188 protein-coding genes, 1 tRNA gene, 1 pseudogene and 2 riboswitches (2 of these 192 only partly in view) are annotated in these 230686 nt (G+C 64.8%); of the genes and pseudogenes, 79 read left to right on the forward strand and 111 right to left on the reverse strand.

All coding sequences use genetic code 11. The features are described 5' to 3' along the window. The 12 genes from fabZ to rpsB all read right to left on the reverse strand — a co-directional run. On the reverse strand, nucleotides 1–413 hold the 5' portion of the coding sequence (gene fabZ / locus AC56LH_RS09510) for a 3-hydroxyacyl-ACP dehydratase FabZ (RefSeq protein WP_183552960.1). Its footprint begins 100 nt before the window's first position; only the first 413 of its 513 coding nucleotides appear in the window; it begins with the start codon at nucleotides 411–413; its stop codon lies off the left edge, out of view. Beyond that, nucleotides 410–1462 (reverse strand): UDP-3-O-(3-hydroxymyristoyl)glucosamine N-acyltransferase, encoded by a 1053-nt coding sequence (gene lpxD, locus AC56LH_RS09515; protein ID WP_499645720.1) that lies wholly within the window; start codon nucleotides 1460–1462, stop codon nucleotides 410–412. Before lpxD ends, fabZ begins: the two co-directional genes overlap by 4 nt. Before the next feature lie 56 nt (nucleotides 1463–1518). Then, a complete protein-coding gene (locus AC56LH_RS09520) occupies nucleotides 1519–2064 on the reverse strand; it encodes an OmpH/Skp family outer membrane protein (RefSeq protein ID WP_499556689.1) in 546 nt (181 codons plus the stop codon). A 40-nt stretch (nucleotides 2065–2104) separates the two neighbouring features. Then, the gene (gene bamA / locus AC56LH_RS09525; protein ID WP_499645721.1) at nucleotides 2105–4453 is read right to left on the reverse strand and encodes an outer membrane protein assembly factor BamA; all 2349 of its coding nucleotides are present in this window, start codon (nucleotides 4451–4453) and stop codon (nucleotides 2105–2107) included. 81 nt (nucleotides 4454–4534) lie between these two features. Continuing rightward, nucleotides 4535–5872 carry an RIP metalloprotease RseP gene (gene rseP, locus AC56LH_RS09530; RefSeq protein ID WP_499645722.1) on the reverse strand — a complete coding sequence of 446 codons (1338 nt, stop codon included), beginning with the start codon at nucleotides 5870–5872 and terminating at the stop codon, nucleotides 4535–4537. A gap of 17 nt (nucleotides 5873–5889) precedes the next feature. Then, entirely contained in the window at nucleotides 5890–7062 is a 1173-nt protein-coding gene (gene ispC, locus AC56LH_RS09535) for a 1-deoxy-D-xylulose-5-phosphate reductoisomerase (protein ID WP_499645723.1), read from the reverse strand. 12 nt (nucleotides 7063–7074) lie between these two features. Continuing rightward, nucleotides 7075–7905, reverse strand: a complete 831-nt coding sequence (locus tag AC56LH_RS09540; RefSeq protein WP_499645724.1) for a phosphatidate cytidylyltransferase — start codon at nucleotides 7903–7905, stop codon at nucleotides 7075–7077. Next, entirely contained in the window at nucleotides 7906–8658 is a 753-nt protein-coding gene (gene uppS, locus AC56LH_RS09545) for a polyprenyl diphosphate synthase (protein ID WP_499645725.1), read from the reverse strand. A 188-nt stretch (nucleotides 8659–8846) separates the two neighbouring features. After that, entirely contained in the window at nucleotides 8847–9407 is a 561-nt protein-coding gene (frr, locus tag AC56LH_RS09550; protein WP_183552974.1) for a ribosome recycling factor, read from the reverse strand. A gap of 25 nt (nucleotides 9408–9432) precedes the next feature. Continuing rightward, nucleotides 9433–10149: a UMP kinase gene (gene pyrH, locus AC56LH_RS09555; protein WP_183552976.1), complete on the reverse strand. Its 717-nt coding sequence runs from the start codon at nucleotides 10147–10149 to the stop codon at nucleotides 9433–9435. Nucleotides 10150–10519: 370 nt separating this feature from the next. Continuing rightward, nucleotides 10520–11428, reverse strand: coding sequence for a translation elongation factor Ts (tsf, locus tag AC56LH_RS09560; RefSeq protein ID WP_183552978.1), 909 nt, complete (start codon nucleotides 11426–11428; stop codon nucleotides 10520–10522). 139 nt (nucleotides 11429–11567) lie between these two features. Continuing rightward, nucleotides 11568–12320 carry a 30S ribosomal protein S2 gene (gene rpsB / locus AC56LH_RS09565; protein WP_183552980.1) on the reverse strand — a complete coding sequence of 251 codons (753 nt, stop codon included), beginning with the start codon at nucleotides 12318–12320 and terminating at the stop codon, nucleotides 11568–11570. A 295-nt stretch (nucleotides 12321–12615) separates the two neighbouring features. Between rpsB and map the strand changes: the two are divergent. The 3 genes and pseudogenes from map to AC56LH_RS09580 form a co-directional block, all read left to right on the forward strand. Beyond that, a pseudogene (gene map / locus AC56LH_RS09570) lies at nucleotides 12616–13506 on the forward strand (type I methionyl aminopeptidase); the annotation flags it as partial. Between the two features lie 10 nt (nucleotides 13507–13516). After that, complete coding sequence (locus tag AC56LH_RS09575) at nucleotides 13517–16099, forward strand: [protein-PII] uridylyltransferase (protein WP_499645726.1); 2583 nt, start codon at nucleotides 13517–13519, stop codon at nucleotides 16097–16099. A gap of 28 nt (nucleotides 16100–16127) precedes the next feature. Beyond that, nucleotides 16128–16874, forward strand: a complete 747-nt coding sequence (locus AC56LH_RS09580) for a pseudouridine synthase (RefSeq protein WP_258834513.1) — start codon at nucleotides 16128–16130, stop codon at nucleotides 16872–16874. A 364-nt stretch (nucleotides 16875–17238) separates the two neighbouring features. On the opposite strand, the gene AC56LH_RS09585 is transcribed toward AC56LH_RS09580, so the two are convergent. The 6 genes from AC56LH_RS09585 to AC56LH_RS09610 form a co-directional block, all read right to left on the reverse strand. Next, a complete protein-coding gene (locus AC56LH_RS09585) occupies nucleotides 17239–18219 on the reverse strand; it encodes an aldo/keto reductase (protein ID WP_499645727.1) in 981 nt (326 codons plus the stop codon). A gap of 69 nt (nucleotides 18220–18288) precedes the next feature. Beyond that, on the reverse strand, nucleotides 18289–19938 hold the full coding sequence (locus AC56LH_RS09590; protein WP_499645728.1) for a hybrid sensor histidine kinase/response regulator: 1650 nt from the start codon (nucleotides 19936–19938) through the stop codon (nucleotides 18289–18291). A 168-nt stretch (nucleotides 19939–20106) separates the two neighbouring features. After that, complete coding sequence (locus tag AC56LH_RS09595; protein ID WP_499645729.1) at nucleotides 20107–20835, reverse strand: amino acid ABC transporter ATP-binding protein; 729 nt, start codon at nucleotides 20833–20835, stop codon at nucleotides 20107–20109. A gap of 20 nt (nucleotides 20836–20855) precedes the next feature. After that, nucleotides 20856–21548: an amino acid ABC transporter permease gene (locus AC56LH_RS09600; RefSeq protein ID WP_499645730.1), complete on the reverse strand. Its 693-nt coding sequence runs from the start codon at nucleotides 21546–21548 to the stop codon at nucleotides 20856–20858. 16 nt (nucleotides 21549–21564) lie between these two features. Then, on the reverse strand, nucleotides 21565–22263 hold the full coding sequence (locus AC56LH_RS09605) for an amino acid ABC transporter permease (RefSeq protein WP_499645731.1): 699 nt from the start codon (nucleotides 22261–22263) through the stop codon (nucleotides 21565–21567). A 2-nt stretch (nucleotides 22264–22265) separates the two neighbouring features. Next, complete coding sequence (locus AC56LH_RS09610; protein WP_499645732.1) at nucleotides 22266–23096, reverse strand: ABC transporter substrate-binding protein; 831 nt, start codon at nucleotides 23094–23096, stop codon at nucleotides 22266–22268. 183 nt (nucleotides 23097–23279) lie between these two features. Here AC56LH_RS09610 and xth point away from each other — a divergent pair, with 183 nt between their 5' ends. The 3 genes from xth to AC56LH_RS09625 all read left to right on the forward strand — a co-directional run bounded on the left by xth (nucleotide 23280) and on the right by AC56LH_RS09625 (nucleotide 25419). Further along, nucleotides 23280–24074, forward strand: a complete 795-nt coding sequence (gene xth / locus AC56LH_RS09615; RefSeq protein WP_499645733.1) for an exodeoxyribonuclease III — start codon at nucleotides 23280–23282, stop codon at nucleotides 24072–24074. Between the two features lie 56 nt (nucleotides 24075–24130). Then, complete coding sequence (locus AC56LH_RS09620) at nucleotides 24131–24706, forward strand: MliC family protein (protein WP_499645734.1); 576 nt, start codon at nucleotides 24131–24133, stop codon at nucleotides 24704–24706. An 86-nt stretch (nucleotides 24707–24792) separates the two neighbouring features. After that, complete coding sequence (locus tag AC56LH_RS09625; protein ID WP_332533381.1) at nucleotides 24793–25419, forward strand: LysE family translocator; 627 nt, start codon at nucleotides 24793–24795, stop codon at nucleotides 25417–25419. An 11-nt stretch (nucleotides 25420–25430) separates the two neighbouring features. Here the strand turns inward: AC56LH_RS09625 and AC56LH_RS09630 are convergent, their stop codons facing one another. Further along, nucleotides 25431–26510 carry a catalase family protein gene (locus AC56LH_RS09630; protein ID WP_499645735.1) on the reverse strand — a complete coding sequence of 360 codons (1080 nt, stop codon included), beginning with the start codon at nucleotides 26508–26510 and terminating at the stop codon, nucleotides 25431–25433. Between the two features lie 85 nt (nucleotides 26511–26595). Further along, entirely contained in the window at nucleotides 26596–29016 is a 2421-nt protein-coding gene (locus tag AC56LH_RS09635; RefSeq protein WP_499645736.1) for a glycoside hydrolase family 31 protein, read from the reverse strand. Nucleotides 29017–29254: 238 nt separating this feature from the next. Here AC56LH_RS09635 and AC56LH_RS09640 point away from each other — a divergent pair, with 238 nt between their 5' ends. Together AC56LH_RS09640 and AC56LH_RS09645 are read left to right on the forward strand one after the other, a co-directional pair. Next, entirely contained in the window at nucleotides 29255–30757 is a 1503-nt protein-coding gene (locus AC56LH_RS09640; protein ID WP_499645737.1) for a peptide MFS transporter, read from the forward strand. A gap of 47 nt (nucleotides 30758–30804) precedes the next feature. Next, nucleotides 30805–32001, forward strand: a complete 1197-nt coding sequence (locus AC56LH_RS09645) for a pyridoxal phosphate-dependent aminotransferase (protein ID WP_499645738.1) — start codon at nucleotides 30805–30807, stop codon at nucleotides 31999–32001. A gap of 13 nt (nucleotides 32002–32014) precedes the next feature. Here AC56LH_RS09645 and AC56LH_RS09650 read toward each other — a convergent pair whose 3' ends face one another. Beyond that, nucleotides 32015–32932, reverse strand: coding sequence for a LysR family transcriptional regulator (locus AC56LH_RS09650; RefSeq protein WP_499645739.1), 918 nt, complete (start codon nucleotides 32930–32932; stop codon nucleotides 32015–32017). Between the two features lie 181 nt (nucleotides 32933–33113). Between AC56LH_RS09650 and AC56LH_RS09655 the strand changes: the two genes are divergently transcribed. Continuing rightward, a complete protein-coding gene (locus AC56LH_RS09655; RefSeq protein WP_499645740.1) occupies nucleotides 33114–33590 on the forward strand; it encodes a VOC family protein in 477 nt (158 codons plus the stop codon). 255 nt (nucleotides 33591–33845) lie between these two features. Further along, entirely contained in the window at nucleotides 33846–35219 is a 1374-nt protein-coding gene (locus AC56LH_RS09660; RefSeq protein ID WP_499645741.1) for a serine hydrolase domain-containing protein, read from the forward strand. A 55-nt stretch (nucleotides 35220–35274) separates the two neighbouring features. On the opposite strand, the gene AC56LH_RS09665 is transcribed toward AC56LH_RS09660, so the two are convergent. From AC56LH_RS09665 to AC56LH_RS09685, 5 genes are all read right to left on the reverse strand, one after another. Beyond that, nucleotides 35275–36438 carry an MFS transporter gene (locus AC56LH_RS09665; RefSeq protein ID WP_499645742.1) on the reverse strand — a complete coding sequence of 388 codons (1164 nt, stop codon included), beginning with the start codon at nucleotides 36436–36438 and terminating at the stop codon, nucleotides 35275–35277. Further along, nucleotides 36428–36979, reverse strand: a complete 552-nt coding sequence (locus AC56LH_RS09670; protein WP_499645743.1) for a TetR/AcrR family transcriptional regulator — start codon at nucleotides 36977–36979, stop codon at nucleotides 36428–36430. Before AC56LH_RS09670 ends, AC56LH_RS09665 begins: the two co-directional genes overlap by 11 nt. Before the next feature lie 87 nt (nucleotides 36980–37066). After that, nucleotides 37067–38362 carry a hybrid sensor histidine kinase/response regulator gene (locus AC56LH_RS09675; protein ID WP_499645744.1) on the reverse strand — a complete coding sequence of 432 codons (1296 nt, stop codon included), beginning with the start codon at nucleotides 38360–38362 and terminating at the stop codon, nucleotides 37067–37069. A gap of 9 nt (nucleotides 38363–38371) precedes the next feature. Then, nucleotides 38372–39838 carry an ATPase domain-containing protein gene (locus tag AC56LH_RS09680; protein WP_499645745.1) on the reverse strand — a complete coding sequence of 489 codons (1467 nt, stop codon included), beginning with the start codon at nucleotides 39836–39838 and terminating at the stop codon, nucleotides 38372–38374. Then, nucleotides 39838–40221: a hypothetical protein gene (locus AC56LH_RS09685; protein ID WP_499645746.1), complete on the reverse strand. Its 384-nt coding sequence runs from the start codon at nucleotides 40219–40221 to the stop codon at nucleotides 39838–39840. The genes AC56LH_RS09680 and AC56LH_RS09685 overlap by 1 nt, the downstream gene beginning before the upstream one ends. Before the next feature lie 302 nt (nucleotides 40222–40523). On the opposite strand from AC56LH_RS09685, the gene AC56LH_RS09690 reads away from it, so the two are divergent. Then, nucleotides 40524–42338: a DUF885 domain-containing protein gene (locus AC56LH_RS09690; protein WP_499645747.1), complete on the forward strand. Its 1815-nt coding sequence runs from the start codon at nucleotides 40524–40526 to the stop codon at nucleotides 42336–42338. A 249-nt stretch (nucleotides 42339–42587) separates the two neighbouring features. On the opposite strand, the gene AC56LH_RS09695 is transcribed toward AC56LH_RS09690, so the two are convergent. From AC56LH_RS09695 to AC56LH_RS09725, 7 genes are all read right to left on the reverse strand, one after another. Further along, complete coding sequence (locus AC56LH_RS09695) at nucleotides 42588–43073, reverse strand: hypothetical protein (RefSeq protein WP_499645748.1); 486 nt, start codon at nucleotides 43071–43073, stop codon at nucleotides 42588–42590. Beyond that, a complete protein-coding gene (gene def, locus AC56LH_RS09700) occupies nucleotides 43073–43609 on the reverse strand; it encodes a peptide deformylase (RefSeq protein WP_499645749.1) in 537 nt (178 codons plus the stop codon). The genes AC56LH_RS09695 and def overlap by 1 nt, the downstream gene beginning before the upstream one ends. After that, nucleotides 43606–44499, reverse strand: a complete 894-nt coding sequence (galU, locus tag AC56LH_RS09705; protein ID WP_499645750.1) for a UTP--glucose-1-phosphate uridylyltransferase GalU — start codon at nucleotides 44497–44499, stop codon at nucleotides 43606–43608. Before galU ends, def begins: the two co-directional genes overlap by 4 nt. A gap of 5 nt (nucleotides 44500–44504) precedes the next feature. After that, nucleotides 44505–46835 carry an NAD-dependent DNA ligase LigA gene (gene ligA, locus AC56LH_RS09710; protein WP_499648440.1) on the reverse strand — a complete coding sequence of 777 codons (2331 nt, stop codon included), beginning with the start codon at nucleotides 46833–46835 and terminating at the stop codon, nucleotides 44505–44507. A gap of 40 nt (nucleotides 46836–46875) precedes the next feature. Beyond that, nucleotides 46876–48285 (reverse strand): cell division protein ZipA C-terminal FtsZ-binding domain-containing protein, encoded by a 1410-nt coding sequence (locus tag AC56LH_RS09715; protein WP_499645751.1) that lies wholly within the window; start codon nucleotides 48283–48285, stop codon nucleotides 46876–46878. A gap of 207 nt (nucleotides 48286–48492) precedes the next feature. Then, nucleotides 48493–52005, reverse strand: a complete 3513-nt coding sequence (gene smc, locus AC56LH_RS09720) for a chromosome segregation protein SMC (protein WP_499645752.1) — start codon at nucleotides 52003–52005, stop codon at nucleotides 48493–48495. A 91-nt stretch (nucleotides 52006–52096) separates the two neighbouring features. Then, on the reverse strand, nucleotides 52097–54505 hold the full coding sequence (locus AC56LH_RS09725; RefSeq protein ID WP_499645753.1) for a DUF1631 family protein: 2409 nt from the start codon (nucleotides 54503–54505) through the stop codon (nucleotides 52097–52099). Nucleotides 54506–54791: 286 nt separating this feature from the next. Here AC56LH_RS09725 and AC56LH_RS09730 point away from each other — a divergent pair, with 286 nt between their 5' ends. Next, a complete protein-coding gene (locus tag AC56LH_RS09730) occupies nucleotides 54792–55091 on the forward strand; it encodes a hypothetical protein (RefSeq protein WP_499645754.1) in 300 nt (99 codons plus the stop codon). A gap of 51 nt (nucleotides 55092–55142) precedes the next feature. On the opposite strand, the gene AC56LH_RS09735 is transcribed toward AC56LH_RS09730, so the two are convergent. Beyond that, complete coding sequence (locus tag AC56LH_RS09735) at nucleotides 55143–55703, reverse strand: ATP-dependent Clp protease proteolytic subunit (RefSeq protein ID WP_499645755.1); 561 nt, start codon at nucleotides 55701–55703, stop codon at nucleotides 55143–55145. Nucleotides 55704–56110: 407 nt separating this feature from the next. Next, a riboswitch (glycine riboswitch) is annotated at nucleotides 56111–56195 on the forward strand. Nucleotides 56196–56212: 17 nt separating this feature from the next. Continuing rightward, nucleotides 56213–56309: riboswitch (glycine riboswitch) on the forward strand. 46 nt (nucleotides 56310–56355) lie between these two features. Between AC56LH_RS09735 and gcvT the strand changes: the two genes are divergently transcribed. The 3 genes from gcvT to gcvP all read left to right on the forward strand — a co-directional run bounded on the left by gcvT (nucleotide 56356) and on the right by gcvP (nucleotide 60891). Next, nucleotides 56356–57474, forward strand: a complete 1119-nt coding sequence (gene gcvT, locus AC56LH_RS09740) for a glycine cleavage system aminomethyltransferase GcvT (protein WP_499645756.1) — start codon at nucleotides 56356–56358, stop codon at nucleotides 57472–57474. A 58-nt stretch (nucleotides 57475–57532) separates the two neighbouring features. Further along, nucleotides 57533–57913: a glycine cleavage system protein GcvH gene (gene gcvH / locus AC56LH_RS09745; RefSeq protein WP_499578883.1), complete on the forward strand. Its 381-nt coding sequence runs from the start codon at nucleotides 57533–57535 to the stop codon at nucleotides 57911–57913. Between the two features lie 95 nt (nucleotides 57914–58008). Next, a complete protein-coding gene (gene gcvP, locus AC56LH_RS09750) occupies nucleotides 58009–60891 on the forward strand; it encodes an aminomethyl-transferring glycine dehydrogenase (RefSeq protein WP_499645757.1) in 2883 nt (960 codons plus the stop codon). 20 nt (nucleotides 60892–60911) lie between these two features. Here gcvP and AC56LH_RS09755 read toward each other — a convergent pair whose 3' ends face one another. Next, nucleotides 60912–62636, reverse strand: a complete 1725-nt coding sequence (locus tag AC56LH_RS09755) for a methyl-accepting chemotaxis protein (RefSeq protein WP_499645758.1) — start codon at nucleotides 62634–62636, stop codon at nucleotides 60912–60914. Nucleotides 62637–62893: 257 nt separating this feature from the next. Here AC56LH_RS09755 and AC56LH_RS09760 point away from each other — a divergent pair, with 257 nt between their 5' ends. Then, on the forward strand, nucleotides 62894–63877 hold the full coding sequence (locus AC56LH_RS09760; RefSeq protein WP_499645759.1) for a DUF3108 domain-containing protein: 984 nt from the start codon (nucleotides 62894–62896) through the stop codon (nucleotides 63875–63877). Between the two features lie 73 nt (nucleotides 63878–63950). On the opposite strand, the gene AC56LH_RS09765 is transcribed toward AC56LH_RS09760, so the two are convergent. The 9 genes from AC56LH_RS09765 to AC56LH_RS09805 form a co-directional block, all read right to left on the reverse strand. Continuing rightward, nucleotides 63951–65627, reverse strand: coding sequence for a peptide chain release factor 3 (locus AC56LH_RS09765; protein WP_499578898.1), 1677 nt, complete (start codon nucleotides 65625–65627; stop codon nucleotides 63951–63953). A gap of 120 nt (nucleotides 65628–65747) precedes the next feature. Further along, nucleotides 65748–70484 (reverse strand): pilus assembly protein, encoded by a 4737-nt coding sequence (locus AC56LH_RS09770; RefSeq protein ID WP_499645760.1) that lies wholly within the window; start codon nucleotides 70482–70484, stop codon nucleotides 65748–65750. Nucleotides 70485–70519: 35 nt separating this feature from the next. Then, nucleotides 70520–71122 carry a pilus assembly PilX family protein gene (locus tag AC56LH_RS09775; protein WP_499645761.1) on the reverse strand — a complete coding sequence of 201 codons (603 nt, stop codon included), beginning with the start codon at nucleotides 71120–71122 and terminating at the stop codon, nucleotides 70520–70522. Beyond that, entirely contained in the window at nucleotides 71119–72291 is a 1173-nt protein-coding gene (locus tag AC56LH_RS09780) for a PilW family protein (RefSeq protein WP_499645762.1), read from the reverse strand. Before AC56LH_RS09780 ends, AC56LH_RS09775 begins: the two co-directional genes overlap by 4 nt. Beyond that, nucleotides 72288–72752, reverse strand: a complete 465-nt coding sequence (locus tag AC56LH_RS09785) for a prepilin-type N-terminal cleavage/methylation domain-containing protein (RefSeq protein ID WP_499645763.1) — start codon at nucleotides 72750–72752, stop codon at nucleotides 72288–72290. Before AC56LH_RS09785 ends, AC56LH_RS09780 begins: the two co-directional genes overlap by 4 nt. Further along, nucleotides 72749–73372 carry a prepilin-type N-terminal cleavage/methylation domain-containing protein gene (locus AC56LH_RS09790; protein WP_499645764.1) on the reverse strand — a complete coding sequence of 208 codons (624 nt, stop codon included), beginning with the start codon at nucleotides 73370–73372 and terminating at the stop codon, nucleotides 72749–72751. Before AC56LH_RS09790 ends, AC56LH_RS09785 begins: the two co-directional genes overlap by 4 nt. Then, on the reverse strand, nucleotides 73369–73785 hold the full coding sequence (locus AC56LH_RS09795; protein ID WP_499645765.1) for a type IV pilin protein: 417 nt from the start codon (nucleotides 73783–73785) through the stop codon (nucleotides 73369–73371). Before AC56LH_RS09795 ends, AC56LH_RS09790 begins: the two co-directional genes overlap by 4 nt. 121 nt (nucleotides 73786–73906) lie before the next feature. Beyond that, nucleotides 73907–75238: a sensor histidine kinase gene (locus AC56LH_RS09800; RefSeq protein ID WP_499645766.1), complete on the reverse strand. Its 1332-nt coding sequence runs from the start codon at nucleotides 75236–75238 to the stop codon at nucleotides 73907–73909. A 13-nt stretch (nucleotides 75239–75251) separates the two neighbouring features. Then, nucleotides 75252–75995 carry a response regulator transcription factor gene (locus AC56LH_RS09805; protein WP_499645767.1) on the reverse strand — a complete coding sequence of 248 codons (744 nt, stop codon included), beginning with the start codon at nucleotides 75993–75995 and terminating at the stop codon, nucleotides 75252–75254. A 289-nt stretch (nucleotides 75996–76284) separates the two neighbouring features. On the opposite strand from AC56LH_RS09805, the gene AC56LH_RS09810 reads away from it, so the two are divergent. Continuing rightward, complete coding sequence (locus tag AC56LH_RS09810) at nucleotides 76285–77088, forward strand: Crp/Fnr family transcriptional regulator (RefSeq protein ID WP_499645768.1); 804 nt, start codon at nucleotides 76285–76287, stop codon at nucleotides 77086–77088. 16 nt (nucleotides 77089–77104) lie between these two features. Here AC56LH_RS09810 and AC56LH_RS09815 read toward each other — a convergent pair whose 3' ends face one another. From AC56LH_RS09815 to AC56LH_RS09865, 11 genes are all read right to left on the reverse strand, one after another. Further along, a complete protein-coding gene (locus AC56LH_RS09815) occupies nucleotides 77105–78595 on the reverse strand; it encodes a CHASE3 domain-containing protein (protein ID WP_499645769.1) in 1491 nt (496 codons plus the stop codon). A 197-nt stretch (nucleotides 78596–78792) separates the two neighbouring features. Continuing rightward, the gene (locus AC56LH_RS09820; protein ID WP_091873377.1) at nucleotides 78793–79425 is read right to left on the reverse strand and encodes a response regulator; all 633 of its coding nucleotides are present in this window, start codon (nucleotides 79423–79425) and stop codon (nucleotides 78793–78795) included. A 244-nt stretch (nucleotides 79426–79669) separates the two neighbouring features. Further along, nucleotides 79670–80077 carry a MerR family transcriptional regulator gene (locus AC56LH_RS09825; RefSeq protein WP_499645770.1) on the reverse strand — a complete coding sequence of 136 codons (408 nt, stop codon included), beginning with the start codon at nucleotides 80075–80077 and terminating at the stop codon, nucleotides 79670–79672. Between the two features lie 7 nt (nucleotides 80078–80084). After that, nucleotides 80085–80453: an integration host factor subunit alpha gene (locus AC56LH_RS09830; RefSeq protein WP_499582010.1), complete on the reverse strand. Its 369-nt coding sequence runs from the start codon at nucleotides 80451–80453 to the stop codon at nucleotides 80085–80087. A gap of 152 nt (nucleotides 80454–80605) precedes the next feature. Further along, complete coding sequence (gene pheT / locus AC56LH_RS09835) at nucleotides 80606–83032, reverse strand: phenylalanine--tRNA ligase subunit beta (RefSeq protein ID WP_499645771.1); 2427 nt, start codon at nucleotides 83030–83032, stop codon at nucleotides 80606–80608. Nucleotides 83033–83055: 23 nt separating this feature from the next. Beyond that, nucleotides 83056–84069: a phenylalanine--tRNA ligase subunit alpha gene (gene pheS, locus AC56LH_RS09840; protein ID WP_183553075.1), complete on the reverse strand. Its 1014-nt coding sequence runs from the start codon at nucleotides 84067–84069 to the stop codon at nucleotides 83056–83058. Between the two features lie 137 nt (nucleotides 84070–84206). Beyond that, complete coding sequence (gene rplT, locus AC56LH_RS09845) at nucleotides 84207–84566, reverse strand: 50S ribosomal protein L20 (protein WP_183553077.1); 360 nt, start codon at nucleotides 84564–84566, stop codon at nucleotides 84207–84209. A gap of 20 nt (nucleotides 84567–84586) precedes the next feature. Further along, nucleotides 84587–84784 carry a 50S ribosomal protein L35 gene (gene rpmI, locus AC56LH_RS09850; RefSeq protein ID WP_183553079.1) on the reverse strand — a complete coding sequence of 66 codons (198 nt, stop codon included), beginning with the start codon at nucleotides 84782–84784 and terminating at the stop codon, nucleotides 84587–84589. Between the two features lie 289 nt (nucleotides 84785–85073). Then, nucleotides 85074–85595, reverse strand: a complete 522-nt coding sequence (infC, locus tag AC56LH_RS09855; RefSeq protein WP_183553737.1) for a translation initiation factor IF-3 — start codon at nucleotides 85593–85595, stop codon at nucleotides 85074–85076. A gap of 36 nt (nucleotides 85596–85631) precedes the next feature. Continuing rightward, entirely contained in the window at nucleotides 85632–87542 is a 1911-nt protein-coding gene (gene thrS / locus AC56LH_RS09860; protein ID WP_499645772.1) for a threonine--tRNA ligase, read from the reverse strand. Nucleotides 87543–87749: 207 nt separating this feature from the next. Then, nucleotides 87750–87826, reverse strand: a tRNA-Val gene (locus tag AC56LH_RS09865). Between the two features lie 133 nt (nucleotides 87827–87959). Here AC56LH_RS09865 and AC56LH_RS09870 point away from each other — a divergent pair. Beyond that, complete coding sequence (locus tag AC56LH_RS09870; RefSeq protein WP_499648442.1) at nucleotides 87960–88883, forward strand: cation diffusion facilitator family transporter; 924 nt, start codon at nucleotides 87960–87962, stop codon at nucleotides 88881–88883. A gap of 107 nt (nucleotides 88884–88990) precedes the next feature. After that, nucleotides 88991–89920 (forward strand): NAD(P)/FAD-dependent oxidoreductase, encoded by a 930-nt coding sequence (locus tag AC56LH_RS09875; RefSeq protein ID WP_499645773.1) that lies wholly within the window; start codon nucleotides 88991–88993, stop codon nucleotides 89918–89920. A gap of 11 nt (nucleotides 89921–89931) precedes the next feature. Here the strand turns inward: AC56LH_RS09875 and AC56LH_RS09880 are convergent, their stop codons facing one another. The 6 genes from AC56LH_RS09880 to AC56LH_RS09905 form a co-directional block, all read right to left on the reverse strand. Continuing rightward, the gene (locus tag AC56LH_RS09880) at nucleotides 89932–90561 is read right to left on the reverse strand and encodes a hypothetical protein (RefSeq protein ID WP_499645774.1); all 630 of its coding nucleotides are present in this window, start codon (nucleotides 90559–90561) and stop codon (nucleotides 89932–89934) included. After that, nucleotides 90558–91505: an MlaD family protein gene (locus AC56LH_RS09885; protein ID WP_499645775.1), complete on the reverse strand. Its 948-nt coding sequence runs from the start codon at nucleotides 91503–91505 to the stop codon at nucleotides 90558–90560. The genes AC56LH_RS09880 and AC56LH_RS09885 overlap by 4 nt, the downstream gene beginning before the upstream one ends. Before the next feature lie 20 nt (nucleotides 91506–91525). Further along, nucleotides 91526–92332 carry an MlaE family ABC transporter permease gene (locus tag AC56LH_RS09890; RefSeq protein WP_499645776.1) on the reverse strand — a complete coding sequence of 269 codons (807 nt, stop codon included), beginning with the start codon at nucleotides 92330–92332 and terminating at the stop codon, nucleotides 91526–91528. An 84-nt stretch (nucleotides 92333–92416) separates the two neighbouring features. Continuing rightward, the gene (locus tag AC56LH_RS09895; protein WP_499645777.1) at nucleotides 92417–94657 is read right to left on the reverse strand and encodes a RelA/SpoT family protein; all 2241 of its coding nucleotides are present in this window, start codon (nucleotides 94655–94657) and stop codon (nucleotides 92417–92419) included. A gap of 4 nt (nucleotides 94658–94661) precedes the next feature. Next, nucleotides 94662–95012 carry a RidA family protein gene (locus tag AC56LH_RS09900; RefSeq protein WP_499645778.1) on the reverse strand — a complete coding sequence of 117 codons (351 nt, stop codon included), beginning with the start codon at nucleotides 95010–95012 and terminating at the stop codon, nucleotides 94662–94664. Nucleotides 95013–95053: 41 nt separating this feature from the next. Continuing rightward, the gene (locus AC56LH_RS09905; RefSeq protein ID WP_499645779.1) at nucleotides 95054–95941 is read right to left on the reverse strand and encodes an alpha/beta fold hydrolase; all 888 of its coding nucleotides are present in this window, start codon (nucleotides 95939–95941) and stop codon (nucleotides 95054–95056) included. A 149-nt stretch (nucleotides 95942–96090) separates the two neighbouring features. On the opposite strand from AC56LH_RS09905, the gene AC56LH_RS09910 reads away from it, so the two are divergent. The 7 genes from AC56LH_RS09910 (at nucleotide 96091) to AC56LH_RS09940 (ending at nucleotide 101524) form a co-directional block, all read left to right on the forward strand. Next, nucleotides 96091–96873, forward strand: a complete 783-nt coding sequence (locus AC56LH_RS09910; RefSeq protein ID WP_499645780.1) for a 3-hydroxybutyrate dehydrogenase — start codon at nucleotides 96091–96093, stop codon at nucleotides 96871–96873. Nucleotides 96874–97036: 163 nt separating this feature from the next. Then, a complete protein-coding gene (locus AC56LH_RS09915) occupies nucleotides 97037–98338 on the forward strand; it encodes a dicarboxylate/amino acid:cation symporter (protein ID WP_499645781.1) in 1302 nt (433 codons plus the stop codon). A 145-nt stretch (nucleotides 98339–98483) separates the two neighbouring features. Continuing rightward, a complete protein-coding gene (locus AC56LH_RS09920) occupies nucleotides 98484–98987 on the forward strand; it encodes a GAF domain-containing protein (RefSeq protein WP_499645782.1) in 504 nt (167 codons plus the stop codon). Next, a complete protein-coding gene (locus AC56LH_RS09925) occupies nucleotides 98980–99390 on the forward strand; it encodes a response regulator (protein WP_499645783.1) in 411 nt (136 codons plus the stop codon). The genes AC56LH_RS09920 and AC56LH_RS09925 overlap by 8 nt, the downstream gene beginning before the upstream one ends. An 89-nt stretch (nucleotides 99391–99479) precedes the next feature. After that, nucleotides 99480–99866 carry a BlaI/MecI/CopY family transcriptional regulator gene (locus AC56LH_RS09930; RefSeq protein WP_499645784.1) on the forward strand — a complete coding sequence of 129 codons (387 nt, stop codon included), beginning with the start codon at nucleotides 99480–99482 and terminating at the stop codon, nucleotides 99864–99866. Beyond that, nucleotides 99863–101134, forward strand: coding sequence for a M56 family metallopeptidase (locus tag AC56LH_RS09935; RefSeq protein WP_499645785.1), 1272 nt, complete (start codon nucleotides 99863–99865; stop codon nucleotides 101132–101134). Before AC56LH_RS09930 ends, AC56LH_RS09935 begins: the two co-directional genes overlap by 4 nt. A 9-nt stretch (nucleotides 101135–101143) precedes the next feature. Continuing rightward, nucleotides 101144–101524: an energy transducer TonB gene (locus AC56LH_RS09940; protein ID WP_499645786.1), complete on the forward strand. Its 381-nt coding sequence runs from the start codon at nucleotides 101144–101146 to the stop codon at nucleotides 101522–101524. Nucleotides 101525–101581: 57 nt separating this feature from the next. Here the strand turns inward: AC56LH_RS09940 and AC56LH_RS09945 are convergent, their stop codons facing one another. Together AC56LH_RS09945 and AC56LH_RS09950 are read right to left on the reverse strand one after the other, a co-directional pair. Continuing rightward, nucleotides 101582–102232 (reverse strand): 3-oxoacid CoA-transferase subunit B, encoded by a 651-nt coding sequence (locus AC56LH_RS09945; protein ID WP_499645787.1) that lies wholly within the window; start codon nucleotides 102230–102232, stop codon nucleotides 101582–101584. A 36-nt stretch (nucleotides 102233–102268) separates the two neighbouring features. After that, nucleotides 102269–102964 carry a CoA transferase subunit A gene (locus AC56LH_RS09950; RefSeq protein WP_499645788.1) on the reverse strand — a complete coding sequence of 232 codons (696 nt, stop codon included), beginning with the start codon at nucleotides 102962–102964 and terminating at the stop codon, nucleotides 102269–102271. Nucleotides 102965–103093: 129 nt separating this feature from the next. On the opposite strand from AC56LH_RS09950, the gene AC56LH_RS09955 reads away from it, so the two are divergent. Then, nucleotides 103094–103651 carry a PAS and helix-turn-helix domain-containing protein gene (locus tag AC56LH_RS09955; protein WP_258835094.1) on the forward strand — a complete coding sequence of 186 codons (558 nt, stop codon included), beginning with the start codon at nucleotides 103094–103096 and terminating at the stop codon, nucleotides 103649–103651. A gap of 34 nt (nucleotides 103652–103685) precedes the next feature. Here AC56LH_RS09955 and AC56LH_RS09960 read toward each other — a convergent pair whose 3' ends face one another. From AC56LH_RS09960 to AC56LH_RS09970, 3 genes are read right to left on the reverse strand one after another with little or no spacing between them, the layout of a single operon-like run. Continuing rightward, nucleotides 103686–105212: an HAL/PAL/TAL family ammonia-lyase gene (locus AC56LH_RS09960; RefSeq protein WP_499645789.1), complete on the reverse strand. Its 1527-nt coding sequence runs from the start codon at nucleotides 105210–105212 to the stop codon at nucleotides 103686–103688. A gap of 5 nt (nucleotides 105213–105217) precedes the next feature. Continuing rightward, the gene (locus AC56LH_RS09965) at nucleotides 105218–105649 is read right to left on the reverse strand and encodes an acyl-CoA thioesterase (RefSeq protein ID WP_499645790.1); all 432 of its coding nucleotides are present in this window, start codon (nucleotides 105647–105649) and stop codon (nucleotides 105218–105220) included. Nucleotides 105650–105665: 16 nt separating this feature from the next. Next, the gene (locus AC56LH_RS09970; RefSeq protein ID WP_499645791.1) at nucleotides 105666–106487 is read right to left on the reverse strand and encodes an SDR family oxidoreductase; all 822 of its coding nucleotides are present in this window, start codon (nucleotides 106485–106487) and stop codon (nucleotides 105666–105668) included. A 135-nt stretch (nucleotides 106488–106622) separates the two neighbouring features. On the opposite strand from AC56LH_RS09970, the gene AC56LH_RS09975 reads away from it, so the two are divergent. Together AC56LH_RS09975 and AC56LH_RS09980 are read left to right on the forward strand one after the other, a co-directional pair. Further along, a complete protein-coding gene (locus AC56LH_RS09975; protein ID WP_499645792.1) occupies nucleotides 106623–108299 on the forward strand; it encodes an electron transfer flavoprotein-ubiquinone oxidoreductase in 1677 nt (558 codons plus the stop codon). Nucleotides 108300–108431: 132 nt separating this feature from the next. After that, nucleotides 108432–108791: a hypothetical protein gene (locus AC56LH_RS09980; protein WP_499645793.1), complete on the forward strand. Its 360-nt coding sequence runs from the start codon at nucleotides 108432–108434 to the stop codon at nucleotides 108789–108791. A gap of 60 nt (nucleotides 108792–108851) precedes the next feature. On the opposite strand, the gene AC56LH_RS09985 is transcribed toward AC56LH_RS09980, so the two are convergent. Together AC56LH_RS09985 and AC56LH_RS09990 are read right to left on the reverse strand one after the other, a co-directional pair. Then, nucleotides 108852–109682, reverse strand: a complete 831-nt coding sequence (locus AC56LH_RS09985; protein WP_499645794.1) for a transporter substrate-binding domain-containing protein — start codon at nucleotides 109680–109682, stop codon at nucleotides 108852–108854. Between the two features lie 58 nt (nucleotides 109683–109740). After that, nucleotides 109741–110853, reverse strand: coding sequence for a Gfo/Idh/MocA family protein (locus AC56LH_RS09990; protein WP_499645796.1), 1113 nt, complete (start codon nucleotides 110851–110853; stop codon nucleotides 109741–109743). 126 nt (nucleotides 110854–110979) lie between these two features. Here AC56LH_RS09990 and AC56LH_RS09995 point away from each other — a divergent pair, with 126 nt between their 5' ends. After that, nucleotides 110980–111963 carry an SMP-30/gluconolactonase/LRE family protein gene (locus tag AC56LH_RS09995; protein WP_499645797.1) on the forward strand — a complete coding sequence of 328 codons (984 nt, stop codon included), beginning with the start codon at nucleotides 110980–110982 and terminating at the stop codon, nucleotides 111961–111963. 6 nt (nucleotides 111964–111969) lie between these two features. On the opposite strand, the gene AC56LH_RS10000 is transcribed toward AC56LH_RS09995, so the two are convergent. The 5 genes from AC56LH_RS10000 to AC56LH_RS10020 form a co-directional block, all read right to left on the reverse strand. Beyond that, nucleotides 111970–112374 (reverse strand): hypothetical protein, encoded by a 405-nt coding sequence (locus AC56LH_RS10000; RefSeq protein WP_499645798.1) that lies wholly within the window; start codon nucleotides 112372–112374, stop codon nucleotides 111970–111972. 88 nt (nucleotides 112375–112462) lie between these two features. Continuing rightward, complete coding sequence (locus AC56LH_RS10005; RefSeq protein ID WP_499648444.1) at nucleotides 112463–112924, reverse strand: metallophosphoesterase family protein; 462 nt, start codon at nucleotides 112922–112924, stop codon at nucleotides 112463–112465. A gap of 6 nt (nucleotides 112925–112930) precedes the next feature. After that, a complete protein-coding gene (locus AC56LH_RS10010; RefSeq protein WP_499645799.1) occupies nucleotides 112931–113221 on the reverse strand; it encodes a DUF378 domain-containing protein in 291 nt (96 codons plus the stop codon). A 143-nt stretch (nucleotides 113222–113364) separates the two neighbouring features. After that, on the reverse strand, nucleotides 113365–113982 hold the full coding sequence (locus tag AC56LH_RS10015; RefSeq protein ID WP_499645800.1) for a YcbK family protein: 618 nt from the start codon (nucleotides 113980–113982) through the stop codon (nucleotides 113365–113367). Nucleotides 113983–114102: 120 nt separating this feature from the next. Further along, on the reverse strand, nucleotides 114103–114627 hold the full coding sequence (locus tag AC56LH_RS10020; protein WP_499645801.1) for a GNAT family N-acetyltransferase: 525 nt from the start codon (nucleotides 114625–114627) through the stop codon (nucleotides 114103–114105). Between the two features lie 220 nt (nucleotides 114628–114847). On the opposite strand from AC56LH_RS10020, the gene AC56LH_RS10025 reads away from it, so the two are divergent. Together AC56LH_RS10025 and AC56LH_RS10030 are read left to right on the forward strand one after the other, a co-directional pair. Beyond that, on the forward strand, nucleotides 114848–115867 hold the full coding sequence (locus AC56LH_RS10025; protein WP_499645802.1) for a sulfate ABC transporter substrate-binding protein: 1020 nt from the start codon (nucleotides 114848–114850) through the stop codon (nucleotides 115865–115867). 289 nt (nucleotides 115868–116156) lie between these two features. Next, nucleotides 116157–117122, forward strand: coding sequence for a serine hydrolase (locus tag AC56LH_RS10030; protein WP_499645803.1), 966 nt, complete (start codon nucleotides 116157–116159; stop codon nucleotides 117120–117122). A gap of 49 nt (nucleotides 117123–117171) precedes the next feature. Here AC56LH_RS10030 and AC56LH_RS10035 read toward each other — a convergent pair whose 3' ends face one another. The 7 genes from AC56LH_RS10035 to AC56LH_RS10065 all read right to left on the reverse strand — a co-directional run bounded on the left by AC56LH_RS10035 (nucleotide 117172) and on the right by AC56LH_RS10065 (nucleotide 131362). After that, nucleotides 117172–117699, reverse strand: coding sequence for a GNAT family N-acetyltransferase (locus AC56LH_RS10035; RefSeq protein ID WP_499645804.1), 528 nt, complete (start codon nucleotides 117697–117699; stop codon nucleotides 117172–117174). A 60-nt stretch (nucleotides 117700–117759) separates the two neighbouring features. Further along, on the reverse strand, nucleotides 117760–118422 hold the full coding sequence (locus tag AC56LH_RS10040; RefSeq protein ID WP_499645805.1) for a thiol:disulfide interchange protein DsbA/DsbL: 663 nt from the start codon (nucleotides 118420–118422) through the stop codon (nucleotides 117760–117762). An 87-nt stretch (nucleotides 118423–118509) separates the two neighbouring features. Further along, nucleotides 118510–120435, reverse strand: a complete 1926-nt coding sequence (gene recD / locus AC56LH_RS10045; RefSeq protein WP_499645806.1) for an exodeoxyribonuclease V subunit alpha — start codon at nucleotides 120433–120435, stop codon at nucleotides 118510–118512. Next, nucleotides 120422–124069: an exodeoxyribonuclease V subunit beta gene (gene recB / locus AC56LH_RS10050; protein ID WP_499645807.1), complete on the reverse strand. Its 3648-nt coding sequence runs from the start codon at nucleotides 124067–124069 to the stop codon at nucleotides 120422–120424. Before recB ends, recD begins: the two co-directional genes overlap by 14 nt. Nucleotides 124070–124078: 9 nt before the next feature. After that, nucleotides 124079–127489, reverse strand: a complete 3411-nt coding sequence (recC, locus tag AC56LH_RS10055; protein WP_499645808.1) for an exodeoxyribonuclease V subunit gamma — start codon at nucleotides 127487–127489, stop codon at nucleotides 124079–124081. A gap of 72 nt (nucleotides 127490–127561) precedes the next feature. Beyond that, nucleotides 127562–130615, reverse strand: a complete 3054-nt coding sequence (locus AC56LH_RS10060; protein WP_499645809.1) for a CHASE domain-containing protein — start codon at nucleotides 130613–130615, stop codon at nucleotides 127562–127564. Nucleotides 130616–130780: 165 nt separating this feature from the next. Further along, nucleotides 130781–131362, reverse strand: coding sequence for an acyl-homoserine-lactone synthase (locus tag AC56LH_RS10065; protein WP_499645810.1), 582 nt, complete (start codon nucleotides 131360–131362; stop codon nucleotides 130781–130783). A gap of 236 nt (nucleotides 131363–131598) precedes the next feature. On the opposite strand from AC56LH_RS10065, the gene AC56LH_RS10070 reads away from it, so the two are divergent. Next, a complete protein-coding gene (locus tag AC56LH_RS10070) occupies nucleotides 131599–131814 on the forward strand; it encodes a helix-turn-helix domain-containing protein (protein ID WP_332530918.1) in 216 nt (71 codons plus the stop codon). Here the strand turns inward: AC56LH_RS10070 and AC56LH_RS10075 are convergent. After that, the gene (locus tag AC56LH_RS10075; protein ID WP_499645811.1) at nucleotides 131789–132541 is read right to left on the reverse strand and encodes a helix-turn-helix transcriptional regulator; all 753 of its coding nucleotides are present in this window, start codon (nucleotides 132539–132541) and stop codon (nucleotides 131789–131791) included. The genes AC56LH_RS10070 and AC56LH_RS10075 overlap by 26 nt on opposite strands. Before the next feature lie 507 nt (nucleotides 132542–133048). Between AC56LH_RS10075 and AC56LH_RS10080 the strand changes: the two genes are divergently transcribed. After that, the gene (locus tag AC56LH_RS10080; RefSeq protein ID WP_499645812.1) at nucleotides 133049–133681 is read left to right on the forward strand and encodes a phosphohydrolase; all 633 of its coding nucleotides are present in this window, start codon (nucleotides 133049–133051) and stop codon (nucleotides 133679–133681) included. Between the two features lie 24 nt (nucleotides 133682–133705). Here the strand turns inward: AC56LH_RS10080 and AC56LH_RS10085 are convergent, their stop codons facing one another. From AC56LH_RS10085 to AC56LH_RS10095, 3 genes are all read right to left on the reverse strand, one after another. Next, a complete protein-coding gene (locus AC56LH_RS10085) occupies nucleotides 133706–135139 on the reverse strand; it encodes a sugar porter family MFS transporter (protein WP_499645813.1) in 1434 nt (477 codons plus the stop codon). Nucleotides 135140–135665: 526 nt separating this feature from the next. Continuing rightward, on the reverse strand, nucleotides 135666–137759 hold the full coding sequence (locus tag AC56LH_RS10090) for an ATP-dependent helicase (protein ID WP_499645814.1): 2094 nt from the start codon (nucleotides 137757–137759) through the stop codon (nucleotides 135666–135668). Nucleotides 137760–138085: 326 nt separating this feature from the next. After that, the gene (locus AC56LH_RS10095; protein ID WP_499645815.1) at nucleotides 138086–138304 is read right to left on the reverse strand and encodes a hypothetical protein; all 219 of its coding nucleotides are present in this window, start codon (nucleotides 138302–138304) and stop codon (nucleotides 138086–138088) included. Nucleotides 138305–138446: 142 nt separating this feature from the next. On the opposite strand from AC56LH_RS10095, the gene AC56LH_RS10100 reads away from it, so the two are divergent. The 4 genes from AC56LH_RS10100 to AC56LH_RS10115 all read left to right on the forward strand — a co-directional run bounded on the left by AC56LH_RS10100 (nucleotide 138447) and on the right by AC56LH_RS10115 (nucleotide 142492). Continuing rightward, nucleotides 138447–139043, forward strand: a complete 597-nt coding sequence (locus AC56LH_RS10100; RefSeq protein ID WP_499645816.1) for a chromate transporter — start codon at nucleotides 138447–138449, stop codon at nucleotides 139041–139043. Next, on the forward strand, nucleotides 139040–139621 hold the full coding sequence (locus AC56LH_RS10105; RefSeq protein ID WP_499645817.1) for a chromate transporter: 582 nt from the start codon (nucleotides 139040–139042) through the stop codon (nucleotides 139619–139621). The genes AC56LH_RS10100 and AC56LH_RS10105 overlap by 4 nt, the downstream gene beginning before the upstream one ends. Before the next feature lie 61 nt (nucleotides 139622–139682). After that, on the forward strand, nucleotides 139683–140525 hold the full coding sequence (gene fghA, locus AC56LH_RS10110) for an S-formylglutathione hydrolase (RefSeq protein WP_499645818.1): 843 nt from the start codon (nucleotides 139683–139685) through the stop codon (nucleotides 140523–140525). A gap of 428 nt (nucleotides 140526–140953) precedes the next feature. Next, a complete protein-coding gene (locus tag AC56LH_RS10115) occupies nucleotides 140954–142492 on the forward strand; it encodes a methyl-accepting chemotaxis protein (protein ID WP_499645819.1) in 1539 nt (512 codons plus the stop codon). 65 nt (nucleotides 142493–142557) lie between these two features. Here the strand turns inward: AC56LH_RS10115 and AC56LH_RS10120 are convergent, their stop codons facing one another. Beyond that, nucleotides 142558–142899 carry a hypothetical protein gene (locus AC56LH_RS10120; RefSeq protein ID WP_499645820.1) on the reverse strand — a complete coding sequence of 114 codons (342 nt, stop codon included), beginning with the start codon at nucleotides 142897–142899 and terminating at the stop codon, nucleotides 142558–142560. A gap of 567 nt (nucleotides 142900–143466) precedes the next feature. On the opposite strand from AC56LH_RS10120, the gene AC56LH_RS10125 reads away from it, so the two are divergent. Then, on the forward strand, nucleotides 143467–144879 hold the full coding sequence (locus AC56LH_RS10125) for an SRPBCC family protein (RefSeq protein WP_499645821.1): 1413 nt from the start codon (nucleotides 143467–143469) through the stop codon (nucleotides 144877–144879). A 96-nt stretch (nucleotides 144880–144975) separates the two neighbouring features. Here AC56LH_RS10125 and AC56LH_RS10130 read toward each other — a convergent pair whose 3' ends face one another. The 4 genes from AC56LH_RS10130 to AC56LH_RS10145 are packed head-to-tail and all read right to left on the reverse strand — an operon-like array spanning nucleotide 144976 to nucleotide 149766. After that, nucleotides 144976–145368, reverse strand: coding sequence for a RidA family protein (locus AC56LH_RS10130; RefSeq protein WP_499645822.1), 393 nt, complete (start codon nucleotides 145366–145368; stop codon nucleotides 144976–144978). A 21-nt stretch (nucleotides 145369–145389) separates the two neighbouring features. Continuing rightward, nucleotides 145390–146556, reverse strand: coding sequence for an acyl-CoA dehydrogenase family protein (locus tag AC56LH_RS10135; protein ID WP_499645823.1), 1167 nt, complete (start codon nucleotides 146554–146556; stop codon nucleotides 145390–145392). Next, nucleotides 146556–147395: an enoyl-CoA hydratase family protein gene (locus AC56LH_RS10140; protein WP_499645824.1), complete on the reverse strand. Its 840-nt coding sequence runs from the start codon at nucleotides 147393–147395 to the stop codon at nucleotides 146556–146558. Before AC56LH_RS10140 ends, AC56LH_RS10135 begins: the two co-directional genes overlap by 1 nt. A gap of 40 nt (nucleotides 147396–147435) precedes the next feature. Further along, the gene (locus AC56LH_RS10145; RefSeq protein WP_499645825.1) at nucleotides 147436–149766 is read right to left on the reverse strand and encodes a bifunctional salicylyl-CoA 5-hydroxylase/oxidoreductase; all 2331 of its coding nucleotides are present in this window, start codon (nucleotides 149764–149766) and stop codon (nucleotides 147436–147438) included. A 250-nt stretch (nucleotides 149767–150016) separates the two neighbouring features. On the opposite strand from AC56LH_RS10145, the gene AC56LH_RS10150 reads away from it, so the two are divergent. From AC56LH_RS10150 to AC56LH_RS10165, 4 genes are all read left to right on the forward strand, one after another. Then, complete coding sequence (locus AC56LH_RS10150) at nucleotides 150017–152245, forward strand: hybrid sensor histidine kinase/response regulator (protein WP_499645826.1); 2229 nt, start codon at nucleotides 150017–150019, stop codon at nucleotides 152243–152245. A 166-nt stretch (nucleotides 152246–152411) separates the two neighbouring features. Continuing rightward, nucleotides 152412–154730, forward strand: coding sequence for a putative bifunctional diguanylate cyclase/phosphodiesterase (locus AC56LH_RS10155; RefSeq protein WP_499645827.1), 2319 nt, complete (start codon nucleotides 152412–152414; stop codon nucleotides 154728–154730). 63 nt (nucleotides 154731–154793) lie between these two features. Further along, a complete protein-coding gene (locus AC56LH_RS10160; RefSeq protein ID WP_499645828.1) occupies nucleotides 154794–156440 on the forward strand; it encodes a Na+/H+ antiporter in 1647 nt (548 codons plus the stop codon). 104 nt (nucleotides 156441–156544) lie between these two features. Beyond that, on the forward strand, nucleotides 156545–157795 hold the full coding sequence (locus tag AC56LH_RS10165) for a DNA topoisomerase IB (RefSeq protein WP_499645829.1): 1251 nt from the start codon (nucleotides 156545–156547) through the stop codon (nucleotides 157793–157795). Nucleotides 157796–157816: 21 nt separating this feature from the next. On the opposite strand, the gene pncB is transcribed toward AC56LH_RS10165, so the two are convergent. The 3 genes from pncB to AC56LH_RS10180 all read right to left on the reverse strand — a co-directional run bounded on the left by pncB (nucleotide 157817) and on the right by AC56LH_RS10180 (nucleotide 161363). After that, nucleotides 157817–159004, reverse strand: coding sequence for a nicotinate phosphoribosyltransferase (gene pncB, locus AC56LH_RS10170; protein WP_499645830.1), 1188 nt, complete (start codon nucleotides 159002–159004; stop codon nucleotides 157817–157819). Between the two features lie 61 nt (nucleotides 159005–159065). Then, nucleotides 159066–159596 carry an SET domain-containing protein gene (locus AC56LH_RS10175; protein WP_499645831.1) on the reverse strand — a complete coding sequence of 177 codons (531 nt, stop codon included), beginning with the start codon at nucleotides 159594–159596 and terminating at the stop codon, nucleotides 159066–159068. Between the two features lie 75 nt (nucleotides 159597–159671). Next, a complete protein-coding gene (locus AC56LH_RS10180) occupies nucleotides 159672–161363 on the reverse strand; it encodes an AMP-binding protein (protein WP_499645832.1) in 1692 nt (563 codons plus the stop codon). 159 nt (nucleotides 161364–161522) lie between these two features. On the opposite strand from AC56LH_RS10180, the gene AC56LH_RS10185 reads away from it, so the two are divergent. The 5 genes from AC56LH_RS10185 (at nucleotide 161523) to AC56LH_RS10205 (ending at nucleotide 166229) form a co-directional block, all read left to right on the forward strand. Next, on the forward strand, nucleotides 161523–161789 hold the full coding sequence (locus AC56LH_RS10185) for a hypothetical protein (RefSeq protein ID WP_499645833.1): 267 nt from the start codon (nucleotides 161523–161525) through the stop codon (nucleotides 161787–161789). Nucleotides 161790–161896: 107 nt separating this feature from the next. Then, entirely contained in the window at nucleotides 161897–162790 is an 894-nt protein-coding gene (locus AC56LH_RS10190) for an SPFH domain-containing protein (protein WP_499645834.1), read from the forward strand. A gap of 12 nt (nucleotides 162791–162802) precedes the next feature. After that, complete coding sequence (locus tag AC56LH_RS10195) at nucleotides 162803–162997, forward strand: type II toxin-antitoxin system antitoxin (RefSeq protein WP_499645835.1); 195 nt, start codon at nucleotides 162803–162805, stop codon at nucleotides 162995–162997. Nucleotides 162998–163040: 43 nt separating this feature from the next. Beyond that, the gene (fnr, locus tag AC56LH_RS10200) at nucleotides 163041–163802 is read left to right on the forward strand and encodes a fumarate/nitrate reduction transcriptional regulator Fnr (protein ID WP_499645836.1); all 762 of its coding nucleotides are present in this window, start codon (nucleotides 163041–163043) and stop codon (nucleotides 163800–163802) included. Between the two features lie 159 nt (nucleotides 163803–163961). Further along, complete coding sequence (locus tag AC56LH_RS10205) at nucleotides 163962–166229, forward strand: penicillin-binding protein 1A (RefSeq protein WP_499645837.1); 2268 nt, start codon at nucleotides 163962–163964, stop codon at nucleotides 166227–166229. On the opposite strand, the gene AC56LH_RS10210 is transcribed toward AC56LH_RS10205, so the two are convergent. Both AC56LH_RS10210 and AC56LH_RS10215 read right to left on the reverse strand, forming a co-directional pair. Beyond that, entirely contained in the window at nucleotides 166230–167066 is an 837-nt protein-coding gene (locus tag AC56LH_RS10210) for a metallophosphoesterase (RefSeq protein ID WP_499645838.1), read from the reverse strand. It lies immediately after the preceding gene. A gap of 51 nt (nucleotides 167067–167117) precedes the next feature. Continuing rightward, entirely contained in the window at nucleotides 167118–169385 is a 2268-nt protein-coding gene (locus AC56LH_RS10215; RefSeq protein ID WP_499645839.1) for a catecholate siderophore receptor Fiu, read from the reverse strand. 508 nt (nucleotides 169386–169893) lie between these two features. Between AC56LH_RS10215 and AC56LH_RS10220 the strand changes: the two genes are divergently transcribed. Beyond that, on the forward strand, nucleotides 169894–171111 hold the full coding sequence (locus AC56LH_RS10220; protein ID WP_499645840.1) for a hypothetical protein: 1218 nt from the start codon (nucleotides 169894–169896) through the stop codon (nucleotides 171109–171111). Nucleotides 171112–171610: 499 nt separating this feature from the next. Here the strand turns inward: AC56LH_RS10220 and AC56LH_RS10225 are convergent, their stop codons facing one another. Together AC56LH_RS10225 and AC56LH_RS10230 are read right to left on the reverse strand one after the other, a co-directional pair. Beyond that, complete coding sequence (locus AC56LH_RS10225) at nucleotides 171611–173323, reverse strand: methyl-accepting chemotaxis protein (protein ID WP_499645841.1); 1713 nt, start codon at nucleotides 173321–173323, stop codon at nucleotides 171611–171613. 94 nt (nucleotides 173324–173417) lie between these two features. Beyond that, entirely contained in the window at nucleotides 173418–174371 is a 954-nt protein-coding gene (locus tag AC56LH_RS10230) for a MerR family transcriptional regulator (RefSeq protein WP_499645842.1), read from the reverse strand. Nucleotides 174372–174819: 448 nt separating this feature from the next. On the opposite strand from AC56LH_RS10230, the gene AC56LH_RS10235 reads away from it, so the two are divergent. Next, a complete protein-coding gene (locus AC56LH_RS10235) occupies nucleotides 174820–175191 on the forward strand; it encodes a hypothetical protein (RefSeq protein ID WP_499645843.1) in 372 nt (123 codons plus the stop codon). An 88-nt stretch (nucleotides 175192–175279) separates the two neighbouring features. Here AC56LH_RS10235 and AC56LH_RS10240 read toward each other — a convergent pair whose 3' ends face one another. Then, nucleotides 175280–177112, reverse strand: coding sequence for a DUF885 domain-containing protein (locus tag AC56LH_RS10240; RefSeq protein WP_499645844.1), 1833 nt, complete (start codon nucleotides 177110–177112; stop codon nucleotides 175280–175282). A gap of 139 nt (nucleotides 177113–177251) precedes the next feature. Then, nucleotides 177252–177599, reverse strand: coding sequence for a hypothetical protein (locus AC56LH_RS10245; RefSeq protein WP_499645845.1), 348 nt, complete (start codon nucleotides 177597–177599; stop codon nucleotides 177252–177254). Nucleotides 177600–177687: 88 nt separating this feature from the next. Between AC56LH_RS10245 and AC56LH_RS10250 the strand changes: the two genes are divergently transcribed. Continuing rightward, nucleotides 177688–178653, forward strand: coding sequence for an arsenic resistance protein (locus AC56LH_RS10250; RefSeq protein WP_499645846.1), 966 nt, complete (start codon nucleotides 177688–177690; stop codon nucleotides 178651–178653). A gap of 115 nt (nucleotides 178654–178768) precedes the next feature. Continuing rightward, the gene (locus AC56LH_RS10255; RefSeq protein WP_499645847.1) at nucleotides 178769–179251 is read left to right on the forward strand and encodes a hypothetical protein; all 483 of its coding nucleotides are present in this window, start codon (nucleotides 178769–178771) and stop codon (nucleotides 179249–179251) included. An 8-nt stretch (nucleotides 179252–179259) separates the two neighbouring features. Here AC56LH_RS10255 and hemN read toward each other — a convergent pair whose 3' ends face one another. Continuing rightward, nucleotides 179260–180693, reverse strand: a complete 1434-nt coding sequence (hemN, locus tag AC56LH_RS10260; RefSeq protein ID WP_499645848.1) for an oxygen-independent coproporphyrinogen III oxidase — start codon at nucleotides 180691–180693, stop codon at nucleotides 179260–179262. A 79-nt stretch (nucleotides 180694–180772) separates the two neighbouring features. Next, nucleotides 180773–182407: a methyl-accepting chemotaxis protein gene (locus AC56LH_RS10265; protein WP_499645849.1), complete on the reverse strand. Its 1635-nt coding sequence runs from the start codon at nucleotides 182405–182407 to the stop codon at nucleotides 180773–180775. Nucleotides 182408–182567: 160 nt separating this feature from the next. On the opposite strand from AC56LH_RS10265, the gene AC56LH_RS10270 reads away from it, so the two are divergent. The 4 genes from AC56LH_RS10270 to AC56LH_RS10285 all read left to right on the forward strand — a co-directional run bounded on the left by AC56LH_RS10270 (nucleotide 182568) and on the right by AC56LH_RS10285 (nucleotide 185710). Continuing rightward, nucleotides 182568–183797, forward strand: a complete 1230-nt coding sequence (locus AC56LH_RS10270; protein ID WP_499645850.1) for a metal-dependent hydrolase — start codon at nucleotides 182568–182570, stop codon at nucleotides 183795–183797. Nucleotides 183798–183885: 88 nt separating this feature from the next. Next, entirely contained in the window at nucleotides 183886–184281 is a 396-nt protein-coding gene (locus tag AC56LH_RS10275) for an MAPEG family protein (protein WP_499645851.1), read from the forward strand. A 93-nt stretch (nucleotides 184282–184374) separates the two neighbouring features. Further along, nucleotides 184375–185208 (forward strand): universal stress protein, encoded by an 834-nt coding sequence (locus tag AC56LH_RS10280; RefSeq protein ID WP_499645852.1) that lies wholly within the window; start codon nucleotides 184375–184377, stop codon nucleotides 185206–185208. 40 nt (nucleotides 185209–185248) lie between these two features. Next, a complete protein-coding gene (locus AC56LH_RS10285) occupies nucleotides 185249–185710 on the forward strand; it encodes a hypothetical protein (protein WP_499645853.1) in 462 nt (153 codons plus the stop codon). Here the strand turns inward: AC56LH_RS10285 and AC56LH_RS10290 are convergent. Genes AC56LH_RS10290 through AC56LH_RS10300 form a run of 3 tightly spaced genes read right to left on the reverse strand, consistent with a single transcriptional unit; the run spans nucleotide 185689 to nucleotide 187839 of the window. Continuing rightward, nucleotides 185689–186231, reverse strand: coding sequence for a flavin reductase family protein (locus AC56LH_RS10290; RefSeq protein WP_499645854.1), 543 nt, complete (start codon nucleotides 186229–186231; stop codon nucleotides 185689–185691). The two genes, AC56LH_RS10285 and AC56LH_RS10290, sit on opposite strands and share 22 nt — an antisense overlap. Nucleotide 186232: 1 nt before the next feature. Continuing rightward, nucleotides 186233–187294 (reverse strand): NAD(P)H-dependent flavin oxidoreductase, encoded by a 1062-nt coding sequence (locus AC56LH_RS10295; RefSeq protein WP_499645855.1) that lies wholly within the window; start codon nucleotides 187292–187294, stop codon nucleotides 186233–186235. 59 nt (nucleotides 187295–187353) lie between these two features. Next, entirely contained in the window at nucleotides 187354–187839 is a 486-nt protein-coding gene (locus tag AC56LH_RS10300; RefSeq protein WP_499645856.1) for an Lrp/AsnC ligand binding domain-containing protein, read from the reverse strand. 112 nt (nucleotides 187840–187951) lie between these two features. Here AC56LH_RS10300 and AC56LH_RS10305 point away from each other — a divergent pair, with 112 nt between their 5' ends. From AC56LH_RS10305 to gudD, 6 genes are all read left to right on the forward strand, one after another. Continuing rightward, on the forward strand, nucleotides 187952–189235 hold the full coding sequence (locus tag AC56LH_RS10305) for a D-amino acid dehydrogenase (protein WP_499645857.1): 1284 nt from the start codon (nucleotides 187952–187954) through the stop codon (nucleotides 189233–189235). A 13-nt stretch (nucleotides 189236–189248) separates the two neighbouring features. After that, nucleotides 189249–190349: an alanine racemase gene (gene alr, locus AC56LH_RS10310; RefSeq protein WP_499645858.1), complete on the forward strand. Its 1101-nt coding sequence runs from the start codon at nucleotides 189249–189251 to the stop codon at nucleotides 190347–190349. Between the two features lie 92 nt (nucleotides 190350–190441). Continuing rightward, nucleotides 190442–191326: a LysR family transcriptional regulator gene (locus AC56LH_RS10315; RefSeq protein ID WP_499645859.1), complete on the forward strand. Its 885-nt coding sequence runs from the start codon at nucleotides 190442–190444 to the stop codon at nucleotides 191324–191326. A 156-nt stretch (nucleotides 191327–191482) separates the two neighbouring features. After that, entirely contained in the window at nucleotides 191483–192556 is a 1074-nt protein-coding gene (locus AC56LH_RS10320; RefSeq protein ID WP_499645860.1) for a porin, read from the forward strand. Nucleotides 192557–192586: 30 nt separating this feature from the next. Next, the gene (locus AC56LH_RS10325) at nucleotides 192587–193555 is read left to right on the forward strand and encodes a Bug family tripartite tricarboxylate transporter substrate binding protein (protein ID WP_499645861.1); all 969 of its coding nucleotides are present in this window, start codon (nucleotides 192587–192589) and stop codon (nucleotides 193553–193555) included. Nucleotides 193556–193594: 39 nt separating this feature from the next. Then, nucleotides 193595–194935, forward strand: coding sequence for a glucarate dehydratase (gene gudD / locus AC56LH_RS10330; RefSeq protein WP_499645862.1), 1341 nt, complete (start codon nucleotides 193595–193597; stop codon nucleotides 194933–194935). On the opposite strand, the gene AC56LH_RS10335 is transcribed toward gudD, so the two are convergent. Continuing rightward, entirely contained in the window at nucleotides 194936–195649 is a 714-nt protein-coding gene (locus AC56LH_RS10335) for an SOS response-associated peptidase family protein (RefSeq protein ID WP_499645863.1), read from the reverse strand. Between the two features lie 98 nt (nucleotides 195650–195747). Here AC56LH_RS10335 and AC56LH_RS10340 point away from each other — a divergent pair, with 98 nt between their 5' ends. Further along, nucleotides 195748–198948, forward strand: coding sequence for a hybrid sensor histidine kinase/response regulator (locus AC56LH_RS10340; RefSeq protein ID WP_499645864.1), 3201 nt, complete (start codon nucleotides 195748–195750; stop codon nucleotides 198946–198948). 55 nt (nucleotides 198949–199003) lie between these two features. On the opposite strand, the gene AC56LH_RS10345 is transcribed toward AC56LH_RS10340, so the two are convergent. Genes AC56LH_RS10345 through AC56LH_RS10360 form a run of 4 tightly spaced genes read right to left on the reverse strand, consistent with a single transcriptional unit; the run spans nucleotide 199004 to nucleotide 203623 of the window. Beyond that, on the reverse strand, nucleotides 199004–200584 hold the full coding sequence (locus AC56LH_RS10345; protein WP_499645865.1) for a chemotaxis protein CheW: 1581 nt from the start codon (nucleotides 200582–200584) through the stop codon (nucleotides 199004–199006). Between the two features lie 17 nt (nucleotides 200585–200601). Then, complete coding sequence (locus AC56LH_RS10350) at nucleotides 200602–201093, reverse strand: chemotaxis protein CheD (protein ID WP_499645866.1); 492 nt, start codon at nucleotides 201091–201093, stop codon at nucleotides 200602–200604. Continuing rightward, complete coding sequence (locus tag AC56LH_RS10355) at nucleotides 201090–201908, reverse strand: CheR family methyltransferase (RefSeq protein WP_499645867.1); 819 nt, start codon at nucleotides 201906–201908, stop codon at nucleotides 201090–201092. The genes AC56LH_RS10350 and AC56LH_RS10355 overlap by 4 nt, the downstream gene beginning before the upstream one ends. A gap of 17 nt (nucleotides 201909–201925) precedes the next feature. Next, a complete protein-coding gene (locus AC56LH_RS10360) occupies nucleotides 201926–203623 on the reverse strand; it encodes a methyl-accepting chemotaxis protein (protein WP_499645868.1) in 1698 nt (565 codons plus the stop codon). Between the two features lie 320 nt (nucleotides 203624–203943). On the opposite strand from AC56LH_RS10360, the gene AC56LH_RS10365 reads away from it, so the two are divergent. The 14 genes from AC56LH_RS10365 (at nucleotide 203944) to tssA (ending at nucleotide 226525) form a co-directional block, all read left to right on the forward strand. Beyond that, a complete protein-coding gene (locus AC56LH_RS10365; RefSeq protein ID WP_499645869.1) occupies nucleotides 203944–204495 on the forward strand; it encodes a hypothetical protein in 552 nt (183 codons plus the stop codon). Nucleotides 204496–204604: 109 nt separating this feature from the next. Then, on the forward strand, nucleotides 204605–205915 hold the full coding sequence (locus AC56LH_RS10370; RefSeq protein ID WP_499645870.1) for a hypothetical protein: 1311 nt from the start codon (nucleotides 204605–204607) through the stop codon (nucleotides 205913–205915). A 121-nt stretch (nucleotides 205916–206036) separates the two neighbouring features. Beyond that, nucleotides 206037–210824, forward strand: coding sequence for a hypothetical protein (locus AC56LH_RS10375; RefSeq protein ID WP_499645871.1), 4788 nt, complete (start codon nucleotides 206037–206039; stop codon nucleotides 210822–210824). Between the two features lie 14 nt (nucleotides 210825–210838). Further along, complete coding sequence (locus tag AC56LH_RS10380; RefSeq protein WP_499645872.1) at nucleotides 210839–212518, forward strand: hypothetical protein; 1680 nt, start codon at nucleotides 210839–210841, stop codon at nucleotides 212516–212518. Between the two features lie 228 nt (nucleotides 212519–212746). Continuing rightward, a complete protein-coding gene (locus AC56LH_RS10385) occupies nucleotides 212747–213406 on the forward strand; it encodes a response regulator (protein ID WP_499645873.1) in 660 nt (219 codons plus the stop codon). A gap of 13 nt (nucleotides 213407–213419) precedes the next feature. Further along, nucleotides 213420–215030: a sensor histidine kinase gene (locus AC56LH_RS10390; protein ID WP_499645874.1), complete on the forward strand. Its 1611-nt coding sequence runs from the start codon at nucleotides 213420–213422 to the stop codon at nucleotides 215028–215030. Nucleotides 215031–215302: 272 nt separating this feature from the next. Further along, a complete protein-coding gene (locus tag AC56LH_RS10395) occupies nucleotides 215303–216892 on the forward strand; it encodes a sensor histidine kinase (protein WP_499645875.1) in 1590 nt (529 codons plus the stop codon). 456 nt (nucleotides 216893–217348) lie between these two features. After that, a complete protein-coding gene (locus AC56LH_RS10400) occupies nucleotides 217349–217825 on the forward strand; it encodes a MarR family winged helix-turn-helix transcriptional regulator (RefSeq protein ID WP_499645876.1) in 477 nt (158 codons plus the stop codon). Then, a complete protein-coding gene (locus AC56LH_RS10405) occupies nucleotides 217822–218667 on the forward strand; it encodes a CPBP family intramembrane glutamic endopeptidase (RefSeq protein WP_499645877.1) in 846 nt (281 codons plus the stop codon). The genes AC56LH_RS10400 and AC56LH_RS10405 overlap by 4 nt, the downstream gene beginning before the upstream one ends. A 163-nt stretch (nucleotides 218668–218830) precedes the next feature. Further along, nucleotides 218831–220045, forward strand: coding sequence for an efflux RND transporter periplasmic adaptor subunit (locus AC56LH_RS10410; RefSeq protein WP_499645878.1), 1215 nt, complete (start codon nucleotides 218831–218833; stop codon nucleotides 220043–220045). 6 nt (nucleotides 220046–220051) lie between these two features. Continuing rightward, nucleotides 220052–223225, forward strand: coding sequence for an efflux RND transporter permease subunit (locus tag AC56LH_RS10415; protein ID WP_499645879.1), 3174 nt, complete (start codon nucleotides 220052–220054; stop codon nucleotides 223223–223225). A 7-nt stretch (nucleotides 223226–223232) separates the two neighbouring features. Further along, nucleotides 223233–223913: a response regulator transcription factor gene (locus AC56LH_RS10420; RefSeq protein ID WP_499645880.1), complete on the forward strand. Its 681-nt coding sequence runs from the start codon at nucleotides 223233–223235 to the stop codon at nucleotides 223911–223913. A gap of 14 nt (nucleotides 223914–223927) precedes the next feature. Continuing rightward, on the forward strand, nucleotides 223928–225364 hold the full coding sequence (locus AC56LH_RS10425; protein WP_499645881.1) for an ATP-binding protein: 1437 nt from the start codon (nucleotides 223928–223930) through the stop codon (nucleotides 225362–225364). Nucleotides 225365–225442: 78 nt separating this feature from the next. Then, nucleotides 225443–226525 carry a type VI secretion system protein TssA gene (gene tssA, locus AC56LH_RS10430; RefSeq protein WP_499645882.1) on the forward strand — a complete coding sequence of 361 codons (1083 nt, stop codon included), beginning with the start codon at nucleotides 225443–225445 and terminating at the stop codon, nucleotides 226523–226525. A 449-nt stretch (nucleotides 226526–226974) separates the two neighbouring features. Here the strand turns inward: tssA and AC56LH_RS10435 are convergent, their stop codons facing one another. Both AC56LH_RS10435 and AC56LH_RS10440 read right to left on the reverse strand, forming a co-directional pair. Continuing rightward, on the reverse strand, nucleotides 226975–227727 hold the full coding sequence (locus AC56LH_RS10435) for a YitT family protein (protein ID WP_499645883.1): 753 nt from the start codon (nucleotides 227725–227727) through the stop codon (nucleotides 226975–226977). 262 nt (nucleotides 227728–227989) lie between these two features. Beyond that, entirely contained in the window at nucleotides 227990–228931 is a 942-nt protein-coding gene (locus AC56LH_RS10440; RefSeq protein WP_499645884.1) for a LysR substrate-binding domain-containing protein, read from the reverse strand. A 94-nt stretch (nucleotides 228932–229025) separates the two neighbouring features. On the opposite strand from AC56LH_RS10440, the gene AC56LH_RS10445 reads away from it, so the two are divergent. Further along, nucleotides 229026–230108, forward strand: a complete 1083-nt coding sequence (locus AC56LH_RS10445) for a tartrate dehydrogenase (RefSeq protein ID WP_499645885.1) — start codon at nucleotides 229026–229028, stop codon at nucleotides 230106–230108. A gap of 63 nt (nucleotides 230109–230171) precedes the next feature. Next, nucleotides 230172–230654, forward strand: a complete 483-nt coding sequence (locus AC56LH_RS10450) for an RDD family protein (RefSeq protein ID WP_499645886.1) — start codon at nucleotides 230172–230174, stop codon at nucleotides 230652–230654. On the opposite strand, the gene AC56LH_RS10455 is transcribed toward AC56LH_RS10450, so the two are convergent. After that, a protein-coding gene (locus tag AC56LH_RS10455; protein ID WP_499645887.1) for a mandelate racemase/muconate lactonizing enzyme family protein crosses the window boundary here: on the reverse strand, nucleotides 230655–230686 show its final stretch. Its footprint extends 1135 nt past the window's final position; 32 of the gene's 1167 nt are visible here — the last part of the coding sequence; the start codon falls outside the window, past its right edge — the gene reads right to left on this strand; its stop codon occupies nucleotides 230655–230657.

Here is a 230686-nt window from a genome sequence, read left to right on the forward strand (position 1 = left end):
TTGCCGTCGACCGTGGCGACGGCCTTGTACTTCCAGATACCGCGCGAGACGCGCACGATTTCCACTTCCATGCGCAGCTGGTCGCCCGGCTCCACTGGGCGCTTGAAGCGTGCATTGTCGATGCCGACGAAGTACACGACCGAGTTTTCGTCGGGCTTGACGCCCATGGTCATGAACGACAGGATCGCCGCAGTCTGCGCCATCGCTTCGATCATCAACACGCCCGGCATCACCGGCTTGTGCGGGAAGTGGCCGTTGAAGAATTCTTCGTTGATCGTGACGTTCTTGATCGCGACGATGCGCTTGCCCAGTTCGACGTCCAGCACGCGGTCAACCAGCAGCAGCGGATAGCGGTGCGGCAGGTATTCCTTGATCTGGTTGATGTCGAGGGTGGTGAGTTCTGGCGTGGTCATTGTTGTTGTTCTGTGAGGGTTTTGATGGTTTTCTCGAGCGCGCGCAGTTTTTCGCGCATCGAGCCCAGGTTGCGCACGATCGCTGCGCTGCGTTCCCATTCGGCGTTCTTGGCCAGCGGGTAAAAGCCCGTGTACTGGCCCGGTTCGAGCACCGAGCGCGATACCATGCTACCCGATGAGATATGGACGTTATCGGCGATCTCGAGGTGGCCCAGCACCATGGCGGCGCCGCCGAAGGTGCAGCGGCTGCCGATCTTGGCGCTGCCGGCCACGCCCACGCAGCCGGCCATCGCGGTATGCGCGCCGATGCGGGTGTTGTGGCCGATCTGGATCTGGTTGTCGAGCTTGACGCCGTCCTCGATGATCGTGTCTTCGAGCGCGCCACGGTCGATCGTCGTGTTGGCGCCGATGTCGACGTCGTCGCCGATCAGCACGCGGCCCGTCTGCGGAATCTTGATGTACACGCCGCCTTCATTGGCAAAGCCGAAGCCGTCGGTGCCGATCACGGCGCCCGAATGCAGGATGCCCCGCTTGCCGATCTCGCAGCCGGCGTGGAACGTCACGTTCGCAAACAGGTGCGTACCTTCGCCGATGACGGCGTTGCGCCCGACATAGCAGCCGGCGTCGATGACGGCCTGCGCTTTGACCACGGCGCCTTCGTCGATCGTCACGTGCGGCCCGATATGGGCACTCGGATCGATCACGGCGGACTCCGCAACGACGGCGCTCGGATGCACGCCTGCCGGCGGCACATGATCGGTCAGCGAAGCGAAATACTGCGCCGCGCGGGCGAAGTATGCGTAAGGGTTGGTGGTGACGATGCGCGCGCCTTCATAGGTCGCGGCCACCGTCGGGTCGTCCAGCGGCGATAGGATCAGGGCCGCGGCCCCGCTTTGCGCCGCCAGTGCGCGCAGCTTGCTGTTGGAAAGGAAGCTGATGTGCGAAGCGCCGGCCGTGTCCAGGGGAGCAATCGCCGTAACCTCGAGGTTCGGGTCGCCCACCAGCTGTCCGCCGAAGCGCTCGACCAAATCGCCTAGTCGAATGCCCATCTCGGTCTTTCAGTGTGAGTCAAAATCGGTAAAGCAGAAAAACACTGCCAACAAGCTTACTTGTCGAGCAGCTTGAGGATCTTGTCGGTGATGTCCACGCGTGGATTCACCCACGCCGCTTCGACCAGCACCGCGTCGAGCTTTTCGGCTTCGGCATACTGCTCCACGAGCTTGTAGGCCTTCTGCGCGATCGCGGCGCGTTCTTCATTCTTGCGCTGCTGCAGGTCTTCCTGGAACTCGCGCTGCATGCGTTCGACGTCTTTCTGCATGTTGAACAGCTCGCGCGCACGGCGCGTGCGTTCCAGCTCGGCCAGACCGCTGCCTTCGGCATCGAACTTCTCGGACGCGCCCTTGAACTTGCCGACCATCTCTTCGACGGCCTTCTGACGCTTGGAGAACTCGGCCGCCAGCTTGGCGTCGGCCGCCTTGGCCATTTTGGAATCGGTCATCAGGCGCTCGGTGTAGACAAAGCCGATGCGGCCCGTCGCCACCTGTGCCTGCGCCTGTGCCAGCGGCGACGCGCACACCGCGGCCAGCAGCAACGCTGGCGCCACGGTGGGCTTGAAGCCGTCAGGCAGCGAGGCAATCAGATTTTTCAACATAAAGTCTCTCGCAATCGTTCTTCAGGACGCAGTGGGCCGGTCAGAAGCCGGTACCCATCTGGAACTGGAAGCGCTCCAGGCGGTCACCTGGCAGCGAATTCAGCGGCTTAGCATAACTCAACTTGAGCGGACCGACCGGGGAAATCCAGGACAGACCGATACCGGCCGAGTAGCGGAACTCGCCGACGCGGATCTTCGCATCTTCCTGGAACACCTGGCCGCCGTCGGCGAAGGTGAACCAGCGCAGGCTGCGGTCGGTGCCGCTGCCCGGGAACGGGAACTGCAGTTCGGCGTTGACGATGATGCGCTTCGAGCCGCCGATCGCATCGTAGTAACGCTGGTCGACCACGCCCAGCGACGAGCTTTCATAGCCGCGCACCGAACCGATGCCGCCGGCATAGAAGTTCTTGAAGACCGGGTAGGCGCTGCCGCCGATGCCCTTGCCGTAATCGAACTCGCCGCGCAGGGCCAGCGTCATCCAGCGCGTGACCGGCTTCCACCACTGGTGTTCGTACACAAGGCGGTAGTACTTGGCGTCGCCGATCGCATCGACTTCGAAGTTGGCGCGCTGGAAGCGGCCGCGGCTCGGGGTCACGGCGCTGTCGCGCGTGTCGCGGCCCCATGCCACCGTCAAGGGAATCGCGTTGGTGGTGGCCGAACCGACACCGCTGGCCGGACCGCCGTTCTGGCGCACGAACGTCTGGTAGATGCTCGGCGACGATTCGTCGGTTTCCAGTTCGGTGCGTTCCAGGCCCGCGCCGAAGTAGACGGTGTCGGACTCGGAGAACGGCACGCCGAAGGTCATGTTGCCGCCGGTCTGGCGCACCGTGTACGAACCGATGTTCAGTGCCGGTGGACGCGACGTACGCAGGTACAGCGAGAACGCGCGCGAGACGCCGTCATCGGTGAAGTACGGATTGGTCTGCGAGAACGCGATCGTCCGGTTGTACTTGCTGGTATTGAGTTCGATGCCGACCGTGTTGCCGCTGCCGGCGAAGTTGGCCTGCGAGATCGACGCGGTGAACGTGAACTTCTCGGACTGCGAGAAAGCGCCGCCGATCATGAAGTTACCGGTCGGTTTTTCTTCGACCGCGATGTTCACGTCGACCTGGTCGGACGTGCCTGGCGACTCGGGCGTTTCAACTTTCACGTCCTTGAAGTAGCCCAGACGATCGACGCGGTCACGCGAGAGCTTGACGCGGTTGGCGTCATACCACGAGCTCTCGAACTGGCGGAATTCGCGACGGATGACTTCATCGCGGGTGACCGTATTGCCGGAGATATTCATGTGACGCACATACGCGCGCTTGCCCGGATCGACGAAGAACGTGAAGGCCACTTCGCGCTTCTCGCGATTGAGTTCGGGGTTGGCCGTGACGTTGGCAAATGCATAGCCGAAGGTGCCCAGGCGATCGGAGATCAGCTTGTTGGTGCCTTCCTGCAGGTCGCCCACGTAGGTCTTGCCCGGCTGGAGCAGGATCAGCTGCTTGAGCTCTTCTTCGCGGCCGAACATTTCGCCTTCGAGCTTGACGCTCGAGACGGTGTACTGCTCGCCCTCGGTGACGTTGAGGGTCAAGTAAATGTCGCGTTTGTCCGGCGTGATCGACACTTGCGTCGATTCGACGTTGGCTTCGAGGTAACCGTGATTGAGGTACCACGACTTGATCTTTTCCAGGTCGCCGGTGAGCTTCTGCTTGGAGTACTGGTCGGCCTTCGAGTACCAGGTGAACCAGCCGGACGGGCGCAGCTCGAGCAACTGGCGCAGCTCTTTATCGCTGAACGCCTTGTTGCCGATGATGTTGATGCCCTTGATCTTGGCGACATCGCCTTCGTCCACGTTGAACATGATCGTCACGCGGTTGCGTTCGATCGGCGTCACGGTGGTGGTGATCTTGACGCCGTACAGGCCGTGCGACAGGTACTGGCGCTTGAGTTCCTGTTCGGCGCGGTCGACCGATGCCTTGTCGAAGATCTTGGTCTGGGCCACACCGATTTCGGACAGCGCCTTGACCAGCATGTCTTTTTCGAATTCCTTGGTGCCCGTGAAGTCGACCGACGAAATCGCCGGACGCTCTTCGACCAGCACGACCAGCACGCCGTTTTCTTCTTCGAGGCGGATGTCCTTGAAGAAGCCCGTTGCATACAGCGCCTTGATCGCGCTCGAGGCCTTGACGTCGTCGAAGGTCTCGCCCACGCGCACCGGCAGGTAGCTGAACACAGTGCCTGCCTCGGTACGCTGGATGCCCTCGACCCGGATGTCCTTGACGACGAACGGGTTGACGGCCATGGCATTATTTGCGTACAGCGTGGCGCACAGCGCCACGACGGCGGAGCCGATCAGGCTGCGGCGAATGAACGGCAAGGCGATACGATCTGGTTGTGATTTCATTGGCTGGATCAAAGGGTCACTCATTTGGACAACGATTGCTTGGTGATTTGACTGGGCTCTCGGGGAGCGAACCGCGGGCGGCTAGAGCAGCCGGCCCAGGTCGTTGAAGACGGCGAGCGCCATCAGCATGAACAGCAGGCCGATCCCGGCGCGCTGTGCGAACTCGACGACGCGCACAGAAACAGGACGCCCGGTCAAAACTTCCAGCGAATAATACAGTAAATGGCCACCATCCAGAACGGGAATTGGTAACAAATTCATGACGCCTAAGCTGATACTAATAAAGGCAATAAACTGTAAATAGCTGACGAGCCCAATGCGGGCGGTCTGTCCGGCATAATCGGCGATCGTGATCGGACCGGTCACATTTTTCAGTGACGCCTCGCCGGTAATCATCTTGCCGATCATTTTCAGCGTCATCGTGGACGTTTCCCAGGTGCGCTCGGCACCGCGCGCAATGGCATCGAACGGGCCTGATGAGACGGTCACCATCTCGGGCGCCTGCGCCACCATCGCCTTGATCACGCCGCGGCCATTGGCGTCCGCCTCGGGCGTGAGCGACAGCGTGACAGGCGCACCGGCGCGCTGCACCTCGACCTGCAGCGCACGCCCAGGGGCGGCGCGCACCGCGTCAATGAAGTCGATGCCATCGACGACCGGCGCGCCGTTCAGGCGCAGCACGAGGTCACCGGCCTGCAGGCCGGCGCGCTGCCCTGCCCCATCGGCGATCACCTTGTCGATGCGCGGCTGCGGGCGCCACAGGTCCAGGCCCAGCGTGGCCATCACGTCGCTGTCGACATCGAGCTTGCCGATGACGGACGCGGGCAGTACCACGGCGTAGGTACCACCGCCGGTGCTGCGCAGGTCCAGACGCGCATCGGTCTTGTCGACCGCCGCGTGCATGATCTGCCAGCGCAATTCGGACCACGAACGCACGGCGCTGCCATTGACGGCAACCACGGTCTCGCCGCCGCGCACGCCGGCGCGGTAGGCGTCCGTCAATTCGGCCACGGCGCGCAGGCGCGCCGACGGCTCGTCCACGCCATGCATGAAGAGTGCGGCCATCAGCGCGATCGCCAACGCGAAGTTCGACAGCGGGCCGGCGGCAACGATGGCGATGCGCTTCCAGACATTCTGGCGCGTGAATTCGCGCGACAGCTCGCTCGTGTCGATCGGGCCGGCGTCGGGATCGCGGCTGTCGAGGAACTTGACATAGCCGCCCAGCGGCAGCAGCGACACCGCCCACTCGGTCTGGTCGCGCCCGAAGCGGCGCGACCAGACGACGCGCCCCATGCCGATCGAAAAACGCAGCACCTTCACGCCGCAGGCGCGCGCCACCAGATAGTGACCCAGCTCGTGGATCACGATCAGGGGGCCGAGCGCCAGCGCGAACGCCAGCACGGTGTAAAGCAGGGTCATCGGGCAGTATCCGTCAATCAGTGCAGGCTGGCGACCGCATGCGCTGCGGCCTCGCGGGCACGCGCGTCCTGGGCCAGCACCGCCTCGATCGACGGCGCCGGGCCGTGCTCGACAGCGTCGAGCGCATGGCGGATGACGCGGTCGATGTCGCGAAAACCAATGCGGCGCTCGAGGAACGCATCCACCGCCACTTCATTGGCAGCATTGAGCAGCGCCGGGGCCGTGCCGCCGGCGCGCAGCGCGTCGAAGGCCAAAGCCAGGCACGGGAAGCGTGTGAAATCAGGCGGAAAGAACTGCAGCGCCGCCATCTGCGTCAGGTCGAGCTGGGCCACGCCCGAGGCGATCCGGTCCGGGTACGCCAATGCGTGCGCGATCGGCGTGCGCATGTCGGGGTTGCCCAGTTGCGCCAGCACCGAGCCGTCGACGTACGACACCATCGAGTGGATCACGCTTTGCGGGTGGATCACGACCTCGATCTGGTCGGCCGGCGCGCCGAACAGCCAGTGGGCTTCGATCACTTCGAGACCCTTGTTCATCATGGTCGCGGAATCCACCGAGATCTTGCGGCCCATGACCCAGTTCGGGTGCTTGCAGGCTTCGTCCGGGGTCACGTCGCCGAGCGTCTCGACGGCGCGGTTCAGGAACGGACCACCGGATGCGGTGAGCAGGATCTTGGCCACGCCGGCCGCTGCCGGCACGCGGCCAAAGCCGGCGGGCAGCGACTGGAAGATGGCATTGTGTTCGCTGTCGATCGGCAGCAGCGTGGCGTTGTGCTCGCGCACGGCGTCCATGAACAGCTGGCCGGACATGACCAGCGCTTCCTTGTTCGCCAGCAGAATCTTCTTGCCGGCGCGGGCCGCAGCCAGCGTCGGGGCCAGGCCGGCCGCGCCGACAATGGCGGCCATCACGGTATCGGTGTCGGCGTTCGACGCGATATCGCACAGCGCCTGCTCGCCGTATTCGACGCTGGTGGGCAGATCGGCGATCAGCGCCGCCAGGCGCGCGGCTGCGTCGGCGCTACCGACGACGGCACGTGCGGGGCGGCAGCTGCGGCAGGCGGCAGCCAGTTCTTCCACGCGCGTGTGCGCGCTCAGCGCGTACACCTGGTATTGCTCCGGGTGGCGCGCCAGCACGTCGAGGGTCGAGGCGCCGATCGAGCCGGTGGCGCCCAGGATGGTAATGCGTTGCATGTGAACTTCCTTCTAGAGCCAGGTGGCGATCAGCGCCGCCAGTGGCAGGACCGGCACGAGTGCGTCGATCCGGTCCAGCACGCCGCCATGGCCCGGCAGCAGGTTGCTGCTGTCCTTGGCGCCGGCGCGGCGTTTGAGCTGGGATTCGAACAGGTCGCCAACGACGCTGGCAACCACGATGAGGGCAATCACGGCGAACAGGCCCAACCAGCCCAAGCCGGCCTGGACGCGCACGGCGAACGTGCCGGAAAAGGCTTCGCCGCCAAAGACCACGGTGCAGGCGGCCAGCACCAGCGTGACGAGCCCGCCACCGATGGCACCCTCCCACGATTTGCCGGGCGAGATGCTCGGCGCCAGCTTGCGCTTGCCGAAGGTCTTGCCGCAGACATAGGCGAAGATGTCCGCCGCCCAGACGATGGCCAGCACCGACAGCAGCAGCACGGCCGAATAATTAAACAGGTAGACGATGGCCACGAAGCAGGCCACCAGCGAGATCGCGTACAGCAAGCTCAGCAAGGTGTTGGGCGTGCTAGACAGCGGCGGCAGGCCGAACTTGAGCGTAGGGGCAAAGCGCAGCGCCCACAGCAGCACGCCGATACCGAACCAGAAGGTCGGATTGCCCTGCTCGCGCACGAAGAACGCATAGGCAAAGGCCAGCGTCCAGGCTGCAGCGATCAGGAGCGCGCTACGGGCGCCCGGATTGAACAGGCGAAAACATTCCCAGATCGCGGCGCCGAAAAAGACGCAGGCCACCACCGCAAACGCCGTGTAATTGTTGGAGTACAGAACCGGCAGCAGGACTGCCAGCAGGACGAGTGCGGTGAGAATCCGGGTCTTGAGCATTTAGTTGGTCTTCTTCGCTACTTGGGCGCCGGTCTGGCCAAAGCGCCGTTCGCGCTCCTGGTAGGAGCCAATCGCCTCGTCCAGCGCCTTTGGCGTGAAGTCAGGCCAGAAGGTGTCGGTAAAGTGCAGCTCGGCATATGCCAGCTGCCACAACAGGAAATTCGAAATGCGCTCTTCGCCGCCGGTGCGGATAAACAGGTCGGGCTCAGGCGCATACGCCATCGCCAGGTGCGGCGCCAGCATCTCTTCACTGAACTCAGTGACGCCGGGGTTGGCTTTCACCATCTTGCCGGTTGCCTGCATGATATCCCAGCGCCCGCCATAGTTCGCGCACACGGTCACCGTCAGGCGCGTGTTGCCGGCCGTACGGCGCTCGGCATTGGCGATCATGTCCTGGAGCTTGGCGTCGAAGCGGCTCAGGTCACCGACCACTTTCAGGCGGATATTATTGGCGTGCATCTTGGCGACTTCGCGCTCGAGCGCCGTCACGAACAGGCGCATCAGCAGCGAGACTTCGTCGGCCGGACGGCGCCAGTTCTCGGACGAGAACGCGAAAAGCGTCAGGTATTCGACGCCACGCTCGACGCAGGCTTCGACCACACCGCGCACGGCTTCGACGCCCTTGACGTGGCCGGCCACGCGCGGCAGCAAGCGTTTGGTTGCCCAGCGGCCATTACCGTCCATGATGATGGCGATATGGCGTGGCACGGCGGACGTGGCGGGAACGGCAGTGGTCGAGCTTTTGAACATCATGTTTCCATAAAACTGCGCCATAAAACTGCGCCATAAAACTTCGCCAGAGAACTGCGCGAGAAAACTGCGCTACAGAATTGCACCTGGCATTGCGCAATTGACCAATCATAAGGCACGCGGACCGGCCGCGGCAAGTTGCCGGGGCCGGTCCGCAGGAAAGCCCGGGGGCTTGCCGATGAAATACCTGCTTACACCGTCAGGATTTCTTTTTCTTTCTCGCCCAGCAGCTTGTCGATGTCGGCCACGGCCTTGTCGGTCAGCTTCTGGATTTCGTCCGACGAACGGCGCTCGTCGTCTTCCGAGGCGGTCTTGTCCTTGACCATTTTCTTCAGCGCTTCGTTGGCGTCGCGACGGATATTGCGCACGGCAATTTTCGCGTCTTCACCTTCGGACTTGGTCAGCTTGACCATTTCCTTGCGGCGCTCTTCGGTCAGCGGCGGGGTCGGCACGCGGATCATTTCGCCCTGCGACGACGGGTTCAAGCCCAGGTCGGCATCGCGGATGGCTTTTTCGATGGCTGCCAGCATCTTCTTTTCGAATGGCTGGACGCCGATCGTGCGGGCATCGACCAGGGTCAGGTTGGCGACCATCGGCAGCGCCGTTGGCGAACCGTAGTAGTCGACCGTAACGTGATCCAGAATGCCGGTGTGGGCGCGGCCGGTACGGACCTTGGCCAGATCGGCGCGCAGGGTTTCGATGGACTTGACCATGCGGTCTTGTGCGTTTTTCTTGACGTCAGCTAAGGACATGCTGCTCTCCTGTTGTTCAGTTAATTTAGACGTGGACCAGTGTACCTTCGTCTTCGCCCATGATCACGCGCGTGAGCGCGCCAGGCTTGACGATGGAAAACACCTTGATCGGCAGTTTCTGGTCGCGGCACAGTGCGAACGCGGTGGCGTCCATCACTTGCAGGTGTTTCGAGATGGCTTCGTCGAACGTGATGCTCTCGTAGCGGGTCGCGGTTGGATCCTTGTTCGGATCGGCGCTGTAGACGCCGTCGACCTTGGTGGCTTTCAGGACGATCTCGGCCGAAATTTCGGCGCCGCGCAGGGCAGCAGCCGTATCGGTCGTGAAGAACGGGTTGCCGGTACCGGCGGCAAACACGACGACCTTGCCTTCTTCCAGATATTGCAGCGCTTTCGGGCGCACGTAGGGCTCGACGACCTGCTCGATGGCGATGGCCGACATGACGCGGGCGGTGATGCCGACGTGACGCATCGCGTCCGCCAGTGCCAGCGCATTCATGACGGTGGCCAGCATGCCCATGTAGTCGGCGGTCGCGCGGTCCATGCCCTGGGCGCCGGGAGCGACGCCGCGGAAGATGTTGCCACCGCCAATGACGACCGCAATCTGCACGCCCAGCTTGGCTACTTCGGCCACGTCGGCCACCATGCGTTCGATGGTGGCGCGGTTGATGCCGAACTGATCGTCGCCCATCAGTGCTTCGCCAGACAGTTTCAGAAGGACACGTTGGTAAGCTGGTTTTGTCATGATGAAGCGGCTCCTTTAAGATAGTGCTGTGGATCGAATTCGGGTCTGACCAGCGCCTCGTGGGCGGGTCTCATCCGTGCCGGGACGGATGGGATTGTAAAGCGGGTACGGCTTGGGGCGCGCTACGCATGGCGGACGCGACGATTGATGGCCGGGCATTCATCCGGAATGATAACGGAGACGCAATATTCATCCTGCAAAACTTACGTTCGGATACCAAACCAAACCGGCTCCGACCGCTGCCCCATCACCACGCCGCCACCTATCACCGCGTGGGCGGAATAGCCGCCTGCGCGGCCCGGCCTACGCGGCCCGGCCTACGCGGCCCGGCCCACCCTACAAAAACGGGCCTCACGGCCCGTTTGTTTGATTACTGCTTGTTGGCAGCCATCTGTGCTGCGACTTCAGCTGCGAAGTCGTCGACCTTCTTCTCGATGCCCTCGCCCACCACGTACATGGTGAAGCCCTTGACGGTGGTGTTTGCCGCCTTGATCATCTGTTCGATCGACTGCTTGTCGTTCTTGACGAACGCCTGGTTCAGCAGCGAGACTTCTTTCAGGTACTTCTGCACCGAACCGTCGACGCGCTTGGCGACGATGTCAGCCGATTGTGGCTGCTTGCCTTCGGCGACGGCCTTGTCGGCATCTTCCTTGGCTTTCAGTTCAGCAACCGAACGCTCTTTTTCGATCATTTCTGCTGGCACTTGCTCCGAAGACAGAGCGACTGGCTTCATGGCAGCGATGTGCATGGCCAGGTCCTTGCCGACTTGCTCGTCCGCACCTTCGAAATCGACGATGACGCCGATACGGGTGCCGTGCAGGTACGACGCCAGCTTGCCGGTGGTTTCGAAACGCTGGAAACGACGCACGGTCATGTTCTCGCCGATCTTGCCGATCAGGGCAGTACGGACGTCGTCGAAGGTACCGCCTTCGTGCGGCAGGGCTGCCAGTGCAGCGACGTCAGCCGGGTTGTTTTCGGCGACCAGGCGTGCTGCCAGGTTGACCATGGCCAGGAAATCGTCGTTCTTCGCGACGAAGTCGGTTTCGCTGTTGACTTCGACGAGCGCGCCGACGTTGCCCGAGATATAGGTAGCCACAACGCCTTCGGCGGTCACGCGTGCCGATGCCTTCGATGCCTTGCCGCCCAGCTTGACGCGCAGGATTTCTTCGGCACGACCCATGTCGCCGTCGGCTTCGGTCAGTGCTTTTTTGCATTCCATCATTGGTGCATCGGTCTTGGCGCGCAGTTCGCCAACCATTGCTGCAGTAATAGCTGCCATAGTGTGTTCTCCTAAATGTGTATCCAGGGGTGCAGTCCGCGAATGATGTGCGTCCTGCAAGTATTTAGCTTAAAAAAAGGGGGGCTCGACAGTACGGCGCCCCCTTCTATGTGGCAGCAGGCACATGGCCTGCCATCACTTATGCCTGCTCAGAAACTTCGACGAAGTCGTCGCCGCCGGCTGCCTTGACCATGTCAGCCACTTCGTTGGTCGCGCTGGCGCGGCCTTCGATGATCGCATCGGCAACGCCGCGTGCGTACAGGCTGATGGCTTTCGACGAGTCGTCGTTACCCGGGATGATGTGGGTGACGCCTTCTGGCGAGTGGTTGGTGTCGACGATGCCGATGACCGGGATGCCCAGCTTGCCGGCTTCGGTGATCGTACCTTTGTGGTAGCCGACGTCAACAACGAAGATCGCGTCTGGCACGCCGCCCAGATCCTTGATACCGCCGATCGACTTTTGCAGCTTGATCATTTCGCGCGAGAACATCAGCGCTTCTTTTTTCGACATCTTCTCGACCGAGCCGTCTTCGACCAGGACTTCCATTTCCTTCAGGCGCTTGATCGACGTCTTGATGGTCTTGAAGTTGGTCAGCATGCCGCCGAGCCAGCGCTGGTCGACGTATGGGACGCCGGCGCGTTGCGCTTCAGCTGCGATGATGTCGCGAGCTTGACGCTTGGTGCCGACCATCAGGATCGTGCCGCGGTTGGCGGAGATCTGCTTGATGGTTTTCATCGCATCCTGATACATCGCCATGGTTTTTTCCAGGTTGATGATGTGGATCTTGTTGCGATGACCGAAGATGAACGGTGCCATCTTTGGATTCCAGAAACGGGTCTGGTGGCCGAAGTGAATACCGGCTTCCAGCATTTCGCGCATAGTAACGGACATGTAATTCTCCAGGGTTGGGTCTTGAATGTGGCCAGTCACCAAGCAGGCACCCTTTTAGGGCCACATTCGCGATTTCTATCAATTAAAAAACTTTATTTTTACAACGTTGCACGATGTGAATCCGAGCAACCCGAGATTCTAGCGGAATTGTCAGCAATATTCAAGCGTGCAATCGCAGCCGGGCCAGGCGGCGCATTGCCCCAGGCTCTTCCCCTGCCTTACAGCAGTACCGCGACATCCCTTATAATGGCGGCCATACTGCCCCGACCATTGCCACCCCGGTCGCCGGGCGCTCACCCGATACCACGCAGGATACGACTCTCCTATGGCCACCATCATCAAGACCCTCGAAGAAATCGACGGCATGCGCGTCGCTTGCCGCCTCGGCTCGGAAGTGCTGGACTATATCACTCCGTTCATCAAGCCCGGCATCACCACCGGCGAGCTCGACCGCCTGGCGTACGAGTACATGGTCAACGTGCAAGGCACGATCCCGGCCACGCTCAATTACGCCCCGCCCGGCTACCCGCCGTTCCCGGGCTCGATCTGCGCGTCACTCAACGACGTCATCTGCCACGGCATCCCGGGCGACCGCGTGCTCAAGAGCGGCGATGCGCTGAACATTGACATCACGCCGATCACCAAGGAAGGCTTCCACGGCGATAACAGCCGTATGTACCTGGTCGGCGAGCCGTCGATCATGGCGCGCCGCCTGTCCGAGGTCACCTTCGAGTGCATGTGGCTGGGGATCGCCGCCGTCAAGCCGGGCAAGCACCTGGGCGACATCGGCTACGCGATCCAGCAGCATGCCGAAAAGAACGGCTACAGCGTGGTGCGCGAATTCTGCGGCCACGGCGTGGGTCGCTCGTTCCACGAAGAGCCGCAAGTGCTGCATTACGGCCGCCCGGGCACGCTCGAAGTCCTGCAACCCGGCATGATCTTCACGATCGAACCGATGATCAATGCCGGCAAGCGCGACATCAAGGAAATGCCGGACGGCTGGACCATCAAGACGAAAGACCGCAGCCTGTCGGCGCAGTGGGAACACACGGTGCTGGTCACCGAGACCGGCGTCGAAGTGCTGACGCTGTCGGATGGCAGCCCGCCGCCACCGGCGATCGCCTTGCCGCTGCTCGGGCCGGACTTTGTCTGGTCTGCGCCTGCTCCTGCCGCCGCAGCGGCATAAGGAGCCGGCCATGGGTCACGCCGAACACCTGGACACCGTCCGCACCACGCTGCGCCAGCGCCTCAAGAACGAGCGCCAGCTCGTGTTCCAGGCGTTCCAGGAAGACGGCATGCCCGAAAAACTGCTGCGCAACCTGCGCCAGGTCGTCGATGCGGTGCTGATCGATGCCTGGCAGGCAGCCGGCCTGCCCGCCGGCACCGCGCTGGTGGGCGTGGGCGGCTACGGGCGCGGCGAGCTGTTTCCGTATTCCGACGTCGACCTCCTGATCCTGCTGGCCGCTCCGCCGGACGCGATCACGCAAGCGCGCCTGGAAGGCCTGGTCCAGCTGCTGTGGGACCTGGGTCTGGAGATTGGCCACAGCATCCGCACGGTCGAGGAATGCCTGATCGAATCCGCGGCCGACATCACGGTACAAACGAGCTTGCTCGAAGCGCGTCTGGTCACCGGCAACGAGCCGCTGTTCGACACGCTGCAGCAGCGCTACCGTGAGGCGCTCGACCCACAGGCGTTTTTCCGGGCCAAGACGGCCGAGATGCGCCTGCGCCATGCCAAGCACGAATACACGGCGTTCGCGCTCGAACCGAACGTCAAGGAAAGCCCGGGCGCGCTGCGTGACCTGCAGGTGATCATGTGGGTGGCCAAGGCCGCGGGCCTGGCCGACAGCTGGGGGCAGCTGGCCACGCGCGAGCTGATCACGCGCATGGAAGCGCGCCAGCTGATGGAAAAGGAAAGCGCCTTCAAGGACATCCGGATCCGCCTGCACCTGCACACCAAGCGGCGCGAAGACCGCCTGGTGTTCGACGTCCAGACGGCGATCGCCAACACGCTCGGTCTGGTCGCCACCGATGATGGCCCGAACGTGCGCCGCCCAAGCGAACTGCTGATGCAGCGCTACTACTGGGCCGCCAAGACCGTCACACAGCTCAACACCATCCTGCTGCAGAATATCGAGGCCCAGCTGTTCCCGCAGCCGGCCGTTGCCTTCCCGATCAGCGCCCACTTTTTACAGATGGGGAACCTGATCGACATCGCGCAGGACGACACGTTCGAGCAGACGCCCACCGCGATCCTCGAACTGTTCGTCGTGATGACCGAGCGCCACGACATCAAGGGCATGACCGCGCGCGCCACCCGCGCGCTGTGGCACGCCCGCACCCAGATCGACGACGCGTATCGCGCCGATCCGGTCAACAAGGCGCTGTTCCTGCGCGTGCTGCAGGCACCGCGCGGCATGGTGCACGCGCTGCGCCGCATGAATGAATTCGGCATCCTGGGCCGCTACCTGCCGGCGTTTCGCAAGATCGTCGGCCAGATGCAGCACGACCTGTTCCACGCCTACACGGTCGACCAGCACATCATGATGGTGGTGCGTAACCTGCGCCGCTTCACGATGCCCGAACACGCGCACGAATACCCGTTCTGCAGCCAGCTGATTGCCGACTTCCGCGACCGCTGGGTGCTGTACGTGGCCGCGCTGTTCCACGATATTGCCAAGGGCCGTGGCGGGGACCACTCCAAACTCGGCATGGACGACGCGCGCCAGTTCTGCAGCAGCCATGGCATGACCGAGGCCGACACCGAACTGGTGGTATTCCTCGTCGAGCAGCACCTGACGATGTCGCAGGTCGCGCAAAAGCAGGACCTGTCCGATCCCGACGTGATCGCGGCGTTTGCCGCCGTGGTCAAGGACGAACGCCACCTGACCGCGCTGTATCTGCTCACCGTGGCCGACATTCGCGGCACCAGTCCGAAGGTCTGGAATGCGTGGAAGGCCAAGCTGCTGGAAGACCTGTACAAGACGACGCTGCGCGTGCTGGGGGGCGAGCCGCATTCGGCCGACCGCGAACTGCGCGCGCGCCAGAAAGAGGCGCTGGCCACGCTGCGCCTGTTTGGCCTGCCGGTCGATGCGCACGAGGCATTGTGGAAGCAGCTGGACGTCGCGTACTTTTTGCGCCACGACGCCTCCGACATCGCCTGGCAGACGCGCGCCCTGCACGACAAGGTCGACAGCGACAAGCCGATCGTGCGGGTGCGCCTGGCGCCGATCGGCGAAGGCCTGCAGGTGGCCGTGTACATCAAGGATCAACCCGACCTGTTCGCGCGCATCTGCAGCTACTTCGACCGCAAGGATTTCTCGATCCTCGACGCCAAGATCCACACGACGCGCCACGGCTATGCGCTCGACAGCTTCATGGTGGCCGACGAACATTTCGCCGGCAGCTACCGCGACATCATCAACCTGATCGAGCATGAACTGAGCGCCCTGCTCGTGTCGCAGGAACCGCTGCCGCCACCGTGCCGCGGACGCCTGTCGCGCATGTCGCGCACGTTCCCGATCACGCCAACCGTGGAAGTGCGGCCCGACGAACGGGGCCAGTTCCATGTGCTGTCGATCGCTGCAAACGATCGTATGGGCTTGCTGTATGCGGTATCGAGCGTGCTGACGCGCTACCGCATCAACCTGCACACCGCCAAGATCATGACGCTGGGCGAGCGCGTCGAAGACGTATTCCTCGTCGACGGCCCTGCCCTGAACAACCCGCGCATCCAGGTCCAGCTCGAAACGGACCTGCTCGACGCGCTCAAGATCTGATTTACTCCTTCACCGAAAAGCTTTGACAATGACCGAACCGCTCCGCCTCTCCAAACGAATGTCCGAACTGGGCCTGTGCTCGCGCCGCGAGGCCGATGAATGGATCGCGCGCGGCTGGGTGCGGGTGGATGGCCAGGTGGTATCGGAGCTGGGCAGCAAGGTGCTGCCGACGCAGCGCATCACGGTCGAGCGTCAGGCCGCCGCCGAGCAGTCCAAGCGCGTCACGGTGCTGATCCACAAACCGGTCGGCTACGTCAGCGGCCAGGCCGAAGACGGCTACACGCCGGCCGTCGCGCTGATCCGGCCCGAGAACCGCTGGGCCGACGATCCGTCGACGGAACAGTTCCACCCGACCCAGCTGCGCAGCCTCGTGCCCTGCGGGCGCCTGGACATCGACTCGGTGGGCCTGTTGGTGCTGTCGCAGGACGGCCGCATCGCCAAGCAGCTGATTGGCGAGACGACGTCCATTGAAAAGGAATACTTGGTGCGCGTGGAGTATACGAAGCCCGGCACGCTGCCGGACAGTGAACTCAAGAAGCTGAAACACGGTCTGTGGATGGATGGTAAACCGCTGCTGCCGGCCAAGGTGCGCTGGCAAAACGAAGACCAGCTGAGCTTCACGCTGAAGGAAGGCCGCAAGCGCCAGATCCGGCGCATGTGCGACATGGTCGGCCTGAAGGTGCTGGGCCTGAAGCGCGTACGGATCGGGCGCGTCAAGCTGGGCGACCTGCCGGTGGGCCAGTGGCGTTACCTGACACCGGAAGAAGGTTTCTAAGCCTTCAGACACAATGCTGGCCGATCTTACGCAACCAGATCACAGCCGGGGTCAGGTCTGACATTCGGACACGAACTCAGCCTTAGTCAAGCCCAATAGCACAGCCGGGGTCACAGCCGGGGTCAGGTCTGACATTCGGACACGAACTCAGCCATAGTCACGCCCGATAGTGTCATGACCAGCATTAGCATTGCAATGTGACAGCTACTCCCGACTAACCCGGCTACCTCACTGCCGAGGCCGTGTCCGAATGTCAGACCTGACCCCGGCTTTTTTGCTGCACGACTGCCGAGGTCATGTCCGAATGTCAGACCTGACCCCGGCTTTTTTTACTGTGACCCCGGCGTTTTTTGCTGCAGACAGGTTATGGCAGCGGCGCGTTTTCGGCCACCAGGCCCTCGGTACGTAGCGCTTCCCAGAACGCTTTCGGGATCGCCATCTCCATCAACACCGCATTGCGCCGCAGGTGCTCGGGGCTGCTTGCGCCCGGGATCGTCGCGGCGACCACCGGGTGTGCCAGGCCGAACTGCAGCGCGGCTGCAGCCAGGTCGACGCCGTGGTCGACCGCTACTTTACGCAAGCGTTCACGTTGTGCGAGCTTGTCCGCATCGGCCGGGCCGTAATCGTAATTCGGCCCGCCGGCCAGAAAGCCCGAATTGAATGGGCCGCCGATGACGACTTTTGCACCGCGCTCGGCGCACAGCGGGAACAATTCGGCCAGCGGCGTCGTTTCCATCAGCGTGTAGCGCCCGGCCAGCAGGAAGATATCAGGGTCGGCGTCGCGCAGCGCGCGCAGGCAGGGTTCGACCGTGTTGACGCCCAGACCCCACGCCTTGATGACGCCCTCCTCACGCAGCTTCGTCAAGCCCTCGAAGGCGCCGCCTGGCCCGGACGCGATCCGGTAGTAGTGGTCGAACTGGTCGCCGAACATGTCGGGCGACAGGTCGTGCACGTAGACGATGTCGATCGATGCCAGCGCCATGCGCTGCAGGCTGTCCTCCACCGAACGGCGCGCGCCATCGGCCGTGTAGTCGATCACCCGTTTGAATGGCAAGGCGCCGACGAACGGCGCGGCGATCTCTCCCGGGCTGGAGGGAGCCAGCAGGCGGCCGACCTTGGTCGATAGCGTGTACTCATCGCGCGGGCGGCGGCGCAGCGCGTGGCCGAAGCGGTGTTCGGACAGGCCGGCGCCGTAGTGCGGCGCGGTGTCAAAGTAGCGGATGCCGGCGTCCCACGCGGCATCGGCGGTGGCCTGGGCTGCTTCGTCACTGGTGGCGTGGTACATGTCGCCAAAGCCGGTGCCGCCCAGGCCCAGGCGCGTGATGGGTTGGTAGCGCTGTGTCATTGGGTGTCCCTTGTGCGTGAATCAGGGACAAATTCTGCCTGACGCGCGCCGACCCCGTCGCACAGCAGACTAGCGGGGGCGCCGTTCGATCTGCACCAGCGCCGCGCCCAGCATCTCCAGATCGACCGGTTTGGCAAACAGGTCGTGAAAGCCGGCGGCGCGTGCTTCGATGCGGTCTTTCTCCTGCGCGTAGCCGGTCACTGCGATCAGGATCGCATGGTCGGTCCCGGGTTTGGCGCGCAGTGCCCGCGCCAGTTCGAAGCCATTCATCTCGGGCAGGCCGATATCGAGCAGGCACACGTCCGGCTCGAACAGCGGCAGCGACGCCAGCGCGTCGCGCGCCGAATGGGCAACCGACACCGTGTGGCCCAGCGTCTCGAGCAGCAACGCCAGCGTCACGGCGGCGTCTTCGTTGTCGTCCACGACGCCGATGCGCAGCGCGGCCGGATTGCCCTGCGGCGCGTCCGTCCCCATAGCCGGCGCGGCAACGCCCGCGCGCGCCGACAGCGGCAGCGTCACCCGGAACGTGCTGCCGCAACCCGGCCCGTCGCTGGCAGCGGTCACTTCGCCGCCATGCAGCTTGAGCAGGCTGCGCACGAGCGCCAGGCCGATGCCCAGGCCACCCTGGCTGCGATCCAGCCCGCGCGTGCCCTGCGAGAACAGATCGAACGCGCTGGCAATCAGCTCGGGCGACATGCCGATGCCGTCGTCGCGGATCGCCACGTCGATCAGCGCGCCGCGCGTCGACAAGCGCACCTCGATGCGCCCGCCCTCGAGCGTGTACTTGGCCGCGTTGCTGAGCAAATTGGTCATGACCTGCACCAGGCGCTTGCGGTCGCCCACCACCAGCAGCGGCGCGGGCATCGATTCCAGCACCAGACGGTGGTCGTGCTTTTCGATCAGCGGTCGTACCTGTTCGATGGCGTCGGCCAGGACATCCTTCAGATCGAGTTCGACGAACTCGAGCTCCACCTTGCCGCGCGTGACGCGCGACACGTCGAGCAGGTCGTCGATGAGGGACGTCATATGGCCGGCCTGACGCGCGATGATGTCGGCGGCGCGCTGCACCATGCTTGGCTGGAGCTCGAAATTGGACAGCATCGTGGCCGCCGAGACGATCGGCGCCAGCGGATTGCGCAGCTCATGTGCCAGCATCGCGAGGAATTCGTCCTTGCGCTGGTCGGCGCGGCGCAGCGCCTCGTTCAGGGATTCCTGTTCGGCCAGCGCCTGGCGCAGTTCGATCTGGCTCATGACCTGGTGCGCCATCGTCGTCAGCATGAACTGCTGCTGCTCGGTCAACCCTTCCGGGCGGGGCTTCTTGTCGAGCACGCACAGGGTGCCAAGGGGAACGCCGTCGCGCGTGCGCAGCACGGCGCCGGCGTAGAAGCGCAGGCCGCCCTCGGCCGTGACGAGCGGATTGCAGCTGAAGCGGGGATCGTCCTGAGTATCCGGCACGACCATTTGTTCCTGCTGCAGCAGCGCGTGCCGGCAGATCGAATTCTCGAGCGGCATTTCACGTGTGCCCAGACCGATCTCCGACTTGAACCACTGCCGGTCGCGCGCGATCAGGTTGACGGCGGCAATCGGCGCGTCGAGCAGCTGGCCAACCATGCGCACCACGTCATCGAACGAGCGCTCCGGCGGCGTATCAAGGATACCGAACGAATCGAGGACGGCGAGGCGTGCATCTTCATCGAAGTGAGCGGAATTGGACGTCATCGCGGGAAAGCTTCAAGTGGCACGGTAAAAGGAAGCCGGTATCGGCATCGTGGAAAAGCATGATCGGCAGGCCCACACCTGCCTTTTGGCTACCCATTATAAATACCAAACCGCTGTCCTGCATGTGCATGGCGTCCACGAAACTGTGCATGCCTGCGTGACAGGCCGCTAGTTGCGGTTGCGATCGGCGAGGAACTGGATGGCGCGGGGATGCTGCGGGTTGGCGAAGAAGTCGCCGGGCGCGCCCTTCTCGAGGATTTTGCCTTCGGCCATGAACCAGATGCGGTCGGCCACGTCGCGCGCGAACCCCATCTCGTGGGTCACGCAGACCATCGTCATGCCTTGTTTTGCCAGCGTGCGCATCACCTGCAGCACCTCGCCCACCATCTCCGGATCGAGCGCGCTGGTGGGCTCGTCGAACAGCATGATCGACGGCCGCATGGCCAGCGCGCGGGCAATCGCGACGCGCTGCTGCTGGCCGCCCGACAGCGCGTCCGGATAGGCGTCGGCCTTGTGGGCCAGGCCCACCTGGTCGAGCAGCACCATCGCCTGTTCCCTGGCTTCGGCCTTGCTGGCGCGCTTCAGTTGCACCGGCGCGAGCATGCAGTTTTCGAGCGCCGTCAGGTGCGGGAACAGGTTGAATTGCTGGAACACGAAGCCGATGCCGGCGCGCAGCGCGTTGACGTCGACGCCTTTCGCGTGGATGTCCTGCCCGGCAATCGCAATCTGCCCGCCATCGATGTCTTCGAGCCGGTTAAGCGTGCGGATCAGCGTGGACTTGCCCGACCCCGATGGCCCGCACACGACCAGCACCTCATTTTTTTCGACGCGCTCGGTGATCCCCACCAGCGCGTGATAGTCGCCGTAATACTTGTTGACGTTATCGAGAACGATCATCGTTCGCTTCTTTCAAGAATTCAGTGCGCGCCGGCGGGCCGCCGCTGCAGGCGCCGTTCGAGCAGGAAGGCCAGGCGCGACAGGCCAAAGCACAGGACGAAATAGGTCAGCGCCAGGATCAGGTACACCTCCACCGCGCGGGTGAACACGAGCGTGTTGATCTGCGTGGCGATGAACGAGACTTCCGACAGACCGATGATGTAGCCGAGCGAGGTCGCCTTGATCGTCGAGACCAGCTGATTGACGATCGACGGCAGGCCGTGGCGCAAGCTCTGTGGCAGCACGACGTGGCGCAGCGCCTGACCGTAGTCCAGGCCCAGCGAACGGGCGCTTTCCAACTGCCCTTTCGGCAGCGCGCGGATGCCCGCCGCCACGATCTCGGCCAGGTACACGCTGTCGAACACCACCAGCACGATCAGCATCGTCATCGCCTGCGAGGTCTTCACGCCGGTCACGGCGGGCAGGAAGAAGTACACCCAGAACAGCACCAGCAGCAGCGGTACGGCGCGCACGAGCTGCACGAACGCGCCGACCGGCAGGCTGATGGCGCGGCGACGGCTCACGCGCGCAATGCCCAGCACCAGGCCAAGCGGCATGGCCAGCACCAGCGCCGCGCCGGACAGCAGGATGGTCAGCACCAGGCCGCCCAGCGGGCCGTCCGGGTATTGGCCGACCAGGAAGTACACCCAGTAGGTATCGATCAGTTCCAGCATCGGGACGCTTTCATGGTCAGGCCGCCGTGCGCACCGGATAGCGGCGCTGGAACAGGTGCGCCGCCGCCGAAATGACCAGCGAAACGGTCAGGTAAGCCAGCGTGGCAAAGGTGAACGCCTCCAGACTGCGAAAGCTCGCCGTCTCGACGCGCGCGGCCTGGTACATCATCTCGGCCGCGCCGATCACGGTGGCCACACTGGTGTCCTTCCACAGATTGACGGTCTGCGACAACAGCGGCGGCACCGAGGCACGCAGCGCCTGCGGCAGCAGCACGAGGCGCACCGCCGCGGCCCGCCCCAGGCCCAGCGAACGGGCCGCTTCGAGCTGGGTCGCGGGTACCGCACGGATACCGCTGCGAATATCCTCGGCCATGTGCACGCCGCTGTAGAGCGTGAGGGCGATGACGGCGCATACCGCTTCGGGATTGTTCGCGTACAGGATCTCGCGCAGCCCCTCGGGCAGCAGCTCGGGGAACGCAAAGTACCAGAACAGCAGGTGCGCCAGCAGCGGCACGTTGCGGATCGATTCGACGACCGTAGCGCCGATCGCGCGTAGTGGCCTGGAGGTCGACGTGCGCATCACCGCCACCAGCGCGCCGAACGGCAGCGCGAAGGCGAAGCTGATCACGGTCAGCTGGATCGACAGGATAAAGCCCTGCACCAGCCAGTCGTGGTACTCGCCGGATTGCAGGATGGTCGGATCGAACAGCGCCAAGGTCAGATCTTGTCAGTGCTGATCTTGAAGGTGCGCTTGGCGATATTGGCGCGCGTTCCGGGGCCATACCACTTGACGAACAGGTCTTCGGCCGCGCCATTGGCTTCGAGCTCGCGCAGCGCCTGGTCGACGACCGTCTTGAGGCCCGCCTCACCCTTGCGCAGGCCCAGGGCAATCGGCTCGACGCCGATCGACTGCGGCAGGATCACGAAATCCTTGGCGGCCGGTCCCAGTTTGCCGTAGTCAGCCAGCAGCGACGACTCGTCGTTCACATACGCTGCGCCCTTGCCCTGGCGCAGTGCCTGGAACGCCTGCTGCGTGTTCTCGAACGTGACGATACTGGCCGTCGGCACGGCCTTTTTCATATTGGTTTCCTGGGTGCCGCCGCGGACCGTGACGACCTTCTTGCCCGCCAGTTGCGGCAGCGCCGTGATGCCGCTGTTCTTGCGCACCATGACCTTCGAGCCGGTGACGAAGTGGGTCAGCGCGAAATCGACCTGCGCTTCGCGCTCCTTGTTGTGCGTGAGCGTGGCGGCCAGGATGTCCACGTGGCCCTGCTGCAGCTCGGGGATGCGGGCCGATACGGCCAGCTGCTTGAACACCGGCTTGACGCCGATTTTCTTGGCCACGGCGGTGGCGATGTCGATCTCGTAGCCCACCAACTGGCGCGTCTTCGGGTCGATGAAGCTGTTCGGTTCATCGGTGCCGAGTACCCCGAACACGATCTGACCTTTCTTCTTGATGTCGGCCAGCTGGTCGGCATGGGCCATACCCATGGTGAGCGAACTACCCAGCGCAACGGCGCACAGGATGAGGGAACGGCGGTTGATCATGCAAAATCTCCAGCAACAATATTCGATGATCGTAGTATAGAACAAACACTTATATGAGAAAACGAACAATTCGCCATAAGATAATACTGTTTTGCGTATATGTACCGACGCGCGCCCGATGAGGCGTGCGACTCATTCCACGCAATATTGTCATAATTACCTACTACGAATGCGGAACACCCCATGCTGCTCGCCACCTACAACGTCAACAGTATCAACAGCAGGCTGGACGCCCTCTTGCACTATCTCGAGGAGCGCCAGCCCGACGTCGTGTGCCTGCAAGAGCTGAAGGCGCCGCAAGAGAAATTTCCGATCGCCGCGATCGAAGCGGCCGGCTACCATGCGCTGTGGCAGGGGCAGAAAAGCTGGAATGGCGTCGCGATCGTCACGCGCGAGCCGGCGCAGGAAGTGCAGCGCGGCCTGCCGGGCGACGACGCCGACGAACAGAGTCGCTACCTCGAGGTGGCGTACCAGGGCATCCTGATCGCCTGCCTGTACCTGCCAAACGGGAATCCGGCGCCCGGCCCCAAATATGATTACAAGCTGGCGTGGATGGAGCGCCTGCGCCTGCGCGGTCTGGAGCTGCTGGCCGCCGGCGTGCCGGCCGTACTGGCCGGCGACTTCAATGTGATCCCGACAGAACGCGATGTCTACAAGCCAGAACGCTGGGTCGAGGACGCGCTGTTTCGCGACGAGACCCGTGCTGCCTTCGGGCGCCTGATGGAACAGGGCTGGCTCGATTCGCTGCGCGCGCTGCATCCGGACGAGACGATCTACACGTTCTGGGATTACTTCCGCAACGCGTTCGGGCGAGACGCGGGCCTGCGCATCGACCACCTGCTGCTGAGCCCTGCGCTGGCACCGGCGCTCAAGGCGGCCGGCGTGGATAAATTCATGCGCGGGCGCGAAAAGCCCAGCGACCACACGCCGACCTGGATTGAGCTCGACCTGAGCAAGCTTCCGAACAAATCCGCCTGACCCAATTCACGACGGCGCCCATCAATGCGCCGCGACCACCACCATAAGGAATCCTCATGAAAAAACTTCTCGTTCTCGCCGCTTCCCTCGCCCTGCCGATCGGCGCGCAAGCTGTCTCGATGCCAGGCTTTTGCGCCAAGGGCATCGGCTCGGCCGAAGCCAAGGTTTGCGGCCATCCCGGCTCCGCCGAATCGGAAGGCCTGATCTACGCGATGTACCGCGCAGCGCTGGAAAAAATCGATGCCGGCGCCGGCAAAACGCTGCAGGAACAGCACACCAAGTGGTGGGACGGCGTCAAGCAATGCGCCGACGCCAAGGACATGACCACCTGCATCAACAATGCCTACGGCACCCGCGCGATGCAGCTGCAGACGGCCTACAAGGTCACCAAGGCCAAGGGCCCGGTGAAGTACACCTGCAGCGACAAGAGCAAGATCACCGCCTTCTTCTTGGAGACCACGCCAGCGTCGATGGTCGCAGCGCGCAACAATGAACACGTGCTGCTGCGCGGCGAGCCAAGCGATAACGGCGTCGCCTACGGCAACCGCGGCGAGCAATTCAAGGAACAGAATGGCAAAGTCACCATCAAGTGGGGCGAGAACGCTAAGGAACTGAGCTGCAAGAAGGCGTAATGACTGCTTGACCCCGCGCTGCGGGATGCTTGACGAAGGGCGAACATGCGCTATGCTGTTCGCCCTTTCTTCATCTCGCCGCCACCATGCTTTCGCCCGAACAGCTTTTCGGCTTTCTCGCCGCCGCCATCCTGATCACGCTCTCCCCCGGGCCCGACAACCTGATGGTGCTCAGCACCGGCATTGCCAAGGGGCGCCTGCGGGGCGTGGCCTTCGGGCTTGGCTGCGCGTTCGGCTGCCTGAGTCACACGCTGCTGGCCGTTATTGGCGTGAGCGCGCTGATCGCAGCGTCACCGACGGCATTCACGGCGCTCAAGGTCGCCGGCGGCCTGTACCTGATCTGGATGGGCTGGGGCGCGATTCGCAGCCGTGGCGGCGCGCGCGTCTCCGGCGAAGGATTGTCGAACGAACCGGCGCGGCGCCTGTTCGCCAAAGGCCTGGTGGCTGCAGCGATCAATCCGAAAGTGGTGCTGTTCTTTCTGTCGTTCCTGCCGCAATTCGTGGTCGCTGCGCGCGGCGACGCCAATCTGCAGATCGGGGTACTGGGGCTGGTCTTCACACTGCAGGCGGCCGTGATTTTCGGCCTGCTCGGCTACTTTTCGGGCACGATCGGCGGTTGGCTGAACCGCACCCCCACGGCCGGCATGTGGCTCGACCGGATCGCGGGGGCGGTGTTCATCGGACTGGGGCTGCGTTTGATCGTGGCCCGGTAGTCATTACATCGTTATGCCGACGGCTCGTGAATCGGGCAGCGGTTGAATTCCGAGCGGAACTCGCGCGACGTGGCCATCACCTGGCGCCGCGCGCGGTTCACCGACCCGAGCGGGCGGTGTTCGACGAGGCAGTTCCACTGGTCGTAGGCGATTTCGTCTTCCAGCTTTTCCAGCGACGCGTCCCAGCTCGTTTGCGGTTCGAGGCGCACGCGCGCCACGGCGATGAACGGGCTCAGTTCCTGTGGCCACTCGACGGAGGCATCCTCGATCGGCATCTTCTCGACATCGACGTTCAACTGCACGCGCAGTTCCCACTCGCCGCCTTGCGATGCGAAGTGCGAGCCAATTGCGTGACGCTGCGCGTCGTCTTCGGTCTTGATCGATGCGCCATCGAGCGCCAGCAGTTCAGGCGCGACGGGGGCCAGCGACAGCTTGGCCATGTACTGGCCGTACAGGTACGGGGTCTGGCTGAAATAGGTCTCGCCCAGCGGATGGTGCTGCGGTTCGCCGCCCAGTGCCTTGAGCATGCCGCTCTCGCCACCGACCGCCTCCAGCGCGTTTTCGGCAGTACGCAGCACGGCCGAGATGATTTTCTTGCCGGTTTCGGACGCATTGGTGGTCGCTGCCAGCATTTTCACGCTTTTCAGGAACCCCTGCGGATCGGGCGCCGAGAACACCGGGCCGTTCACCATCAGGAAGTCCTGCGAGTTGCCGCTCTTGGCCGTGTCGAAGCGCTCGCCCGGCACGTTCAGCACCTTCATCGCCACCGCGCGGTGGGTCGAGACGCCGTCCGGCAGCTGTTCTGCCGGTGGCGACGACCATCGCAGCAGCACGTCATAGGTGCCGGCCTTGCCAAACAGGCCCTGGGCCAGTTGCGGTGGCAGGTTGTCCAGCACGGTCAGCTTGCCGCGCACCAGGGCGTGGCCCTTGGCGTGCACGGCGCGGCTGGCGTGGCCCTCAAGGTCTGCCACCTTCTTGGCCATGTTGGCAAATACGGTCTGCAGCGCGTGGATGGTCTCGGATTCGTCGAGGCCGACGTGTTCGAACTCGCTGCGAAATACGAGGGGATTGGCTGGTGCGGTGGTCGTCATGGGTGGCTCCTGAAATGAAGGCTCCAATGTAGCGAACTTCGCCCATGCGCGATGTTCGCCAGACCACCATTCCGACCACGCGCCGTTACAGCGTGACGATTACCTGTGCCGCCTGACCAGCCTTCGCCGCAACCGGCACTTCCAGCAGGTGCTGCTGGGCGTTGAAGACGAAGCGCACGGCGCGCCCGTCGACGGTCACGGCCCGCGGTTTGGCCGCCACGTTGTGCACCTTCAGCGAAAAGCCCCGTGGGACAGCGGTCATGGCCTTGCCGGTTTCGGTGGCAAAGCCGATCTCGAGGCGCGCTTTGCCGTCTGCCTCGTCAAGCTTGCTGGTAAAGCGCACGATCTCGTACTTGCCCGCCGCGAAAGCGCCGGCCGTCTCGCCATCGTCGTCATACAGCTTGCCGCTGGAGGTCTTGACCGAGGCATCGTGGTAGTAGTGCAGGTCGATCTGACGGCCCGTGTAATCGCGCGTGGTCTGCACCACCTTCGCCATCGGCACGAACGCGCCGGCGCGCACGTAGACCGGGATATTGGCATCGACCGGCCGCACGGTTTCGAGAATGCCGCCCTTGTGCGTCTGGCCCGTATGGAAGTCGAACCACACGCTGCCCGTGGTCGGGAAGTACACCTCGGCGCGCGTGGCGCCCGGCTTGACGATCGGCGTGACGAGGAAATCCGGGCCCCACAGATAGGTCGACGAGCGCTCGATCGGCTGGGCCGGATCGGTTTCGACGAACATCAGGGGGCGCATCAACGGCATGCCGGTCTGCTGGTTGTCGAACGCGATCGTGTAGTTATACGGCAGCATCGCGTAGCGCAGCCACACCGCTTCGCGCGCCAGCACCTTGGTGCGCTCGGAGCGCAGCACCGGTTCGGACGCCACCGCCTCTTGCGCATGCGGGCGGAAGATCGGCTGGAACACGCCGTACTGCAGCCAGCGCACGTACAGTTCGTCGTCAAGCACCGCGCCGGCAAAGCCGCCCAGGTCCGAGTGCATGTACGCCAGGCCCTGCATGCCCATCTGCAGCGAGATTTCCATTTGCGACTGCAGACCGCCCCAGCTGCGGCTGACGTCACCCGACCACGGGATCATGCCGAAGCGCTGCGACCCCGAGTAACCGGCGCGCATCAGGATGAACGGCCGCTCGGCCGGGAATTCACGCCCGTAGCCTTCAGCGATCAGTCGCGCCCAGTCATGACCATAGACGTTGTGGACCTGGTCGGCCGTGCCGGTGCCATGCACCAGATTCGACGGATGCAGCTCCGGCTCGCCCAGATCGCCCCACCAGCCCGTGACGCCGCCCTTTTTCAGGTCGCGGTAGATGTTCCACCACCAGTCGCGCCCTTCCTTTTTGTACAGGTCGATCAGGCCCGTGTTCCCGAAGTAGAAGTCATACGTGGCAGGCTTGCCCGCGCCGTCCAGCGCCAGCACGTTCTTGTCGACCGCTTCCTGCCAGCGCCTGGACGTGGTCAGCACGAACGGCTCGGTGATGACGACGGTCTTGACGCCCTTGGCCTTGAAGTCGGCCATCATTTTTTCGGCGTGCGGGAACGTGTCGCGGTCCCAGTCCATATTGCCCATCGTGCCCTGCACCGTCTTGCCGAACCAGTACAGGTCGAGCACGACGGCGTCGAGCGGAATCTTCTCTTGCGCGAACTTGTCGACGATGGCGCGTGTCTCGGCCTCGGTCTTGTAGCCAAAGCGGCTGGCGAAGTTACCGAAGGCCCAGCGCGGCGGCAGCGGCTGGCGGCCCGTCAGGTCGGTGTAGCCAGTCATGACGGCGTCCCAGGTGTCGCCCGCGACGACCTGGTACGTCTTGCGCCCGCCGATGACTTCATAGCGCAGCGTACCATCCTTGCGGCTGTCGAAATCGAGCCAGCCGACCTGCGGATTGTCGAAGTGGATCGCGTATTTTTTCGACGACAGCGCCACGGGAATCGTGAAGTTGAGCAGCTCGGAACGTTCGGCGTAGCCGTAGTCGGCCTTGTTGTACAGGCGCAGGCGGTTGCCGCGCCGGTTCATGCCGAGCGCACGCGCCCCGCCGCCGTACAGTGCCTCGCCGTCATCAAGCCCGAATTCGATGGTGTCCATGCCGTCGATGCGGCCAAAGCCGCGCTTTTCGGCCACCAGCGGCTTGCCCTTGTACGAGTACCCGATGCGAAACGGCTTACGGTCGACCGTGACCGCGATGCCGTCAGTGGCGTACGTGATGCGCGCGCCGTCGTCCTTGAAGGTCGCCGGGGCCTGGACCGGGGCCAGGATCACCGCATGCGAGGCCGGCTCGAACTGTTCGCCGTTGGGGATGAAGGTGGTTTCGACGATCGCGCTCGAATACGGCTTGATCAGGTAACGCCCGTCGGCCGTCGCGATCTCGAGCGTGTTGCCGTTCTGCGCGACGCTCTTGAACTGGCGCTCGGCGTTCTGCGCGAACGCGAACGTGCTGGTGGCCAGTGGGAGTGCGGTGATGCACAGGGCAAGGCGGGCGATCGTGGCTGTTGTCATGGCGTGGTTGTCGTTATGTCAGGTTGTGCGGCTGCAGCCGAAGCATGACAGATTTCGACTGCCACCAACAGCCTCCCCCTACATGAAACCTGAAGACCGGTCGCTGCCTGGCTGGTCCCTCGCGGCGCCACGTGGCAGCAGCACGCATGCCACCCGATCTGCAAGCTTCATCCAGATGGCATAGAATCGTCGGATTTTGCGCGCCGGCCTGGCCAGGGCGCAGTCGCAGAGGACTTGTATGGACATCGCACACGGGCGCCCGGTCAGCCAGACCCGCTCATTCGCCACGATCGCGCTGATCGAGTTGTGGGAGCGCTTCGGCTACTACGGCATGCAGGCGCTGATCGTCTACTTCATGGTGCAGCGCCTGGGGTTCGACGACACCCGCGCCACGCTGGTGTGGGGCGCAGCCGCTGCCCTGATCTACGTCGCGCCGGCGATCGGCGGCTGGATCGGCGACAAGGTGCTCGGCACGCGCCGCTCGATGGTAATCGGCGCCATCATCCTGTCGCTCGGCTACGCGCTGATGGGCATCCCGACGACCAATACCTGGCTGACGTTTTCGGCGCTGGGCGTGATCGTCGTCGGCAATGGCCTGTTCAAGCCGAATACCGCCAACCTGGTGCGCAAGATCTACGAAGGCAACGACTCGAAGATCGACAGCGCCTTCACCATCTACTACATGGCGGTCAACGTCGGTTCGACGGTCTCGATGCTGGCCACGCCGGCGATCAAGGACCATGTCAACGCCAACTACGCCGGTGAACTGGGGTGGCACGTGGCGTTCGCATTCTGCAGCGTCGGCCTGTGGGTCGGTCTCATCACGGTGGGCCTGTTGCGCCGTTCGATCGGGCATATCGGTTCGCCCCCGGACAACTTGCCGCTCAACTGGGGCAAGCTCGCGCTGGTGCTGGGCGGTGGCGTGCTGGCCGTGATCGCATCGGCCTTCATCCTCGAATACGGCTGGCTCGCGCGCCTGTTCGTGTATCTGGCGGGCCTCGTCGTGCTGGGCATCTTCATCCATCTGATCCGCACCAGCCAGGCCAGCGAACGCTCGGGCCTCGTCGCCGCGCTCGTGCTGACGCTGCAGACGGTGTTCTTCTTCATCTTCTACCAGCAGATGTCGACGTCGCTGTCGCTGTTCGCGCTGCGCAACGTCGACCTGGACTTCAGCCTGTTCGGCAGCCATCTGTTCACCTGGTCGCCGGCGCAGTTCCAGGCGCTCAACGCCATCTGGATCATGCTGCTCAGCCCCGTGCTGGCCTGGGTCTATACGCGCGCCAGCAATGCAGGCCGCGACCTGTCGATCGCCGCCAAGTTCGCGCTGGGCTTTGCCGTTGTCGCGGCGGGCTTCTTCACGTACGGCTTCGCCGGCGCTTTCGCAGTCAATGGCCTGACCTCGTCGTGGATCATGATCGCGGGCTACGGCCTGTATTCGCTGGGCGAACTCCTGGTGAGTGGCCTGGGACTGGCGATGATCGCGCGCTACGTGCCGGCGCGGATGGGCGGCTTCATGATGGGCGCCTACTTCGTGGCAGTCGGCATTTCGCAATACCTGGGCGGCCTGGTGGCCACGATGGCCAGCGTGCCGCAAGGGATGACCGACCCGCTGCAAACGCTGCCGATCTACACAAGCCTGTTCAACAAGCTGGGCCTGGCCGCCATCGCCTGCACGCTGATCGCGCTGGCCGCACTGCCGCTGATGCGCCGCCTGACGGCCGAGCACCATACGCACCGGTAAGGCTTCTTGTAAGATGGCCGGATTGCTTCTTTTTCGATCCGGCCATCATGTCTTCCAATTCCCTCGACACTAACCTGCAGGTCGCACAGCGCGTGCACGCCATCGAACCGTTTCGCGTCATGGAGATGGTCAAGGCCGCCGCGCTGCTGCGGCGCGCGGGCCACGACATCATCAGCATGAGCGTCGGCGAGCCCGATTTCACGGCGCCCGACATCGTCGCCGATGCGGCCGTCGCCGCAATCCGCGGCGGCATCACCCAATACACCGAGTCGCTTGGCCTGCCCGAGCTGCGCGCTGCCATTTCTGGCCACTACGCCGCGACGCAGGGCCTGGACATCGATCCGCGCCGTATCGTCATCACCGCCGGCGCCTCGGCCGGCCTGCTGCTGGCCTGCGCCGCACTGGTCGGGCAGGGCGACGAGGTCCTGATGCCCGACCCGTCGTACCCGTGCAACCGCCATTTCGTGACCAGCTTCGGCGGCACGCCGATCCTGGTGCCGGCCTCGTTCGAGGACCGTTACCAGCTCGGCGCACGCCATGTGCACGAGCGCTGGACGGCGCGCACGCGCGGCGTGCTGGTGGCCTCGCCCTCCAACCCCACGGGCACGTCGATGACCCCGGCGCAGCTGCGCGACATGCTGGCCGCCGTGCGCACACATGGCGGCTTTGCCATCGTCGACGAGATCTACCAGGGACTGTCGTACGACCACGTGCCGGTCAGCGCGCTGGCGCTGGATCCGGATGTGATCACGGTGAACAGCTTCTCGAAATACTTCAACATGACCGGCTGGCGCCTGGGCTGGCTCGTGGTGCCCGACAGCCTGGTGCCGGTGTTCGAGAAGCTGGCGCAGAACCTGTTCATCTGCGCGCCGACGATCGCCCAGCATGCGGCGCTGGCCTGCTTCCGGCCCGAAGCGCTGGCGATTTTCGAAGCACGCCGCCAGGAATTCCAGCGCCGCCGCGACTATCTGGTGCCGGCATTGCGTGATCTCGGGTTCGGGGTGCCGGTGATGCCCGACGGCGCGTTCTACGTGTACGCCGACATCACCGCGCTCGATCATCCGCTGCGCGGCGACAGTGCGGCGCTGAGCATGGCGCTGCTCAATGACGCGCACGTGGCGATCGTACCGGGGGACGACTTCGGTGTGGCGGCGCCTGGGCAGCATGTGCGTTTTTCGTATGCGACCAAGTATGAGCGGATCGAGGAAGCCGTGGCGCGGCTGGCGCGGCAGCTGGGGCGCTGAAGGCCCGGCACCGTCAACCCTCGGCCGCGGGCGACTCTGCGACCAGGTCGATGAAGGCACGCAGCGGCGCCGGCATGCGCCGGCTCGGAAAATACAGCTTGGGGCCCTCGAAGCGTTGCCACCACGTTGGCAAGACAGGCTCCAGACTGCCGTTCCCGAAATATGGATCGAGCCAGTTTCTGAAAGTGCAGATCAATCCATGCCCGGCGCGCGCCAGTTCGATACCGGCAGCGGCTGCATCGACGCCGATGATCAACCGGCTCGCCGGATCGACGGTGATTTTTTCACCATCGCGCTCGAAGTCCCAGGCAGTGAGCGCGCCACTGGCAAAGCGCAGACGCACGCACTGATGCGCCATGACGTCGCGGGGATGCGCAGGGTAGCCATGCGCGCGCAGATACGATGGCGCCGCGGCCAGCGCCAGCTCCTGGTAGCGCGGGCCGATGGGCACCGCGATCATGTCCTTCGCAAGATGTTCGGGATAGCGGATGCCGGCAGCACAACCCTGCGCAATCGTATCGGTCAGCCGGTCGTCCACGACCAGTTCGACGCGCACTGCAGGGTGCGTGGCCAGAAAGCGATCGATCAACGGCGGCAAGATGTCGACCATGACCGAACCGGCCACATTCAGTTTCAGTAATCCGGTCACTGACGTGGACGCGGTGCTGATTTCTTGCAGGGCAGCGCGCGTCTGCGACAACAAGGGGCTCAGGCGGGCTTCCAGCTCGCGCCCTGCTTCGGTTGGCGTCACGCTGCGCGTGTTTCGTGTCAGGAGGGGCAGGCCAAGCTGCTTTTCCAGACGCGTGATGGTGTCGCTGACATTCGACGGCGCCAGTCCCAGCCGTTTCGCGGCGGCCCGGAATCCCTTCGCATCGCACACCGCAAGAAACACGGAAAGATCGTCCAGGGATGGCTCGCGATTGTTCTTCATGGCGATCAGTCTATTCTGAAACCGCCGTCTTATCAAACTGGCTGGCCTCTTCTACACTGGTTTGCGCCGGATACGACCGCTCGACAGGCGGCGTATCCAGGCGCCCGGTGATCGCTGGAGAGAACGCACAATAGTGCCGTTCGTCTGGCTGATGTGTTTGCGACCCTTTTGAAAGAATCCCATGCCAGCATCCAACGATGTCGTGTCGACGACGCCAACCAGCCCGTTCACCTCATGGCGAGGCGACCATGTCGGACTGCGCGTGCCGGACTTTGAGGCCGCTGCCGCCTGGTACACCGGCACGCTCGACTTCCGCTTGATCCGCACGATGGCACTGGGTGAAAAGACACTGGCTTTTCTCGCACCTTCTTCTGACGACAGCTTTCGCATCGAGTTGATTGCCGGTCCTGGCTGCGCACCGCGTCCTGAGTACAACCAGCTGATCGACACCCATGCGATCGCCGGATGGCACCATCTGTGCCTGCGCGTCGAGAATGTCGATGCCGCCATCAGTGAACTGCGACGTCGTGATGTGAGGATTGTCAGCGAACCGCGGGACGCGCCCGGCCTCGCGCTGCGGTTCGCGTTTTTCAGTGATCCATGGGGCAATCTGATCGAACTGACGCAGCCTCTATCGAACATTCATGCTGCCAATTAGCCTGAACAGCAAAATAGCCCGAAGTGCGCTGACCTCGCCGGCATATAAACAAACGACTGCAACAGCTGCTGTCGCGGCCATTAGTTGCGGCCATTAGTTGCCGCCAAGCGTGGCAATTACTCGAGGCCATCGCTGATAAGGTCTGCAGTCCCGCACGTGCATCCCGTATTATGCCATCTACAAAAGGCGGCCCATTGGCGTCATTCCATGCCGCTTGTAGTGCCAGCTGTTTCCACTCAGAGAGGCGAATGCACAATGCGCATACCGATTTCAGTTGTCCTGCTAGCCGCGTTCTCGGCTGGCACAGTCCATGCCGACGCCCTCGACGCCGCCATTGAACGCATGATGCTGGCCCGTCAGTTACCGGGTCTGGCGGTGGTCGTGGTCAAGGACGGCAAGATCGTGCGTGAACGGGGCTATGGCTTGGCCAACGTAGAGCACCGTGTGCCGGTCACGCCGGACACCGTTTTCCAGTCCGCTTCGACCGGTAAGACGTTCACGGCTGCATTGGTGCTGCTGCTCGAGAAAGACGGCAAGCTGACACTCGACGACCCGATCTCGCGCTACCTGGACAACACGCCGACCGCCTGGAAAGCCATCACGATCCGCCACCTGCTCACGCACACGTCCGGCCTCGGCGACCCCTACACGAAAATCGACCTGCGCAAGGATTACAGCGACGATGAACTGATCGCACTGGAGGCGTCCCTGCCCCTGTTATCTGCCCCCGGAGAGCGCTTCGCCTATAGCAATGCGGGCTACCACCTGCTCGGCTTCATTTGCAACCGGGTTGGCGGTCAATATTTCGGCGACCAGCTCAGGGAACGCATCTTTGCGCCGCTCGGCATGACGACAGCGCGCGTGATCAGCGAATCGGACATCATACCGGGCCGCGCCGCGGGCTACGAGCGGATCGACGGCAAGCTGCAGAATCAGCGCTGGGTGGCTCCCAGCCAGAACCGCACTGCCGACGGCACGATCCAGCTGAGCGCCCGCGACCTGGCGCGCTGGAGCATGGCGCTCGACGGCGATGCCGTTCTCGATGCCCATGCCAAGGCCGCCAGCTGGACGCCGGCGCGCCTGAACGATGGCAGCAGTGCTCCCTATGGCTTGGGTTGGTACGTGGGCAGCCAGCAGGGCCACCGTGTTGTCCAGCATGGCGGCGCCTGGCAAGGCTTCAAGGCTGCCCTCGCGCGCTACCCCGATGACCGCCTTACGGTGGTAGTACTGGCCAATTCGGCTGCTGCACGCCAGGGCAAGATCGCGGACATGATCGCCGCGCACTACGTGCCCGCACTGGCTGATCCGCGCCCGCCGGCCATTGCAGACCGCGCGCCTGCCGACACCGCCGGCGCGCGCAAGGTGATTGGCGAGCTGGCTGCAGGGCAGATTCCCGCAGGCCTGTCCGAAAGCGAACGCGGCCGATTCAATCAGCGATGGGTCACGCAGATTGCCACCGAGTTCCGTGATTACGGCCCATTACGCAACGTCGACGTGCTGGCACGCAGCAGCGAAGGAAACGGCAAACAGGCACGCTATCGTTTCCTGTTCGAGAACGAGACCGTGTTGGTAGCGCTGGATCAGGACCGCGACGGGCTGATCAGGCAACTGGGAGTTTCGCTGGAATAGCCTCCCGGCGCGAACAAAGCGCAGAACTGGCACACACCGGGTTTGGGAATGAACGTCAAGGCGCAACAAATGCCTTGTCCGCAGAGTGCCGTGGACGCATACAAGCCGACAGCAAAGCCGCCCCCGCAAAGACAGCCAACGCAATGCCCACGCCCCAATGGGTCAACAATGCGCCAAACAATGGCGATCCTGCGCTCTGCCCTGCTGCAAGAATCAAGAATGGCATACCGAGTCCCAGATCGGGGCGATCCGGAAGCAGCCGGATACCCTGGATCAGAAACGCGCCGGACGACGTGATATACGACGCCCCGAACAGCGCCACGCTGATAAAGGCGAATGCGACCGAGACCGATGTGAAGGACAGACCAATCATCCCCACCGCCATCCCGGCCAGGGAAACCCGATACACCCGCGCAAGGCCGAACCGCTGCACGAAGACGCCCGTCATCGCGCCGGCGACGCCAGCCAGACCAAGCGTTACCCAGATCCAGGCGATATCGGTTTGCGTGAAGTTGAATTCATCGCGTAGCAGGCTGCCGCCGAATGTCCAGATCGCGGTGCTAGACAAGCCCATCAAAAAGCTGCCCGTGCAGAGCGCCGGCATGCCGGGGCGCTTGAAGATGACGAATGAGATGGCGAGTGACATCGGCTCGCTCGCGGTGCGTTCGTGCCCCGTTGGCACGGCGTACAACACCCACGCCGCTACTGCGCCGCTGATGACAGAAAACAGGATATAGAGTTCGCGCCAGCCACCGAATGCGAGCAGGCTCGCGAGGCCTGACAATACGATGCCCGCTGCGGTGCCGGCATTGATGATGGCATTGGCCTTCGGCCGGTGAGTATCGTCAAACTGCAATGACACCGCCGTTGCCAGTGGTGGCGAAGTCAGGCCGGTACTCAGGCCGGCCAGTGCAACACCCAGCCCCAGGACTACCCCGGTGGTGGACAGCGTGATGATGACCATGCCGACGGTCGACGCCAGTCCCGCGGCAAAGGCAAGCGCCCGTGGCGGGCACGTACGGTTCAACGCGAAGGTGATGCACACACCAATGCAATACGCGACAAACGCGCTGCTGCCGATCCAGCTCGTGGTGCCGATATCGAGGGAGAGTTCAGTGCGTATCTGCGGCAGCAGCAGGCCGAAGGCAAAGCGCGCGAGTCCGTACGAGACGGCAGTGAGCGCGAAAGCCGCCGCCAACAGGTTGACGTTATGCTTCACTGTGCTTGCCTGCATGGGCCATCAGGGAGGCGGCGGCAGCCCTGGCAGCGCCGATGACCGCCGTGTTGTCCAGACTGGCGATGGCCGTGGCGCCTTCGAACAGAATCCAGATCTGCGAAGATAGCAGCGGATCGTCATGCCCCAGCGCGTGCTTGACGCGCCTTGCAATCTCCTTGAAAAACGCGGCTTTTTGCCCGCGCACCAGGGTCACGATGTCATCGTTGGCGCCCCGGTACTCATTGCCTGCCCGCAGCAGCAAACAACCCGAAGCACCGAACTCGTTCGACCATCGTTCGAGGGTATCGAACAGCGATTCGACAGTGCCGATCTCTGCATCGTCGTGCTGCAGGAGCGCCATGAACGCCGCATGCCGCGATTCGAGCGCCGCCATGACCAACCCGTCACGCGAACCGAAGTGCTTGTACAGCGTGCGGGTGGATGCGCCGACGGTGGCGCCGATGTGATCGACACCAATGCCACGCAAGCCTTCGCGCGCAAACAGCTGCGCTGCGGATGCCGCGATATCAGTTTTCTTGTCCATGGCCCAAGTGTACAACGATCGTTGTACATGTCAAGCGTGCGGCAGCGCGACGTGGATTGTCTTGTCAGGCAGGGAGGGGAACGCTCGTTACGCTGAGGCGGCCGACCCGCCGGCCAGCGCCTCGACCAGTGCAGCCGACGCCACCGGTTTGACGAGGTACCGATCGAACCCGGCGGCCAGCGCCCGCGCGCGGTCGCTCGGCTGGCCATAGCCTGACAAGGCCACCGTCAACGGCCGCGGGACCGGCTGCGCGGCGCGCAGGCGCATCATCAGCTCCAGGCCATCGATGCCGGGCAGGCCAATGTCGCAAACGATGGTGTCGAAGCAGCCTTCGAGCGCGAGCGCCAGGCCGGCATGGCCGTCGGCCGCGATCTCGACCTGGTGGCCCTCGAACTCGAGCAGCATGCGCAGCACGTCGGCGGCGTCGCCATTGTCTTCGACGACCAGGATGCGGCGCGCGGCGCTGGCCGTATGCGCCGGTGCAGCGGTGGGCACGTGCGGCGCGCCGGCCGACGAATGCGGCAGCTGCACGGTGAAGGTGCTGCCCTGCCCCGGGCCGTCGCTGCGGGCAGTCACGCTGCCGCCATGCATGCTCACCAGGTTGCGCACGACGTTCAGGCCCACGCCTAGTCCGCCCTCGGAGCGCGCCAGGGTGCGCGGTCCCTGCGTGAACAGTTCGAACGCACGCCCGATCGTCTCGCCCGACATGCCGGCGCCGTTGTCGGCGATCGTGACCGCGATGCCGTCGTCGCAACGCACGCTGACGGTGACCTGGCCGCCATCCTGCGTGTACTTCGAGGCATTGCTGAGCAGATTGGTAAAGACCTGGGTCAGGCGCACGCGATCGCCGTCGACGACGGGATCGCGCTCGTCGTGGGTGATTGTCAGGCTCTGGCCGCGCTCGCGCACGCGCGGCATGATCGTCTCGGCGGCGTGTTCGAGCAATTCGGCCAGGCGCAGCGGCTCGATCGTCAGCGTGATCTTGCCGCTGCTCAGGCGCGCGGCATCGAGCAAGTCGTCCAGCAGGTGCGCCATGTGTTCGACCTGGCGCTGGATCACGGCCGTGAGGCGCGCCAGCGGCAATGACGCGACCGGCCCGCGCTCGAGCAGGCCGGCCGACACGCTGATCGGCACCAGCGGGTTGCGCAGTTCGTGCGCCAGCATGGCCAGGAATTCGTTTTGGCGCCGGTTGGTGTCTTCCGCATCGTCGCGCGATGTTTGCGCGTCGACCGCGGCCAGAACCAGATGCTCGTTGGCTTCGCGCAGGCTCACGGCCAGCGTGGTGCTGGCGTCGAGTTCGCGCCGCAGCCGGGCGTTCTCGCGCTCAAGCTGCGCGAGGCGGCCGTCGGACGTGACTGACTCGTTACCAGGAAGCGCCGGCATGGACATCATTCAAGCCGCGCCGCGTGAGGTCGGCAGGCCGTGCAGCACACCCTCGTGCGCAGAGCTGATCGGATCAATGCGGATACCGACGTCGTCGATATGGAATTCGCGCAGGTCGTGACTGTGGCTGCTGCCGCGCACCTTGACCACCGAGACGAACCGGCGCAGCTGGCCCGCGCTCTCGCCAAAGCGCATGAGGACGACCGCATCGGTCAGGTAGGCGATTTCGGACTGGCTGAAGCGCAGGTGCGTGAAGTCGTCGTCCATCCCCATCGTCACCAGCACCGTGACGTTGCGCTTGGCCAGTGACGTGAGCATCTGGAACACGGTGGAGCGCAACTGGTTGCGCCCTTCCGGGGCCAGGTACAGCGACAGCTCTGACAGCGAATCGACCACCACCCGGCGTGCACCGGTACGGTCGATCGCTTCGTTCAGCGCCTCGAGCACCTCGTCGACCGTCAGGTCGATCATGCGGCTTTCCAGCACCACCACGTCGCCTGCGGCCACCATCGCGGCCAGTTCGGCATTGCGCAGGCGCGACGTGCCTTTTTCGAACGACAGGGCCACGCCCTTTTCACCCCGCCCCGCGCCCTCTTGCAGGAAACGCGTGGCCAGGATGGTCTTGCCGCAGCCGCTGGGACCGGTCACCAGCAGCGAATGCCCCTGCGGCAGGCCGCCATGCAGCAGAACATCGAGGTCGGGTGTGCCGGTGGGGATGCGCCGGGGCTCGCGGTCGGCCGGCGCGCCTTCATGATGATCCTGCGCGAGCGGCGGCAGCATGCGCGGATACACGCGGATGCCGTCGCTGGTGATGCGGAAAGTATGCGAGCCGTTCATGTGGGCCTGGCCGCGCATCTTCACCACGCGCATCTTGCGCACCACCGAATTGTCGTCATGCACGGGCGTCAGCGAGATCATGCCGTCCGCCACCGTCATGATCGGGCTGGCCTCGGCATCGCTGTTGGCGTACTCGCCGATCAGGAACGTGGTGGCCTGCCAGCTCGTCATGCGCGTGCCGAGATCCTGAATGAAGTGCTGCAGGTCGGCCACGCCCTCGTTGCCGCTGCGCGCCGTCTGCGCCACCGAGCGGAACGAATCGACGAACACGAGGCTCGGTGCGAAGTCTTCGACCTCTTTCATCATGCGCGCCAGCACGGTGCTGAAGTCGCCCGCGCGCAGGTCCTCGGCCAGGTTCACGTAGCGCACCGCAGTGCCGACTTTCTGCATGTCGAAGAAACTGTACTGCTGCTGGTAGCGCAGCATCTTCAGTGGTGGCTCACCCAATACGGTAAAGAACAGGGCGCGCCGCTCGGTCGTCGCGATCGAGAACATGATCTGGTGCGCGAGCGTGGTCTTGCCCGAACCCGGTGGCCCGGCGATCAGGTTGAACGAAAACTCGCTCAGCCCGCCTCCCAGCAGGACATCGAGCCCTTGCACTCCAGTGCTCAATTTCCCAAGTGATACTTTATCGCTCATTACTTGTGCTCCTGTACTTTCTTCTCTTCTCCGTCAACCGCCGCGGCATCGAGCAGGCGCCGCGCAAGTGCGTGCCCGATCAGCGACGCCAGCAGGTCGGTAAACGTCTGGAGCAGGGCCGCGTGGGCCACGTGTGCGAGGTCGGGTGCAACGCTGGCGAGCATGTCGTCCAGCGCGTCGATCTGGGCGGCGCGGGTCTTGCACGGCGCTGTTGTGGCCAGCCACGTGTAGTCGGGACCGACGAGCCGAAGGGCCCGGCCATACAGCGCGCAGAAACCACTGTCGCCGATGAGTGGGCCAAGTTGGTCAGCGAGGCGCCGCCATGACTGAATGAGTAAAAGGTGTTCTTCGGAGCGCCCGGGATCGCCCTTACTCGTGATCATGTGTAGATCGGAAAACAATTGCGGCCGTTGTCATCATGAATGGTCCATGCACGCTGCGGTGCGAATTTATCGTGCGCCCGCGTCGTGTTGTGTCCGGCGATAGGTTGGCAACATTATATCGTGGCTTTTCGCGGTTTCTTTTGAAAGCCCGTGCAAATCATAGGGACAAAATGCAGTGACGCACGACCCGCAGCACGTCAATACGCAGCCATGACGAGGCTCGCATGCAATAGGCATTCGCGGCATTCCCCGCTAAGATGGCTGGCGCCGGGCGCATATGCGCACGACCGTCACGCACCTTCATGGATTGGGATTCAATGGAAAAGAAGAAGCTGAGCGCCGTCATCTCGACGGCCTTCGTGGTAATGGGGTTGGCGATGGGGCCAGTCGTCACAGCTGCAACGCCGGCGCCGGCGGCAAGCAAGTCAGCCAAAGCGACGCCAGCCGATGCGCGCTTCAAGGCCATCTACACCAGGGAATGGCAATGGCGCGTTGCCGAAAAACTCGAGCGCGATGACGACGCCCCGGACGCCAGCCGCGGCTTTGCCCGGGTCGACGCGCCGGCGCAGGAAGCGCGCCGTGTGTATTGGGCCGGCATCCTGAAACAGCTCGATGCAATCAAGCCCGCCAGCCTGTCGCCGGCCGAGCGCATCAACTTCGCCGTGTACCGCGCGCAGATCGCCTCGCTTCACGACGCGCAGGTGTACCGCGAGTTCGAACAACCGGTCAATGCCGACAGCGCATTCTGGACCGGCGTCACCTACGGCGCGCGCCGCCCGCTCACCACCACGCAGGCCTACCGCAATTACCTGGACCAGCTCGAAGGTATCCCGGCCTACTTCGACGAAGAGATCGGCAACATGCGCGCTGGCCTGGCGCGCGGCTTCACGCCGCCGAAGGTCACCCTGGCCGGCCGCGAAAGCACGCTGCTGTCGGTGACCGGGGCCAAAACGCCGCAGGACACCGTGTTCTACGGCCCGTTCAAAGAGATGCCGTCGACCATGCCCGCGGCCGAGCAGGAAGCGCTGCGCCGCCAGGCCGTGGCGATCATCGCCGACAAGGTGCAGCCGGCGCACGCCAAGACCCTCGCCTTCTTCCGCGACGAATACGTGCCGAAGGCGCGCACCACGCTGGCTGCCCAGGACATGCCGGGCGGGAAGGATTACTACCAGTCGAAGATCGTCGAATTCACGACGACCAACCTGACGGCCGACCAGATCCATGCGATCGGCCTGGCCGAGATGGCCAAGATCCGCGCCGAGATGCACGCCATCATGCAGCAGGTCGGCTTCAAGGGCGACCTGCAGGCCTTCCTGCAATTTTTGCGCACCGATCCGCAGTTCTACGCCAAGACACCGGTCGAACTGCTCAAGAGCGCGGCGTGGACGGCCAAGCGCTTCGACGCCAAGGCCGACCAGTATTTCGGCCACCTGCCGCGCCGGCGCTTTGCGATCGTGCCGGTGCCGGACGACCAGGCGCCGTTCTGGACGGCGGGCCGCGGCGGCCCGGGCATGTATTGGGTGAACACGTATAACCTGCCGGCGCGCCCGCTGTACAGCCTGCCGGCCTTGACGCTGCACGAATCGGCGCCCGGCCACGCCTTCCAGATTCCGCTGGCGCAGGAACAGAAAGGTGTGCCGCCGTTCCGGCGTGCGTACATCTCAGCCTACGGCGAAGGCTGGGCACTGTACACCGAGCGCCTGGGCGCCGAAATGGGGATCTACGAGACGCCGTATGAAGTCTTCGGGATGCTCAGCTACCAGGCCTGGCGCGCATCGCGCCTCGTCGTCGACACGGGCGTGCATGCCAAGGGCTGGACGCGCGAACAGGCGCAGGCTTACCTGATGGAGAACACGGCGTTGTCGAAGCACGAAGTCGAGACTGAAGTCGATCGCTACATCTCGTGGCCGGGCCAGGCGCTGTCGTACTACCTGGGCCAGATGGCGATTCAGGAAGCACGCGCGCGGGCCGAAAAGGCGCTGGGACCGAAGTTCGATATCCGTAACTTCCACGACACCGTACTGAACATGGGATCAGTACCGCTACCGGTACTGCAGCAGCGCATCGACGCCTTCATCGCCGATGGCGGACCGAGTCCATATCCGAAGGAAAGCTGACCGCTTCGGTGTCAAACGCGTGGCAGGGAAAGCCGCAAAGCCGGGGTCAGGTCTGACATTCGGACACGGCCTCGGCCTTAATCACTTCGGCACAGCCGGGGTCAGGTCTGACATTCAGACACGGCCTCGGCTTTAGCCACTTCGATTAGTGTCTTACCTGGTATTCGCATCGCCCCATGCCATCTAGTTCCAGCTATCTGACTGTCGAGATCGTGTCCGAATGTCAGACCTGACCCCGGCTTTTGGGATTTAACGCTGGAACAGCTTGAATTTTAGCTGGAACGAAATCCCGCCGTACAGGCGGTCTTTGTAGTTCGGGATGATCCCGACGTTTACGCCCACGCGCTGGTACTCGTAGGTCAGCGTGGGAATCACGCCCGGGAACCAGCCGCCGTTACGCGTTTTCGGGTAGCCGTCGAACGCCGCCAGTGCCAGGCCCAAGCGCACCGGCCCCACCGCATACGGTTGCCAGATCACGCCCGCGTAGTTCGACCACGCGCGGTCGCTGTTGTAGAAGCGCCCGCCGGTGGCGGCCAGCGTGCCGTTGAAGCGGTACTCGAGCGCCAGGCCCTTGTTGTTATTGTTCAGGTCCTTGTCGCCGTCGAAGTGGGCCGTGTAAAAGCCCGTGTCGATCCACAGTTCGCTCGTTGGCGCGGGATCGATCTTCGTGAAGAAGTCGGCGCCATGCGCCAGCGGGGTCGCGCCCAACAGCGCCAGCAAATAAAGGGTGCGCATCAAGTGTTCGCTTTCTGGTCAAGGTCGGGGAACATCACATCGGTGAAACCGAAGCGGTTGAAGTCGCGGATACGCGACGGGTACAGGATGCCCAGCAGGTGATCCACTTCATGCTGCACCACGCGCGCATGGAATCCTTCGGCGTCGACGGCAATGCGCTTGCCGAACTGGTCGAACCCCTCGTAATGCAGGCGCGCGTAGCGGGGCACGCTGCCGCGCAGGCCGGGTATCGACAGGCAGCCCTCAAAGCCCTCTTCCATCGCCTCGCCGATCGGCGTGAGCACGGGGTTGATCAACACGGTCTCGGGCACCGGTGGCGCGTCCGGATAGCGCTGGTTGCTGGCGAAACCGAAGACCACCAGCTGCAGGTCAATGCCGATCTGCGGCGCGGCCAGGCCGACGCCTTTGGCCGCATGCATGGTCTCGAACATGTCCGCCACCAGCGTGTGCAGCTCGCGAGTATCAAAGTGCGTGACCGGCGGGGCCACGCGCAGCAGCCGTAGGTCGCCCATGCGCAGGATGGTTCGTACGGTCATTGCGCCCTCTCCCCGGCCAGCAGCGCAGTCAGTGACGCGCGAAAGCCTTCGGCCGTCTCAGGGTGTTTCAGGCCCATGGCCGTCATCGCCTGCAGGTAGCCGAGTTTGGAGCCGCAGTCGTAGCGCTGACCGGCGTAGCGATAGGCCAGCACGCGCTCGGCCTGCATCAGCGCGGCGATGCCGTCGGTGAGCTGGATTTCGCCGCCGGCGCCCTTGCCGATCGTCTCGAGATAGCCGAAGATCGATGGCGACAGCACGTAGCGGCCCACGACGGCCAGCGTCGATGGTGCATCGGCCGGCTGTGGTTTTTCGATGATGTCCGACACCAGCTCCAGACCCTGGCGGTACGGCGTGGCACTGACGATGCCGTACTGGCGCGTCTGCTCGCGCGGCACGTCCTGCACCGCCAGGATACTGCTGCGTTCATACGTGTAGATGTCGGTCATCTGCGCCAGCACCGGCTTGTGGCCGGCGGCCGTGTCCATGAAGTCATCGGCCAGCAGGACGGCGAACGGATCATTGCCCACCACCGGGCGCGCGCACAGCACGGCGTGACCGAGCCCCAGAGGCGACGACTGGCGGATGTAGATGCAGTTGACGTTCTTCGGAATGACATTGCGCACCGTCTCGAGCAGCTTCTGCTTGCCGGCCGCTTCCAGCTCGGCTTCGAGCTCGTAGGCGGTGTCGAAATGGTCCTCGATCGCGCGCTTGTTGCGGCCTGTGATGAAGATCAGCTCCGTGATGCCGGCGGCAACCGCCTCTTCGACCGCATACTGGATCAGCGGCTTGTCGACGATCGGCAGCATTTCCTTCGGCTGAGCCTTGGTCGCGGGCAGGAAGCGGCTGCCAAGACCGGCGACAGGAAATACGGCTTTGCGGATCAGGGTCATCGTATTCAGTCAGGTTGGGATGATTGTTCGAGCAGCGCCAGCAGCGCCGCTTCGTCCAGGATTGCAACGCCCAGCGCTTCGGCCTTGGCCAGCTTGCTGCCCGCCTCGGCGCCGGCCACCACGTACGAGGTCTTCTTCGATACCGAGCCGGCGATCTTGCCACCGGCCGCTTCGATCAGCGCGCCGGCTGCGTCGCGGCTCATCGTCGGCAGCGTACCTGTCAACACGAACGTTTTGCCGGTCAATGGGCCGTCAAGCGTCGGCGCAGCTTCGGGCACCGCGTCCAGCAGTTCGCGCCGCATGGCCGCCAGCGCCGTCAGCAGGTCGCGGTTGGCCGCCTCAAGCAGCCATCCTTCGAGCGCGCTCGCCACCGTGGCTGGCAAGCCGAAGATGCCGAAGTCGGTGCGCGCAGCGATGGCATCGAGCGACTGGCCTGCAGCGATGATCTGGCGCGCGCGCGGCTCGGTCAGTTTCGGAATGTCCAGCGCGGCCAGCAGCTTGATCTCGTCGAGCAGCTCGCGCAACTGCGCCTTGGGCGGATGCTCGCCCTTGGGCGCCACGCCGGCCGCCAGCAAGGCGTCCAGCGCAATCTGGTTTTTTTCTTCAGCGAAGAAGTCGGCGATCGACTGCGCCACCGTGCCGCCGATATCGGGCAGCACGCGCAGCAGCGCAGCCGGGGCGCGGCGCACCAGCGCCAGGCTGCCAAGATACTCGGCCAGCGTCTTGGCGGTGGATTCGCCCACGTGGCGGATGCCCAGCGCGAACAGCAGGCGTTCGAGCGGCGGCGCCTTGCTGGCGGCAATCGCCGCGAGCAGATTGTCGGCCCACTTGGTGGGCACCTTGCCCTGCCTGACAGTCTCCGGCGCCCCGTCGTCGGCCTCGTCGGCCAGGCGCTTCATCTTGAGCAGGTCGTCCTGCGTCAGCTTGTACAGGTCGGCCACGCCGGCAACCAGGTCGGCTTCGACCAGGCTGTCGATATAGCGGTCACCCAGGCCTTCGATATCCATCATGCGCCGGCCGGCGAAGTGGCGGATCGCTTCCTTGCGCTGCGCAGCGCAGCTCAAGCCACCGGAGCAGCGCGCGACGATCTCGCCTTCTTCGCGCACGACGTGCGAGCCGCACACCGGGCAGGTTGCCGGCAGGGTGTAGACCGGCGGTTCCGGCGTCAAGCGGCGTTCGAGCACCACGCCCAGCACTTCGGGAATGACGTCGCCGGCACGTCGCACGATGACCGTGTCGCCAACCCGCACGTCCTTGCGCCGCACTTCGTCTTCGTTGTGCAGCGTGGCGTTGGTGACGGTCACGCCGCCGACCGATACGGGCACCAGGCGCGCTACCGGCGTGATGGCGCCGGTGCGGCCGACCTGGACCTCGATCGCCTGGACCGTGGTCAAGGCTTCTTCGGCCGGGAATTTATGCGCCAGCGCGAAGCGCGGGGCGCGCGAGACGAAGCCCAGCGTACGCTGGTCGTCCAGCCGGTCGACCTTGTAGACGACGCCGTCGATCTCGTACGGCAGCGCCGCGCGGCGCTCGCCAATGTCGCGGTAGAACGCCAGCAAGCCATCGCGCCCCGTGACGACCTGGCGTTCCTTGGCCACCGGCAGGCCGAGCGCATCGAGCCAGTCTAGCATGGCCGAATGTGACTCGGGCAGCGCCGCCTGCGCACCATCGAGCTCACCGACGCCATACGCGAAAAAGCGCAGCCGGCGTGCACTGGTGATGCGCGCATCTAACTGGCGCAGACTGCCGGCGGCAGCGTTGCGCGGATTGGCGAATTCCTTCTGGCCGGCGGCGCGCTGGCGCTCGTTGAGGCTCTCGAAGTCGCGCTTGAACATCAGCACTTCACCACGCACTTCGAGCACGGCCGGCACGGCGTCGCCATGCAGGCGCATCGGGATCACGCGCACGGTGCGGATATTCGCGGTGACGTCTTCGCCCGTGTAACCGTCGCCACGCGTGGCGGCCTGCACGAAGCGACCGTTTTCGTAGCGCAGGCTGATGGCCAGGCCGTCGAATTTCAGTTCGGCGTTGTAGGCGACATCGCGCGCTTCAAGCCCTTCGCGCACGCGGCGATCGAAGTTGTCGATATCGTCATCGGCGAACCCGTTATTCAGTGACAGCATCGGCACCGCATGCGTGACCTGGTTGAATTCGGGGATCGGGGCGTCGCCCACGCGCTGGGTCGGTGAATCGGGCGCGATCGCTTCGGGGTGCAGCGTCTCGAGCGCGGCCAGCTCGTGGTACAGGCGATCGTACTCGGCGTCCGGAATCGTCGGGGCGTCGAGCACGTGGTAGTTGTAGCTGGCGCGGTTCAGCTCCGCGACCAGCCAGGCCATCCGGGCCGGGGCATCAAGTTGCTCGGTCACGGGGCGATCCTCAGCAGAACAGGCGCAGCGCCCGGGTCGAGCCGGCGGCGATGTCGGCGGCTTCCATCTCGGCGTAGAACTCGACCACCTGGCCCTTGATTTCGTCGAGCACTTCGGCTTCGAGCGGCTGGTTGCCGTCGTCGACGATGGTCGCGTCCAGGCGCTGCGTGAGTGCGCGCGCGGTATCGACCATGCGGCCGAACGCGTCACGCGCCGGCGCCACGCATGGCACGTCCAGCAACAGTGTCAGGCGCGACGTGGTGTCGGCGCCCAGCGTGACATTGGTCGAGAGCGTAAACAGCACACTGTTGGTGGCCCCGTCGCGGTCCGGCATCGCAAAGCGCCCGTCGGGCCGCACGTCGAAGCCCGCGTTCTCGAGCGCGCCGATCAGTGTCGACATCGCCCATGGCGCGCCGTTGGCGGCCAGGTTGACGCTCAGTTGCGCGTCGTGGCCGGCGACGAAGCGGTGCAGCGTGCGTGCCTCGCTCATCACTTCGATCATGTCCGGCACGTGGGGCTCGGCGCCGATGTCGTCACCCACCGCACGCAGGCGCGTCACGAGTTCGGAGTATTCGAGTTCATTGAGCGCCGTGGTGCGCGTGGCCATCTGGACGCCCGCCTGCAGCTTGGTGTACACGCCACCATGGACAATCGCTTCCCACTCGCCGCTGACGGCAAAACCGATGTAGTGGATTGGCTTGTTGCCCACGCGGCGCAGGCCATGCAGCGTTGGCAGGATCTTGTCGCCACGGACCGGCGCTTCGAGCGCCAGTGGGATCATGCAGTCGATCAGCGGGTCGACCAGGCATTCGGCAAGTTCGGCTGGCGGCATGCCGGGACGGGTGCCCGGGAGCGATGCGGCGACGGCGTCCTGCGCGGCGGTGGAGCCGGCCGCGCGGGAAGGTGGCGGCGCGATGTGTGCAGCCGGTGCAGCCGGTGCAGCCGGTGCAGCCGGTGCAGCCGGCATGGCTGGCGTGGCTGCAGGCGTCGGCGTCATTGCAGGAACGGGGACGGGTGCTTCTTCGGCCGATGGTGCCAGCGTGTCGGTGAGGACCGGTGCATCGAGCTGCGGCTCGGGCTTGGTGTCGGTGACGGTAAACGCGTCCGCATCGAGCGTCGGCTCGTTCACGCGCGTGTAGGTAAATTCGGTGTCCTTCACGGGCGCGGCGGCGCCGCTGACAGGGGCCGCTGGCGGGTTGGCTGGCAGCGTCGCTGGCGGCACGCCCAGGTCGAACATCGGCTCGCTGCGTTCGGCGGCCGGCGCGCCTTCGCCGGTGCGCATCAACACGTCATCGTGGTCCGATGCAAACGCGCGCTCGACGCTTTTCCTGGCTTTGTATTCCTGCCATTTGTTGTAAGTGACGACACCGACGACGAACACGCCGCCGGCTGCGATCAGGCTCATTTGGAGATCAGTCATGCTGCTTGTGCCTCAATAGCGAAAGTCGCGCCGGACGCACGGTCCTGGTCTTGCCGCGAACTGGGTAATTCAATCGAAATGCCACGTGTGCGGGCAGTCCCCACGCGAAGGCATGCAATGATACCAACTCCCCCACGTACATGTCATTTATTAGCATTCTGACACGGGCCGGGCCGCATGCGAAGGCCGCACGCGAAGTCTGCACGCTCACGCGGCGACGAGATCGGCGGCCGCTTCCATGTCCACCGCGACGATGCGCGAGACGCCCTGCTCCTGCATCGTCACGCCGATCAACTGGCTGGCCATCTCCATCGCGATCTTGTTGTGCGAGATGAACAGGAACTGCGTGTGCTCCGACATGCGCTTGACCATGCGGCAGAACCGCTCGGTATTGGCGTCATCCAGCGGCGCATCGACTTCGTCGAGCAGGCAGAATGGCGCCGGGTTCAGGCGGAACATCGAAAACACGAGCGCCGTGGCGGTCAGGGCTTTCTCGCCGCCCGACAGCAGGTGAATCGTCGCGTTCTTTTTACCCGGCGGCTGCGCCATCACCTGCACGCCCGCGTCGAGAATCTCGTCGCCGGTCATGACCAGGCGCGCATTACCGCCGCCGAACAGGATCGGGAACAGCTCCGAGAAATGGCCGTTCACACGGTCGAACGTGTCCTGCAGCAGGTCGCGCGTTTCGCGGTCGATGCGCCCGATCGCGTCTTCCAGCGTCGCGATGGCTTCACTCAGGTCGGCATTTTGCGAATCCAGGAAGTGTTTGCGTTCGCTGGCCTGTGCCAGTTCGTCCACCGCCGCCAGGTTGACGGCGCCCAGGCCGGCGATGGCATTGGTCAGGCGCGTGACTTCGCCCTGCAGGTATTGCGGCTTCAGCTCGGGGACAAGCTTGGCCTGCAACTCGGCTTCGTCGGCGCCGGTAGCGGCCAGCGCTTCGGCGAACTGCTCCTGGTTCAGGCGCGCCGCCTGCTCTTTTAATTGCAGCTCGGTGATGCGGTCGCGCTGCGGCTGCAGGCTGCGCTCGGTCTGCATGCGCGATTCTTCGGCCGTGCGCAGCTGCTGCGCGACCTGGTCGAGTTCATGGCGGGCGCTTGATAACGCCGCTTCCTGCGTCGTACGCTGGTCCAGCAGCACTTGCAGGCCTTCGTGGGCGCTGCCGCTTTCGAGCGCTTCCAGTTCCAGGCGCGCCTGCGCCAGGCTGGCGCCAACCTGCTCGGCCTGCGTCGCGGCGGTGGCGATCGTGCGGCGCAATTCGTCGATGCGGCTGCGCTGGGCGCGCTCGGCGAACTGCGCTTCCTGCGCGCCCCGTTCCAGGTCGCGCAGGTGTTCGCGCGCGCGGGCCAGCGCCTGCTCCTGGTCCTGGAACGCGGCCTGGTCGTCTTCGCTGGCGTCCTGCAGTTCGGCCAGCTGCATCTGCAGTTCTTCAAAGGTTTGCTCGGCTTCCGCCTGCGCCTGGCGCTGTTCGGCTTCCTGCGCCGCGATCTCGGTCAGGTCGGCCGCGATCTGGCCACTGCGCTGGTTGAAGCGCGCTTCGATCTCGCTTTGCTTGAGCACCTCGATCTGCAGCGCATGTACTTCGCGCTGCAGGGTCGCGACGCGGGCGCGCGCATCCTGCACACGCCGCGCCAGATCGAGAACGGCGGCGTCGGCGCGGGCAGCGCGCTCGCGCGCGTCATTCGCCAGCAACACCTGCGCGCGCACCTGCTTGTCCGTGTTGTCGATCTCGTGCTGACGCGCCAGCATGCCATCCTGCTCGGCGTCGGGCGCATGGAAGCGCACGCTCGAACGGGTGATCACGTGGCCCTGGCGCGTGACAAAGCTGGCGCCCTGCGGCAGGCGCGCGCGCGCATCGAACGCTTCGGATGCATCCTGCGCGATATACACGCCGTGCAGCCAATCGTCGAGCACACCGCGCACGCCAGCATCGTTGATGCGCAGGAGGCTCGCAAACGGCGTCAGGCCGGCCGGTGCCGCATCGCGCGCAGCACCCGGTTGTGGTGCGTACAGCGCCAGGCGCGCGGGTGGCGGATCGTTGAAAAAGGCCTTGGTGGCGTCGAGGTTCGACACGTCGAGCGCGCCGGCGCGTTCGCGCAGCACGGCTTCGAGCGCGGTTTCCCAGCCCGACTCCACATCGAGCTGTTGCCACAGGCGCGGCAAGTCGGCCAGCGCGTGCTTCTGCAGCCAGGGCTGGACCTTGCCCTTCGTTTGCACGCGGTCCTGCATCTGGCGCAGCGCCGCCAGGCGCGCTTCCAGTTGCGTGTTGGCGGCGCTCTCGCGCTGGACGTCGCCGTTGGCCTGGCGGCGCTCGGCTTCGACCGTGTCCTGGCGCGCCGTGGCGTCCTCCAGCGCCTGCGTCTGTTCTTCGAGCGCCAGCTGCTTTTCTTCGAGCTGCAGGCGCAGGTTGTCGAGCGTGGCGCTGTCGGGCAGGTTCAGCGTGTTGCGCTCTTGCTGCAGGCGCTCGCGCCGCACGACCAGGTTGGCCAGGATGCCGCCGGCGTTGCGTCCGTGGGCCGCCGCCAGCTCGATGCGCTGCTGGACCGCCATGATGCGCGCACGCGCTGCATTGGCCGCATCCTGGCCGGCGCGCCAGGCCGCCTCGAGTTCGGGCAGGCGCTCGCCATGCACTTCAAGCGCGATCTGGGCGCCTTCGGCCCGCGCAGCCAGTTCTTCGAGCTGCATCTCGGCTTCTTCCTGGCCTTCGCGGTGTTCTTCGGCCTGCGTCGCCCAGCCGTCGCGCTGGGCGCTCAGCGTGGCGATCTGGTTTTGCAGGCGCGTGCGCGATTCGACGACGAACTTGATCTGCGCTTCGAGGCTGCCGATCTCCGCGTTCACTCTGTAGAGCGCACCCTGCGCCGTGTGCAGGCGGTCACCCGCCGCGAAGTGCGCCTGGCGCAGGTGTTCGAGGTCGAGCTCCACGCCGCGCAGTTGCGCGGTCTGGGCTTCGAGCCCGGTCTGCGCGTCTTCGATCTCGCGGAAGAACCTGACCTGCTCGGCGTTGGCGTCGTTCTTGCGCAGCAGCCAAAGGAGCTTCTGCTTTTCTTCCTGGTCGGACTGCATCTGCTGGAAGCGCCGCGCGACCGCCGCCTGGGCTTCGAGCTTCTCGAGGTTGGCGTTCAGTTCGCGCAGGATGTCCTCGACCCGCAGCAGGTTTTCGCGTGTGTCGGACAGGCGGTTTTCGGTTTCACGTCGGCGTTCCTTGTATTTGGAGACGCCGGCCGCCTCTTCAAGGAACACGCGCAGTTCTTCAGGGCGCGATTCGATGATCCGCGAAATCATGCCCTGGCCGATGATGGCGTAGGCGCGCGGCCCCAGGCCCGTGCCAAGGAAGATGTCCTGGATGTCGCGCCGGCGCACCGGCTGGCCGTTGATGTAATAGGTGGAGGTGCCGTCGCGCGTGAGCGTGCGCTTGACGGCGATCTCGGCGTACTGGCCCCACTGGCCGGCGGCCTTGCCGGCGTTGTTGTCGAATACCAGCTCGACCGACGAACGCCCGGCGGGCTTGCGGTGCGTGGAACCGTTGAAGATCACGTCCTGCATCGACTCGCCGCGCAGCTCGGAGGCCTTCGATTCGCCCAGCACCCAGCGCACGGCGTCGATGATGTTCGACTTGCCGCAGCCATTCGGGCCGACCACGCCGACCAGCTGGCCGGGCACCTGAAAATTGGTGGGATCGACGAACGATTTGAATCCCGACAATTTGATGGATGAGAGGCGCACGTTGCGTGGGTCAGGTAGATAGCGAAGAAGCGTCCATCATACCATCGCCGGGGTAGCGAAGGCCATGGCAGGGGGGGGCGAAGGACAGGGACTACTCGGCCGCGTGATGGCCTGCTGGCGGGCCGGCATCGTTGACTGCCTCGCTGCCGACGGCTGCGCCGAGGATGCGGCCGACAACCCCTTCGGCCAGCACGACCCGGATCGCGCCGGCGCGCAGCAGGTCGGCCAGGCGCCCGGCCGGCAACGAAAACGCTTCCTGGCGCGCCGCGCCGGAAAAGATGTACAGCGTGCGCAGCGGGCTGACCCAGGCGAGGCGCACCTTGCGCACACGGTCGCCGTCGGCCAGTTCGAGGCGCATGCCGCGTTCCAGGCCGGCCAGGGTATCGGCTTCCGGCCCCTGGCTGGCGTGCGCTTCGTCCTCGGCCTGCGCCTGCTCCTGCGCCACGCGGCGCAGTGCATCCTGCTGCGCCGCTTCCACCGCCAGTTCGAGCTGGCGTTCGGGCGCCAGCTCGATCGGCGCGCGCACGATCGACGCGTGGCATTCAGCCAGCTCGGCAAAGAACTGGAGCCGCTCGGCGTCCTGCCAGCGCGTGGCGTCGAGCCATTTGTTCAGGCTTGCCAGCAGCGCCGGCAGGCGCGCGATCAGGGCCTTGCGCTGCTCTTGCGTGGCCTTGGGCTTGACGCTCCAGATCAGGTCTTCCATCGTGCGCGTGGCATTGTCGATCGCGCCGGGGCGCGTGTCTTCGATCGTATAGGCCAGCGCCAGCGCGGCGCTCCAGCGCTGTTCGAGAAAGCCCGCCACCGCAGGGACGAGCTGCTCGCCGGCCAGGCGCAAGGCCACGGCGCGCTGGGCCGAGCGCTCGGCGGCAACCCGCTTTTCGTGACGCGTGGCGTTGGCGATCGGACCGGCAATGGCCGCCTGTTCGGCGGCCTCGCGCGCGGCCAGGCCGGCTTCGAGTTCGGCCACGGCGGCCTCGAATTCGGGCTGCTCGGCATCGCGCACCCGCTCGACGCTGCGACGCATGACGCGGTAGACCGGATCGTGCTGGTCGGCAGGCTGCTCCCAGCCCGTTTGCGAGAGCAGGTCGAGCAGGCGCCGCGCAGGATGCGCTTCCTCGAAAAAGAAGCTGCGGTCGCGCAGCGCCGCTTTCAGCACTGGCACCTGCAGAAACGCCAGTAGCTCGCGTGTTTCGGGCGCGACGCCGTCGTCCTGCAGCACGCCTTCGAACACGCGCGCCAGCAGATCAAGCGTGGTGGCGTCGCCGCGCGAGAGTGCGCCCGGTGGCAGGCTGGCGCGCAGGCGCGGGAGGTAGAAGGCGCCGTGGGGGACGCTGTTGTTACTGCCGTGACCCGAGCTGGTGGTCCCTGGGGCACCGGCGTTGCCGGCAAGCGGGGGCAGATCCGGCAGGCCGGGAATCGCAGCGCCGGCGCCGAGGCGGCCGAGCAGGTCGATCAGTGGCATGGCCCCGGGCATGGGTGCTGCGCCCGCGCCGCCGTTGTTGACGCTGTGACTGAATCCGTGGGCGGGCATCGACATGGCGTGGCCCGGTGTGCCGGGGTGGAAGGCAGGTTGGGCGCCAGCGTCCGTGGCAACCAGCCCCGGGGTGGCTGGCGTACTTGCAGCCGGCGCCGCATCCGCCCCCCGTTCCGGCGGCGCGACCGCGAAACCCGAGGCGGTGCTTGGCCGCCAGCCACCGCTGCCCTGCGGCAGATTCGGAATCTCCGGCACGGCCAGCGCCGGGTCGAAGAGTTGGCGTAACTGATCCGACAGCGACGCTTCGCGCCGTGCCCGTTCGGCGCGGCGCGCAGCGCGGTCATCGGTCTTGGCAAAGCGCGTGTCATCGTCCCTGCCCTTGCGCGCGGCCTTGAGCGCCTCGATCAGCGCGTCGTAGAGTGGCCCGAGATCGATCATCAGACCGGGGCGCAGCAATGGCGCGAGCAGGCCATGCGCTTCCGCGTCGGGCTCGAACTCGCACCACGCCGCGTGCAGCGCGCCCAAAAATACGGCAGGTCGAAACGGATTATGGGCCGCGCGCACGAGGTCGCGCCCGAGCAGCAATCCAAGGCGCACGCCGAGGGTGGCCAGCTGCTCCGAGTATTGCAGGTCGAACGGGCGGCTGACGGCGTCCAGCGCCATCTGCTGGTCGATCTGCTCGAGCGGCACGAGGCTCAGTGCCACGGGGGGTGCCTCCACGGTCGGGGCGCCGGGCGCCAGCAGTGCGATTTCGGCTTCAAGTGCCGTTTCGAGCGCGCTCGTGGCCAGGTGGACGAAGGCGTAATCGTTGCTCTTGAGGAGGTTACCGGATTTCACCCGACGCATGACGGCGCGGGGATCGGGACCGGCTGCCGTGAGGTCGAGCAGGACCGAGACGATGCGCCGGACCACGTCGCCCAGGTCCGTCCCGGCCTGGCGGCAGGCGATGGCGACCAGCTCGGCAAGCGTTGCCTGCTGGGCGGCGGCATTGCGCGCGGCGTGGGTTGGTACGGATGGGGTGGCCATGACGATTTGGCGAAGTAAGGCGAGCCTCTATTTTGCCACACTCTTGCCGGTCAGCAATGAGCAAACACAGCGGGACAGAGGCAGAGCACCACTGCGCAGGCTGCGCCTGCGCGGCGCTTGCCTGGGTCGATAGTAGCCTTCCAGGCAGGCGCATGTCTACAGAGGCAGAGGCCGCCGTCGGATTGGCATCCGGCGCAGGGCTTCACAGCGTGGCACGTCGCGGAGACGAACAACACCATGTCGGCGGCAGGAGTACGATCTGTCGACACTATTGAAAGGATTCATCATGGTCGAGAAAAACAGCGCTGGTCCGGGTGCAGGCAATGGGGGCAGCGCGCAGGCGGAGCATATCGACGCCGAACGCCAGCGTCGCGAGAACAACCCAGCCGGGCAGTCCGATGCCCGGTCGAATCAGCAACCGGATTCAGCGCCCGATGCATCGGTGCAATCGGAGCGCCAGCCCACGCCGGTCCAGCAACCTGATACCCGCGTGAATGAATCGCACGAGCCTGGCTCGCTCTCTGCTGCCGACGTCCAGGGTGGCATACCCGGGCAGCACGCGGGCGCCGGGCGCCAGAGCGACTAGAACGACGCGAGGCGCTGCGTCATGCTGCCCGCCAGGAGCGTCGGGCGGCGGTCAGATATTGCGCAATACGACGCCCTTGGGCGGCGCAAAGTCTTTCACCTCATGAATCATCCTGGCCAGCTTGGCATCGCGCGCCGTCATGTGCAGGTCGCCGTACTGATGCACGCTCCATTGCTCGGGCGTGAGTTCGATCTCCTTGCGCAGGATCCTCTCGGTGCGTGCATCATCGGCGCGCAAGCCCTCGACGATGATGTTGAGCGCGTCCGGTCGCGAACCGGGCGACGCCGTCGCATGCGACTTGTGGATCATGAAGCGCGCCGTCTCGCTGGCGTAGCGGCGCGAACCGGCCAGATACACGACAACGGCGATCGAGGCCACCGCCCCGGCGTTGTACATGACAAATTTAACGGGCGAATTGGCCATGAAGTTATACAGGCACAGCCCATCGCTGACATAACCGCCGTTGGATTGCAGCAGTACGTGAGCAGTATCAACGCCGTCTTCCGTCATGTTTGCCACCGCCTCGAACATCCGGTGAACCATATCACTGTTGACATCGCCTGACAGCGTAAACCACCCCTCTTTCTCCTGCGATACTTTCTCTTGATTCATAGTCTGTTCCGCCTACAAAATAAGTGAATCAAGTGTAGCAAATCCCCCCGCATGGCCTCCATCATCGATCACCAATAGTGCGAAGCAATGCTTCAAAGCACTTCTACGCAAAATAACAATGAGGGTCAGAGTCGATTTAATGGGCAATTCCTCAATGTTGTCAAACAATTCGACTCTGACCCTCATTATTATTTGCTAATTTAGCGCTATCAAAATCAGCTTTTAATTCCGGTCCGCACTTAATTTTCTAAACGCATCGTTTTTATTGCCGCGAAGGTCAAAAATAAATAGGGTCAGAGTCGAATTAATGGGCAATTGTCGAAAGTTGTCAAACAATTCGACTCTGACCCTAATTATGAGTTTGGGGGTGGGCGGTTGACAGTCGGCAAAGGGTGACATATCCTCCGCAGTCTTGATCGGGAGAGCGCAGCATGCTGCCGCCGAAGGGGCACTCACCCATAAACTCTCAGGCAAAAGGACCGGTCAAGGGACGGCGGCGCGACGCGCGGCGGTTCAACTCTGGAGAGCGGCCGCGGTAGCGGTCCACCGAAGGGGCAGGCGGCGCACAGCCGCTATCTCTCAGGTACCAAGGACAGAGGGGTCGACAGCGCACGACGACCGTGCTGTACCCCTATTTCTGCCTGAGGATTCCATGACGCTCAAAGCGACCCCGCTCAATTCCGCTCACCGCGCCGCCAACGCCAAGATGGTCGATTTTGGCGGCTGGGACATGCCCGTCAACTACGGTTCGCAAATCGAAGAGCACAACGCGGTGCGCAGCGACGCCGGCATGTTCGACGTGTCCCATATGTGCGTCGTCGACGTCAAGGGCGCCAACGTGCGCACATTCCTGCGTGGCCTCCTGGCCAATAACGTCGACAAGCTGCAAGTGCCGGGCAAGGCCCTGTACTCGTGCATGCTCAATCCGGAAGGCGGCGTCATTGATGACCTGATCGTCTATTTCCTGTCCGAAGAATGGTTCCGCATCGTCGTCAACGCCGGCACGGCCGAAAAAGACGTCGCGTGGATGAATCAGCAGAACACCGCCACCAACAGCGGCGTGACGATCACCGCGCGCCGCGACGGCAACGATCCGATCGCGCTGATCGCCGTGCAGGGCCCGAATGCCCGCGCCAAGGTGTGGCAGGTGCTGCCGACCACCCAGGCGCCATCCGAAAACCTCAAGCCGTTCAACGCCGTCATCGTCCCGGACACCGCGTTCGGTGAAGCGATGATCGCCCGCACCGGCTACACCGGCGAAGACGGCTTCGAGATCGGCGTGCCGGCGTCGCAAGCCGAAGCGCTGTGGAATGCGTTTGTCGCCGTCGGCATCAAGCCGGCCGGTCTCGGTGCGCGCGATACGCTGCGCCTGGAAGCCGGCATGAATCTGTACGGCCAGGACATGGACGACACCGTCAACCCGCTCGACGCCGGCCTGGCCTGGACGATCGACCTGGTCTCCGAGCGTGACTTCATCGGCAAGGCAGCGCTCCAGGCCAAGGGCCAGGGCGCGCAATTCGTCGGCCTGATCCTGCGTGAAAAAGGCGGCATCCTGCGCGCGCACCAGAAAGTCGTCGCCGCCTCCGGCCTGGAAGGCGAAATCACCAGCGGCACCTTCAGCCCGAGCATGCAGCAAGCGATTGCCCTGGCGCGCGTGCCGATGGACGTGGCCATCGGCGACACCGTCCACGTGATCATCCGCGACAAGCGCCTGGCCGCCAGCGTCGTCAAGCTGCCATTCGTGCGCAACGGTAAAGTGCTGGCCGCCTGAGCGCTGCCCTGCATCCAGAACCCCTATACTGCTATCCACCCAACTACCCGGAGTCCTCATGAACATCCCTACCGACCTGAAATACACCGAATCCCATGAGTGGGTTCGCCGCGAAGAAGACGGCACCCTGACCGTCGGCATCACCGAATACGCGCAGGACGCGCTGGGCGACATCGTGTTCGTCGAACTGCCGCAGGTCGGCAAGGCCTTCACCGCCGGCAGCGACGCCGCCGTCGTGGAATCGGTGAAAGCCGCCAGCGACATCTATTCGCCAGTCGACGGCACCGTCACCGCCGTGAACCAGCCAGTGGCCGACGCGCCGGACTCGATCAACCAGGATGCCTACGGCAGCTGGCTGTTCAAGCTCGCGCCAAGCGACGCCGGCTCGTACGACAATCTGCTCGACGCTGACGCCTACGGCAAGACCACCGACCACTGATCCGCCTCCAGGTGCGCCGCCGGCCCCGCCGCGGCGCACCGCCCTGCACCACCCGCCATTCTCCTTCAACGTCGCCGCAGACTGTGTCCCCCAACATGACCCGACCAAGCCTCACCCAACTCGAAGCACGTGATTCATTCATCCCGCGCCACATCGGCCCGTCCGACGCCGACCAGGCAGCGATGCTGTCGGCCCTCGGCTACGAGACCCGCGCCGCGCTGATCGACGCCGTCGTGCCAGCCAATATCCGCCGCAAGGACAAGATCGACCTGGGCCAGTTCGCCGAGCCACGCACCGAAGAAGAAGCACTGGCCACCCTCAAGGGCCTGGCCTCGAAGAACAAGGTGCTCAAGTCGCTGATCGGCCAGGGCTACTACGGCACGTTCACGCCGAAGGTCATCCTGCGCAACATCTTCGAAAACCCGGCCTGGTACACCGCGTACACGCCCTACCAGCCAGAAATTTCGCAGGGCCGCCTGGAAGCGATCCTGAACTTCCAGCAGGCCGTGACCGACCTGACCGGCATGGGCATCGCCAATTCGTCGATGCTGGACGAAGGCACCGCCGCCGCCGAAGCCATGACGCTGATCCAGCGCGTCGGCAAGTCGGCATCCAAAGTGTTCTACGTCGCCGACGACGTGCTGCCGCAGACCCGCGAAATCATTGAAACGCGCGCGCTGCCGATCGGCGTTGAAGTGCGCACCATCGCCGCGGCCGACATCGAGTCGCTCGAGGAAACCTGCTTCGGCGTGCTGCTGCAATACCCGGGCGTGAATGGCGAAGTGCGCGACTACCGCGCCGCCGTCGAGAAACTGCACGCCGCCGGCAGCATGGTGATCGTGGCTGCCGACCTGCTGGCCCTGACCCTGCTCACGCCGCCGGGCGAATGGGGCGCGGATGTCGTCGTCGGTAACAGCCAGCGCTTCGGCGTGCCGCTCGGTTTCGGCGGCCCGCATGCCGGCTACCTGGCCACGCGCGATGAATTCAAGCGCAGCATGTCAGGCCGTCTGGTCGGCGTGACGATCGACGCGCAGGGCAACCAGGCCTACCGCCTGGCGCTGCAGACGCGCGAACAGCACATCCGCCGTGAAAAAGCGACGTCGAACATCTGCACCGCGCAAGTGCTGCTGGCCGTGATGGCCGGCATGTACACGGTCTACCATGGCCCTGACGGGTTGGCCAGAATCGCGCGCCGCGTGCATCGCCAGACCGCGATCCTGGCCGCCGGCCTGCAGCAACTGGGCTTCGAGCTGGTCAACCAGACCTACTTCGACACGCTGACCGTGCGCGTCAAGGACGCCAGCGCGATCCACGCCACCGCCACCGCGCACGGCATCAACCTGCGCCAGATCGACGCCACGCAAGTGGGCATCGCGCTGGACGAAACCGTCACCCGAGACGACCTGGCCACGCTGATGGCCATCTTCGGCGACGGCAAACCGGTTGACCTCGACGCACTGGACGCCGACGCCAGCGACGCGCTGCCGACGGCCCTGGCCCGCACCAGCGCCTACCTGACCCACCCGACCTTCAACCGCTACCACGCCGAGCACGAGATGCTGCGCTACCTGCGCGCACTGGCCGACAAGGACCTGGCGCTGGACCGCACGATGATCCCGCTCGGTTCGTGCACGATGAAGCTGAATGCAACATCCGAAATGGTGCCGGTCACCTGGCCCGAGTTCTCGAACATCCACCCGCTGGCGCCGAACGACCAGACCATCGGCTACCGCGAAATGATCACGCAGCTCGAGGCGATGCTGTGCGCCGCCACCGGTTACGCCGCGATCTCGCTGCAGCCGAACGCCGGCTCGCAGGGCGAGTACGCCGGTTTGCTCGTGATCCAGAAGTACCACCAGGCGCGCGGCGAAGGTCACCGCAATATCTGCCTGATCCCGTCGTCGGCCCACGGCACCAACCCGGCGTCGGCCAGCATGGTCGGCATGAAGGTCGTCGTCACCGCCTGCGATGAAAACGGTAACGTCGACCTGGCCGATCTGAAAGCCAAGGCCGAGCAGCACAGCGCGAATCTGGCCTGCGTGATGGTCACCTACCCGTCGACCCACGGCGTGTTTGAAGAAGGCATCAAGGAACTGTGCGAGATCGTGCACCAGCACGGCGGCCAGGTGTATGTCGACGGCGCCAACATGAATGCACTGGTGGGCCTGGCCTCGCCGGGCGCGTTCGGCGGCGATGTCAGCCACCTGAACCTGCACAAGACCTTCTGCATCCCGCACGGCGGTGGCGGTCCGGGCGTCGGCCCGATCGGCGTCGGCGCGCACCTGGCCAAGTTCCTGCCAAACCAACTCTCGACCGGCTACGTGCGTGACGAACAAGGTATCGGCGCGGTCAGCGCCGCGGCCTTCGGCTCGGCCTCGATCCTGCCGATTTCGTGGATGTACATCGCGATGATGGGCGCGGATGGCCTGACCGCAGCGACCGAAGTGGCGATCCTGAACGCCAACTACATCGCGCGCCGCCTGGCGCCGCACTACCCGGTGCTGTACGCGGGCCACGACGGCCTGGTGGCGCACGAGTGCATCATCGACCTGCGTCCGCTGCAGGACAAGACCGGCATCTCGAACGAAGACGTGGCCAAGCGCCTGATGGACTTCGGTTTCCACGCGCCGACCATGAGCTTCCCGGTCCCGGGCACCCTGATGATCGAGCCGACCGAATCGGAATCGAAAGCCGAGATCGACCGCTTCATCGAGGCGATGATCACGATCCACGCCGAAATCGTCAAGGTCGAGCGCGGCGAGTACGACCGCATGGACAATCCGCTCAAGGGTGCACCGCACACGGCCGAAGTGGTCACGAGCGACGACTGGGCCCACGGCTACACGCGTGAAGTGGCGGCGTTCCCGGTCGCGAGCCTGCGCAAGAAGAAGTACTGGCCACCGGTCGGCCGCGCCGACAACGTGTACGGTGACCGCAACCTGTTCTGCGGCTGCGCGCCGATCAGCGATTACGAGTAATCACTGACCTGCCTGCGGCATCACTTGCGGCTCGATGCGAGCCGCAAGTGCGATGCCGGATGACGGCGGCGTTCCCGATTCAACCCGCGCCGTTCGCGCGTGGGTTGGCCGGGAACGCCGCTTTTTTCGTTTGGTGCGACCGGTAACGCCGCCCCCGGCACCTCCGGTGCCTCCGGTGCCTCCGCGCTGCCCTCGCCGTCTTCGAGCCTGAACCCGGCCACGGTGCGCGCCAGCGCCATCGCCTGCATCTGCAGCATGCGCGCAGCGCTGGCGGCTTCTTCGACCAGCGTGCAGTTCTGGCGCGTGACCTGGTCCATCTGCACGATGGCCTGACCAACACCGTCCAGCTGCCTGGCCTGACCATCGCCGGCGGTCCCGAGACGGCCGACGATGTCTTCCACATCGCGCACCGAGCTGGCGATGCGCTGCATGCTGCTGCCGGCCTGCAGCGCCCACGCCGTGCCCCCGTCGATCTGCGCCACCGATTCCGCGACCACGGCGCGGATCTCGCGACTGGCCCCGGCCACCCGCCGCGCCAGCGCCCGCACCTCGGTCGCCACTGCCCCCAGCTCGACGGCGCCCATCGGCGCACGCGAGGCGTCCAGCGCCGCATTCAGGATCAGCGTGCCCGTCGCGCTCGCGGCCCGCTCCAGATCATCGACGATTGCCACCACCTGCTGCGCGCTGCGCCGGTTCGACTCGAGCATCGTCAACAGGTGCAGGGCGATACCGTCACCGTCCTGCGCGACGTCGCCGGCGCCGGCCGCCAGGCGGTTGGCGGCCCGCGCATCATCGGCGCCGTGGCGCACGTCGGCCGCCAGCACCTGCAGCGCATGTTCGGTCTGGGCCAGCGCACCGGCGCGATACACCGCGCGGCTGCCCAGACTCAGGCTACCCAGCTTGATGTCGCGCGAGGCCGCGCCGATCGTGCGCGCTGCATCGACGACCGTGCGCAGCATGCCGTTCAGATTGCGGATGCTCGCATCGAGCAGGCGCGAGGTGTCGGCGATTTCGTCGCTGCCGTAGTCGCGCTGCTGGACCGTGAAGTTGCCACTGGCCAGGCTGCTGGCGGCCAGGCCGATGCTCCGGATCTCGCCCAGCAGGATGCGGCGCACGGCAAACGTGATCGCCAGCGACAGCGCGATTGCCAGCACCAGCAAGGCCGGCATCAGGATCGAGATCAAGCGAAAGTCCGCCTTGGCGCTGCTGGCGGCCTGGCGCGACAAGGCGTCTTCGAGCGCGCCCAGGCCAGCCAGACGCTGCTCCACCAGCGCGAACGCGGCTTCGGCCTTCTGCATCGCATTGGCGCTGATCGAGCCGTCCAGCGGTGCCAGCTCGATCACGTCCTGCACTGCGCGCGCATAGCTGCGCTGCGCCTGCGTGGCCTGCCCGACATGGCGCCGCTCGGCACCGGACAGTGCGCCTGCCGACAGCGTTGCCAGGCCAGCAGCGATGCGTGCGTGCTGCGCCAGGATGTCGCGCCGCAGCGGCTCGGTGCGCGCTGGCGGAAAGCTGCCGCCTATCCAGCTCAGGTAGCGGTAGATGTCGGCATGCGCCTTGTGCGACTCCGTCCCCAGGCCGGCAGCGGCGCGCATGCTGGCGGCGCGCTGGCCGACGATCGATTCGAGCGAGTCGTTCTGGCGCGCCAGCGCGATGTAGGCCGCGCACGCCAGCACCAGCAGCAGCACGAGAACGGCGCCAGGCTCCAGCAGCAGTTTGGGCCCGATACGCAAGCGGCTCAGCATGACGCCCCCGACGGCGGCGCGGCTGAACGCGCGGGATGTGGCAATCGCATCATGGCATCCTCATTCAAGTTTTCTCTGCACCATTTCCTCAGTGCATTCACGAATGTACGTCGCGTACTGCGCACTTCATTTGTGATGGCGCAAATGCCGCCGGGCCACCGGGCGCTTAGCAACACCCTCTGTCATGAGCAATGTCCGCGCAATTGCCTCGCAGATACACCGTGCAGGCAGGGGCGCGCTACACTACGGGGATGAGAATGTTCGTTGTCCAGCCGCGCCACCTTCTGTTGCCGATCCTGTTCGTGCTGTCGCTGCTGCTACACCTGCTGGCGATCGTGTGGCTCGATCCGCGGCCGACACCGCGCATTGCCGCAGCAGGCCCGTTGACCGTCACGCTCACCGGCGCCAGTGTGACCACCGCAGCATTACCGGTCGCTGCGCCATCCGTCCAGGCGCCCGTGCAGGCACCCGGGAGAGCGCCGGCAATGCCTGCCCCCCAGCCACCTGCCCTGCCAGCAAGCGAAGAGGCCGCGACCGCACCGGCTGCCGCTGCACCAGAGCCATCCACCGCCAGCGCGACGCGGCCCCGGCAAGACATGGGCCCACGCCAGCGGCCAAGCCAATATCGCACCGCGTCGCACGACACGGTGCGCATCGATTACTGCGTCAGCGGGATTGATGGCAGCAATGGGCATCTGGCGTGGGAAACGGATGGCAGCAGCTACCGCCTGGAATTCGAGGGGATACTGGGCGACTTCGTCAGCGAAGGTGGCCTGGACGACGCCGGCATCTCGCCGCGCACAACGAGCGAGCGAGTGGGCACGGGCCAGGCGACCACGCTCTTCGACCGCGCACGCGGCCAGATCGTCGATGGCGTCACGGGCCGCAGCGCGCAACTGGTGCCCGGCAGCCAGGATGACGCATCGGTGCTGCTGCAATTGAGTGGGATAGGCCAGGCCGACCCGGACCAGCTGCGCAGCAGGCTGGCGTTCTGGATCGGCGGCGTGAACGGGGCACGGATGGTGTATTTCGATACTGCGGGACAGGAACGTCTGGACACGGCCATCGGCACGCTCGATACGGTGCGTCTGGTGCGGCTGACCGACGACGGCGCGCCGCAGCTGGAAGTGTGGCTGGCGCCGGACCGTGCGTGGCTACCGGTGCAGCTGCGCCTGACCGGCCCGGACGGCGCACTGCGCACCCAAACCGTCTGCGCGATGCGCACAGCACAAGCGAATTAAAAACAGCGCGAGCAATCGTAGGGTGGACGGCTGCGCCGTCCACGCGTTCAATCACCCGCGCCGCGCACTGACATCAAGCCAGCTTGACCGCGTGCTCGCGCGTCGCGTGGAACGTCAGCTTCGGCCAGCGTTCCTGCGTCAGGCGCAGGTTCACGCCAGACGTGGCCAGGTACGCCATATTGCCGGCGGCATCGTAGGCCACGTTGTGACCGAGCGAGGCTTCGAAGTCAGCCAGATTCTTCTTGTCTTCGCTCGACACCCAGCGCGCACTGCTGATGCTGGCGCTTTCGAACACGGCGTCGACGCCGTATTCGTTGAGCAGGCGGCTGGCGACGACTTCGAACTGCAGCACGCCGACCGCGCCCAGGATCAGTTCACCACCCAGCACCGGCTTGAACACCTGCACCGCGCCCTCTTCGCCCAGCTGCTGCAGACCCTTGTGCAACTGCTTCATCTTCAGCGGATTACGGATGCGTACCGAGCGGAACAGCTCCGGTGCGAAGTACGGAATGCCGGTGAAGCTGAGCATCTCGCCTTCGGTGAAGCTGTCGCCGATCTGCATGTTGCCGTGGTTCGGCAAGCCGATGATGTCGCCGGCAAACGCCTCTTCGACCTGTTCACGGCTGGAGGCCATGAAGGTCACCACCGACGACAGCTTGACGTCGCGGCCCAGGCGCAGGTGCTTGACCTTCATGCCTTTTTCAAACCGCCCCGAACACACGCGCAGGAACGCGATGCGGTCGCGGTGCGCCGGGTCCATATTGGCCTGGATCTTGAAGACGAAGCCGGAGAACGGCTGCTCGTCCGGCTTGACCGCGCGCACCGTGGCGTCGCGCTCGCGCGGCGATGGCGCCCAGTCGACCAGGGCCGACAGGATTTCGCGCACGCCGAAGTTGTTGATGGCCGAGCCGAAGAACACCGGCGTCTGCACGCCCGACAGGAAGCGCTCGAGGTCGAACTCGTGCGAGGCGCCGTGCACCAGTTCGACTTCCATCTTGAGCTGCTCGATCTCGAGCGGGAACATCTGGGCCAGGCGGGGATTGTCGATGCCCTTGACGATCTCGAAGGCGCCGTCGGCTTTTTCTTCGCCCGCCTTGAACAGCATGATCTCGTCCTTCAGCAGGTGGTACACCCCGCGGAAGTTCTTGCCCATGCCGATCGGCCAGGTCACCGGCGCGCATTCGATCTTTAGCACCGATTCGACTTCGTCGAGCAGTTCGAGCGGATCGCGCGTTTCGCGGTCCATCTTGTTCATGAACGTGACGATCGGCGTAGCGCGCATGCGGCACACCTCGAGCAGCTTGATCGTCTGCGATTCGACGCCCTTGGCGGCATCGATCACCATCAGCGCCGAGTCGACCGCCGTCAGCACGCGGTAGGTATCTTCCGAGAAGTCCTGGTGGCCCGGGGTGTCGAGCAGGTTGATGACGTGGTCGCGGTAATCGAACTGCATCACCGACGAGGCCACGGAAATGCCGCGCTGCTTTTCAATGTCCATCCAGTCGGACGTCGCATGGCGGCCACTCTTGCGGCCCTTGACGGTACCGGCCAGCTGGATCGCGCCCGAGAACAGCAGCAGCTTTTCGGTCAGCGTCGTTTTACCGGCGTCGGGGTGGGAAATGATGCCGAAGGTGCGGCGGCGCGCGACTTCACGCGCGATCGTGCCGGCCTGGCGGGTGGCGGCGACTTCAAGGTCGGTGCCTGCGCCGGACAGATCGTCGGCGCTGGAAATATCGGTGTCGTTGGCCATAATCGAGCCCAGTTGTGGACCTGTGACGGCCCGTGTCGGAAAACCCTCGATTTTACCGTCTCGGGCACGCGCCGTGTGAACAGAATACGGCGCGCGCCCGGGCAGGCGCAACGTGCGGCGTCAGTCGCGCACGCGGCGCCAGCCGGTACGGCGGGCATCCTGGCTGGTGGCCGACGTCACCTCGGACGTGATGGTGTCGCCCTTGGCGGTGGTGGTGACCATCTTCAGCGCGCCCGACGGCAGGCGCACGATGATGAAGCCCACTGCCGCCGCATCGCCCGACAGCAGCGAGCCGGCAATGTCGCCGGTTTCGGCGCCGGTACCAGTACCGTTACCGGTGCCGGCACCCGCAGCATTGCCGGACACCGCGCGACCGGTGCAGACATCCAGATGGTAGGCGTAGCTCGAGCCGCCCACGTTGCAGGCCGTCGACGACTGCGGCAGGTTCGTCACCACCGACAAGGTGCCCGCGACGATCTTCGGATCGAGGTTGACCCGCTCGCCCTTGTTGATGTCGAAGTCGATGAACCAGCCCGACCTCGCACCCAGATTGACCGTCGCGCCGCCGACGGTGAAGCGGTTCGAGCGCGCCACCGATGGCGTTGCCGCGTTGTACGGCACGGTCTCGGTGAACTGGCGTTCCGAGAACGTGTCGGTGGCGCGCCATTTGGCATCGGCCACCGGCGTGCCGGTATCGGCCAGCACGTACACGCTCTGCTCGCTGACATCCTTGATGTCGATGTAGTCGAGCATGCGACCGGTGCCGAAGGTCACGACGCGCCGTGTCGGCGACGCATCGGCCCCCTGCCCGGTCGTATCGACCTGGCACAGCGCCACGTCGGGCCGCGACGTGATCGGCTGGCCGGCGCCGGCACTGCCCATGCGCACCCGCGCCACCTTGGCGCCGGTGAAATCGAAGCGCCACATCTGGCCGAAGTTGTCGCCCCCGTACAGGTAGGTCACCAGCGGGTCGGTGTTCGGGTTGGCGGTGATCGCCGTGATCTTGGCCAGGCCGGACGGATCGGCCACGCCGCTGCCCGAGCCGATACCACCCGAGCCGGTGGTCAACAGGCCCGTGTCGGCGTGCGTGATGTCGCGGTCGCCCAGGTTCAGCACCTGCTGGCCGGTGGCGACATCGACCACGAACAGAATGCCCTTGCCGCTGCCGCCGGCCACGCCGTCCGCATCGGGAATATTGTTGTAGCCCGAGGTCAGGAAGGTCACCCAGCGCTGCTTGTCGTTGCCGTTGGCGTCCTTGCCGTCCTTGATGGTGCCGAACTGCGGATTGCCGAACGTGAAGCCCATCTCGGGCTGGTGCAGCGCACCGGCGCAGACGGTGGCATCGGCGCAGATTTCCCACAGCGGTGCCGGCGCATCGGGATCGGTGACGTCCAGTGCGTAATAGCCCCGGCCGCCGGCATTCAGGCCCGCGACCAGGATCGTGCGCCAGGCGCCGTTGATCTGCACGTCCGCCAGCTCGGGTGAGCCATCGACCGTGAACTGGTGCTCGGTCGCATAACCCACGCTGGCCTGGCGGTACAGCTTCTTCATCGTGATGCGCGGCATGTAGGCCCACATCTCGGTGCCCTTGACGGCATCGAACGCATGCAGCATGCCGTCATTGGCCGCGATGAACACGGTCGGCTTGCGCCCGGCCTGGGCCGTCTTGTACGCATCGTAGCCTTCGGCCACGTAGCTCTTGCGCGCGCCGCGCAGATAGGCCGGCTTGGACGAGGCAATGTCGCCCAGCACCACCGGTTGCGCCGGCTTGTCCGGTTCGACCTCGGTCTCGCTCGGGGCGGAATAGCCGCGCAGAATCACGTTGTTGGCGTATTGCTGGTGGCCGCGCAGCCAGTTGACGATGGTTTCGCCATTGTTGACGATCGCCTGGTTCGTGCTGTTCAGGTTGGCGCATTGCGACAGCAGCGAGCACTTGTTGGCAAACCAGGCGCGGTCGGCGCCCATGTCCGCGTACACCAGATCCTTGCGGGTGCCACTGACGGGATCGCGGTACCAGATCGTGCGCGTGTCGCTGGCCGCGCCCACCTGCTGGCCCACGGTCCAGGACGAACTCCAGATCACCTTCTTCACGACTTCGCCTGTGACCGGGTCGAGCACCCGCTTGGCCAGGTTGCCGGTCCACTTCACCGTGGTGAACGTCGACGAGAAGATGTCGGCGTCGTCCTGCGTGATGTTCGGCGTCGAGGTGGCTGCCGAAGCAGCGGCGCCGGTCGCCTGACGAATGTCGTTCAGGGCCTCGTTCAGCCCTTCGACCACCTGCTGCGGATCGGACGCAGCAAAGTACTTGCCGCCGCCATTGATCGCGGCGTGCCACAGGTCGTCCACGCGCGACTGGTACGTGTCCGACAGCGCCACCTTGTCGACCACCGGATCGGGCCAGCGGTACACGCCGTCGCTCGTCCACGGGCAGCCGGTGCGCACCTTGTCGATGATGTTGTCGAGGTCGCCGCCCGGTTCACGCGCGGTATCGTACTTCGGCTCGTAGGTCATGACGCCGTCCACGCCCAGTCCCAGTCCGTAGGTGCGCATGTGCAGGCGCTTGTTGCGCGTGCCTGCCACGACCCCGACCTCGCCTTCCAGTTCGGGGCGCAGCGAATTGTCCTTGGGGGCCGGGGCGATCGTGTTGCGGCCGCCGTTGTACCAGTACAGCGCGACGTCGGCCAGCGACGGCTTGGCTTGCGCGCTGGTGTCGACGCAGCCGGTGTCTTCGGTACAGAAGCGCGCCGGGTCGTCCTTGTTGTCGTTGTTGACGACGTCGGTGACGCTGCCGCCATTCCAGTAGCCGTCGGTCGTGACGAACGTGAAGTTCTGCTGGCAGGGAAATTCGATCACTTCGGCGCCCTGCGCCTGCTTGAAGATCCCCTTGTTGGCAAACATATTGCCCATCTCGTTCAGCGCCAGCCGCACCGGCGTGCCGCCGGCACTGTTCATTTCATACAGCGCCTTGTACCAGGCGGTGCGATCGCCACCGGTGAACGACTTCGGATACAGGATCTGGTCGTTGCCCATGTAGTCGGTCTGGTTGGCGGCGCGCTGCAGGCCCACCAGGCCCACCTTGTAGTCCTTGTCTAGCGGCTGGAAGGCCTGGCCCACGGCCGTCTTCATCATCTGGTTGCGCGACTTGTAGTACGCATACCAGTTGGCGAAGTTGGTCATTTCTTCGTCGTAGGTGCAGGACGTCTCGGCCCGGCAATCGGTGCGCGCCTCGGTGCGCGGATAGGCATCGCGCGTGGCGACGATGTCGGTGCGCGTGAATACGCCGGTATCGACGCCCGACACCGATGTCGGCACCTGGTCGGTCACCGCAGCCACGGACGTGAAAGCGAGCGTATTGCGGTTATTGATCGCGCCAATCGTGGCGGCCGTCCCGGCGGCCGACAGCGGGCCCACCAGGCACAGTGCCGTTGACGGTGCTGCCGCGCACTGTGGCGTGATGCCGTTGCCGCCGGCGTAGGCCTTGACGGTACCGGCGGTGCCAATTTCGGTGACGAGCTGCGTGACGATCTGCGCGGCCGAGCCCCTGCGGGTCAGCTCGAGGCCACGACTGAACCAGGTCTGGCCGGCAAAGCGCAGATTGGTCAGCACGCTGCGCGTGCCGTCACCCGCGGTGCCGCTGAACTGCAGAAGCGCCGTGACGCGGGCCCCCGATTCGACGATCAGTTCTTCGGCCGTGCGGCTGCCCTCCTTGATGACCTGGCAGCCGTTCTTGTCGGTGGTGCGCGGGCAGGCGATCGAGAACACGGCCAGCATGTTCGCCGCCGGCAGCGTGATGCCATAGGTGGAACAGGCAGGCGCCGTGCCGGAGGCTGTCTGCACACAGGCGTAGAACGGCCTTGCCAGTCCCATCTTTGCATTGATCGACTTGGCCAGCGCGACCGCCAGCGCAATCTGCTCGGCGGCCGTGTTGGTGCCGCCCGTCACGGTCATCGCGCCGTTGGTGATTTCCTGCAGGCCGGCCACGCTCGCCGACGTGACCTTGTTCAGCGTCAGCGTGCTGTCGGACCCGGAATTGTTGATGGTGATCGTGCTGTACCAGTTGACCGGGCGGTTCGGGTCGCCAAAGCGCGGGTATTTGTAGTTGCCCACGTACTTGGCCTGGCAGTTGGTCAGGCTCGTGCTGTCGCACCAGCGCACCGGCGCCGGCTTGCTGTAGGTCGTGTTTGGGGCGACGGCGTTCACGGCGGTCGATACGCAGTTCTGGAGCTTGCTGTCTTTGCAGTACTCGTTGACGTTCAGCCGGTAGTAATAGGCGTTGCCGGTGACGGGATTCGGGCCGGTGTAGGTGCGGTTCGGATACGTGTAGCCGATCACGTTGCGGCGGCATTCGCCGGTACTGTCGCACCATTCCAGGTCGGGGAAACCCGTGACCAGATTGGTCTTTTGCGAGGATGCCCCGGCCAGATCACGGTACTCGAGGCTGAAGCCGTCTGTAGTCACGTTGGTCCAGCCACTGGTCGTGGCCCGGTTCTGCTCCGGGTACGAGCTCTGGTCGGCCTTTACCGGCGGCTTGTAGCGCATGTCCGGGTTGTAGTACTGGCGGTTGAACTGCGGCGTGTGATACGGCACGTCGCCGACCGCGCATTCGCGCAGGCCCAGGGCCAGTGTGCTGCTGGCGCGGCAGGTCGTGTTGTCGTTGACGTAATCGGGCGTGTACGTGTACGCCATCGAACCGGAATCGTCGTACAGCAGCATCAGGTTCGGCTTGACCGTCCCGCTGCCGGTCAGGCTCATCAATGGCATGGACGCCAGCGAGGTCGGTCCCGCCAGTGCGGGCGTGGCGCCGAGCCCAAGGGACAGGGCCAGCAGCGCCAGGATAGTGGTGAGAGACTGTTTCATGCGATATCCATTCGAACGGCGATGCGCGGGGCCCATCAGGCGCCGATCAGCACGACCATCTGGTTGATCACGTTACCGCCGCGCGCGCCATCGAGGCGGGCGGTAATGACATAGTGCAGCTGCGGCGAACTGGCATACGCCGGCGCATCGGACGCCAGGCTCTCGCCGATCGCCACGGTCGTGCCCAGCTTGACCGTATTGGCAGCGGTCTGGACGCAGCTGTTCTTCGGATTGGGGTTGTTGAACGGGCCGGCCGCCTTGCACATGCGGTGGATCACGTACTTGATCTTGTTGCCGTCGGCATCCTGGAACTCGACGCTGCCGGTCCAGAATGCGCTGTCGCGCGGGCTCAGGGCCGTGTTTTTCATGCTGGCGACATAGCCCTTGCCGGCATTGTCGGCATCGAGGTCGGACCGCTTGGCAATCGCCGTTTCGCGCAGCCACTGGAACCCTGTGTGCAGGCCGAGGTCGACGGCACGGCTCAGCGTGGCGTCATAGGCCAGGTTGGACGCGGCCAGCGTCGTGGTATTGCTCGAGCGCAGCAGATAAATGCTGGTCACCAGCATGACCAGCATCATGATCAGCATGACCGGCAAGGCAACGCCGCGCTGGCGGCGCGAAACGATTCGGAACGTCATGCGGTAGGCCTCCAGCTCGCGTTACGCAGCGGCACGACGGACTCGAACGCGCGGTAGCGATAGCATTTCCAATCGATCGTGTCGTCCTTGACGCCCAGGTCGAGCGTGACCGGAACAGCATCGATGCCGCTTGGCTGGTCCGTCTTGAACACCTCAAGCGCTTCGGTCGTGGTGGTGCAGGCGCCGCCACTGGCCGGGCGCTCGGGGCGCTTGTTGCGCGCCACGACAGCGATCCTGAGCGCGGCGACGCGCTGATAGTCGCCGGCGCCACCTTTCACGCCATCGCCGTCGGCATCGATCATGGTGTTGGACCACTCACGCACCTGCATGCCCAGTTCCGGATCGAAGGCGGCCACGGCGCGCGTGTCGAAGCCGTACTGGGCTTTGAGGGAGACGATATTGTCGGCCACTGCCTGGGCCGTTGCACCGCTGCTGCCGAGGTTGGTCGCGCGCAGGCGCAGGACACCGCCCTCCACCAGCCAGGTGTGGAACGGCAGATTGGCAGCGCGGCCCAGGTTGAACACGCGGGTGGCGCTGCCGGGGAAGGTGCGGCCCAGGTCACCTGTATTGAAGCGATCGGCCGTGCTGGCAAAGCCGATGGATGGCGCATCCTGATTCAGTGTCGAGATCTGCGCCAGTGCGCACTGGCCAACGCTGTCCTCGGGCGCCGCCACGATCACGTCGCCGACGGCAAAGCCGTAGGGCGTGCGATCCAGCGCAATCTGGTTGCCGCCGTTGTAGTTCGTGGTCAGGCGCACGGTGGCAGTGCCGCTGGTCGCGCTGCCCGAGTACAGCGTGAGCTGGTCCGGCCCTGCGTTGCCGTGGACGATCACGGCGGCTGCCAGCGGATGGACGGTCGCCGCGCCGCGCAGGGCTGACGTCATCGTGAAGGCCTTGCTGTCGTTGAAGATGGTGTCGCACCCGGCCAGGATCGGGTCATTCAGGCCGTAACCGGCCTGCTCGGCATCGGCGCTGATCGAGAACATCGCCATCATCCCGTTCTGCATCGATTCGGACCCGCCCAGTGCACCATCCTTGTTGCCCTCGGAATCGGTCATCATGCGGGTGGCAAACATCACGGCCAGCAAGCCGATCACGATGCTGACCATCAATTCGACCAGCGAGAAGCCGGCTGCTTGTGGTCGTGCGGATTGGATGCGCATGCTCATGCCGACCTCGACAGGTAGGTGACGATCCGGTGCCGGTTCTGCTGCGCCGTCTCGTTGCGGCGCCAGCGGATCTCCACTGCCACCGCCGTGCGCTTCGTGCCCGCGGCCGGGGTGACAGCCACGACGACGCTGGCATTGGGCAGATGCTTTGCCAGCGCTGCATGCCAGTCCTGCAAGCGCGCGCCGGGCGTGGCGTTTGCTGCGACCGCATAGTCGCTCAGATGGTCAAGGTCGTTATTCATCACGCCGATCAGTTCATTCGCAGCGATAGTCGCTTCGGCGCGCATGCTCGCTTCGGCCAGCGCAGCCTGCGAATTGACTTGCAGGCCCAGCGTGCCGATCAGGCCGATGGCCAGGATCAGGATCGCGATCAGCGCTTCGAGCAGCGCGACGCCGCGTTGTCCGGTGTGCCCGGGATGGCGCGCCGTTTGGCGCATGGCAGGTGGGCGGGTCGGCATCATGGGCACCGGCGTGAATCGCCCGCGTTCGCGGTGGGCCGGCAGGTCACGACGGCCCCGGCCAGCGTCACGACGACGGCGCTGGCGGGAAAGGCGTCGCCGCCCCCTGCCGGCGTCAGGTCCAGCCGCGTCAGCGACGGCTTGGACGTATCGATCCAGCCCAGCGCCGTGAAATAGGCTGTGTCGGCGTTGCCATCGGGCGTGACGGTCAGCGCAGAGGCGCGCGGCAGCGACGCTGCGCTGCGAAACACGGAACTGGTTTTGACGGTGCCGCCGTCGGGGGGAACCGCCGGCTTGTCGACGTCCGACCAGCGCGTGCTGGCCGCCGTGCAATCATCCGCCGCCGTCGGGAAGCAGACGTCGGCCTGCCAGTTGCGCTGGCCGCTTTGTGCATTCTCGGTAAACACCAACCGGCTGCGCGCGTTGTTCGCGAGCGCCAGGCTGCGCGCCTGCGTGTAGCCCTCGGCATAGAACTGGGCGGCGCCGGTACTGGTGGTGGCGCCGAGCCAGCTGCGCATGTTCGGCACGCCCACCGCCATCAGGATGGCAAAAATGGCCAGCACGACCATGGTTTCGACCAGCGTGAAGCCGACACAGGGCACGACGCGGAGCCTGGCGCTCATTGGGTGCACGAGCCGTCCTTCCGGTCGACCCAGCAGTTGTCTTTCTTGGTCCAGCCGGCCGGCACGCCGGTGGTGGCGCGCTTGCCGGACTGGTCCAGCGTATAGACGAAGCTGGCAGCGGCAGCCCGGCCGGTGGCAGTCAGCAGATAACCGCTGACGTCGGCGTTCTCGAGCTTGTAGGTAAAGTTGGCGGTCGCAGCCGGCACCTGGTTGAATTTGTCGTAGGTGCGGTTGTTGGACCAGAACTGTTCCAGCTTGGGCTGCGTGGACGCCAGCGCGCTGTGGGCTTCTACCAGCCGCGCGCGCGTGATGTAGCTGGTATAGGACGGCATGGCGATTGCGCCGAGAATGCCGATGATCGCGACGACGATCATGAGTTCGACGAGGGTAAAGCCGGATGGACGCTGCTGCATGGGGTTGCTCCTGACCGAAAATGCATCGGTAATGTTTCCAGGAGGAATGATAACCCGACTTCCTGTCATTTCCCTGAGGAAAGGCTGACAAAACGCTGACAAGTGCGCAGATTTGCGTTTTTTATCGGGATGCGTTTGTTTGCCTGACATCAAAACGGACGACGACGTGCGTGCCGCCGTCCTGGGCATCGGCCAATTGCACCGAACCACCGTGTGCCAGCGCGATGTCGCGCACGATCGCCAGCCCCAGCCCGCTGCCGGTGACCGTGTCATCGAGCCGCACGAAACGTTCGAATACGGCGGCCCGGCGCGCGGCGGGAATACCCGGACCGGAATCGACCACGAAAAACTGCGTCGCCCCGCCATCCACGCCGCAGCCAACCGTCACCTGCCCGCCTGCGGGCGTGTAGCGCAGCGCGTTGTCGACCAGGTTGTCGATCAGATCGCGCAGCTGGAAGGCATCACCCGTCACCGGCGCCGGTGCCAGTTCGAAGCCCAGGTCGATCCCCTTGCGCGCCGCCTTGTCGACGAAGAACTGGATCGATTCCTGCACCAGCAGCGACAGATCGAGCGGGGCAACATGCTCGCCGGGCCGCCCTTCCCTGGCACGGGCCAGCGCCAGCAGCTGATTGACCTGGCGGATCATGCGCTCGTTGGCCACGCCCATCATGCCGAGGGAATGCAGCGTCTCGGGGTCGCCCGCATGGCGCGCATGCAGCCATTCGAGCTGTAGTTGCACGCCGGCCAGGGGCGTACGGAGCTGGTGCGCCATATCGGCGAGAAAGTCGCGCTGCGCCCGCGCGCCGGTCTCGACTTTATCGAGCAGGTCGTTGAAGCCACTGACGACCGGCGCGATCTCGAACGGCACGCCGTCGGTGGGAATGGGCGCGAGGTCGTCCGGCCCCCGCCTGGCCAGCTCGGCGCGGATGCGCGCCAGCGGCTGCAAGCCATTGCCCACCGAAAGCCAGACGACGCCGACCAGCGTGATCGTGCCCAGCGAGACCAGCACCACAAGCGAGCGCACGATGGCGGCGCGCACGTCGAGACGCTGACGCAGCGTGCGGGCCACGCCGATGTGACGCAGTCCCGTCGGCGTGGCAACGGCCAGCGCAACGACGCGCACCGGCTCGCCGTCGACCTCGGCATCGTACGGCGGCGCGCCGGGACGCAATACGGGAAAACCCGGGGTGCCGGCACGGGTCCGGCCTGCGGCGTCGCGCACGACGAACCAGGCGCGCTCGCCCGTCGTCGCGGCGGCGACCGGTGGCAGGGAGACGGTACCACCAGCAGCCACGCGTCCGGCGATGCCGCTCGCGGTATCTGTCAGGCCGGCGTCGAAGGCAACCTGGGCCGGCGTCCAGGCCAGGCCCGCGACCAGCGCAGCCAGCACGAGATTGACGAGCAGGATCGGCCCGAGCAGCCATTTCAGCAGGCGCAGGCGGATGCTGGTCATCGGCAAGAGCGCGTCACGCGGCCGCTTCGAGCAGGTAGCCGAAGCCGCGGATGGTGCGGATCGCCACGCCGGCGCCGTCGAGCTTCAGGCGCAGGCGTGACACGTAGACTTCCACCGCATTGGGCGTTACATCGTCGCCCCACGGCAGGATGGCGTCGATGATCTGCTGCTTGGAGACGACGCGCCCGGCATGCTGCAGCAGATAGTCGAGCACGCCCCACTCGCGCACCGACAGGTCGATCGTGCCCTCGCCGACGCGCGCGCGGCGGGTGGCGCTGTCCAGGCTCAGGCGGCCGAGGGTCAGGACGGACGATGGCGGCGCGTGGCGGCGCGCCAGCGCGCGGATGCGGGCAACCAGTTCTGCAGTGGCAAACGGTTTGACCAGATAGTCGTCGGCGCCGGTTTCCAGGCCCCGCACGCGGTCTTCCACGGCATCGCGCGCCGTCAGCAGAAGCACCGGGATGGCGCCGCCGCGTGCACGCAGCCGACGCACGACTTCGAAGCCATCGATACCGGGCAGGCCGATATCGAGTACGGCGACGTCGAAGGCAGCGTTGGAGGCAGCACTGGAGGGAGAAACAGAAGAGGAAGCAGCGTCGGTACGCTGCAGGGCGGCATCGGCGGCGAGGCCGTCGCGCACCAGATGAACCGTCATGTCCTGCGCGTCGAGAGCGCGTACGAGACCGTCGGCAAGTACCGCATCGTCCTCGACAAGTAATATATGCAGCCCGCTCTGCAGTCCGATTCGCAGCCCCATTTGTAGGAATATCCTGTTTTGTGGTCAGTGAACATCACTGCCGGCACCCCGAATTATGCGATATTTTTTGTTTCCGTAACAAAATATACCGTCTTTCTGGGGCAAAACAGGCATTTCTCCCAGTAGGACTGGACTGACACATGATGATGCTTGCAACCTACACCGGGGCGACTACATGTCTTATGTGCGGCAACAGACGGTAGACGTAAAGTACACCCATCGCGACGAGGTAAGCACCATACGCCTCCTGAGTCGCTCCTGACGCACGATTGACCTAAGAGGACATAACATGAACAACACTCAACTTGCTGGTATCACGCAAAAAGCAAAAAGCCAGAACACTGCCACGAGTGAGGCACTGAAGTCCCAGGTCAAACCGATCGTCAGCTACAGCGGCACGCAACAGAATGAATTGCTGGCAGCGCTGCCACGCCAGGATCTGGAAGAAATGTTCGACCATCTCGAACTGGTCGCCATGCCATTCGGTAAAGAACTGTTCGAGTATGGCAGCAAACTGGAATACGTGTATTTCCCGACAACCGCAATCGTGTCGCTGCTGTATGTGATGGAAGACGGCGCTACTACCGAGATCGCTGTTGTCGGTCACGAAGGCGCAGTCGGCGTGTCGCTGTTCATGGGTGAGCGCGCTACCTGCTCGGCCGTGGTGCAAAGCGCCGGTTACGGTTACCGCCTGCGTACCCAGTACCTGCGTGACGCCTTCAACCGCGGCGGCGCCCTGCCACAGCTGCTGATGCGCTACACCAACGCCCTCTTCGCCCAGATGGCACAGAACGCGGTTGGTGGTCGTCACAGCTCGATCGAACAAAAGCTGTGCCGCTGGTTGCTCGACCGTCTGGACCGCTCGGCAAGCAACGAACTGAAAGTGACCCAGGAACTGATCTCGATCATGCTGGGTGTGCGCCGCGAAAGCATCACTGCTGCTGCTGGCAAACTGCAGGACGAGGGCCTCATCCAGTATCGCCGCGGTAACATTACCGTGCTCGATCGTGCTGGCCTGGAAGACTACGCTGGCGAATGCTACAAGGTCGCCAAGTCGGAATACGACCGCCTGCTGTCGGATGTTGCACGCTAAGTTGTCGAGTTAGTTCTCAACCCGGATTCGCTGCCCTCTGTGGCAGCGATTCTTGTTTATCCGGCGCTGTTGTCTGCATCAGGGCCGGCGTCGCGTAAGGAGCTTCCCCCACTGCATTACCATCCGGCGCTAACGTCGGAATCCAGGCGCGAACACATGTGCCCACGCCGTTGACCCCCCGCTCCACCACCAGCGTTCCACCCAACAGCAAAGCACGCTCGCGCATGCCAAGCAATCCGTGCGACTTGGTACCAGCCAGCATACTTTGCGGGATGCCAATACCATCATCGGTAATTTCCAGCCCCCACCCTGACGGTTCACGTGTCAGATTGACGATGACATTGCGGGCCTTGGCATATTTGGCGATATTGTTCAGCGCCTCCTGCGTGATGCGGAACAATGCAATCGCTTGTGTAGGACCAGCCTCATCTACTTCTGCATCGATCAGCGCATCGCAGTCGAGCGATGTCACACGCCCATAATCGGCGCAGTAGCTCTGGAGCGCCGCCGACAGACCCATATTGTCCAGCAGACTGGGGCGTAGATTCTCGATGATGCGGCGCTTGAGTTGTACTGTGTCGACCAGCGTGCGACGCGCGCGGCCCAGCTTGTCTGTCAACTCCGGCTCGCTCGCGCGCAAGCGCTCGATGACTGTGGCCAGGTCAATGCCGATCGCCGTCAGGTTCGCCCCCATCTCGTCGTGCAGTTCACGCGCCAACCGGGATTTCTCTTCTTCGGATACGCGGATCAGATGGCGTGACAGCACTGCCAATTGCGCCGTGCGTTCTGCCACGATATGTTCGAGACCATCGTTGGTCTGCTGCAATGCATATTCGGCATGCAACCGCGCAACGAACGACCGCTGGATCAGCTTATAGAAGAGCAGCAAAACGATGATGGCTGCGGCGTTGATGCCAACGCCAAATAACGCAGCATGCCGGTATTGCTGATAGAAGCCGGCGGTGCGCGATTTGAGCAGCTCATTCTGTTCGCGCGTCATGATCACCACTTGCAAGCGGATTTCATCCATCTGCGCACGGTCGTCTGCAGCGGCAGCAATGGCAACGATATCTGCCAAACCACCCTGCCGGAACACGTCGAGCGATTCATGCAGCAATGCGAGCTTGCGCTGAATCAAAGTTTGAAGTTGCGCCAGGTTTTTTGCTTGGGACGGATTGTCGGCGAGCAGCGCGTCCAGCGACCGGAACTGGGCATTGATCTGCTGAGGGGCGCCCCGCAGCGGACCGAGATACACCTCGTCGTTCGACAGAAAATAGCCACGCAGGCTCGTTTCGGCATCGGTGACGATCAGGTTCAGGTGCTGCAGGTCGTCGGACACCTGCGCCGTGCGCGCCTGCAGTGCATTGGCGGCACGTAAATCATCGAGATTGCGCAGCAAAAATACGCCATTGACCACGAGCAGCACCACACACACCAAACAGAGCAACGACTTGTGGAGAGGCAGACTGCGGGCCGGGCGTGTGGCCAGGGTGGTTGAAAAATACATCCAAACATCCTTTCACGCTGACAACGCGGCCTCGCATTTTACCTGCAAGGACGAGTTGCTGCGCCGCAAAATGACCTGACGTAACTATTTGTTGCATCTAACGCGCGGGAGCTGGATTCGCATTGTCCTGCACACCAATGACAAAACGCGCCGAAGCGCGTTGTAGGATGAAGCCGATATGAACAACCGCCGCGCTCTTAGTCGAGCAGATTGTTCTTCATTGCGTAGTAGGTCAAGTCCGAATTGGACTGCAAGCCCATTTTTTCCATGATCCGGGTACGGTAGGTCGACACGGTCTTGATGGAGAGTGACAGCGCATTGCCGATATCGGACACGGTCGCGCCTTTCGCCAGCCGCAGAAACACCTGGAATTCGCGGTCGGACAGCTCAGTATGCAGCGCCGTGTTCGGGTCGCGATCGAAGCTTTGTGCCAGCAGCTCGCCCACTGTCGACGACACGTAGCGCCGCCCCTGGAACACGGTGCGCACGGCTGTCTTGAGTTCGTCCGCTTCGCATTCCTTGTTCAGGTAGCCATTCGCGCCCATCTTGAACAGGTTCAGCGCATATTGCTGCGCCGGATAACCCGACAGGATCAGTACAGGGAGATTGGGCTGGCCCTGGCGGATGGTGCGCAGGATGTCGATGCCGCTCTGATCGGGCATGGCGATATCGAGCAACAGCACATCGCAAATCTCGCGGCGCGCGATATCAAGGGCCTCGCGGCCCGTTGCGCCTTCGGCCACGACTTCAAAGTCGCCCGACGACGAAAAAATCTGCTTGAATCCTGCTCGTACTATCTGGTGATCGTCACAAATGGCAACGCGTATCATTGTCTTCCCTTAAATTTTCCTTGCGCAGGAAAGTGCCGGATCTGCTCCGCCCGGTTGATGCGTGTCATTCAGCATCGCGCGAGTGACATTTTAACACTCCACGGCCTGCCTTCAACAGGGTACGAATGCCTGAGTGATCAAACCTGCGTGCTTGACCCGGCGACGACCCGCTGCCTGCGGGGTCGCGCGACCCGGCACAGTCTCGTACGGCGAACCTGCCGAAGGCTTGAGTTGGTGGCCAGCACTACGGCGCCGGCCGCGATCCATGCTTGAGCAGATCGAGGATGTCCAGCAAACCGGCGCGCAATTTGTCGCCATCGATGGACGGTGGGGTATCGCGCAAGCGCTCTTCGTCGAGCTCGGCCACTACGACGGCCCGATGGTCGAGCCGGTTACGTGCGCCGCTGATCGTGAAGCCTTGCTCGTACAGCAATTCGCGGATGCGCCGGATCAGCAGCACTTCGTGGTGCTGATAATAACGGCGGTTGCCGCGACGCTTGACGGGCTTGAGCTGGGTAAATTCCTGTTCCCAGTAGCGCAGCACATGCGGTTTGACGCCGCACAGCTCACTGACTTCCCCAATCGTGAAATAACGCTTGGCCGGGATCGGTGGCAGCACGGTCAGTTCGGTCTTAATTGGTCGATCGTTCATCGTTTATTCAAGCTGCGCGCGCCATTGAACCCGAGCCCGCATTGCCCGGCCCGGCTTCTTCCACCATGGCCTTGAGCTTCTGGCTGGCGTGGAACGTCACGACGCGGCGTGCCGTAATGGGAATTTCTTCCCCGGTTTTCGGATTGCGGCCAGGCCGCTGCGGCTTGTCGCGCAACTGAAAATTGCCAAAGCCCGACAGCTTGACGGCTTCGCCGCGCTCGAGTGCATTGCGGATCTCGTCGAAGAAGGTCTCGACCATGTCTTTGGCTTCGCGCTTGTTCAGCCCGACCTGCTCGAACAGCAGCTCGGCCAGCTCGGCCTTGGTAAGCGTGGGCAAAGACTGCTCTGCCTCTTTACGCACGCGCGCCACCAGCATTGCACGATCCAGGTCGGCCACGAGGGCTTCCTGGAACACGGTCGAATCAACGTCGTTATTGTTAATTTTGAGGCCCTGCCCGTAAGTCAAACGATGCCGCAGCGACAGCAAGCCGGCTTGTGGCCGGTGTGCTGTCAGCGTGGAAATGCATATTATGCACGCAGCTTCGCGTTCAGTTTGGTTGAAGCAGTGGCGAGCACCGCCGCCATAATGGCGTCGACCGCATCGTCCTGCAGTGTCGATTGAGTATCTTGCAAGCTAAAGCGGAAAGCAAGGCTTTTTTCATCCGCCTCCAGACCCTTGCCGCGATATTCATCAAACAAAACAACGGCTTGCACGATCTTTCCCATAGGATTTACCGCAATTTCAGCAGTGAATGCATCCATTACGGACTGGGCTGGCACGTCCTGTTTGACCACCAGTGCCAGGTCACGCGTGGCGCCCGGGAACTTGGAAATCTCGGCATACACCGGCACGATACGACCGCGTAATGCTTCAGCATCCACCTCGAACACGACCGGCGCTTGCGGCAGATCATACTTTTGCAGCCAGCGCGGGTGCAGCTCGCCGATCACGCCGATCTGCTGGTCGTCGAGCATGACTGTGGCCGAGCGACCCGGGTGCAGCGCCGGATGCTCTGCCTTAGCAAAACGCAGCTGGCGCGGCGCGAACAACGCTTCGAGATCCGCTTTCAGGTCGAAGAAATCGACGGCGCGCGTGGTGACGTCCCATTGCTCGTCGAGCGCCGGACCATAGGCAATCGCGGCAACGCGCTTTGGCTGGTCGTAACCGGCCACCGTCAACGGACCGTCCATGACCGACGCGTTGCGCTTGAACACGCCGCCGACTTCGAACGCGCGCACGCGGCCAGCCTTGCGGTTGATGTTGTAGCGCACATTGGCCACCAGGCTGCCGATCAGCGACGAACGCATCACGCTGAGCTGGCTGGCGATCGGGTTTTGCAGGCGAATCGGCTCGAGGTTGCCGGCGAAATCCTGCTCCCACGTGCTTTCCACGAAGCTCATGTTGACCACTTCCTGGAAGCCCAGGTCGGCCAGCTGGTGGCGGATCGCAAACAGCGAGCGGGTGTTTTCCGGCTCGATCAGCATCGCGCTCGGCGCGCTGGGCGGCCGGGTAGGAATGTTTTCGAAGCCATACACGCGCGCGACTTCTTCGATCAGGTCTTCCTCGATCTCGATGTCGAAGCGGTAGGTCGGCGCCGTCACGTGGAACACGCCTTCTTCTTGCACAAAGCCCAGTTGCAGGCGCGTGAAGATGTCGGCGATCACGGCGTCGGTCAGCGGCACGCCAATGACTTGCGCGGCGCGCGCCGTGCGCAGCACCACGTGCGTACGCACCGGCAGGTTGACGATCTGGTCGTCGATCGGGCCGACTTTGCTGTCGGGCGTGCCGCAGATATCGATCAGGAGCGCCGTGATGCGCTCGAGGTGCTCGGGCACGGTCGCGTAGTCGACGCCACGCTCGAAGCGGTGCGCGGCATCGGTCGAGAAATTGAAGCGGCGGGCACGGCCCTGGATGGCGTTTGGCCACCAGAATGCCGCTTCCAGATAGATATCGGTGGTCTCGAGCGACACGGCGGTCGAGTCGCCACCCATGATGCCGGCCAGCGATTCGATCTGCTGCTCATCGGCGATCACCCCGACCCACTCGTCGACCGCAACGGTGTTGCCATTCAAAAGCTTGAGGGACTCACCGGTCTTGCCCCAGCGTACATCCAGGCTGCCGTGGATCCTGGCCAGATCGAACACGTGCGATGGACGGCCGACTTCGAGCATCACGTAGTTGGAGATGTCGACCAGGGCCGACACCGAGCGCTGGCCGCTGCGTTCCAGGCGGCGCTTCATCCACTCGGGCGTGGCCGCGCGCGCATTCAGGCCGCGGATCACGCGGCCGGCGAAACGGCCGCACAGGTCGGGCGCCGATACGCTCACTGGCAGGATCTCGTCGCTGTTGACCGCCACCGTGCGGGTGGGCTCGAGCGTCAGCGGTGCGCCAGTCAGCGCTGCCACTTCGCGCGCCACGCCCAGTACGGACAGGCAATCGGCCTTGTTCGGCGTGAGCTTGATCGTGAACTTCAAATCGTCCAGGCCCAGGAAATCGCGAATGCTCTGGCCCACCGGCGCATCGGCCGGCAGTTCCATCAAGCCATTGCTTTCTTCGGAGATGCCCAGCTCTTTGCTCGAGCACATCATGCCCTGCGATTCGACGCCGCGCAGCTGGCCAACCTTGATTTCAAACGGCTTGCCATCGGCGCCTGGCGGCAGCACGGCGCCGGCTTTCGCGCAGATCGCTTTCATGCCGGCGCGCACGTTCGGCGCGCCGCACACGATATTGAGCAAGGTGCCGGTGCCGACATCGACCTGGCACACGTTCAGACGGTCGGCGTTCGGGTGCTTGACCACTTCCTTGACCTCGGCCACGACGACGTTCGAGAACGGTGGCGCCACCGCTTCGACCTCTTCCACTTCGAGGCCCGACATGGTCAGCAGGTGGGACAGCTCATCTGAATTGATCTGCGGATTGACGATCGAGCGGAGCCAGTTTTCGGAGAATTGCATAATCTTTGTGCCTCAGCGTCGAATTAATTGAACTGCTTCAGGAAACGCAGGTCGCCTTCGTAGAACAGGCGCAAATCACTGATTCCATAACGCAGCATCGTCAGGCGCTCGAGGCCGGAGCCGAACGCGAAGCCGATGAATTTTTCCGGGTCGAGCCCGAAGTTGCGCACCACCGTCGGGTGCACCTGGCCGGCGCCCGAGACTTCGAGCCAGCGGCCCTTGAGCGGACCGGAGCCGAACGCGATGTCGATCTCGGCCGACGGTTCGGTGAACGGGAAATACGATGGGCGGAAGCGCACTTGCAGGTCGTCGGTCTCGAAGAAGGCCTGGACGAAGTTCAGGTACACGCCCTTGAGATCGGCGAAGCTGATGTTCTCGCCAATCCACAGGCCTTCGACCTGGTGGAACATCGGCGAGTGGGTCGCGTCGCTGTCGACGCGGTAGGTGCGACCCGGTGCGATGACCTTGATTGGCGGCGTGTGGGTGCGGGCATAGCGCACCTGCATCGGGCTCGTGTGCGTGCGCAGCAGCAGCGGCTTGCCGGTGCTGTCGTTGCCGTCGATGTAGAAGGTGTCCTGCATCGAACGGGCCGGATGGTTCTCCGGGCTGTTCAGTGCGGTAAAGTTGGTCCAGTCGTTTTCGATCTCGGGGCCGTCGGCCACGTCGAAACCGATGGAGCGGAAGATCTGCTCGACGCGTTCCCAGGTGCGCATCACCGGGTGGATGCCACCCTTCGAGCGGCCACGGCCGGGCAGCGTCACGTCGATGGCTTCCATGGACAGACGCGCCTGCAGCTGCGCCTCGGCGAGCGCCTCGCGGCGCGCGGTCAATGCCTGTTCGATTTGTTCTTTGGCGGCATTGATCAGAGCGCCCTGCGCCTTGCGCGCATCGGGATCGAGCTTGCCCAGACCCTTCATCAGGTCGGTCACCTGGCCGGTCTTGCCCAGGTACTTGGCTTTCGCATTTTCAAGCGCGGCGGCGTCTGGCGCCTCCGCGAAATCGGCACGGGCCGCGACGACGAGTTCTTCCAGGTTCATGCTTGTTCTTTTCCTGTTTTTCGTTGGCGGGAGACGCCAGAATCAAAAACGGGGCACAGGTGTGAACCTTGCCCCGCTTCTTTGTGCGCCACGCCCGGTGAGGAGCGCGGCACCAACTTGCTTAGCAGCTTAACGAATCAAGCAGCCAGCTTGGCCTTGACGGCGCTGACAATCGCGGCGAACGCCGGCTTGTCATGCACAGCCATGTCGGCCAGGACTTTACGGTCCAGTTCAATTGCGGACTTCTTCAGGCCGTTCATGAACACGCTGTAGGTCATGCCGTGCGAACGCGAAGCCGCGTTGATACGGGTGATCCACAGTGCGCGGAAGACGCGCTTCTTGTTGCGACGGTCACGGTATGCATATTGGCCAGCGCGCATGACTGCTTGCTTGGCAACACGATATACCTTGCTGCGACGACCGCGGTAACCTTTGGCAAGGTCAAGAACCTTCTTATGACGGGCACGTGCTGTAACCCCACGTTTAACTCTAGGCATAGTAGCTCCTTAGTGTGAGATTAAGCAGATGGCATCATGCGGTAGACGGACGTGACGTCTGCTGCATTGATGTTGCGGGTGCCGCGCAGTTGGCGCTTGTTCTTGGTGGTCTTCTTGGTCAGGATGTGACGCTTGAACGCCATACCCGATTTCACAGTACCACCTGGACGCACGCGAAAACGTTTCTTCGCGCTGCTTTTGGTTTTCATTTTTGGCATAGTCATCTGCCCTCGCGGACAGTCTCATATGTAACAGGATTGCAGGTGGCAGCGACGCTGCTCTTAGATGCCTACTTTCACTTGTTTTGCAGCAGACTCAGAGCCTGCTACAACCTGCTTGTCGCAAACAGGAATCGAAGATTGTAGCACAGCTTATTCACGCTTGGATAGCTGACTGCAAGAAAGACAGGCAGTGGGCGACACCCGGCGTACGGACGCAATAAAGCCGGGCCGGGCTGCAGACAACCTCTGCAACGCGGGCCCGGCTCTGGATGCTCCCGGCGAAGAATTACTTCTTCTTCCTCGGCGCGACCACCATGATCATCTGGCGACCTTCGAGTTTCGGGAACTGCTCCACCTGACCGACTGCATCGAGATCCGTGCGCAAACGCTCGAGCACACGCATACCGATATCCTGGTGGGCCATTTCACGACCGCGGAAGCGCAGCGTGATCTTGGCTTTGTCGCCTTCTTCCAGGAACTTGATGAGGTTACGCAACTTGATGTTGTAGTCGCCGTCATCGGTACCCGGGCGGAATTTGACTTCCTTGACCTGGATGATCTTCTGCTTGAGCTTCGCCTCATGCGCCTTTTTTTGCTCCGAATACTTGAACTTGCCGTAGTCCATCAGGCGGCAGACCGGCGGGACCGCGTTTGGCGCGATCTCGACCAGGTCGACGTTCAGTTCTTCGGCCATGCGAAACGCGTCGGCCAGACTAACGATGCCCAAAGGCTCGTTCTCTACGCCGTTCAAACGCATTTCGGGATGGGTGATCTCGCCATTGATGCGATTATTCTTGTCAGTAGCTATGTTGTTTCCTTTGAACGTATTGAAATTTGGCCGGGATTACTTCGTCTTGGCGGCGACTTCGCCCACCAGACGTTCCACGAGTGCATCGACGGACATCACGCCCAGATCGACATTGCCTCGGGCTCGCACAGCCACGGTATTCGCGTCTTTTTCTTTATCCCCAACAACGAGAATATACGGCAGTTTTTGGACGGAATGTTCACGTATTTTATAGGTGATCTTCTCATTGCGCAAATCAGCGTGAACACGCAGGCCTGCGACGCGCAGCTTGGCCTCGACTTCTTTCACGTAATCGCCCTGCGCATCCGAGATGTTGAGCACCGCCACTTGCACCGGGGCCAGCCAGAGCGGCAGTGCGCCGGCGTAGTTTTCGATCAGGATACCGATGAAACGTTCCATCGAACCGACGATCGCACGGTGCAGCATCACCGGCACGCGGCGGGTATTGTCTTCTGCGACATACTCGGAACCAAGGCGGCCCGGCATCGAGAAGTCGACCTGCACGGTGCCGACCTGCCATGGACGGCCGAGGCTATCCTTCAGGTGGTACTCGATCTTCGGACCATAGAACGCGCCCTCGCCCGGCAATTCAGTCCAGGTCACGCCGCAGGCACGCAGCGCCGAGCGCAGCGATTCTTCAGCCTGGTCCCAGACCTCGTCCGAACCGATGCGGCTGTCGGGACGCAGCGCCAGCTTGACGTCGATATTGGCAAAGCCGAAGTCGTCATACACGGCCATCGCCTGGGCGTGGAACGACGTGACTTCGCGCTCGACCTGCTCTTCGGTACAGAAGATGTGGCCGTCATCCTGGGTAAAGCCGCGCACGCGCATCAGGCCGTGCAGCGCGCCGGACGGCTCGTTGCGGTGGCACTGGCCGAATTCGCCAAAGCGCAACGGGAGGTCACGGTACGAGCGCATGCCCGAATTGTAGATCTGCACGTGACCCGGGCAATTCATCGGCTTCAACGCGTACGAACGGTTCTCCGACTCGGTCGTGAACATATTGTCGCGGTAGTTTTCCCAGTGACCGGTTTTTTCCCACAGCGTGCGATCGAGAATCTGCGGCGCCTTGACTTCGCTGTAGCCGGCGACCTGGTACTTGTGGCGCATGTATTGCTCGACCTGTTGCCAGATCGTCCAGCCCTTCGGATGCCAGAACACGAGGCCTGGTGCCTCTTCCTGGAAGTGAAACAGGTCCAGCGACTTGCCGAGTTTGCGGTGATCGCGCTTTTCGGCTTCTTCGAGCATGTGCAGGTACTGCTCCTGGTCTTCCTTCTTGGTCCAGGCGGTACCGTACACGCGCTGCAGCATTTCGTTCTTGGAGTCGCCGCGCCAGTAGGCGCCCGCCAGCTTCATCAGCTTGAAGACTTTCAGCTTGCCGGACGATGGCACGTGCGGGCCGCGGCACAGGTCGGTGAAGCTGCCTTCGGTGTACAGCGAGACGTCCTCGTTCGCCGGGATCGAGGCAATGATTTCTGCCTTGTAGTGTTCGCCGATGGATTTGAAGTAATCGACGGCTTCGTCACGCGGCAGCACCTTGCGGGTGACCGGCTCGTCCTTCTTGGCCAGCTCGGTCATCTTCTTTTCGATGGCGGCCAGGTCGCCCGGGGTGAACGGGCGCTTGTACGAGAAGTCGTAATAGAAACCGTTTTCGATGACCGGACCGATCGTGACTTGCGCTTCAGGGAACAGTTCCTTGACCGCGTGCGCCAGCAGGTGGGCGGTCGAGTGACGGATCACGTCCAGCCCTTCCGGATCGCGGTCGGTGACGATCGCGAGATCGGCGTCGGCGTCGATCAGGAACGACGTGTCGACCACCTTGCCGTTGACCTTGCCGGCAAGCGCTGCCTTGCCCAGACTCGGGGCAATGCTCTGCGCTACCTGCGCCACCGTCACGGGACCGTCAAACTGGCGGCTGGAACCATCGGGAAGTCGGACGTTCAACATGCTGTACTCCAATCGTGGCGCCGCGCGCCGTTAAATAACAAGAATCAAGGATAGTAAAATCTGGACGAAAAAAAACGCGGGCTAGCCGCGTTTTCTTCTTTGTGTCGAGCAAAAGAACACCACACCGCGCCTAGCGATTCCCCCACAACCTGGTTGTAGTTCGCGGTGTCATAACCGTTGATGCCTTTCTCGCTCTTACTGATATTCTGGTGGGCGGTGCAGAATTCGAATCTGCGACCCCTTGGATGTCGACCAAGTATTCTAACCAGCTGAACTAACCGCCCGATGCCGCCATTATAGGGACCCGATGCAGGAACCGCAACCCTCGCACAAAATTTATTGCTGACCAGCCCGCACTGCCACCACCGCACGAATGATTTACACTAGCGCCCCCAGCCTACTATTGATTGCATGGCGATGACGTACAAGCCGCACGACCCTTCCCACCTGCATGCCCACCTCGACGGTGACGCACGCCATTCCCATTCCATCGAAGCGCGCAGCCAGAAGGCGCTGGCCTTTGCCATGGGCCTGACCCTGCTGTTTGCGCTGATCGAGGTGATCACCGGCTTCGTATCAAATTCGCTGGCCCTGATCTCGGACGCCGGCCACATGGTGACCGACGCCGCCGCCCTCGGTCTGGCCCTGCTTGCACAGATGATCGCCAAGCGCCCGCCATCGGCGCGCCACTCGTTCGGCTTCGTACGCGCCGAAGCGCTGGCCGCGTTCGTCAATTGCCTGGTAATGCTGGCCCTGGTGGGCTGGATCGGCTGGGAAGCCATCCAGCGCCTGATCCATCCGGAGCCGGTCAAGGGCGGTATCGTGCTGGTGGTGGCCGCGCTGGGCGCCTCGATCAATCTGCTCGTCGCGTGGATCCTGTCACGCAACAATGACAGCATCAACACGCGCGCCGCGCTCGTCAATGTGATGGGCGACCTGCTCGGCTCGCTGGCTGCGATTGCCTCCGGCGCGATCATCTATTTCACCGGGTGGCTGCGAGCCGACCCGATCCTGTCGATCTTCGTCGCGCTGCTGATCCTGCGCTCGACCAGCGGCATCCTGCGCGAGTCATACCACTTTCTGATGGAAGCGGTGCCGCACGCGATCGACTTCGTGCAGGTCGGCGCCGACATGGCCGCAGTCGACGGCGTACTCGCCGTGCACGACATGCATGTATGGGACATGTCGCCCGGCCACCCGGCGCTGATCGGGCACATCGAGATCCGCAGCCTGGAACAATGGCCCGCCGTGCTGGAAGCCGTGCGCGCGATGCTGCGCGCGCGCCATGGCATCGACCATGTGACGCTGCAACCGGAAGCGGCCGGCGGCAAATCGCTGTGAAACCGGCGGTCAACATCGACTTGCCACTATTCGTGTAAGCACAGGCCCACCCCAGGCGAGCACGTGCGCCGATAGCCCGGTTCGGTAATCGGCGACATAATGCATGTATGGACCTTACACCGAACGTATTCGACACTCTCATCATCGGCGGCGGGCCGGGTGGCCTGACCGCCGCCATTTACCTGCGCCGGTTCACCCGCAATGTCGCCCTGGTCGACAAGGGCAACAGCCGCCTGGCCTGGATTCCCGTCTCGCACAATTACCCCGGCTTCCCGGACGGGATCAATGGCAAGCTGCTGCTCGACCAGCTGCGCTGCCAGCTCGGCAAGTACGGCGGCCACGTGATTCCCGGCGAAATCAGCAACCTGCGTATCGACGACGGCCTGTTCATCGCCGATTGCACGAGCCCGGAGGGCGACGTCACCGAAATGCGCGCCTACACGGTGCTGCTGGCCACGGGTGTGGCTGATGTGGGCATGCCGGTCGAGCGCTGGGACGAAGCGGTGGCCAGCGGCGCGGTGCGCCTGTGCCCCGTGTGCGACGGCTACGACGTGATCGACAAACGCATCGCCGTGGCCACGGCCGAAGTCAACCCGGTCGGCCACGCCCTGTTCATGCGCACGTTCAGCCGCGACGTGCTGCTGTTCGAACGGGCCGACGAGTCGGTGGTCGACGCCGACCAGCATGCGCAGCTGCAGGCGGCGAATGTGCAGCACATCGCGTCACCGCTGGCCGGCGTTACGCTGACCGATGACCTCAAACCCGTGCTGCACACGCGCGACGGGCAATCCTATGAATGCGATGTGTTCTACCCGATGCTGGGTGAGAATGCGCGCTCTGCCCTGGCGGCCAATCTCGGCGCCGAAACGGTTGAATGCGACACGCTGGCCGTGGACGACCATTGCCGCACGGCGGTGCCCGGGCTGTACGCGATCGGTGACGTCACGCGCGGGCTGAACCAGATCACCGTAGCGACCGGCCAGGCTGCCATTGCCGCGACCACGATTCACAACACGCTGCCGTGGGCGCTGCGCTGACGGGTTAAGCGTTACTGGCCGCCGGCCAGCTTGCGGCGCCGCTCGATCGCCGCCTGCGCGGCCGTGTCGCCCGCCGCCGCGGCGCGCTGCGCCTGCACGCCCAGCCACGCCAGCAGCGGCCGGCGCCAGCCCTGGTTTGAGGCCGTGTCGACGGCCAGCGTAATCCCCGCTGGCGTGATGCGACTCGCCTTGAACTGCGCGCCAGCCGCCACCAGCCGCGCCAGCGGATCGGCAATGCTCTCCAGCGCGCCGCCACTGACGACCGCCCGATGCTGCTCGGGCAGCAGCGTCACATCCAGACCTTCCCACTGCCCCGCCAGATACGCGGCGTAGGCGCGCTGCGCCGGTGTCGCGTCATCAGCCAGCGCCGCATAACCCGGGCACTCCTCGAACACGAGACTGGCCACCTGCGCCGCGCAGCGCACCAGCTCGACCTGGGCTACGTGATCAAGCCGCCCGGTGGCAGTGGTCTCGGCGCGCGCTTCGCGGAACTCGGCATTTGACGCGGCCGTGTGCCCTTTCAGGTAATCGTCAACGGACGCGTCGAGCGCGCCCTTGGCGTTCGCCTGCCAGTCGGGCGGCAACGGCTTGCTCGCGCAGCCGGCCAGCATTGCAGCAATCAACAATGGAATGGTCTTCATGGCAGCTTGATCTCCGGATTGGTGCGCGCGAACGGCCACTTGCGGTTGATTTCCTCGACGAGGCGATTCACCTTGCGCAGGCTGGCGTCGACATCGCCGCGCAGTGCGCTCAGGTCTTCAGTCGCTTCGCGCGTATTGGCGCCGACGGCCTGCGCTTCGACCAGCACGGCATCGACTTTCTTCAGCGTGGCGCTCGCGTCCTTGAGCACGACGTCGAGCTGGCGCACGGCCGCCTGGGCGTCGTCCATCACGCCGGCCTGGCCGAACACGCGCTGGTCGGCTTTGGCCAGGATCAGGTTGACGCGGTCGAGCGCCTCCATCAGCTTCTTCGCTTCTTCGTCGCCACCCAGCGCGCCACCCAGCACGCCGTAGCGCCCCGACATGCGGCCCGTGACGGCCGACAGGTTCGACAGGCTGGTATTCACGTCCGAGCCGGACGACGTCATCGTTTCCAGGTTTTCCAGCAGTCCGCGCGCCGTGGCGACGATGCGCGGAATCTCCGCCGTGGCATCGCCGCGCAGCACGGTGCGGGTCGAGCCGGCCGGCAGCGGCGCATCGGTCAGCACGCCCGTGTAGGCGCGCAGGCGCGTTTCACCGACAATGCTCGACTCCAGCGTGAAGACGCTCGACGCGCGCAGCCACTTGGCGTCCTTGCTCTGGACGTCGACCAGGATATTCACCTTGCCGGTGTCGGCCAACTCCACCTGGCGCACGCGCCCGATCGGAAAGCCGGCAAACGTCATGTCCATGCCGGGAATGACGCCGGTCGAATCGTCGGCCACGAGCGTCAGGCGCTGGGTCGGCTCGAACACGCCACGCGCGTACATCACGTAGAACACGAAGCCGCAGATCATCAGCCCCAGAAAAACGAGGAGGAGTACGGCCTTGGTTTCAACGTGCTTCGGCTCGTCGGGCAGTGCGGTATCGGGAATCTGGTCCGTCATGTGAGTCTTGGTCCTGTCAATCAGATGTATTTCAGTGCAAGCGAGGCCGATTCGATCACGATCAGCACGAACAGCAGGCGCAGTGCGCCCGGCTGCACGGTCGAGACCAGGCGCCGTGGATAGCGCTGCAATTCGAGGATCGCCGCCGTCGGGATCAACGCCACGGCCAGGCCGAACAGCACCGTCTTGAGCACGAAGCCGGCCGTGACGGTTGGTGCGAACACGCGCCCTACTGTGCGGGTATAGTCGCCCAGGCCCCACGGCGAGACGCCGTACACGTTCAGATAGGCCAGCAGCAGCACGACGATGGACGTGACCAGCGCCAGCGTCAGCACCGCCACCGCATTGGCGAACAACTGCGGCACCAGGTCGCTGCGCATGCGGCGCAGCGCATCGTCGCTGGCGCCCCGTGCAGGCAGCGCGCGGTGCGCAAGGCCCAGCGCGGACGCGTCGAATGCCATGCTGGCGCGCAGCGCGACGAACAGCGCCGCGCACAGTGGGATCAGTTCGAGCACCAGCACGCGCACCACCATCTCGAGCGCAAAGCCCGACAAGCCATAGCTCTTGGCCGTGACCAGCACGATGCGGATGATGACGAGGCTGACCAGGCACGCGGCCAGCGTAAACCAGGGCAATACCTGCCAGGTGCTGGCGTGGATGTGGCGCGCGGTGGCGTGGAAGCGTTCGCGCTGCCAGGTCGATGGCGACAATGCCAGCACGATGGCCACCGCGCCCAGATGGATCATGTACCACCAGCTGCGCAGGTAGCGTTTGGCGTGCGCGAACCAGAGTTCGGGATGGGCGGTGGAAGGAAGCGAGCGCGGCATGGGCTGAATGATACTGCGGTTGCGGCAGGCTGCGCGGGTCGGTGACAAATGATTACGTCACCTCCCCGCGCACGGAGCACGGCCCTACTGCCGCTTCGCCTCCATCACGCCGCCCACCTCCATGATGGCCGCCAGCGCCTTCTGTGCCTGCGCCGTCGACCCGATTTCGGCCGTGAAGATCATGCGCGCCTGGCCCTTGGCGCTTTGCGTGTTCACCCCGATCACATTGATCTTCTCGCGCGAGAAGACTTCGGAGATATCGCGCAGCAGCCCTTGCCGGTCCTGCGCCAGGATGAACAGGTCGACCGGATAAACGGTTTCGTTGCCCGCTGAACCCCATTCGGTCTGGATGACGCGTTCCGGCGACTTGGCCTGCATCTCGGAGAAGTTCTTGCACGTCAGGCGGTGGATCGAGACGCCCTTGCCGCGCGTGACGAAGCCGATGATCGGATCGGGCGGGGCCGGCTTGCAGCACTTGGCGAGCAAGGTCATGAGCCCCTCGGTGCCCAGCACCAGCACGCCCGACTTGGCGCCCTGCTCCACGCTCGAGGCGCGGCTCTTGTTGTCGAACTTCGGTTCCTCGACCGGCGCCGGTTCGTCGCCATCGTGCAGCGCGGCTTCCACGTGGCGCAGGCTGAACTTGTCCTTGCCCACTTCGATGAACAGTTCGTCCACTTTGGCAAAGCCCAGCTTCTGCGCCAGCAGTTCCAGGTTGACGGCCGTCTTGCCTTCGCGCTGGAGCGACTTTTCGACGAGCGCGCGGCCGTGGGCCAGCGTTTCGGCCTGGTCCAGCGCGTGGAACCAGGCGCGGATCTTCGAGCGCGTGCGGCTGCTGACCGCGTAGCCGGGACTGAGCCAGTCGCGCGACGGGCCCTGATTGCCGCTGGAGCCCTTGGCGGTGATGATTTCGCAGGTCTGGCCGTTTTTCAGTTGCGTATTGAGCGGCACCATCACACCATCGATGCGCGCGCCGCGGCAGCGGTGGCCGACATCGCTGTGCAGGTGGTACGCGAAGTCGATGGGCGTCGCGCCCACCGGCAGTTCGAGCACCCGCGCCTGCGGCGTCAACACAAAGATGCGGTCGTCCAGCGTCGTGGCCTTGAGCTTTTCGACCCATTCGCGTTGCAGTTCTTCCTGGCCCGACACCGCATCGGACACGTCGGTCTTCCAGGCCAGCAGCTGACGCAGCCAGGCGATCTTTTCGTCGTATTGCTGGCTCTTGAAGTTCGAGCCCCCTTCTTCTTTATAGCGCCAGTGCGCGGCGATGCCGTATTCGGCAAAGTTGTGCATCTCTTGCGTGCGGATCTGCACTTCGAGCGGCCGGCCGTCTTCGGCCATGACCACCGTGTGCAGCGAGCGGTAGCCGTTGGGCTTCGGGCGCGAGATATAGTCGTCGAATTCCTTCGGCACCGGCGTCCAGATATTGTGAATCACGCCCAGCACCGTGTAGCAGGTCTTGATGTCGGGGACGATGACGCGAAACGCGCGCACGTCGTACAGCTCGGTGAAATCGAGCTCCTTGCCGCGCATCTTGCTCCAGATGCTGTAGATGTGCTTCGGGCGGCCCGACACATCGGCCGGAATCGACGCCGACGCCAGCTCGCGTTGCAGACGCTCGATCGACGAAGCGACGAAGCTCTCGCGCGACATGCGCTTTTCTTCGAGCATCTTGGCGATGCGCTTGTAGGTATCGGGTTCGATGAAGCGAAACGCCAGGTCTTCCAGCTCCCACTTCAGTTGCCAGATCCCGAGCCGGTTGGCCAGCGGCGCATAGAAGTCCAGCACCTCGCGCCCGTAAGCGCGCGTGACGTCGTCAAACCGTTTGTGCTCGGCGAAGTGGCGCAGCGTGGCCGCGCACGAGGCCAGACGCATCAGCACCACGCGCATGTCGGTGGCCATCGCCAGCAGCATCTTGCGCAGCGTCTCGTTTTGCGCCGCGGCCTGTTGCGCGGCATTCTTGCCGCTGCCCACGGGGGCGCCGCCGGCAGTCAGGTCACGCAGGCGGATCAATTGATGCACGCCCTGCACCAGTGCGACGACGCCGGCGCCGAAGCGTTCTTCGAGGTCGGTGAACACGGCCGGGTCCATCAGCGCCAGCTCGAACACCAGGCCGGCGATGCGCGTTTCGGCATCGGTATTCAGGTACGCGAGCGTGCCGGCAGCGCCAAGCGAGAATTCGAACGCGCTCTGGCCCGAACCGGCCAGGCGCATGCCATAGGCGCCGAACGCATAGTCGAGCGCAGCGTGCACGCGCACGCAGTCCTCAGGGCTCAGCCCCTGTACCAGGCCGGTCTTGGTATCGCCTAACAGTGCGGTGGAGACCATGCGCTCAGCGCAGCGCAGCGGTGACGCACACCTCGACCAGGCAGGCCGGGTTGGCCAGCCTGGCTTCGACGGTGGCGCGCGGCGGGGTGTGGCCCTGGGCGACCCACTCGTCCCAGACATCGTTCATGCCAGGGAAGTTGTCCATGTCCGAGATGAAGATATTGCAGGACAGGATGCACGATTTGTCGCTGCCGGCTTCGCCCAGCAAACGGTCGACGTGGCCCAGCACTTCGCGCATCTGGCCATCGATGCCCTGGGTAGTGTCTTCGGCGATCTGGCCGGCCAGGTACACGGTCTCGTTGTGGATCGCGACTTCGGACAGTCGCTTGCCTACGTGCAGTCGTTTGATTTCCATGATGTCTTTCTGTTCGATAAAGGTTGATTCAGGCCGGATCGTCATGATCCCGTGCCGGTTAAAAATGTGCGGACAATGGCGATCTGGTCGGCGTGCACGAACGTCGGCGCATGGCCGACGCCGGGGAGTTCGACCAGGCGCGCATGCGGCCCGCGGGTCGTCATCTGCTGCGCCGTCGCGCGCGCGAGCAGGTCGGACTCTTCGCCGCGCACCAGCAGCGTGGGGCACGTAATCGCATCCCAGGCTGCCCACAGCGCCGCTTCGTCCTCGGCCGCGCGTTCGACCGTCATGCTGCGAAACGGCTGCGCCAGATTCAGGTCGTAGTGACGGCGCCACTGGCCGTCAGCGTCCTGGCGCAGCACATCGCTGGCCAGCTTGTGCCACTCGGCGTCGGCATGCGGCCCGAACGTGGCCGAGACAGACTTGATGTAGTCGGCGCCAGCGGCAAAGCTCGGAAAGCGCACGTCCTGGCCGATATACTCGCCGATGCGCTGCAGCGCCTCGCCGCCCAGTGCCGGGCCGATATCGTTGATCACGAGCCGCGAGATCGGCGAGCCTTCGAGGGCCGCGAGCGACATGCCGATCAGGCCGCCCATCGAGGTGCCGAACCAGGCGACATCCTCGCTCTCAGTGCTCGCCGTGACGCGTGCAATCAGCGTGACCATGTCGGCCACGTACTGCGACACCTGGTAGCCGGCCGGATCGCGCAGCCGGTCAGAGCGCCCGCGCCCGACGATATCCGGGCACACGACGCGCCAGGTATCGCACAGCGCCTGCGCCATATCGTCAAAATCATCCCCGACGCGGGTCACGCCGTGCACGCACACGAGCACCTTCGGATTGTCCGCCGCACCCCATTCCTTGTAGGCGACACGGTGCAACCCGGCAGGCGACATGCACTGGACGCTCTTGAATCTGGGCTCGGACATCGCGACTCCGGAATAAGAAAAGTATGAAAGGCGCCTGGCGGCTTTCGCGCGCGGATGGCGTTACGGTTAGAATTCTACCAATTCTGAGGGAGTTCCCCCCATACGCTCGCCAACGGGCATTTACCCATGAGGACACAATGACATCGACCATGCTAAACGGTAAAACGGCTCTCGTCACCGGATCGACATCGGGCATCGGCCTGGGCATCGCACGCTCGCTGGCCGAACAGGGGGCCAATATCGTGTTCAACGGCTTCGGCGACGCGCAGCAGATCGAAAAGCTCTACACCGATATCGGCGCCGAATTCGGCGTGCAGACGGCATACCACAATGCCGACATGTCCAAGCCCGACGAGATCGCCGCGCTGATGCAGTATGCCAGCGACAAGTTCGGCGGCGTCGACATCCTGGTCAACAATGCCGGCATCCAGCACGTGGCCGCGCTCGAGGATTTTCCGCCTGAGCGCTGGGACGCGATCATCGCCATCAACCTGAGCTCGGCCTTCCACACGACGCGCCTGGCCTTGCCCGGCATGAAGCAAAAGAACTGGGGCCGCATCATCAACCTGGCCTCGGTGCATGGCCTCGTGGGCTCGAGCCAGAAGTCGGCGTATGTCGCGGCCAAGCACGGGCTGGTCGGCCTGACCAAGGTTACTGCGCTGGAAACGGCGCAGACGGGCGTGACGTGCAATGCGATCTGCCCCGGCTTCGTGCTCACGCCACTGGTCCAGAAACAGGTGGATGACCGCGCCGCGCGCGAAGGCATCGACAACGACGCCGCGCGCAAGGCGCTGCTGCTCGAGAAGCAGCCGTCCGGCGAATTCGTCACGCCCGACGAACTGGGCGCGCTGGCCGTGTTCTTCTGCAGCCCGGCGGCAAACCAGGTGCGCGGCGTGGCCTGGAATATGGACGGCGGCTGGGCTGCTCAGTAACCATTCTCCCGTCGCGGCCGGGCTTGTTGCCCAGCCGCGCACACTCCAGGTGCGAAAATTTCCACGCTGCACTGCTGCGGTGCAGCATGCGGATTTCCACAATAGCGTGCACCGTGCGATTGCGCCACCATGGCATCACTACCAACCTCGTTGAAGAGTTGCCATGAAGAAGCCGTTTTATAAAATCCTGTACGTCCAGGTATTGTTCGCCATTGTTCTTGGCGTGTTGCTGGGCGTCTTTTACCCAGAGGTAGGTACCGCGATGAAGCCTTTGGGAGACGGCTTCATCAAACTGATCAAGATGATCATCGCCCCTGTGATCTTCTGTACCGTCGTCGCCGGTATCGCCGGCATGCAGGACATGAAGAAGATCGGCCGCGTCGGCGGCAAGGCACTGCTGTACTTCGAAGTCGTCTCGACCTTCGCCCTGGCCATCGGCCTGGTCGTGGCCAACGTCGCCAAACCCGGCGCCGGATTCAACGTCGATCCGGCCCACCTCGATTCGAGCTCGATTGCGCAATACACGACCAATGCGCATGCCCAGACCACGACCGAGTTCATCATGCACATCATCCCGACCACGTTCGTGGATGCGTTTGCTACCGGTAACATCCTGCAAGTGCTGCTGGTCGCCATCCTGTTCGGTTTCGCGCTGTCGATGATGGGCGAGCGTGGCCGTCCGGTGACCAAACTCATCGATGATGTCTCGCACGTGATCTTCGGCATCGTCAACATCATCATGAAGGTCGCTCCGCTGGGCGCATTCGGCGCGATGGCGTTCACGATCGGCAAGTACGGCATCGCGTCGCTGCTGCCACTGGCCAAGCTGATGGGCTCGTTCTACCTGACCTGCGCGCTGTTCATCTTCATCGTGCTGGGCGCAATCGCCCGCTTCACCGGCTTCTCGATCTTCAAGTTCATCCGCTACATCAAGGAAGAACTGCTGATCGTGCTGGGTACGTCGTCGTCGGAAAGCGCCCTGCCAAGCCTGATGCGCAAGCTGGAAAGCCTGGGCTGCGCCAAGCCGGTCGTCGGCCTGGTGGTCCCAACCGGTTACTCGTTCAACCTGGACGGCACCAATATCTACATGACGATGGCGGCCCTGTTCGTGGCGCAAGCAACCAATACCGACCTGACGCTGACCCAGGAACTGACCATCCTGCTGGTGGCGATGCTGACCTCGAAAGGCGCGTCGGGCATCACCGGCGCCGGCTTCATCACGCTGGCCGCAACGCTGGCGGTGGTGCCGACGATTCCGGTGGCCGGCATGGCGCTGATCCTGGGCATCGACCGCTTCATGAGCGAAGCGCGCGCGCTGACCAACTTCATCGGTAACGGTGTGGCCACGGTCGTCGTGTCGAAATGGGAAAACGAACTCGACGTCAAGCGCATGGACGATGTCCTGCATGGCCGCGTGATCGTCGAAGACCAGAACACCATGGCGGCAGTGCGCAACGCGGCGTAATCGTCTGCGCTTGCTGTTCCATGAAAGCCGCACCCTTCGGGGTGCGGCTTTTTTTTGGCGCGCCCGATCGTGCCGGGGCTGCTTGATTGTGTCTGGTATATTCAGAACATCCCGACTGACGACCGGCAGCGCCGGTGCCTCCACGATGCTGATTGCCGCTACCCCCGACAACGAAGCCGCGCGCCTGGCCGCCCTGTACGACCTGCTGCTCCTCGACACACCCGCCGAGGAGCGCTTCGACCGGATCGTGGCCTTTGCCGCTACCGAGTTCGACGTGCCGATCGTCACCATCACGCTGGTCGACACCGACCGCCAATGGTTCAAGGCCCGCACCGGCACCGAGCTGTGCGAAACCGGCCGCGACATCTCGCTGTGCTCCCATGCAATCCTCGAGCAGGACATCCTGGTCGTGGGCGACACGCTGCTCGACCCGCGCTTTGCCGACAACCCTCTCGTTACCGGCGCGCCGCACATCCGCTTCTATGCCGGCGCGCCACTGACCTTGCCCTCAAACCTGAGCCTGGGCACCCTGTGCCTGATCGACCGCAAGCCACGCACGCTGGACGCGATGGAACTGGGCATCCTGCGCACGCTGCGCGATCTGGTCGTGATGGAACTGCGCAATATCAGTGAGGTGGCCGATGCCTGACGCAACCAAGAACATTCTCCTGGTCGAACCGGAACCCATGCTGCGCCGTACCGTCGCGATGACGGCGCGCAGCCTGAACCTGGGCCAGGTCCATGAAGCGGCAACAAACGCGGCCGCTCTGCGCCTGCTGAGCGTGCGCACCTTCCAGGGCGCCGTCATCGCCGTCGACTGCGTGGGCAGCGGCAAGGACAGCCGCTACGACCTGGGCCTGATCGACCGCCTGCGCGCCGATGCGGCTGCCAACAAACAGGCGCTGTCGATCGCGATCATGACCGAGACGGCCACACCCGAACTGTTGAGCGACCTGCGCGAGCGCCGGATCAGCCGCGTGATCCTCAAGCCGTTTCGCGCCAGGGTCGTGCTCGACACGATCGAGACGATGTGCCGCTCAGGGAAAACGTGAACCCCTCTTGCCACAGGAAGCACAAATCTTCGTAGACAACTCGATCTAGACAAGATAATCTAGCTTCATCTTGCCTATCCGAGGATGTCATGCCGCTCTCCCCTGACGCGCCCAAGCCCACGCCCGCCGAGCTCGATCTGTTGCAAGTGCTGTGGCCGCTAGGCGCCGCCACTGCCAAGCAGGTTCACGAAGCGATGCTGCCGCAGCGGCCCGACGTGACCTACGCGACGGTGCTGCGGCTGATGCAGGTCATGCACGCCAAAGGCTTGCTGGCGCGGGACGAAAGCGAACGCTCGCACGTCTATAGCCCGCTCCACGCGCGCGATGCGCTGCAGGGCAATTTACTGAACGACCTGATGCAGCGGGCGTTTGCCGGCTCGGCCAAGGCGCTGGTGCTGGCCGCGCTCAAGAGCGGCATCTCGAAGAAGGAACGGGCCGAGATCGAGCAGCTGTTGAGGGACGGGGACGGCCAATGACCGCCACCTACCTGGTCGCCAGCATCGGCTGGACGCTGGTCGAATTCATCTGGCAAGGCGCGCTGATCGGCTGCGCCGTGGCGCTGGCCATGAGCTTGCTGCGCAATGCGCGCGCCGAGCACCGGTATGCAGTCGCCTGCACCGGGCTGTTGCTGTGCCTGCTCTGGCCGGCTGCCGAACTGGCGGCGCGCCTGGCCGGTACGCAGGATCTGGCGGCGCAGCCGATGGCAAGCTTTGCCAGCGGCCTGCTGGCGGGTCCGCTCGACGACAGCTGGCGCGCCGCGTTCGAACGCAGTCTCGGCTGGATCGTCGGCACCTGGGGCGTCTGCGCTGTCGTGCTCGCATTGCGGATGATCGCAGGGTTGCTGTGGCTGCACCGCGCAGCGGCGGTCGAGGCAAGCGACCCGGCCTGGCAGGTACGGCTCGACCGGATGGCGCAGGCGGCCGGTATTGCACGCACGGTGCGGCTGCGCATCGTCGCGGGACTGGCCAGCCCGGTCACCTTTGGCTGGTGGCGGCCCGTGGTACTGGTGCCGGCGTCGCTCGTGTCCGGTATGCCGCCCCACTTGCTGGAAGCGTTGCTGGCGCATGAACTGGCCCATATCCGGCGTCACGACTACCTCGTCAACCTGCTGCAGAACGTGGTCGAGGCGCTGCTGTTTTATCACCCGGCAATCTGGTGGATCTCGGGACGCATCCGCGCCGAACGGGAACTGGTTGCCGACACCATCGCAGCAAGACAACTGGGCGAACCGCGGCGCCTGGCTCTTGCGCTATCCGAACTGGAACGACACCAGTTCTCAACCCAGCATCTGGCCCAGGCGGCCAATGGAGGCAATCTCATGCAACGCATCAAACAACTCGTTCGTCCCGACACGCAGGCGCTGAACTGGAAAGCCGCGCTTCCGGTGCTCGGCCTGGCCCTGGCGGCCCTGGCCGGCTGCACGAGCACGGCGCCGGTCAATCCGTTCGCCGCGATGCCCGACAACGACACGACGTCGCCGGTCGCGAAATTCAATTCGTGCGCAAAACCTGTGTACCCGGCCGATGCGCTGGCGGCCAAGGTCGAGGGAACGGTGACGCTCGGCATGCTGGTGAAGGCCGATGGCAAAGTGCGCGAAGCGGTGGTGCGCCAGACCAGCGGCAATGGATCGCTCGACGAGACAGCGCGCGCTGCGATTGCCAAATGTAGCTTCCAGCCGGGGACAGTGAATGGCGCCCCGAAGGAACAGTGGACCGAAGTAAAGTATGTCTGGACCACGAGCTAAGGACACGCCATGTGGAAACTTACCCGTACATCGATCGCTGCCCTGAGCGTGATGGGCGTGCTTGGCGGCTGCGCGCAGACGCCGCCCGCCCCCACGGAATTGACGGCTGTGCCGGCCACGAAAGCCGGGCCTGACACCACATCGTGCAGCCGGCCGGTCTACCCGCCGCAGGCGCTGGCAAACAAGATCGAAGGCACCTCGACCATCGGCTTGCTGATCGGGCCCGACGGCAAGGTGCAAAATACCCGTCTGTACAAGTCGAGCGGCGACGCGTCGCTTGACGAGGCGGCGCGAGCCGCCCTGGCGTTGTGCACCTTCAAGCCGGCGCTGGCCAAGGGCAAGCCGGTAGCGGCCTGGGCGCCGGTACAGTACGTGTGGACGCTGCCATAGGCGCAGAATGACAAGGGCGCCGACCTGCGGCGCCCTTCGTTTCTTGGCCGTTGCGTTTCAGACAGCCGAGGTATCGAGCTCGCAACCGGTCGCTGCGACAATCTCAGCCACGCCGACGCCGGGCGCCAGCTCGACCAGCTTCAAGCCGGTGGCCGTTACATCAAGCACGCCCAGGTCGGTGATGATGCGGTCGACCACGCCGACCCCGGTCAATGGCAGATCGCACTTTTTCAGCAGCTTGTGGCTGGTGGAACCATCCTTGGCGGTGGCGACATGCTCCATCACCACGACCACGCGCTTGACGCCGGCCACCAGGTCCATCGCGCCGCCCATGCCCTTGACCATTTTCCCCGGAATCATCCAGTTGGCCAGGTCGCCTTCTTCCGACACCTGCATCGCGCCCAGGATCGCCAGGTTGATTTTGCCGCCGCGGATCATGCCGAACGAATCGGCCGAGCTGAAGTAGGCCGAGCCAGGCAGCGCCGTCACGGTCTGCTTGCCGGCGTTGATCAGGTCGGCGTCGACCGCATCGTCGGTCGGGAATGGGCCGATGCCCAGCAGGCCGTTTTCGGACTGCAGCGAGACCTCGATATCCTTCGGTACATAGTTTGCCACCAGGGTCGGCAAGCCAATACCCAAGTTCACGTAGAAGCCGTCCTGCAGCTCCAGCGCCGCGCGGGCGGCCATTTCATCACGAGTCCATGCCATGTTGTTGTCTCCGTTTCTGTCGTCGGGTAAGTGCGCTTAGTTGCTCACGGTGCGCTGCTCGATGCGCTTCTCGGGCGACGGGTTGTGGACGATGCGGTGCACAAATATGCCCGGGGTATGCACGTGGTCGGGATCGATCTCGCCAACTTCGACCAGCTTCTCGACTTCGACGATGCAGATCTTGCCTGCCGTGGCCACGTTCGGGTTGAAGTTGCGGGCCGTCTTGCGAAACACGAGGTTGCCCGAGCGGTCGGCCATATAGGCCTTGACCAGCGACACATCGGGGAACAGCGCATGCTCCATCACATAATGCTCGCCGTTGAATTCGCGCGTTTCCTTGCCCTCGGCGACGATGGTGCCGTAGCCGGTCTTGGTGAAGAAGGCCGGGATGCCGGCGCCGCCAGCGCGCAGCTTCTCGGCCAGCGTGCCTTGCGGCGTGAATTCGAGTTCGAGTTCGCCGGCCAGGAACTGGCGCGCGAATTCCTTGTTTTCGCCGACGTACGACGCGATCATTTTCTTGATCTGGCGTGTCTCGAGCAACTGGCCCAGGCCGAAGCCATCGACACCCGCGTTGTTGGAGATGGCGGTGAGTTGCTTGACACCCGAGTCGCGCAGTGCCGCGATCAGGGCTTCCGGAATACCGCACAGGCCAAACCCGCCCACGGCGATGGTCTGGCCGTCCTGCACGACGCCTTCAAGTGCCGAGCGCGCGTCTGGATACACTTTATTCATACCTGTCCCTTTTATAAGTTTGAGAACCCGTCTCAGCATAAAATACCGGCAGCCCGTGCACAATACCGTAGAACTACCGCCATGCCGCGCCACCTGCACGCCAACGAACAACGCCCTGATCCGCCTCACATGAACCTGCCGCACACGATTGACTACGAGATGATTTTCCAGCACGCGCCAGTGGGCATGTGCATCTCGCGCGACCGGGTGATAGAGGCCTGCAACGGCGCGCTGGCGGCGATGTTCGGCCATCCGGCCGGCCACCTGACCGGCTCGTCGTTCTCGGTGCTGTATCCGACCATGGACGAATTTCTGCGCACGGGCGACCGCATCATCCCCATCATGAACGCGAAGGGGCGTTACTCGGACGAGCGCATCATGCGCCGCGCCAACGGCGAGCTGTTCTGGTGTCACGTGACGGGCCGTGCGCTGTCCCCGCTCGAGCCCCTGGGCGCCGGGGTCTGGATCTTCGAGGATGTCAGCGAGAAGCGCCCGGTGACGGCGCAGCTGACGCCGCGCGAGCGCGAGATCGCCGCGCTGCTGGTCGAGGGCAAGACCAGCAAGATCATCGCGCGCGAAACCGACCTCAGTCCGCGCACGGTCGAAATGCACCGCGCCAGCCTGATGCGCAAGTTTGCAGCATCGACGTCGGTGGAGCTGGTGCACAAGCTGGTGGGTGCGGGCTGACGAGTAATCAAAGCCCCGACGCACCTTCGCGCGATTACCGGTACAGGTGCCAGTGCTGTTCGCGCATGCGCTCCAGCAGCAGGCGCAAATCCCCATCGAGCCGACGGTCTTCACGCACCGGTGCAATGTCCTGCCCCAACTGCGCCAGCATCTGCGCCAGCGGCGCTGGCAAGGCCCGCTCCGGCTCGAGCCTGCAGCGCAGCCACACGCCCTGGCGCACAGCGATCAGGAGCGCCGCGGCCACTTGCTCGGTCAGTTCCAGCACGCGCAGGCAGTCGCGCGCGGCAATCGTCCCCATGCTGACTTTGTCCTGGTTGTGGCATTCAGTCGAGCGCGAAAAGACCGATGCCGGCATCGTCAGCTTGAGCGCTTCTGCCGTCCAGGCCGACGCGCTGATCTGCAGCGCCTTGAGGCCGTGATTGATCGCAGCGCGCTCGCCCTCCATGCCCGACAGGTTGGCGGGCAGCCCGGCGTTGTAGCGCGGATCGACCAGCAGCGCCAGTTGCCGGTCGAGCAGGTCGGCCAGGTTGGCGACGGCATTCTTCATGCTGTCCATTGCGAACGCAATATGGCCGCCGTAGAAGTGCCCACCATGCAGCACGCGCTCGCCCTCGGCGTCGATGATCGGATTGTCGTTGACGCTATTGAGTTCGTTCTCGACCGTGGTGCGAAAGAACGGCAACGCATCGGCCAGCACGCCGATCACATGCGGCGCGCAGCGGATCGAATAGCGGTCTTGCAGGCGCTTGCCGTTGCGCTCATGCTGGCCGGTGTACGCCAGATCGGCGCGCAGCCAGGCGGCCACGTCCTGCATCCCCGCATGCGGCTTGACCGAGAACAGCGTTTCGTCGAAGTGATGGGCATTGCCATCCAGCGCGAACGACGCCATCGCCGTGATGCGCGTGGTCAGGCGCATCAGGTAGTCGGCGCGGTCCCAGGCCAGGCAGGCCAGGCCCGTCATGACGGCGGTGCCATTCATGATCGCCAGGCCTTCTTTCGGCCGCAGGCGCAGCGGCGCGATGCCGGCCTCGCGCAGCGCATCGGCAGCGGGCATCTGCACGCCGTAGCGCAGCACTTCACGTTCACCGCACAGCACCGCTGCGAGATAGGACAGCGGGGTCAAGTCGCCGCTGGCGCCAACCGAGCCTTCGCTGGGGATCAGCGGCAATAGGTCGGCATCAAACAGGCGCACGATCTGCTCGAGCAGGCCGATGCTGACGCCCGAAAAGCCTTTCGCCAGCGACGCCAGGCGCGCCGCCATCACGGCGCGTGTCTCGGCCGGGCTCAGAAAACTGCCCAGGCCACAGCCATGGTAGGTGTACAGGTGGTGCGGCAGTTCGTTCATGAGCACCAAAGGTACCGGCACCGTGCACGAATCACCGTAGCCGGTGGTCACGCCATAGATCGCGCCGTCTTCGAGCAACAGCCGGTCGAGGAAGTCGGCGCCGCGCTGAATAAAAGCGCGAAAGGCCCGGTCGGGCGAGAGCCTTGGGCGCGCCGCGCCGCGCGCGATGGCGACGATGTCGTCCAGCGCGAGGCGGTTGCGGTCGAAACAGACCACGGCGGTCACGCAGCCGGGAAGACGCTGCGCAGTGCAGCCGGCAACGGGGCCGACTTGCCCACCTTGAAATCGACCCACACCACCTTGGCCATGCCATTGGCGTGCAGTTCGCCCGGTGCGCCGTCAGCGTCCAGCAAACGGATTTCGTGCGACACCTCGATGCTCGAGCGCCCCGGCGGCGCAATGAAGGTACGCACCTCGATCTCGCCCGGATAGGTCAGCTGCTTGAGGAAGTTCATCGACGCGTTGACGATGACGGGGCCCTGGTCGCGCGAATCGGGCAGCCCGCCGACCTGCTCGAGCCAGGCGATGCGGGCCGACTCGATGTAGCGGAAGTAATTGGTATTGTTCACGTGCCCCATGGCGTCCATATCGCCCCAGCGGATCGGCATGCGCATGGTGTGCACCAGCATCGGTGCGGTAGTCTCACGACTCATTCTGTGGTTCCTGGCGTTAGTGCGCCATCATGCCGTCGTCGGCCGTGATGATGGCGCCGTTGATGAAGTGGGCTTCTTCGGCGGCCAGCAGCAACAGCAGGCCGTCGAGGTCTTCGGGCCGGCCGGCGCGCTTGCGCGGCAACATCTCGACGAGTTTGCGGCCCTGCTCAGTCTCGAAATAATCTTCGTTCGCATCGGTGGCAATGTAGCCGGGACAGATGGCATTGACGTTGATGCCGTACTTGCCCCACTCCACCGCCATCGCCTTGGTCATCTGCACCACACCGGCCTTGCTCATGCAGTACACGCCAATCTGCGGCAGCACCCGCAGGCCCGCCACCGAAGCAATATTGACGATGCGATGCTGCTTGCGCGGATCGCCCTTGGCGCGCGCGATCATGCGCTTGGCGGTTTGCTGGGCCACGAAGAACGCGCCGCGCAAATTGGTGTCCATGACGTAGTTGTAGTCATCCTCGCCCACGTCGATCAGGCGCTGGGTCATTGATACGGACGAGTTGTTGATCAGGATATCGATCGGCCCCGCCTCGGTCTCGGCATGGGCGATGGCCGCCTTGATGCTGCCGAGGTCCGTCACGTCGAGGCGCACCACGTGCGCGGCGCCGCCGTCGGCTTCGATCTCGGCACGCAGCTCCTTGAGCCGCTCGACGCGGCGCGATGCCAGCACGACCTGCGCGCCGGCGCCGGCCAGGGCCTTGGCGAAACGCGCACCCAGGCCACTCGATGCGCCGGTGACCATGGCGATCTTTCCTTCAAAATTGACTTCAATGCCCACGTCCGCCCCCGATGTAAGTACGATCCCGCGTTGCGAAAGCACCATGATCCCACAAATGTCCGGTATTCGATTGCCCCTTCTAATATTGCCTTTACAATGGCCGCGATATTGCAATGAACAGCAAAAACCCGCACACTCGTGCTATTTTCTGATTCCCGTCATCCCTATCCCAAAAAAACCATGACAGAGACAACGAACCTTCTCGAACAATACGGCCCACGCGAAGCGATGGAATACGACGTCGTGGTCGTCGGCGGCGGCCCTGCCGGCCTGTCGGCGGCGATCCGCCTGAAACAGCTGGCTGCCGAAAAAAACCAGGAAGTCACGGTCTGCGTGCTGGAAAAAGGCGGCGAGCTGGGCGCGCACATCCTGTCCGGCGCGGTGATGGACCCGCGCGCGATTAACGAGCTGATCCCCGACTGGAAAGAAAAAGGCGCGCCGCTCAATACGGCCGTGACCGAAGACCGCGTCTTGTTCCTGAGCGAAACCAAATCGTATGCCACCCCGGCGTTTGCCATCCCGCCGGCACTGGCCAATCACGGTAACTACGTGATTTCGCTGGCCAACGTAGTGCGCTGGCTGGGCCAGCAAGCCGAAGCGCTGGGCGTGGAAATCTTTCCCGGTTTCCCGGCCGCCGAAATCCTGTACAACGAGGATGGCTCGGTCAAGGGCGTCGCGACCGGTAACATGGGAATGAAACGCGATGGCGAGCCCGGCCCGGAGTTCCAGCTCGGCATGGAGCTGCATGCGAAGTACACGTTCTTTGCCGAAGGCTCGCGCGGTAACCTGGGCCGCCAGCTGATGGCCAAATACGAACTCAACAAAGGCAAGGATCCGCAGACTTACGGCATCGGCATCAAGGAGCTGTGGGAAATCGATCCGGCCAAGCATCAGCCGGGCCTGGTGATCCACACGGCCGGCTGGCCGCTGCCGAACGACACGTATGGTGGCTCGTTCCTGTACCACCTGGAAAACAACCAGGTCGCGGTCGGCTATGTCGTCGGCCTGTCGTACCAGAATCCGTACCTGTCGCCATACGAAGAGTTCCAGCGTTATAAAACGCACCCGGCCATCCGCGGCTTCTTCGAAGGCGGCAAGCGCATTTCGTATGGCGCGCGTTCAATTACCGCTGGCGGCCTGCAATCGTTGCCAAAGACCGTGTTCCCGGGCGGTGCGCTGATCGGCTGCGATGCGGGCTTCCTGAATACCAGCAGGATCAAGGGCAGCCACGCCGCAATCAAGACCGGCATGCTGGCGGCCGAGGCGGCGTTTACCGCATTGGGCGAAGGCCGCACGGGCGACGAGCTGACGAGCTTCCCGGCGGCATTCGAACAATCGTGGCTGCATGAAGAACTGCACGTGGCGCGCAATTTCAAACCGTGGATGAGCAAGGGCCTGGTGCTGGGCACGATCATGACGGGTATCGACCAGATCGTCTTCCGTGGCAAGGCGCCGTGGACGCTGCACCACAAGCACGCTGACCACGAATGCCTGAAGCCGGCATCGCATTTCAAGCCGATCGTCTATCCGAAACCGGACGGCAAGCTGACCTTCGACAAGCTGTCGTCGGTGTTCATCTCGAACACCAACCACCGCGAAGACGAGCCGATCCACCTGACGCTCAAAAATCCGAGCGTGCCGGTCGACGTCAACCTGGCCAAGTACGCCGGGCCCGAGCAGCGTTACTGTCCGGCCGGGGTGTACGAGTACGTCAAGCGCGAAGACGGGGGCGACCGCCTGCAGATCAATGCCCAGAACTGCGTGCACTGCAAGACCTGCGATATCAAGGACCCGACCCAGAACATCGTCTGGGTGACGCCGGAAGGTGGCGGCGGGCCGAATTATCCAAATATGTGAGTGTCAACACCTTCCGCTTTTACTGCTGACTTTGTAAGAATCATCCTGCAACATCACCGCCAATCTGCTGATTGGCGGTGAATGCCAACGGCGTAGCATCGGTTGCTCACACACCAGTGGCAGGAGACAGCGATGGGTGATTCCACAGACAATATGGGCAAGCAGCAGGGTCCCGGCATGGGACAAAACAGCAATCTGCACAGCGGTAATCTGCAAAGCGACAAGCAGGACATTGCTGGCGACAAGCATGCCACCGGGCAGCAAGGTGGCCGGACGCAGGAGGGCAAGCAGCATGACATCGGCAGCCGGCAAGGCGCCGGTGGCCAACAGCAGAACCAGCAACACGGTGGCCAGCATGCATCAGGCGGCACCCCGGCGCTGGATGACCTGAACGCCGACCGCGACAGCCGCGACCAGGGTTCGCCGGGCAGCGGGTCCCGGCAGATGGACCAGCAGAGCGACTGGGCCGGCAAGCAGGACAAACAACGCTGACGTGGCACTGTCCACGCAAGAGCGCGGCGCCTTGAACGGGCCGCGCTTTTTTTGTGCCCGTCAGGATGGCGGCATGCTGCTGGCAGCCTGACCAAACCACTTGAGCGACAGCGCGCGCAGCGTGCCATCCGAACGCGCCTCGCGCAGCGCCGTGTCGATCGCCAGTCTGAATGCCGGACGGCCCTTGCGCAGGGCGATGCCAACGGGTTCAGGGGTGCAGATACGGGCGCCGGCCCTGAGTGGCAGCTGCGTCTTGCTGATCAGGTAATGCACCAGCAGGCTATCGTCGAGCAAGGCGTCGATGCGGCCGAAGGCCAGGTCCTGCAGATTCTCGGGCACCGCCGGATAGCGCTTGATCCTGATGCCCGGGACCGCGTTAGCCTGCTCTTCGAACACACTGTTCTGGCGCACGCCCAGTGTGCGGCCCCTGAGGTCGGCCAGCGTGCGGTAGCTGGCGCGTTCGTTCTTGCGCACGATGAGCTGGGGCTGCGAATAGCAATATGGTGCGGAAAAGTCGAACGCTTTCGCGCGCTGCGGCGTGATGATGACCTGGCTGATGGCCACATCCACCCTGCCCGCACGCAGCGCTGGCAGGATCGCGCTCCATTCGGTCAGCACGAACTGCGACTCGAGCCCCATGCGCGCGGCAACCTCGCGCGCCACGTCGACGTCATGGCCGGTCAGTTGCCCGCTTCCCGGATCCCTGAAATTGAAAGGAGGATAGGTGCCTTCGAGCGCGACGCGCAAAGTGCCCCGTGTGCCGCGTGCCTCTGCCGGATCTGCCAGGCCCGCCGCGTCCGCCCATGGCGTGCACAGTGCGGCAGACGCCGGCAGCGCCAGCAACTGCCCCAGCACCCGGCGCCGCCCGTCGTTCGCAATCCCTTCGGCCATCCCTTGCCCCACACGGTCAAAGACACGTTATAACCGAAAAGCAGAAAATGGCACAGGATCAGGACTGCACGACGATCCGCTTCTGTTCGCGCGCCGAGCGGTACACGGCCTCGATGATACGGATATCGCGCAGGCCTTCTTCGCCAGGCACGAGCGGCTCGCGGTTCTGCATGACGCACTGCGCCATGTGGTCGAGCTGGCCAACCCACTGGTTCGCATACGGTCCGGGTGGGGGTTTGACCTCGGTCTTGTCGCTGCGTTCCTGGCCCACCCACATGCGCTGGCCACTGTAGGCAGTGGCCGGTTCCAGCTCGATGCGGCCCTTGTCGCCCATCAGCACGAACTGGTTGCGGTTAGCGCTGTACATCGACATGCACGAGCCGATCGCACCGGACGGGAACTCGAGCTGGAAGTCGATCATGTCTTCCACTTCGCGGAAACGCGGGTCGCTGCGATTGGTGGTTTCCTTGGCAAATACGGCCACCGGCTCTTCGCCGGTCATGTAGCGCGCCGCCTGCAGCGCATAGATGCCAATGTCCATCATCGAGCCGCCGCCCGACTGCGCCTTCTTCATGCGCCAGGTGTTCGCGTCACCCACGACAAAGCCGTGCTCGGAGCGGAAGTAGCGGAGATTGCCGATCGCGCCGGCGCGTGCCAGGCGGATGGCCTCGACATTGTGCGGCTCGAAGCGCGAGCGGTAGCCGATCATCAGCTTCTTGCCGGCCTTGCGGCAGGCGGCAATCATCTGTTCGCACTCGGCTGGATTGATGGCCATCGGCTTTTCGCACATGACGTGCTTGCCAGCCTGCGCGGCGCGGATCGTGTACTCGGCGTGCATGAAGACGGGCAGGCAGATATACACGATGTCGATGTCCGGGTTATCGCGGATGCGGTCGAAGTCGCTGTACGAATAGATGCCACCGTCGGGCACGCCGTATTCCTGCGCGACCTTTTTTGCCTTGGCCGGGTCACCGCTGACGAGCGCCACCAGGCGGCTGTGCTGGCAATTCTGGAACTGCGGGATGATGCGGCCCAGGCCATAACCGCCCAGGCCCACGATGGCGTAGCCGAGTTTGCGGCCTGTGCTGGCAGCCCAGCCAGGGTTCACTGCGCTTGCCGCCAGGATGCCACCTGCCGCCATGACCAGGCCGCGCCGATGTAGATCGATCATGCTTGTCTCCTCCAATAAGGTTGCGGGAATGTTATCGTCTTGTGGAGAGAAGGATACAATTGATTCATCTGAAATGATAGCGGTATCACCGCCCTCATCTACCGTTCACTTTGCCAGGAGTTGCCCATGTCCGTGTCCCCCCGTCGTGCTACTTGTCCCGCTACCCGTCGCGTTCCGTTCGTCCGCCTGATGCTGGCCGCCAGCGTCGCCGCCATCCTGTCGCCCGCCGTATTGGCTGCGCCGGCCGCAAGTTGCAGTGGCAAGGCCCCATCGGGCGAGCTGAACGCCGAGCGCATTGCGGCGATCACGCCATCGCGGGGCGAGCCGGGCCTGTACGAAGGTGCAGTATGGATGAACGGGGCGCTGTATTTTTCGGACTTCAGCTTCAGCGAGGGTTTTCCGTCACGCGTGCGCAAGTACACGCCGGGCGGCGACGTGACCACGGCGATCGAGGATGCGGGCAGCAATGGCCTGGCGGTCGATGCCAAGGGCGCGCTGGTCGCGGCCACCCACAAGTACAAGGCGCTGTCACGCTACGACCTGGCGGACGGCAAGCGCACGAATGTCGCCACGCAGTTCCAGGGCCAGGTCTTCAATTCACCGAACGATATCGCCATCGCCGCCGACGGCACGATCTACTTCACCGATCCGGATTACCAGAAAGCTGCGGCGCCCGGCGGCCAGCCGGTCACCGGCATCTATCGCGTGGGGACGGATGGCGCAGTGACGCTGATCGATGGCTCGCGCAAGAATCCCAACGGGATCGCCCTGTCACGCGACGGCAAGATGCTGTACGTGAACGCGAGCGATGGCGCGGTGCGCGCCTACCCGATCAAGCATGGCGTGCCGCAGGCCGGGCGCGACCTGATCAAGGGCATCGAGAACGGCGACGGGATGACGCTCGATTGCCACGGCAACCTGTATGTGACGGAGCATGCACCCAAGCGCGTGCGGGTGTTCTCGCCACAGGGCCGCGAACTGGCGACGATCCGTGTCGATGCCAACGTGACGAATGTCGCCTTTGGCGGGGTTGACGGCAAAACGCTGTACATCACGGGCGCCGGCGCCGTTTGGCAATTGCCGCTGGACGTGTCGGGCCTTCCCTACTGACGCCGGCTACCAGCTCGGGCGGGAGCCCGGGCCGAAATTGTGGCCCGTGACCAGTGTGGTGCTCTGCACCAGCGTCGACAAGCCCAGGATCAGCTGGACGAGCTTATCGTCCGGCAGAACCCATATCTGGCCACGCGGCTGTTCGGCGCCGGTGGCAGCCATGATCAGGGGCGCGATCCAGGCGGCGTCGCTGTCGACGTCCAGCAGGATGGCGTCGGCCGTCGTCTGCATGTGCACGAGGCCGCCTTCGGCCAGCGCGAAGCAGATGCCGACGCCCGTTTCCTGCGGCGTGATCAGTTCCTGCATGGCGGCGTTATGCTCGTCGATCCACAGCTCGACGTCTTGCGGCGTCTCGAGCGCGGTCCAGGGGCGGGGTTTGAAGCGGGGTGGCTGTTCGGGCGGGAGGGTCATGTGCTGCACGCAAAAGGGGACGGGGCGTATCTTACGGCAATTTCCATCGCCGCGGGCCAGGTCCACGCTTGCCAGGGTCACGCTTACATTATGGGATATCGAGCGTCACGAGCCGTACGCTGACGTGCCCATCCTCGATGATGAGTTCGCCAACCGAGACGGGCAGCGTAAACCGGCGCCGCCCTGCCGCGCCGGGATTGACGTACAACACGCCGTCCCGCTGGGCGCAGGCCGGCTTGTGGGTGTGGCCGGTAACGACAACGCGTACGCCGCTTGCCACCGGATCGATGGCAAGTTCTTTCAGGTCGTGCAGCATGTGAATCACGACACCGCCCAACGTGACGGTGACGGTCTCAGGCAACGCCCCGGCCCAGGCGCCGATATCGTTATTGCCGCGCACGCTCGTGAGCGGCGCGAGTTCGGCCAGGCGCTCGAGCGTGGCCGGATCGACGATGTCTCCGGCATGCAGGATGGCATCGCTGCCCTCCAAAAAATCGAGCGCCTGTGGACGCAGCAGCCCGTGCGTATCGGAAATCAGGCCAATGCGAATGACCACTTACGAACGCTTGCTGCCGGCCATCTTGGCCATCGTGACGACCGAGTACAGCGCCGCCAGGCCGACAAGCACGTACACGACACGGGTGAGCGTCGAGCCCGGCTCAAACAGCACGCCGACCATGTCGACGTCGAACAGGCCGACCATGCCCCAGTTCAAGCCGCCAATAATCAACAGCGCCATCGCAATGTAATCCAGTGCGGACATGGCCGGGCGGCCATGCGTGCGCGCCGTGACACGGCGATCGGGCAGCGAACGGCGGTCCATGGTGGGTGTATTGATGGTTGACATCAGAGCCTCCTGGAAAAGTACGTGGGCACAACCGAGGCGACGCCCCGGCACTTGCTGTCCATACTAGCCCAGGTTAGCAAACATGCACGCACTGTTGCAGCGCAGGCAGACGGCCGCTGCGCACGAGGCGCGCGGCCGCGAACTCAGCCTTTCCAGGTACGCGCCAGGCCCGTATCGGCATGGATCCAGCCGCCGCGCGGACCGCTGCGGTAGTAGTAGCCGACGCCGCCGCCGCGGAAGCTTTTGATCAGCCCGCCCAGTACTTCTTCATTCAGGTTGGCGATGCGGATGTCGGCCGCCTTGCCGACCAGGTGCAGCGACTGGCGCGCAGCTGGAACGCCCTGCTCGCGCAGGCGTGCGTTCGATTCCGGCGAGCGGTAGCCCGACAAGATTTCCAGTGGCTTGATGATGCCGAAGCGGGCGATGAAAGCCTGGGTGCTCCACAGCATCTCGAACAGTTTCGGATCGATCGGTGAGGACGCCTTGCCGTTCACGTCGCGCAGCAGATGGCACAATTCCTGGTACGCCGACTCGATGACTTCGCCATCTTTCCAGTACAGCACATTGGCCGTCTCGCCGCTTTGTGGGCGCGTGACCGACAAGGTACGCGGCTTGACCCAGAAATCGAGGTCGAGTGCCTGCGAATCGAACAGGTCGGGTGGCGGTTGGAGGTCGGTCGCGGCAGCGGCCAGCGGCGTGCCGATGACACCGATGGCGGCAAGGCGCGCGCCCTGATGGAGAAAGTCTCTGCGGGAAGCCATATATGCGTTGGTGGTACTCGTGAATATCGATGGGCCGTACTATAGCGTATTCGTCATGGAGAGCGCTGTATGGCGTGCTGCAGGCGTGCAGCGCGCGCCCGGTGGCGCTGCGCCGCGCGCTCAGTCGCTGCAGTTGCAGAAGCGCTTGCGCGCGCTGCCTTCGCCGGCGCCGTCAAGCCGCTTCCACATCAGGTCACTGTCCAGCCCGAAACAGGATTTTTCCTTGCCCGCATTGCTGTAGCCATGCCGCTCGAAGAACGCGCTCGCGCCAGCCGGGCTGTGCAGATGCAGTTTGCTGATGTTCCAGGCACGCGCCTGCTCTTCGACCGCCGCCAGCAGCGCGCGGCCCACGCCGCAGCGCACCACATCAGGCAGCACATAGCACAGCGCCACCTTGCCGGCCGGGGTCAATAACGTCAACCCGACCAGTTGCCCTTCGCTCTCGGCGACGACGGCAAAATTGGCGGGCGCGGCAAACCAGGCCGCGACGGTGGCCGGCGTCTTGTTGCCGAGCCAGGCGTCGAGTAATGCCGGCTGGCCATGGTGGTCGGCACGGCAGCCTTCCTCGATCGAGCGGCGCAGCAGGTTGCAGGCTGGCGCGGCGTCGGCGGGAAGCGCCTTGCGGATTTCAATACGCGTGGACATCGATCATCAACATAAATACGGTACAGGGACGTGAGGTGGCGCCAATCGGCGCCCCGGGCATGACACGGCCACGACTATACACCGAAAGCCAACGACCCTGCTGGCGGCAGGGACAATCCCATGATCGGCATAACCATATGACGAAAGTATTGTTCCGTATGACAGCGGCATCATGGAACATGCACGCTGTCACTCCAACTTCAAGCAAGCGAGACCCACTATGCGCACCACCCCTCCGAACACGCTGCGCCGCTCGATCCTGGCGCTGGTCCTGGCTGCCGGCGGCGCCGTGCCGCTGCACGCCAGCGCCGCCGGGCCCGAGCTGCTGAACGTGTCGTACGACGTCGCCCGTGAATTGTACAAAGAAATCAACCCGGCCTTCATCGCATCGTACAAGCAGCAGACCGGCCAGACGGTCGAAGTCAAGCAGTCGCACGGCGGCTCGAGCAAGCAGGCGCGCGCCGTGGCCGATGGCCTGGGCGCGTCGGTCGTCACCATGAACCAGGCCAATGACATCGACATGCTGGCCGATCGCGGCCTGGTGGCAAAAGACTGGGCCAAGAAGTTCCCGAACAATGCGGCGCCCTACTACTCGACCATGGTGTTCCTGGTGCGCAAGGGCAACCCGAAGCAGGTACGCGACTGGCAAGACCTGGCGCGCCCGGGCGTGGCCGTGATCATCCCGAATCCGAAAACCGCCGGCAACGGCCGCTACACCTATCTGGGCGCATGGGGTTCCGTGATCAAGAAAGGCGGCAACGAAGCCGCTGCCCGCGACCTGGTCTCGAAGATCTTCAAGAACGTGCCGATCCTGGACGGCGGCGGCCGCGCCGCGACCACCACCTTCACCCAGCGCCAGATCGGCGACGTGCTCGTGACGTTTGAAAACGAAGTGAGCATGGTGCGCAAGGAGTTTGGCAACGACTTCGAAGTCGTTTATCCGACCAGCTCGATCCTGGCCGAGTCGCCGGTGGCCGTCGTCGACAAGGTTGTCGATCGCGAGAAACTGCGTCAGCCGGCAACGGCGTACCTGAACTTCCTGTACAGCCCGGTGGGCCAGGAAATCGGCGCCAAGCACTTCATGCGCGTTCGTTCGGAAGCCGTCATGAAGAAGTACGCGGCCAATTACAAGCCGATCAGCCTGTTCACGGTCGACGAAGTCTTCGGCGGCTGGCGCGCAGCGCAAAAGCGCCACTTTGACGATGGCGGCGAGTTCGACAAGATCTACACCGCGAAGTAATCTGTATCACCCTTCAACAGCCCTGCCACGCGCAGGGCTGTTTGCATTGGCGCACGCATTCGTGGTCACTCGACATTTCTGCTGAACATGTCCTATTAATAATCTGCACCTAAACCGTTCTATTTCGATAGAAAATTGCGGATTTACAGGGTAATTTTCTTGTGCACCATAGACATGGCTGCCGGATAAATGCTATCTTGCCTGCCTTCTAGTTGCCCTAGAAACAGATGTTGATCCGCGCCGCCCGGCGCCCAGCTCCATCAACCTCAACCCAGATTCCAGACAGACAATGATCAAACACCTGTTCGCCACGGTCCTGATGACGTTTTCGGCCGCGGCATTCGCCGTGCCGTTCGGTTCCCAGTCCGTCCTCGTCGTTGAAAACGACACCGGCAAGATCCTCCTTGAAAAAAATGCCGACACCGTCGTCCCGATTGCATCGCTGACCAAGCTGATGACGGCAATGGTCGTCCTCGACGCCAAGCTCGACATGAACGAGCAGATCGAGATCGACCGCGACGACGTCGACCGCGTCAAGTTCAGCAGCTCGCGCGTGCCGGTCGGCGCCAGCATTTCGCGCAGCGACGTGCTGCACCTGGCGCTGATGTCGTCGGACAACCGCGCGGCCGCCGCGCTGGCCCGTACCTACCCGGGCGGTAACGAAGCCTTCAAGGCCGCAGTGCGCCGCAAGATCCGCGCGCTGGGCATGACCCAGACCACGATCGAAGAGCCGACCGGCCTGTCACCGCACAACCGCTCCACCGCAGGCGACCTGGTCAAGATGGCGGTCGCCTCGGTGCGGTACCCGGATATCGTGCGCATGACGACCGAGACCAAGGAAATGATCGACATCAATGGCCGCGGTGTCGAATACCACAACACCAACCGCCTCGTCGGCGCCAAGGGCTGGGACATCGGCCTGTCGAAAACCGGCTACACGAATGAAGCCGGCCGCTGCCTGATCATGAACATCACGGCAGCCGGCAAGAAGGCAACGCTGGTGCTGCTCAACGCCGGCGCCTCGTCGGCCCGGGTGCTCGACGCACTGAACATCCGCCGCTTCATGACCGGCGATGCGGCGCCCGTCGCCCGTGTTGCGAGCGTCGCGCGCGCTGCCAGCGGCGGCCCGCGCATCAAGGCCAGCGCCGGCAGTGTGAAAGCGAAAGCCCGCACGAAGATCGTCAAGTCGAAGGTCCAGGCGACCAAGAACCGCAAGGTCGCCAAGGTCAAGACGACGCGCAAGCGCCGCGACTGAGTAACTGTTTGATGGGATCAAGGGGCCGCGCGGCCCCTTTTTCTTGCGCTTACGGTTTGACGAGCGACAGCATGTGGGCGTCCACCCGCTGCAGCCCCAGCCTGATCCGCTTGCGCGCGATGCCTTCGTCGAATGCCCCGGCCTTACGGGCGGCGTTCAGACTGGCGTCGTTACCGACGGCGACAACGATTTCGAGACGCTGCACGTCAAGTTCCGTCCACGCGTAACTGGCGAGCGCGCGGATCGCTGCCGACGCAGCGCCCTTGCGCTGCCACGACTGGCGCACCCAGTAACCCAGGTTGCAAAATCCATGCACCGGGTTGATCTGGTTCAGGCCGCAACCGCCGACGAACACGCCGGAATCGCGGTCGACGATGGCAAATTCGAAGCAGGTCGCGTTGGCCCATCCGTTCTCGCAGGAGGCGATCCAGGCCAGCGCGTCGCCAGTTGAAAACTGCGCCGTCGCCCACGGCATCCATGGCGCCAGAGTCGGCGTCGATTCCAGGATGGCGGCGACCAGCGCCGGCGCATCGGCCGGGACGTAGGGGCGCAGCACAAAGCCGGTGGAGAACAGCATGGGAAGCCCTCGTTCATTGCACAGCCGGAGCGCAGCGCAGGCCTGCCGGCCCGGCACGTCTTACCGGCTTGCGGCCGCCTTCGTCACCAGCGCATCCATGACCTGGCCGGTGGCCATCATCACCTCGTCGGCATCGTGGATCCTGTTCGCATCCTGCACCTGTGCTGGCGACACCACATAGGTGCCATCGATGATGACCGTCGGCGTGCCAGCGACCTGGTAGGCCTCGGCGACCTGGCTCAGACGTTTGAGCCTGTTCTGGACGCCGAACGAGTTCCACGTGTCGGCGAACGCCGCCTTGTCGAGTCCGTTCTCACCGGCCCACGCGATGATGTCGGCATCCTTCATCAGGCGCTTGCGCTCGACATGCACGGCATCGAAGACGCGCCCGTGATACGCATCGAGCTTGCCCATCGCCTCGAGTGTCAGGAACAGATGCGCTTCCGGATCGGCCGGCCCCTGGAACGGCAACGGCATGCGGCGCAGTGCGATCCGGTCGCCCTGCTGCTTCGCCCAGTTCTTCAGGGTCGGCTCGAAGGCATTGCAGGCACCGCAGTGATACGCGAAGAATTCGATGACCTCGATCTTCTTGCCCACGGTCTGGGTTGGCTGCGGCGCAGCCAGCGTGGTGAAATCAGCGCCATCGCGCGGCGCGGTTGGCGAGGCGTTGGCAAGGCCGGCCACCAGGGCGGCGGCAATGAGGGCAAGTCGCAGGGCGCGCATATCGATCCTTTTCAGTATGGTGCAAACATTCTAGCCGACGGCGGCGCCATCAAAGGCGCGCATTTCCACGGCGCCCCGCGTGAGTACCTACGCCACCAGGTCGCGCAAGCCGCTGGTACGGTGCGTGCGGCTGGCAATCGCTGCCTGCAGCACGTCGCCGCCCGGCGTCACCAGCGTGAACACCTCGCTGGCGCGCGTGATGCCCGTGTAGACCAGCTCGCGCGTGAGCACCGCGTTGCGCTCGCGCGGCAGCGCCAGCACCGTGTGGCGAAACTCCGAGCCCTGCGATTTATGGACGGTCATCGCGAACGCCGTTTCGACATTGCGCAGGCGCGTGGCCAGCACGCTGCGCACGGCGTCGCCCTCGAGGAAGTAGACGCGCAGCGCGCCTGCGCGCGCCGGATCGGGCAGCGTGACGCCGATATCGCCGTTGAACACGCGCGTCGAGTAGTCGTTGCGCGTGACCATGACCGGCCGACCGACATACCACTCGGCGCCATGGCGCAGCAAGTGACTCGCCGCGAGCCGCTTTTCGATGGCCTCGTTCAGGCCCGTCACACCCCACTCGCCATCGCGCACCGCGCACAGGATGCGGAAGGTCTCGAAACTGAGCAGGATCTGGCGTACCCAGTCTTCGTGCTCGCCCCGTGCACCATCGCGCAGCAGTTGCAGGTACGGCGCATACCCGATATGCGCCAGCTGCAGGAGCTGCGCCGGCTGCGCATGTTCGAGCCAGCGCACGCTCTCGTCGCCGGCGCGCAGTACGCTTTCGGCGCGCGCGGTATCACCACCATTGACCGCCAGCGCCAGCTGGCCGATCGGCCCGCCGAAGCGGCGGCTGTAGCGCAGCATCACGGTTTGCTGGGCCAGCGCGCCGCCGTCGCCGCGATAACTGTCCGGGATGATTTCGCCGCTCGCAGCCTCGATGTAGGCGATCGTCGCTGCGCTGTAGTGGCCTTCGTGCGCCGCATGGCACAGGTCACCCAGCACCGCGCCCGCCTCCACCGACGCCAGCTGGTCCTTGTCCCCCAGCAGGATCAGCGTCGCGCCCACGGGCAGCGCATCGAGCAGGCTCGCCATCATTTCCAGGTGCACCATCGATGCCTCGTCGACGATCAGCACGTCGACATCGAGCGGATTGCCGCGGTGGTGCGCGAACGCGCGCGTATCGGGTCGCGCGCCGAGCAGGCTGTGGAGCGTGCGCGCGGCGCCCATGCGCGCGGTCAGTTCGCGCAGCGGCAGGTCGCCACCGACACGATCCGCCAGTTCATTGAGGGCCTTGTCAATCGACTGCTTCAGGCGCGCTGCCGCCTTGCCCGTCGGTGCGGCCAGGGCCACGCGCTGGCGCCCTGCTTCCGGCGCCGTCGCGAACAACAGGGCCAGCAGGCGCGCCACCGTGTAGGTCTTGCCGGTGCCGGGCCCGCCCGTGATGATCGCCACGGAGCTACGCAGCGCCACGGCGCAGGCGAGCTTTTGCCAGTCCGGTCCTTGCGCGCCAGGCTGCGCCACAAACAGCTTGTCGAGCCAGCTGCGCACGAGCGGTGTATCCACCGGATGCGTGGCCGCCGCGCGCTCGCGCACGGCCTGCGCCACCAGCGTCTCGTCGCGCCAGTAACGCCGCAGGTACAGGCGCTGGCCATCGAGCACCAGCGGCTGGTCGAGATCGAATTCACCGCGAATCCAGACCTGCTGGCAGTGCGCCAGCAGCTTGCTCCACCCTGCCACACCGCGGGGCAGCGGCGCGGCGGCGTGCGCCAGCTGGCGCCACAGGTCGTCACTCCAGCCCAGCAGCAGCGCCGGCCCGGCGGCCAGATCGTCCAGCTGCAGGCAGCTGTGGCCATGGCCTTCGAGCTCGGACAGCACCGCCGCCGCCAGGATCAGCGCGGGCGGCGCGTCGCCCAGTTGCGCAATGAAGCGCGCGAACGCGCCCGACAGGCGACGCAGCTCGCCCGCTTCGGTGAGCGCGCCGATCTCGCGCCACAGACCATCGATATCGGCGTCAAGCTTCGCCATGTGCATCCTTGTCCAGCAAGCGTTCCAGTCCATCCAGCAGGTCGAGGTCGGACGCCAGCACCCAGCAGCCGCGCGTGACCGGATTCGCAATCCCGCGCAGGAACATGAAGACGGCGCCGCCCAGCTGGTGTTCGGGCTCGTAAGCATCGCCCAGGCGCGCGCGCAGCAGCCGGTGCAGGGCCAGCAGATAGATGCTGCCCTGGATCTCGTAGCGGTGTTCGGCCATCCCCGCAGTCATTGCAGCCTGGCTGTACGACGCGTCGCCCGGCCCCAGCGCATTGGACTTGTAGTCCAGCACCCAGTAGCGGCCTTCGTGCTCGAACACCAGGTCGGCAAAGCCCTTGAGCATGCCGTGCAACACACGCTCGGGCAGCACGGGCCGTTCGAGCCCGCCCAGCAGATGCGTGCGGCACAGCGCGTCCAGGCGCTGCAGGTCGAGGTGCTCGCTCGGGAACCAGAACTCCATCTCGGGCAGCACGCCATGCAGGTCGCGCAGGCGCGCATTCAATGGCGGCAACGGCGTATCGACGATCTCGCGCAGCCACGCCAGCGCATCGGCCAGGCGGTGGCCCCAGCCCGCACGCTCGATATGCTGCACCAGGCGCGCCTCGCAGTTCGGGTCGTCCAGACAATCAAAACCTTCGCGCGCCAGCCACTCGAGCCGCTCGTGCATGAAGTTACCAGGCACCGAACCGCGCGGGAAGCGGTGCCACGGTGCGTCTTCGATGCGGGGTGGCGTGGCCGCCTGCGGTACGTCCTCCATCAGCGTCTGGTCCTGCGCGCGCATCGGCGTGGGCGGCGCGATCGCGTGGCGCGTCAGCGACGTAAACGAGCCGACCGACCAGTCGCGCTCGAACTCGGCGCGGTAGCGCGGCGCATCGAGCAAATCGGGGCGGATGTCCTGGCGCGACAGCATCGTCACCGCATCCGGTTCGGGCAACGCGTGCAGCGAGATGCCATCGGCGGTGGCGGCCACGACGTCGAAACGCTCGCGCAGCGCCTCGGCAGCAATCGCGTCGCCGCCGGCCAGCAGATAGCCAAGGGCCGACTCGTGCAGCTTGTTCTCGCCCTTGCGCGTGCCGGAAACGGCCGCCGCGCCCAGCCAGAGAAAGTGGCGCGCGCGCGTGAGTGCAACGTACAGCAGGCGCAGGTCTTCCTCGATGCGCGCGCGGTCGACCGCCGCCAGCGCGTCGTCGGTCAGGGCCAGGTCGAGGTGGCGCGTGCCGGCATCGTCCACGTACTCGAAGAACGCGCGGTTGCGGCGACTGGTGGCGCGCGCCGTCACGGCAAACGGCAGGTACACCAACGGGTATTCCAGGCCTTTCGACTTGTGGACGGTGACGACCTTCACCAGTTCGGCGTCGCTTTCCAGGCGCAGCACGCGCTCGTCGCCGCTCGAACCCAGCCCGTCGATCTGTTCGGCGAACCAGCGGATCAGGGCCTGTTCGCCTTCGAGCTGGCTGCTGGCCTCCTGCAGCAGTTCGGCCAGGTGCAGCAGGTTGGTCAGGCGCCGCTCGCCGCCCGGTTCGCGCAGCAGGCGCGCCGGCAGTCCGAGTTCGTGGATGAAGCGGCGCAGCATTGCCAGCACGCCCTGGCGCTGCCAGCTGCCGTGCAGGGCCTTGAGCTGCTCGACGCGCGCTTCCCAGACCATCTCGTCGTGCGAGAACTGCGCCAGTTCGGCCAGCCCCAGGCCGGCGGTAGCGGTGGCAAACGCCGCCCGCGCCAGCGCGCCATCGAGCGGATTGGCCACCGCGTAGAGCCATCGCAGCACATCGGCGGCTTCGTCGCTTTCGACGACCGAATCCTTGTCGGACAGGTAGACGCTGGCCACCTTGCGCCGCATCAGCGCGCGCCGGATCGCGCCGGCTTCGCGCCGGTCGCGCACGAGGATCGCGATATCGGCCGGCATCAGGCGCGTGAATCCATTGGCCTCCCCTGTGCCATCGTCAAAGCCCACGCGCGCATCGTTGAGCAGACCGACAATGTGCTCGGCGCAGTGATGGGCAAACACATCGCGGTAGTCGTCGGCCTTCAGGTCGGCGCGGTCCACGATGTTCACGGACAGCGCACCGGTACCCTCACCCAGGCCGACGAGATGACGGCGGTGCCCCTGCGCCTTGACCGCGTCGAACGGCAGCGGGTTGTCCTCGCCGCGCCGGAAGCGGAACGCGGCGCCCGGATGCGCGCCCTCGGCATGCAGGAACAGGCCATTGACGGCGCTCACGAGCGGCGCCGTCGAGCGGTAATTGGTGTCGAGCTGGTAGTGACGGCCAGCGGTGGCGCGGCGCGCCGCCAGGTAGCTATGGATGTCGGCGCCGCGAAAGCCATAGATCGACTGCTTTGGATCGCCAATCAAAAACAGGCCATGCTCCGCATCGTTCGCCTCGACCCGGTACAGCAGGTCGAAGATGCGGTACTGGTCGGGCGACGTGTCCTGGAATTCATCGACCAGCGCCACCGGATACTGGCCCACGATGCGCGCCCGCAGCGCGGCGCCGTTCTCGCCCTCGAGCGCAACCTTCAGGCGCTCGAGCATGTCGGCAAAGCCGAACTGGCGGTTGCGGCGCTTGAGTTCCTGCATGCGCGCGCCGATATGGCCGGCAGCGTGGCGCAGCAGCGCGTGGGCGATCGGGTCGAGCGCAGCCAGGCTGGCCTGCAGCGCGGCGGTGGCGTCGAAACAGTCCGGCACCTCGGTCGAAAAGTCCTTGCTGAACGCGTCGGCGATGCCGTCCGGCGTCAGGCGGCGCCACGCCGTGTCGGTCAGGTCCGGCATGTGGCGCGCCGGGTCCGTGGCCCAGGCGCGCAGCGCCTCGAACCATTTGACGAGCGAATCGGCGCGCATTTTATTGCCGTTGAAGCACTTGGGCTGGCGCTCGCGGTGACCGGCGATCCAGCGCTCCATGGCGTGGGCGCGCTCGAACCAGCCGTCCTTCAGGCGCACCAGCTCTTCGCGCTGCGCCTTGGCCAGCCGCGCCACCAGTTGCTTCAGTGGTTCGGTCGCTGGCGCGCCGAGCAAGACGTCGCGCCGCACCAGGTCGCGCACGCTCGTCTTGAGCGCCTCGACATCGCGCCAGCTGTCCATCACAACCGCCAGCAACTCGGCGCCCAGCGGATAGACCTGCTGGCGCCAGTAGTCGTGCGCGGCATCTTCGAACAGTTCGCGCTCGTCGCTGACCAATTCTTCGTCGAACAGGCTGCCGCTGTCGAACGCGTGCTCGCGCAGCATGCGCTGGCACCAGGCGTCGATCGTGAAGATCGCCGCTTCGTCCATCGTTTCGGCCGCCATGAACAGCCGGTGCCCGGCGATCTGGCGCTCGCTGCCCGCCGTGTAGCTGGCAGCCAGCTCCTGCAAATAAGGATCGACAATGTCGAGCTCTCCGCGGAAGTAGTTCGCAGCCTGCACCAGCCGCTCGCGCACGCGGTTGGCCAGTTCGCGCGTGGCGGCCCGCGTGAACGTCATCACCAGGATTTCGGACGGCAGCAGCGGCCGCACGAACGCATCCTGCCCGCCGTGCCCCAGCACCAGGCGCACATACAGCGCGGCAATGGTCCAGGTCTTGCCGGTGCCGGCCGATGCTTCGATCAGGCGCGAGCCGTGCAGCGGGAAATCGACCGGTTCAAGTTTGGTGCTCATCTTTTTTTCTCATGTAGCCGACTCCTGCAACGGCTTGATCTTGACGCAGTCCTGCATCCAGCGTGCCAGCGGTCCATACAGTTCCTCGGCCAGGTCGGGCCAGCCGCCGGCGTTCTTCAACGCGTCGAAATCCGGCCACAGGCGCGCCAGGCACAGGTCATCGACCTCGCCGCGCAGCTCGAAGCCGCCGTCGTAGGTTGCGCGCGGATCGCCCTGCGCCAGGTGACTCAGGGCCGTCTTGCACGCCACTGGCAGCGGGCTGTCCAGATTGGTCCGCCACAGGCGCACCAGGTCGCGCAGTGTTTCCAGCGCCGCATCCTGCGCCAGCGGCGCCATCTCGAGCACCGCGTCACGCGCCACCAGGTAACCCGTCACCGGATTGCCTGCCGCGGCGGCCGCCAGCTGGCGCAGCCACGGCGCGATCAACTTGTCGCCGCGCGGATTGCCGGCCCGGTCCAGCACCTTCGACGAAATCTGCATCAGCCACGCACTGCCCTCGCCGCTCGAGCGCAGGCGGTCGATCCAGTCGTCCAGATGAATGTCACCGAGCAGCAGGCTGACGGCGAATTTCGGCGCCGCTTGCGGGAAGCGCGCACCCAGGCGCAGCCACTCGGTGCGCACGGGCGCCAGGCTCTCGACCAGTTGCTCCTGCCACATGCGGCCCATCAGCCCGATCGGCAGCACGCCTTCGCGCGCCAGGCGTTCGGCACGCACCGCCAGCGTGGCGCGCACGTCGCCGATGGCCTCGGCCTCGCCGCTATCGTCGAGCAGGTGGTCTTCGATCTGGTAACGTTCAAGTGCATCGAGGCCGAACGGCTCTTCGTCATCGCCCACGTGCGCGGCATCGGCAAACACGACACCCAGGCGGCGGCGGAAGAAAAAGCGCGCCGGCTGGCGCAGGAAACTGGCCAGCTCGCCCAGCTTGAGGACGAAGTCGGACTCCAGCTCGTAGGCCGGCAAGGCATCGTCGACGGGATGCTCGTCGGCGCCGTGCGCGGTACGCCACTCGCCCGCGTACGTGAGCAGACCGCCGCGCTGGAAGTAACGCCGGCTGAATGGCTGCAGCGGATGCTCGGTCGTGATGTGATGCAGGTCGTCCATGTCCCAGCCGGCCTTCAGGTAGTCGCGCAACTGCGCCACCAGCACCGATGGCGGCTGTTCGCTGTTGTCGCGCACATTGCGCCCGACCCAGCTCACGTAGAACTTGTCGCGCGCAGCCAGCAAAGCCTCGAGCATCAGGTAGCGGTCGTCGTCGCGGCGTGAGCGGTCACCGGGGCGCGCCATGCCGGGCAGCGCCAGCAGGTCGAAGTCGGACGGGCGCGCACGACGAGGAAAGTCGCCGTCGTTCATGCCCAGCAGGCAGACGGCGCGAAACGGCACCGCGCGCATCGGCATCAAGGTGCAGAAGGTCACGCCGCCCGACACGAACTGGTGATTCAGCGTGGGCGCATCGAGTTCGTTCATCCACGCTTCGCGCAGCACCGCCAGCGGCACCGGTTCGTCAAAGCCCGCCCCGGCGCAGGTCTCGAGCCAGCATTGCAGGCCTTCGCCCAGGTTCGACAGCGTCAGGCGGTCGGCCTCGTCCCCCGCCGCATAGAAGCACGACAGCATCTCGCGCGCCGCCTCGCCCCATTCGGCCGGCCGCAGCGACGCGTCGAGGCGGCCGCGCCAGGTCAGCAGGCATTCGACCAGCTGCGCGAGCGAGCCAGCCAGCGCGGCGTCGAGTCCACCGACTTCGGCGTACGGCTCGATGTCGCCGAAACTGGCGCCGGCGCCACTGGCGTAACCCAGCAGCATGCGGCGCACGCCGAAGATCCAGGCATTCTGCTCGCCCGTCATCCCCAGCCCCAGCCCCGCGCGGTGGTCGTGGTCCAGGCCCCAGCGCACGCCGGCGCCATCGATCCAGCGGCCGAGAATCGGCAGATCCTCGCTCGTCACGCCAAAGCGGCGCGCAACGGCAGGCACGTCGAGCAGGTCGCGTACTTCGCTCTGGCGGCAGCGCTGCTGCGGCAGGCGCAGCAGCCACTCGAGCGAGACCAGCAGCGGATTGACGCTGCGGTCGCGCACGTCGCCGATCTCGAACGGGATGTGGCGCGGGTCGTGGCGCCGGTGCTGGTCGAACACCGCGTGGATCGCGGGCGAGAACGCATCGATGTCAGGCACCATCACCACCACGTCGCGCGGGCGCAGCGTCGGGTCGTGCGCAAACCACGACAACAACTGGTCGTGCAGCACTTCGATCTCGCGCTGCACGCTGTGCGTGACGTGGAACTCGATCGAGCGGTCGTCCGGCATCGGTGGCACGTGCGGGTGCTCGGACAGCGGCACCAGGTCGCGCACCGCGGCCTGGACCTGCGACAAGAGCGTGCCCCCATCGTCATCGGTAAACAGGTCGACGCGCAGCGGCGCCGGCTGGCCTGCGCCGCTTTCTCCGCCTTCGCCAGCCTCATGCTGCTGGTCGAATTCATCGAGCATGCGCACGAAATCGCGGCCTTGCCGCCCCCAGCTGGCCAGCAGCGGATGGCTGTGGACATGCATTTCTTCGATCGGGATCGTGCCCAGGTCGACGCCCTCGCGCTGCGGCTGGCGGCGGCGCGCCGCCTTGAGCAACTGGCTGCCTTCGATGATGTCGCCCCAGTAGAACTGGCACGGATTCGGGACCGCGAACAGCACCTGCGTGTGGCGTGCCAGCGCCGAGATCGCTTGCAGCGTCTGGTACGGCAGCGTCGACATTCCGAACAGCACCACGCGGCGTGGCAGGCGGCTGGCCGGTGCAACGTCCGCCGCGATGGCGGCAAGGAACTGGTCGTGGATGGTGGCGCGGCCGCTTTCGCGCTGCGCCTCGGGCAGGCTCGCGTGCACGGCGCGCCACAGGCAGGCCTGCCAGCGCTGCTCGGGCGCGAGCGGAACCACATCGCCGCCGGCGCGGCGCAGCACGTCGCGCCCGGCAGCCCAATCGGCCAGCCAGTCGGCGCGATACACCTGGTACTGGTCGTACAGGTCGGCCACGCGTTCGGCCAGTTGCAGGCGGCGCTCGGCGTCGCCATCGGCGAGAAAGCGCGCCAGTGGCGCATAGCCGTCGTCCTGCAACAGCGTGGGCAACAGGCGCATCAGGCGCCAGGTGAGCGGCGCCTTGTCGAACGGCGCACGCTGCGGCACGCGCTCGCGGCCCAGCATGCCACGATACGCTTCCCACATGAAGCGCGCCGGCAGCGCCACGCGGGTGGCGGCGCAGACGCCGTTTTCTTCGGCCAGCGCGATCTTGAGCCACTCGGCCACGCCGTTCGACTGGACCAGAAAAATCTCTTCTTCGAGTGGCCCCAGGGGATGATTGCGCAGCCAGTCGAAGACGGCGCTGCGCAGCAGCTCCATCTGGTTACCGTGGAGGATCAAGAGACCGGGAGTGATCGGGGCAGACATGCGCTGGGCGTGGGCAATCGGGACCAAAGCATACCGCGTTTGGCCCCCCGGCGGTAGGGCCAAACCGGCCTGTCAACGCCCGTCGCTGGCGCGGCCACCGAACTGCGCCGATACCTCGCGCTCGATGCGGATCAGCAGCGCGCGCAGACGCGCCGTCAATGCCCGCGCCTGCGCCGTGCCGCCCCCGCGCAGGTCACGCACCGGCTGCGCTTCCAGGTCTTCGCAAATGGCGGCGAACGCGGTGGCACCGACCGCACGGGCGGCCGATTTGAGCTGGTGGGCCAGGCTCGCGGTGTGGGTCAGGTCGCCGCACAACAATGCCGTGTCGATGCCGGCCAGATTCTCGCGCGTGGTGTCGAGGAACAGGAACGCGTATTTGCGCATCCGTTCCGTGTCGCCACCGGCCGTGGCCGCCAGCAGCGCCAGATCCAGCACCGCGCTGCCCGGCGCCATGGCGGCCGGCAGATTGACGGCGACGTCCGACACGGGCGCCGTGGTGCGCCCCAGGCAGCGCGCGATGGTGGCGGCCAGCAGTTCGGGGACCACGGGTTTGGCCAGAAATTCGTTCATGCCCGCCGCCATGCAGCGCGCGCGATCGTCCAGGCCGGCATTGGCGGTCATCGCCACCACCAGCGTATCGGCCAGACGCGGATCGCGCCGGATGCGGCGCGTCGCCTCGAGACCATCCATCACCGGCATCTGCACGTCCATCAGCACGCAGTCGAAGCGCGCCTTGGTCATCGCCGCCAGCGCCTCTTCGCCATTGCCAGCCACGACGACGGCGGCCCCGGCCAGTTCGAGCAGTTCGCGCGCGACCTGCTGGTTGAACGGGTTGTCCTCGACCAGCAGCACCGCGCAGCCGTCCAGGCGTGCCTGGGCCGGCGCGGGCGCCGCGCCCAGGCCGGAACTGGCGCCACCGCCCACCCGCGCGCCGGCGCCATCGTCGAGCGCCAGGCGCGCCGTGAACCAGAAGATGCTACCCACGCCAGGGGTGCTCGTCACGCCGACCTCACCGCCCATCAGCTCGGCCAGCTGACGGCTGATGGCCAGACCCAGGCCAGTGCCACCGTGACGGCGCGTGGCCGACTGGTCGGCCTGCTGGAACGGCGCAAACAGGTGCTGCAGCGCGTTCGGCGTGATGCCGATGCCGCGGTCCTCGACTTCGAAGCGGACCAGAATTTCAGGGCCAAACGCATGCGCAAGGCGCGCGCGCATCGTGATGCGGCCGCGTTCGGCAAACTTGACCGCGTTGCCGGCGAAATTGAGCAGCACCTGTTCGAGACGCAGCGAATCGCCGCATAGGGGCCGCATCAGTTCGGGCGCGATCTCGATGTCGAAGCCCAGACCCTTGGCGGCGGCTGCCGTGCCCAATTGTGCCTCGACGTTGCGCATCAGCGCGTCCGGCATGAAGCGTTCAGTGGCCAGTTCGAGCATCCCGGCCTCGATCTTGGAAAAGTCGAGGATGTCGTTGATGATACCCAGCAAGTGCTGGCCCGAGTGGTAGATCTTTTCGAGGTAATCGCGCTGGCGCGGGTCAGGCGCGGCCTGCAATGCCAGGTGCGTCATGCCGATGATGCTGTTCATCGGCGTACGGATCTCGTGGCTCATGTTCGACAGGAAGTCGCTCTTGGCCTTGCTGGCCGCGTCGGCGCGCGCCTTCAGGCGATGCAGTTCGGTGACATCGGTCGACACGCACAGCACGGCGCGCTCTTCGTCGACCTGCAGCGGCACGCGCACGCTCCACAACTGGCGCGTGACACCATCCGGACCGGCCTGGGCGACTTGCGCACTGCTCTGGCGGTCAGCCCGCAGCACGGCGCGATCGAGCTCCCAGGTGGCGGCGGCCTGGCCCGCGTCCATGGCCTCGGTATCGGGCCGGCCAATCAGGTCGGTTGCCGGGCGCCCGAGGCGCGCCGCGCCCTTGGCATTGAGATAGCGGATGCGGCGCGCGCCGTCCTTCAGGTAGACCTCGGCGTCGAGATTGTCCAGCACCGTGTCAAGCAGCAGGCGCTGCTCGTCGGCGGCGCGGCGCGAGCGGTACTGGGCCAGAAACAAACCGTACATCAGCAGCGTGCCGATGAAGCCGGCGACCAGCGCGCCAAGCGGTACGAAGCGGTCGACGCCCACCAGCATTTCTTCCCTGGGCGCCGAGAAGTGGGCCTTCCAGCCGTTGCCGACGTAGTCCACGCCCAGCACCGACACGAAATGCAGCGCCGGATCGAGCGCGGTGCGGCGCACGTCCACGCCATGCAGCAGGATGTCGCCCGCCGCCGGCGCGCCCGGCTGGCCGGTGTAGCGGCGTCCGGTACCGTACAGGCTCACGCGCAGCGGCTGCGCTTCGAGCGAGGCGAGCGCATTGCGTACCAGTTCCTGCACCGAAAAGAAGATGCCGAACGAGCCCAGGTAGGCCGCCCGGCGCTCGGCCACGCCCAGCGGCAGCACGCCCCCGATGTACACGGGCAGGCGCATGCCGAGGGCATTGTGCGGAACCGGGTCGGGCAGGAACACGGGCTGGCCCGACGCGACCATCGTGCCGCTGTCGCGCGCCTGGGACAGCGCCCGCGCGACCAGCGGGCGGGACGCCATGTCGAAGCCGAGCCGCCGGGTCGGCTTGTCGGCCGGGTACTGGTACGTCACGACTTCGTACCACGGGCGGCGCCCGGCCGGGAATATCTGGAAATCCGGGTAACCGCGCGCATCGACGCTGCGGTCGGCGCGCATGGCGGCAGTGAAGGCGGCACGCCCGGCATCGGGCACGCGCGTGGCGAAGGTCAGCGCTTCGATCGCCGGATAATTATTGGGCAGGTCGAGCGCCGCTGCATAACGGTGGAACGAGGCGCGGTCGGGCACCGCACTGCCGCCGCCGGCTGCATGCAGTGCCGCCATCGCGCGCACGGCGCGGGCGTACGAGGCGATGGCGTTGTCAAGACGCTCCTGGGCGCCGCGCGCCAGATTGTCGAAACGGCGCCGCGCGTCGGTCTCGACAGCGGCGCTGGCCACCGCATGCAGCAGCATGCCGATTGCCAGCGCCAGTAACACCCCGCCGCCCCACAGCACGATGGGGCGGCTGACGCGCGCCGCGGCAAGTTCGATGGCGCGCGCGCCACGCAAGGCTGATCGCTTCATGCTTCCCCTTTCGGGCGCTGCATGCCCCGCTTGTTAGTAAGAGTCGATGTGAGTATATCGGTGCACCGGCGCGGCCCAGGCCCGTTCACCGCGCCGATGAGGCACGCAAGCAACACATCGCCGCTCACGCGAGCACCTCCCAGTGGCGACGGTGGCGGCCCCCCGTCACGATACGAGTCGCGTCGCAAACAGGGCGTCCCAGGTCGGCGCGATCTCGACATACAGGGCCACGGCCTGCTCGATCCCGACCGTCTGCGGTGCGCCGATGCGCGTGATGACCACGCCGGCGCGACGCAGCATGCGCTCGATTGCCGTGGTCGTGACGGTGATGTAGCGCTTCAAGCCGCGCTCGTGGGCGTCGTCGATGATGGCAGCGATCGACTCCATCGTCATCGCCGAAAAACCGTAACCGGCCACGCCGTCGGTTTCCAGCGCAAAGCGCGACAGCTCCCATATCTGCGGGTCGCTCGGCGCCGCCTGCCCATCGAGCAGCTGGGGAAACGAATCCTTGAGCATGTATGGCCCCTCGGTGGGCAGCAGGCGCCAGCAGCCGCGCAGCGTGTCGTCGTCCCGCATCAGCATGTAGCGCGGCTCGAGGGCGTCGTAGCCATCGATCTCCATGCCCGACAAAATAGGGACTTCCCAGCCGAGTCGCCCGCGAAAGACCCGTGCGCGCAACAAGTGCATTTCGCACAATTCGTTCGATGGAATGGCGCGGCGCGGCGCGATCCTGATATGCATGCTCATTTACCCCTCCCTGGATTGACGTACGGTCGTTAAGAAATGCACTGTGCATAGAACCGTCATGCAAATCGGGTAGCGTGGGTACTATCAGCTCTGATAGGTGGCGAGTAATGTCGGGGGTGCAATACTTTTGGTTATGCAGTTTCCGACGTACTGGCTTTACCTTCCTGAAAGGAATCATCATGGCAATCGAACTGATGTCCAACGCCCTGGCAGCTGACCACCACGCCAACCAGGTCATGCAGGCCGCCGGCGCCGTGCGCATGGCGCCGCATGAACTGCGCCGCCTGCGCATCACCAAGCGCGAGAGCCAGGAAAAATTCTGGGGCCGCTTCGGCGTCACCCAGTCGAGCGGTTCCCGCTTCGAGACCGGGCTGGCCATCCCGACGCCCGTGTCGATCCTGCTGCGCATGTATGTCAATGGCAAGCTCAGCGATGGTGATCTTCAGGGGTAATCAATCCAAGGCCAATGGCCTTGACCACTGCCTGCTGGCGGGTGTTCACGTCGAACTTCTGACGCACATTCGCCAGATGGAAGTTCACGGTCGCTTCCGAGCAATTGGTAATGCGGGCAATCTCCCATGACGACTTGCCCGCCATGACCCACTGCAGCACTTCGAGTTCGCGTTTGGTCAGGCGCGGTGCGGCGCCCCGGCCTTCTTCGGGCCGTACGCCCTCATCGCGAAAGCGCTGCGACGACGCAAACGCGTAATCGCGCACCAGCGCGAGCATCGGCAGCGCCTCCAGCACGGCGCGCTCGGCGGCAATATCGGGCCGCGCATCGGACGCAAAACTGAGTACCCCGAACTCGCCCTGCGGACCGTGCACCGGCAACGTCACGCCACTGCGGATGCCATGCGCACTGGCTTCTTCGTACAAGCCCGCCTGCCGGGTGCCGGAGGCGAACAGCGCCGGCTCCCACACCATCGGCAGCGTGCTCGTCAGGCAGTGGGCAACCGTCGGATCCACGTAGGCAAAACCATTGCGGTCATAGCGCTCGCGCCAGTTGTCGGCGTAGTTACTGCGCAAAAAGGCCGACTCGAAGCGAGCGTGACGCGAACCGACCAGACCAAACAGCACCTGATCGAACCCCAATGTCCGCGCGAGTTTGTACAGGGAGGCGCTCCACTGGTTCGCGTCTCTGGCCTGCATCAACTCAAGTAATAAAGCGGTATCAATCATGGGGTCGAAATAATATGCAACACCGCTATCCTAGTCCGTCGCCCCCCCTTCAAAATCCTCGAAAATTAACAATCAAGATATTTACACTCACCCATTTCATATGCTGTCGTGTAATGACAACAACAATTTTCACATCACCCGTCATGGCGAAATGATTTTCGCTAACGTGCGCCGCGTTACTTCAGGCAAATTTCGCTGCCTCAATTCGTTGTTACCGCTTTGTTAGCGAAACCTAATTTTGTGTCTTGACGTCGGTCAATGAAACACGTTGCCACCACGGCACCCCATCTGGCCATCCGGCGTCGTTCCGGCACACCCCCATTTCTTGCGGTTCGACCCGTCCGACTGAACGGGCGTGTCGGGCAAGATCGCCACTACATTGCGCTGCCCGCTGCCCGCTGCCCGCTGCCCGCTGCCCGCTGCCCGGTCAATGATGCGCAGCATGGCAGAGGCGGTGTGTAAAATCGCCGCATGCACAACCGCTCTTTACCGTCCCCACCCGGTGCCATGGTGGACACGACAACGCGCGCCTGGGTCCGCATGCCATCGGGCCGGCGCCTCGACCTGCTGGACCCTACACCCTTCGATTGGGACGATGCCGACCTGGCGCTCGGGCTGGCCCGCACCTACCGCTGGGGTGGCCACTCGGCGTGGCCGTTGCCGCTGTCGGTCGCGCAGCATTCGATCAGCGTGATGCTGTTGCGGCGCGCGGCCACCCCGACGCTGTCGCCGCTCGACGAATTGCGCGAGCTGCTGCACGACGCCGAAGAAGGCTTGCTGGGATTCGATGCGATTTCGGTCATCAAGCCGTTTCTGGGCGACGCCTTTCGCGCGCTGACACAGCGCCTGGAACACGTGGTGTTCCTGCGCTATGGCTTGCCGGCGTGGGACGCGAAATCGCACGCGGCGCACAAGAAGGCCGACCGGCTGGCCGCAGCCAGCGAAGCAGTTCATGTGGCAGGCTGGTCGGCCGACGAGGTCCGGCGCACGCTCAAGATCCGCGCGGCGATCCTGCCGGAAGACCCGCTGGCGCACTATTACGATTGCGCGCCATGGGAACCGTGGCCGCCGAAGCTGGCCTGCGAACGTTTTCTGCATGAACTCGAACGACTCAAGGGAGCGGTCAGGCTGGTGCCCTGATGCCGCCCCCCTCTTCGCTCGACCTTACGCCTTTGCGCGCGGAGTCAGTTCTTTTTCCAGATATTTTTCCAGGCTTTCGAGCGAGCGGCCACGGGTTTCCGGCAGGCGCAGCGCAACGAAGATCAGTGAGCCGACATTGATGGCGGCAAACAGGAAGAACGTCGTACTGCCGAACTGCGCCAGCGCCAGCGGGAACAGCAAGGCCACGATCGCGTTGAAGATCCACTGGCATGCCACGGCGGTGCCGGTCAGCACGCCACGCAGGTGCATCGGGAACAGCTCCGACATCAGCAGCCAGTACACCGGCGCGATCAGCATCTGCATGCACAACAGGAAGCACAGGATGCAGGCCAGCGCGGCATAGCTGCGCGTGATGCCATCGGGCATCCACAGCAGCACGGCACCCAGCGCAAACTGCATGACGACCACGCCCGACAGGCCCGACAGCAACATCGAGCGACGCCCGTGCTTGCCGATCAGCCAGATGCCGATGAAGGTGGCGATCACCGCGACCACGCCATTGCCGATGGTCGCGGTCAGCGCAGCATTCGTGCCCAGGCCGGTCGATTGCAGGATGATCGGGGTGAAGTACATGAATGCATTCACGCCGGTAAACTGGGCCATGAAGCCCAGGCCGATCCCCAGCCACAGCAATTTCCTGATCCATGGCGTGCCCATGACGGCGGACCAGCCGGCCTGCTCGTGCTCGATCTGGTTCAGCTTGGTCATTTCGGCCATCTCGCGCTCGATCTGCTCGTCGCTGGAGCGAATCTGCTGCATCACGGCGCGTGCTTCTTCCATCCGACCCTTGCTCGCCAGCCAGCGTGGCGATGGTGGCACGAACATCATGCCCACACCCAGCAGCAGCGCAGGCACGGCGGCGATGGCCAGCATGTAGCGCCACACATCCGGCGAGTTCGCATACTGCGCCAGGACCGCATTGAGCACATACGCGATCAACTGACCGGTAACAATCATCAGTTCATTCTGTGTGACCAGCCTTGCCCGTTTGCTGGGGCCGGCCATTTCGGCAATGAACACCGGCACGGTGGAGGATGCACCGCCGACCGCCAGACCGAGCACGAAGCGCATGGCGACCATGACTTCCACCGATGGGGCCAGGGTGGTGCCGAGCGCGCCGATCATGAATACCAGCGCCAGCCAGATCAGCGTCATGCGGCGACCGAAGCGGTCCGACAGCGTGCCTGCCATCAGCGAGCCCACTGCAGCGCCGAACACGAGCGCGGATGTCACGACGCCTTCGGTCAGCGGTGTCAGGCCAAGGCCGCCACTTGAGGGCGGCGCGCTCATGAACGGCAGCGCGCCGGAGATCACGCCGGTATCGTAACCAAACGCCAGCGCACCCATTGTGGCGACGATGGCGACCTTGAAGACGAAGCGGCTTTCCTTGGTATCGGGTGGCGCCGGGGCGGCGGCCGGGGGAACTGCTGAAGACATACGGATCCTTTGTTGGAAATGGACAGGCAGAAAAAAACGGTAGGTCCATTTCGTCACCGTCCTGAGGACGGCAGAGGCAGACAATGCCGGGAAAGCGTTGTCTGCATCGTTAAATTACTTGGCAAAGGATAAAGGGAAGCATGCGGCACAACTGTTCGATAGCAAACATATTAGTGAATAGAGCGCACTAACAAAAAAACAACCATGTTAACAAGAATGAATCGCCATCCAGCGTGACAAGGAACATGCTCATGAGCATCACAACGCTCTAAGCTGCTGATTTTGTTCAAGGTTTTACGCTATCCACAAGAATTGTGGATAACTGTGTGGACAAGCGCCACTTGACAAGCCACAAGGCCAGACGGGATGCGGGTTTCAACAAACTGCCCGTTGTACAGGCAAAAATTTGTTCCAATAAAATCAACCACTTGCACATGCACCACATGGGGGCAACAAGTTTATGTGCGGCGCACTCCTACAAAACCGTGACATGGGGGATAAGTTGCCAACATGTCGCGATCAATCGTCATTTCCACGCACTGCGCGCCCGGTCGCGCACCAGCATGCGGACGCTGTCGGGCATCGGCGTGCGCAGTTCGCGCTTGTCGGCACTGAGCCAGGCAGATTCTTCAAAATGCTTGAGCATGACGGGCGTGACGAAGCGCGAGCGCGTCGCATACACGTGGCGATCGCCCATGCTCGATTGCTGCTTGATGAAGAAGCGGTTCGGCACAATCAGGTGCAGGTGTTCGCGGGCCCGGGTCATGGCCACGTACAGCAAGCGCCGCTCTTCCTCGATATCGTCCTGATTACCGGTAAACATGTCCGACGGGATGCAGCCATCGACCACATTGAGCACGTGCACCGACTTCCACTCCTGCCCCTTGCTCGAGTGGATGGTCGACAGGATCACGTAATCGTCGTCGAGCAGTGGCGGGCCGGCGCGGTCGCTCGTCGCTTCGGGCGGGTCGAGCGTGATGTCGGCCAGAAAACTCTCACGGTTGGCATGGCCAGCCGACAGCGCGACGAGCTGGTCGAGGTCAAGCGCACGCACCTGGAAATCGTCGTGCAGGCGCTCGAGGTGTGGGGCATACCAGTCGCGCGCCAGCTCGAGGTCTTGCGGCCAGCGCAGGCCCGGGGTGCGCAGGCGCGCATACACTGCGCAGAACGTTTGCCACTCGGCGCTGCAGCGCGCCGGCACGGGAAACGCCGCCAGCGTGGCGGCGACATCGCTGCTCTCGCCCACCGCATCGAGCACGCGCGTGGCAGTCGCCTGGCCGATTCCGGGAATCAGTTGCAGCACGCGGAACCCGGCCAGGCGCCCACTCGGGTTCTGGGCAAAGCGCAGCAGCGCCAGCAGATCCTTGATATGCGAAGCCTCCAGGAATTTCAGGCCGCCGAACTTGACGAACGGGACGTTACGCCGCATGAGTTCGAGTTCGAGCGCAGCGCTGTGGCTGGCCGCGCGAAACAGCACCGCCTGCGACTTGAGCGGCACGCCTTCTTCGCGCTGCTCGAGGATGCGGCTGCAGACCCAGCGCGCCTGCTCGGCTTCATCGGGAATCAGCACGAGCTGCGGTTTGATGGTCGACGCCTTGTCGGTCCAGAGCGTCTTGGCGTGGCGCTCGAGCGCAGCGCCAATGACGGCGTTGGACGCGTCCAGGATCGGCTGCGTCGAGCGGTAATTGCGCTCGAGCGTGATCAACTGCGCCGGCTGCGTAAACTGGCCCGCGAAATCGAGGATGTTGCGCACGGTGGCGCCGCGAAAACTGTAGATGGACTGGGCGTCGTCGCCGACTACCATCACACCCCTGCCATCGGGTTTCATGCCGGTGATGATCGCGGCCTGCAGGCGGTTGGTATCCTGGTACTCATCGACCAGCACATGGTCGAACCAGCTGCCCAGCTCAAGCCCGAGCACCGGGTCGGCCGCCATTTCGGCCCAGAACAGCAGCAGGTCGTCGTAGTCGAGCACATTCTGCTCTTGCTTGGCGTCGACATATGCGCCGAACAGCGTCTTGAGCTGGGCTTCCCATTCGGCGCACCAGGGAAAATACGCCTGCAGAACCTGATCGAGTGGATCGCGGCTGTTGACCACGCGCGAATAGATCGACAGGCAGGTGCCTTTCATGGGAAAGCGTTTTTCCGTGCGCGACAGGCCGATTTCGTGGCGCACCATCCCCATCAGGTCCTCGGCGTCGCCCCGGTCATGGATGGTGAATTGCGGATCGAGGCCGATGCGCCCGGCGAATTCGCGCAGCAGGCGCACGCCGATGCTGTGAAAGGTGCCGGCCCAGGGCAGCGCAACCGGCGCCTGGGATTGCGCCGGCGCACTGCGGCCAAACAACCGGTGCAGAACCCCGCTGGCGCGCTGGCGCATTTCATCCGCCGCACGGCGTGAAAAGGTCAGCAGCAGGATGCGCTGCGGATCGGCGCCGGCCCCGATCAGGCGCGCCACGCGGTGCGCCAGCGTATTGGTCTTGCCGGAGCCGGCGCCGGCGACGACCAGCAGCGGACGCGGCGCATCCACGCCGATATCGTGTTCGACCGCGGCGCGCTGCGCCGGATTCAAGCTGGCGAACGGGTCTTCAGTGGCAGGCGCGGCGGTGGCGGTGGTCATGGGCGGCAGACGGAGAAAGCGATACTGTACATTTGTCCAGTATCGCACCGCAAGCGCTAAATCGCACGACGCTCATGGGTGCCCGCGCATGGCATCAGGCCCGACCTGAAGTGTCTTTGATCAGCCGCGGATAAATAAACCTTTTCTGGATATCCACAAAGTCTGTGAATAACTATGTGGAAAAGCGGGGGCTTGACAGGCTGAACACGGCCTGCGGGGCGGCTTTCAACAATTTGCCTATTGGGAAGGCAATGACGGTGACAACTGCAAATTGATCGCAAACAAAGGCAGTCGCACCCTTGACAGCGCCGTTGCTGCTGTGCAGATCATGCCAGCGTGCGACGCCGTTCGGGTTCAAGCAAAACGCGCTCGATGACCTTCGGCCGGACACCGTTGGACTTCAGGTATTCGACTGCCGGCACGACGCCGAGCTCGCCCAACGTGGCAATGCCGCGCGTGACGACATCGCGCTGGCCGGCATCAGATCGCAGTTCGGATGCGCTGGCAACGCATGGATGGATGTCTTGCGTGTGCAGTAGGTTCATCGCTGATCTCCGGTGATGGTGGATGTGTCATGCACCACGATTATTGGCCAAGCAGATGTAAAGTCAATGGCAAACCTGTATCAATACGGGAATACATTGCCCGTGGTAAGCGTGCGCGCGGCGCAGCGGCGATAATAATGCCATGAGCCCTTCGCCCCTCCCCTCCCCAAGCGCAGCCGCCGCAGCGCACCCCGTGCCCGCGTCGTGCACCGACCTCTTCGTCTCGTTCACGCTGATCGCCCTGCAGGGCTTTGGCGGCGTGCTGGCCGTGATCCAGCGCGAACTGGTCGAGCGCAAACGCTGGCTGACCAACGAAGAATTCATCGAAGAATGGTCGGTCGCGCAAATTCTGCCGGGGCCGAACGTGTGCAACCTGGCGATGGTGATCGGCCAGCGCCACTTCGGCCTGGCCGGCGCGATGAGTGCACTGGCCGGCCTGCTGGCAGCGCCGCTGCTCGTGGTGCTGGCGCTGGCCCTGGTGTATGCCCGGTTCGCCGAGGTGCCGGCGGTCCAGGGCGCACTGCGCGGCATGGCGGCCGTCGCCGCCGGGCTGGTGGCGGCCACCGGCCTGAAGATGTCGGCCGCGCTGGGCAAGAACGTGCTGCCGCTCGTGGCGTGCATACTGATCGCCGCGATCAGCTTCGTGCTGCTGGCCTGGGTGCGGGTGCCGCTGGCAGCGGTCGTGTTCGGCCTGGGCGGCCTGGGCTGCGTGCTGGCCTGGCGCAGGCTCAAGCCATGAGCGCGCCGCAGCTGGTATTCACCTGGAACGACTGGCTCAGCCTGTTCACCCACTTTTTGGCGCTGTCGATGATGTCGCTGGGGGGTGCGATCTCGACCACATCCGAAATGCAGCGCTACCTGGTCGAGCGCCAGGGCTGGCTGACGCCGGCGCAATTTGGCGACTCGGTTGCGCTGGCGCAGTCGTCGCCCGGGCCAAATGTGCTGTTCGTGGCGCTGCTGGGCTGGAACGTCGGCCTGAACAACGGCAGCACGCTGGCCGCGCTCTGCGGCGTGGTCATCGCGATGGTCGGCATCATGTTGCCGTCGACCGTGTTTACTTATCAGGTGGCGCAATGGGCGCAGCGCAACCGCGAACGGCGGGCCGTGCGCGCCTTCAAGCAGGGCATGGCGCCGCTCGTCATTGCGATGCTGCTGTCGACCGCCTGGCTGCTGGCCACCGGTGGGGGCACCGATCCGGACCGTTGGCCGTTGTGGCTGCTGTCGGTGGTAAGTTGCCTCGTCATCTGGCGCACCCGCGTGCACATACTCTGGATGCTGGCAGCTGGCGCAGTACTCGGCGCGATTGGACTGGTGTAGTTGGCATGCTGGCGCAGGACGCGGCATACTGGCCGCATCTTTCACTGTCCACCACATGACGATGTCCGAACTCCTGAACCAACACGCCTGCTTCGGCGGCGAGCAGCGTTTCTACCAGCACGATTCCAGCGCGATCGGCTTGCCGATGAAGTTTTCGGTTTACCTGCCACCTGAAGCCGCCGGCAAGAAGCTGCCCGTATTGTTCTACCTGGCAGGCCTGACCTGTACCGAAGAAACGTTCATGACCAAGGCGGGCGCGCAGCGCGTGGCGAGTGAGCTGGGCATCATTCTGGTGGCGCCCGACACCAGCCCGCGCGGCGCCAATGTGCCTGGCGAGACCGACAGCTGGGACTTTGGCGTCGGCGCCGGCTTCTACCTCGACGCGACCGAAGCGCCATGGTCGACGCATTACCGCATGCACAGCTACCTGCTCGAACTGCACGCACTGGTGCTGGACTTGCTGCCGGCCGATCCGGCGCGTGTGGGCATCTTCGGCCACTCGATGGGCGGCCACGGCGCACTGGTCATGGCGCTGCGTCACCCTGATCTGTTCCGTTCTGTATCGGCGTTTGCGCCTATCGCGGCGCCAAGCCGCTGCCCATGGGGCGTGAAAGCCTTTGGCGGCTACCTGGGCCCGGATGAAAGCACCTGGCAGCAATACGACGCCAGCGCGCTGATGGCAAGGCACGAGACGGCGCCTTTCCCGGCCGGCATCCTGATTGACCAGGGTCTGGCCGACAAGTTCCTGCCGGAGCAGCTGCGGCCGGAAGCCTTCGAAGGCGCCTGCGCCCGTATCGGGCAGCCACTGACGCTGCGCCGCCAGCAAGGCTACGACCACGGTTACTACTTCGTCTCGACGTTCGTCGAAGACCATCTGCGTTTCCACGCCCGCCAGCTTGGCTGATACAAGGCGGCTTCAGCGCGGCTGAAGCCGTTTTCCGGCACTCCTGAAAAACGCCAGTTGCAGAAGTAGCATCGCTTATCAGTGAATGCTGTCTGCTAACCGCAACAAACGTGGCAAGTCATCCACCGATCGCGCAGAAAGCGTGAATCGCGTTGTTCAATAAGTTTCTCTGCGGATACAATGCTTGCTCTAATGTCCATGTGCATTACGGGCCAGCCATGCGCCACGTCCTGTCGCCACGATAGGGCCGATTCTCATCAAGCCCCCTGGCAACGTTCACGAGCTTCACACTTCGTTGAATCATTGCAGGTCCCCGTACTGCCCGTTCTCCCTCTTTCCGTCCGTAGAAACGTCAACAAACGATGAAACTCAGCTTCCGCACCAAACTTTACCTGCCACTCGTTCTCAGCTGGTTGTGCCTGTCAGCGATGGCCATTCTCCATGTCTATGAGAGCAGCGCGCAGCGCCTCGAAGAACGCAAGGTCGCACTACGGTTTGCGACCGATGTCGGCATGTCCACGATCAAGGAATACGCACAACTGGCGTCAAGCGGCGCACTGACCGTCGCAGACGCGCAGCAACAAGCCCTGACGCGTCTGAAGTCCATGCGTTACGGGAAGGATGGCTACTACACGGTCATCAATTCAGCCCCGACAATGCTGATGCATCCGGTCAAGGCCGAGCTGATCGGCAAGGACCTCAGCGACTTCAAGGATATCAATGGCACCTACCTGTACCGCAACGTGGCGGCCATTGCCAAGGGCAGCGGTGAAGGCTGGGTCGAATACGTGTGGCCAAAGCCAGGCAACCTGGACCAGCAGCAGGTATTCCCGAAAGGCGCGTATGTGCTCACCTACAAACCCTGGGACTGGACCTTCATGACGGGGCTCTACATGGATGACCTGAATGACGCATTCGTTGGCGACATGTGGCGCGCAGTCGCTTTCCTGGCCATCTGCGGTGTGGTACTGAGCACGATTGTCTTGCTGGTGTTGCGCAATATCACGCGCTCGATCCGCCAGGCAGTCAGTGCCGCCGACGCAGTTGCGGGCGGCGACCTGACCCATCAATTCAAAATCGACGGCAAGGACGAAATCGCGCAACTGATGTCCTCGCTTGACCGGATGCAGCAAGGTCTCGCCAACGTGGTGAGCGAAGTACGCCAGGGTACGGATGCAATCGCAGCTGCGTCATCGCAGATCGCACAAGGCAATCTGGATCTGTCGTCGCGTACCGAACAGCAGGTCGCTTCGCTCGACAAGACCACCGCGTCGATGGAAACGCTGGCAAGCACGGTGCGCGAGAACGGCGAATATGCGCGCCAGGCCAATACGCTGGCGCTGTCGGCGTCCGATGTGGCAACCCACGGCGGCACCATTGTTTCTCAAGTGGTGACGACAATGGCCTCGATCAATGCGTCATCCACCAAGATTGTCGACATCATCAGCGTCATCGATGGCATCGCCTTCCAGACCAATATCCTGGCACTGAATGCGGCCGTCGAAGCCGCGCGAGCCGGTGAACAGGGCCGGGGCTTCGCCGTCGTGGCCGCCGAAGTGCGCAATCTGGCGCATCGCTCGGCTGCAGCGGCCAAGGACGTCAAGACGCTGATCGGCGATTCGGTTGCCAAGGTCGAGGCCGGCAGCAAACTGGTCGGCGAAGCCGGCAGCACGATGGATGACATCGTCGCGAGCGTGAAGCGCGTGACAGATATCATCGGGGAAATCGCAGACGCTGGCCAAGCGCAACAGCTGGAGTTGAAGCAGATCAACGACACCATTCACGACATGGACAGCACGATGCAGCAAAACGCCGCGCTGGTCGAAGAGGCCGCCTCGGCGTCCGCCTCGCTGCACACCCAGGCGCACAATCTGACCGGCGCCGTCAGCCTGTTCAAGCTGACTGCAAGCCAGCTTCGCCCTTCCACCGCGCCCCGCCTGGAATTGACGTCACGCGCTGACAGCTGATTATCAGCCACGGCCATCGCATGGATTGGTGCATGCGATGGCCGCCTTCCGGATGGTACGCGGCCTTAAAAGCTGCTCTTGGCAGCGCCGTGAGCGGGGTCGACGTCGATCCCGCCATGCTGTTCGAGAATGGCGGCAGCGCGTTCGAGCTGCGACGCTTCTGCAACCGACACCGTCATCATGCACAGGTCGCCACGCACAGCAGGTTTGAAGACGTCCTCGTAATCGGTACCGCCTTTGACGGCAGGCGAGTCCCCCACGTAAAAATTGCTTTCGGCAGGACCGGCCTCGTCGGTGGTGACGTTGACATTGATGCCGTCGCCGTCGAAACCCTCGGCCAGCAAGCCATTGCGGGCGGCCTCGGCCGCTTCGAAGTTCGGCAGCATGCGAACGATATGGTTATTCATGGTATCTCCCTTGTCTCATTTATAACCACCCTATCAGAATCCCGCCGCGCGCGGCGCAGGCCACTGGCGTTGCTGAACTCACCTGCCGCGAAGGACAACGACGACGGCGCCAAGGCTGGAGCTAAGTCAATTGCCATGCGGCAAACGAACACCGGGAACGCGAAACCGTGGTGTATGCTGGGTGCAATGCACGCAGATACCTGCGCGGCTTCATTGAATCGACGGCGTCGCTGCCGTCGTGTGATTGGTGAAGCTCGAGAACGGCGTACTGCTACTGATCCTGCAAAAAGCAGGGTAACGAGGCACGTCGTCTGACCATTATTTGCGCAACGGGCCAAGCTCGAATCGTGTGATGGTTCGCCGGAACGCACTGCAACGCATGACTGCGAAGCGGTGCGTTTTTTTATGCGTGCGATTTCATGCGTGCGATTTTATGCGTGTGAAACGACGCTGGAAAGCATGATGAAACGACAGTAAATGACCAGTGATGGACCAGATATGCCGTGGCACCGCCCCGCTTGCAACATGGTCCAGCACATACAGCACAACTAACCGAGAGGAGCCGACATGAACGAATCGAACGATCAGGGAAGTAACGCAGGTAAATGGATTGGCGCCGCAGTGGCTGGCGCCCTGCTGATGTATGCCTTCGACCCGGACCGCGGCCCGAAACGCCGGGCACGCGCCAAGGGCGCACTGCGCGATGCACGTCATCGCGGTGCCGATAAACTCGACCACGCGCTGCACGTGGCCGGTGAGCGCTTCGACTCGGCGCGCGAACGTGCCGAATCGGCGTACCTGCGCGCCGGCGAACGCCTGGCTGGCGCAGCCCACGCTGCCGGCGACCGCCTGGCCGAAGCATCGCACCAGACGCGTGATCGCCTCGAACATGCGCGTGGCCGCCTGGCCGAAGCGTCGTACGAAGCGCGCGACCGCGCCTCGCATGCGGCTGACTATGCCCGTGACCGCGTGTCGCACGCCGCCGATACGGCACGTGACCGTGTATCGCATGCTGCCGACACCGCGCGCGAGCGCGCCGGCCGCGTCGCTGACGATGCACGTGACTATGCGGACGACGTCCGTTCGCGCGCACAGCACGTCGCCAGCGATGCGCGCGACCGCGCCAGCTACGCTGCCGACAAGGCACGCAGCAGCGCCGGTGACGCTGCCGACAAGGCCCGTAACAGCGCCGACGATGCTGCCGATCGTGCACGCGAACGCGCCGACATCGCCCGTGAAAACCTGGCGCAGGCCGCGCACAGCGCCGGCAACGGCGCCCGCGCCCGCGCCAACGCGGTGGGCAACCAGGTCCGCGAATGGACCGATCACCTGACGCAGGCCTTCGGCTCGCGCGGCCCGACGCTGACCAATTCGGCGCTGCTGGGTACGAGCGCGCTGAGCGTCGTCGGCCTGGCGCGTCGTTCGCCGGCCGTTGCCCTGCTGGGTCTGGGCGCGCTGGCCGTGCTGCTGCGCAGCGACCGCGGTCGCAATCTGGTCGATTCGCTGCGTCACCGCGGCGAAGCCAGCCGGGTCGACGTCGAGAACAGCGTCTTCATCGACGCCTCCCCACGCGAAGTGTTCGATGCCTGGTCCGATGTGGAAAACTTCCCGCGCTTCATGTCGCACGTGACCGAAGTGCGTGATCTCGGCCACCGCCGTTCGCACTGGGTCGTGCGCGGCCCGGCGGGCATGGAATACGCATGGAACGCGGTCATGACCGAGCAGTCGCGTCCGGATCGCTTGTCGTGGCGCAGCGAGCCGGGTTCGGAAATCGAACAGGACGGCAGCGTCACGTTCGAGTCGGTCAATGGCGGCACGCGCGCGACGGTGCGCATCAGCTACGCGCCACCAGCGGGCGTGCTGGGCCACGGTGTGGCGCGCATGCTGGGCGTCGATCCACAGCGTCAGATGGATGACGATCTGGCGGAGATGAAAGCGTTCATCGAACGCGGTGGTTCGCGTGGCGCAGGCCGCCGCTAAGCCGTCCCTTTGCCGCCGCGCCGAACGCTAACCGGCACGGCGGTGCAAGACCATGAATGGCCCCCATGCGGGGCCATTCGCTCGTCCGGGCAGCGTTCAGTCCGGAATGATCGCCGTGACCTCGATCTCGACCCGCGCGCGTTCTTCCATCAGGCCCGCCACCTGCACCGCCGTCATCGCCGGATAATGGCGCCCGATGACCTCGCGGTAGGCCGCACCCAGCGCCGGCCCGGCATCGAGATATTCGCGCTTGTCGAGCACATACCAGGTCATGCGCACGATGTGCTCCGGGCCGGCCCCGGCTTCGCGCAGCACGGCCACGATATTGGCCAGCGCCTGGCGCGACTGTCCGACGAAATCGTCCGTCTCGAACCGGCCCGCCGGCGTCCAGCCGACCATCCCGCTGACATGCACCTGCCGGCCGCGCGCGACGACCCCGTTGGCATAGCCTTTCGGACGTGGCCAGCCAGGCGGCTGCAAGAATTCCATGGCGTCTCCCGGCATGCGGTCTCAGTGGTGCGGCGCGAGCAGTTCGCGCGCGATGATCAGGAGCTGCACTTCGCTCGCTCCCTCGTAGATGCGCAGCGCGCGGATCTCGCGGTACAGGCCTTCGACGACCTGGCCCCGTTGCACGCCCTGCCCGCCAAACAGCTGCACCGCGCCGTCGATCACGCGCTGCGCCGATTCGGTGGCGGCCAGTTTGGCCATCGCCGCTTCTTTTGTCACGCGCTTGCCGCTGTCGCGCAGCCACGCCGCGCGGTAGGTCAGCAGCGCGGCGGCGTCGATCTCGAGCGCCATCTGGGCAAGCCGGGCCTGCGTCAGCTGGAAGTCGGCCAGCAGTTTGCCAAACATGGGCCGCGCCTGCACATGTGCCAGTGCTTCGGCCAGCGCGCGCCGCGCGAAACCCAGCGCCGCGGCTGCCACCGACGTGCGAAACACGTCGAGGGTGGCCATCGCAATTTTGAAGCCATCGCCTTCGGGCCCGACCAGACAGGCGGCCGGCACCCGGCAACCGTTGAAGTTCAGGCGCGCCAGCGGATGCGGCGCGATCACATCGATGCGCTCGGCGACTTCCAGGCCAGGCGTGGCTGCATCGACAATGAAGGCCGAGATGCCCCGCGCGCTGCGTTCGACCGCATCGCCCGTGCGCGCGAACACCACGTAGAAGTCGGCGATGCCGCCATTCGAAATCCAGGTTTTTTCACCATCGAGCACCCAGGCATCGCCATCGCGCCGCGCGGTGCACTGCAGGGCCGCGACGTCGGAGCCGGCGGCGGGCTCGGACAGCGCAAAGGCGGCGATCGCGCTCCCCTCGGCCACGCGCGGCAGCCAGTTCTGGCGCTGCGCGGCACTGCCGAACAGCGAGATCGCGCCGCTGCCCAGACCCTGCATCGCAAATGCAAAATCGGCCAGGCCCGCATGGCGCGCCAGCGTTTCGCGAATCAGGCAAATGGCGCGGGTGTCGATGGTGGCGTGCGCGCCGCCATGCTCGACACCAGCCACGGCGTGGCGCAGCCAGCCGCCCTGGCCCAGGCGCGCGACCAGTGCGCGGCAGACGGCGTCGACATCGGTCCCGTGTGCATCGGCCAGGTTGGCGGCCGCCCAGGCGTCGAGTTCACGTGCCAGCACGCCGTGGTGCTGCTCGAAAAACGGCCAGTCGAGATGGTCACGTTCCATCAGTTGCCCTCGAAGCGCGGCTGCTGTTTGCCGACGAACGCCTGATAGGCGCGCTGGAAATCCTGCGTCATCATGCAGATGGCCTGCGCCTGCGCCTCGGCCTCGATGGCTTCGTCGACGCCCATATTCCATTCCTGCTGCAGCATCTTCTTGGTCATGCCGTGCGCGAACGTCGGGCCGGTGGCCAGCTGCGCGGCAAATTCCTGCGCGTGCGTGAGCACCTGGCCCGGTGCGCACAGGCGATTGAAGAAGCCCCAGCGCTCGCCCTCTTCGCCATCCATCGCGCGGCCGGTGTACAGCAATTCGGCCGCGCGGCCCTGGCCGATCACGCGCGGCAGCAACGCGCAGGCGCCCATGTCGCAGCCGGCCAGACCCACGCGCGTAAACAAAAAGGCGGTGCGGCTGCGCGCCGTGGCATAGCGGATGTCTGAGGCCAGCGCCAGGATTGCACCGGCGCCGGCGCACACACCATCCACCGCCGCGACGATCGGCTGCGGACAGGCGCGCATCGCTTTCACGAGGTCGCCCGTCATGCGCGTGAAGGCGAGCAAACCCGGCATGTCAAGCTGCGTCAGCGGCCCGATGATCTCGTGCACGTCGCCACCCGAACAGAAATTCTCGCCCGCACCGGTCAGCACGACCGCCTTGACGTCGTCGGCATAAGCCAGCGCGCGAAACAGGTCGCGCAGCTCGGCGTATGCGGCGAACGTGAGCGGATTCTTGCGTTCGGGGCGATCGAGCGTCACGGTCGCCACGCGCGTGGCGGGATCGAGCGACCAGCCGACGTGCTGCGCCGCGTAGCCGGTCAGGCCCGTTCGATTGCCCTCTAGATCATGCATGCAGTGCTCCTGAGGACGCATTGGAAAATGGAAGAACCCGTCACTTGCCCGGCTGCCTGCGCGCCAGGCTGCGCTCGAGTTGCTGCTTGCCGGGCACATACTGGCGCGGCCACGCGGCGCCAGTGTAGCCGATGCGCGCCGCCTCGTTCAGCGTCCAGGCCGGATTGGCCAGATGCGGGCGGCCCACCGCGCACAGGTCAGCGCGACCGGCGGCGATGATGCTGTTGACGTGGTCGGCCTCGCTGATGCCGCCGACGGCGATCGTCGCGATGCCGGCCTCGTTGCGGATACGGTCGGAAAACGGCGTCTGGTACATGCGCCCGTACACCGGCTGCTCGGCCTTGCTCACCTGCCCCGACGAACAGTCGATCATGTCGGCGCCGGCAGCGCGCAGCAGCCGCGCGATCTCCACGGCGTCAATCGGTGTGATGCCGCCATCGACCCAGTCATGGCTCGAGATGCGCACGCTGATCGGCAGATGCGCCGGCCAGGCCGCGCGCACGGCGGCAAACACGCGCAGCGGAAAGCGGCAGCGGTTTTCGAGACTGCCGCCATAGGCATCAATGCGCCGGTTGGTCAGCGGCGAGATGAAACCCGAGAGCAGGTAGCCGTGCGCACAGTGCAGCTCGAGCCAGTCGAAACCGGCCTCGCTCGCGGCCAGCGTGGCGCGCACGAAGTCGGCTTCGATGCGTGCCATGTCGGCCTCGCTCGCCTGGCGCGCCACCTGCGACACGCCGGCCAGATACTGCTGCGGCGACGCCGCCACGAGCGGCCAGTTGCCGTGCGCGAGCGGCTGGTCGATGCCTTCCCACATCGGCCGGGTCGAGCCCTTGGCGCCCGCGTGCCCCAGCTGGACGCCAATTTTTGCGTCGCTCGCCGCATGGACAAAGTCGACGATGCGGGCCCACGCCAGCGTGTGTTCGGGCAGGTACAGCCCGGGGCAGCGCGGCGTGATGCGCGCGTCCGCTGACACACAGGTCATCTCGGCCAGTACCAGGCCGGCGCCGCCCAGCGCGCGCGCGCCGAGATGGGCCAGGTGAAAGTCGCCCGCCACGCCATCGACGCACGCGTACTGCGCCATCGGCGAGACGACCACGCGGTTCTTGAGCAGCACGTCGCGCACCCGCAGCGGCGTGAACATCGGCGGGGTGAACGCGGTCGGCGCGGCCACGCCGGCCAGCTTTGCTGCCTGCGCGGCAAAGCTGGCCTCGAAGCCCTTTATATAGGCGGGGTCGCGCAGGCGCAGGTTTTCATGCGACAGACGCTGGCTGCGCGTGAGCAGCGAGTAGGCGAAACCATCGACCGGCATGGCGCCGTAGCGGGCCACGTTTTCAAACCACTCCATGGAATTGCGCGCCGCGCTTTGCAGCTTGCTTACCTCGGTCACGCGCGCCGCCTGATAGCGTGCCAGTGCCGCATCGAGGTCGTCATCCGGTTCGACCGGCAGTTCGGCAGCCAGCGCGATCGCGTCTTCCAGCGCCAGCTTGGTGCCCGAGCCGATGGAGAAATGCGCGGTGTGCGCAGCGTCGCCCAGCAGCACCAGCGGCACGCGCCGATCATCGACGTCGATCGCACCCACCCACTGGCGACAGGCCAGACGCGCAAAGCGCTGCCACATGGCCGCGCCGCCACGGGTAGCCTGGGTCAGGAGCGGTGCGCCATCAAGCAGGCGCGCGAACAGGCGCTCGCAAAACGCCAGCGTGCTTGCGGCGTCCAGGTCGGCCAGGCCGCTGGCGCGCCAGGTCGATTCCAGTGTCTCGACGATGAAGGTTGCATTCTCGTCGTCGTATTGATAGGCGTGGGCCTGGAACCAGCCATGTTCGGTCTGTTCGAAGGCGAACGTGAACGCGGCGAAGCGGCGCCGGGTGCCGAGCCACACGTAGCGGCATCGCCCCTCGTGCAGGTCTGGCTGGAACACGGCGGCGTGGCGGGTGCGGATCGCGCTGTGCACGCCGTCGGCGGCCACCACCAGGTCGGCGCCATAACTGCGCGCCAGCGCCACGTCGTCCGTCACGCCGGTATCGAACACGAGCGCCACGCCCGCTTCTTCGCAGCGCGCCTGCAGGATGCCGAGCAGGCGCTTGCGCGCAATGCCGCAAAAACCGTGGCCATGCGAGGTCACGGTCGCGCCGCGGATCAACACGTCGATCGCGTCCCAGCGATTGAACGCAGCTTCGATGGCGCGCGCGCTGGGCGCATCGGCCAACGCCAGGTTGCCCAGGGTCTGATCAGAAAACACGACGCCCCAGCCGAACGTGTCGCCGGCCCGGTTGCGCTCGACCACCGTCACGCTGCGGCGCGGATCGCGCAGTTTCATCAGCAGGCCGGCGTACAGCCCGGCCGGCCCGCCACCGATGCAGACGATGTTCATGGTCTCTCCTATACTGGCATGGCGCCTATCTTACCTGCGGCCCGGCGGACCATGTCAACGACACGTCGCGCACGCGAGACTCATCCACTGTGGATAGGTCAATTTTTAGTACAATCAGGAAACTTCGCTGCCATATCCCCCGCCACAGGTTGCGGGTTTTATCGATGAACCGTTCGCCAACCATGCTCCACAACGCACAGACAATCGCGCTCCCCGTCGTCACCTGCACGCCGTACCCGGGGTCACAGCGATGACCAAGTCACCTGGGCGCTTTCGCCTGAACAGCCTGCGCAGCCGGCTGATGCTGCTGGTGCTGCTGGCCATTACGCCAATCGCGATCGTTACCGTGCTCGGCGGGCTGCGCGAACGTGAAGCGGCGATCCGCGCTTCGGAGGACAACCTGAAACGCCTGACGGCGCTGGCGGCTGCCAACGAAGCGCAGTCGATCGACCGCGCGCGCCAGATCCTGGTCGACCTGGCCAGCGTGCCGGACCTGATGGGCGAAACTGCCGACTGCAACGCGCTGCTGGCCAACGTCCTCGATCGCAACGAGATGTATGTCAATTTTGGCCTCATCCAGCTCAATGGCGACGTCAGTTGCAGCGCAGTGCCGATGGTGCATCCGGTGAACCTGGGCGACCGCAGCCACTTCAAGCGCGCCGTCGCCGAACGCCGCTTCATCGCCGGCGACTACATTTTCGGGCGCGTGATCCGCCGCCACACGATCAACCTGACCTATCCGGTCACCGACCGCGACGGCAAGGTCGTCGCGGTGGTGTTTGCCGCAATGGACCTGGCGGGCCTCGACACCTTCGTCAACGACATCAGTCTGCCGGCCGGTTCGATCCTCGAGACGGCCGACGCCTCGGGCAAGCTGATTTCGCGCCGTCCCGATCCAGAGCGCTGGTTCGGCAAACATGTTCCCGCCCCGCTGTTCGCGGCGATGCGCGGCCCGCACGACAACGCCCGCGTGATCCAGGGTGAGGATGGCATCGAGCGCCTGCACGCATTCGCGCGCGTCGGCCCGCCGACGCTGTCCGACTACACGGTCACGATCGGTGTGCCGACCGAAACCATCACGCGCGTGGCGCGTGAGGCGCAGCTGATGTCGCTGCTCGGGCTGGGCCTGACGACCATCCTGGCCCTGCTGGCGGCCTGGCTGGCTGGCGACAAGCTGATTGTCCGGCGCGTGCGCAAGCTGATGACGGTGGCACGCCGGATCGCCGCCGGTGAACTCGACGCCCGCACCGGCATCGGATCGAACAGCGAAGAAATCGGGCGGCTGGCGTCGGCCCTGGACGAGATGGCCGAGCACCTGCAAGAGAAAGAAGCCCAGCGCAGCCAGGCTGAGCGCGAGCTGCGCGCGGCCGACCAGCGCAAGGACGAATTCCTGGCGATGCTGGCGCACGAACTGCGCAACCCGCTCGCGCCGATCAGCACCGGCGCCCATCTGCTCAAGCTGCTCCATTCGGACAATGCGCAGATCACGCAGACCTGCGCCATCATTGCACGCCAGGTCGAGCACATGACGAGCCTGGTCGACGACCTGCTGGACGTCTCGCGCGTAACGCGCGGGCTGGTGACGCTGTCGACCCAGATCCTCGACCTGCGCAAGGTGGTCGACGACGCTGCCGAGCAGATTCGCCCGCTGATGCTCGCCCGCCGCCACAAGGTGGTCCTCGACATGCCGCCGGAGCCGGCCAGCGTCAAGGGCGACCACAAGCGCCTGGTGCAGGTCGTGGCCAACCTGCTGGGCAACGCGACCAAGTACACCCCGGAGGGCGGCCACATCACCCTGCAACTGGCGCTGCATGGCGACACGTGGGTCATCGACGTGACCGACGACGGCATCGGCATGGATGCGCGCCTGGTGGAGCGCGTATTCGACCTGTTCACGCAGGCCGAGCGCACGCCGGACCGCTCGCAGGGCGGCCTGGGCCTGGGCCTGGCGCTGGCCCGCAGCCTGGTCGAACTGCACGGCGGCAGCGTCGGCGCGATGAGTGCCGGCCCGGGCCTGGGCAGCACGTTCACCGTGCGCCTGCCGTGCTACACGCAGCAGGCGCCGGCCGGGCCGGTCGCCTCGCCGCTGGCCAGCAGCGCCAGCACCGTCGGCCCCCTGCGCATCCTGGTCGTGGATGACAATCTCGATGCTGCCCACACGCTGAGCCTGTTCTTGCGCGCGAGCGGCCATACGGTCGAAGTGGTGTATTGCGCGCTGGACGCGATCGATGTCGCTGCCGTGTTCAAGCCGCAGGTCTGCCTGCTTGACATCGGGCTGCCCGACATCGACGGCAACGAACTGGCGCGGCGCCTGCGCGCATTGCCCGACATGGAGAACGCGACGCTCATCGCGGCAACCGGCTACGGCCGCCAGCAAGACCGCGAACAGGCGCGCGAGGCAGGATTCGACCACTATCTGGTCAAGCCACTCAACACGCTGCAACTGGGCGATCTTCTGGCGCAGGCAAGCCCTCACTGAAGCGGGAACCATAACTGAACCGCCCTTTCGGGCGGGGTCGTTTCATTGGCACAACAGCGCCGCAAATATTGCGTGACAGGTATCATTACGCCTGCATAGAATTTGCTGCAATAAAATTTAATATGCTCCGGAGAAATTCCGTGCGGCGTGCCGAACAGGATGCTTCATGCCAATTCCTCCAGATGACATCGCGCAGTGGCGCATCAAGGTCTTTACCACCATCCTGCCGATCGTGGTGGCGCTGGGATTCGTTGCGGCCCTGCCCAGCATCCCGCTGCTCATCAGTAAAGGCAAATGGCCGGTCATCGTCATGGACGTGGTGGCGCTGGCCTGGCTGCTGGCCATCTGGCGACTCGACCGCGTCGCGCACACGGCCCGCGTCCTCAATTTCATTGCCATGCTGTTCCTGGTGTCTGTCGGCCTGCTGTTCGCAGTGGGGCCGGTTGGCCTGGTCTACATGACCGCCCTGCCCGCGCTGGCCGTCATCCTGCTTGGCATGCGCCAGGCCCTCATCATTCTTGCGTTGGGCGCCGCCTGCGTGCTCCTGCTGGGCCTGAACGGCCAGGTGCACCTGTATGTCCCCGGCCTGGAACAGAATGGCCTGGCCTCGGCGGTCGTCGTCGTCATCAATTTCTGCTGCGTCGGCGCGTTGATCACCATCACCAGCGGCACCCTGCTCAAGGGGCTGGACCGGTCACTCCTCGAAGCGCGCACGGCCGCAGCAGGACTGGAAGCGGGCCAGTTGCGCCTGCACGCCGTCAACGATGAGTTGCGCCTGACGGCGGCCGCAGTCGCGCGCCTGAACGACATGGTCATGATCGCGCGCATGGTCGACGTGCCCGGCGCCGAGCAGCCGATCATTTTTGCCAATGACGCCCTGCTGCGCCACACCGGTTACGCGCGCGAAGAAATCATCGGGCGCAGCGTGCGCATGCTCGAAGGGCCCGACACCGATCAGGAGACCGTCCGGCGCGTGATCACGGCCGTGATGCACAAGGAAGCCGCCAGTGCCGAAATGGTGCTGTACACGAAACACGGCACGCCGTACTGGGTCGAGGCCGAGATGGTGCCGTTCTCCGGCGACAGTGGCGCGATCACGCACTGGCTGATTGTCAGCCGCGACGTGACCGAGCGGCGCAACGCCGCCGACGCGATCCATCGCCTTGCGTTCTACGACGTGCTGACCGGCCTGCCGAACCGGCGCCTGCTGATGGAGCGGCTCGATGTGGCGGTCGCCGGCGCCCGCACGGGCGGGTCGATGGCTGCCGTGCTGTACGTCGACATCGACAACTTCAAGACCGTCAACGACGCACGCGGCCATGCCATCGGCGACCAGCTGCTCAAGAACGTGGCCGATCGCCTGGTGGCGATGACGGGCGACGACGGCTGCGTGGCGCGCCTGGGCGGGGATGAATTCGTCGTCCTGCTCGACGCGCTGGGCCAGCAGGCGGACCGGGCCACCGACCGCGCGCTGGCCGTGGCCGAACGGATCCGGGCAGCGCTGGCCGACAAGATCGTCATCGACGCCCAGCGTTACTATGCCACCAGCAGCATCGGCGTGGCGCTCACCGCCCCCGGCAACGCGCAGCACACGGTGCACGACCTGCTGCGCGAGGCCGACACCGCGATGTACCACGCGAAGTCGCGCGGCCGCAATGGTGTGGCGCTGTTCGAACCGGGCATGCTGTCCGACGCCGAAGGACGCCTGACCCTCGAGCGCGACCTGGGTCAGGCACTCGACAACGGCGAGCTGTCGCTGCACCTGCAACTGCAGGTCGACGGCGCCCGCGCGCCAAGCGGCGCCGAACTGCTGATGCGCTGGCGCCGCAAGGATGGCAGCAGCGTGCCGCCCGACGTCTTCATCCCGGTGGCCGAATCGAGTGGCCTGATCGTGGCGCTGGGCGACTGGGTGCTGCGCGAAGCGTGCCTCGCCTGGCACGTGCTGGACCGCGCGGGCCACCGCTTCCCGCTGTCCGTCAATGTCAGCCCGATGCAGTTCCGCCAGCACGACTTCGTCACGCGGGTCGAAGCGATCCTGCACGAGACGGGCGTGCCGCCCGGCCAGCTGATTTTCGAGATCACCGAAGGCTTGCTGGTCGACCGGCTGGACCAGACCATCGAGCGGATGCACGCGCTGGCCGCACTCGGGATCCGCATCTCGATCGACGACTTCGGCACCGGTTACTCGAGCCTGTCGTACCTGACCCGGATGCCGCTGTACGAACTGAAGATCGACAAGAGCTTCATCCGCGACACGCCGCACGACAAGAACGGCACCGCCATCGTGCAATCGATCCTGGCGATGGCCGGCCACCTGGGCCTGCGCGTGGTGGCCGAAGGCGTCGAGACGTCGGCCCAGGCCGAGTATCTGGCCGCGCACGGCAATGCCTGCATGCAGGGCTACCTGTTCCACCGGCCGATGCCGCTCGACGCGCTGCTGGCCGAACTGCAGGCTGCGCCCCAGGCCAGTTTGTCCGCCGCCTGATCAACAGCGTCGCCACGGGCGGCGCCAATCCCTTATCATCCTGTCTCGAACAGGGAGATGTTGATGGATGAAGTAGGAATCGTGCTGGCCATGCTGCTGGCGGTGGTGGCCAGTGGCTACCTGGTGCGCATGCTGCCGTTCGCGGTGCCGCTGCCACTGATGCAGATCGCGCTCGGCGCGGCGATTGCCGGCAGCACCGGCCACGGCGTGCGGCTCGAACCGCACATCTTCTTCCTCGTGTTCCTGCCGCCGCTGCTGTTTCTCGATGGCTGGCGCATCCCCAAGGTCGGGCTGTTCCGCGACCGCTCCACGATCCTCGAACTGGCCCTGGGCCTGGTGCTGTTTACGGTACTGGGCGCGGGCTTCCTGATCCACTGGCTGATTCCGTCGCTGCCGCTGGCCGTGTGCTTTGCGCTGGCCGCCATCCTGGCCCCCACCGATCCGGTCGCGGTGTCGTCGATCGCCGCGCGCGTGCCGATCCCGCCGCGCCTGATGCACATTCTCGAAGGCGAGTCGCTGCTGAACGACGCCAGTGGCCTGGTGTGCTTCCGCTTCGCCGTGGCGGCCGCCCTCACCGGCACTTTCTCGCTGGGCGAAGCCACGCTGACGTTCCTGTGGGTGGCGCTGGCGGGCGTGGCCATCGGCGTGGGCATCACGGTGGGCGTGAGCTGGGCCCAGCGCCAGCTGGCTGCGCGCATCGGCGAAGAAAGCGGCTCACCGATCCTGATCAACCTGCTGCTGCCGTTCGGCGCCTATCTGGCAGCCGAACGTCTGGGCGCCTCGGGCATCCTGGCGGCAGTCGCGGCCGGCGTGACGATGAGCTACGTCGAATTGAGCGGGCGCGCGGCCGCCACGACGCGCGTGCGGCGCGCGGTGGTGTGGGACACGGTGCAGTTCGCGCTGAACGGCATCATGTTCGTGCTGCTGGGCGAGCAGCTTCCCGATATTCTCGAAGCAGCCCTGCTCTCGCCCGAGCTGCCGCGCGCGAACGATGTGTGGTGGCTGGCCACCAACGCGCTGGCCATCAGCTTCGGCCTGATCCTGCTGCGCTTCGTCTGGGTCTGGGTCTCGCTGCGCCTGACACTACTGAACGCCCGGCGCCAGAAGCTGCCGGAATACCGCCCCAATCCGCGCCTGATCCTGGCCACGTCGCTGGCGGGCGTGCGCGGCGCCATCACGCTGGCCGGCGTGCTCACGCTGCCGCTGGCGATGCCGGGCGGCGCGCCATTCCCGGGCCGCGATCTGGTGATTTTCCTGGCCAGCGCCGTGATCGTCGTCTCGCTCGTGCTGGCCAGCGTCGGCCTGCCGCGCGTGCTGCGCGGCCTCGAACTGCCGCACGATTCAGCGCATGAAAGCGAAGAGGCACGTGCGCGCCATGCCGCCGCGCTGGCCGCGCTCGAAGCCATCGCCAACGCACCGCCACCGCCACCCACCGCGGGCTGCGATGCGCAGGGCGCGGTGGAGATGCACGCGAGCGCAGTCGACCAGGTGCGCAGCCTGTATCAATATCGCCTGGATGGCGGCAACGGTAACGATGTCGATCCGGCGCACGCACGCGCCGCCGAAAGCGCCGAGCGGCATTACCGCCTGGCCGCGCTGGAGCATGAACGGGCCGTCCTGCTGCGCATGGCGCGCAACAATACCTTGTCCGACGAAGTCGCGCGCAAGCTGCTGCGCGAGATCGATCTGGTCGAGGCGCGCTATCGCTGAACCGGATGCGGGTGCGCCTGTCCCGCACTCCGTTATCTTGCGAACAGTGCGGGCCCTGGCCCGGGCGTAGGATCGACGCGATATCCACCATTCGCGAAACAGCCATGCCCAGCCAGACCATCGACGCCGTCGACGCACTCGACACCAAAGACTCCACCAGCGCCGCGCGCGCGGCCGGCCTGCGCTACGTGCACGATGGCCGCGCCGGCGTCAAACGCGAAGCCGTCAAGGACGGCTTTCGCTACCTCGACGCGCATGGCGCGCCGGTGGAAGACGAGACCACGCTGGCACGCATCAAAAGCCTGGTGATTCCGCCCGCGTGGCAGGATGTCTGGATCTGCGCGCAGGCCAACGGCCACCTGCAGGCAACGGGACGCGATGCGCGCGGGCGCAAGCAATACCGCTATCACCCGAAATGGCGCACGGCGCGCGATGAAGTGAAATACGAACGGATGCTCAAGTTCGGCGACGCACTGCCGGCGATCCGGCACGAAGTCGATCGCGCCCTCAAGCTGCCCGGCCTGCCGCGCGAAAAAGTGCTGGCCACGATCGTGTACCTGCTCGAGGCGACGATGATGCGGGTCGGGAACGAGGAATACGCGCGCACCAACAAATCGTTCGGCCTGACGACGCTGCGCAACCGCCACGTCAAAGTCGATGGCAGCGATGTGCAATTCAGCTTCCGTGGCAAGAGCGGTGTGTACCACAAGGTGAAGGTGCACGACCGGCGCCTGGCCGGCATCGTCAAGCGCACGCGCGACCTGCCGGGCCAGGAACTGTTCCAGTACATCGACGAGGATGGCGAAACCCACAGCGTCGATTCCAGCGACGTCAACGACTACCTGCGCAACATCACGGGCGAAGAGTACACGGCCAAGGACTTCCGCACCTGGTCAGGCACCGTGCTGGCAGCGCTGGCCCTGCAGGAATTTGAAAAATTCGACTCCGAGACGCAGGCGAAGAAAAACATCGTGCGCGCGATCGAGTCGGTGGCCGAAAAACTCGGCAACACGCCGACGATCTGCCGCAAGTGCTACGTCCACCCGGCCGTGCTGGATGCTTACCTCGAAGGGGCGCCGCTGGACGTGATGCGCGAACAGACCGAAAAGAAACTGGCCGAAGACCTGCACGCGCTGCAGCCCGAAGAGGCAGCGGTGCTGGCGATGCTGCAGCAGCGGCTCAGGCACGAAGAAGAAAAGCCACGGGCGGCGCCGCGCAAGCAGGCATCTGCCAAGACGCCAGCCAAGTCGCCAAAGAAACCAGCGGCAGCGAAACCGGCAGCAGCGAAATCGGCAGCAGCGAAACCGGCAGCAAAGAAACCGGCAGCCAAGCGTGGCGCGCCGGTCGCAGCGTAGCGCGACCCGACCTGCCCCCGCCTACAGCGGATGGTTGAACACCTGGCGCAAGTAGGCGATGTAGGTGACGTCGGTGCACTGCGACTTGCCCGGCTCGTCCGACAGCTTGGCCACCGGCTGGCCGTTGCAGCGCACGAGCTTCATGACGATATTGATCGACGGGAAAGGCGTGTCGTTGGTCAGCTTGGTGCCGATGCCGAAGCCCGTCATCACGCGGTCGGCGAAATGCCGGTACAGGCTCAGGGCCTTGGGGATGGTCAGCGCGTCCGAGAACACGAGGCGCTTGGTGCGCGCATTGATGCGCAGGCGCGCGTAGTGGGCCAGCGCCTTTTCGCCCCACACGACCGGATCGCCCGAGTCGTGGCGCAAGCCGTCGAACAGCTTGGCGAAGTACAGGTCAAAGTCGGCCAGGAACGCGTCCATGCCGACGACATCGGTCAGCGCCGTGCCCAGGTCGCCCCGGTATTCCTGGACCCAGTTCTCGAGCGCAGCGCTCTGGAAGTCGACCAGGCGGGTGCCGAAGGCCTGGTGCGCCTGCAGGTATTCGTGCGCCATCGTGCCGATCGGGACCAGGTTGAAGCGGTAGGCCAGATAGACGTTCGAGGTGCCCTTGAAATACACCGGCAGCTCGCGCGCGAGCGTCTGCACCACCTCGTCGTGCCACTCGCCCGAAAAGCGACGGCGCACGCCGAAGTCGAAGAACTCGAACGGGTTGGCGCGCGGGGCTTCTTCGCCGAACGCGCGCAGCTCGTCGATCTTCTGGCGCAGGCGCCGGCGCGCTTCGGCCATGGCCTCGGCCTGGTCGAAGCGGCGGAAATACAGCTCGTTGACGATGTAGAGCACGAAGATCTCGTACCCCATCACGTGCACCAGCGGGCCGCTGGCGCGGATGCGCAGGTGCGGGCCGTCGGTCGTGACCTCGATGAACTTGCGCTGAAAGCGGAACAGCGTGAGGAAGTCAGCGAAGTCACCCTTGATGAAGCGCAGGCCGCGCAGGTAGGCGACTTCGTGCTCGGTAAACATCATCGAACACAGGTGATCGAGCTCGCGTTCGATGTCTTCCTTGAGTTCGGCCAGCGGATAGGCCGGCTCGTTACGGCAGCGGAATTCATACTCGCCGGTTGCGCCCGGGTGGCTGTGCAGCAATGCCTGCCACATCGTGAATTTGTACAGATCGGTTTCAAGCAGGCTGCGAACTACTGGTTTCATCGTTGCTCCAGGTCGATGATGTGGCGGGCCGGCCTGACCAGGCCAGCCTGGGGGACTTGATTCACTTGCCGGCGGCTGGCGTGCGGGTGCGGCGCTTTGGCGCAAGCATCGTGCCCGTGCAGCCCGGCGTACCGCAGCGGCAGGCGAACACTTTCTTGAGCTTGGGCGTGTGGCGCTCTTCGTAGATCAGGGCGTAATTGTAGTTCAGCTCTTCACCGGCGTCGATGTCGTGCAGCGCGTGGATGTAGACCTTTCCCTCGTCTTCGTACGCTTCGCAGTTCGGCGAACAGGCATGGTTGATCCAGCGCGCCTCGTTGCCGCGCCGGCCGCCGTCGATCACGCGGCCGTCGGCCAGGCTGAAGTAAAAGGTGTGGTTGACCGGACCGCCGGCCTTCTCGGCGCGCTCGGTCGCGAGGTCCCAGCTGATGCGCTCACCACGGTACTCGATGATGCGCTCGCCCGCCGTGATGGGCTTCCTGGCGAAGACGCCGTTACCGTGGATGGGCGACTGGCGCACTTCGTATGACGGGCCGGTGTCGGCGGTAACGGTGCTGGTGTCAGCCGGCGTGGCTGGGGGTCGCTTGGTGGTCATCGAGGTGGCGCATGGGCGAGAAAAAAGAGAGCATCCATTATGGCCGCATTCGCCCGAAACGCCACGCACTCGCCGCTACACTGGAAAATCTTCCTCGCGGTATTCGGGCGCGTCGCCCGCGTCGCCAGTCCGCCCTGCTTCTTCGCGCCGCAACTCGACGCGCCGGATCTTGCCCGAGATGGTCTTGGGCAGCTCGCGGAACGTGATGCGCCGGATCCGCTGATACGGCGCGAGGCGCGCGCGGCTGAACGCGAACAGCACGGCAGCCATCTCGCGGCTCGGGGCAACCCCGGCGCGCAGCGTGACGAACGCCTTCGGCACCGACAAGCGGAGCGGATCGGGACTGGGCACGATCGCCGCTTCGAGCACGCTCTCGTGTTCGATCAGCACACTTTCGAGCTCGAAGGGGCTGATGCGGTAATCGGCCGACTTGAACACGTCGTCGTTGCGGCCCACATAAAAATAGTAGCCGTCGCTGTCGATCGCCGCCGTGTCGCCCGTGTGATAGTGGCCGGCGCGCATGACGTCGCGCGTCTTGTCGGCGTCGCCCTCGTAGCCCGCCATCAGGCCGACCGGATTGGCTGCCAGTACCACCGCGATCTCGCCTTCGGTGGCCGGTGCGTCGTCGATGTCGAGCAGTGCGATGCTGTACCCCGGCAGTGCGCGGCCCATCGAGCCGGGCTTGAGGGGCTGGCCCGGCGAATTGCCGATCTGGCAAGTGGTCTCGGACTGCCCGAAACCGTCGCGGATACGGATGCCCCAGGCGCGCTCGACCTGCTCGATGACTTCGGGATTGAGCGGCTCGCCCGCCCCCACCAGTTCGCGCAGGGCCGGTTTGCAGGCCGCCAGGTCTTCCTTGATCAGCATGCGCCAGACGGTCGGCGGCGCGCACAGCGAGGTCACGCCGCAGCGCTCGATCACGTTCAGGACGGCAGCGCCAGCGAAGCGTTCGTAGTTGTAGACGAAGACGGTGGCACCCGCGTTCCAGGGTGCGAAGAAGCAGCTCCATGCGTGCTTGGCCCAGCCGGGCGAGCTGATGTTCCAGTGGATGTCGCCCGCCTGCAGGCCGATCCAGTACATCGTCGACAGGTGGCCGACGGGATAACTCTGGTGCGTGTGCAGCACGAGTTTCGGCCGCGCCGTGGTGCCCGACGTGAAGTACAGCAGCAGCGGATCGGTGGCGAGCGTCTCGCCGTCGGGCATGAAGACGCTTACCACCGCGTGGCTGGCGGCGTAGTCATGCCAGCCTTCATTGCTGCCTTCACTGGGACCACCCACCGCGATCCGGGTAAAACAGCCCGGCAGCGCATCGAACTTGTGCGTCTCGGACGCCTGCGTGATCACGTGCTTGACGGCGCCGCGTGCGATCCGGTCGGCCAGGTCGTCGCCGGACAGCAGCATCGTCGTGGGCACCGGCACGGCGCCCAGCTTGATCCCGGCCAGCATGACTTCCCACAGCTCGACCCGGTTCGGCAGCATCAGCAGCACGCGGTCGCCACGGCGCACGCCACAGTTGCGCAGGTACTCGGCCACCTGGCTGGAGCGGGCGGCCATGTCGGCAAACGTGATCTTGTGCTCGGCGCCGTCTTCGTCGACGACCCACAGCGCGATGCCGTGGTTGTCCCGGGCATGGTGATCGAAAAAGTCGAGCGCCCAGTTGAAGGTGGTCAGTTGCGGGGGCTGGTAGTCGCGAACCGCGGTGTCGTAGTCGAGCCGGTGCTGCTGAAGGAAGTCGCGCGCCTGCACGAAGCGCTGGGTGGGCGTCATGGTGGTCTCCTGATGGGGTTGCAGGGGGCAGGCTGCGCCAGAGCGCGCGTGCTGTCGTGCTGCCACACCATCATGCCACCAAATGCGCGCGGCTTGCCAATTCCCGTAGGCGGCCCGTTTCGAGAGTAGAATTCGGCTCCAACAAACTAAAGGCACGTGATGAAAAAGACTGACATGGCAAAAGGCGACGCCAAGAAGATTCAAGGCCAGATGGCTGCCCGGGGCGCCGTCGTCGGCGCGCCAGCGAAAGATGCGGCGCCGGATCGCCGCGAACAGCGCGAACGCGACCGCGCGCTGGGACTGGTGCCGTTCGCCGTCAAGCTCAATGGCGACCTGGTGGCGCAGCTGCAAACGCTGAGCAAGGAGCGCAGCGTCGAACTCAATGCGCTGGTGGCCGAGCTGCTGCAAAAAGGCCTGGCCGACTAAGGCTGACTGGCAGTTTCAGGGCGTTCACCAAATCGCTTGACAATACTTTCTGGCAATCCTAAAGTGATATCACTTTGATGTCACACCCACCCAGAAGAGGTTCAAGCATGAACGCATCGCACACCCGCCGCGAAAAGGCATTTTCGTCCGCGAATGGCTATCTGGCTGCCTGCGCCGGCATCGTTTTCCTGCTGGTTGCGGTGTACCTGTTCAAGACCGGGATGGAGACGCCCGACGGTCTGTTTCTGCTGGGCGCCGTCGCAGTGGGAGTCGCCGGTCTGTTGTGCCTGACAGGCCTGTTCATGCTGCAGCCGAACGAGAGCGCCATCCTCACCCTGTTCGGCAAGTACATCGGCACGGACCGCAGCGAAGGCCTGCGCTGGGCCTTCCCGCTGTACGTCAAGCGGCGCCTGTCACTGCGCGCCCGCAACTTCAATGCGCCCACGCTGAAGGTCAACGACAAGCGCGGCAACCCGGTGGAAATCAGCGCGGCCGTCGTCTGGCGCGTGCGCGATACGGCGCAAGCCGTGTTCGAGGTTGACGATTTCGAGCGCTACGTCTCCATCCAGGCCGAAGCAGCGCTGCGGCACCTGGCCTCGCAATACGCATACGACGAAGGCGAAGATCTGCCGCAGGGCGAGACCACGCTGCGCGCCGGCATGGACGTCGTCGCCGACGCCCTCAAGACCGAACTGCAGGCGCGCTTCGAAGCGGCCGGTGTCGAGGTGCTCGACGCCAAGCTGACCCACCTTGCCTACGCCGCCGAAATCGCCCAGGTCATGCTGCGGCGCCAGCAGGCCGAAGCCATCATCAGCGCCCGCAGCAAGATCGTGCATGGCGCCGTGAGTATGGTCGAAGCGGCGCTGAAAGGGTTGTCGGAGCGCGGCATCGTCGAACTGGACGACGAGCGCAAGGCGGCGATGGTCAGCAACCTGCTCGTGGTACTGTGCTCGGACAAGGAAACGCAACCGATCATCAACACGGGCACGCTGTACAACTAGCGGCCGACCAGCATGGCAAGTCCAGGAAAAAAAGCATTCGCGCTACGGATCGACCCGGCGCTGTGGGATGAACTGCAGAGGCTGGCCGCGCGCGACCTGCGCAGTGTGAACGCGGAAATCGAATTCCTGCTGCGCGAAGGCCTGACGCGGCGCGGCGTGAAACTGGCCGAACCGAAGGGCCAGAGCGATACTGACGGGGAAAGCTGACAGCGGGACTATAATCGGGGCTGAACCTCTGCCGGCCTACCCCATGATCCCCGCTTCACCTTCCCCGTCCACACCGCTCGTCAACATCCAGGCGCTCAAGTCCTGCGCCGCCTGCAGCATGCACCAGCTGTGTCTTCCGATGGGTCTCGAAGACGCCGACATCGTGCGCCTCGATCAGATCATCGGGCGGCGCCGGCGGCTGGCGCGCGACGAGCGCCTGTATCAGGTCGGCGAGCCGTTTCGCAACCTGTACGCGGTGCGCTTCGGCCACTTCAAGACCTTCCAGATCAACGCCGCCGGCGAGGCGCAGATCACGGGCTTCCAGATGGCCGGTGAATTGCTCGGCATGGATGCGATCAGCGGCACCCACCATTGCGACGCCGTTGCGCTCGAAGACAGCGAAGTGTGCGAAATCCCGTTCGTGCGGCTCGAAGAACTGTTCGGCGAAGTGCCGGCGCTGCTGCGCCACTTCCACCGCATCATGAGCCAGGAAATCACGCGCGAGCAGAACGTCATGCTCCTGCTGGGGAATATGCGCGCCGAACAGCGCTTCGCCGTCTTCCTGGTGAACCTGTCGGCGCGTTACGCAGCGCGCGGCTACTCAAGCACGCAGTTCCAGCTGCGCATGTCGCGCGAAGACATCGGCAACTACCTGGGCCTGACCATCGAGAGCATCAGCAGGCTGCTGTCGCGCTTTAAAAAGCAGGGCTGGCTCGGGGTCGACAAGCGCGAGCTCACGCTGCTCGATCCAGCCAAGCTCAAGGCGCTCGCGGCGGGTACGGATGTGTGCAGCCCGATGGCATGACGCGGGCATCGATGCAGGTAGCGCGCTGCGAGCCCTCGTGGCGCAAGTTGTAATACCCGGTTTCAAAGCCAGCAGGCGCAGCCAGGCGGACGTAAGATCGGCACCGAATCGTCGTATCGATTCATTCAATACGCCCTGACTACCTACCTGACCATTGCCATGATCCCTGCCCGTCCGTTCCTGCCCTTGCTGTTGTCTGCACTGATCCTCGGTGCCCCGCTGCCGGTGACGGCGTCGATTCTGCCCGACGTGCCGGACATCAGCGCCGTCACCGACTACCGCCCGAAAATTCCGCTGCGCGTCTACAGTGCCGACAAGGTGCTGATCGGCGAATTCGGCGCCGAGCGGCGCGACTTCGTGCAGATCGCGAAAGTGCCCGCCCTGATGAAGACCGCCGTGCTGGCCATCGAAGACACGCGTTTCTACGAGCATGGCGGCATCGACTGGATCCGCGCGCTGGGCGCGGCCAAGGCCAATATCACCGACTTCGGCAGCCAGGGCGCCTCGACGATCACGATGCAGGTGGCGCGCAACTTTTTCCTGTCGCGCGACAAGACGCTGCCACGCAAGCTCACCGAAATCGCGCTGGCCTACAAGATCGAGAAGGCGCTGACCAAGGACCAGATCCTCGAGGTCTACCTGAACCAGATCTATCTGGGCCAACGCTCGTACGGCTTTTCCAGCGCTGCGCGCACCTATTTTGGCAAATCGCTGAACGACCTGACGCTGGCGGAAACGGCGATGCTCGCCGGCCTGCCGCAGAACCCATCGAGCAGCAATCCAATCACCAACCCGGCGGCAGCAAGGAAGCGCCAGCAGACGGTCCTGCGCCGCATGGTCGAATTAAAGGCGATCACCGAGCCGCAGTACCGGCGCGCGCTGGCCGAGCCGTTGACCCTCAGGCGTGACGGCGCCGGCTACGGCGGGCGCGCCGCCTGGGTCGCCGAGATCGCGCGCCAGGCCGTGCATACGCGCTTCGGCGCAGCGGCCTACGAACGGGGGATCACGGTGACGACGACCGTCATCGCCGCCGAGCAGGAAGCCGCCTGGGATGCAGTGCGCCGCAACGTGGTCGCCTATGACCGGCGCCACGGCTACCGCGGCCCGGAGGCGCGCATCACACTGCCGGCCGCAGGTGACGCACGCGACGATGCGGTGGCCGCCGCGCTGCAGAAACGCCCGGCCGTCGATGGCTTCGTGCCCGCCGTTGTCGTGAGCGCATCGGCCAAACGGGTACGTGCTGCGACGACGAGCGGCGAGACCATCGAGATCACCGGCGCTGGCCTGAAGTTCGCAGCAGGTGCGCTGGCATCTGCAGCGAAGACCGGAGTGAAACTCTCTCCCGGCGCCGTCATCCGCTTGAGCAAATCGCAAGGCGACTGGGCGATCACGCAACTGCCCGAAGTGGCGGCCGCATTCGTCGCGGTCGATGCCGGGACGGGCGCCTACCGCGCGCTGGTCGGCGGCTTTGACTTTGGACTGAACAAGTTCAATCACGTAACGCAAGCCTGGCGCCAGCCGGGATCGAGCATCAAGCCGTTCGTGTATTCGGCGGGCCTGGAACGGGGATTCTTCCCGGGCACACCGATCCTCGACGCGCCGCTCGATCTTGGCGGCGACAACGGCGCTGCCGGCTGGTCGCCGCGCAATGACGACAATACGTTCGAAGGCCTGGTAACGGTGCGCCATGCGCTGACACGCTCGAGGAACGTGCCCACGGTGCGCATGCTGCAGGCGATCGGCGTCGACGATACGCGCGCGCATCTGGCGCAATTCGGCTTCGACGCCGCGCGCCATCCGCGCAACCTGACCATGGCCCTTGGCACGGGCGCCGTCACGCCGCTGCAGATGGCGGGCGCCTACACGGTGCTGGCGAACGGTGGTTACCGGGTCGAACCGTGGCTGATCGCCCGCATCCAGGATGGTGACGGCAAGGTCGTCTACGAACACGCCCACAAGGAACCGGTGCGCGTGCTCGATGCGCGCAACGCGTTCATCACCGACAGCATGCTGCGCGACGTGGCGCGCGTGGGCACGGCGGCAGCCGCGTCACGCCAGCTGGGGCGCAGTGACCTGGCCGGCAAGACCGGAACGACGAGCAATGCGGTCGACGGCTGGTTCGCCGGCTACAGCGGTCCGGTGGTGGCGGTGGCGTGGATGGGCTATGACGAACCGCGCTCGCTGGGCGGGCGCGAATTCGGCGCGACGCTCGCGCTGCCGATCTGGGTCGACTACATGCGCGTCGCGCTGACCAAAGCCCCGGAACGCGCGCCGCTGGTGCCCGACGGCGTCGTCAACGTCGCTGGCGACTGGGTGTATGCGGAGTATGCGGATCAGCAGCAGCAGCTGGAAACGCCACCGCCGCCAGTGGACAGCATCGACACGCTGATGGAGAACCTGTCGCAGGAAGCCCCGCCGCGCGAGTGATTACAGCTCGATCACGAGCGCCGGACGATACCCTTCCTGCTCGCCCTTGCTCAGATACCCGAGCGGGTTGGCCACGACGCGGCAGCCCCACGACAGCGGGCCGTCGCGGCCCTCGACCATGTAATCGTTCGCGCAATGCAGGTGGCCATGCATCCAGACCTGCGCGCGCTTGAACAGCTCATCGAGCGAATTGCAGAAGCCGGCCGTGCCGGCCGTCTTGCCGTAGCGCGGGTCGGCGCTCTCGAGGCTCGGGGCAAAATGCGTGACGACGACCGTCTTGCCCTCGAACGGCGTGGCCAGCGCAGCGCGCAGCCAGGCCTGGCAATCGAGCGCCAGCGCGCGGATGCCCTCGGCCAGCACCGGCTCGCCATCCTTGATGGTCGTGTTCTTGCTCAGGTAGTAGTTTGCGGCGCGGAAGGCCTTGGTGCGCTGCTGCAGCTGCTTCGTCAGCGGCGCGCCCTCTTCCACCAGCGCGTCGAAGTCGCTCCACAGCGTGGTGCCGATGAAACGCACGTTATCGATCGTGACGATTTCGCGATCGAGCCAGGTGATGCCCAGGCGCGTGCAGGTTTCTTGCAGGCGCGCGTAGGTGGCGTCGTAGTCGAGCGCGTCGAATTCGTGGTTGCCGGGGATGAACAGCACCTGCGCCTGCGCCAGGGCAGGCACCAGCAGTGGTGAAAAACGTTCCAGCCCGAAGTCCTGCGTGAGCAGGCGCGAGCCGGGTTGGTACGAGCCGATATCGCCGGCCAGTACCACGACGTCCGTGCCGGGCAGGAGCTGCGGCTGGAAGTCGGGGTACCGTTCGAGGTGGAGGTCGGAAAAAAGCTGTATGCGCATGGCCGGCGAGTATAGCGCAAGCGCCCTTCGCCGGCCCGCAACGCAAGGGTTTTAGAACCCGATATTGGCCGTCAGGCTGGCCGAACGTGCCACGCCGGGCGTATAGCGGTAGCCGCTCTTGTTGATCGCGACGACATATTTTTCGTCGGTCAGGTTGTAGACGTTCAGGCGCAGGTCGATGTTCTTCGTCAAGCGGTAACCCAGCATCGCATCGACCACCCAGTACGAATCGGTGTAGGCCGGGGTACCGATGGCGCCGTCGGTGCCGCGTTTGAGCTTGTCCGAGAAGCGCGCGCCGCCGCCGACGCGCAGGCCCCATGGCAGGTCGTACGAGGTCCAGGCGGTGAACGATTGCTTCGGCGTGTAGGTCAGGCTGTTCTCGCCCGAGGCAGTCACGTTGCGGCCACGTTCGACGCTGGTGTCCATGTAGACGTAGCCGGCGCTGACGAGCCAGTGCGGCGCCAGTTCGCCCGTTGCGCCCAGCTCGATGCCCTGCACACGCTTTTCGCCCGTCTGGTAGTACTGCAGGTTGACCGGATCCTGCTCGACCTCGTTCTTGACATCGGTGCGGAACAGCGCGCCCGACAGCGACAGCTTGGACTTGAGCAGATCGAGCTTGCCGCCGAATTCCGTGGTCGTCGATTCTTGCGGATCGTAGATCGGATTCTGCGCGCTGTTGGCATTGCCCGAGACGGTGAAGTTGCCGCCCGGCGGCTGCTTCGAGCTGGCCACCATCGCATACACGCTGCTGTTGGCAGTCGGCTTGTACAGGGCCGACAGCTTGCCGTTGACCAGGTTGTCGCCGACCTTGAAGCGGTTCGCCACCAGCACGTTATTGGTCAGCGCCACGGTCGAATAGTCAGCGCGGAAATGATCAACGCGCACGCCGCCATTGATGATCCAGCGCTCGCCGATCTTAGCGGTGTCGAACAGGTACAGGCTCTGGGTATCGACCTCGCCTTCGTTGTAGGCACCGGTGCGGCGCACATTCACGGGTACGGTGGGCTGATCGTTCGGGTTCGGGTTGTAGATGTTCGCGGCCGGCAGCGTACCCAGTCCCGTCAGGCCCCAGGTGGTCTGACGCTCGCTGGTCAGTTCCAGACCGCTCACCAGCGTGTGCTTGACCGCGCCGGTGTCGAACTGCGACGTCAGCGTCGTCACGTTGGTCAGGATTTTATTTTCCTGGTCCTTGCCGGTGCGAAGGCTCCGCGCCAACGTCCACGTGTTCGGGTCGGCCGGGTTCGGTGTGCGCAGATTGGCGGCACTGGTCAGGAATGCACTGAGCAAGTAATCCTGCGATGTCTTGCCATAGCGGCTCGTGTTCTGCAGCTTCATCGTCGGCGAGAAGTCATGCTCGATGCGCGCAGTGGCCATGTCGGCTTTCACGTCGTCGTAGTCGCTTGCCGAGCCATAGAAATTCTTCGGATCGACCTTCTTGCCGCCGGTGATGAAGGACCGGGTGGGGTCCGGGCTCGTGTAGCCAGGCAGGCCGATGACGTAGACGCCACCGTCGGGGATGTTGTTCTGGTCAACGTGCAGGTAGTCGAGATGCACGCGCGTGGCGCCGTTCAGGCCAAAGCCGATGCTTGGCGCGATCGCCCAGCGCTTGTTTTCGACCACGTCGCGCGAGGCGCTGCCCGCATCCTGGGCCAGCACATTCAGACGCACCGCAATGCCGCGCTCTTCGTCGAGCACCTGGTTGACGTCGGCCGTGACGCGCTTTTGCGAGCCGCTGCCAGCGGTGATCGCGGTCGACATCGCGTTGGTTATGCTGGCCTTCTTCGACACCAGGTTGACCGAGCCGGTCGGCGAGCCGCGGCCATTGTCGGTGCCGGCCGGGCCCTTGAGCACTTCGATCTGCTCGAGGTTGAAGACGTCGCGCGAGATCGAGCCGATGTCACGCACGCCATCGACAAAAATGGAGCTGGACGTGTCGAAGCCGCGCATGAAGATCGCGTCGCCGGTGGTGGTGTTGCCGTTCTCGCCCAGGAAGAAGGCGCCCACGCCTGGCGTGTTGCGCAGCGCTTCGGTCAGCGTCAGGGCGCCCTGCTGCTCGAACAGTTCTTTCTTGATGACCTGGAGCGTCTGTGCGGTATCGACCAGGCGCTCGGTGTACTTGGGCGACGACGCCTGTTCGGCGCGGAAGGCGTTTTCGTATTTGCCGACGACCTCGACCTTGGTTTCAGGAACGACGTCGACGGGGGCCGCTGCATCGATGCCGGCAGCCTGCGCGCCGAGCGGCAGCAGGACAGCGGCCAGCGCGGTGCGCATGACCTGGTTGCGGGTGGACGAATGCTTGCGGCTTGTTATTGCTTTCATGGCGAGACGGTCTCTTTGCTGTGAGTGAGTGGAAACACTGCTTGAAAAACAATGATTCTACCGGGAATGTAAGCACATGTAAACGATAATCATTATCATTTGCATTCGTACCACAGCAGTTTGAGCTTCGTCAGGTCGGCGTGGAGTGGTGGTCTATGCCGGATGCTGCAAGTATGAAAAGGGTACGTCGCCATCGCCTGTGATCAGGCTACGCCGCCAGACCATCTCTCCGGCCAGTCTGCGCCGTGAAGCTGCAAGGCATTCTTTGCGAAATCGCCTGCAACGCGGATAATCTTCACGGCTGACACCTTCTTCATGAGATTAAAAGTCCGTTTGGCACTAACGTGTCATCAGAGAAAAGGCGAGTCATCCAGTTGTCTTACTTGGCAACTGATGTGTAGAAGCAGGCTATTCCGAACCAAAACCGACTATCCAAAGTCGATTGCATCCAGCAATCCAAAGTTGGTTGCTGTCGTCGGCCGACAATAACGTGGAGCTGGACTATTTCATGTTCAACCAATTTTCGTCTGCTTTTGTCCAGCGTCTTATCGGGCGCAAGCCAGCTGCATTGCTTGGCGAATTTTCCGGTACGACCGAGCGTACCTGGAGAAAGCGCTTGCAACAGGGTTGGAAGCCTACCGACGACCAGTCCAGAGACTTGGATAAGCGCCTGACCGCCGCGCTCACAGAACAGTTGATCAAGATCGGCGGCTGGTCCATTGATGAGGCTAGCGATATTATCGCTGGGCAACCCTCGTCAACTTCAGGCCACTTCCTGCCGACCGCCGACCTGATCTACCACTTCAGTCCCCTGTACGGAAAGTATTGCCAAGAGACGATGAGATTGGCATCGCACTTCGACCACGACTGTGAGCGGCTTGCTGACGCAGTGCAGCAACAGGACGTGAATCGAGCGCGTGCTGTCTTAACCGCGATGCTGGACTGGCTACAGACATTCTGCGTCGAAAAGTCTGACATGGAGGACGCTGAGGCTCTGCGTATAAAACTTGGCCTCAGCTGTGATGTTGCGACACTTTTGAAGGACGCTGAACCTTTACATGAGGCTTTGATTTTGCATGTGCTGTCGTGCTGGGACGTAGAATTCTGCGCTGGGTATTTCGATAGCACCATGCAAGCGTATCCACTGTTTCAGCTTGTAATGCCACGCTTCGCGCCCGATATCACTGTCGAACAGCGAACGCTGCGACTGTTGAGAAATGGACAGCCGCCTCGCAGAAACATCTTAGAGACAGCAAGCTCGCGTTTTATCGATTTTTTATCGGTACTGGTAGCGTGGCGCCGCTATCGGCGTCTGCCCCACGGTATCCCACGTGTAAAAGATTTTGCCGCATGGTGCAAAGAGAGCGAGACAAGGTTAGTCAGCTGGCGCGACGAAACAACGAGGTTAACCGCACGTCAGCTTGAGCAAATATGGACTACTGCGCTGACGCCCGACAGTCAAGGCATCTATCCGGCGATTCCGTCACCGATGCTCGTCTGCACCCACATATGGAGCCCACTGCTATTGCGCGGAGAGAACCATCGCCCAAGTGGCCTGATAGACTGTACTGCCGGTTATAAAATGTGGTGGGACCGAAATTATCACCGTTTAACAGGTCAAGGCCTGCAGTTCGGAATGCAGGCCTGGCCAGATTACTTGCTGAGTCAGCCTTTCGAAGGAGAATCCCCTGTTTCTATTTTTTCATCCCCGTCGTCCGGACGATGACCCTCTCCTCGTGACTGCCAGTAGGCATCGTTGTTCAGATTGCGCTGGTTACTATGGTTATCGAAATCCTGTTTGTTTTTCATGTTCTTGACTCCTTACTTCGATCCTGACTTGCCATAGTTTTTTACTGCAGCTTTTTGTAGGCGACCGACGTAACTGCCCTTGGCGACGCTGCCGTCCGACGATCGTGCAACGGTCGCCTGGACTCGGGAAGCGTCGCGAGGTGTGGTTGACGACGATGATTTCTGATGGTGTTTTGGTTCTGTCATGATGTCCTCATTGGTTCGGTTAGGTTACTGTGCTGGAATCAGCCAACACAGTGTGCCGGACGACGAACAAGCACTAGTTCCAGAATTCGGAAGATAAAGCCCTGCGTTGACGATAGCGTCCAATGGCACCTGGGTTTAAGCCGCATCCACGTGAGTCGGCAACAGTATCCGTCCGACTGGGATGCGTGTCGTGTCGAGCCTTTGCCCGAATCCCCAACCTGCGACATCAATCAGCCTGGCACCTCCATGTGCGCCCCGCTGAGGGTAAGAACAGGGTTTTTCAGGGTTGCCTTCCGGATTGCGCCAGCAGGCTTGCGTGCAACCGGGGCGGGCGAGCCACTTGCAACCGGCTGCACGTTGCCGCCTCGCGCTGTCTGCGCACCCGAGACCAGTTTGAAACTGTCGACCAGCTGGGTCAGTTTTCCTGCCTGGCTCTGCATGTTTTCGGCTGCGGCCGATGCTTGTTCGACCAGCGCCGCGTTTTGCTGCGTCACCTCGTCCATTTGCGTGATCGCATGGTTGACCTGTTCGATGCCTTCACTTTGCTCCTGGCTGGCCGAGGTGATGTCGCTCATGTAGCCGGCGACCTGCTGCACCTGTGTGACGATCTCATCCATCGTCTTGCCGGCATCGTCAACCAGCTTGCTGCCTGCCTCAACTTTCTCCACCGAGTCGCCGATCAGGGACTTGATCTCTTTGGCGGCGCCTGCAGAGCGCTGCGCAAGATTGCGCACCTCGGCGGCCACCACGGCGAAGCCGCGGCCCTGTTCACCGGCGCGCGCCGCCTCGACTGCGGCGTTCAGGGCCAGGATATTCGTCTGGAATGCGATGCCGTCGATGACGCCGATGATATCGACAATCCTGCGCGAGCTTTCCCTGATCGACCCCATTGTGCCGACCACCTGGCCGACCGCCTGGCCGCCTTTGATCGCTGTTTCGGACGCAGCCGCAACCAGTCGGTTCGCCTCGCGTGCACTGTCAGCGTTCTGTTTGACGGTGCTCGTCAGTTCTTCCATCGAGGAGGCGGTTTCCTCCAGCGAACTCGCCTGCGATTCAGTGCGCGCCGACAGGTTGGCATTGCCAGTTGCGATCTCCGCCGCGCCGATATTGACGACATCGGTGGCTTCCTTGATCTGGCCGACCAATAGCTTCACATTCGTTTGCAGCACGCGCAGGGTTTGCACCATCTGCCCAAACTCGTCGTCGCCATTGGCGTCGATCCTGGCGCTCAGGTCGCCAGCGCTCATCCGTTCGATATCCTGCTTGACGTTTCGCAGCGGCACGACAACCGCGCGGTACAGCAGGAATCCGGACACCAGACCCAGGACGATGCCGAGGACGGAAGCAGCGATCGACCATGCGTCGAATTGCGGGTTTCCAGAAGCCGAGAACAGCAGGTTTGCCATGAACAGCAGCGTCAGCAGACCGGATGACAGCATGATTTTCGACCTGATCGACAGGATCGCCAGCAAGTCGAAGCGCCGGAAGAACGAGCGGGCGACGATCGAGCCGCCATGCACCTCGAATTCGTTGCTGCCACTTTTGATCGCCCGATAGGCCTGCTCAGCGGCAGCAACCTGCTCCCGGCTCGGCTTGACCCGAACCGATGTGTAGCCGACCATTTTGCCATCTTCCAGCATGGGCGCGGCATTGGCCTCGACCCAATAATAATCGCCGTTCTTGCAGCGATTTTTCACCATCCCAGTCCATGCTTTCCCGGCCTTGATCGTGCTCCAGAAGTCCTTGAACGCTTCCGCTGGCATATCCGGGTGACGTACGATGTTTTGTGGCGAACCAATCAGCTCTTCTTCCGAGAAGCCGCTGATTTTGCAGAAATCATGATTGACGTACGTGATATTTCCGTTCAAGTCAGTTTTGGAAACAACCGTTTCCGTCTCCTTCAAGATGTATTCGGAATTGGTCACTGGCATATTGGTTCGCATGGCTGTCTCCCTGGATAGTGCGTTGTCATTCAATCGAGCTGCATTACATTGTCATTGGCGCGTTTTGGTCGCCGCTGCCATTCAATACTGCACATCAGCGTTCGGCATTCGACGGCAGCGGATTTGGTCGCTGCCTTGATCGCTGCGAATATTTTGCCCGACCATACTTACGCACTGCATCAATCACATCGTGCAAGGTCAGCAATAACCTGATACCTCTGGGCGAACGGTCCAATCCTGTCGCACCTGCCCCGCCTATCCAGATCTCCATGCTCTGCGGTACCACGCTGCGTAATTCTTTTAAATAAGGAAGAATTCGTCGCTTTGGAAATGCTGCGCTAAAGCATAGACAGACGATATCTGCGCGATAATCGGCGGCGGCAACCGGTATTTCTTGAACAGGCGTCTCGGGGCCCAGCGAAATGCAGCACGCACCATGTAGCGATGCTAAACCATTCACCATCAGAATGCCCAGCGTATGCAGCTCGCCGGAGGGCGTCGTAATCAACATGCGGGGGCGGCCGTCGGGTTTTGTTACCTGTGATATTGCCTCGCGAATTAAGCTCTGTATCATTTCTGAATACACATGCTCATCTCGAATGCCGATTTTTCCTTCTTCCCAGGCTGTTCCAACAGCGCCGTTCAGCGGACACATCACTTCCAGGACGAATTTTTCCAGGCCGAGGCGTCCGACTTCCTGCCTGAGTCGGGATTCCAGCGCGGTGCGGTCGCGCGATGCAAGCAGCGTCATCAACTCGTTCACTACCTGGGATTCTGTAGAAGGCCTTGAGCTCGCGATGCTCTGTTCGTGCAGCAGCGATTGCAACGCCTCCTCGCTCATAGGCACCAGCTGGGACGGACGCATGCCGTTGTCGATCAGACGCTTGATCAGCTTGAGGCGTGCCGTTTGGTGCGCCGCGTAGACCCGATGGCCGCTGGCATCCCGCTCCGGCACAGGAAAACCATAGCGTTCCTCCCACTTGCGTAACACTTCTTTGGAAATGCCACTTTCAAGAGAAATTGCTGCAATCGTGCAAACATCCGACATGGAAACCTCGGTTTTTATCTAAATGTCTTAGACAAAAGTATGATTTATTCCTTACCTCAACGCAACATGTATTTACATTTGCGAAATATCATTTCGAACAAATAACTTTTGAATCTAAATGGGTTGTTCAGTAATATCGCAATGGCTTTATTCATCGATATTTGAACTTCAGTAGACGAACATTCAGATTCGGAAGTTGGTGTTACCTTCCAGCGTCGAGAAAAAGTTTTCTGACCGATGTAGAACGCATGCGCAAGCGCTGGTTTCCCTTTTCGGCATCAGGACGGCGCCCCATGTCAACCGCTTTCCAGGCACAACAAGGTATCCACCGGATTGCAAATGGGTGCAGAGCCAGTTTAATGTGTCTAAATTGGCACGTTGCCAGCCTGGATTGCGCTAAACTTCAAATCAGCCGACGCAGTCGTCCACACTCAACACGAACCAATTCATGAAACATCTTGCTGTCGCCGCTGCCCTCATCCTGTGTTCAGCTCAAGCTGTTGCATGCCCCTTGTCCGATGCCATATCAACCCGTTACGGCATCTCGTTCTCAGGTTTTAAAACGCCGATTCCGGCAGCGACAGCACCGGACATGACAGATCTTGGATCATTCATCCGGGTTGCGGTCCGCGACAACAGCAAGGTGGCAGATGGCTTTCGCCACACGATCGTCATGAACACCAAAACAAAGAAGGCGTGGGTCCTTCGCACCGGCGGTTTCGCCAGCGTGTATGACTGGTTCGGCCCAGTGGATGCGCACCATGTCTCAATCCAGAATTGCAGGTCGGACCACATGCCAGCGGACCTGCACGCTGTATAAAAAACATCCCCGCGCAGGCCAGGCCCGCGCGGGGATGTCGTCATCACACCAGCGCTACAAACAACGCGCTAACGCACTGCGCCCGCCATCACGCCTTCTTCTGCCCCGCAATCCAGTTGTCCACCAGATTGCCGAGCACATCCAGCGGCACCGACCCGGCGCCCAGCACCAGGTCATGGAACGCCGGCAGCGAGAACTTGTCGCCCAGTTCGGTCTGCGCCTTCTGGCGCAATTCCAGGATGCGCAGCATGCCGATCATGTAGGCATTGGCCTGGCCCGGCCAGACGATGTAGCGCTCGGTCTCCTGCACGCCCATGCCGTAATCGATCGCCTGCTGGCGCGTCCAGTTCTTGGTGTGCAGGCCGGTGTCGGCCACCAGGCGGCGGGCGCGGAACAGTTCCGACCCCAGCGCGCCGAGCAGGCCGGGCACGTCGCCTTCATACCAGCCCTGCTCCACCGCCAGGCGCTCGGTGTAGAGCGCCCAGCCTTCCGAGTGCGCGCTGCCGCCGCTGAAGATGCGCTGGCTGCGGAATTTCGGCAGGTCCTTCATCTCTTGCTGGATCGCGAGCTGGAAGTGGTGGCCCGGTACGGCCTCATGGTACGACAGGCTGCGCATGCGGATCATCTGGAAGGTCGGGCCAACCAGCGGCACCCAGAAGATGCCGGGGCGCGTGCCATCCGGCGCTGGCATCGTGTAGTGGGCGGCGGCCGACGGCTCTGTCATCGGCGGCACGCGGCGCACGTCCACCGGCGCGCGTGGCTTGAGGTTGAACAGCGGCGCGCTACGACGCTCGGCGTCGCGCACCATTTCGTTGTAGCTGGCGATAATGCCCGGGCGCGGATCGCCCTCGCCTTTTGGCTGGAAGCGCGCGTCGAGCTGCTTCATGCGCGCTTCGATGCCGCCTTCGCTCAGGCCCAGCGACTTCAGATGCTTGTCCATCTCAGCTTCGATGCGCGCCACTTCGCGCAAGCCGATCGTGTGGATCTGGTCGGCAGTGAGCTTGGTGCTGGTGTAGTTTTCCAGCGCGCGCGCATACGCAGCGGCGCCGTTCGGCAGGCGCGAGATGCCGGCCACGTCGGTGGTCGCCGGATGGATCTCGGCCATGAAGGCCTGCACACGCGCATAGGCCGGGCGCACCTTCGTTTCGACGATGCTGGTGGCGCGCGCGATGGCTGCGCTGCGCGCTTCCGGCGTCAGGTCTTTCAGCTCGGCGCTGCGCTCGGTCAGCGACGTCACGAACACGTTTTCGGCCGCCGAGGGCTTCAGGAAGTGGTCGACCTGGAACTGCGCGCGCTCGAGGATGAAGCGCGGCGGAATCAGCTTCTTGGCCGCAGCGCCCCGTGCGCGCACCAGCGCCTCGTCCATGCGCATGCCCACCTGGTCCAGGCGCGCCAGGTAGCTGTCGACGTCCTGCTTGTTGCGCATCGGGTGCGTGTTGGTCATGAAGTTGACCAGGCCAACCTGCACGCCACTGAACTGCGAAAACACAAAGTTGTAGTCTTCGAACGGTTCGTTGGCGATCACGTTTTCCAGGGACCAGCGCATCACGGATGCCGAGATCTTCTGGGTTGCATCCAGCGGGCCATTCTTGAAGCCGTCGAGGCGCTTGAGGCCTTCGCGGGCCAGCGTCACGGCCTTCTGGCGATGCGCGGCCGTCAGCGGCGTCAGTTCGCGATCGAGGCGCGCCTGCTCGGCGCCGCTGAAGTACTGGGTCGAGGTTGCCGACTGCGGCGACAGGCGCACCCAGTCTTCGGCGAAGCGGTCGGCCCAGACGTTGAATGCGGCGTCCGGCTTGCTGGCACTGGCCTGAACGACAGGCGCCGGCGCGGCTGCTGCCGGCAAGGCCACCCCGGCAAGCATGGCGGGAACAAACAGGGCGGCGATGATGGCGCGCGTGCTGCGCTGGCGGGTCATTGGCATGGCGTGGGCTTCCTTGTGATTGTCTGTTGTCGGCGGTTGCTGCTTTTTGCCGTCAAGAATCTAACATGGAAGTAAACAAATCGACAACATGGGTGTTGTGGTGCGGCGTAAGTACTGCGCGACCGGCAACAGGCATCCGTCAATCGGTGTAGCCGCGCCCCGCCGTCAGCATCCGGTCCTTGAAGACGCTTTCGCCGCAGTAGCACAGCAGCGCGGCCGCGATGCAGGCCAGTACCTTCCAGCCCAGCAGCAGGCTGCCGATGGCCACGACGGCGGCGCCGATGGCCAGCCGGATCGCGAACGTGCGCCGGGTCATGCCGAACACGAGGCGGCTGCGCGGGCGCGCGTGCAGGAACACGACGAACAACAGCCAGTAGCCAATGGCATAGACAAAATACAGCAGCGCGCCGATACCGAGCGCGAAGCCGATACCGGGCACACGAAAGGCCAGCAGCCCGCCAAGGCCAAGGCCCAGCCAGTACAACATGAGGTTCCGGTACTGCACATGCTCTCCCGATCGATCGACAGCGGCATCTTACAATACGCGCACATTCATCCGACCAGGCGACACACCCATGCAGGCATTGCGCGACAAGCTGGAACACCGGCAGATCGCCATCTACTTCGGCGCTGTGACGCTGGCGCTCGTTGTGGCAGGCTTGGCGCCGGCAACGACCGGGCTGGCCGGCGTCGTCAATCCGGCCCTCGCCTTCATGCTGTTCGTGACCTTTCTGCAGGTGCCGCTGGGGCAACTGGGCCAAGCCTTCACGCACCTGCGCTTTCTGGCCGCGCTCCTGATCACCAACTTTCTCGTGATCCCCTTGCTGGTTGCATGCCTGCTGCCGCTGGCGCCGGTCGACCCATTGATCCGGCTTGGCGTCCTGCTCGTGCTGCTCGCGCCCTGCATCGACTACGTGGTCACGTTCTCGCACCTGGGCCGCGCCGATGCGCGCGCCCTGCTGGCGGCAACGCCCGTGCTGCTGGTGGCGCAGATGGCGCTGCTGCCGGTCTATTTGCGCATCCTGCTGGGCGATGATGCCGCCGCCCTGATCCAGCCGGCGCCGTTCATCGATGCCTTCGTCTGGCTGATCGCGGCGCCGCTGGTGCTGGCGGGCGCGGTGCAGTGGTGGGCTGCGCGCACGCGCACCGGCGCGCGGGCCGTCACGGTGCTTGGCCTGTTGCCGGTGCCGGCCACGGCGCTCGTGCTGTTTGTCGTGGTGGCGTCCGTGCTGCCGCAGCTGGGCCAGGCGCGCGCTGCTGCGCTGGCGGTCATCCCGGTCTACGTCGCCTTTGCGCTGTTGGCGCCGCTGGCCGGCTGGTTGGTGGCGCGGCTGTGCCGGCTGGCGGCGCCGGCCGGGCGCGCCGTCGCGTTCAGCGGCGCCACCCGCAATTCGCTCGTGGTCTTGCCACTGGCGCTGGCGGTGCCAGGCGCGCTGCCGCTGCTGCCGGCGATCATCGTGACGCAGACGCTGGTCGAACTGGTTGCCGAACTGGTCTATGTGCGCGCCGTCGCGCGCCTGGGTGCCGGCGACGACAACTGACACTTGGGCCAGCGCAGACCCTGGTGCGGCGTCTTGGCGTGACCTGCCCGACATCAAGGATGATCCATTGGCGCACCGCCATCATGTTTCCACATGGAAACCAATGGAGACTGCCGTGGAAACCCTTCTTGAAGCCGCACCAGCCGCGCCCCCGACGACGCCCAGCAAAGCGTGCACGCTCGACGCCAGCCTGCCGCTGTGGAATCCGCGCGCGGCGACGTATCTGGGCGTACTGCTCTCGCCTGCCTTCAGCGCCTACATCCATATGTGCAACTGGACGACGCTGGGCGAAGACGATCAGTCTCTGGAAGCGCGGGCCTGGTGCTGCATGCTGCTCGGTTACTTCGTCGCGTTCGGCGTGCTGGTCGGCATGAGCGACATCGTCGGGCGCAACCTGGCGCCGCCCGTCTCGGCGACGATCGGCCTGCTGGCGGGCTGGCATGTCTGGGGTGGCCGTGCCCAGGAACGCTATGTCGCGGTCATCACGGGCGGCGCCTACACGCGCCGCCCGTGGTATGGCGTCATCCTGGCGGCGCTGGGCGTGCTGGCGGTGCTGGTCGTGATGGTGGCAGTCGTGGTGCGCGTCGTGCGGGGCTGACGCCGTGCCTAGATCGTGCGCGAAAAGCGCGGCCCACCGGCTTGCTGGCCAAGGTAGCGATCGAACACCATGCACAGGTTGCGGATCAACAGGCGCCCCTTGGGCGTGACGCTGATCCAGGCGTCGTCCACCTGCACCAGACCATCGGCCTGCAGCGCGCGCAGCGCCGCCAGTTCGGCCGCGAAGTAGTCGCCGAACACGATCGGAAACGCCTGCTCGATGGCGGCGACCGACAACTCGAATTGGCACATCAGCTTCTGGATGATCGCACGGCGCAGCAGGTCATCCATGCCAAGACGGATGCCGCGCTGGAGCGGTAGCTCGCCGGCGTCGATCAGCGCATAGTAGTCGTCGAGCGTCTTGGCGTTCTGGCTGTAGGTCGCGCCCACGGCGCCGATGCTTGACACCCCGCACGCGACCAGATCGGCATCGGCATGGGTCGAATAACCCTGAAAGTTGCGGTGCAGCCGGCCCTGGCGCTGGGCCACGGCAAGGTCGTCGCCGGGTTTGGCGAAATGGTCCATCCCGATATACACGTAACCCGCCGCGCCCAGGCGTTCGATGCACAGCTGGAGCATGCCGAGCTTGGTGTCGGCGCCCGGCATGTCGGCCTCCAGAATGCGCCGCTGCGGCTTGAACAGGTGCGGCATGTGGGCATAGTGGTAGACCGAGATGCGGTCCGGGCTGGCCTGGATGACCTTGTCGAGCGTCTGCGCCATGCTGACCAGCGTCTGCTTCGGCAAGCCGTAGATCAGGTCGATGCTCACCGAACGGAAACCGGCGGCGCGCGCGGCATCGATGATGGCAACCGTCTCGGCTTCGGGCTGGACGCGGTTCACGGCGCGCTGCACGGCCGGATCGAAGTCCTGCACGCCCAGGCTGATGCGATTGAACCCCTGCTGGCGCAGGCTGTGCACCCGCTCGGGCGATACGGTGCGCGGATCGACTTCGATCCCGTACTCACCGAGCGCATCGGGCGCAAACCGGAAGCTGGCCTGCAGATGCGCCATCAGGTCGTCCATTTCGGCGTCGAGCAGAAAGGTCGGCGTGCCGCCACCAAAGTGCAGTTGCTCGACCTCGTTCATGCCGGCAAACAGCTGGCTTTGCATCGTGATTTCACGCTTGAGGTAATCGAGGTAGGTGGCGGCCCGTTCGTGTTTGCGCGTGACGATCTTGTTGCAGGCGCAGTAGTAGCAGATGCTGTCGCAGAACGGAATGTGCACGTACAGCGACAGCGGGCGTCCGCCGCGCTGGCGTCGGGCTGCCACGGCGGCCAGATAGTCGTCGGCGCCGAACCCGGCATCAAAGCGATCGGCAGTGGGATACGAGGTATAGCGCGGCCCGGACTTGCCCAGCCGGGCCAGCAACGCACCATCGAACTGGGCGGCGGGAAACACAATGGCGGAACGTGCAGCAGAGGAAAATTCGGCGTGACCGGGCATGATGAACAACTCCAGCAAAAAATAGCAATAAACTGCGGCAATGACCGCGTTGCAGGACGCAACGCGGCGCCAACAGCAATCAGCTTATTGACCCATGCCGGATGAATCCATGCGGTGCATCAAACGCGGCCAAACCCGCTGGCGCCGGCCTGGTTGTAGTGCGAAATTTGAAGACCGACAGCGCCAGCGACAAGCGCGCCGCCTCATCGGCCACATTGCCCGATGCGGCCGCCGATTCCTCGACCTGGGCCGCGTTGCGCCGCGTGATCGCGTCCAGTTCCACCATGGCGGCGTTCACGCCGTCGATTTCCAGCGCCTGCTCGCGGCTGGCGGCCGTGATCGCACTCATGATCGCGGTCGCATCGGCCACCTTGCCGACCACGTCGCGCATCGTCTGGCCGGCGGCGCCCACCAGTTGCCCGCCCTGGCCCACATGCGCCCGTGATGCCTCGATCAGTCCCGTGATTTCGCGCGCGGCGCCGGCCGTGCGCTGGGCCAGGCTGCGTACTTCACCGGCCACGACCGCAAAGCCCCGCCCCTGTTCGCCGGCGCGGGCCGCTTCCACGGCGGCGTTCAGCGCCAGCAGATTGGTCTGGAACGCGATGCCGTCGATCAGGCCGATGATGTCGCCGATCCGGCTCGACGACGCGCTGATTTCCTGCATCGTTGCACCCACCCGTTCGACCGCCTGACCACCGTGTCCGGCGACGGTGGCCGCAGCCAGCACCATGCCATCGGCGCGCACGGCGCTGTCCGTGTTGCGGCTCGCCGCCTCGGCAATCGTGCCCAGGCTGACTGACGTCTGCTCCAGGCTCGCGGCCTGCGCTTCGGTGCGGCTGGCCAGGTCGGCATTGCCGGCGGCGATCGCGCGGGTGGCGTGCTCGATCGAGCTGACGTTGTCACGGACGTCGCCGATGATTGCCGTCAGGTTGACGGTCAACTGGCGCAGCGCCAGTTGCAGGCGGCCCATCTCGCCGCTGCCGGCCGCTGATACCAGCGCCGGGTGCGACAGATCGCCGCCGGCCAGTGCATTGACGGTCGCGATCGCGTCGCCAAGTGGCCGCACGATGCTGCGTTGCAGCCCGTACCAGGCCGCAAGCGTCGCCAGCGCGCCAACGCCGGCGGCCGCGCGCCAGACGCCGTCCCCGGCCGCCAGCGCCAGCGCCGCCAGCAGCAGCGTCTGGCCGCCCATCAGCCAGCCAAGCCGCTGACCGAGCGGCGCATCGCGCAGCAGTCGCAGCAGACGATCGGGCGCCAAGCCGGTACGCACGACGCGCCCGCGCACGATGGCCAGTCCACGGGCTTCGTTGTCGGTGAACTTGCGGTACAGCGCGCTGGCCATTTCGACCTGTTCGCGCGTCGGCGCGGTGCGCACTGACATATAACCCGTGATCTGGCCGTGCTCGCGGATCGGCGCCACATTGGCCACCACCCAGTAAAAATCGCCGTTCTTGCAGCGGTTCTTGACCAGGCCGGTCCATGGCTCGCCACCCTGCAGCGTGCGCCACATGTCGGCAAAGGCCTCGGGCGGCATGGCCGGATGACGCACCAGATTGTGCGCTTTGCCCAGAAGTTCCGCTTCGGAAAAGCCGCTGACCTCGACAAAGCTCGGATTCACATACGTGATGCGGCCCTTGGTATCGGTCTTCGAGACAATCGACTGCCCCGGTTGCAACCGGTATTCGGTCGTGGTGACGGGCTGGTTGTGACGCACTGCGCTCTCCTTGAGTTTCCTTAATGCAATATTTAGATTGTACGGACGACTTTCCGAAAAAAATTTGATCTGGATCAAAAATGGGCCGGTCAATCCGCTGTAGTGCGTGCGTCATCGTCGGCGGGGGCCAGGGTGTTGCTTTTCAGGATAAACTTTGCAAATGGATAATCTGACCCACTCCCTCGTCGGCCTGGCCCTCGGCGAACTCGTCGACCGCGCCCTGCCTGCCCACCCCGACCCGCAGCGCGGGCGCACCCGTCGCCGCGTCCTGCTGGCCACCGGCGCGCTGGCCAGCAACTTCCCCGACCTGGATCTGGTGCTCACGCCGCTGCTGGCCCCGCCGCTGGGCTATCTGCTGCACCACCGCGGGCACACGCACACGCTGCTGTTCGCGCTGCCGCAGATCGCGCTGCTGCTGGGACTGATGTGGCTGCTGTGGCCGGGCGCGCGGCGGCTTATGCAGGGCGACCGGACGGCGCGCAACGCGATCCTTGCCACTGCCGCGCTCGGCATGGTGCTGCACCTGTCGTTCGATTTTTTGAACGTGTACGGCGTGCACCCGTTCTATCCGCTCGATGGGCGCTGGCTGTATGGCGACATCGTATTCATCGTCGAACCCGTGTTCTGGACCGCCCTGGGCGTGGCGCTGGCGCTGCGGGTGCCGGGGCGCGTGCTGCGCCTGCTGCTCACTGGCGTGATGCTGGCCGCGCCGGTGGTGTTTTTCGCGATGGGCTTCCTGCAGTGGGGCTCGCTGCTTGGGCTGATGCTGCTGGCCGGCGTGGTCGCGCTGGCGTCGCGCAAGGCTGGCGCCGCCGGCCTCGTCACGGCTGTCGTCGCCTGCCTCGGTTTCATTGCCGTCCAGGGTGTGGCCGGGCACCTTGCGCGCGAACAGATCCGCAGCACACTGGCCCAAGTGGAACCGGGTAGCCGCGTGCTCGACATGCCGCTGTCGGCCTTCCCCTCCAACCCGCTGTGCTGGTCGTTTGCGACCGTGACCGAGAATGGCGGCGCCGGCAGTTACGCAATCCGTCTTGGCGTGCTGAGCCTGGCACCGGGCGTCACCGGGGTGGAAGCCTGCCCGGTACGCTTTGGCGGCATGCCGGGTAGCGCACCTGCCGATTTCGCCTGGAAGTATCGTGAAGGCGGCAGCCTGGCCGGCTTGCGCGGCCTGCAGCGCGACAATTGCCAGTTCGACGCCTGGCTGCGCTTTGCGCGCGTGCCATCGCTGATCGACGGCAAGGCCACCGACATCCGCTTTTCTGCGCCCGGCGAAGACAATTTCTCGACGCTGCCGTACAAGGCAATGGCCAGCCAGCCATGTCCGGCGCCCGTGCCCCGGTGGGGACGGCCGCGGGGCGACCTGCTGGGCGAAGGACACGCTCGCCCCTGACCTTCCAGCGGGCCGGTCAGCAGTGCGCGCCTGAACATGGGAAAGGCGCGACACTGCTCCCGTCTACCCACATAACAAGGAAACAACAATGACGACCGAACTGACCCTGCTGGCCTGGACCCTCGTGCTGGCGCTGGTCCAGATCATGCTGACGGCCAACCTGCGCACCGCCGAGACCGGCATCCAGTACAACGCCAGCGCCCGCGACGGCGAAGCCCCGCCACCACGGCCCGTCACGGCGCGCCTGCAGCGTGCGCAGGCCAATCTGTTCGAGACGCTGCCGCTGTTCATTGGCGCGGTCCTGATCGCGCACGTGTCGGGCAGCGAAGGCGACCTCACGCTGTGGGGCTGCTGGATGTATCTGATCGCGCGCATCGTCTATATCCCGCTGTATGCGGCCGGGATTCCGTACGTGCGCTCGCTCGTGTGGCTTGTGTCACTGGCTGGCCTGATCATGGTGCTGGCCGCTGTGCTGACTGCTTGACCTGCATCAAACGCGCGTCTGACATGGACGCGCGCCGGGCGTATGCTTTTCGTGTCGTGCACCGTTGCACGCCCCATACGAACGGAGTCAACCATGTTCAAGACCATCCTGGTGCAGATCGACGGCGGTGCGGGCCAGGCCAGCCGGTTGCGCGCGGCGGCAGCGCTGGCCGAGATGCACGGCGCCCACCTCGTCGGCGCCGGCGCCACCGGCATCTCGCTGGCCAACTATGCGGTGCTCAATGGCGGCATGGCCGTGCCACTGTCCGACCGCGCCTTTGACGCGCTGCGCGACGACGTCCGCATCCGGCTTGACGCCTTTATCGAGCAGGCGCAGCGCCTTGGCATCGCCGGCGCCGAAGCGCGCCTGTTCGAGGGCAGCACGCACGACGGCCTGCTGCTGCAGTCGCGCTATGCCGACCTGATCGTCGTCAGCCAGCCAGATCCCAACGACCGTTTCGGCGCCGAACACGGTCTGCCACAGACCCTGGCACTGGGCGGTACACGTCCCGTGCTGGTGGTGCCCACCGCCTACGACGGCGCGCCAATCGCCGGCACCGTGCTGGTTGGCTGGGATGGCTCGATGCCGGCCCAGCGCGCCATCTGCGCCGCCCTGCCCCTGCTCGCACGCGCCGGCAGCGTCACGCTCGGGCTGGTCAACCCCGAACGCCAGTCCGGGCTGCACGGCGACGAACCGGGTGCGGATATGGCGCTGTACCTGGCGCGTCACGGCGTGAAGGTCAATGTCGTCGTCGCCCACACCCGTGCACGGGAGAGCGACGCGCTGATCGACATGGCGCGCGAGGTCCACGCAGGCCTGATGGTGACAGGCGCCTTTGGCCACAGCCGCTACCGCGAGTGGTTCCTGGGCGGCGTCACGCGCGACCTGCTCGGCAGCGCGCCGGTGCCGCTGCTGATTGCGCACTGAGCGCTTACTGAGCGCTTACTGAGCTCACACTGATCACACCATGGCCTTTCGCCATTTTCAAGGCCCTGGAGCGGGCGCCATCGGCGCCGCCTTGCGCAATGCGCGGCGCCGCCTGTGCGCGCGCCTGGCGGGCGCGCTCGATCCGTCCGGCATGCCGGACGCCAGCTTCGTGCGCGAATTTCCCACGCTGGTGGCCCTCGTCGAAGCCGGATTCCGGCATGAAGAAACGATGATGGAATTGCTCGGCTATCACCGCCTGCACGATCATCTGGCCGACAACGCCGTCATCCTGGCAGCGCTGCACCGTGCCTTGCCGCTGGTTGAAGATGGCGACATCACACTTGGCCGGCGGCTCGTCGCGGCGCTGCTCGACCTGCTGTCGCTGCATCGCCTCTGCACCGACCTTGCGCTGGCAACGATCCCCAGCCTGCCCGCGGGCCGCCAGAGCAGTCACCTCGCGGGGGCGTTGAAGCGCCGCGACTACTTCAAGCCGTCGCGCTGACGCCGGATCACCTTGCCTGCCACCATGAACGTACCGTCGCCCTTGTAATGCAGCGTTTCCGGATGCCGCGGCCGCGCCGCTGCGCGGGCCGCCACCACTTCCCAGATGAAAAAGTCGTAGCGCTCGACCAGGCTGTCGTCATGCAGCCGGCACTCGAACTGCGCGTGGCATTCACGGATCGACGGCGCCGCCACCAGCTCGCTGGCCTCCGGCGTCAGCCCGAACGCGGTGAACTTGTCGGTATCGACGCCCGATGTCGAGCCCACGCCCAGCACCGCCTCGAGCTGGCTGCTGGTCGGCAGGTTGATCACGCATTCGCCGCTGGCGCGGATCAGGCCGTGGCTGTGGTTGGCGGACGAGATCACGCAACCGATCAGGGAAGGACTGAATTCCATCACCGTGTGCCAGCCCATCACCATCACGTCGCGCTCGCCCGCGTGGGCCGAGGTGACCAGCACCACCGGTCCCGGCTCCAGGAAACGGCGCACCTCGTGCAGCGGCAAGTCGGGCTTGCGCGCCATCTTAGGCTTCGTGCGCAGCGCGCATTTCTTCGGCCAGCAGCGCCACGAGCTGCGCCGCCGGCATCGGCCGCGCCAGCGCGTACGCCTGCCCGGCCCAGTTGACCGAATAGTCGTCCAGCCCCTTGCTACTGGCGGCGGCATGCAGTGCCTTGGCGGCGTCGTAGGCGATCGGATAATCGGGCACTGGCGGATGCCCCGGCGTGTCGATCTCTTTGACAAAGTGGTTGATGATGCCGCGCGCCGGCCGCCCGGAAATCGTCGCGGTGACGGCCGTACCGAGATCCGGTTGCGTCAACAGCGCGCGGTAATGCGTTGACGTCTGCGCTTCCGGGCAGGCCAGGAAGGCTGTTCCCATCTGCACGCCACGCGCGCCCAGGCGCAGGCTGGCGGCGATCCCCTGCCCGTCCATGATGCCACCGGCCGCCACCACCGGGATCCGCACGGCCTTGGCCAGCAGGCGCACCAGCGCGAACGTGCCGAGCGCGGGGTCGGGCACGGCCGGATCAAAGATACCCCGATGCCCGCCCGCCTCGTAGCCTTGTGCGACGACGATGTCGATGCCGGCTGCCTCGATGGCGCGCGCTTCGGCCGGGTTGGTGGCGGTGGCCATCAGCACGCAGCCGGCGCCGTGCAGCGCGTCGATCTGCTGCGCGGTCGGCAGGCCGAAATGAAAGCTGACCACGGCCGGGCGCGTGCGCACCAGCACCTCGAGCATGTCGGGATCATCCAGGAAGCTGCGGTAGATTTCGCGCAGCGCCGTCGGCGGGGCCTGGCCCGTGCGCGCGAAGTGCGGCGCCAGGTGCTCGAGCCAGCGCGCCTCGCGCGCCGCATCGGGCTGCGCCGGCGCGTGCGTGAAGAAGTTGACGTTGAACGGGCCGCCCGTCAATCCCTGCAGCGCCGTGATCGCGCTTTCCGCCTGCGCTGGTGTGACGTGCCCAAGTGCGAGCGACCCGAGACCGCCGGCCTCGGTCACGGCCGCCGCGAGTTGCGGCGTGCCGAAGACCGCCATCGGCGCCTGGATGATCGGATGGCGGATGCCGAGCAGCGTCGTCAAGGTGTTCACAAGCACTCCATGGGTGATTGAATTGTCCGGTCAGTATAGAGCCGCTGTCCCACCTTCCCCTAGCGCGGAATCGATAGCGCCAGCGTCTCCTTCAGTTCTTCCATCACCACATAGCTTTTCGACTGGCCCGCATCGGCCACGTGCAGGATGTCGCCCAAGAGACGGCGGTATTCGGACATCTCGGGGATACGCGCCTTGATCAGGTAATCGAAGTCGCCCGACACCAGATGGCATTCGAGCACCTCGGGAATGGCCAGCATCGCGCGCCGGAAGCGCTCGAAGGCCTTGTCCGATTTCTGGTGCAGGTTGATCTCGACGAACACCAGGATCTGCATGCCCAGCGCCTGCGGATTGACGCGCGCGTAGTAGCCCATGATCACGCCATCGCGCTCCATGCGCTTGACGCGCTCGATGCAGGGCGTCAGCGACAGCCCGACCTGCTCGGCCAGGTCTTTCATGACGATCCGCGCATCCTCCTGCAGCACCGCCAGGATGTGCAGGTCGATGCGGTCGAGGATGCGGTTTGACGCCTTTTGTACGCGCATGGAGAAACTCCGTAATTTTTGCTGAAAACTGCCGTATTAACAGAAACAATTATCAGGCTTCTGGCGGTACGATGGCAAGCTTTACCAAATCCTGATTCTTTTCGAGGAAATTATGCGTGTCATCGTATTGGGCAGTGGCGTGGTCGGCGTCACCACCGCGTATTACCTGGCCCTGGCCGGGCATGAAGTCACCGTGATCGACCGCCAGCCCGGCCCCGCCCTCGAAACCAGTTTCGCCAATGCCGGCCAGATCTCGCCCGGCTACGCCTCGCCGTGGGCCGCGCCCGGCATTCCGCTGAAAGCCGCGAAATGGCTGTTCCAGCGCCACGCGCCGCTGTCGATAAAGCCCGACGGCACGCTGTTCCAGCCGCAGTGGATGTGGGAGATGTACCGCAACTGCGACCCGGCGCGCTACGCCGTCAACAAGGAGCGCATGGTGCGCCTGGCCGAATACAGCCGCGATTGCATGCGCCAGCTGCGGCGCGACACCGGCATCGCCTACGAAGGTCGCCAGCAAGGCACCGTGCAGCTATTCCGCACGCAGCAGCAGTTCGACAGCGCCGCCAAGGACATCGAGGTGCTGCGCGAAGCCGGCGTGGCGTACGAAGTACTGCAAGGCGCGCAGCTGGCCGCAGCCGAACCCGCGCTGGCCAATGTCGCCCACAAGCTGGTGGGCGGCCTGCGCCTGCCGAACGATGAAACGGGCGACTGCCAGCTGTTTACCACCCGCCTGACCGCCATGGCGCGCGACCTGGGTGTGCGCTTCGAATTCGACACCACCGTGCGCCGTCTGGAGCAGGCCGGCGGCGAGATCACCGGCATCGTCACCGACAAGGGCGTATTGACGGCCGACCGCTATGTGCTGGCCACGGGCAGCCACACGCGCGCCCTGCTGCAGCGCTGGTTCCCGGTGCCGGTGTATCCGATGAAGGGATACTCGCTGACCGTGCCGATCGTCGACGCGGCGCGTGCGCCCGTCTCGACCATCCTCGACGAAACCTACAAGATCGCCGTGACACGCTTCGATGACCGCATCCGCGTGGGCGGCATGGCCGAGCTGTCGGGCTTCAACCTCGACCTCAACCCGCGCCGCCGCGAAACGCTCGAACTGGTCGTCAACGACCTGTTCCCCGGCGCGGGTGATACCGCGCAGGCCAGCTTTTGGACCGGCCTGCGGCCGATGACGCCGGACAGCACGCCGATCGTCGGCCCCACGCCACTGCGCAACCTGTTCCTCAACACGGGCCACGGCACGCTGGGCTGGACCATGGCGGCCGGTTCGGCGACGGTCATCGCCGACCTGGTGGGCGGCAAGACGCCGGCGATCCGCGCCGACGACCTGGCCGTGTTCCGCTATGCCGGTGCGCGCGACGTTTCGCCTGACGCCGAACTGTAGCGGAACTGAGGCAATGCCGTCCGCAACGCGCGCTGGCGCGTATCTCACCGTCGACCTGCACGCGGTGCGGGCCAATTACCGCCATCTGCGCACGCTCGGTGGCGTCGAATGCGGCGCCGTGCTCAAGGCCGATGCGTATGGCCTGGGCATGGCGCCAGTGGCCGCCGCGCTGGTGGCCGAAGGCTGCCGCACGTTCTTCACGGCGCACCTGGATGAGGGCATTCGTCTGCGCACGCTACTGCCGGCCGGGACCACCATCTATGTGATGCACGGCGCGATGCCCGGCGCGGCGCGCGACTGCCTGGCGCACGACCTGGTACCGGTGCTGAACGATCCGGGCCAGCTCGACGAGTGGCGCGCACTGGCGCGGGAAACCGGCCACGTGCTGCCGGCCGCGCTGCAGTTCGACACGGGCATGGCGCGCATGGGCCTGGCGGGCGCGGATGTCGAGCGCCTGCGCCAGGACCCGGCCTGGCTGGAGGGCCTGCGCCCGCAACTGGTCATGAGCCACCTGGCTTGCGCCGACGAAGCCCAGCACCCGATCAATGCGCACCAGCGCCAGCGTTTTGACGCTGTGCGCGCGCTGTTTCCCGGCGTGCCGGGCAGCCTGGCCAATTCGTCCGGCGTGTTTCTTGGCCCGGCCTTTCACCATGACCTGCTGCGCCCGGGCGCAGCGCTGTACGGCATCCACCCGCAGCCGGGCGGCGTCAATCCGCTGGCGCAGGCGGTGTCGCTCGCTGCGCGCGTGGTGCAGCTGCGCAGCATCGACGCCGGCGACATCGTCGGCTACGGCGCGCGCTACGTGGCACCGGGCCCGCGCCGCATCGCCACGATCGCCATCGGCTACGCCGACGGCTGGCTGCGCGCGCTGAGCGGCCGCTCGTACGCATACGTCGACGGCGTTGCCGTGCCGTTTGTGGGCACCGTGTCGATGGACAGCATCACGCTGGACATGACCGGCGTGCCGGACGGACGCATTGCGCCGGGCCAGAGCGTCGACCTGCTGTGCGCGCAGCAGACGGTGGACGATGTGGCGGCGCAGGCCGGCACGATCGGGTACGAGGTGCTCACGCGCCTGGGCAGCCGTTTTCACCGGGAGTACATCGGCTTGTAACCCGCGGCTTGTAACCCGCGGGCCTTGATCCATCCTTCACGGGTTACACTATTCGCCCGGCGACCTGCCGTATTCTGGTGAAGAGGTAACCCTTGTTTGAAATCAGCCAGCTGCGCTGCTTCGTCGCGGTCGCCGAGGAGCTGCACTTCAGCCGCGCGGCGGAACGTCTGAACATGACGCAGCCGCCATTGAGCCGCCAGATCCGGCTGCTCGAACACAGCGTGGGCGTGGCGCTGCTCGAGCGCACCAGCCGCTCCGTCACGCTGACCGCCGCCGGCGCGGCCTTCCTGCCCGAAGCGACACGCATTCTGCGCCTGGCGCAGGAAGCCGCGGTCAAGGCGCGCCGCACCGCCAGCGGCGAACAGGGTTCGCTGACGATTGGCTTCAGCGCCGCATCTGGGTACAGCCTGCTGCCGGCCGTCGTGCGCGGCATCCGCCAGGCCTGTCCCCAGGTCGCCCTCAATCTCAAGGAACTGGTCAGTACGGCGCAGGTCGAAGCGCTGAACGCCGGTGAAATCGACCTTGGCCTGATGCGTCCCCACACCATCAACAGCGAACTGGAAAGCATCCTGATGGTGACCGAATCGCTGATGCTGGCGATCCAGGAAAGCGACGCCCATCTGTGGCCGGAGGCCCCGACGCTGGCGTGCTGTCACGGCAGGCCGTTCGTCATGTACTCGCCGTACGAGGCGCGGCCGTTCTACCAGATGCTGAGCGAACGGTTCGCAGAGGCCGGCGTGGTGCCCGACATCGTCGAGCACATCGGCCAGGTCCACACGATGCTGGCCCTGGTCGGCGCCGGGATGGGCGCGGCCCTGATCGCGGAAGGCGCGGCCCGACTGAAGTTCGAAGGCATCGTCCTGCGCAAGGTGGCCACCGACCCGGTCCACCTGGTGGCCACCTACCGGCGCGACAATGACAATCCTGTTCTGACACTGCTCAAGCAACAGGTACTGGCGCCGTTCCACCCTGCCTGACGGCGGCATTGATTCAATTCCTGTATTGGTGGCGACAGCCTTTGGATTGATTCGGCATTGATCTCCGCTCTATGATGAACCTAGCCCCAGGCAAGCGACTGCTGAAGGCTGCGTACGGATCACATAAGGTCCGACCACATAACAAAGGAGACAGTCTTGAAAACAGCAGCAGCGCTTGTCCTGTTACTGGGCGCCGGCACGGCCCATGCCCAAACGTCCGTCGCGTTCTACGGCCTGGTGGACGCCGCCATCGTCGTCGAGGATGGCGGCACCGCCGGCCGCGTCACCAAGGTCACCAGCGGCGCCGCGGCCGCATCGCGCTTCGGGCTGCGCGGCGTGGAAGAACTGGGCGACGGCATGGCCGCCTTCTTCACGCTCGAAGGCGGCACTAAGATCGACACCGGCGAAATCGACGCCGCCGGCACCATCTTCAATCGCCAGGCCTACGTCGGCTTGCGCACCAAGGCAGGCTCGGTGGCCCTCGGGCGCCAGTACACGCCGTATCACACGGCGATGGTCTCGATCGTCGACCCGTTCAACACCGGCTACGCGGGAAGCGCCAAGAGCCTGTTCCCCCACAACGGCACCAATATCCGCACCAGCAACACGATCACCTACGCGACGCCGAAGAAGAACGGCTTCGACGGTGAACTGGCCTACAGCGTGGGCGAGCAAAGCCGCTCGGCCGCGGGCCGCCAGTTCGGTGGCGCGATTGGCTACGCGGCTGGCCCGCTGGCCGTGCGCCTCGTCTACAACAACAAGAATACCGATGTCGCGGCCAATGGCGCCACACCTGCGGTGGACCGGTCGATCGGCCGCAACATCCTGCTTGCGGCGTCGTACAACGCCGGCTGGATCAAGCTGCACTCGGGGATCAGCAGCGACAAGGGCGACAACGCCGCGCCGCTGATCAATCCGAACAACCCGTATGGCGGCGTGCGGCCGACGCCATCGACGGATGGGCGCAGCTACCTGCTCGGCATCTCGGCGCCGGTCATCGGCGGCACGCTGCTGGCGTCGGTCCTGCACAAGGACGACCGCACCCGTTTCAATCAGGATGCCAATGCCTGGGGCATCGGCTACCTGTACGCGCTGTCCAAGCGCACCGGCCTGTACGCCGCCTACGGCCACGTCGACAACCGCAACGGCGCCGGCTACACGGTGGCGAACAATACCGAATCGGGCAGCGGCGACACCGCCTACAACCTGGGCGTGCGCCACAGCTTCTGAATTCTGACACCATAACAACGAGGAGACACAATGACGATCCGTACCAAGGTTTCATCCCTGTTCATCGGACTGGCAATTCTGGGTACCGTGCAGGCGGCCGGTTTTCCCGACAAGGCAATCAATGTCGTCGTGCCGTTCCCGGCGGGCGGCTCCACCGACGCCATCGCGCGCGCCATCGGTCCGAAGGTCAGCGCCAAACTGGGCCAGCCATGGGTGGTCGATAACCGGCCGGGCGCCACGGGCGCGCTGGGCGGCGGCTATGTCAAGCGCGCGGCGCCCGATGGCTACACGTTGATGGTCGCCTCCATCGGCGTGTACTCGGTCAACCCGCTGCTGCAAAAGACGCTGCCCTACGATCCGTCGAAAGACTTTGACTTGCTGACCGTGGCCGTGCAGGCGCCGAACGTGCTGGTGACGAATGCCACCGTGCCGGCCACCACGGTCGCGGACTTCGTCGCTTACCTGAAGAAAAATCCGGACAAGATCACGTTCGCCACGTCCGGCGCCGGCAGCTCGGACCACCTGACGACGGCGCTGTTCTGGCAAAAGACCGGTACCTCGGGCCTGCACGTGCCATACAAGGGCGGCGCACCGGCGATCACCGACCTGCTGGGCGGCCACGCCAACGCATCCTTCCAGAACATCAACGTCGTCCTCAGCCACATCAAGGCCGGCAAACTCAAGGCGCTGGCCGTCACGGGCAGCAAGCGCTCGGCGGTGCTGCCGAACGTGCCGACGCTGGGCGAAGCCGGCGTCAAGGAAGTCGACGTCTATTCGTGGCAAGGCATTGCGGCGCCGAAGGGCTTGCCGAAGGATGTCAAGGCCACGCTGCACGCGACGATCACGGGCGCGCTGCACGATCCGCAGATTGCCGCCAAACTGACCGAACAGGGTTTCGAGGTTGTCGCCTCGACGCCCGAGCAGTTCGCCAGGTTCCAGGCGCAGGAGCTGGCGCGCTGGCGCGAGGTGATCGTCAACGGCAAGATCACGCTGGACTGACGCCAGATTCGTTCACCACTTATTTACAAGCAGCCCATCATGTCCCCTACTTCGGCAAATGCCCCCGTCATCACCAGCCTGCGCGTCGTCCCCGTCGCGGGCCAGGACAGCATGCTCCTGAACCTGAGCGGCGCGCACGGCCCCTGGTTCACCCGCAATATTGTGATCCTGACCGACAGCGCCGGCAATACCGGCCTGGGCGAAGTGCCCGGCGGCGAAAAGATCCGCCAGACCATCGAGGATGCTGGCCCGTTCGTCATCGGCGCCACGCTGGGCGACTACAACAAGGTGCTGAACGCGATGCGCAGCGCGTTCGCCGACCGTGATCTTGGCGGCCGCGGCCTGCAGACGTTCGACCTGCGCACGACCATTCACGCCGTCACGGCCGTTGAATCGGCAATGCTCGACCTGCTTGGCCAGTTCATGGGCGTGCCGGTGGCGGCGCTGCTGGGTGAAGGCCAGCAGCGCACGGCAGTCGAAATGCTCGGCTACCTGTTCTACGTGGGCGACAGCGGCAAGACGCCGCTGGGCTACCGCAGCGAGGCCGATGCGGTCGATCCCTGGCTGCGCCTGCGCAACGAGCAGGCGCTCACGCCGGAAGCGATCGTGCGCCTGGCCGAAGCGGCGCGTGAGCGCTACGGCTTCAATGACTTCAAGCTCAAGGGCGGCGTGCTGGGCGCCGATGAAGAGATGGAAGCGATCGTCGCCCTGCACGAGCGCTTCCCGCAGGCGCGCGTGACGCTCGACCCGAATGGCGGCTGGCTGCTGGCCGACGCCATCCGCGTCTGCCGCGACAAGCACGACATCCTGGCCTACGCCGAAGACCCTTGCGGCGCCGAGAACGGCTACTCGGGCCGCGAAGTGATGGCCGAGTTCCGCCGTGCCACGGGCCTGCGCACGGCCACCAACATGATCGCGACCGACTGGCGCCAGATGGCCCATGCGATCCAGCTGCAGTCGGTCGACATCCCGCTGGCCGACCCGCATTTCTGGACCATGCAGGGCTCGGTGCGGGTGGCCCAGTTGTGCGAGATGTTCGGCCTGACCTGGGGCTCGCATTCGAACAATCACTTCGACATCTCGCTGGCGATGTTCACGCACGTGGGCGCCGCCGCGCCGGGGCGCGTTACGGCCATCGACACCCACTGGATCTGGCAGGATGGCCAGCACCTGACCAAAGAACCGCTACGCATCGAAGGTGGCATGGTCCAGGTGCCGGCGCGCCCGGGACTTGGCATTGAACTGGATGCCGACAAGCTCGAGGCCGCGCACCAGGCCTACAAGAACCTGGGCCTGGGGGCGCGCGACGATGCGGTGGCGATGCAGTACCTGATCCGGGACTGGAAGTTCGACAACAAGCGCCCCTGCCTGTTGCGCTGATCAGAACAACTCGCCGTTGACAGGCAGTGGCGCCGCGGTCGGCGCCGAGGCTGACAGCGCTGCGCGCCTGGGCGCCAGCGGCGCCGGCCACGCCGTCATCGCCTCGGCCGGGAAATGGCGCAGGAAGCTTTGCGCCACGTCGAGGTCGCGGCTGCCCAGCCAGTCGCGCACCTCGTCGTCACCCAGCAGCACCATCGAGCGCTTTTCGTCGCCCGGCCGGTGCATGCGGCGCATCAAGGGATGCGTGTCGGCGTTGATCGTGATCTGCGTGAAGGCACTGGTCATGCTGCCGTCGACCTCCTGCCATTCGCGCCACAACCCCGCCACCCAGAACAATGATTTGTCGCGCATGCCGATCGCCGTGCGTTCGGCGCGGCCGCTCTCGTAGCACGGCTCGTAAAACCACAGCATCGGCACCGCGCACAGTTGCAGGCGGCGCCAGGCCGACGCGAACGAACGGCGCGCGACCAGCGATTCGGCGCGCGCGTTCATCGTGTCGAACGGTTTCACGTCGGGCGGGATATGGCGGCGCGGGACCATGCCATAGCTCGCCACGCGCGCCTGCGGCGCCAGCCCGGGCGCGGCGCACAGGATCGGCGCATCGTAATCCTTCCACGTTTCTTCGGGCCACTGCCAGTCGCGCGGCAACTGGCTGAACGCGCCAATGCGGCCATTGAACATCTCGGGCGTTGGGGGATGGTAATTCACGCACATGGCTCTACTCCAGAATATTTCTTTTCAGTAATTATGCGTCACGGCTCAGCGGTCAAAGTGTAAAATAATCGCGTCCATTTTTTAGCATTTTACCCACGATGCCAGCCAGCCTGCCCTTCCTGCCCGAAATCGACGAAACCTCACGCCTGATCCTGGCCTACCCGTGGCAGAGCACCAGTCTCGGCCCGATCGACGCCTGGCCCACTGTACTCAAGACCACGGTCGCGCTGATCATGGCCACGCCCACGCCGATCGTCACGCTGTGGGGCCCGGACGGCTACATGATCTACAACGATGCTTACCGGGTATTCGCGGGCGGGCGCCATCCGACGTTGCTGGGTTCAAAAGTGCGCGAAGGCTGGCCCGAGGTGGCCGCGTTCAACGACAACGTGATGCGCGTCGGGCTGGCGGGCGGCACGCTGAGCTACCAGGACCAGGAACTCACGCTGCACCGCAGTGGCGCGCCCGAGCAGGTCTGGATGAATCTCGACTATTCGCCGATCCGCGACGGGGATGGCGTGATTACCGGCGTCATGGCGGTGGTGGTCGAGACCTCGAGCAAGGTCAAGGCCGAACGTCACATCCTGGCCGAGCGCACGCGTCTGCAGACGATGTTCGAGCAGGCGCCGGGCCTGATCTGCCTGCTCGATGGCCCCGAGCACCGCTACGCGCTGGCCAACGAGGCCTACCGCACGCTGACGGGCGGCCGTCCCCTGCTCGGCATGCCGGTGGCGCAGGCCTTGCCCGAGCTGGCCGCACACGGCCTGGTCGAACAACTCGATCGCAGTTTCGCCGCTGGCACGGTGTTTCGCGCCGAAGGTGTCGAAATCGCGTTGAACAATCCCGGCCAGGACGGACCGACCCGCACCTTCATCGACGTCGTGCTGCAACCGCTGCGCAATGCCGAAGGCGCCGTGTTTGCCACCTTCGTGCTCGGCAACGACGTGACCGAACGGGTGCACGCCGAGCGCGCGCTGCGCGCGAGCGAGGCGCGCTTTCGTACCTTCGCCCAGGCCATGCCGAACCATGTGTGGGCCGCGCATGACGACGGCAGCGTCGAATGGATCAACGACCGGGTGCGCGAGTACGCCGGCTGCAGCACGTCTACCGACGAAGCGCTCGGGCTGGGCTGGCAGGCGATCGTGCATCGGGACGACATGGAACGCTACCGCGCCGTGTGGCAGTCCAGTGTGGCGACGGGCGCGCCGATCGACGCCGAAATCCGCCTGCGCCGCCACGACGGCCAGTACCGCTGGCACCTGGTGCGCGCGCACCGCTCCCCGGGCGAGGCTGGGGAAGCGTCGCTCTGGATCGGCAGCAGCATCGATATCGAAGACCAGAAGCGCGCGGCCGACGCACTGGCCTTGTCCAATGCGAGCCTGGAAGAACGGGTCGAACGCCGCACCGCCGAACGTGACCGCATGTGGCGCTTGTCGAAGGACATCATGCTGGTGGCCGACCTGCACGCCACGCTGTTCGCCGTCAATCCGGCCTTCACGGCCATCCTCGGCTGGACCGAGGCCGAAGTGCTGGGCACACCCATGCTCGCCCTCGTGCATCCCGATGACCGCGCCCTGACGGCGCAGCAGATGGAGGCGCTGCGCGCCGGGGGCCAGGTGTACCGCTTCGAGAACCGCTGGCAGCGCAAGAACGGCTCGTGGTGCAACCTGTCGTGGACCGCGTCACCCGACCTGCAATACGTGCACGCCGTGGGCCGCGACATCAGCGCCGACCTGGCGCAACTGGAAGTGATGCGGCGCACCGAGGCGGCGCTGCAGCAGTCGCAGAAGATGGAAACGATCGGCAAACTCACAGGCGGCGTGGCGCACGACTTCAACAACCTGCTGCAGGTCATCGGCGGCAACCTGCAACTGATCGCGCGCCGCGCCGACGGCCTGCCCGATATCCAGAAGCGCGTCCAGAACGCGATGAGCGGCGTCGAACGGGGCGCCAAGCTGGCCAGCTCCCTGCTGTCGTTCGCGCGGCGCCAGCCGCTCGAACCCAAGGCGGTCAAGATCGGCCGCCTGCTGGGCAATATGGACGACATGATGCGGCGCGCGCTGGGCGAAGAGATCGACATCGAGATGGTGATTTCGGGCGGCCTGTGGACCACCGAGGTCGACCCGGCGCAGCTCGAGAACGCGATCCTGAACCTGGCGATCAACGCGCGCGATGCAATGGAAGGCGCTGGTCGCCTGACCCTTGAGGTGGCCAATGCATCGCTCGACGACACCTACTGCGTGGGGCACCCGGAAGTGGCGCCCGGCCAGTACGTGATGCTGGCCGTGAGCGACACCGGCAGCGGCATGCCGCAGGACGTGATCGACCAGGCCTTCGAGCCGTTCTTCTCGACCAAGCCCGAAGGCAAAGGCACGGGCCTGGGGCTGTCGATGGTGTATGGCCTGGTCAAGCAGTCGGGCGGCCACGTCAAGATCTACAGCGAAGTCGGTGAAGGCACTACGATCAAGATTTATTTGCCCCGTTCCCTGCAGGTCGAAGATCACGCGGGCGAGCCGCTGCTGCAAGCGGTCACCGGGGGGCACGAGACGGTGCTGGTGGTTGAGGACGACGAGCAGGTGCGCCTGACGGTGGTCGACATGCTGACCGACCTCGGTTACCGCGTGCTGCGCGCCAACGACGCCAGCGCCGCGCTGACGGTGGTCGACAGCGGCATCCACATCGACCTGCTGTTTACCGACGTCGTGATGCCCGGCCCGCTGCGCAGCCCGGAGCTGGCCAAAAAGACGCGCGAGCGCTTGCCGAACGTGGCGGTGCTGTTCACGTCGGGCTATACCGAGAACGCGATCGTGCACGGCGGCCGGCTCGACGCCGGCGTTGAACTGCTCGGCAAGCCGTACACGCGCGACAACCTGGCGCGCAAGGTGCGGCATGTGCTGTCGAACCAGCAGCAGAAGAATGCGCTGCTGGCGGCAACCTTGCCCCCGGCGGCGTCAGTGCCGGCAACGTCCAAGGCGCGCGTGCTGCTGGTGGAAGACGACGACGCCATCCGTGAGAACACGGCGGAACTGATGCGTTTTCTGGGGTACGAGGTGCTGGAAGCGGCCGATGCCGAAGCCGCGCTGGACTTGCTGGACCGGGCGCCCGACATCGTGCTGACCGACCTGCACCTGCCGAACATGCAGGGCGATGAACTGGCCCTGAAGATCAAGGCGCGCCTGCCGCAGACGCGCATCGCGTTTGCCAGCGGGGCCAGTCACGCATCGAACGTCGCCGATGCGATTCTGGCGAAGCCGTACGATGCGCAGCAGCTCGAGGCGTTGCTGGCGCGGCTGGCTTGATGCACAAATAAAAAAGGCCCCGCAGGGCCATTGAATCAGTTGGAGGGCGCGCAGCTCAATGCACCGCGCCCAACTGCTCGCGCAGCGTGACGATGAACTTCTCCTTGTCAAACAGCGTCAGCACGTCCTCGTGCCCGTCGATGCCGGGCACTTCGAGTACTTCGGCGCTGTCCTGGCGCATGTCTTGCGGGCCGTTCACGCGCAGCAGTTGCGGTGACGGGCGACGCTGCGTGTCCGGCAGCGACAGGATGGTATCGACGCGGTCGACGATCAGCCCGAAACGCTCGCCATCGTGCTTGAGTACCAGGATGCGGCGCGCTGCATCCGTCGCCGGCGCGGCCGCCAAGGGCGTCATGCCGTACAACAGGCGCAGGTCGATGACGCACACCATCTGCTGGCGCACCTGCATCATGCCGTGCACGCAGGCCGGCATCCCGGGCGGGCGGGTGACAGTGCCGTCGAAATCGACGATCTCGCGCACCTGGCTGATGTCGGCGGCCCAGCCGGTATCGAGCGAAAACGCCAGGTACACGTGGCGCGCGCCGGTCATCTTGCGGGCAGCGCAGGCAGCGCTGGCTTCTTGTGCGTACAGGCGGCGATGGCCGGCGCAGATGTCGCTCACTTCGGACTCCGAGAAAAGATGGTCATGGGCCAGGAACAGGCTGTCGCCCAGTTCGGCGTTGGGCAGGCAGCCGCGGTACATCGCGCCGCGCGCGGTGCCCAGCAGCGGGATGGGCAGGATGTCGGTGTCGAAGTACGGGCGGATGTCGTCGACCGCATCGACCAGCAGGCCCAGTTGCTCGTCGCCGATGCGCACGATCAGCACGCGCGCATCCAGGGGCTCGGACTGCGACGGGCCGCACCCGAGCAACGCGCCGAAATCGACCACGCCGACCGGCACGCCGCGCAGGTTGAGCCAGCCCTTGCACAGACGCCCTACCATCACCGATGGCAGCAGTTCCGGCACGCGCATGATTTCCTGGATCGCTTCCATCGCCAGCGCGAAACGCAGGCCGCCGACGGTAAACGAGATGCACTTGCGGCCCTGCGCCTGGCGCAGAAAGCGCATGCGCCAGGCGTCGCGCGCCACGCTGGCATGGGCGCGCACTTGCGGCACGTTATCGATCCGCACCAGCGCATCGGCGTCGAGCAGTTGCAGCACGCGCGCGCCATCGGCCAGCGTGATCGTGCCGGCGATGACACCGCGCGACGCGCTGTCCTGCCAGTGCAGGCCGGCGCGCTGCTCGGGGCGCACGCGCAGCACTTCGCTGGTGGCGTCGAACACCAGACCGACCTGGATGTCGTCGACATCGATGATCGTCACGCGCTGCTCGCCCGTCACACCCGGTGCGGCCGGATCGAAGATGCGGGCCAGATTCAGCAGCGGGATCGCTGCGCCGCGCAGCGTGAAGATGCCCTCGAGGCAGCGTGGCGACAGCGGGATCGGCGTGATCCGTGCCGGCATGCCCACTACCTCGCGCACATTCAGTGCCGGCAGCGCAAACTCCTGGCCCGCCAGGAAGAACGTGCCCACCACTTCCATGCCGGCCGCTTCGCGCAGCACGCGCGCGGCCCCCGCCATCTGTTGTTCGATGGCCGTCACGGCCGCGTCGACATCGCTCATGGTCTCAGTCATCAATGCAGTCTCCATCTTCATGCCGCCACCGCCTGCTGTTCGCGCGCGATGCGCACCACGCTGAACGTCTGTTGGTCGCAATCGATCGACAGGCGACGGCCCTGCGAGCCACCGACGTCCTGGAACCGCACCTGCAAGCCGCGCAGCGACAGGTGCGAACGGGCCGCTTCGACGTTGCGGGTGCCGACCGCGCCACCCAGTGCGCGCAGGTTCAGCATGCGGGCACCGCCGGCAATGACGACATCGACTTCGGCATACTGCTCGCGCCGCACGCCCATCAGCGCCAGCAGGCGCGGTACAGCGGCGCTCACGTAACGCGCCGAGTCCTCGCACGCCTCGACGCCGTCCGGAAGGAAGCAGTGCGCGAGACCGCAGCGACCCTGGTTACGCCAGATCATGCCGATCCCGACGCACGAGCCGAGCAGCGCAGTCAGGACCTGGTGGCCGTGGCCGATCTGCATCTGGCCGGACAACACGTACGACATATTGCTCAGGCTTTGCATACTCATGATGGTTCTCCACCGATACGATAAACATGGGCCTGCTCGAACGTGAACGCGGTCTGCAGGCGGGTGATGGATTCCTGCTCACCCAGGACCAGGCGGGCGTCCGGCCGCATTGCGGCCTGGGCGCCGGCGAGCACCTGCTGCTGGTGCTCGCCGTCGAAATAGATCAGCACATTGCGCAGCATGACGAGGTCGAAGGCGGCGCCCCGTGGCGGGCGGCCCAGCAGGTTGTGCTGGTCGAAGCGCACGTGCTGCGCGACGTCGGGATTGACCTGCACGCCGTCGCCGTGCGGCGCCAGGTACTTGTGGAACAACGTCGGACGATCGGCCTCGAAGCGCGCCACGCTGCGACCGCGGTAGGCGCCGGCGCGGGCCGTGGCCAGCGCTGCATGCGAGATGTCGGTGCCGAGGATCTCGAAACGCAGGCCAGGAGCCTGCGTTTGGTATTCGAGGCAGCTCATGGCCAGCGAATAGGCCTCTTCGCCGGTGGCGGCAGCGGCCGACCAGATGCGCAGCGGCGCCGCGCGGCCCTGCGCCGCGAAGGCCGGCAGGAACGTCTCCGACAGCCAGGCCCAGACAGCCGGCGTGCGGAAGAACACCGTATCGTTGGTGGTCACCGAGTCGATGAACGACGTGACCTCGGTGCGGTCGCTGGCCAGGCGCTCGATGTAGCCGGCCCACGAGGCGATGCCCAGCGCGCGCAGGCGCGGGAGCAGGCGCCCCTGCAGCAGCACGCGCTTGTGCTCGTTCATCGCGATGCCCGTGTGCTGGCGCACCAGGGCGATCAGGGCGGAGAGATGGTCGTCGCGCAGTTCCATGGCCGTTTCCTCGTGCTTCAGACCACGAAGCGGGCGACAGTGTTGTTCAGGTGGGTGGCGTGCTCGTTCAGGCCCTCGGTCGAACGGGCGATGCTGTCGCACGAACCGGCCGAACGCTCGGTTTCCTGGGCGATGTAGAGGATCGCGGCCGAGACTTCCTTGGCCGTGAGCGACTGCTCGCTGGCGCTGTCGGATATCTCGGCGATCGCCAGCGAGGTCTTGCCGACGCCGCTGGTGATGCGGTCGAACGCTTCGCTGGCCTGGCGCGAGATTTCGCTGCCCTGCGCCACGCGGCGCACCGATTCGTTGATCAGCTTCGAGATTTCCTTGGTCGCCTGCGACGAACGCTCTGCCAGCTTGCGCACTTCGTCGGCCACGACCGAGAAGCCCAGGCCGTGCTCACCGGCGCGCGCTGCTTCGATGGCCGCATTGAAGGCCAGCATATTGGTCTGGCCGGCGATCTCGCCGATGACCTTGACGATCTCGCCGATGTCTTCGGACGACTGGTTGATCATCGCCATCGCTTCGATCGAGCGGGCAATCGCCTTGGCGCCGATTTCCGCTTCGTCGCGGGTCGACTGGGCCAGGCTGTTGGCTTCCTGCGTGCTGCGGGCAATCGTGTTGATCGAGGCGGTCAGGCCGTCGACCGAGGCGTTCATCTGTTCCACCGTCGCGCCCAGCGCCTGGGCGCTGGCGGCGACCGTGTTGGAGCGGTCGGCGATGCTGCGCGACGAGACATTGAGCTTGCCGGCGGCCGAGACGGCGTCGCCGATCACGCCGCGCAGGTCGCCGATCATCTTCATGACGCCGCGGCCCAGTTCATCGAGCGGCTCGGTGCCGCCCGTGTCGATCGTGCCGGTCAGGTCGCCGGCCGAGGCGCGCGCGACCTGCTCGAGCAGCAGACCGACCTTGCGGCGCTCGTCTTCGGCGCGCTGGACGGCAGCTTCTTCGAGCATCACCTGGGCAGTGATGTCGGTGGCGAACTTGACGACTTTGACCGGCTTGCCGTTGGCGTCGAAGATCGGGTTGTAGGTCGCCTGGATCCACACCGTCTTGCCGTTGTTGCCGTGGCGCTTGTAGCGGCCGGCGTCGAATTCGCCGCGGTTGAGCTTGCCCCAGAAGCGGCGATACGCTGCGCTCGACGCGTATTCGTCGTCGCAGAACACGCGGTGGTGCTCGCCGCGCACGTCTTCCAGCGCGTAATCGAGCAGGTCGAGGAAGTTGGCATTGGCGTCGAGCAGCACGCCGCTCATGTCGAATTCGACCACGGCTTGCGCGCGGCCGATCGCCGACACCAGGCCGGTCGTCTCGGCGGCGCGGATTTTCTCGGCCGTGATGTCGGTGGCGAACTTGATGATTTTGGACACGCGCCCCGAGCTGTCCTTGACCGGATTGTAGGATGCGTTGATCCAGAATTCGCGCCCGCCCTTGGCGATGCGCTTGTACTCGGCGCGGTCGGACTTGCCAAGGCCAAGGTCTTGCCAGAAACGCGCATACGCGGGCGAATCGATCAGCTCGCGCTCACAGAACATCGAGTGATGACGTCCTGCCAGCTCGGCGTCCGTGTACCCCGTCACGCTCAGGAAGTTGTCATTCGCACGCAGGATGTTGCCGTTCAAATCGAACTCGACGATAGCTTGGGCGCCGTCGAGCGCCGAATAGATCGCACGCAGGTCTTGCAGCGCATCAGGCGATTCCAGATAGATCGTTTCCATATATTCAATGAAAGAAGTGGGGAGGAGCGCCGGGGCCACACGACGCAGCAGAGGCATGGGCGAATGATGCACCATTTGGCAAACACAGTAAATCCAGCAAATCCAATGTATTGATTCTGCATGCCGTTTTGTTGCCCTGTAACAACGCCACCGCAGCGCAGAGATGCTGTCCCTCTCTTATCGCAGCGTATTCGTCGCACAACGACCAAGGGAAGTGTTTTCCTGAAACAACTAAATCGAACAAAACGAAATATTTTTCTTGAGAAAGTCAGCAAATTCGATAAAATTCACCTCATCGACAATCCAGTAAATACGAAACCATGACGAACCCGACAAACAACCGTACGAACCCCGCCAACCCGCTGTTCATGCGCTGGCTGACGGTCTTGCTGTTCTGGACCGTGCTGCTCACCGGCACCAAAGCGTTTGCTGCCGATTCCCAGGCCGTTGACGTGCGCCTACAAGCCTTCCAGGTCGTGGCCCAGAACAAGGGCAGCGAAAAGCTGGTGCCTGCGACCGAGGCCAATCCTGGCGACACCATCGAATACCAGGTCACCTACCAGAACAACGGCAAGTCGGCCGCGAAGGGGGTCGCGGCGACGCTGCCGGTGCCCGAAGGCGCGATGGTCTACCTCGACGGCAGCGCAGCGCCAAAAGCGGTCCAGGCCAGTCTCGATGGCAAGCAGTTCAGTCCCCTGCCCCTGACCCGCGAAGTCATGCGCAACGGCCGCCGAACAGTCGAACCGGTGCCGCCCGAGCAATACCGCTTTTTGCGCTGGGAGCTCGGCGATCTCGCACCCGGCAAGGCGGCGACCGTGACGTCACGCATGCGTGTCGGCGTCCCGCCCCTGAACCGACTCGCCGGCTCATAACACCCTGAAATACCTGACGTTTCGACGTCGCTCCGTCACACCGCAAAGATAGTTGCCTTTTTATTAACTAAATACGTACTTACCCACGTCCCCTGACAAGGAAGCAGCCATGAAAACCCGTCTCAAGCTCGTCGCCGCAGCAGCGCTGCTGGCATCCACCAACGGCGCCTATGCCGCCACTGCGGCCGGCACCCAGATCACCAACCAGGCGACCGCCACCTATAACGATTCCACCGGCACCAGGACGGTCCAGTCGAATACGGTCATCACGACCGTGCAGCAGGTCGCCAGCCTGACCATGCCGGCCGGTACCGCCAAGAGCGCCGGCGCCGGCACCTCGGTCAGCTACGCCCACAGCGTGACCAACACCGGTAACGGCAGCGATACCTTCGCGCTGTCGCAAACCAATACCGGCACGCTGAACATGACCGGCGTCGTGTTCTATGCGGACGCCAATGGCGACGGTGTGGCCGACAATGCCATCCCGATCACCACCACCGGCGCGCTGGCTGCCGGCGCCACCTTCCGCTTCGTGGCCGTTGCCACCCTGCCGGCCGGCGCCGTCAACGGCAACACCAACGTACTGACCGTACGCGCCACCAGCGGCTTCAACGGTGCAATCACCGCCGCCAGCATCGACACCACCACGGTCGCCGCCGGCGCCGTGATCGACATCACCGCCAACTCGGCGGGCGCCGGCGCACCGGGCGCAGGGCCTGGCGTCGAAGCCGCGGCCGTGGAAACCAAGACCACGACGGCAGGCACGATGACCTCGTTCGTCCTGTTCCTGAACAACACCGGCGGCAGCCCCGACACCTTCAATCTGCAAGCGAGCACCGACGGCACGTTCGGCACGCAAATCCTGCCACCCGGCTGGACCGTGGTCTTCAAGGACGCCAACGGCGCGGTCATCACCAACGCCACTGTTGTCGCCGGCGCCAATGTGCGCGTGACGGCCGAAGTGACGCCGCCGGCCGGCACCGCACCAGGCACGACCGACCTGTATTTCCGCGCCCTCTCGGGCACCACCGGCGTGGCCGACCGCATCCACGAGGCCGTCACCGTTGCCGCTGCCGATTCGCTCGTCGAACTGGTCAAGACCCAGGCCCTGGATGCCAACTGCGACGGCACCGCCGATACCGCGTTCAGCAATGCACCGATCGCGTCGGGCGCCGTGCCGGGTGCCTGCATCCGCTACACCATCGTCGGCACCAACAAGGGCGCAACCACCATCACCGCGATGGTCATGACCGACGTGATCCCAGCCAACACGACGTACCACGCCACGGCCACTGCCACCACCGGTCTGGGCGCGATCCTCGCGCCACTGGCCGGCGCGACCGGCAGCGTGTCGGCCACCGTTGGCAACCTGGCCCCGGGTCAGTCCAACACGATGTCGTTCGGCGTGAAGATCGACTAAGTCTCCTGACCTTGTAATCCATCGCCCCCCAACCGCAGCGCCGCACCGGCGGCGCTGCCTTCATATTTCCAGACTCCCGCGCGCCATGACGACCCTCCTCCGACACCTCGTATTGATTTGCATGAGCCTGGTCCTGTGGTTGGTTGGCGACGCGAACGCCTCCATCGACAACCGTGCCAGCGCGACCTTCGTCGGCGCGGCCGGCAACAGCCTCACGATCGAATCGAACACCGTGCGCGCCGTGCGCCCGGATTCGATCACGTATTTCACCTCGGCCGCCTACAGCCGTGTGGCGCGCGCAGCCGAACTCAACGGCAACCTGTTTCTTCAGGTCGATGCCGCCGAATGCAACAAGGACAGCAATGTGGCCGAACAGGTCAGCGTCACGCTGACCTCCACGCTGACGGGCGACCAGCAAGCCTTCCCGGCGAGCGAGACGGGGCCCGACACCGGCGAATACCGCTTCAGCGCCGTCGCTGCAAGCCACCGCGACGACCAGGACCATGACGACGACGCTGCCGACGGCATCATCGAAGTCATGAAAAACGATACCCTGCTGGCCACCGTCGCAGGCTGTGGCAGCGGCATGATCCAGACCGCAATCCTGGTTGACCCGATCGGTATCGTCTACGACAGCCGCAGCAACCTGCCGCTGCCCGGCGCAACCGTCACCCTGATCGACATCACCGGTGCCGGCAACGGCGGTGCGCCCGGCGCCGCGGCCCGTGTCTTCGGCGTGGATGGCGTCACGCCGGCACCGAGCACCGTTATCACCGACGGCGGCGGCATGTACCAGTTTCCACTGGTCGCACCGAGCCTGTATCGCCTGCAGGTGACGCCACCGTCGAACTACGGCTTCCCGTCGAAGCGCGCCATCGGTGAGCTGCCGGCCGGGCGCACCACCAACCTGTACGGTTCGTTCGGTGGCGAGTTCATCGTCAGCGAAACCAGCGGCGTCGTCACCATCGACGTGCCACTCGACCCGATCCCGGGCGTGCTGTACCTGGAAAAAAATGCGTCGCGCGCCGTTGTCGAAATCGGCGACGTACTCGACTACACGGTGCGCGTCCACAACACCGCCGAACAGGCGCTGGTGGACGTGGTGGTCGAAGACCGCCTGCCTGCCGGCTTCTCGTTCGTGCCGGGCACGCTGCGCATCGACGGCGCCCCCGTAACCGACAAATTCGAAAACCGCGGCCCGACGCTGCGCATTCCGCTCGATACGCTGGCGGCCAGGTCAAACCGGGTGCTGCGCTACCGCGTGCGCATCGGCGCCGGCGCGCTGCAGGGCGATGGCATCAACCGCGCCCAGGCCACCAGCGGCGCCCCGCTGGCCCTGGTCTCGTCGGTGGCCGCGGCCAAAGTCAAGGTCGAAGCCGGCATCTTCAGCAGCAAGGGCTTCATCCTGGGCGACGTGTTCGCCGACTGCAATGTCAACGGCCAGCGCGACCTGGGCGAACCGGGCATCCCCGACGTGCGCATCTACCTGGAAGACGGCAGCTTTTCGCAGACCGATGCCGATGGCCGCTACAGCTTCGCCGATGTGGCCCCGCGCACCCACGTGGCCAAGGTTGATCTGAGCACGATGCTGGCAGGTCGGCTGGCGGTACTGTCGAACCGCAATGCAGGCGACGCCGGCAGCCGCTTTGTCGACCTCAAGGACGGCGAACTGGCGCGCGCCGATTTTGCGCTGAGCGGCTGCAATCCTGATGTGCTCGAGGCAATCAAGGCCAGGGCCGCCCGCCTGCGCGCCGTGCTGGCTTCGGCCGCCGTGCTGACCGCCCCAACTCCTGCCGCCGCGAAAGCCGTAGCCGAGCTGGATCTGGCCAAGGTCACCAACCGCCTGGGCTTCATCGGCCTGACCGACGGCGCCATCCTGCCGCACGCCCAGCCGACCATCCGTGTCAAGGGCGGCGCCGGTTCAAGCTTCACGCTGCTCGTGAACGGCGTGGCCGTGGACGACAGCCATATCGGCAAGCAGGACACGGTGGCAGCGCAGGCACTCGAGCTGCGCGACTATGTCGGCGTGACCCTGAAACCCGGCCACAACCTGATCGAAGTGCGCGAAACCGACAGCTTCGGCAACCCGCGCGGCAGCAGCGTCGTGGACGTGGTGGTGCCGGGCGCCCTGGCACGCGTGTCGGTGGCCCCGCTCGCCGAATCGGCCCCGGCCGATGGCCGCTCGCTGACGATGGTCGCGGTGCGCCTGGAAGACACGAACGGCGTGCTGATCGCCGAACGCACCCCGGTCACGCTGGACGCCAGCGCCGGGCAGTGGGACCAGCCCGACCTCGATCCACGCGAGCCGGGCTACCAGGTCTTCGTCGAAGGCGGCAGCGCCGAATTCGCCCTGCGCAGCGCGCCGGACGCCGGCGAAGCCCGCCTGCAAGCCACCAGCGGCCTGCTGCGCGCCAAAAACACCCTGCGCTTCCTGCCGGCCCTGCGCCCGATGGTGGCAGCCGGTGTGGTCGAGGGCGCCTTCAGCCTGAACCGCAGCCGCGGCAATACCGCCACCCCGCTGCGCGATTTCGACGGCTTCGAAGACCGCCTGCGCCACGTGGCGGGCAGCGAGAGCGTCAACGCCGGCGCCCGCGCCGCGATGTTCGCCAAGGGCCAGGTCGGCGCCGATACGCTGCTGACGATGTCGTATGACTCGGACAAGGACACCGAGCCGAAGATGTTCCGCGACATCAACCCGTTTGCGTTCTACCCGACCTACGGCGACGATGCGCGCCGTGGCTTCGAGGCGCAATCAGCCGGCCGCCTGTACGTCAAGGCCGAGCGCAACCGCTCGTACCTGATGTTCGGCGACTTCGTGCCGCCGGGCGTCACCCCGGCGCGCAACCTGGGCGCCTACAACCGCAACCTGACGGGCCTGCGCCAGCACGCCGAACTCGATGGTCTGACAGTCGACTCGTTCCTGAGCTACGACCGCACGCGCCAGATGGTCGAGGAATTCGCTGCCAACGGCACCTCGGGCCCGTTCCTGACCGGCGGCGGCCTGATGGTCATCAACAGCGAGCGCATCGAAATCATCGTGCGTGACCGCGACCAGACCGGCGTGATCCTGTCGCGCCGCGCCCTGGTGCGCTACGTCGATTACGACATCGATCCGCTCACCGGCCGCATCCTGCTGCGCGCCCCGGTGCCGAGCCTGGACGAAAACCTGAACCCGGTCAGCCTGCGCCTGGCGTACGAAGTCGACCAGAACGGCGCGCGCTTCCTGGTCGGCGGCGTCGCTGCCCAGTACCAGATCGGCAGCCACGTCGAGGTCGGCGCCAGCGCCGTCGAAGACCGCAACCCGGCCGCCCCGACCCGCCTGGTCAGCGTCAACGCCAGCGTCAAGCCGGACGAAAAAACCGTCGTCGTCGTCGAAGCGGCGCAGATGGAAAAAGCTGGCCTGTCGGGTCGCGCCGCACGCTTTGACGCGAACCGCACCGACGGCAAGCTGGAAAGCCACCTGTTCCTGGGCCGCGCCGACGCCAACTTCGACAATCCATCGGCCAACCTGCCGAAGGGCCGCACGGAAGGCGGTGCCAATGTGCGCTACCGCTTCACCGAGCGCACCAGCGTCGGCCTGGAAGGCCTGCACACCGCCGACCTGACCACCGACGCCACCCGCAACGGCGTGCAGCTCTTCGCCGGCTACACGTTCGAGAATGGCCTGCAGGCCGAAGTGGGCATGCGCCATTCACGTGAAGAAGGCGGCGCCAGGGTCATCGTGGCCCAGCCCGACCTGACCAGCGTGCGCGCCAAATTGGGCATGCAAATCCCTGGCCTGCCGCAGGCCGGCGTGTTCGTCGAAGGCGAACAGGATATCCACGACAATGGCCGCCGCATGGTGGCACTGGGCGGCGACTACCGCTTCGCCGGCGGCAGCCGCGTGTACGGCCGCCATGAACTGATCAGCAGCCTGGGTTCAACCTATGCGTTGAACCAGGGCCAGCAGCGCAACGCCACCGTGTTCGGCGTCGACACCGACTACATGCACGACGGCCGCGTGTTCTCGGAGTACCGCGCCGGCGGCACCTCGCCAGCGGGCACCGTGACCGGCGAGCGCCAGGCCGAAGCAGCCCTTGGCCTGCGCAATCTGTGGACGCTGGGCGACGGCGTGCGCGCCAACACCAGCTTCGAGCGCGTCAAGGTGCTCTCGGGCGCCAACAACAACGAAGCGATCGCGCTGACCGGCGCCATCGAAGTGAGCCGCCATCCGACCTGGACCGGCAATGCCCGCCTCGAACTGCGCCACGGCGCCGACAGCGATGGCCTGCTCTCGACGCTGGGCCTGGCCTACAAGATCGACGACAGCTGGACCTTCCTGGGCAAGAACACGCTGGCCGCCACCCGCTCGAATGCCAGCAAGACGATGCGCGTGACCGAGCTGCTGCAAAGCGGCGTGGCCTACCGGGCGCTGCAGTCGATCGGCCTGAACGGCCTGGCCAAGTACGAGTACAAGCTCGAACGCGACGACGGCCTGGCTGACCTCAAGCGCGCTGTGCACGCCGTCTCGGTCGGCGCCAACTGGCAACTGCGCCCTGATACCACCGTCAGCGCCCGCTACGCCGCCAAGATGGCGATGGACCAGTCGAGCGGCCTGTCGAACCGCACGGTCAGCCACCTGGTGGCCGGCCGCGTGACCCACGAGATCAATGCCGACTGGGACATCGGCGCCACCGCGCAGATGCTGATGGACCGCGACACGCGCGGCCGCCAGTACGCCGCCGGCATCGAGGCGGGCTACCAGCTGCAACGCAATATGTGGGTTTCGGCCGGCTACAACCTGCTCGGTTTCAAGGAACGCGACCTGGCCGGCGCCGACGCCACCGCCAAGGGCGTGTACTTCCGGGTACGCATGAAGTTCGACGAGAACACGCTGCAAGGTCTGCTCTCGGGCGACCTGCTCAAGTAATCAAGGATACCGACATGACTTTCGCACTGCTCTCTTCCCGCCTTGGCCATGCCTGGCTGCGCGTCTTCGTTGCCCTCGCCTGCCTGCTGGGCGCCCTGCCGGCCAAGGCCGACTGCACGGTGACCGGCGCCTGCATCACCGCCGGCCCGCGCCTGGCCAGCGTCGACACCGGCAAGAGCGCCCTGCTCGGCCCGCTGCTGGGCGGGATGCTCGGCAGCGGCGTTTCGCTCAATGCGGTCGACTGGAATGCGCTGGCCGGCGGCAACCTGAACCTGCTCAGTTTCCTGAACGTGCTGCAGACCAACCTGGGCGTCTCGACCCCGGCGCAGGCGCTGGGCGCCAACGTCACGCTGGCGCAGGTCGCCAACGCGCTGGCGGTCCAGGCGCAGGCCGAGGCCAGGCCGCAGCTGGCGGGGGCGTTGTCCGGCCTGGCCTCGCAACTCAATGGCGTGGGCGGCACCGTACGCCTGGGCGACCTGCTCCAGGTGACGGCCGACACCGGGTCGCTCGGCACCAGCACGGTCAATGCGCTCGACATGTTCACCGGCCTGGTCCAGCTGTACAACCGCCGCAACGTGCTGACCACACCGCAGCCGGTCGGCATCTCGGGCGGCCTGCTGGGCGCGACCGGGGTGGTCAACAACCTGCAACTGTATGCGCAGGTGATCGAGCCGCCGGTGTACGTGTGCGGCCCGACCGGCTCGACCTTCCATTCGGCCGCGATCCGCCTCAAGCTCAAGATGGACCTGGTGTCGCTGGCGCCGGCCACCAATTCGCTGGTCGGACTGGGTCTGCTGCAAAGCGCGTCGGTCGCCATCGGCAAGCTCGACGTGTATGTGGAAGTCGCGCGCGGCCAGGGCAGCTTGACCGCCGTGGACGCTGCCACCAGGGCCGTCACGCTGCAGGTGGCGCCTGGCGTGTCCGACATCTTCATCGGCAAGATCGACGACAGCGTGTTCTTCAACCGCAGCCGCGCGATTCTGGATTCGGACGTCGACTTCGGCACCATCGGTTCGCTCCAGGCCGCGGCGCTGGGACTGGTGTCGGTGAACATCCCGCTCGACATCAAGAGCATCGTGCGCGGTCAGGCGCCGTTCGCGACAAGCGTCACGATGTCGGGCACGTTCCCGCAAACGCGCACCGTGGCCTCGAGCACGACGTTCATCACGAACGCGGCCAACAGCCTGGTGACAAACCTGCAGGTGCGCAGCATGCCTGCCCTGGGCGTGGTGCAGGGCGCAGTCGAACCGCTGGTCAAGACACTGGTCAAGAATGTGGTGAGCCCGCTGATCGCGCCGGTGCTGAGTGGTGTGGCCGATCCGCTGCTCAAGCTGCTCGGCATCGGCCTGGGCGAAATCGTGGTGACGGTCGAAGGCATCTGCCAGACCTGTGACGACTTCAAGCTGACCAAGGCGGTCGACAAGGCCAACGCCACGCCGGGCAGCACAGTCCTGTATACGATCACGTTCCAGAACAGCGGCACCACGACGCTGACACAACTGAAGATCGAAGACAGCACACCGGCCTTTACGACTTACGCTGACAGCAGCTGCGGTACGCTGCCCGCCAGTCTGGCCTGCACGGTCGCCGTCAAGCCCGACGTGGGCGCGAACGGCAAGGTCGAATGGGGGATCACGGGCACACTGGCGCCAGGGGCCAGCGGCACGGTCACGGTGACTGTGAAAGTGCAATAATGCACCATTTCCCATCACCACAAGTTACAATGAAGAAACTACTTATCGCGTTTCACTATCGTAACTTGTGATAATTTGATAGATTGCTGACTTGCCTATGCGTATTAGTTGCGCATCCAGGCGGCTCCATCCGGTTTTTCCCGATGTGCTCTCAGTATGAGGACGCGGTCGGGGTGGATGATCAGCCTCTGGTCGGGAGGCTTTTAACCACCTGCACAATTCTATTACATGATATCGCACAGCAGCCCAGCGCCGGCGCCGGCCGACCCCGCTTCAGCAGAAGTCTGCTCGACCAAGGAGGCCGCGAGCCTGCTCGGCGTGTCGCACCGGACCGTGCAACTCTGGGTCGAAAGCGGCGTGCTGCAAGCCTGGAAAACCGCCGGCGGTCACCGCCGTATTCTTCTCACATCGGTGCACCGCCTGGTCGCGCAGCGCAATCATGCGGTAACTGGCGGTCACCCTGCGCCAGCGCCCAATGTCAGGCCGGCGCCCGCCGGCCGGCGCATCGTGATGGCCGACGACGATGCCACCCTGCTGCGCCTGTACGAGCTGGAAATCTCTGGCTGGGGCCTGGCTGCGCAGCTGATCAAGGCGCGCGATGGCTTCGACGCGCTGATCCGGATCGGCGAAGCCCGGCCCGACCTCTTGATCAGCGACCTGAACATGCCGGGCATGGATGGTTTCCGGATGGTGCGCACGCTGCGCGCCGACCCGCGCTACCGCAGCATGGCCATCATCGTCATCAGCGGACTCGATCGGGCGACGATCACGTCGATGGGTCTGCCCGATGACATCCCGGTATTTTCCAAGCCGGTGCGCTTTCCTGAATTGCGCGACCGGATCGAACACATCTTCAGTGACATGGACGCGGCGGCGACGCCGGACTGACAGGACCCAGATCATGCACACCAAGCCGGACCGACGCCCACTGGTTGCCCCGACTTCGGCTGCGCTGCATGCCGTTCCCCAGTCCGACCAGGCACGTGTGCTCGCGCTGCACGAGCTGGCCCTGCTGGATACCCCGCCCGAAGAACGGTTCGACCGCATCACGCGTCTGGCCTGCCGCCTGCTCGGCGTGCCCATCTCGCTGATCGCCCTGGTCGACGCCGACCGCCAGTGGTTCAAGTCGCGCGTCGGTATCGACCTGCACGAAACCACACGCGTGACCTCGTTCTGCACCCACACGATCCATCATGAAGACGGCCTGGTCGTCGATGACGCGCGCCTCGATCCGCGTTTTGCCAACAACCCGTTCGTCACCGGTGCGCCCGACGTGCGCTTCTATGCGGGCATTCCACTGGCCGCGCCGGACGGCAGCCCGGTCGGCGCACTGTGCGTGATCGACACCCAGGTACGCCATTTCGATGACGAACAGATGGCCACGCTGCGCGACCTGGCCGCCATCGCCGGGGACGAGCTGCGTGCGCGGCCGGCAGGTCGCCCCGCCCCCGAAGGCTGGGAAAAGGCGCTGGTGGCCCACCTGCCCGACGGCATCCTGATGCTCAATGCGCAAGGCAATATCGTGGCCGCCAACCCGGCAGCCGAATCGCTGTTCGGCGCCAGTGGCCCGATGCTCACCGGCCGGCCGCTGCGCGAATTGATGGACGAAGACCTGTTGCGCCGGCGCCGCACGGGCCAGCTGCGCGAAGGCACGCGCTACGAGGCGCTGGCGCGGCGCCTGGATGGCAGCCGCTTCCCGATCGAGTTTTCCTACTGCCGCATGACGTGGGCGGCGCGCCCGAAGTTTGCCGTGACGGTGCGCGACATTTCGCAGCGGCGCGCCGCCGAAGAGCGCAACCGCGCGACCGATGAGCGGCGCCGGCGCCATTTCGCGACGGCCACCCACGAACTGCGCACACCGATGTCGAGCGTGCTGGGCTTTTCGGAATTGCTGCTCAAGCGCGAGTTCGATCCCGTTGTCAGCCGCGAACTGGTCGAGATCATCCACCGCGAATCGGCCCGCCTGGTCAGCCTGGTGAACCAGCTGCTCGATCTGGCGCGCATCGAAGCGGGCGGCATCGACGAGCTACGGATCGACGCCGTCCCGGTGGCCGATCTGGTGACGCGGACGCTGGCATGCCTGGAAGGCCTCGGCCAGGCGCACCGTGTCAGTACCGACATCGTGCCCGGTCTGCCACCGCTGGCGGCAGACGCCCAGAAGATGCAGCAGGCGCTGACCAACATCGTCAGCAACAGCATCAAGTATTCTGCGCCCGGCACACCGATTTCACTGAGCGCCGCGCCCGAACAATGGGGCGAGCGGCCAATGGTGGCGATCTGCGTGCGCGACCGCGGTATCGGGATGACACCCCAGCAGCAGGCCCAGGTCTTCGAGGCTTTCTATCGGGCGGATGGCGATTCGGCGGCGCCAGGCAGTGGCCTGGGGCTGACGATCCTGAAGGAGATCGTCGATCTGCACGGCGGGCGTATTGCGCTCGAATCCGAACTCGGCGTGGGCACCGATGTCACGCTCTACCTGCCCGTGGCGGGCGGACAGGATGGCGCAGCCTAGGCGCGCCGGTCACGCAGCTGTTGCAGGTGCTCATCGCGCGTTACCAGACACAGCGGTTTGTCTTGACAGTCCAATGTGAACCGGTAAAATCAGCACGCATGAAAATTGCCACTTATTAAGGCATCAGCGCACCTGCCGACGACCTGCCGGTCCGTTGTCCTCACGCGACACGCGGCCGGGCGCCACGGCGTGTCCCTGACCAAGCCGGCGCCACCCTGCCTGACGCAGTGACATCGGCATTCCCTGGCTCCCGAGACGATCCCGCACACCCCATGATGAACGAGACGCCGCAACACACCCGCCCTACCTCCGCCCCCCTGCCGCCGGACGAAGCCCGGCGCCACGAAGTGCTGCTCGACCTGAATCTGCTCGACACGCCGCCGCAAGCCTCGTTCGATCGCATCACGCGCATGGCGACGCACCTGTTCAAGGTGCCCATCGCGCTCGTGAGCCTGATCGACACCGATCGCCAGTGGTTCAAGTCGCGCGTCGGCCTGGCGCTGACCGAGACACCCCGCTCGGTATCGTTCTGCGCCCACGCCATCCTGCAGGACGACGTGATGGTCGTGCAGGATGCCAGTGCCGACCCGCGTTTCGCGGACAATCCGCTGGTGCGCGGCGAGACGGCGGCGCGCTTCTATGCCGGTGCGCCGATCGATGTCGGCGACGGCGTGCGCATCGGCACGCTGTGCATCATCGACACCGCGCCGCGCGTATTCTCGGACGCCGACCGCGCGCTGCTGCGCGACCTGGCAGGCATGGTGGCCGGCGAAATCGCCACGATCGAACTGCGCGCTGCCTGCGACCGGGAACGCAGCAGCGCACGCGCACTGCGCACGTTGCTCGAACACCTGCCCGACGCCGTGCTGCTGCTCGACGCCGGGGGCCGGATCCAGTCGTGCAATCCGGCAGCCGAGGCGTTGTTCGGCTCGCCCTGCGCCGTCCTGACTGGCCAGTCGTCGGCCGTCCTGATCGGCATGGCGCCGCAGGTGGTCAAGCGCCATGAGGGCAATGCCCGGCGTGTGAACGGCAGCAGTTTTGCCGCCGAGATCTCGATCGCGGCGATGACGCTCGACGACCATGTGCACCTGGTGGCGACCGTACGCGACATGGACAGCCTGCGCGCGGAACGCGAACGGGTGCGCGCTGCAAACCAGCGGCGCCACGATTACTTTCGCACCGCCAGCCACGAACTGCGCACGCCGATGGCCAGCATCCTCGGGTTTTCCGAGTTGCTCCTCAAGCGCGAGTTCGACGCCGCCACCGGCCGCGAGCTGATCGACATCATCCACCGCCAGGCCACGCGCCTGATCGCCCTGGTGAACCAGATGCTCGAGCTGGCCCGCATCGATGCGGGCGGCGCGGCACAGCTGCAGCCGACGCTGCTGGATCTACCCGATCTTATGGCCAGGATCAAGGGCGGGCTTGCCGATGATGCGCAAGCAGAACGGATTGCGCTGAGCATGGCGCCCGACCTGCCGCCCGTGACGGCGGACGCCGCGCGCGTGCAGCAGGCGCTGGGCCATATCGTGAGCAATGCACTGGCCTACTCGGCGCCGGACAGCGTCGTCGACGTGCGCATTTTGCAGCAGGAACGTGCCGGCCAGGCGGGCGCCGCGGTGCGGATCCGCGATCAGGGCGTGGGCATGACGCCGGAGCAGCGCAAGCAGGTTTGCGACGCGTTCTGGCGCGCCAACGCACTGCCCGACGTGCCGGGCAACGGCCTGGGCATGACCATCGTGCGCGAGATCGTCAGCGCGCATGGGGGCGTGATCGAGATCGTGTCGGCGCCGGGGGATGGTACTGAAGTTGCGTTGTGGTTGCCTGCGCGCGCCGGTGTCGGGGATGCAGCAGCTGTCTGATGCACGCGATTCTGGTGGGCGATGGCCAGGCCGGCCTGCGATTGCGGAGTGGCCCCAGTCGGCGCGCAGTGCGCAGCCGGCTGTCGCCACGCCTGTGCGGCGCCTCACCCATCTCCATGCACAGAGACCGGATGCCCCAGCCGTGAAACTGGCGCCACCAGCGCTTGCAACGGCGAGTGGCCGCAAGGGAATGCCCTCTTCCAGCAGCGCGTGAAGCGTGAAATACGCGGCGACACGCTTTTCTTGGGGATCGGGAAGGCTTAACCCTCCCCATGAACATTTCTGGTTCCCTGCGTGTTGACGCAGCCTGCGCCAGTAGCAATCGTTGACTGGATGCATGCATCAGGCTTCTGACAAGCTTCAGTCAATTTCATGAACAGCTTCAATTTTGCCTCGTCAAACAGCAGCGTTTGAAATTTATATAAGCGCTTATGTAAATGAGTGTATGATCAAAATATGAAACAAGGACTCGGCACCAAGTTGCGCCATCTTATCGAGCTGCTCGACGGCGCAGTGGCGGCTTCCTATACGGAGGCCGGCCTGAGCTACCGCCCGCGCTATACCCCCGTCATGCGCGCACTGGCGGTACGTGAGCCGCGCACTATTGGCGACATTGCCGCAAGTGCCGGCATCACGCAGCCGGCGGCAACGCAGACCCTTGCATTGATGCTGAAGGAAGAGCTTGTTATCCGCATGTCATCCGAAGATGGACGGCAAAAGCTGATCGGGTTGTCGGAACAAGGGCGCGCGCTGCTGCCACAACTGCAGCGCTGCTGGGCGGCGACGAATGCGGCCGCTGCGACGCTGGATGCAGATCTGGCATACCCGCTGTCGGAAGTATTGGCGCAAGCAATTGCTGCGCTGGAAGCACGACCGTTTGGCGCACGGATCCATGCCGCGCGCGAGCGAACCAACCACGAGGAGCTGTCATGAGTACCCAGCACTATGCCGTACCGTCCGCAATGCCGCTGCGCACCCGCATCCTGCACTATCCTTTGATCCTGGCGATCGTGGGCATCCTGGCGACAATCGTGCCGATGTTTGTCACGCTGGGTCTTACCGAAATTGTGCCAAAACCGCTGCGCCTCGGCTGGCCCATGCTGCTGTCGGCTGCTGTCGCGGTCGCTGGCTATCGCTGGTTTGTCATGCGTCTGGAACGCCGCCCGGTCACTGAGCTGGCTCTGGCTGGCGCGGGCCGTGAACTATGGCGCGGACTCGGCATCGGCGTACTGCTCGTCGTGGCGACATATTCGGTACTGCTGGCCAGTGGCGCCTTCATCATCACTGGCGCAGTGGCGCCGGGTGTGCTGCTGAAGCCTTTTCCCGAACAAGTCATGGTGGCCATCTTCGAGGAGATCGTGTTCCGCGCCATTGTCTTCGGCATGCTGCAGAAATTCTGGGGCACGAAAATTGCGTTGGGCGTGTCGACCGTGATTTTTGTTGTCGCCCACATGCCGAACGAAGGTTTCAGCGTGCTGGGCGCGGCGATGACGGCGGCGGCATCGCTTGCCCTCTCCGGCGCCTATCTGCTCTCTGGCCGTCTGTGGCTGCCGATCGGCCTGCATTTCGCATGGAATTTCTTGTGTGATGCCGTGTTCGCGGTTTCTGTCTCCGGCCATCCCGCTCGCGGCTGGCTTCAGGTATCGACAAGCGGTCCGGCATGGCTGTCCGGCGGGGATTACGGCATTGAAGGTTCCATCGTCACCGGCATCACCTGGTCCATGGCTGCCATCGCGCTGCTCGCGATCGCATACCGACGCGGTCACTGGCGCTGAGGCTATGGCTGAGGCTGAGGCTGAGGCTGAGGCTGAGGCTGAGGCTGGCAGCGCCAACATTAACGATATTTAACGAATTAGCCACCCACGTTTAAGCCTGCGCCGGGCATAGTCGAAGGTAGGGAACAATACGCTCTCCACCTTGCAAACGGATCCGACACCCATGCCCTCGATGACCCTTCCGCGCCGCCCGGCGCTGGCGACCGCCATAACGGCCGCCGCGCTGCTCTCAGCCTGCGGCAAAGACCCCAAGCCTGCCCCGCCAGCGGTGCCCGAAGTCGCCGTATTGACCATGGCCACCACGAACGTGGCGCTGAACATCGCCCTGCCCGGCCGTACGGCGCCGTTCCTGCTGGCCGAGGTCCGGGCCCGGGTCGACGGCATCGTGCAGGAGCGCCGCTTTACCGAGGGCGCCGACGTGCGCAAGGGCGAGCCGTTGTACCTGATCGATCCGGCGCCGTACCGCGCCGCCGTCAAGAGCGCCGAAGCCGAGCTGCAACGGGCGCAGGCGACGCTGGCCAGCAATGTCTCGCAACTGAACCGCAACCGCGTGCTGGTGAAAGAAAACGCGGTCAGCAAGCAGGAATTCGAGACCGCCGAGGCGGCGCAACTCGAAGCGGCGGCCGATGTCGCCGCTGCCAAGGCCGCACTGGACGTGGCCCGCATCAACCTCGGCTACACCACCGTGACCGCGCCGATCGCGGGCCGCAGCAGCGTGTCGGCCGTGACCCAGGGCGCGTATGTGCAGGGCGGCGCCGCCACCCTGATGACGACGATCCAGCAGATCGATCCGATGTACGTCGATCTGCAGCAGTCGAGCAGCGAAGGCCTGGCGCTGCGGCGCGAGATCGCCGCCGGCCGCGTGCGCATGGAAGGTACCGACGCCGCCAAGGTCAGCCTGCAACTGGAAGACGGCAGCACCTACACCCGCAGCGGCACGCTCGCATTTTCGGGCGTGACGGTCGACCAGGCCACCGGCTCGGTCACGCTGCGCGCGCGTTTCCCGAACCCCGACAAGCTGCTATTGCCCGGCATGTTCGTGCGCGCGAGCGTCAGCCAGGGTGTGCGTCAGGCGGTCATGCGCGTCCCCGCGACCGCCGTGACGCGCACGCCGCAGGGCACAGCCACCGTGATGGTCGTCGGCCAGGACAACAAGGTGGCACTGCGCACCGTGCGCACCGGCACGCTGGTCGATGGTTTCTGGCTCGTCGACGACGGCCTCAAAGCCGGCGAACGCGTGATCGTCAGCGGCGTGCAGAAGCTGCGCCCTGGCACCGTCGTCAAGGTCGCCGCAGCGCCGGCAGCACCGGCAGCGGCGCCCACAGCAGCGCCAGCAGCCACGGCGCCTGCCGCAGCCACCGCCGCGCGCCAGGAATAAACCAAGATGCCAAAGTATTTCATCAACCGGCCGATCTTCGCGATCGTCATTTCGCTGCTGATCATGCTGATCGGCGGCATTGCACTGCTCAAGATGCCGATCGAGCAGTATCCGCCCGTCTCGCCGCCATCGGTGCAGATCCAGGCGAGCTTCCCCGGCGCGTCGGCCGAGACCATGCAGAACACCGTGATCCAGGTGATCGAGCAGCAGATGACGGCGATCGACAACCTGCTGTACATGCAGTCGACCAGCGATGACACGGGCCAGTCCACGACGTCGCTGACGTTTGCTGCCGGCACCGACCCCGACATCGCCCAGGTCCAGGTGCAGAACAAGCTGCAGGCGGCGGTGCCGCGCCTGCCGAGCGAGGTCCAGCAATCGGGCCTGCGCGTGACCAAGTCAACGTCCGACTTCCTGATGGTGGCGGCGTTCGTCTCGGACGACGACAGCATGACCAAGTTCGACATCGCCAACTACGTCGCCTCGAACATCCAGGATCCCCTCTCGCGCATGCCGGGTGTGGGCAGCATGAACCTGTTCGGCACCCAGTACGCGATGCGCATCTGGCTCGACCCGGTCAAGCTGACAAGTTTTGCACTGACGCCGCTCGACGTGACGGACGCGATCCGCGCGCAGAACGTGCAGATCTCGGGCGGCCAGCTGGGCGGCACGCCGGCGGTCCAGGGCCAGACCCTGAGCGCCACCATCAACCAGGCGACGATGCTGCGCACGCCCGAGGAATTCAAGCGCATCCTGGTCAAGGTCCAGCCGGATGGCTCGTCGGTCCGTATCGGCGACGTCGCGCGCGTGGCGCTGGGGCCTGAAAACTACAACGTCGACGTGCGCTACAACGGCAAGTCGGCATCGGGCCTGGGCATCCAGCTCGCGCCAAACGCGAATGCACTCGACACCGCGGAAGCGGTGCGCGCACGCTTGACAGAGCTGGGCGAATTCTTCCCGCCCGGCCTGCGCACCGTGTATCCGAACGACGTCACGCCCTTCATCGAAACATCGATCAAGGGCGTGACCCACACACTGATCGAGGGCATCGTGCTGGTGTTCCTGGTGATGTACCTGTTCCTGCAAAACTTCCGCGCCACCCTGATCCCGTCGATCACGGTGCCGGTGGTGTTGCTTGGCACGTTCGGCATCATGTCGGGGCTGGGCTTTACCATCAATACGCTGTCGATGTTCGGCCTGGTGCTGTCCATTGGCCTGCTGGTCGACGATGCGATCGTGGTGGTGGAAAACGTCGAACGCGTGATGCACGAAGACGGCCTGCCGCCGAAAGAGGCGACGATCAAGGCCATGAGCCAGATCACCAGTGCGCTGATCGGCGTGGCCCTCGTGCTGTCGGCCGTGTTCGTGCCGGTGGCCTTCTCGAGCGGCACGGTCGGCGCGATCTACCGCGAATTCTCGCTGACGGTCGTGGCCTCGATGCTGCTGTCGGCGTTCATCGCGCTGACGCTCACGCCGGCGCTGTGCGCCACGATGCTCAAGCCGGTCGATCCGGATCACCATGAAAAGAAGGGTTTCTTCGGCTGGTTCAATCGCTCGTTCGATGCCACCCGCGACCGCTACCTAGGCGGCGTGACGCGTATCCTGGGCCGCCGCGCGCTGTGGATGGTGGTATATCTGGTGCTGGTCGGCGCCGTCATCGCCCTGTTCATGCGTCTGCCCGGCGGCTTCCTGCCGAAGGAAGACCAGGGCTATATGTTCGTCCAGGTGCAGACGCCGGCCGGCAGCACCCAGGAAACGACGGGGCGCGTGCTGGAAGAAATCAGCCAGTATCTGCTGAAGGAAGAATCGGCAGTGGTCGAAGCCACCTTCATGACCAATGGCGCGAGCCAGCCGCAGCGCGGCCAGAATCAGGGCCGCCTGTTCGTGCGCCTGAAGACCTGGGACGAGCGCAAGGACGAGGCGCTGGGTGTGTCGGCGCTGGCCAACCGGATCGCGGCGCGCTACGCCAACTACCAGGGCGCGACCATCAACACGGTCGAACCGCCATCGATCCGCGGCCTGGGTTCGGCCAACGGCTTCTCGCTGCAGCTGCAGGACCGCGGTGGCCTGGGGCACGACGCGCTGGCCAAGGCACGTGACCAGCTGCTCGAACTGGCGCGCAAGGAACCGAACCTGCAGCGCGTGCGCTTCACGGGTCAGGCCGACAACGCCACCTACAAGATCGACATCGACCGCGAAAAGGCCGCCGCGCTGGGCGTGAACCTGACCGAAGTCGACCAAACCTTCTCGACGGCCTGGGGCTCGCGCTACATCAACAACTTCCTCGACACGGACAACCGCATCAAGCGCGTGTACGTGCAGGCCGATGCCCAGTTCCGCATGAACCCGGACGACATCAAGCTGCTCTACGCGCGCAACGGCGCCGGCGAGATGGTGCCGTTTTCGAGCTTCGCCAGTGCGCGCTGGGCCTGGGGTTCGCCGGCGATGGCGCGCTACAACGGCATCGAGTCGGCCGAAATCTTGGGCCAGCCGGCGCCAGGCTTCAGTTCCGGCGAGGCGATGGCGATCATGGAGCGCCTGGTGGGCGAACTGCCGGAAGGCATCGGCTTCGAATGGAGCGGCATCTCGCTGCAGGAGTCGCAAGCCGGCTCGCAGGCACCGCTCTTGTATGCGCTGTCGATCCTGGTTGTGTTCCTGTGCCTGGCCGCGCTGTATGAAAGCTGGGCGATCCCGATCTCGGTCATCATGGTGGTGCCGGTCGGTATTCTCGGGGCCCTGAGCGCGGCAACGGCCTTCGGCATGGAAAACGACGTGTTCTTCCAGGTGGGCCTGTTGACCACCATCGGCCTGTCGGCCAAGAATGCGATCCTGATCGTCGAATTCGCACGCGAACTGCAGATGCAGGGGATGGGCATTGTCGAAGCGGCGCTCGAATCGGCCAAGGTGCGACTGCGTCCGATCATCATGACATCGATGGCGTTCATCCTGGGCGTGCTGCCGCTGGCGTTGTCGAGCGGCGCCGGTTCGGGCAGCCAGAACGCGCTGGGCATCGGCGTCATCGGCGGCATGCTGACCGCGACGTTCCTGGCCACGTTCCTGATTCCGCTGTTCTACGTGATCGTCGCGTCGCGGGCCAAGACGCCGACGCATATCGATGACACACCGGCCGACGGCGAGGCGGTCGCGGAAACGTCTGAACCGCAGCCGCAAGCGCATTGAGGTCGCCGTGAAACTGCTCGTCATCGAAGACAACGAGCGCGTCGCGCGCTTCGTCACCAAAGGCCTGAGCGAAGCCGGGCATACAGTCGACCATGCGGACAATGGCCGCGACGGCATGGTCTACGCCGTCACCGAGCCGTATGACGCGATCGTCATGGACCGCATGCTGCCCGGCGGGATCGATGGTCTGGCGCTCATCGAAACGCTGCGCCAGCAGGGCAACCGGGTGCCGATCCTGATCCTGAGTGCGCTGGATGGCGTGGACGACCGCATCCGCGGCCTGCGCGCCGGTGGCGACGACTACCTGACCAAGCCGTTCGCGTTCGGTGAACTGCTCGCGCGCCTGGACGCGCTGCTGCGCCGCTCGCAAAGCCAGGCCGTCGAAACCGTCATGACGCTGGGCGACCTGAGTGTCGACATGCTGGCGCACCGCGTCACGCGCGCCGGCAAGCAACTGGCGCTGCAGCCGCGCGAATTCAAGCTGCTGGCCTATCTGCTGCGCCATGCCAACCAGGTCGTCACGCGCACGATGCTGCTCGAGAACGTGTGGGATTACCACTTCGACCCGCAAACCAATGTCATCGATGTCCACATCAGCAAGCTGCGGCAAAAGATCGACGCCGGCTTTCCTTCGGCCCTTCTGCGCACGGTGCGCAATGCCGGCTACATGCTGACCGACCAGCCTTGACCAAGGCGTACACCATGCTCAGGCTGCCCAGTTTTTCCGCCCGCACGATCGCCATCGGTTATGGCCTCGTGACGCTGCTGGTGCTGGCGATGTTCGCCGGGCCGCTATGGTACGCGTGGCATACCAATATCGGCGAGGTGCGCAGTCAGCTGCTCAAGTCCGACGCGCAGCACCTGAGCAACCTGTTCATCCGCCAGGGCCCGCCCGCGCTGGCCGCCGCGATTGACAGCCAGGTCCACGGCGTGAACGACGGCGTGCGCAAGATCATGCTGTTCGTTGCGCCCGACGGCGCCAAGCTGGCGGGGAACCTGCAGGCCTGGCCCGAGGGTGTACCGAACCGCGATGGCCTGTGCCGGGTGACGATCGTGGTCGACGACGTACCGCGCAACGTGGAGCTAGTGCGCGTGACGCTGGAAGACGGCTACCGGCTGCTCGTGGCCAGCAACCTGAACCGCTTCCAGAAGCTCGAACGCCTGTTCGGATATGGCTTGCTTGGGTGCGCGATCACGGTGCTGCTCAGCGCCGCGCTGGGTGGGCTGATGATCCGCCGCGCACTGCTGGGCCGCATGCAGGGCATCAGCGACACCACTGCCTCGATCATCGAAGGCAAGCTGTCGCACCGCCTGGTCGAACCGGGCGATGGCGACGAGCTGCAGCAACTGACGCGCACCGTGAACCGCATGCTCGACCAGATCGAGCATCTGGTAACCGGCGTGCAGGATGTCTCGAACGCGATTGCGCACGACCTGCGCACACCGCTGTCCGAACTGCGTGCACGGCTCGAGGAACTGTCAGTGGCACGGCCGGCGCCGGACGAGACCTTCGTCGAGATCGATGCTGCGATCGATGATGTCGACCGCGTGATGGGCATCTTCAATGCCTTGCTGCGGCTGGCCGAAATCGACAGCGGCAGCCGGCGTGGCGGTTTCGTGGACGTCGACCTGGCGGCGCTGGGCGCCGAAGTGACCGAGTTCTATGCGCCAGTCGCCGAACTGAAGGACATCGCGCTGGGCTTTGACGGCCCGCACGACCTGCATGTGGTGGGCGACCCGGTGCTGCTGGCGCAGGCGCTGGGCAATATGGTCGATAACGCATTGAAGTATGCGCCAGTGCGCGGCGCGATCGCGATCTCTGCGCAGCGCATCGATGCCGACACCGTGCAGATCGTCGTGGCCGACAACGGCCCCGGCATCCCGGTGCACGAACGCACGCGCGTCATCGAGCGCTTCTACCGGGTGGACGCGAGCCGCGGCACGCCGGGTGTGGGGCTGGGCCTGAGCGTGGTCTCGGCGGTGGCGCGGCTGCATGGCGGCACCTTGACGCTGGCCGATAACCATCCCGGGCTGCGGGCCACGCTGCTTATCGGCGCCATGACGCCGGCGGCTTCGGCGTCGACCTCGGCACGAGCTTCGGGTTCGGCTTCGGGTTCAACGTCGACCTCTGGCGCCTGACCTGCCGGCCACATTTGCGCTACAGTGTGGCCTTTATTGGCGCCCTATTCTGTCGGGCCACATTCACGGGAGAGCCCCATGCCTGAACCAGTTCCACCAAACGGCGACCTGACAAGACGCGCCGACGACCACTTCCTGCGCCACCTCGGCGTCGCGTTCGAGGCGCTGGCAGCGCCGGTGGATCCCATTAACCCGACCGGCCTGCCGGCCCGCGCGACCAGCGTCTACCGCGCCATCATCGAAGCGCGCCAGGGCGACGAAGACGTCCAGCCGCGCGGGGTCTGGCAGCGGCAACCGAAACGCTCGGACTGGCCCCACGTGAGCAATCTGGCCGCCGGCGCCTTGCGCACCCAGGGCAAGGACCTGCAACTGGCCGCGTGGCTGTGCGAGTCCCAGGTCCACGAACATGGCCTGGTCGCGCTGGCCCCCTGCCTGCTGCTGGTGCACACGCTGTGCGATCGTTACTGGACCACGCTGCATCCGCAGCTGGACAACGACAACGCTGACGCCCGCGCGAACATCCTCGGTTGGCTTGACCAGAAACTGACCCCGACGCTAAGCCAGGCGCCGCTGCTGACAATGGAAGATGGACGCGCCCACACCTGGGCCGATCTGGAGCACGCCACGCCGGACCATGGCGGCCACGACACCGCCGACACCGCACTGCAGTCCCTGCCCACAGCGATGCTGAGCGAGCGCATCACGGCACTGGAAGACGCACACGAGGCGATCATCCTCGTGCACCGCAGTTTCGACGCGCATCCGGGCGCGAGCACGCCACGCCTGAGCGCACTGGCAGACCAGGTCCACGCGATCCTCACCCGCCTGTACGCCGAACAACAAGCACGCACCCCGCCGCCCGCTGATAAGCCGATCGAACCACCGCCCGCGCCATCGCCAGCAAACAGCACCGAACCGCCCCAATTCCGCGACCGCGCCGATGCCTACGCCTGCCTGGCCGCCGCCGCCGCCTACCTCGCCCATCTCGAGCCGCACAGCCCCACGCCCTACCTGATCAAACGCGCCGTCGAATGGGGCAACATGAACACCGGCGCCCTCTACCAGGAACTCTTCATCCGCCTGGGCGGCCAACTGAGCATTTTCGACATGGTCGGCACCGACATGCTCCCCACCCCGCAAAAACCCACCCCACCCCAATAACCCCAAATCAAAATTAGGGTCAGAGTCGAATTGTTTGCCAACTTCAATAAATCAATTGTTTATTAATTCGACTCTGACCCCAATTAATTTGCAAGATTAACTGCCGAGCTTAGGGTCGGAGTCGAATTGTTTGACAACTTTGGGTAATTGCCCATTAACTCGACTCTGACCCTAATTGTTCAGAATGATCTGCAGGGGTCGATGAATGCCTTCGGGACATTCATTGCACGAGAGAATTTGCCTGGTACGAGATAGCGCTAACAACAACAAAAAACAATGAGGGTCAGAGTCGAATTGTTTGTCAATTTTTATAAATCAATTGAAAAACAATTCGACTCTGACCCTAATTATTATGCAATGTTTGACGGGCTCATCTGCAGGAGCCCGAACATGGCCATTTGCTAAAGGCTATTACCCAATAATTCGACTCTGACCCTAATTGTGGGGGGTTAGCTGCCGAAGTAGCGGCCGGCGCGGTGCCAGGCCATGACCATGCCGCTCATGGCGACGGCGCTCAGGGCGGACCAGGCGACCAGGTGGGGGGCGACCAGCAGCAATGCCAGCGCCAGAATGACGCTGTCGATCATGATCTGGGTGCGGCCGGCGTTGATGTTGTACTGCTTTTGCAGCCACAGCGTGACGATGCCCGTGCCGCCGACACCGGCGCCGTGGCGCGCGAGTGCGAGGATGCCCATGCCGCAGAAGGTGCCGCCGCCCAGGGCCGCCACGGCCGGATGCACGCGGTCGATGACCAGCACGAACGGCATGATCTTGAGCAGGCCCATGATCATCGCGCTGCCGGCCAGCGACTTGATCGTGAAACGCGCGCCCATGAAGAAGTAACCGAAGAGGAAGAACGGCACGTTGATCATCATGAACAGTGTGCCGACCGACAAGCCGGTCGAGTACGACGTCAACAGCGCAATCCCGGCGACACCGCCGGTCAGCAGGCCCGCTGCATGCAGCAGCACGATGCCGATCACGACGAACAGCACGCCGACGAGGATGCCGTAGACGTCATCGAGCGTCGAATGCGGTTTGACCTCGATGATCGGACGCGATGGCTTGCTGGGAGAGCCTGGGTACATGACCGACTGACTCACGCGCGCACCATGACGCGGGCAGGAGCAGGCCGCGATGCGCACGTTGGCGCGCGCGATGTCGCCACGCGAGCGGGCAAGTGGCGGCGCGGGGCTGCGCACACGGAATCGGCAAGCGTCGGGCTGGAGTTCATGGTCCTCGGATGATCGGATGGGTAAGAGAAGCTGCAGGCGGCGCAGGTCTGGTCGAAAGACGCAAACACGCAAGGTACGGCAAGCTACCGCGCCCTACAGCCCGCCATTATCGCCCATGTTGCGGCGCAGTGTCGAGCCACACGAACTGGCCATGTCGCGAATGAGCGAATGGATGGTGCGCTGCACCTTGTCGGTGCACGAACAGCGTCCATTGCGCCGCCGCGGTGCGCTACACGCCAGCATCCGGTGCCCGATCCGCCGCCAGATCCGCAGCCATATCTGCCGCCAGCTCGCGCTCGAGAAATTCAACGCACACCCGCACCTTCGCCGAATTCCCCAGCCGCTGCGGATACACCGCCCACACGTTGGCTTCCTGCACAAACTCCGGCAGGATCTGCACGAGCTGCCCGGCCGCCAGCAGCGGCTGCGCGTGCCAGCGGGAACGCAGCACGATCCCGGCGCCGTCCAGGGCCCAGCGCAGCGCGATCTCGCCATGGTTGGTCGACAGCGCACCCGATACCTTCACCGTCTCCTCAACGCCTTTCGCGCGCAGCCGCCACACGCCAAACGGATGGTCGCGCTCCTTGATCACCAGGCACTGGTGGCCCGCCAGATCCTGCAGCGTGCGCGGCGTCCCATGCTGCGCCAGGTACGCGGGCGCCGCGCACAGGATGCGGTGATTGACCATCAGCCGCCGTGCGATCAGCTGCGGCGCGATCTCGTCGCCGATCCGCACATCCAGATCGAACCCTTCAGCCACCGGATCCACCAGCCGGTCGAACACCTCGAACCGGATCTGCAGCGCCGGATACGCGCGCGCCAGCCGGGCAATCGCCGGTGCGACGACCTGGCGGCCGAAGCCGAAGCTGCTGCACACGCGCAGCTGGCCACTGGGCGCGCGCCGCCGCTCGGCCGATTCCTCGATCAGCTCATCCAGGCTGGCGAGAATCGCCTGCGCCCGTTCAAACGCCTGCGCCCCGTCTTCGGTGATGACGACGCGCCGCGTCGTGCGCTGGAACAGCCGCACGCCCAGCGCGGCCTCGAGCACCCCGATCCGCTTGCTGACGTACGCCGCCGACATGCCCAGCGCCTGCGCCGCGCCAGCAAACGATCCCTGACGCGCCACGGTCACGAACACCCGCAAATCAGCATTCTCCAGCAGATTATTCACGCACCGTGTTCCTTCACACCACAAGAAGCAGCATTATAAACGCACCGTTTTGCCTTATTCTTGAAGCATTCAGATAAGCTCCCAGGAGACGCCCATGAAAACCCACAAGATCGCCGTGATCGCCGGCGACGGCATCGGCAAGGAAGTCATGCCCGAAGGCCTGCGCGCCCTCGACGCCACCGCCAAACGCTTCGGTATCCATCTCGAATTCACCACCTTCGAATGGGCCGACTGCGACTACTACGTCAAGCACGGCAAGATGATGCCGGACGACTGGCGCGCCCAGCTCTCGGGCTTCGAGGCCATTTTCTTTGGCGCCGTCGGCATGCCCGACATCGTCCCTGACCATATCTCGCTGTGGGGCTCCCTGCTCAAATTCCGGCGCGAGTTCGACCAATACGTGAATCTGCGCCCGGTGCGCCTGATGCCCGGCGTGCCCTGCCCGCTCGCCAACAAGAAACCGGGCGACATCGACTTCTACGTCGTGCGCGAAAACACCGAGGGCGAATACTCGTCGGTCGGCGGCAAGATGTTCGAAGGGACCGACCGTGAGTTCGTGCTGCAGGAATCGGTCTTCACGCGCCACGGCACCGACCGCATCCTCAAGTATGCGTTCGACCTGGCCCAGAGCCGCCCCAAGAAACACCTGACCGCCGCCACCAAATCGAACGGTATTTCGATCTCGATGCCGTACTGGGACGAGCGCGTGGCCGCCATGGGCGAGCAATACGCCGATGTCAAATGGGACAAGTACCACATCGACATCCTGTGCGCACGCTTCGTGATCTCGCCCGAACGCTTCGACGTCGTCGTGGCTTCGAACCTGTTCGGCGACATCCTGTCGGACCTCGGTCCCGCCTGCACCGGCACGATCGGCATCGCGCCGTCGGCCAACCTGAACCCGGACCGCACCTTCCCCTCGCTGTTCGAGCCGGTGCACGGCTCGGCCCCGGACATCTACGGCAAGAACATCGCCAACCCGATCGCGATGATCTGGTCGGGCGCGATGATGCTCGAGTTCCTGGGCCAGGGCGATGCCAATTACACGGCGGCGCATGACGGGATGCTGGCCGCGATCGAGCGCTGCCTGGTCGAGGGCCCGCGCACGCCCGACATGGGCGGCACGGCCAACACCACGGAAGTCGGCCAGGCCGTCACGCGCTACCTCGAGACTTAAGCCACGCCCCGGTTGGCCAGTGCTATTGTGAGGGTCCTTACAGCACAACCAACCGGAGCCACCATGCAGCCGCACGAATCGACCGAACTGGAATACGTTGGCTTCTGGGCGCGCACCGGCGCGGCGCTCATCGACAGCATCCTGGTGATGATCGTCGTGCTGCCACTGCTCTACGCGATCTACGGGGCCGCGTATTGGGACAGCACATCGATGGTCATGGGTCCGGCGGACTTCATCATCAACTGGGTCCTGCCGGCCGCCTTCGTGCTGGTCCTGTGGATCAAACTCTCGGCCACCCCGGGCAAGCTGGCCATCCGCGCGATCATCGTCGACGCTCGCACCGGCGGCAAGCCAAGCACGCGCCAGTTCATCATCCGCTACCTGGGCTACTACGTCTCGATGATCCCGCTGTTCCTGGGCATTCTCTGGGTCGGCTTCGACGCGCGCAAGCAGGGCTGGCACGACAAGATGGCCGGCACCGTGGTCGTGCGGCGCAAGGGCGGCGCGACGCAAGCCGTCAAATTCGACGCCGGCGACCGCACCTGATCAATCAGTCAGTCTGCGCATCTGCGCAATCA

The sequence above is a fragment of the Telluria sp. LT1R51-2 genome (assembly GCF_059685775.1).

Coding starts and splice junctions, on each gene's coding strand:
- lpxD (WP_499645720.1), bottom strand. CDS start 1,462: ATGGGCATTCGACTAGGCGATTTGGTCGAGCGCTTCGGCGGACAGCTG.
- AC56LH_RS09520 (WP_499556689.1), bottom strand. CDS start 2,064: ATGTTGAAAAATCTGATTGCCTCGCTGCCTGACGGCTTCAAGCCCACC.
- bamA (WP_499645721.1), bottom strand. CDS start 4,453: ATGAAATCACAACCAGATCGTATCGCCTTGCCGTTCATTCGCCGCAGC.
- rseP (WP_499645722.1), bottom strand. CDS start 5,872: ATGACCCTGCTTTACACCGTGCTGGCGTTCGCGCTGGCGCTCGGCCCC.
- ispC (WP_499645723.1), bottom strand. CDS start 7,062: ATGCAACGCATTACCATCCTGGGCGCCACCGGCTCGATCGGCGCCTCG.
- AC56LH_RS09540 (WP_499645724.1), bottom strand. CDS start 7,905: ATGCTCAAGACCCGGATTCTCACCGCACTCGTCCTGCTGGCAGTCCTG.
- uppS (WP_499645725.1), bottom strand. CDS start 8,658: ATGATGTTCAAAAGCTCGACCACTGCCGTTCCCGCCACGTCCGCCGTG.
- frr (WP_183552974.1), bottom strand. CDS start 9,407: ATGTCCTTAGCTGACGTCAAGAAAAACGCACAAGACCGCATGGTCAAG.
- pyrH (WP_183552976.1), bottom strand. CDS start 10,149: ATGACAAAACCAGCTTACCAACGTGTCCTTCTGAAACTGTCTGGCGAA.
- tsf (WP_183552978.1), bottom strand. CDS start 11,428: ATGGCAGCTATTACTGCAGCAATGGTTGGCGAACTGCGCGCCAAGACC.
- rpsB (WP_183552980.1), bottom strand. CDS start 12,320: ATGTCCGTTACTATGCGCGAAATGCTGGAAGCCGGTATTCACTTCGGC.
- AC56LH_RS09575 (WP_499645726.1), top strand. CDS start 13,517: ATGGGTCACGCCGAACACCTGGACACCGTCCGCACCACGCTGCGCCAG.
- AC56LH_RS09580 (WP_258834513.1), top strand. CDS start 16,128: ATGACCGAACCGCTCCGCCTCTCCAAACGAATGTCCGAACTGGGCCTG.
- AC56LH_RS09585 (WP_499645727.1), bottom strand. CDS start 18,219: ATGACACAGCGCTACCAACCCATCACGCGCCTGGGCCTGGGCGGCACC.
- AC56LH_RS09590 (WP_499645728.1), bottom strand. CDS start 19,938: ATGACGTCCAATTCCGCTCACTTCGATGAAGATGCACGCCTCGCCGTC.
- AC56LH_RS09595 (WP_499645729.1), bottom strand. CDS start 20,835: ATGATCGTTCTCGATAACGTCAACAAGTATTACGGCGACTATCACGCG.
- AC56LH_RS09600 (WP_499645730.1), bottom strand. CDS start 21,548: ATGCTGGAACTGATCGATACCTACTGGGTGTACTTCCTGGTCGGCCAA.
- AC56LH_RS09610 (WP_499645732.1), bottom strand. CDS start 23,096: ATGATCAACCGCCGTTCCCTCATCCTGTGCGCCGTTGCGCTGGGTAGT.
- xth (WP_499645733.1), top strand. CDS start 23,280: ATGCTGCTCGCCACCTACAACGTCAACAGTATCAACAGCAGGCTGGAC.
- AC56LH_RS09620 (WP_499645734.1), top strand. CDS start 24,131: ATGAAAAAACTTCTCGTTCTCGCCGCTTCCCTCGCCCTGCCGATCGGC.
- AC56LH_RS09625 (WP_332533381.1), top strand. CDS start 24,793: ATGCTTTCGCCCGAACAGCTTTTCGGCTTTCTCGCCGCCGCCATCCTG.
- AC56LH_RS09630 (WP_499645735.1), bottom strand. CDS start 26,510: ATGACGACCACCGCACCAGCCAATCCCCTCGTATTTCGCAGCGAGTTC.
- AC56LH_RS09635 (WP_499645736.1), bottom strand. CDS start 29,016: ATGACAACAGCCACGATCGCCCGCCTTGCCCTGTGCATCACCGCACTC.
- AC56LH_RS09640 (WP_499645737.1), top strand. CDS start 29,255: ATGGACATCGCACACGGGCGCCCGGTCAGCCAGACCCGCTCATTCGCC.
- AC56LH_RS09645 (WP_499645738.1), top strand. CDS start 30,805: ATGTCTTCCAATTCCCTCGACACTAACCTGCAGGTCGCACAGCGCGTG.
- AC56LH_RS09650 (WP_499645739.1), bottom strand. CDS start 32,932: ATGAAGAACAATCGCGAGCCATCCCTGGACGATCTTTCCGTGTTTCTT.
- AC56LH_RS09655 (WP_499645740.1), top strand. CDS start 33,114: ATGCCAGCATCCAACGATGTCGTGTCGACGACGCCAACCAGCCCGTTC.
- AC56LH_RS09660 (WP_499645741.1), top strand. CDS start 33,846: ATGCGCATACCGATTTCAGTTGTCCTGCTAGCCGCGTTCTCGGCTGGC.
- AC56LH_RS09670 (WP_499645743.1), bottom strand. CDS start 36,979: ATGGACAAGAAAACTGATATCGCGGCATCCGCAGCGCAGCTGTTTGCG.
- AC56LH_RS09675 (WP_499645744.1), bottom strand. CDS start 38,362: ATGCCGGCGCTTCCTGGTAACGAGTCAGTCACGTCCGACGGCCGCCTC.
- AC56LH_RS09680 (WP_499645745.1), bottom strand. CDS start 39,838: ATGAGCGATAAAGTATCACTTGGGAAATTGAGCACTGGAGTGCAAGGG.
- AC56LH_RS09685 (WP_499645746.1), bottom strand. CDS start 40,221: ATGATCACGAGTAAGGGCGATCCCGGGCGCTCCGAAGAACACCTTTTA.
- AC56LH_RS09690 (WP_499645747.1), top strand. CDS start 40,524: ATGGATTGGGATTCAATGGAAAAGAAGAAGCTGAGCGCCGTCATCTCG.
- AC56LH_RS09695 (WP_499645748.1), bottom strand. CDS start 43,073: ATGCGCACCCTTTATTTGCTGGCGCTGTTGGGCGCGACCCCGCTGGCG.
- def (WP_499645749.1), bottom strand. CDS start 43,609: ATGACCGTACGAACCATCCTGCGCATGGGCGACCTACGGCTGCTGCGC.
- galU (WP_499645750.1), bottom strand. CDS start 44,499: ATGACCCTGATCCGCAAAGCCGTATTTCCTGTCGCCGGTCTTGGCAGC.
- ligA (WP_499648440.1), bottom strand. CDS start 46,835: ATGGCCTGGCTGGTCGCGGAGCTGAACCGCGCCAGCTACAACTACCAC.
- AC56LH_RS09715 (WP_499645751.1), bottom strand. CDS start 48,285: ATGACTGATCTCCAAATGAGCCTGATCGCAGCCGGCGGCGTGTTCGTC.
- AC56LH_RS09725 (WP_499645753.1), bottom strand. CDS start 54,505: ATGGCCACCCCATCCGTACCAACCCACGCCGCGCGCAATGCCGCCGCC.
- AC56LH_RS09730 (WP_499645754.1), top strand. CDS start 54,792: ATGGTCGAGAAAAACAGCGCTGGTCCGGGTGCAGGCAATGGGGGCAGC.
- AC56LH_RS09735 (WP_499645755.1), bottom strand. CDS start 55,703: ATGAATCAAGAGAAAGTATCGCAGGAGAAAGAGGGGTGGTTTACGCTG.
- gcvT (WP_499645756.1), top strand. CDS start 56,356: ATGACGCTCAAAGCGACCCCGCTCAATTCCGCTCACCGCGCCGCCAAC.
- gcvH (WP_499578883.1), top strand. CDS start 57,533: ATGAACATCCCTACCGACCTGAAATACACCGAATCCCATGAGTGGGTT.
- gcvP (WP_499645757.1), top strand. CDS start 58,009: ATGACCCGACCAAGCCTCACCCAACTCGAAGCACGTGATTCATTCATC.
- AC56LH_RS09755 (WP_499645758.1), bottom strand. CDS start 62,636: ATGCTGAGCCGCTTGCGTATCGGGCCCAAACTGCTGCTGGAGCCTGGC.
- AC56LH_RS09760 (WP_499645759.1), top strand. CDS start 62,894: ATGTTCGTTGTCCAGCCGCGCCACCTTCTGTTGCCGATCCTGTTCGTG.
- AC56LH_RS09765 (WP_499578898.1), bottom strand. CDS start 65,627: ATGGCCAACGACACCGATATTTCCAGCGCCGACGATCTGTCCGGCGCA.
- AC56LH_RS09770 (WP_499645760.1), bottom strand. CDS start 70,484: ATGAAACAGTCTCTCACCACTATCCTGGCGCTGCTGGCCCTGTCCCTT.
- AC56LH_RS09775 (WP_499645761.1), bottom strand. CDS start 71,122: ATGACGTTCCGAATCGTTTCGCGCCGCCAGCGCGGCGTTGCCTTGCCG.
- AC56LH_RS09780 (WP_499645762.1), bottom strand. CDS start 72,291: ATGAGCATGCGCATCCAATCCGCACGACCACAAGCAGCCGGCTTCTCG.
- AC56LH_RS09785 (WP_499645763.1), bottom strand. CDS start 72,752: ATGATGCCGACCCGCCCACCTGCCATGCGCCAAACGGCGCGCCATCCC.
- AC56LH_RS09790 (WP_499645764.1), bottom strand. CDS start 73,372: ATGAGCGCCAGGCTCCGCGTCGTGCCCTGTGTCGGCTTCACGCTGGTC.
- AC56LH_RS09795 (WP_499645765.1), bottom strand. CDS start 73,785: ATGCAGCAGCGTCCATCCGGCTTTACCCTCGTCGAACTCATGATCGTC.
- AC56LH_RS09800 (WP_499645766.1), bottom strand. CDS start 75,238: ATGACCAGCATCCGCCTGCGCCTGCTGAAATGGCTGCTCGGGCCGATC.
- AC56LH_RS09805 (WP_499645767.1), bottom strand. CDS start 75,995: ATGGGGCTGCGAATCGGACTGCAGAGCGGGCTGCATATATTACTTGTC.
- AC56LH_RS09810 (WP_499645768.1), top strand. CDS start 76,285: ATGAACAACACTCAACTTGCTGGTATCACGCAAAAAGCAAAAAGCCAG.
- AC56LH_RS09815 (WP_499645769.1), bottom strand. CDS start 78,595: ATGTATTTTTCAACCACCCTGGCCACACGCCCGGCCCGCAGTCTGCCT.
- AC56LH_RS09820 (WP_091873377.1), bottom strand. CDS start 79,425: ATGATACGCGTTGCCATTTGTGACGATCACCAGATAGTACGAGCAGGA.
- AC56LH_RS09825 (WP_499645770.1), bottom strand. CDS start 80,077: ATGAACGATCGACCAATTAAGACCGAACTGACCGTGCTGCCACCGATC.
- AC56LH_RS09830 (WP_499582010.1), bottom strand. CDS start 80,453: ATGCTGGTGGCGCGCGTGCGTAAAGAGGCAGAGCAGTCTTTGCCCACG.
- pheT (WP_499645771.1), bottom strand. CDS start 83,032: ATGCAATTCTCCGAAAACTGGCTCCGCTCGATCGTCAATCCGCAGATC.
- pheS (WP_183553075.1), bottom strand. CDS start 84,069: ATGAACCTGGAAGAACTCGTCGTCGCGGCCCGTGCCGATTTCGCGGAG.
- rplT (WP_183553077.1), bottom strand. CDS start 84,566: ATGCCTAGAGTTAAACGTGGGGTTACAGCACGTGCCCGTCATAAGAAG.
- rpmI (WP_183553079.1), bottom strand. CDS start 84,784: ATGCCAAAAATGAAAACCAAAAGCAGCGCGAAGAAACGTTTTCGCGTG.
- thrS (WP_499645772.1), bottom strand. CDS start 87,542: ATGTTGAACGTCCGACTTCCCGATGGTTCCAGCCGCCAGTTTGACGGT.
- AC56LH_RS09870 (WP_499648442.1), top strand. CDS start 87,960: ATGACGTACAAGCCGCACGACCCTTCCCACCTGCATGCCCACCTCGAC.
- AC56LH_RS09875 (WP_499645773.1), top strand. CDS start 88,991: ATGGACCTTACACCGAACGTATTCGACACTCTCATCATCGGCGGCGGG.
- AC56LH_RS09880 (WP_499645774.1), bottom strand. CDS start 90,561: ATGAAGACCATTCCATTGTTGATTGCTGCAATGCTGGCCGGCTGCGCG.
- AC56LH_RS09885 (WP_499645775.1), bottom strand. CDS start 91,505: ATGACGGACCAGATTCCCGATACCGCACTGCCCGACGAGCCGAAGCAC.
- AC56LH_RS09890 (WP_499645776.1), bottom strand. CDS start 92,332: ATGCCGCGCTCGCTTCCTTCCACCGCCCATCCCGAACTCTGGTTCGCG.
- AC56LH_RS09895 (WP_499645777.1), bottom strand. CDS start 94,657: ATGGTCTCCACCGCACTGTTAGGCGATACCAAGACCGGCCTGGTACAG.
- AC56LH_RS09900 (WP_499645778.1), bottom strand. CDS start 95,012: ATGGAAATCAAACGACTGCACGTAGGCAAGCGACTGTCCGAAGTCGCG.
- AC56LH_RS09905 (WP_499645779.1), bottom strand. CDS start 95,941: ATGTCCGAGCCCAGATTCAAGAGCGTCCAGTGCATGTCGCCTGCCGGG.
- AC56LH_RS09910 (WP_499645780.1), top strand. CDS start 96,091: ATGCTAAACGGTAAAACGGCTCTCGTCACCGGATCGACATCGGGCATC.
- AC56LH_RS09915 (WP_499645781.1), top strand. CDS start 97,037: ATGAAGAAGCCGTTTTATAAAATCCTGTACGTCCAGGTATTGTTCGCC.
- AC56LH_RS09920 (WP_499645782.1), top strand. CDS start 98,484: ATGCTGATTGCCGCTACCCCCGACAACGAAGCCGCGCGCCTGGCCGCC.
- AC56LH_RS09925 (WP_499645783.1), top strand. CDS start 98,980: ATGCCTGACGCAACCAAGAACATTCTCCTGGTCGAACCGGAACCCATG.
- AC56LH_RS09930 (WP_499645784.1), top strand. CDS start 99,480: ATGCCGCTCTCCCCTGACGCGCCCAAGCCCACGCCCGCCGAGCTCGAT.
- AC56LH_RS09935 (WP_499645785.1), top strand. CDS start 99,863: ATGACCGCCACCTACCTGGTCGCCAGCATCGGCTGGACGCTGGTCGAA.
- AC56LH_RS09940 (WP_499645786.1), top strand. CDS start 101,144: ATGTGGAAACTTACCCGTACATCGATCGCTGCCCTGAGCGTGATGGGC.
- AC56LH_RS09945 (WP_499645787.1), bottom strand. CDS start 102,232: ATGGCATGGACTCGTGATGAAATGGCCGCCCGCGCGGCGCTGGAGCTG.
- AC56LH_RS09950 (WP_499645788.1), bottom strand. CDS start 102,964: ATGAATAAAGTGTATCCAGACGCGCGCTCGGCACTTGAAGGCGTCGTG.
- AC56LH_RS09955 (WP_258835094.1), top strand. CDS start 103,094: ATGAACCTGCCGCACACGATTGACTACGAGATGATTTTCCAGCACGCG.
- AC56LH_RS09965 (WP_499645790.1), bottom strand. CDS start 105,649: ATGAGTCGTGAGACTACCGCACCGATGCTGGTGCACACCATGCGCATG.
- AC56LH_RS09970 (WP_499645791.1), bottom strand. CDS start 106,487: ATGGTGCTTTCGCAACGCGGGATCGTACTTACATCGGGGGCGGACGTG.
- AC56LH_RS09975 (WP_499645792.1), top strand. CDS start 106,623: ATGACAGAGACAACGAACCTTCTCGAACAATACGGCCCACGCGAAGCG.
- AC56LH_RS09980 (WP_499645793.1), top strand. CDS start 108,432: ATGGGTGATTCCACAGACAATATGGGCAAGCAGCAGGGTCCCGGCATG.
- AC56LH_RS09985 (WP_499645794.1), bottom strand. CDS start 109,682: ATGGCCGAAGGGATTGCGAACGACGGGCGGCGCCGGGTGCTGGGGCAG.
- AC56LH_RS09990 (WP_499645796.1), bottom strand. CDS start 110,853: ATGATCGATCTACATCGGCGCGGCCTGGTCATGGCGGCAGGTGGCATC.
- AC56LH_RS09995 (WP_499645797.1), top strand. CDS start 110,980: ATGTCCGTGTCCCCCCGTCGTGCTACTTGTCCCGCTACCCGTCGCGTT.
- AC56LH_RS10000 (WP_499645798.1), bottom strand. CDS start 112,374: ATGACCCTCCCGCCCGAACAGCCACCCCGCTTCAAACCCCGCCCCTGG.
- AC56LH_RS10010 (WP_499645799.1), bottom strand. CDS start 113,221: ATGTCAACCATCAATACACCCACCATGGACCGCCGTTCGCTGCCCGAT.
- AC56LH_RS10015 (WP_499645800.1), bottom strand. CDS start 113,982: ATGGCTTCCCGCAGAGACTTTCTCCATCAGGGCGCGCGCCTTGCCGCC.
- AC56LH_RS10020 (WP_499645801.1), bottom strand. CDS start 114,627: ATGTCCACGCGTATTGAAATCCGCAAGGCGCTTCCCGCCGACGCCGCG.
- AC56LH_RS10025 (WP_499645802.1), top strand. CDS start 114,848: ATGCGCACCACCCCTCCGAACACGCTGCGCCGCTCGATCCTGGCGCTG.
- AC56LH_RS10030 (WP_499645803.1), top strand. CDS start 116,157: ATGATCAAACACCTGTTCGCCACGGTCCTGATGACGTTTTCGGCCGCG.
- AC56LH_RS10035 (WP_499645804.1), bottom strand. CDS start 117,699: ATGCTGTTCTCCACCGGCTTTGTGCTGCGCCCCTACGTCCCGGCCGAT.
- AC56LH_RS10040 (WP_499645805.1), bottom strand. CDS start 118,422: ATGCGCGCCCTGCGACTTGCCCTCATTGCCGCCGCCCTGGTGGCCGGC.
- recD (WP_499645806.1), bottom strand. CDS start 120,435: ATGGCGAAGCTTGACGCCGATATCGATGGTCTGTGGCGCGAGATCGGC.
- recB (WP_499645807.1), bottom strand. CDS start 124,069: ATGAGCACCAAACTTGAACCGGTCGATTTCCCGCTGCACGGCTCGCGC.
- recC (WP_499645808.1), bottom strand. CDS start 127,489: ATGTCTGCCCCGATCACTCCCGGTCTCTTGATCCTCCACGGTAACCAG.
- AC56LH_RS10060 (WP_499645809.1), bottom strand. CDS start 130,615: ATGAAGCGATCAGCCTTGCGTGGCGCGCGCGCCATCGAACTTGCCGCG.
- AC56LH_RS10065 (WP_499645810.1), bottom strand. CDS start 131,362: ATGAGCATGCATATCAGGATCGCGCCGCGCCGCGCCATTCCATCGAAC.
- AC56LH_RS10070 (WP_332530918.1), top strand. CDS start 131,599: ATGCAGGCCGCCGGCGCCGTGCGCATGGCGCCGCATGAACTGCGCCGC.
- AC56LH_RS10075 (WP_499645811.1), bottom strand. CDS start 132,541: ATGATTGATACCGCTTTATTACTTGAGTTGATGCAGGCCAGAGACGCG.
- AC56LH_RS10080 (WP_499645812.1), top strand. CDS start 133,049: ATGGTGGACACGACAACGCGCGCCTGGGTCCGCATGCCATCGGGCCGG.
- AC56LH_RS10085 (WP_499645813.1), bottom strand. CDS start 135,139: ATGTCTTCAGCAGTTCCCCCGGCCGCCGCCCCGGCGCCACCCGATACC.
- AC56LH_RS10090 (WP_499645814.1), bottom strand. CDS start 137,759: ATGACCACCGCCACCGCCGCGCCTGCCACTGAAGACCCGTTCGCCAGC.
- AC56LH_RS10095 (WP_499645815.1), bottom strand. CDS start 138,304: ATGAACCTACTGCACACGCAAGACATCCATCCATGCGTTGCCAGCGCA.
- AC56LH_RS10100 (WP_499645816.1), top strand. CDS start 138,447: ATGAGCCCTTCGCCCCTCCCCTCCCCAAGCGCAGCCGCCGCAGCGCAC.
- AC56LH_RS10105 (WP_499645817.1), top strand. CDS start 139,040: ATGAGCGCGCCGCAGCTGGTATTCACCTGGAACGACTGGCTCAGCCTG.
- fghA (WP_499645818.1), top strand. CDS start 139,683: ATGTCCGAACTCCTGAACCAACACGCCTGCTTCGGCGGCGAGCAGCGT.
- AC56LH_RS10115 (WP_499645819.1), top strand. CDS start 140,954: ATGGCCATTCTCCATGTCTATGAGAGCAGCGCGCAGCGCCTCGAAGAA.
- AC56LH_RS10120 (WP_499645820.1), bottom strand. CDS start 142,899: ATGAATAACCATATCGTTCGCATGCTGCCGAACTTCGAAGCGGCCGAG.
- AC56LH_RS10125 (WP_499645821.1), top strand. CDS start 143,467: ATGAACGAATCGAACGATCAGGGAAGTAACGCAGGTAAATGGATTGGC.
- AC56LH_RS10130 (WP_499645822.1), bottom strand. CDS start 145,368: ATGGAATTCTTGCAGCCGCCTGGCTGGCCACGTCCGAAAGGCTATGCC.
- AC56LH_RS10135 (WP_499645823.1), bottom strand. CDS start 146,556: ATGGAACGTGACCATCTCGACTGGCCGTTTTTCGAGCAGCACCACGGC.
- AC56LH_RS10140 (WP_499645824.1), bottom strand. CDS start 147,395: ATGCATGATCTAGAGGGCAATCGAACGGGCCTGACCGGCTACGCGGCG.
- AC56LH_RS10145 (WP_499645825.1), bottom strand. CDS start 149,766: ATGAACATCGTCTGCATCGGTGGCGGGCCGGCCGGGCTGTACGCCGGC.
- AC56LH_RS10150 (WP_499645826.1), top strand. CDS start 150,017: ATGACCAAGTCACCTGGGCGCTTTCGCCTGAACAGCCTGCGCAGCCGG.
- AC56LH_RS10155 (WP_499645827.1), top strand. CDS start 152,412: ATGCCAATTCCTCCAGATGACATCGCGCAGTGGCGCATCAAGGTCTTT.
- AC56LH_RS10160 (WP_499645828.1), top strand. CDS start 154,794: ATGGATGAAGTAGGAATCGTGCTGGCCATGCTGCTGGCGGTGGTGGCC.
- AC56LH_RS10165 (WP_499645829.1), top strand. CDS start 156,545: ATGCCCAGCCAGACCATCGACGCCGTCGACGCACTCGACACCAAAGAC.
- pncB (WP_499645830.1), bottom strand. CDS start 159,004: ATGAAACCAGTAGTTCGCAGCCTGCTTGAAACCGATCTGTACAAATTC.
- AC56LH_RS10175 (WP_499645831.1), bottom strand. CDS start 159,596: ATGACCACCAAGCGACCCCCAGCCACGCCGGCTGACACCAGCACCGTT.
- AC56LH_RS10180 (WP_499645832.1), bottom strand. CDS start 161,363: ATGACGCCCACCCAGCGCTTCGTGCAGGCGCGCGACTTCCTTCAGCAG.
- AC56LH_RS10185 (WP_499645833.1), top strand. CDS start 161,523: ATGAAAAAGACTGACATGGCAAAAGGCGACGCCAAGAAGATTCAAGGC.
- AC56LH_RS10190 (WP_499645834.1), top strand. CDS start 161,897: ATGAACGCATCGCACACCCGCCGCGAAAAGGCATTTTCGTCCGCGAAT.
- AC56LH_RS10195 (WP_499645835.1), top strand. CDS start 162,803: ATGGCAAGTCCAGGAAAAAAAGCATTCGCGCTACGGATCGACCCGGCG.
- fnr (WP_499645836.1), top strand. CDS start 163,041: ATGATCCCCGCTTCACCTTCCCCGTCCACACCGCTCGTCAACATCCAG.
- AC56LH_RS10205 (WP_499645837.1), top strand. CDS start 163,962: ATGATCCCTGCCCGTCCGTTCCTGCCCTTGCTGTTGTCTGCACTGATC.
- AC56LH_RS10210 (WP_499645838.1), bottom strand. CDS start 167,066: ATGCGCATACAGCTTTTTTCCGACCTCCACCTCGAACGGTACCCCGAC.
- AC56LH_RS10215 (WP_499645839.1), bottom strand. CDS start 169,385: ATGAAAGCAATAACAAGCCGCAAGCATTCGTCCACCCGCAACCAGGTC.
- AC56LH_RS10220 (WP_499645840.1), top strand. CDS start 169,894: ATGTTCAACCAATTTTCGTCTGCTTTTGTCCAGCGTCTTATCGGGCGC.
- AC56LH_RS10225 (WP_499645841.1), bottom strand. CDS start 173,323: ATGCGAACCAATATGCCAGTGACCAATTCCGAATACATCTTGAAGGAG.
- AC56LH_RS10230 (WP_499645842.1), bottom strand. CDS start 174,371: ATGTCGGATGTTTGCACGATTGCAGCAATTTCTCTTGAAAGTGGCATT.
- AC56LH_RS10235 (WP_499645843.1), top strand. CDS start 174,820: ATGAAACATCTTGCTGTCGCCGCTGCCCTCATCCTGTGTTCAGCTCAA.
- AC56LH_RS10240 (WP_499645844.1), bottom strand. CDS start 177,112: ATGCCAATGACCCGCCAGCGCAGCACGCGCGCCATCATCGCCGCCCTG.
- AC56LH_RS10245 (WP_499645845.1), bottom strand. CDS start 177,599: ATGTTGTACTGGCTGGGCCTTGGCCTTGGCGGGCTGCTGGCCTTTCGT.
- AC56LH_RS10250 (WP_499645846.1), top strand. CDS start 177,688: ATGCAGGCATTGCGCGACAAGCTGGAACACCGGCAGATCGCCATCTAC.
- hemN (WP_499645848.1), bottom strand. CDS start 180,693: ATGCCCGGTCACGCCGAATTTTCCTCTGCTGCACGTTCCGCCATTGTG.
- AC56LH_RS10270 (WP_499645850.1), top strand. CDS start 182,568: ATGGATAATCTGACCCACTCCCTCGTCGGCCTGGCCCTCGGCGAACTC.
- AC56LH_RS10275 (WP_499645851.1), top strand. CDS start 183,886: ATGACGACCGAACTGACCCTGCTGGCCTGGACCCTCGTGCTGGCGCTG.
- AC56LH_RS10280 (WP_499645852.1), top strand. CDS start 184,375: ATGTTCAAGACCATCCTGGTGCAGATCGACGGCGGTGCGGGCCAGGCC.
- AC56LH_RS10285 (WP_499645853.1), top strand. CDS start 185,249: ATGGCCTTTCGCCATTTTCAAGGCCCTGGAGCGGGCGCCATCGGCGCC.
- AC56LH_RS10290 (WP_499645854.1), bottom strand. CDS start 186,231: ATGGCGCGCAAGCCCGACTTGCCGCTGCACGAGGTGCGCCGTTTCCTG.
- AC56LH_RS10300 (WP_499645856.1), bottom strand. CDS start 187,839: ATGCGCGTACAAAAGGCGTCAAACCGCATCCTCGACCGCATCGACCTG.
- AC56LH_RS10305 (WP_499645857.1), top strand. CDS start 187,952: ATGCGTGTCATCGTATTGGGCAGTGGCGTGGTCGGCGTCACCACCGCG.
- alr (WP_499645858.1), top strand. CDS start 189,249: ATGCCGTCCGCAACGCGCGCTGGCGCGTATCTCACCGTCGACCTGCAC.
- AC56LH_RS10325 (WP_499645861.1), top strand. CDS start 192,587: ATGACGATCCGTACCAAGGTTTCATCCCTGTTCATCGGACTGGCAATT.
- gudD (WP_499645862.1), top strand. CDS start 193,595: ATGTCCCCTACTTCGGCAAATGCCCCCGTCATCACCAGCCTGCGCGTC.
- AC56LH_RS10335 (WP_499645863.1), bottom strand. CDS start 195,649: ATGTGCGTGAATTACCATCCCCCAACGCCCGAGATGTTCAATGGCCGC.
- AC56LH_RS10340 (WP_499645864.1), top strand. CDS start 195,748: ATGCCAGCCAGCCTGCCCTTCCTGCCCGAAATCGACGAAACCTCACGC.
- AC56LH_RS10345 (WP_499645865.1), bottom strand. CDS start 200,584: ATGACTGAGACCATGAGCGATGTCGACGCGGCCGTGACGGCCATCGAA.
- AC56LH_RS10350 (WP_499645866.1), bottom strand. CDS start 201,093: ATGAGTATGCAAAGCCTGAGCAATATGTCGTACGTGTTGTCCGGCCAG.
- AC56LH_RS10355 (WP_499645867.1), bottom strand. CDS start 201,908: ATGGAACTGCGCGACGACCATCTCTCCGCCCTGATCGCCCTGGTGCGC.
- AC56LH_RS10360 (WP_499645868.1), bottom strand. CDS start 203,623: ATGGAAACGATCTATCTGGAATCGCCTGATGCGCTGCAAGACCTGCGT.
- AC56LH_RS10365 (WP_499645869.1), top strand. CDS start 203,944: ATGACGAACCCGACAAACAACCGTACGAACCCCGCCAACCCGCTGTTC.
- AC56LH_RS10370 (WP_499645870.1), top strand. CDS start 204,605: ATGAAAACCCGTCTCAAGCTCGTCGCCGCAGCAGCGCTGCTGGCATCC.
- AC56LH_RS10375 (WP_499645871.1), top strand. CDS start 206,037: ATGAGCCTGGTCCTGTGGTTGGTTGGCGACGCGAACGCCTCCATCGAC.
- AC56LH_RS10380 (WP_499645872.1), top strand. CDS start 210,839: ATGACTTTCGCACTGCTCTCTTCCCGCCTTGGCCATGCCTGGCTGCGC.
- AC56LH_RS10385 (WP_499645873.1), top strand. CDS start 212,747: ATGATATCGCACAGCAGCCCAGCGCCGGCGCCGGCCGACCCCGCTTCA.
- AC56LH_RS10390 (WP_499645874.1), top strand. CDS start 213,420: ATGCACACCAAGCCGGACCGACGCCCACTGGTTGCCCCGACTTCGGCT.
- AC56LH_RS10395 (WP_499645875.1), top strand. CDS start 215,303: ATGATGAACGAGACGCCGCAACACACCCGCCCTACCTCCGCCCCCCTG.
- AC56LH_RS10400 (WP_499645876.1), top strand. CDS start 217,349: ATGAAACAAGGACTCGGCACCAAGTTGCGCCATCTTATCGAGCTGCTC.
- AC56LH_RS10405 (WP_499645877.1), top strand. CDS start 217,822: ATGAGTACCCAGCACTATGCCGTACCGTCCGCAATGCCGCTGCGCACC.
- AC56LH_RS10410 (WP_499645878.1), top strand. CDS start 218,831: ATGCCCTCGATGACCCTTCCGCGCCGCCCGGCGCTGGCGACCGCCATA.
- AC56LH_RS10415 (WP_499645879.1), top strand. CDS start 220,052: ATGCCAAAGTATTTCATCAACCGGCCGATCTTCGCGATCGTCATTTCG.
- AC56LH_RS10425 (WP_499645881.1), top strand. CDS start 223,928: ATGCTCAGGCTGCCCAGTTTTTCCGCCCGCACGATCGCCATCGGTTAT.
- tssA (WP_499645882.1), top strand. CDS start 225,443: ATGCCTGAACCAGTTCCACCAAACGGCGACCTGACAAGACGCGCCGAC.
- AC56LH_RS10445 (WP_499645885.1), top strand. CDS start 229,026: ATGAAAACCCACAAGATCGCCGTGATCGCCGGCGACGGCATCGGCAAG.
- AC56LH_RS10450 (WP_499645886.1), top strand. CDS start 230,172: ATGCAGCCGCACGAATCGACCGAACTGGAATACGTTGGCTTCTGGGCG.